Annotated in this window: 191 protein-coding genes and 2 pseudogenes (2 of these 193 running past the window's edge); 107 read left to right on the top strand and 86 right to left on the bottom strand. The window is 65.8% G+C overall.

The genetic code is table 11. From position 1 onward, the window contains the following. From AC1ZV1_RS15655 to AC1ZV1_RS15610, 10 genes are all read right to left on the bottom strand, one after another. On the bottom strand, positions 1-1235 hold the 5' portion of the coding sequence (locus AC1ZV1_RS15655; RefSeq protein WP_484292495.1) for an alkyl/aryl-sulfatase. 766 nt of this gene lie to the left of the window's left edge; only the first 1235 of its 2001 coding nucleotides appear in the window; the start codon lies at positions 1233-1235; the stop codon falls past the left edge of the window. A gap of 16 nt (positions 1236-1251) precedes the next feature. After that, positions 1252-2400: an acyl-CoA dehydrogenase family protein gene (locus AC1ZV1_RS15650; RefSeq protein WP_484292494.1), complete on the bottom strand. Its 1149-nt coding sequence runs from the start codon at positions 2398-2400 to the stop codon at positions 1252-1254. A gap of 15 nt (positions 2401-2415) precedes the next feature. Next, on the bottom strand, positions 2416-3618 hold the full coding sequence (locus AC1ZV1_RS15645; RefSeq protein ID WP_484292493.1) for an acyl-CoA dehydrogenase family protein: 1203 nt from the start codon (positions 3616-3618) through the stop codon (positions 2416-2418). 10 nt (positions 3619-3628) lie between these two features. Next, positions 3629-4807, bottom strand: coding sequence for a lipid-transfer protein (locus tag AC1ZV1_RS15640; RefSeq protein ID WP_484292492.1), 1179 nt, complete (start codon positions 4805-4807; stop codon positions 3629-3631). Positions 4808-4956: 149 nt separating this feature from the next. Beyond that, positions 4957-6654, bottom strand: coding sequence for an AMP-binding protein (locus AC1ZV1_RS15635; protein ID WP_484292491.1), 1698 nt, complete (start codon positions 6652-6654; stop codon positions 4957-4959). 77 nt (positions 6655-6731) lie between these two features. After that, positions 6732-7838 carry a thiolase C-terminal domain-containing protein gene (locus AC1ZV1_RS15630; protein WP_484292490.1) on the bottom strand — a complete coding sequence of 369 codons (1107 nt, stop codon included), beginning with the start codon at positions 7836-7838 and terminating at the stop codon, positions 6732-6734. A gap of 85 nt (positions 7839-7923) precedes the next feature. Continuing rightward, positions 7924-9744 carry an SDR family oxidoreductase gene (locus AC1ZV1_RS15625; RefSeq protein ID WP_484292489.1) on the bottom strand — a complete coding sequence of 607 codons (1821 nt, stop codon included), beginning with the start codon at positions 9742-9744 and terminating at the stop codon, positions 7924-7926. 35 nt (positions 9745-9779) lie between these two features. Further along, on the bottom strand, positions 9780-10925 hold the full coding sequence (locus tag AC1ZV1_RS15620; RefSeq protein ID WP_484297573.1) for an acyl-CoA dehydrogenase family protein: 1146 nt from the start codon (positions 10923-10925) through the stop codon (positions 9780-9782). A 31-nt stretch (positions 10926-10956) separates the two neighbouring features. Continuing rightward, positions 10957-12099 carry an acyl-CoA dehydrogenase family protein gene (locus AC1ZV1_RS15615; RefSeq protein WP_484292488.1) on the bottom strand — a complete coding sequence of 381 codons (1143 nt, stop codon included), beginning with the start codon at positions 12097-12099 and terminating at the stop codon, positions 10957-10959. Between the two features lie 255 nt (positions 12100-12354). Then, complete coding sequence (locus tag AC1ZV1_RS15610) at positions 12355-15012, bottom strand: winged helix-turn-helix domain-containing protein (protein WP_484292487.1); 2658 nt, start codon at positions 15010-15012, stop codon at positions 12355-12357. A gap of 255 nt (positions 15013-15267) precedes the next feature. On the opposite strand from AC1ZV1_RS15610, the gene AC1ZV1_RS15605 reads away from it, so the two are divergent. The 7 genes from AC1ZV1_RS15605 (at position 15268) to AC1ZV1_RS15575 (ending at position 23765) form a co-directional block, all read left to right on the top strand. Next, the gene (locus AC1ZV1_RS15605; protein ID WP_484292486.1) at positions 15268-17061 is read left to right on the top strand and encodes an acyl-CoA dehydrogenase; all 1794 of its coding nucleotides are present in this window, start codon (positions 15268-15270) and stop codon (positions 17059-17061) included. 131 nt (positions 17062-17192) lie between these two features. Then, on the top strand, positions 17193-18227 hold the full coding sequence (locus AC1ZV1_RS15600) for a LacI family DNA-binding transcriptional regulator (protein ID WP_484292485.1): 1035 nt from the start codon (positions 17193-17195) through the stop codon (positions 18225-18227). Between the two features lie 55 nt (positions 18228-18282). Continuing rightward, a complete protein-coding gene (locus tag AC1ZV1_RS15595; protein ID WP_484292484.1) occupies positions 18283-19587 on the top strand; it encodes an MFS transporter in 1305 nt (434 codons plus the stop codon). Positions 19588-19617: 30 nt separating this feature from the next. Next, entirely contained in the window at positions 19618-20901 is a 1284-nt protein-coding gene (gene hisD / locus AC1ZV1_RS15590; protein ID WP_484292483.1) for a histidinol dehydrogenase, read from the top strand. A 4-nt stretch (positions 20902-20905) separates the two neighbouring features. Then, on the top strand, positions 20906-21346 hold the full coding sequence (locus tag AC1ZV1_RS15585) for an acyl-CoA thioesterase (protein WP_233299688.1): 441 nt from the start codon (positions 20906-20908) through the stop codon (positions 21344-21346). Positions 21347-21428: 82 nt separating this feature from the next. Continuing rightward, entirely contained in the window at positions 21429-23027 is a 1599-nt protein-coding gene (locus AC1ZV1_RS15580) for an arylsulfatase (protein ID WP_484292482.1), read from the top strand. A 240-nt stretch (positions 23028-23267) separates the two neighbouring features. Then, on the top strand, positions 23268-23765 hold the full coding sequence (locus AC1ZV1_RS15575; protein WP_484292481.1) for a ProQ/FinO family protein: 498 nt from the start codon (positions 23268-23270) through the stop codon (positions 23763-23765). A gap of 181 nt (positions 23766-23946) precedes the next feature. Here AC1ZV1_RS15575 and AC1ZV1_RS15570 read toward each other — a convergent pair whose 3' ends face one another. Then, complete coding sequence (locus AC1ZV1_RS15570) at positions 23947-24345, bottom strand: hypothetical protein (RefSeq protein WP_484292480.1); 399 nt, start codon at positions 24343-24345, stop codon at positions 23947-23949. Between the two features lie 36 nt (positions 24346-24381). Next, complete coding sequence (locus tag AC1ZV1_RS15565) at positions 24382-24783, bottom strand: hypothetical protein (protein WP_484292479.1); 402 nt, start codon at positions 24781-24783, stop codon at positions 24382-24384. 15 nt (positions 24784-24798) lie between these two features. Here AC1ZV1_RS15565 and AC1ZV1_RS15560 point away from each other — a divergent pair, with 15 nt between their 5' ends. The 4 genes and pseudogenes from AC1ZV1_RS15560 to AC1ZV1_RS15545 all read left to right on the top strand — a co-directional run bounded on the left by AC1ZV1_RS15560 (position 24799) and on the right by AC1ZV1_RS15545 (position 27991). Further along, positions 24799-25569 (top strand): nuclease-related domain-containing protein, encoded by a 771-nt coding sequence (locus AC1ZV1_RS15560; protein WP_484292478.1) that lies wholly within the window; start codon positions 24799-24801, stop codon positions 25567-25569. 83 nt (positions 25570-25652) lie between these two features. Further along, positions 25653-26810, top strand: a pseudogene (locus AC1ZV1_RS15555) (IS30 family transposase). 138 nt (positions 26811-26948) lie between these two features. Continuing rightward, the gene (locus tag AC1ZV1_RS15550; protein WP_484292477.1) at positions 26949-27614 is read left to right on the top strand and encodes a hypothetical protein; all 666 of its coding nucleotides are present in this window, start codon (positions 26949-26951) and stop codon (positions 27612-27614) included. 215 nt (positions 27615-27829) lie between these two features. Next, positions 27830-27991 carry a hypothetical protein gene (locus tag AC1ZV1_RS15545; protein ID WP_484292476.1) on the top strand — a complete coding sequence of 54 codons (162 nt, stop codon included), beginning with the start codon at positions 27830-27832 and terminating at the stop codon, positions 27989-27991. Positions 27992-28121: 130 nt separating this feature from the next. Here the strand turns inward: AC1ZV1_RS15545 and AC1ZV1_RS15540 are convergent, their stop codons facing one another. The 14 genes from AC1ZV1_RS15540 to tagH form a co-directional block, all read right to left on the bottom strand. Continuing rightward, positions 28122-28712, bottom strand: coding sequence for a hypothetical protein (locus AC1ZV1_RS15540; protein ID WP_484292475.1), 591 nt, complete (start codon positions 28710-28712; stop codon positions 28122-28124). Between the two features lie 33 nt (positions 28713-28745). After that, entirely contained in the window at positions 28746-29156 is a 411-nt protein-coding gene (locus AC1ZV1_RS15535) for a DUF3592 domain-containing protein (protein WP_484292474.1), read from the bottom strand. Positions 29157-29247: 91 nt separating this feature from the next. Further along, positions 29248-30192 (bottom strand): type VI secretion system-associated lipoprotein TagQ, encoded by a 945-nt coding sequence (gene tagQ, locus AC1ZV1_RS15530; protein ID WP_484292473.1) that lies wholly within the window; start codon positions 30190-30192, stop codon positions 29248-29250. 84 nt (positions 30193-30276) lie between these two features. Next, positions 30277-32025, bottom strand: coding sequence for a formylglycine-generating enzyme family protein (locus AC1ZV1_RS15525; protein ID WP_484292472.1), 1749 nt, complete (start codon positions 32023-32025; stop codon positions 30277-30279). After that, positions 32018-33217, bottom strand: coding sequence for an FtsX-like permease family protein (locus tag AC1ZV1_RS15520; protein ID WP_484292471.1), 1200 nt, complete (start codon positions 33215-33217; stop codon positions 32018-32020). The genes AC1ZV1_RS15525 and AC1ZV1_RS15520 overlap by 8 nt, the downstream gene beginning before the upstream one ends. After that, entirely contained in the window at positions 33217-33933 is a 717-nt protein-coding gene (locus tag AC1ZV1_RS15515) for an ABC transporter ATP-binding protein (RefSeq protein ID WP_484297572.1), read from the bottom strand. Before AC1ZV1_RS15515 ends, AC1ZV1_RS15520 begins: the two co-directional genes overlap by 1 nt. Positions 33934-33935: 2 nt before the next feature. Next, complete coding sequence (locus AC1ZV1_RS15510; protein WP_484292470.1) at positions 33936-37028, bottom strand: serine/threonine-protein kinase; 3093 nt, start codon at positions 37026-37028, stop codon at positions 33936-33938. Continuing rightward, positions 37025-37756, bottom strand: coding sequence for a PP2C family protein-serine/threonine phosphatase (locus AC1ZV1_RS15505; protein ID WP_484292469.1), 732 nt, complete (start codon positions 37754-37756; stop codon positions 37025-37027). The genes AC1ZV1_RS15510 and AC1ZV1_RS15505 overlap by 4 nt, the downstream gene beginning before the upstream one ends. Then, positions 37756-38406: a type VI secretion system-associated protein TagF gene (tagF, locus tag AC1ZV1_RS15500; protein WP_484292468.1), complete on the bottom strand. Its 651-nt coding sequence runs from the start codon at positions 38404-38406 to the stop codon at positions 37756-37758. Before tagF ends, AC1ZV1_RS15505 begins: the two co-directional genes overlap by 1 nt. After that, positions 38403-41909: a type VI secretion system membrane subunit TssM gene (gene tssM, locus AC1ZV1_RS15495; RefSeq protein WP_484292467.1), complete on the bottom strand. Its 3507-nt coding sequence runs from the start codon at positions 41907-41909 to the stop codon at positions 38403-38405. The genes tagF and tssM overlap by 4 nt, the downstream gene beginning before the upstream one ends. Next, on the bottom strand, positions 41906-43240 hold the full coding sequence (locus tag AC1ZV1_RS15490; RefSeq protein ID WP_484292466.1) for a DotU family type VI secretion system protein: 1335 nt from the start codon (positions 43238-43240) through the stop codon (positions 41906-41908). Before AC1ZV1_RS15490 ends, tssM begins: the two co-directional genes overlap by 4 nt. 3 nt (positions 43241-43243) lie before the next feature. Continuing rightward, positions 43244-44578, bottom strand: coding sequence for a type VI secretion system baseplate subunit TssK (gene tssK / locus AC1ZV1_RS15485; protein WP_484292465.1), 1335 nt, complete (start codon positions 44576-44578; stop codon positions 43244-43246). 11 nt (positions 44579-44589) lie between these two features. After that, positions 44590-45093, bottom strand: coding sequence for a type VI secretion system lipoprotein TssJ (tssJ, locus tag AC1ZV1_RS15480; protein ID WP_484292464.1), 504 nt, complete (start codon positions 45091-45093; stop codon positions 44590-44592). A 43-nt stretch (positions 45094-45136) separates the two neighbouring features. Next, the gene (gene tagH, locus AC1ZV1_RS15475; RefSeq protein ID WP_484292463.1) at positions 45137-46579 is read right to left on the bottom strand and encodes a type VI secretion system-associated FHA domain protein TagH; all 1443 of its coding nucleotides are present in this window, start codon (positions 46577-46579) and stop codon (positions 45137-45139) included. A gap of 384 nt (positions 46580-46963) precedes the next feature. On the opposite strand from tagH, the gene tssA reads away from it, so the two are divergent. The 9 genes from tssA to AC1ZV1_RS15430 all read left to right on the top strand — a co-directional run bounded on the left by tssA (position 46964) and on the right by AC1ZV1_RS15430 (position 58851). Then, positions 46964-47989 (top strand): type VI secretion system protein TssA, encoded by a 1026-nt coding sequence (tssA, locus tag AC1ZV1_RS15470; protein ID WP_484292462.1) that lies wholly within the window; start codon positions 46964-46966, stop codon positions 47987-47989. Positions 47990-48074: 85 nt separating this feature from the next. Further along, the gene (tssB, locus tag AC1ZV1_RS15465; RefSeq protein ID WP_484292461.1) at positions 48075-48593 is read left to right on the top strand and encodes a type VI secretion system contractile sheath small subunit; all 519 of its coding nucleotides are present in this window, start codon (positions 48075-48077) and stop codon (positions 48591-48593) included. Between the two features lie 16 nt (positions 48594-48609). Next, entirely contained in the window at positions 48610-50103 is a 1494-nt protein-coding gene (gene tssC, locus AC1ZV1_RS15460) for a type VI secretion system contractile sheath large subunit (RefSeq protein ID WP_484292460.1), read from the top strand. A 91-nt stretch (positions 50104-50194) separates the two neighbouring features. After that, positions 50195-50683 (top strand): Hcp family type VI secretion system effector, encoded by a 489-nt coding sequence (locus tag AC1ZV1_RS15455; RefSeq protein ID WP_413352595.1) that lies wholly within the window; start codon positions 50195-50197, stop codon positions 50681-50683. A gap of 95 nt (positions 50684-50778) precedes the next feature. Continuing rightward, the gene (gene tssE / locus AC1ZV1_RS15450) at positions 50779-51294 is read left to right on the top strand and encodes a type VI secretion system baseplate subunit TssE (protein WP_484292459.1); all 516 of its coding nucleotides are present in this window, start codon (positions 50779-50781) and stop codon (positions 51292-51294) included. Further along, a complete protein-coding gene (tssF, locus tag AC1ZV1_RS15445; RefSeq protein ID WP_484292458.1) occupies positions 51291-53150 on the top strand; it encodes a type VI secretion system baseplate subunit TssF in 1860 nt (619 codons plus the stop codon). Before tssE ends, tssF begins: the two co-directional genes overlap by 4 nt. Next, positions 53114-54142 (top strand): type VI secretion system baseplate subunit TssG, encoded by a 1029-nt coding sequence (tssG, locus tag AC1ZV1_RS15440; protein ID WP_484292457.1) that lies wholly within the window; start codon positions 53114-53116, stop codon positions 54140-54142. The genes tssF and tssG overlap by 37 nt, the downstream gene beginning before the upstream one ends. 15 nt (positions 54143-54157) lie before the next feature. Then, entirely contained in the window at positions 54158-56839 is a 2682-nt protein-coding gene (gene tssH, locus AC1ZV1_RS15435) for a type VI secretion system ATPase TssH (RefSeq protein WP_484292456.1), read from the top strand. Between the two features lie 65 nt (positions 56840-56904). Continuing rightward, positions 56905-58851 (top strand): type VI secretion system Vgr family protein, encoded by a 1947-nt coding sequence (locus tag AC1ZV1_RS15430; RefSeq protein WP_484292455.1) that lies wholly within the window; start codon positions 56905-56907, stop codon positions 58849-58851. A gap of 112 nt (positions 58852-58963) precedes the next feature. Here the strand turns inward: AC1ZV1_RS15430 and AC1ZV1_RS15425 are convergent, their stop codons facing one another. From AC1ZV1_RS15425 to AC1ZV1_RS15410, 4 genes are all read right to left on the bottom strand, one after another. After that, positions 58964-59488, bottom strand: a complete 525-nt coding sequence (locus AC1ZV1_RS15425; protein ID WP_484292454.1) for a hypothetical protein — start codon at positions 59486-59488, stop codon at positions 58964-58966. Continuing rightward, complete coding sequence (locus AC1ZV1_RS15420) at positions 59485-60789, bottom strand: PAAR domain-containing protein (RefSeq protein WP_484292453.1); 1305 nt, start codon at positions 60787-60789, stop codon at positions 59485-59487. The genes AC1ZV1_RS15425 and AC1ZV1_RS15420 overlap by 4 nt, the downstream gene beginning before the upstream one ends. Before the next feature lie 9 nt (positions 60790-60798). Continuing rightward, complete coding sequence (locus AC1ZV1_RS15415; RefSeq protein ID WP_017518706.1) at positions 60799-61233, bottom strand: DUF1795 domain-containing protein; 435 nt, start codon at positions 61231-61233, stop codon at positions 60799-60801. 186 nt (positions 61234-61419) lie between these two features. Continuing rightward, entirely contained in the window at positions 61420-61827 is a 408-nt protein-coding gene (locus tag AC1ZV1_RS15410) for a hypothetical protein (RefSeq protein ID WP_484297571.1), read from the bottom strand. A gap of 179 nt (positions 61828-62006) precedes the next feature. Between AC1ZV1_RS15410 and AC1ZV1_RS15405 the strand changes: the two genes are divergently transcribed. From AC1ZV1_RS15405 to AC1ZV1_RS15380, 6 genes are all read left to right on the top strand, one after another. After that, on the top strand, positions 62007-62735 hold the full coding sequence (locus AC1ZV1_RS15405) for a hypothetical protein (RefSeq protein ID WP_484292452.1): 729 nt from the start codon (positions 62007-62009) through the stop codon (positions 62733-62735). Positions 62736-63073: 338 nt separating this feature from the next. Further along, positions 63074-64900 carry a monovalent cation:proton antiporter-2 (CPA2) family protein gene (locus AC1ZV1_RS15400; RefSeq protein ID WP_484292451.1) on the top strand — a complete coding sequence of 609 codons (1827 nt, stop codon included), beginning with the start codon at positions 63074-63076 and terminating at the stop codon, positions 64898-64900. Positions 64901-64911: 11 nt separating this feature from the next. After that, complete coding sequence (locus AC1ZV1_RS15395) at positions 64912-66015, top strand: AI-2E family transporter (RefSeq protein ID WP_484292450.1); 1104 nt, start codon at positions 64912-64914, stop codon at positions 66013-66015. Between the two features lie 13 nt (positions 66016-66028). Continuing rightward, complete coding sequence (locus AC1ZV1_RS15390; protein WP_484292449.1) at positions 66029-67564, top strand: efflux transporter outer membrane subunit; 1536 nt, start codon at positions 66029-66031, stop codon at positions 67562-67564. Continuing rightward, positions 67561-68685: an HlyD family secretion protein gene (locus AC1ZV1_RS15385; protein WP_484292448.1), complete on the top strand. Its 1125-nt coding sequence runs from the start codon at positions 67561-67563 to the stop codon at positions 68683-68685. Before AC1ZV1_RS15390 ends, AC1ZV1_RS15385 begins: the two co-directional genes overlap by 4 nt. Further along, on the top strand, positions 68675-69706 hold the full coding sequence (locus tag AC1ZV1_RS15380) for a DUF2955 domain-containing protein (RefSeq protein WP_484292447.1): 1032 nt from the start codon (positions 68675-68677) through the stop codon (positions 69704-69706). The genes AC1ZV1_RS15385 and AC1ZV1_RS15380 overlap by 11 nt, the downstream gene beginning before the upstream one ends. Here the strand turns inward: AC1ZV1_RS15380 and AC1ZV1_RS15375 are convergent. Then, positions 69703-71430 (bottom strand): SulP family inorganic anion transporter, encoded by a 1728-nt coding sequence (locus tag AC1ZV1_RS15375; protein WP_484292446.1) that lies wholly within the window; start codon positions 71428-71430, stop codon positions 69703-69705. The genes AC1ZV1_RS15380 and AC1ZV1_RS15375 overlap by 4 nt on opposite strands. Before the next feature lie 178 nt (positions 71431-71608). Here AC1ZV1_RS15375 and AC1ZV1_RS15370 point away from each other — a divergent pair, with 178 nt between their 5' ends. Further along, positions 71609-72283, top strand: a complete 675-nt coding sequence (locus tag AC1ZV1_RS15370; RefSeq protein WP_484292445.1) for a MarC family NAAT transporter — start codon at positions 71609-71611, stop codon at positions 72281-72283. 100 nt (positions 72284-72383) lie between these two features. Here AC1ZV1_RS15370 and AC1ZV1_RS15365 read toward each other — a convergent pair whose 3' ends face one another. The 5 genes from AC1ZV1_RS15365 to AC1ZV1_RS15345 all read right to left on the bottom strand — a co-directional run bounded on the left by AC1ZV1_RS15365 (position 72384) and on the right by AC1ZV1_RS15345 (position 77919). Further along, on the bottom strand, positions 72384-73199 hold the full coding sequence (locus AC1ZV1_RS15365; protein WP_484292444.1) for an HpcH/HpaI aldolase/citrate lyase family protein: 816 nt from the start codon (positions 73197-73199) through the stop codon (positions 72384-72386). Between the two features lie 32 nt (positions 73200-73231). Then, the gene (locus tag AC1ZV1_RS15360; protein WP_484292443.1) at positions 73232-74422 is read right to left on the bottom strand and encodes a CaiB/BaiF CoA transferase family protein; all 1191 of its coding nucleotides are present in this window, start codon (positions 74420-74422) and stop codon (positions 73232-73234) included. Between the two features lie 93 nt (positions 74423-74515). Then, positions 74516-75865, bottom strand: a complete 1350-nt coding sequence (locus AC1ZV1_RS15355) for an MmgE/PrpD family protein (protein WP_484292442.1) — start codon at positions 75863-75865, stop codon at positions 74516-74518. 18 nt (positions 75866-75883) lie between these two features. After that, the gene (locus AC1ZV1_RS15350) at positions 75884-77044 is read right to left on the bottom strand and encodes an acyl-CoA dehydrogenase family protein (RefSeq protein WP_484292441.1); all 1161 of its coding nucleotides are present in this window, start codon (positions 77042-77044) and stop codon (positions 75884-75886) included. A gap of 47 nt (positions 77045-77091) precedes the next feature. Continuing rightward, a complete protein-coding gene (locus AC1ZV1_RS15345) occupies positions 77092-77919 on the bottom strand; it encodes an HTD2 family dehydratase (RefSeq protein ID WP_484292440.1) in 828 nt (275 codons plus the stop codon). Between the two features lie 155 nt (positions 77920-78074). On the opposite strand from AC1ZV1_RS15345, the gene AC1ZV1_RS15340 reads away from it, so the two are divergent. The 3 genes from AC1ZV1_RS15340 to map all read left to right on the top strand — a co-directional run bounded on the left by AC1ZV1_RS15340 (position 78075) and on the right by map (position 80147). Further along, complete coding sequence (locus tag AC1ZV1_RS15340; protein WP_484292439.1) at positions 78075-78980, top strand: LysR family transcriptional regulator; 906 nt, start codon at positions 78075-78077, stop codon at positions 78978-78980. 190 nt (positions 78981-79170) lie between these two features. After that, positions 79171-79380, top strand: a complete 210-nt coding sequence (locus AC1ZV1_RS15335) for a ParD-like family protein (RefSeq protein ID WP_484292438.1) — start codon at positions 79171-79173, stop codon at positions 79378-79380. Beyond that, a complete protein-coding gene (map, locus tag AC1ZV1_RS15330) occupies positions 79377-80147 on the top strand; it encodes a type I methionyl aminopeptidase (RefSeq protein ID WP_484292437.1) in 771 nt (256 codons plus the stop codon). Before AC1ZV1_RS15335 ends, map begins: the two co-directional genes overlap by 4 nt. 8 nt (positions 80148-80155) lie before the next feature. On the opposite strand, the gene AC1ZV1_RS15325 is transcribed toward map, so the two are convergent. Further along, the gene (locus AC1ZV1_RS15325; RefSeq protein WP_484292436.1) at positions 80156-80989 is read right to left on the bottom strand and encodes an oxidoreductase; all 834 of its coding nucleotides are present in this window, start codon (positions 80987-80989) and stop codon (positions 80156-80158) included. 91 nt (positions 80990-81080) lie between these two features. Between AC1ZV1_RS15325 and AC1ZV1_RS15320 the strand changes: the two genes are divergently transcribed. The 8 genes from AC1ZV1_RS15320 (at position 81081) to AC1ZV1_RS15285 (ending at position 92260) form a co-directional block, all read left to right on the top strand. Continuing rightward, a complete protein-coding gene (locus tag AC1ZV1_RS15320; protein ID WP_484292435.1) occupies positions 81081-82046 on the top strand; it encodes an AraC family transcriptional regulator in 966 nt (321 codons plus the stop codon). Positions 82047-82220: 174 nt separating this feature from the next. Next, positions 82221-82967: an AraC family transcriptional regulator gene (locus tag AC1ZV1_RS15315; RefSeq protein WP_484292434.1), complete on the top strand. Its 747-nt coding sequence runs from the start codon at positions 82221-82223 to the stop codon at positions 82965-82967. Positions 82968-83068: 101 nt separating this feature from the next. Further along, complete coding sequence (locus AC1ZV1_RS15310; RefSeq protein WP_484292433.1) at positions 83069-84556, top strand: efflux transporter outer membrane subunit; 1488 nt, start codon at positions 83069-83071, stop codon at positions 84554-84556. Further along, positions 84553-85713: an HlyD family secretion protein gene (locus tag AC1ZV1_RS15305; protein WP_484292432.1), complete on the top strand. Its 1161-nt coding sequence runs from the start codon at positions 84553-84555 to the stop codon at positions 85711-85713. The genes AC1ZV1_RS15310 and AC1ZV1_RS15305 overlap by 4 nt, the downstream gene beginning before the upstream one ends. Beyond that, positions 85703-87238: an MDR family MFS transporter gene (locus AC1ZV1_RS15300; protein ID WP_484292431.1), complete on the top strand. Its 1536-nt coding sequence runs from the start codon at positions 85703-85705 to the stop codon at positions 87236-87238. Before AC1ZV1_RS15305 ends, AC1ZV1_RS15300 begins: the two co-directional genes overlap by 11 nt. Before the next feature lie 361 nt (positions 87239-87599). After that, positions 87600-87875, top strand: coding sequence for a YgaP family membrane protein (locus AC1ZV1_RS15295; RefSeq protein WP_484292430.1), 276 nt, complete (start codon positions 87600-87602; stop codon positions 87873-87875). A 144-nt stretch (positions 87876-88019) separates the two neighbouring features. Further along, positions 88020-90593: a PAS domain-containing protein gene (locus AC1ZV1_RS15290; protein ID WP_484292429.1), complete on the top strand. Its 2574-nt coding sequence runs from the start codon at positions 88020-88022 to the stop codon at positions 90591-90593. Between the two features lie 305 nt (positions 90594-90898). Continuing rightward, positions 90899-92260 carry an MFS transporter gene (locus tag AC1ZV1_RS15285; RefSeq protein ID WP_484292428.1) on the top strand — a complete coding sequence of 454 codons (1362 nt, stop codon included), beginning with the start codon at positions 90899-90901 and terminating at the stop codon, positions 92258-92260. A gap of 290 nt (positions 92261-92550) precedes the next feature. Here the strand turns inward: AC1ZV1_RS15285 and AC1ZV1_RS15280 are convergent, their stop codons facing one another. Further along, positions 92551-93591 (bottom strand): ABC transporter substrate-binding protein, encoded by a 1041-nt coding sequence (locus tag AC1ZV1_RS15280; protein ID WP_484292427.1) that lies wholly within the window; start codon positions 93589-93591, stop codon positions 92551-92553. A 264-nt stretch (positions 93592-93855) separates the two neighbouring features. Here AC1ZV1_RS15280 and AC1ZV1_RS15275 point away from each other — a divergent pair, with 264 nt between their 5' ends. Beyond that, the gene (locus tag AC1ZV1_RS15275; RefSeq protein ID WP_484292426.1) at positions 93856-95343 is read left to right on the top strand and encodes a PucR family transcriptional regulator; all 1488 of its coding nucleotides are present in this window, start codon (positions 93856-93858) and stop codon (positions 95341-95343) included. Here the strand turns inward: AC1ZV1_RS15275 and AC1ZV1_RS15270 are convergent. The 3 genes from AC1ZV1_RS15270 to AC1ZV1_RS15260 all read right to left on the bottom strand — a co-directional run bounded on the left by AC1ZV1_RS15270 (position 95333) and on the right by AC1ZV1_RS15260 (position 97926). Further along, a complete protein-coding gene (locus AC1ZV1_RS15270) occupies positions 95333-95677 on the bottom strand; it encodes a cupin domain-containing protein (RefSeq protein ID WP_484292425.1) in 345 nt (114 codons plus the stop codon). The two genes, AC1ZV1_RS15275 and AC1ZV1_RS15270, sit on opposite strands and share 11 nt — an antisense overlap. Before the next feature lie 24 nt (positions 95678-95701). After that, the gene (locus AC1ZV1_RS15265; RefSeq protein WP_484292424.1) at positions 95702-97087 is read right to left on the bottom strand and encodes an NAD(P)/FAD-dependent oxidoreductase; all 1386 of its coding nucleotides are present in this window, start codon (positions 97085-97087) and stop codon (positions 95702-95704) included. 230 nt (positions 97088-97317) lie between these two features. After that, the gene (locus tag AC1ZV1_RS15260; protein WP_484292423.1) at positions 97318-97926 is read right to left on the bottom strand and encodes a hypothetical protein; all 609 of its coding nucleotides are present in this window, start codon (positions 97924-97926) and stop codon (positions 97318-97320) included. A gap of 691 nt (positions 97927-98617) precedes the next feature. Between AC1ZV1_RS15260 and AC1ZV1_RS15255 the strand changes: the two genes are divergently transcribed. After that, on the top strand, positions 98618-102346 hold the full coding sequence (locus AC1ZV1_RS15255) for an Ig-like domain-containing protein (protein WP_484292422.1): 3729 nt from the start codon (positions 98618-98620) through the stop codon (positions 102344-102346). Between the two features lie 200 nt (positions 102347-102546). Here AC1ZV1_RS15255 and AC1ZV1_RS15250 read toward each other — a convergent pair whose 3' ends face one another. Beyond that, on the bottom strand, positions 102547-104544 hold the full coding sequence (locus AC1ZV1_RS15250; RefSeq protein WP_484297570.1) for a TonB-dependent receptor family protein: 1998 nt from the start codon (positions 104542-104544) through the stop codon (positions 102547-102549). Between the two features lie 339 nt (positions 104545-104883). Between AC1ZV1_RS15250 and AC1ZV1_RS15245 the strand changes: the two genes are divergently transcribed. The 3 genes from AC1ZV1_RS15245 (at position 104884) to AC1ZV1_RS15235 (ending at position 109160) form a co-directional block, all read left to right on the top strand. Further along, positions 104884-107325 carry a glucose/quinate/shikimate family membrane-bound PQQ-dependent dehydrogenase gene (locus AC1ZV1_RS15245; protein ID WP_484292421.1) on the top strand — a complete coding sequence of 814 codons (2442 nt, stop codon included), beginning with the start codon at positions 104884-104886 and terminating at the stop codon, positions 107323-107325. 90 nt (positions 107326-107415) lie between these two features. Then, positions 107416-108681, top strand: coding sequence for a carbohydrate porin (locus tag AC1ZV1_RS15240; protein ID WP_484292420.1), 1266 nt, complete (start codon positions 107416-107418; stop codon positions 108679-108681). Positions 108682-108827: 146 nt separating this feature from the next. Next, positions 108828-109160, top strand: coding sequence for a DUF1508 domain-containing protein (locus AC1ZV1_RS15235; RefSeq protein ID WP_484292419.1), 333 nt, complete (start codon positions 108828-108830; stop codon positions 109158-109160). A gap of 81 nt (positions 109161-109241) precedes the next feature. On the opposite strand, the gene fhuF is transcribed toward AC1ZV1_RS15235, so the two are convergent. The 4 genes from fhuF to AC1ZV1_RS15215 form a co-directional block, all read right to left on the bottom strand. Continuing rightward, on the bottom strand, positions 109242-109997 hold the full coding sequence (fhuF, locus tag AC1ZV1_RS15230) for a siderophore-iron reductase FhuF (protein ID WP_484292418.1): 756 nt from the start codon (positions 109995-109997) through the stop codon (positions 109242-109244). A 31-nt stretch (positions 109998-110028) separates the two neighbouring features. After that, on the bottom strand, positions 110029-111015 hold the full coding sequence (locus AC1ZV1_RS15225) for a GNAT family N-acetyltransferase (protein ID WP_484292417.1): 987 nt from the start codon (positions 111013-111015) through the stop codon (positions 110029-110031). A 98-nt stretch (positions 111016-111113) separates the two neighbouring features. Further along, on the bottom strand, positions 111114-112448 hold the full coding sequence (locus tag AC1ZV1_RS15220; protein ID WP_484292416.1) for a lysine N(6)-hydroxylase/L-ornithine N(5)-oxygenase family protein: 1335 nt from the start codon (positions 112446-112448) through the stop codon (positions 111114-111116). A 327-nt stretch (positions 112449-112775) separates the two neighbouring features. Continuing rightward, complete coding sequence (locus tag AC1ZV1_RS15215; RefSeq protein WP_484292415.1) at positions 112776-113282, bottom strand: sigma-70 family RNA polymerase sigma factor; 507 nt, start codon at positions 113280-113282, stop codon at positions 112776-112778. A gap of 126 nt (positions 113283-113408) precedes the next feature. On the opposite strand from AC1ZV1_RS15215, the gene AC1ZV1_RS15210 reads away from it, so the two are divergent. From AC1ZV1_RS15210 to fhuB, 5 genes are all read left to right on the top strand, one after another. Next, a complete protein-coding gene (locus tag AC1ZV1_RS15210) occupies positions 113409-114446 on the top strand; it encodes a FecR family protein (protein WP_484292414.1) in 1038 nt (345 codons plus the stop codon). 349 nt (positions 114447-114795) lie between these two features. Then, positions 114796-116484: a cyclic peptide export ABC transporter gene (locus AC1ZV1_RS15205; protein WP_484292413.1), complete on the top strand. Its 1689-nt coding sequence runs from the start codon at positions 114796-114798 to the stop codon at positions 116482-116484. 154 nt (positions 116485-116638) lie between these two features. After that, positions 116639-119092 carry a TonB-dependent siderophore receptor gene (locus AC1ZV1_RS15200; RefSeq protein WP_484292412.1) on the top strand — a complete coding sequence of 818 codons (2454 nt, stop codon included), beginning with the start codon at positions 116639-116641 and terminating at the stop codon, positions 119090-119092. Positions 119093-119211: 119 nt separating this feature from the next. Beyond that, on the top strand, positions 119212-120117 hold the full coding sequence (locus tag AC1ZV1_RS15195; protein WP_484292411.1) for an ABC transporter substrate-binding protein: 906 nt from the start codon (positions 119212-119214) through the stop codon (positions 120115-120117). Further along, a complete protein-coding gene (gene fhuB / locus AC1ZV1_RS15190) occupies positions 120110-122119 on the top strand; it encodes a Fe(3+)-hydroxamate ABC transporter permease FhuB (RefSeq protein WP_484292410.1) in 2010 nt (669 codons plus the stop codon). Before AC1ZV1_RS15195 ends, fhuB begins: the two co-directional genes overlap by 8 nt. A 108-nt stretch (positions 122120-122227) precedes the next feature. Here fhuB and catA read toward each other — a convergent pair whose 3' ends face one another. Both catA and hpaC read right to left on the bottom strand, forming a co-directional pair. Then, on the bottom strand, positions 122228-123160 hold the full coding sequence (gene catA, locus AC1ZV1_RS15185; RefSeq protein WP_484292409.1) for a catechol 1,2-dioxygenase: 933 nt from the start codon (positions 123158-123160) through the stop codon (positions 122228-122230). Between the two features lie 42 nt (positions 123161-123202). Continuing rightward, positions 123203-123724, bottom strand: a complete 522-nt coding sequence (hpaC, locus tag AC1ZV1_RS15180; RefSeq protein ID WP_484292408.1) for a 4-hydroxyphenylacetate 3-monooxygenase, reductase component — start codon at positions 123722-123724, stop codon at positions 123203-123205. Positions 123725-123990: 266 nt separating this feature from the next. Between hpaC and AC1ZV1_RS15175 the strand changes: the two genes are divergently transcribed. Further along, on the top strand, positions 123991-124617 hold the full coding sequence (locus AC1ZV1_RS15175) for a response regulator transcription factor (RefSeq protein WP_484292407.1): 627 nt from the start codon (positions 123991-123993) through the stop codon (positions 124615-124617). Positions 124618-124638: 21 nt separating this feature from the next. On the opposite strand, the gene AC1ZV1_RS15170 is transcribed toward AC1ZV1_RS15175, so the two are convergent. Together AC1ZV1_RS15170 and AC1ZV1_RS15165 are read right to left on the bottom strand one after the other, a co-directional pair. After that, a complete protein-coding gene (locus AC1ZV1_RS15170) occupies positions 124639-125628 on the bottom strand; it encodes an asparaginase (protein WP_484297483.1) in 990 nt (329 codons plus the stop codon). A 116-nt stretch (positions 125629-125744) separates the two neighbouring features. Beyond that, a complete protein-coding gene (locus tag AC1ZV1_RS15165; protein ID WP_484297482.1) occupies positions 125745-127187 on the bottom strand; it encodes an alanine/glycine:cation symporter family protein in 1443 nt (480 codons plus the stop codon). A gap of 167 nt (positions 127188-127354) precedes the next feature. Here AC1ZV1_RS15165 and AC1ZV1_RS15160 point away from each other — a divergent pair, with 167 nt between their 5' ends. Beyond that, entirely contained in the window at positions 127355-128173 is an 819-nt protein-coding gene (locus tag AC1ZV1_RS15160; RefSeq protein WP_484297481.1) for a helix-turn-helix domain-containing protein, read from the top strand. Between the two features lie 27 nt (positions 128174-128200). Here AC1ZV1_RS15160 and AC1ZV1_RS15155 read toward each other — a convergent pair whose 3' ends face one another. Next, the gene (locus AC1ZV1_RS15155) at positions 128201-129085 is read right to left on the bottom strand and encodes a DMT family transporter (RefSeq protein WP_484297480.1); all 885 of its coding nucleotides are present in this window, start codon (positions 129083-129085) and stop codon (positions 128201-128203) included. A gap of 530 nt (positions 129086-129615) precedes the next feature. Here AC1ZV1_RS15155 and AC1ZV1_RS15150 point away from each other — a divergent pair. Further along, on the top strand, positions 129616-130866 hold the full coding sequence (locus AC1ZV1_RS15150; RefSeq protein ID WP_484297479.1) for an OprD family porin: 1251 nt from the start codon (positions 129616-129618) through the stop codon (positions 130864-130866). Between the two features lie 175 nt (positions 130867-131041). Here the strand turns inward: AC1ZV1_RS15150 and AC1ZV1_RS15145 are convergent, their stop codons facing one another. Continuing rightward, positions 131042-132268, bottom strand: coding sequence for a PilT/PilU family type 4a pilus ATPase (locus tag AC1ZV1_RS15145; RefSeq protein WP_484297478.1), 1227 nt, complete (start codon positions 132266-132268; stop codon positions 131042-131044). A 184-nt stretch (positions 132269-132452) separates the two neighbouring features. Between AC1ZV1_RS15145 and AC1ZV1_RS15140 the strand changes: the two genes are divergently transcribed. The 5 genes from AC1ZV1_RS15140 (at position 132453) to AC1ZV1_RS15120 (ending at position 136549) form a co-directional block, all read left to right on the top strand. Then, complete coding sequence (locus AC1ZV1_RS15140; RefSeq protein WP_484297477.1) at positions 132453-132731, top strand: peptidylprolyl isomerase; 279 nt, start codon at positions 132453-132455, stop codon at positions 132729-132731. 33 nt (positions 132732-132764) lie between these two features. After that, complete coding sequence (locus tag AC1ZV1_RS15135; RefSeq protein ID WP_484297476.1) at positions 132765-133127, top strand: MmcQ/YjbR family DNA-binding protein; 363 nt, start codon at positions 132765-132767, stop codon at positions 133125-133127. Next, a complete protein-coding gene (locus AC1ZV1_RS15130) occupies positions 133127-133681 on the top strand; it encodes a putative glycolipid-binding domain-containing protein (protein WP_484297475.1) in 555 nt (184 codons plus the stop codon). The genes AC1ZV1_RS15135 and AC1ZV1_RS15130 overlap by 1 nt, the downstream gene beginning before the upstream one ends. A gap of 127 nt (positions 133682-133808) precedes the next feature. Beyond that, positions 133809-134990 carry an MFS transporter gene (locus tag AC1ZV1_RS15125; RefSeq protein WP_484297474.1) on the top strand — a complete coding sequence of 394 codons (1182 nt, stop codon included), beginning with the start codon at positions 133809-133811 and terminating at the stop codon, positions 134988-134990. 281 nt (positions 134991-135271) lie between these two features. Beyond that, complete coding sequence (locus AC1ZV1_RS15120; protein WP_484297473.1) at positions 135272-136549, top strand: OprD family porin; 1278 nt, start codon at positions 135272-135274, stop codon at positions 136547-136549. 87 nt (positions 136550-136636) lie between these two features. Here the strand turns inward: AC1ZV1_RS15120 and AC1ZV1_RS15115 are convergent, their stop codons facing one another. Both AC1ZV1_RS15115 and AC1ZV1_RS15110 read right to left on the bottom strand, forming a co-directional pair. Further along, positions 136637-136918 (bottom strand): hypothetical protein, encoded by a 282-nt coding sequence (locus AC1ZV1_RS15115; protein ID WP_484297472.1) that lies wholly within the window; start codon positions 136916-136918, stop codon positions 136637-136639. 157 nt (positions 136919-137075) lie between these two features. Continuing rightward, positions 137076-138026: a phospholipase D family protein gene (locus AC1ZV1_RS15110; RefSeq protein ID WP_484297471.1), complete on the bottom strand. Its 951-nt coding sequence runs from the start codon at positions 138024-138026 to the stop codon at positions 137076-137078. A 236-nt stretch (positions 138027-138262) separates the two neighbouring features. Between AC1ZV1_RS15110 and AC1ZV1_RS15105 the strand changes: the two genes are divergently transcribed. Next, entirely contained in the window at positions 138263-139852 is a 1590-nt protein-coding gene (locus AC1ZV1_RS15105; RefSeq protein ID WP_484297569.1) for an ABC-F family ATPase, read from the top strand. Positions 139853-139964: 112 nt separating this feature from the next. Here the strand turns inward: AC1ZV1_RS15105 and AC1ZV1_RS15100 are convergent, their stop codons facing one another. Next, positions 139965-140978, bottom strand: coding sequence for an alpha/beta hydrolase family protein (locus AC1ZV1_RS15100; RefSeq protein WP_484297470.1), 1014 nt, complete (start codon positions 140976-140978; stop codon positions 139965-139967). Positions 140979-141176: 198 nt separating this feature from the next. Beyond that, a complete protein-coding gene (locus AC1ZV1_RS15095; protein ID WP_484297469.1) occupies positions 141177-141785 on the bottom strand; it encodes an FMN-dependent NADH-azoreductase in 609 nt (202 codons plus the stop codon). 132 nt (positions 141786-141917) lie between these two features. On the opposite strand from AC1ZV1_RS15095, the gene AC1ZV1_RS15090 reads away from it, so the two are divergent. Continuing rightward, complete coding sequence (locus tag AC1ZV1_RS15090; protein ID WP_484297468.1) at positions 141918-142823, top strand: LysR substrate-binding domain-containing protein; 906 nt, start codon at positions 141918-141920, stop codon at positions 142821-142823. Between the two features lie 9 nt (positions 142824-142832). On the opposite strand, the gene AC1ZV1_RS15085 is transcribed toward AC1ZV1_RS15090, so the two are convergent. Further along, entirely contained in the window at positions 142833-143543 is a 711-nt protein-coding gene (locus AC1ZV1_RS15085) for a DUF1294 domain-containing protein (RefSeq protein ID WP_484297467.1), read from the bottom strand. 18 nt (positions 143544-143561) lie between these two features. Next, complete coding sequence (locus AC1ZV1_RS15080; RefSeq protein WP_484297466.1) at positions 143562-144392, bottom strand: undecaprenyl-diphosphate phosphatase; 831 nt, start codon at positions 144390-144392, stop codon at positions 143562-143564. A 627-nt stretch (positions 144393-145019) separates the two neighbouring features. On the opposite strand from AC1ZV1_RS15080, the gene AC1ZV1_RS15075 reads away from it, so the two are divergent. The 6 genes from AC1ZV1_RS15075 to AC1ZV1_RS15050 all read left to right on the top strand — a co-directional run bounded on the left by AC1ZV1_RS15075 (position 145020) and on the right by AC1ZV1_RS15050 (position 149984). Continuing rightward, on the top strand, positions 145020-145472 hold the full coding sequence (locus tag AC1ZV1_RS15075) for a hypothetical protein (RefSeq protein WP_484297465.1): 453 nt from the start codon (positions 145020-145022) through the stop codon (positions 145470-145472). A 1-nt stretch (position 145473) separates the two neighbouring features. Beyond that, positions 145474-146052: an adhesin gene (locus AC1ZV1_RS15070; protein ID WP_484297464.1), complete on the top strand. Its 579-nt coding sequence runs from the start codon at positions 145474-145476 to the stop codon at positions 146050-146052. A gap of 52 nt (positions 146053-146104) precedes the next feature. Further along, positions 146105-147118: a heme utilization protein gene (locus AC1ZV1_RS15065; protein WP_484297463.1), complete on the top strand. Its 1014-nt coding sequence runs from the start codon at positions 146105-146107 to the stop codon at positions 147116-147118. 75 nt (positions 147119-147193) lie between these two features. Further along, positions 147194-147874, top strand: a complete 681-nt coding sequence (locus AC1ZV1_RS15060; RefSeq protein ID WP_484297462.1) for a C39 family peptidase — start codon at positions 147194-147196, stop codon at positions 147872-147874. Between the two features lie 46 nt (positions 147875-147920). Continuing rightward, positions 147921-148655 carry a hypothetical protein gene (locus tag AC1ZV1_RS15055; RefSeq protein WP_484297461.1) on the top strand — a complete coding sequence of 245 codons (735 nt, stop codon included), beginning with the start codon at positions 147921-147923 and terminating at the stop codon, positions 148653-148655. Positions 148656-148709: 54 nt separating this feature from the next. After that, the gene (locus AC1ZV1_RS15050; RefSeq protein ID WP_484297460.1) at positions 148710-149984 is read left to right on the top strand and encodes a transporter family protein; all 1275 of its coding nucleotides are present in this window, start codon (positions 148710-148712) and stop codon (positions 149982-149984) included. 465 nt (positions 149985-150449) lie between these two features. Here AC1ZV1_RS15050 and AC1ZV1_RS15045 read toward each other — a convergent pair whose 3' ends face one another. Together AC1ZV1_RS15045 and AC1ZV1_RS15040 are read right to left on the bottom strand one after the other, a co-directional pair. After that, complete coding sequence (locus tag AC1ZV1_RS15045) at positions 150450-151784, bottom strand: sigma-54 dependent transcriptional regulator (RefSeq protein ID WP_484297459.1); 1335 nt, start codon at positions 151782-151784, stop codon at positions 150450-150452. A 131-nt stretch (positions 151785-151915) separates the two neighbouring features. After that, positions 151916-153406, bottom strand: coding sequence for a RimK family protein (locus tag AC1ZV1_RS15040; RefSeq protein WP_484297458.1), 1491 nt, complete (start codon positions 153404-153406; stop codon positions 151916-151918). 141 nt (positions 153407-153547) lie between these two features. Here AC1ZV1_RS15040 and AC1ZV1_RS15035 point away from each other — a divergent pair, with 141 nt between their 5' ends. Beyond that, positions 153548-154648, top strand: coding sequence for a GNAT family N-acetyltransferase/peptidase C39 family protein (locus tag AC1ZV1_RS15035; RefSeq protein ID WP_484297457.1), 1101 nt, complete (start codon positions 153548-153550; stop codon positions 154646-154648). Here AC1ZV1_RS15035 and AC1ZV1_RS15030 read toward each other — a convergent pair. Genes AC1ZV1_RS15030 through AC1ZV1_RS15020 form a run of 3 tightly spaced genes read right to left on the bottom strand, consistent with a single transcriptional unit; the run spans position 154645 to position 156725 of the window. Beyond that, a complete protein-coding gene (locus AC1ZV1_RS15030; protein ID WP_484297456.1) occupies positions 154645-155301 on the bottom strand; it encodes a response regulator in 657 nt (218 codons plus the stop codon). The two genes, AC1ZV1_RS15035 and AC1ZV1_RS15030, sit on opposite strands and share 4 nt — an antisense overlap. Continuing rightward, positions 155298-156566: a sensor histidine kinase gene (locus AC1ZV1_RS15025; RefSeq protein ID WP_484297455.1), complete on the bottom strand. Its 1269-nt coding sequence runs from the start codon at positions 156564-156566 to the stop codon at positions 155298-155300. Before AC1ZV1_RS15025 ends, AC1ZV1_RS15030 begins: the two co-directional genes overlap by 4 nt. Next, positions 156567-156725, bottom strand: a complete 159-nt coding sequence (locus AC1ZV1_RS15020; RefSeq protein WP_484297454.1) for a hypothetical protein — start codon at positions 156723-156725, stop codon at positions 156567-156569. A gap of 169 nt (positions 156726-156894) precedes the next feature. On the opposite strand from AC1ZV1_RS15020, the gene AC1ZV1_RS15015 reads away from it, so the two are divergent. From AC1ZV1_RS15015 to AC1ZV1_RS14985, 7 genes are all read left to right on the top strand, one after another. Continuing rightward, a complete protein-coding gene (locus AC1ZV1_RS15015) occupies positions 156895-158097 on the top strand; it encodes an ABC transporter substrate-binding protein (RefSeq protein WP_484297453.1) in 1203 nt (400 codons plus the stop codon). A gap of 26 nt (positions 158098-158123) precedes the next feature. After that, the gene (locus AC1ZV1_RS15010; RefSeq protein ID WP_484297452.1) at positions 158124-159092 is read left to right on the top strand and encodes a YVTN family beta-propeller repeat protein; all 969 of its coding nucleotides are present in this window, start codon (positions 158124-158126) and stop codon (positions 159090-159092) included. Further along, positions 159089-159820: an ABC transporter ATP-binding protein gene (locus AC1ZV1_RS15005; protein WP_484297451.1), complete on the top strand. Its 732-nt coding sequence runs from the start codon at positions 159089-159091 to the stop codon at positions 159818-159820. Before AC1ZV1_RS15010 ends, AC1ZV1_RS15005 begins: the two co-directional genes overlap by 4 nt. Then, the gene (locus tag AC1ZV1_RS15000; protein WP_484297450.1) at positions 159817-160635 is read left to right on the top strand and encodes an ABC transporter permease; all 819 of its coding nucleotides are present in this window, start codon (positions 159817-159819) and stop codon (positions 160633-160635) included. The genes AC1ZV1_RS15005 and AC1ZV1_RS15000 overlap by 4 nt, the downstream gene beginning before the upstream one ends. Positions 160636-160740: 105 nt before the next feature. Beyond that, a complete protein-coding gene (locus tag AC1ZV1_RS14995; RefSeq protein WP_484297449.1) occupies positions 160741-161304 on the top strand; it encodes a PQQ-dependent catabolism-associated CXXCW motif protein in 564 nt (187 codons plus the stop codon). Positions 161305-161346: 42 nt separating this feature from the next. After that, on the top strand, positions 161347-162012 hold the full coding sequence (gene agmR / locus AC1ZV1_RS14990) for a response regulator AgmR (RefSeq protein ID WP_484297448.1): 666 nt from the start codon (positions 161347-161349) through the stop codon (positions 162010-162012). Positions 162013-162058: 46 nt separating this feature from the next. After that, a complete protein-coding gene (locus AC1ZV1_RS14985; RefSeq protein ID WP_484297447.1) occupies positions 162059-162919 on the top strand; it encodes an EamA family transporter in 861 nt (286 codons plus the stop codon). A gap of 105 nt (positions 162920-163024) precedes the next feature. Here AC1ZV1_RS14985 and nahK read toward each other — a convergent pair whose 3' ends face one another. From nahK to pqqF, 5 genes are all read right to left on the bottom strand, one after another. Beyond that, positions 163025-165652, bottom strand: coding sequence for a hybrid sensor histidine kinase/response regulator NahK/ErcS' (gene nahK, locus AC1ZV1_RS14980; RefSeq protein WP_484297446.1), 2628 nt, complete (start codon positions 165650-165652; stop codon positions 163025-163027). Next, positions 165582-166739 carry a nitric oxide-sensing protein NosP gene (gene nosP, locus AC1ZV1_RS14975; protein ID WP_026078765.1) on the bottom strand — a complete coding sequence of 386 codons (1158 nt, stop codon included), beginning with the start codon at positions 166737-166739 and terminating at the stop codon, positions 165582-165584. Before nosP ends, nahK begins: the two co-directional genes overlap by 71 nt. Before the next feature lie 133 nt (positions 166740-166872). Beyond that, entirely contained in the window at positions 166873-167265 is a 393-nt protein-coding gene (locus AC1ZV1_RS14970) for a hypothetical protein (RefSeq protein WP_484297445.1), read from the bottom strand. A gap of 85 nt (positions 167266-167350) precedes the next feature. After that, positions 167351-168538: a porin family protein gene (locus AC1ZV1_RS14965; RefSeq protein ID WP_484297444.1), complete on the bottom strand. Its 1188-nt coding sequence runs from the start codon at positions 168536-168538 to the stop codon at positions 167351-167353. Positions 168539-168840: 302 nt separating this feature from the next. Then, positions 168841-171132, bottom strand: a complete 2292-nt coding sequence (pqqF, locus tag AC1ZV1_RS14960) for a pyrroloquinoline quinone biosynthesis protein PqqF (protein ID WP_484297443.1) — start codon at positions 171130-171132, stop codon at positions 168841-168843. 165 nt (positions 171133-171297) lie between these two features. On the opposite strand from pqqF, the gene AC1ZV1_RS14955 reads away from it, so the two are divergent. Both AC1ZV1_RS14955 and AC1ZV1_RS14950 read left to right on the top strand, forming a co-directional pair. Beyond that, positions 171298-171825: a cysteine hydrolase family protein gene (locus AC1ZV1_RS14955; protein ID WP_484297442.1), complete on the top strand. Its 528-nt coding sequence runs from the start codon at positions 171298-171300 to the stop codon at positions 171823-171825. Positions 171826-171844: 19 nt separating this feature from the next. After that, positions 171845-172765, top strand: coding sequence for a LysR family transcriptional regulator (locus tag AC1ZV1_RS14950; RefSeq protein ID WP_484297441.1), 921 nt, complete (start codon positions 171845-171847; stop codon positions 172763-172765). Between the two features lie 70 nt (positions 172766-172835). Here the strand turns inward: AC1ZV1_RS14950 and AC1ZV1_RS14945 are convergent, their stop codons facing one another. The 4 genes from AC1ZV1_RS14945 to AC1ZV1_RS14930 all read right to left on the bottom strand — a co-directional run bounded on the left by AC1ZV1_RS14945 (position 172836) and on the right by AC1ZV1_RS14930 (position 177293). Further along, positions 172836-174275, bottom strand: a complete 1440-nt coding sequence (locus AC1ZV1_RS14945) for a short-chain fatty acid transporter (RefSeq protein WP_484297440.1) — start codon at positions 174273-174275, stop codon at positions 172836-172838. Positions 174276-174540: 265 nt separating this feature from the next. Then, on the bottom strand, positions 174541-175722 hold the full coding sequence (locus tag AC1ZV1_RS14940; RefSeq protein ID WP_484297439.1) for an acetyl-CoA C-acetyltransferase: 1182 nt from the start codon (positions 175720-175722) through the stop codon (positions 174541-174543). Positions 175723-175911: 189 nt separating this feature from the next. Continuing rightward, positions 175912-176568, bottom strand: a complete 657-nt coding sequence (locus AC1ZV1_RS14935; RefSeq protein ID WP_484297438.1) for a CoA transferase subunit B — start codon at positions 176566-176568, stop codon at positions 175912-175914. 26 nt (positions 176569-176594) lie between these two features. After that, positions 176595-177293 carry a CoA transferase subunit A gene (locus tag AC1ZV1_RS14930; RefSeq protein WP_484297437.1) on the bottom strand — a complete coding sequence of 233 codons (699 nt, stop codon included), beginning with the start codon at positions 177291-177293 and terminating at the stop codon, positions 176595-176597. Between the two features lie 123 nt (positions 177294-177416). Here AC1ZV1_RS14930 and AC1ZV1_RS14925 point away from each other — a divergent pair, with 123 nt between their 5' ends. Beyond that, entirely contained in the window at positions 177417-178310 is an 894-nt protein-coding gene (locus AC1ZV1_RS14925) for a LysR family transcriptional regulator (RefSeq protein ID WP_484297436.1), read from the top strand. A gap of 262 nt (positions 178311-178572) precedes the next feature. Here AC1ZV1_RS14925 and AC1ZV1_RS14920 read toward each other — a convergent pair whose 3' ends face one another. Then, positions 178573-179304 (bottom strand): IclR family transcriptional regulator, encoded by a 732-nt coding sequence (locus tag AC1ZV1_RS14920; protein ID WP_484297435.1) that lies wholly within the window; start codon positions 179302-179304, stop codon positions 178573-178575. A gap of 99 nt (positions 179305-179403) precedes the next feature. On the opposite strand from AC1ZV1_RS14920, the gene hmgA reads away from it, so the two are divergent. Further along, a complete protein-coding gene (gene hmgA, locus AC1ZV1_RS14915; RefSeq protein ID WP_484297434.1) occupies positions 179404-180696 on the top strand; it encodes a homogentisate 1,2-dioxygenase in 1293 nt (430 codons plus the stop codon). 1 nt (position 180697) lies between these two features. Beyond that, positions 180698-182002: a fumarylacetoacetase gene (gene fahA, locus AC1ZV1_RS14910; protein WP_484297433.1), complete on the top strand. Its 1305-nt coding sequence runs from the start codon at positions 180698-180700 to the stop codon at positions 182000-182002. Positions 182003-182221: 219 nt separating this feature from the next. Here fahA and AC1ZV1_RS14905 read toward each other — a convergent pair whose 3' ends face one another. The 5 genes from AC1ZV1_RS14905 to paaY all read right to left on the bottom strand — a co-directional run bounded on the left by AC1ZV1_RS14905 (position 182222) and on the right by paaY (position 187250). Further along, a complete protein-coding gene (locus tag AC1ZV1_RS14905) occupies positions 182222-183712 on the bottom strand; it encodes an aldehyde dehydrogenase family protein (RefSeq protein WP_484297432.1) in 1491 nt (496 codons plus the stop codon). A 16-nt stretch (positions 183713-183728) separates the two neighbouring features. Next, entirely contained in the window at positions 183729-184133 is a 405-nt protein-coding gene (locus AC1ZV1_RS14900; protein ID WP_484297431.1) for a c-type cytochrome, read from the bottom strand. 422 nt (positions 184134-184555) lie between these two features. Beyond that, entirely contained in the window at positions 184556-185473 is a 918-nt protein-coding gene (gene feaR / locus AC1ZV1_RS14895; RefSeq protein WP_138523879.1) for a transcriptional regulator FeaR, read from the bottom strand. Positions 185474-185637: 164 nt separating this feature from the next. Continuing rightward, positions 185638-186561, bottom strand: coding sequence for a phenylacetic acid degradation operon negative regulatory protein PaaX (gene paaX, locus AC1ZV1_RS14890; protein WP_081519801.1), 924 nt, complete (start codon positions 186559-186561; stop codon positions 185638-185640). Between the two features lie 77 nt (positions 186562-186638). Continuing rightward, positions 186639-187250, bottom strand: coding sequence for a phenylacetic acid degradation protein PaaY (gene paaY / locus AC1ZV1_RS14885; RefSeq protein ID WP_484297430.1), 612 nt, complete (start codon positions 187248-187250; stop codon positions 186639-186641). Positions 187251-187627: 377 nt separating this feature from the next. Here paaY and paaF point away from each other — a divergent pair, with 377 nt between their 5' ends. The 20 genes and pseudogenes from paaF (at position 187628) to AC1ZV1_RS14785 (ending at position 210296) form a co-directional block, all read left to right on the top strand. Beyond that, the gene (gene paaF / locus AC1ZV1_RS14880) at positions 187628-188401 is read left to right on the top strand and encodes a 2,3-dehydroadipyl-CoA hydratase PaaF (RefSeq protein ID WP_484297429.1); all 774 of its coding nucleotides are present in this window, start codon (positions 187628-187630) and stop codon (positions 188399-188401) included. A gap of 53 nt (positions 188402-188454) precedes the next feature. Next, positions 188455-189246: a 2-(1,2-epoxy-1,2-dihydrophenyl)acetyl-CoA isomerase PaaG gene (gene paaG, locus AC1ZV1_RS14875; protein ID WP_484297428.1), complete on the top strand. Its 792-nt coding sequence runs from the start codon at positions 188455-188457 to the stop codon at positions 189244-189246. 3 nt (positions 189247-189249) lie between these two features. After that, entirely contained in the window at positions 189250-190767 is a 1518-nt protein-coding gene (paaH, locus tag AC1ZV1_RS14870) for a 3-hydroxyacyl-CoA dehydrogenase PaaH (protein WP_484297427.1), read from the top strand. Further along, on the top strand, positions 190760-191200 hold the full coding sequence (paaI, locus tag AC1ZV1_RS14865) for a hydroxyphenylacetyl-CoA thioesterase PaaI (RefSeq protein ID WP_484297426.1): 441 nt from the start codon (positions 190760-190762) through the stop codon (positions 191198-191200). The genes paaH and paaI overlap by 8 nt, the downstream gene beginning before the upstream one ends. A gap of 5 nt (positions 191201-191205) precedes the next feature. Beyond that, the gene (gene pcaF / locus AC1ZV1_RS14860; RefSeq protein ID WP_484297568.1) at positions 191206-192411 is read left to right on the top strand and encodes a 3-oxoadipyl-CoA thiolase; all 1206 of its coding nucleotides are present in this window, start codon (positions 191206-191208) and stop codon (positions 192409-192411) included. A gap of 174 nt (positions 192412-192585) precedes the next feature. Further along, the gene (paaK, locus tag AC1ZV1_RS14855) at positions 192586-193905 is read left to right on the top strand and encodes a phenylacetate--CoA ligase PaaK (protein WP_484297425.1); all 1320 of its coding nucleotides are present in this window, start codon (positions 192586-192588) and stop codon (positions 193903-193905) included. Between the two features lie 216 nt (positions 193906-194121). Next, positions 194122-194475, top strand: coding sequence for a DUF1428 domain-containing protein (locus AC1ZV1_RS14850; protein WP_484297424.1), 354 nt, complete (start codon positions 194122-194124; stop codon positions 194473-194475). A 375-nt stretch (positions 194476-194850) separates the two neighbouring features. Continuing rightward, positions 194851-195843 carry a 1,2-phenylacetyl-CoA epoxidase subunit PaaA gene (gene paaA / locus AC1ZV1_RS14845; protein WP_484297423.1) on the top strand — a complete coding sequence of 331 codons (993 nt, stop codon included), beginning with the start codon at positions 194851-194853 and terminating at the stop codon, positions 195841-195843. A gap of 20 nt (positions 195844-195863) precedes the next feature. Next, a complete protein-coding gene (paaB, locus tag AC1ZV1_RS14840; protein WP_017520939.1) occupies positions 195864-196145 on the top strand; it encodes a 1,2-phenylacetyl-CoA epoxidase subunit PaaB in 282 nt (93 codons plus the stop codon). A 10-nt stretch (positions 196146-196155) separates the two neighbouring features. After that, positions 196156-196917, top strand: coding sequence for a 1,2-phenylacetyl-CoA epoxidase subunit PaaC (gene paaC / locus AC1ZV1_RS14835; RefSeq protein ID WP_484297422.1), 762 nt, complete (start codon positions 196156-196158; stop codon positions 196915-196917). Beyond that, the gene (gene paaD, locus AC1ZV1_RS14830; RefSeq protein ID WP_484297421.1) at positions 196904-197437 is read left to right on the top strand and encodes a 1,2-phenylacetyl-CoA epoxidase subunit PaaD; all 534 of its coding nucleotides are present in this window, start codon (positions 196904-196906) and stop codon (positions 197435-197437) included. The genes paaC and paaD overlap by 14 nt, the downstream gene beginning before the upstream one ends. A gap of 140 nt (positions 197438-197577) precedes the next feature. After that, entirely contained in the window at positions 197578-198654 is a 1077-nt protein-coding gene (paaE, locus tag AC1ZV1_RS14825) for a 1,2-phenylacetyl-CoA epoxidase subunit PaaE (protein WP_484297420.1), read from the top strand. Between the two features lie 251 nt (positions 198655-198905). Continuing rightward, entirely contained in the window at positions 198906-200957 is a 2052-nt protein-coding gene (paaZ, locus tag AC1ZV1_RS14820) for a phenylacetic acid degradation bifunctional protein PaaZ (RefSeq protein ID WP_484297419.1), read from the top strand. Between the two features lie 889 nt (positions 200958-201846). Then, positions 201847-203187: an amino acid permease gene (locus AC1ZV1_RS14815; protein WP_484297418.1), complete on the top strand. Its 1341-nt coding sequence runs from the start codon at positions 201847-201849 to the stop codon at positions 203185-203187. After that, positions 203180-204454, top strand: coding sequence for an aspartate aminotransferase family protein (locus AC1ZV1_RS14810; protein ID WP_484297417.1), 1275 nt, complete (start codon positions 203180-203182; stop codon positions 204452-204454). Before AC1ZV1_RS14815 ends, AC1ZV1_RS14810 begins: the two co-directional genes overlap by 8 nt. A gap of 9 nt (positions 204455-204463) precedes the next feature. After that, positions 204464-205498, top strand: coding sequence for a phosphotransferase enzyme family protein (locus AC1ZV1_RS14805; RefSeq protein ID WP_484297416.1), 1035 nt, complete (start codon positions 204464-204466; stop codon positions 205496-205498). A 92-nt stretch (positions 205499-205590) separates the two neighbouring features. Then, on the top strand, positions 205591-206538 hold the full coding sequence (locus AC1ZV1_RS14800; RefSeq protein WP_484297415.1) for a helix-turn-helix domain-containing protein: 948 nt from the start codon (positions 205591-205593) through the stop codon (positions 206536-206538). Positions 206539-206825: 287 nt separating this feature from the next. Continuing rightward, a complete protein-coding gene (locus tag AC1ZV1_RS14795) occupies positions 206826-208151 on the top strand; it encodes an alginate export family protein (protein WP_484297414.1) in 1326 nt (441 codons plus the stop codon). Positions 208152-208172: 21 nt separating this feature from the next. Beyond that, positions 208173-209390, top strand: a pseudogene (locus AC1ZV1_RS14790) (PDC sensor domain-containing protein); the annotation flags it as partial. A gap of 150 nt (positions 209391-209540) precedes the next feature. Continuing rightward, positions 209541-210296: a methyl-accepting chemotaxis protein gene (locus AC1ZV1_RS14785; RefSeq protein WP_484297567.1), complete on the top strand. Its 756-nt coding sequence runs from the start codon at positions 209541-209543 to the stop codon at positions 210294-210296. A 1-nt stretch (position 210297) separates the two neighbouring features. Here the strand turns inward: AC1ZV1_RS14785 and AC1ZV1_RS14780 are convergent, their stop codons facing one another. Continuing rightward, complete coding sequence (locus AC1ZV1_RS14780) at positions 210298-210540, bottom strand: DUF2790 domain-containing protein (RefSeq protein WP_484297413.1); 243 nt, start codon at positions 210538-210540, stop codon at positions 210298-210300. A 260-nt stretch (positions 210541-210800) separates the two neighbouring features. Here AC1ZV1_RS14780 and AC1ZV1_RS14775 point away from each other — a divergent pair, with 260 nt between their 5' ends. After that, entirely contained in the window at positions 210801-211763 is a 963-nt protein-coding gene (locus tag AC1ZV1_RS14775) for a GlxA family transcriptional regulator (RefSeq protein ID WP_484297412.1), read from the top strand. 580 nt (positions 211764-212343) lie between these two features. On the opposite strand, the gene AC1ZV1_RS14770 is transcribed toward AC1ZV1_RS14775, so the two are convergent. Then, complete coding sequence (locus AC1ZV1_RS14770; RefSeq protein ID WP_024762520.1) at positions 212344-212805, bottom strand: Lrp/AsnC family transcriptional regulator; 462 nt, start codon at positions 212803-212805, stop codon at positions 212344-212346. A gap of 272 nt (positions 212806-213077) precedes the next feature. Between AC1ZV1_RS14770 and AC1ZV1_RS14765 the strand changes: the two genes are divergently transcribed. From AC1ZV1_RS14765 to AC1ZV1_RS14740, 6 genes are all read left to right on the top strand, one after another. Continuing rightward, on the top strand, positions 213078-214310 hold the full coding sequence (locus tag AC1ZV1_RS14765; RefSeq protein ID WP_484297411.1) for a thiamine pyrophosphate-dependent enzyme: 1233 nt from the start codon (positions 213078-213080) through the stop codon (positions 214308-214310). Continuing rightward, a complete protein-coding gene (locus AC1ZV1_RS14760; RefSeq protein ID WP_484297410.1) occupies positions 214307-215359 on the top strand; it encodes an alpha-ketoacid dehydrogenase subunit beta in 1053 nt (350 codons plus the stop codon). Before AC1ZV1_RS14765 ends, AC1ZV1_RS14760 begins: the two co-directional genes overlap by 4 nt. Further along, complete coding sequence (locus AC1ZV1_RS14755; protein WP_484297409.1) at positions 215360-216646, top strand: dihydrolipoamide acetyltransferase family protein; 1287 nt, start codon at positions 215360-215362, stop codon at positions 216644-216646. Positions 216647-216663: 17 nt separating this feature from the next. Then, complete coding sequence (lpdA, locus tag AC1ZV1_RS14750) at positions 216664-218070, top strand: dihydrolipoyl dehydrogenase (protein WP_484297408.1); 1407 nt, start codon at positions 216664-216666, stop codon at positions 218068-218070. A 386-nt stretch (positions 218071-218456) separates the two neighbouring features. Then, the gene (gene aroQ / locus AC1ZV1_RS14745; protein WP_484297407.1) at positions 218457-218897 is read left to right on the top strand and encodes a type II 3-dehydroquinate dehydratase; all 441 of its coding nucleotides are present in this window, start codon (positions 218457-218459) and stop codon (positions 218895-218897) included. Between the two features lie 5 nt (positions 218898-218902). Next, positions 218903-219751: a shikimate dehydrogenase gene (locus AC1ZV1_RS14740; protein WP_484297406.1), complete on the top strand. Its 849-nt coding sequence runs from the start codon at positions 218903-218905 to the stop codon at positions 219749-219751. A 126-nt stretch (positions 219752-219877) separates the two neighbouring features. Here AC1ZV1_RS14740 and AC1ZV1_RS14735 read toward each other — a convergent pair whose 3' ends face one another. Together AC1ZV1_RS14735 and quiC are read right to left on the bottom strand one after the other, a co-directional pair. Beyond that, entirely contained in the window at positions 219878-220543 is a 666-nt protein-coding gene (locus tag AC1ZV1_RS14735) for a TetR/AcrR family transcriptional regulator (RefSeq protein ID WP_484297405.1), read from the bottom strand. Positions 220544-220641: 98 nt separating this feature from the next. Beyond that, complete coding sequence (quiC, locus tag AC1ZV1_RS14730) at positions 220642-222552, bottom strand: 3-dehydroshikimate dehydratase QuiC (RefSeq protein ID WP_484297404.1); 1911 nt, start codon at positions 222550-222552, stop codon at positions 220642-220644. A gap of 611 nt (positions 222553-223163) precedes the next feature. On the opposite strand from quiC, the gene AC1ZV1_RS14725 reads away from it, so the two are divergent. Beyond that, positions 223164-224420, top strand: a complete 1257-nt coding sequence (locus tag AC1ZV1_RS14725; RefSeq protein WP_484297566.1) for an MFS transporter — start codon at positions 223164-223166, stop codon at positions 224418-224420. Between the two features lie 54 nt (positions 224421-224474). On the opposite strand, the gene AC1ZV1_RS14720 is transcribed toward AC1ZV1_RS14725, so the two are convergent. From AC1ZV1_RS14720 to AC1ZV1_RS14710, 3 genes are all read right to left on the bottom strand, one after another. Then, complete coding sequence (locus AC1ZV1_RS14720) at positions 224475-224888, bottom strand: cupin domain-containing protein (protein WP_484297403.1); 414 nt, start codon at positions 224886-224888, stop codon at positions 224475-224477. Between the two features lie 250 nt (positions 224889-225138). Continuing rightward, positions 225139-226020, bottom strand: a complete 882-nt coding sequence (locus AC1ZV1_RS14715) for a Dyp-type peroxidase (RefSeq protein ID WP_484297402.1) — start codon at positions 226018-226020, stop codon at positions 225139-225141. 67 nt (positions 226021-226087) lie between these two features. Then, entirely contained in the window at positions 226088-226696 is a 609-nt protein-coding gene (locus AC1ZV1_RS14710) for a DedA family protein (RefSeq protein ID WP_484297401.1), read from the bottom strand. A 381-nt stretch (positions 226697-227077) separates the two neighbouring features. On the opposite strand from AC1ZV1_RS14710, the gene AC1ZV1_RS14705 reads away from it, so the two are divergent. Both AC1ZV1_RS14705 and AC1ZV1_RS14700 read left to right on the top strand, forming a co-directional pair. Further along, the gene (locus AC1ZV1_RS14705) at positions 227078-228532 is read left to right on the top strand and encodes a high affinity choline transporter 1 (RefSeq protein WP_484297400.1); all 1455 of its coding nucleotides are present in this window, start codon (positions 227078-227080) and stop codon (positions 228530-228532) included. A gap of 315 nt (positions 228533-228847) precedes the next feature. Beyond that, on the top strand, positions 228848-230419 hold the full coding sequence (locus AC1ZV1_RS14700) for a sensor domain-containing diguanylate cyclase (protein WP_484297399.1): 1572 nt from the start codon (positions 228848-228850) through the stop codon (positions 230417-230419). On the opposite strand, the gene AC1ZV1_RS14695 is transcribed toward AC1ZV1_RS14700, so the two are convergent. After that, positions 230416-230686: the final stretch of a LysR family transcriptional regulator gene (locus AC1ZV1_RS14695; RefSeq protein ID WP_484297398.1), read on the bottom strand. Its footprint extends 626 nt past the window's final position; the window shows 271 of its 897 coding nt (coding positions 627-897); its start codon lies beyond the right edge, outside the window — the gene reads right to left on this strand; it ends in the stop codon at positions 230416-230418. The two genes, AC1ZV1_RS14700 and AC1ZV1_RS14695, sit on opposite strands and share 4 nt — an antisense overlap.

The following is a 230686-nucleotide window of genomic DNA, read 5'->3' as shown; positions in this document are numbered from 1 at the left end:
TCCAGGTCGCCCGGCAGCTTTTGCATCGCCGCGGCAATCTCGGCTGGCGTCAGGCCCTGGTTGAGCAGGTGCAGGGTGTGGTCGTTGAGGTACGTGTACATGTCGCGCTGGTCGGCCAGCAGCGTGCGAATCCGCTCGCCGCCCCAGGTCGGCCAGTTGTGCTGGGCGAACATCACGTCGGCGCGGTCGCCGTAGCGCACCAGGCTGTCGTCGAGGTAGCGGCCCCAGGCCTTGGCGTCACGTACCAGCGCCCCCCTTGGGGTGAGGATGTTGTGCTGGGTATGGGTGGCGTTCTCGGCCATGCACAGCGCACGCATCTGCGGCAGGTACAGGTTCATTTCTGCCGGCGCTTCGCTGCCGGGCGTCAGCTGGAATTCGATCTCGATGCCATCGACGCGCAGCTGTTGGTAAGGCTTGTCGATCAGCACGGTCGGCGCGATCAGGCCGATGGTGCCGCCGACCGGACCACCCTTGCCGATACCGGTATCCACCTGTCCCTTGTCGCCCCGTGGCACCAGGCCGCCGGACTGGTACTGGGCACGGCGCATCATGGCGGTGCCGGCGAACACGTTCTCGCTCGCCGCCTCTTCCATGAACCCGCTGGGGGCATATACCTGCACTCTGCCGGACTTGACGTCCGCCTCGTCGATCACCCCGCGCACGCCGCCGAAGTGGTCGAGATGGCTATGGGTATAGATGACCGCCGTCACCGGTTTGCGCGGGCGATTACGGTAATACAGCTCCAGTGCCGCCCGCGCCGTTTCGCTGGTCATCAGCGGGTCGATGATCACCAGCCCCCGGTCACCCTCGATGATCGTCATGTTCGCCAGGTCCATGCCGCGCACCTGATACAGTCGCTCCGCGACCTGGAACAGCCCCGCGTTGCTGTTGAGCCGGGCCATGCGCCACAGGCTGGGGTTTACCGAGTCGGGCGCCTGCTCGGCCGTGAGGAAGTCGTACTGGTGAGTATCCCAGACGACCTTGCCCTCAGCGTCCTTGATCTGCCCCGAGAATGCTGCAACCAGGCCGCGGCTGGCGTCTTCGTAATCCTGCCGGTCGGAAAACGGCAGAGCCTGTAGCACCGCCGCATTGCTGGCACGAGTCGCGGGGCTGGCGGGTTTCGCCGAGGCAGGGCCGCCTGCATCAGCGGCGCTGACGGTGCCTGCACAAGCAAGCAGGATAGCCAACGCCAGTGCGCTGCGACGGGGCAGGCCCAGGGTTTCGGATGCGTTCATTGTTCTTCTCCGCAAGTCAGATTGCCGGCGCAGTGCGGCCAGCGAGAGCAGCCTGCTGTCGCTCGGTGCAATAAGCCTCATGACTGTCTGCGCTGCCCAGGAGCAAATCGGCAACCACCGCACGCTTGTAGTAGTGGCCGATGCTGCACTCCTGGGTTGTTCCGATGCCACCGTGCAGCTGGATAGCCTGGCCGCAGACGAATTTCGCTGCGCGAGAGACCTGTGCCTTGACCTGCGAGACTCGAAGTTGCAGATCACCCTCCCCCGAATTGTCGATGGCATCGAGCAGCACGAACAGCGCCGAGCGCGCCAGTTCCAGCTGCGCAGCCATGTCGGCCATGCGGTGTTGCAGGCTCTGGAAACTGCCTATGGGTACTCCGAACTGCTGGCGTACCTTGAGGTAGTCAGCGCAGATCTCGATGGCCCGCTCCATGCCGCCCACCAGTTCGGCGCAAAGGCTGGCAGTCGCATGGGCCAGGCCATGCCGCAGAGCAGCCATCCCCTCGCCCGGGCGGCCCACGACGGCGGCCTCGCTCACCTCGACCTGCTCCAGGTGCAGCTCTGCAGCCCAACTACCATCGTGCAGCGGCACAGGCGTGCGGCGCAGGCCTGGATCATCGGCGCTCACGAGGAACAGCGTGCAGCCCTCCTCAGTCTGCGCGGAAACAATGTAAGCGTCGGCCTGCGTCCCCCCCAGTACCAGGGTCTTGCGACCATTCAGGCGATAGCCACCGGCATGTCGTTCGGCACGCGCCTGTTGCCCATCCACCATGCCGCGGGTGTGCGCCTCGGCGTAAGCCAGCGCCATTCGCGCGGAGCCATCGGCCAGCGCCGGCAACCAGTGTTCCTGCAGCGCCGGTGCCTGGGCCGCTACCAATGTCTGGGCGGCCAGCACTGCGCAGCCGGTGAACGGCGCAAGGACCAGTCCGCGCCCCAGCTCCTGGGCAATCAGGGCGCTATCGAGGATGCTGCCGCCGAGCCCGCCGTGGGTCTCGGGCAATGCCGCGCAAAGCCAGCCCTGCTCTGCGAAGGTGACCCAGCTCGAATCGCTGCCCTCACCCGCCTCCAGGCGATCCAGACGCGCCTCGAAGCTGTATTCCTTGTCGATGTACCGACGCACGCTGTCCTGCAGCATCTGCTGCTCGGAAGAAAGTTCGAAGTTCATGGTTGCTCGGCCCGTTCAGAGTTGAAACAGCATCTTGGCGATGATCCCGCGCTGGACCTCGCTGGTGCCGCCGTAGATGGTCGAGGCACGGCGGAAGAACATTTCCATGGCGATCCCACGGGCGAGCTCTTCCTGCGGCAGCGGTTCGCCAGCCGGCGCCTCTGGCGTGGGATAGGCAATGGCGCCGTAATCCCCCAGCGCCTGCACCATGAATTCGGTGATGCGCTGCTGCAACTCGGTGCCGCGAACCTTGAGGATCGAGCCCAGGGCGTGGGCGGCCGGGCTGTGGTCGCCGGCCTGCTCCATCGCTGCCACGCGCTTGACCAGCATGGCGATAGCGTCTACCTCGGCTTCGAAGCCGGCCAGCTGCCGGGCGAATCCGACTTGCTCGCCGAGAACGCCAGAACCGGCCGGCAAGCCGTGGGCCAGTTGTTTGAGCTGCAGCAGGTAGCGACGCAGGATGGGCAGGTCGGCGGCGGTGGCGTGCTCGTTGTTGAGCAGGAACTTGGTGATCTTCCAGCCATCGCCTTCGTTGCCGATACGGTTGGTCACCGGCACCCGTACATTGTCGAAGAAGGTTTCGTTGAGGTGATGGCAGCCGTCGATGCTGTGGATGGGGCGCACCGTGATACCCGGTGTGCGCATGTCGACCAGCAGGAAGCTGATCCCGGCCTGTTTGCGCGCGCTGGCGTCGGTGCGTACCAGCAGGAAGATCCAGTCCGCCTGGTGCGCGTAGCTGGTCCAGATCTTCTGCCCGTTGATGACGTAATGGTCGCCCTCCAGGTCGGCGCGAGTGCGCAGGGACGCCAGGTCGGAACCCGAGCCGGGCTCGGAGAAGCCCTGGCACCACAGGCGCTCGGCCTTGAGAATGAGCGGAATCTGCTCGGCCTTCTGCTCGGCGCTGGCGAAGTGATTGATCACCGGGCCGAGCAGCTTGTGCGCGAAACCATCGAGCGTCGGCGCGCCGGCGGCCACGCACTCTTCGTCGAACACCAGGCGCTGCAGCACGCTCCAGCCGGTTCCGCCATGCTCTTTCGGCCAATAGGGTGCGCCCCAGCCGCGCTCGGCGAGGATCCGTTGCCAACGCACCAGGTCCGGCAGCGCCGAACGAATGCTGGAGCTCGGTTTCCCCGCGAGGTCCGCCGGCAGGTGCAGGCGCAGGAACTCGCGGATCTCCTGGCGGAACTGATCCAGACCGGGGTCAGGAAGAAAATCCATGGCAGCCTCCTCAGTTGCGGTACAGGGTGACGACGCAGGCGCCGCCGATGCCTACGTTGTGCTGCAGGGCCACGCGTGCGCCCTCGACCTGGCGCTGCTCGGCGTTGCCGCGCAATTGCTGGGTCAGCTCGTAGCACTGGGCAAGCCCGGTGGCACCGATCGGATGGCCCTTGGACAACAGCCCGCCGGACGGATTGACCACGTAGCGGCCGCCGTAGGTGTTGTCGCCGTCGTCGATGAACTTCGCCGCACCACCCTCAGTGCACAGGCCGAGGCCTTCATAGGTAACCAGTTCGTTGTGCGCGAAGCAGTCGTGCAGCTCGACCACGTCGACGTCTTCCGCACCGATCCCGGCAGCTTCATAGACCTGCTGCGAGGCGCTCAGCGCCATGCCGTAGCCGGCGGCATAGCGCAGGTCTTCCTCGAAGCTGCGGCCATCGTCGGTGGTCATCGCCTGGGCAGCTATCCATACCCGCGAATCGAGCCCATGGCGGCGTGCGTAGTCTTCGCTGCAGAGCACTGCGGCAGCGGCCCCACAGGTCGGTGGGCACGCCATCAGGCGAGTCATCACGCCCGGCCAGAGCAGTTGGTCGTTGAGGACGTCTTCGGCGCTGACTTCCTTGCGGAACACCGCCAGCGGGTTGCGTGCAGCGTGGCGGCTGGCCTTCGCGCGAATCTTCGCGAAGCTCTCCAGTGGCGTGCCGAAGCGTTGCATGTGGGCCAGCCCGGCACCGCCGAAGATGCGCAAGGCGGTGGGTAATTCAGGGACACCCACCAGCGTGTCGCAACGCTCGATGAAAGGGTCGGCGGCATTGGGTCGGTCGTTGTAGTGGCTGGTCAGCGCGCCCGGGGTCATCTGTTCGAAGCCCAGCACCAGTGCCACGTCGATGGCGCCGCTCTGGATCGCCTGGCGTGCCAGGAACAATGCCGTCGAACCGCTGGAGCAGTTGTTGTTGACGTTGAACAGGGCGATGCCGCTCAGGCCGATCTGGTACAGCGCGCGCTGGCCGCAGCAGGAGTCACCGTAGATGTAGCCGGCGTAAGCCTGCTGGATGGCGCTGTACGCCACGCCGGCGTCTTGCAGAGCCAGGCGTGCGGCCTGCGCCCCCATCAGGTCATAGCTCAGGCTGGCTCCGGGTTTGGTGAAGGGGATCATGCCGACCCCGGCGACCACGACTTTGTTCGTCATTTTTCATTCCTCCCATGGTGACCCGGTCGAACCGGGCTTTGGTGTACCGGCATGGTAGGGAGGATCGCGGAAGGCGCTGAGCCCCCCGTGTCAGGGGGAGTCGCAAGGCAGTCGCCGGGCCGCCGGGCCCGGCGCAAGAGGGATGGACGTTACTCGACGATTACCGCACGACGGCTGGAGCACCAGGACTCCAGACGGGCCTGGTAACGCTCTTCGATGAGGTTGCGGCGGATCTTCAGGGTTGGCGTCAACAGGCCGTTGTCGACGGTCCAAGGCTCGCTCACCAGCACCAGGCAGGCCAGCCGTTCGTGCGCCTCCAGCTGTTGGTTGGTGGCTTCCAGGAAGGCCTCCAGACTGATCTCCAGTGCCGCGCGTCGGTCAGGATCGGCCAGCGCGGCGCGGGTGTCCGGCGAGACATTGATCAGTGCCAGCGGTTGTGCCAGGCCGACACCCGTCACGCAGGCGCCTTCGACGTGCCCGTCATCGCCCAGGCGCGCCTCGATCGGCACCGGGGCGACGTACTTGCCCTTGGCGGTCTTGAACAGCTCCTTGACACGTCCAGTGATTCGCAGGCGCCCTGCTGCGTCCAGCTCGCCACGGTCGCCGGTGCGGAAGAAGCCGTCCTCGGTGTAGCTATCGCGAGTCAGCTCCGGCTGGCGGTAGTAACCCAGCATCTGCCCCGGACTCTTGACCAGGATTTCGCCATCTTCGGCGATGCGGCATTCGACACCGGGCACCGCAGCACCGACATAACCGACACGCACCGTGTCGTGCAGGCTGAAATGCGAGCAGCCGAAGTTCTCCGACATGCCGTAGCCTTCCAGCAACGCCAGGCCCAGTTCGCGATACCACTCCAGCACCGCGATCGGCAGCGGCGCGGAGCCAGACAACGCGGTATGAACCTGATCCAGACCCAGCGCGGCGAGAATCTGCTGACGCATCGCCGCACCCCGTTGCGGGTCGGCAAAGGCTTCCTGCTGGGTCGCCAATGGAATGCGCTCGCTGATGCCGTGGAAGAACTTACCCCACAGGCGGGGCACGGACATGAAGATCGTCGGCCTGGCCCAGCGCAAGTCATTGGCAAAGGTTTCCAGGCTCTCGTTGAAGAACACCTGGCAGCCGTTGTAGAGCGACAAGGTCTCGACCACCGCCCGCTCGGCGGTGTGTGCCAGCGGCAGGTAAGACAGCAGTCGGTCCTGCGGCGAGGCACCACGACCGCTGTCGTACATCACCACGGAAATCTCGCAGGCATGGCACATGCCCTGGAAACTGTGCATCACGCCCTTGGGCTGCCCGGTGCTGCCGGAGGTATAGATGATGGTGGCGAGATCTGGCCGCTGTGGCCGCGCCACCTGCAGCAGCGGCTCCCGGGACTGCAGTAGCGCATTCCATGGCTGGCCGATGCCGATGCCGTGCAGCGGCAGTTCGATGATCGGCAGCCCTTCCGGGACCGCTTCGCGCACGCGCTCCCAGCCCGCCATTCCGCCATCCAAATGGCCAAGGAACATCAGGCGCACATCGGCGTGGGCAAGCACGTAAGCAACTGTTTCCCGGTTGGCCGAGGAGTACAGCGGGACGCTCACGTGGCCGGCCATCCAGATTGCCAGGTCGGCGATGATCCAGTGCGCACTGTTCTTGCCGAACAGGGCGATGCTCGAGCCCGCCGGCAGGTCCAGCGACACCAGGTGGGCCGCGATGCGTCGGGCCTGGTCGCCCACCTGGCGCCAGGTCAGGGTTTCCACCTGCCCCTGGCCAAGCGGCTGGTGCAGGTAGGGAGTGTCGGGCAGTTGGCTTTCCCAATGCAGGAAGCGCTGCAGCAATGTCGGTTCTTGTTGTGCTTCGTTCATTGCGGGGTCCTACGGACATGAGAGTGCAGGCGCACCCTTCGAATTATTGTTCTTGCCGGCCCTGTCTAATGGAGGCCTCAGTCCCGGCCGTACAAGGTCACGACGGCGTTACCCTGTATGCCCTGGCAGTGCTGCAACGCATGACGCGCCCCCGGCACCTGCCGCGCATCGGCGCTGCCACGCAGCTGACGGACCAGTTCGGTACATTGTGCCAGCCCGGTGGCGCCCAGGGCATGTCCCCGGCCGAGCAAGCCGCCGGACGGATTGACCACGAGGTTGCCGCCGTAAGTGTTGTCACCATCCTCGACGAGTTTCTCGGCGTCCCCTTCGCGGCAGAAGCCCAGTGCTTCGTAAAGAAGCAGCTCGGAGATGCTGGTGGCATCGTGCAGCTCGCACAGGTCGATTTCTTCGGGGCCAAGGCCCGCTCGCTCATAGACCAGCCGGGCGGCGCTGGCGGCGATGTCGTAGCCAGCTGCGCGGAGCGCAGTTTCCCCGCAGGACCCGGCAGGCAGATCGCCGCATTGGACCTGGGAAATGATCCGTACCGCGCGCTTGATACCTCGTTTACGAGCGAAGGCGTCGGAACACAGGACAACCGCCGCAGCGCCCTCGGCGGGGCTGCAACATTGCGAGGCACTGAGCGGGCCGAAGATGCGGGGTTCGAGCAGAACGCTCTCCAGGCTCAGCGCGGTGCGCAGCAGTGCATCCGGATTGCGCGCAGCATGTTCGCGAGCCTTCACCGCCAGCATCGCCAGGCTTTCGCGGCGAGCACCGTGGCGCGCCAGGTATTCCTCGGCAGCAGCGCCATGCAGTGCATTGCCCAAGGTCACTTCGGCAGTGGCGGCCTTGCCAGGCGCTGGCTCCACACCCAGCACCAGGACGCATTCGGCGGCACCGGCTTCCACGCTCTGGCGCGCCAATAGCAATGCGCTGGCACCACCCGCGCCGTCGCTTTGCAGATTGAAGACCGGAATTCCGCTCAAGCCCAGTGCCCGGCAGGCATCCTGGCCCCGTGCGACGCCCGCAGCGGCACAATACAAAGCGTCGACCTGGGCAAAGTCGATGCCAGCATCCGCCAGGGCAAGGCGAGCACCAACGCCGGAAGGGTCCGTGGGGTTGCCGTTGCCGCCCGCGAGGCGAAACGGAGTCAAGCCAACGCCAATCACATTGACGCGACGATTCATCTGTTGGTCTCTCCTGAGACGGGAACCGCCGCCATGGCGGCGGTCCGAAGCCGGTGGAGGGCACCGGGGCACCCTCCACCGTCCATTACGCCGGCACCTGCTCGAACAGTTCGACGGCGGCGTTCTTCAGCACCACGACGTCCCGCTCCACGGCACGCATCTCGAGGATGATGCGCGTCGGCGACTCGCGCCACATGCGCGTCTCCAGCGTGTCGCCAGGCATGACGATCGAGGCAAAGCGAGCACGCACGCTCTTGAACAGACGAGAATCGTTGTCGCAGAACGCCTTGATCACGTGACGTCCGAGGTAGCCGAAGGTGCACAGGCCATGCAGGAACGGCTTCTCGTAACCGGCCTTGGCGGCATAGTCCGGATCGACGTGCATCGGGTTCCAGTCGCCACACAGTCGGTACAGCAATGCCTGGTTCACCTCGGTCTTGTCGGAGAGCACGATGTCGGGCTCGCGGGCCGGCGGGACGTTTACCTCTTCGCTGGCGACCTTGGCCAGCCCCGCGCCGGGTACGCCCGGATAGAAGCCAGTGACCTCGTTGTAGAACAGCGGCGTGCCGTGCTCGTCGGTGGTCTCGATGGCCAGCACGGTGACGGTGCTCTTGCCCTTGTCGATGGCCGTTTTCAGGTGCATGCGGTGCTTGAGCTTGGCGGCCGGCGGCAGCGGGCGGTACATGACGGTGTACTGTTCGCCGTGCAGGCCCTTGCCGAACGGCACGTTCAGACCTTCCAGCTGCGGCTCGCCGGACTTGGCGGCCCGCAGGAACACCTCGGTGGCTGGCAGTACCGCCATGGTCGGCAGTACACGGAACTCGTCACCGACGAATTCGTTGACGTAGCGCAATTCGGCGCGGTCCAGCGGGTCCTTGGCAGCTCCCACTGCCAGCGCGTAGAGCGCCGCGTCATTCTGGTCGTATTCGGTCTCCAGGTAGGAAACCGCCTTGCCGGCGACTTCCATGTCGATGAACTGGTTGCCGCCCTTGGTCGCCGGCGTGTCCATGCGCTCGAACAGCTCCTTGAAGCTTTCCGCACCGGTGGCCGGATGCACAGCGTGTTCGTCGAAGCGACCAATGCGCTCCCAGTTGTCGCGCACCAGCTCCGGGCTCAGGCCATCAGTGTGCAGGAAGCGGCCCTGGGAACGCTCCCAACGGTACTTGGCGTGGAAGCCGCCACCCACCTCGATCAGCTCGCCGCTGTCCTGGCAATCCTCGTGGCACAGCCAGCCAACCAGCGGCGCAACATCCTCGACAGCCAGTTTTGCCTGCATCTCCTCGGTGAAGATGCCGCTAGCGATGACCATGCGCGAAGCGGCAATCGGCGCGATGGTGTTGACGCGAATATTCTTGCTCGCGCCTTCGATCGCCAGTGAGTTGGCGAAACCGATCAGCCCGGACTTGGCGGTCGAATAGTTGCACTGCCCGAAGTTGCCGAAGATGCCGGCGCCCGAAGAGGTCATGACGATGCGGCCGTAACCCTTCTCGCGCATGATCGGCCACACCGCGTGGGTCAGCAGGAAGGCGCCCTTGACGTGCACCGCCTGGATCAGGTCCCACTGCTCCTCGGTCATCTTGTGGAACGAGGTGTCGCGCAGCACGCCGGCGTTGTTGATCAGGATATCCACGGTGCCGAACGCCTCCACTGCGGTGGCGACGATCTTCGTGCCTTCGGTCACCGAGTGATAGTCGGCTACGGCTTCGCCACCGAGGGCGCGGATTTCCGCGACCACGGCATCGGCCGCGGCAGAGGAGCTGCCCAGGCCTTCGGTGGTGACACCCAGGTCGTTGACCACGACCTTGGCGCCGCGGGAGCCCAGCAGCAGTGCGTGGGCACGACCCAGGCCGTTGCCGGCGCCGGTAACGATGGCGACTTTACCGTCGAAACGCAGTTCTTGTGACACGTTCGTTCTCCTTGAGGGATGTTCTTGTCGGGGAATCAGAGGGTGCGAGCGACCAGCTCACGCATGATGTCGTTGGCACCACCGGCAATACGCAGTACGCGGTGGTCGAGGTAATGCCGGGCTACCGGGTACTCGAGCATGTAGCCGTTGCCGCCGTGCAGTTGCAGGCATTGATCGACCACCCGGGTGTACAGCTCCGAGCACCACAACTTGGCCGAGGCCGCAGCGTCCGGAGTCAGTTGGTGCTGCAGGCAGAGCTCCATGCAGCGGTCGACGTAGACCTGGCCGTGCGCCAGGTCGGCACGCAGGTCCGCCAGACGGAAGCGGGTGTTCTGGAAGTCGAAGATCGGTTGACCGAACACCGTGCGGCCGCGGGTGTAGTCCAGGGTCTGCTCAAGTACCGCCTGGGCGCCGGCGATGCTGCTGATGGCGATGGACAGGCGCTCCCAGGCCAGTTCCTTCATCAGGTGCACAAAGCCCTGGCCGGGGATGCCACCGAGCAGGTTCTCTTTCGGCACGCGGACGTCCTCGAAGAACAGCATGGTGGTGTCCTGGGCGTGCAGGCCAACCTTGCGCAGAGGCTTGGACTTGCTGAAACCGGGGCGGCCGTCCTCCACCAGCAGCAGCGAGATATCCTGGGCGCCCTTGCCAGTGTCGCCGGTCTTGCACACCACGACGACGAGGTCGCAATTGGTACCGTTGGAGATGAAGGTCTTGGCGCCGTTGATCACGTACTCGTCGCCGTCCAGCACAGCACGAGTCTTCACCGCCTGCAGGTCGGAACCGGTGTTCGGTTCGGTCATCGCCACCGCACCTATCGCGGTACCGGCGGCCATCTTCGGCAACCATTGCTGCTTCTGCGTCTCGCTGCCGAAGTTGACCAGGTAGCCGGCGACGATGTCGTGCACACCAAAGCCGATCAGTCCGGAGCACAGCCCGGCGCGGTAGATCTCCTCGGTAGCGATCATTGAGAAGAGCCGGTCCAGGCCCAGGCCGCCATAGGCTTCTGGCGTGGTGGCGTTGAGCATGCCCAGCTCGCCGGCGCGTTCCCAGATGGCGCGCGGCACTCGGTGTTCTTCCTCCCACTGTTCCAGGTGCGGCGCGCACTCCTCGGTGAGGAAGCGCCGCACGGTGTCGCGGAAGGCCTCGTGCTCCTGCTCGAACAGGTTGCGCGGGATCAATGGGGTCATCAGTGGACTCCTTGCAGCAGGGTCAGAGGGTGCGCGCGACAAGTTCGCGCATGATGTCGTTGGCACCGCCGTAGATGCGGTTGACGCGGCTGTCGAGGTAGTGGCGGGCTACCGGGTACTCGAGCATGTAGCCGTTGCCACCGTGCAATTGCAGGCACTGGTCGACCACCTTCGAATACAGCTCGGTGCCCCAGAGCTTGGCGGCAGCCGCCGCCTCGCTGCTGAGTTCGTGTTGCAGGCACAGCTCCATGCAGCGATCAACGTAGGCCTGGCCTATACCGATCTCGGTTTTCAGGTCGGCGAGGCGGAAGCGCGAGTTCTGGAAGTCGATGATCGGCTTGCCGAACACCGTGCGGCCGCGGGTGTAGTCGATGGTCTGTTCCAGCACCGCCTGGCTCGCAGCGACGCCGAGGATGCCAATGCTCAGGCGCTCCCAGGCCAGCTCTTTCATGAGTTGGATGAAGCCGAGGCCGGGTACCCCGCCAAGCACACTGGCTTTCGGCACGCGAACGTCCTCGAAGAACAGCATGGTCGTGTCCTGGGCGTGCATGCCGACCTTGCGCAGCGGCTTGGACTTGACCACACCGGCGCGCTCGGCCTCGACCAGGATCAGCGACAGGTCACGGGAGCCCTTGCCGGTATCACCAGTACGGGCGACGACCACAATCACGTCGCAATTGGTGCCGTTGGAGATGAAGGTCTTGGCGCCGTTGATCACATACTCGTCGCCGTCCAGCACGGCACGGGTCTTCACCGCCTGCAGGTCGGAGCCGGTATTGGGCTCGGTCATCGCCACCGCGGAGATCACCTCGCCGCTGGCCATGCGCGGCAGCCACTGGTGCTTCTGCTCTTCAGTACCGAAGTTGATGAAGTAGCCGGCGACGATGTCGTGCACATTGAAGCCATTCAGCCCGGAGGTACCGGCGCGAGCCACTTCCTCAGTGGCGATCATGGAAAATCGCCGATCCAGGCCCAGGCCGCCGTAAGCCTCGGGAGTCGTGGCATTGAGCATGCCCAGCTCGCCGGCGCGCAGCCAGATTTCACGCGGTACGCGGTGTTGCTCTTCCCACTGTTCGTGGTTCGGCACGCACTCCTCGGCCAGGAAGCGGCGGACGGTGTTGCGAAACTCTTCGTGCTCGTGTTCGAACAACGTGCGGGGGATCATGCAGGCGTCTCCTCAGTGCCGATGCGGAGCCACGCGAGGCGCGGCGGGCTTGAGGTGACGATAGGTGCGAGGCCGGGGGGCTTGTACCCCCTCCCCCACCCTCACTTCGAGGGGGGATGCGAGGTTTGCGGCGTCGCCCCCACGAAACAAGGGGCGAGCGGGAGACGGAAAAACCCTAGGCTACTGCACGATGGTCCACCGGCGGCGCAGACGGCGCGGCCACGCACCGCGCCGCGTCTCCGGCGGACCGTCGTATCAGCGGATCAGGCCGTGCTTGCGTGCCCAGGACATGGCGTCATAACGGCTGGAAACCCCGAGCTTGGCGTAGACATTCTTCAGGTTCCATTTCACGGTTTCCTGGGAAATGTTCAACGTCAGGGCAATGCGCTTGTTCGACATCGCCTGGGCCACCAGTTGGATGATTGCCAGCTCGCGGGGTGACAGGGAGGCACGGTCGGTCACCTCTTCGCGGCGGAACCGAGCCAGCAGGTCGTCCAGGTAGGCCGTCACGTCCCCTTGGGAAGACTGCCTGGCGCGCTGGTTGGAGAGCAGCTTGACCACGCCGGCGCCTTCATCGACGAAGGTCCGTACAAGCCCTCCACGCTGCCCCAACTGCAACGCCTCGACCAGCAGGGATTCGGCAGCCACTTGCTGGCGCTGCGCACTGCGCCCCAGGGCCATCAGCAACAACGCGGTGACTTCCAGCTGGCCACGACCCAGGGCCTGGGCGTACTCGCGCACGGCTTGCAACGCTGCTTGAGCCAGCTCGTGCTCGCCAGCGTTGAGCGCCAGACGTCCGCGCGACAACTGGACCAGCATGGGGATTTCGCTCAGGAACCCTCTCTCGCCCTGGTGCGCAGCCTCCAGCGGCTCCAGACGGATGAAGCAGCTCTGCGCACCGCCGTGGTCGCCCTCCAACAAGCGGATGCGCAGCTGCTCCGCAAGACTATGGGCAATCCCGCGTTCCAGACCGATGCTGCGGAAGTGCCGTTCCTGGCGCTCGAGAAAGGCCAGTGCGCTCGCCGCGCAATCCTGCAGCAGATCCAGGCGAGCGCGGCAGATGGTCCCGCGAATCATGGTGTCGGGCATCGCCCATTGCAGCAGGCCTACTCGATTGGCCAGCACTTCGCGCGCTTCATCGATGCGGTCCAGCTCGCAATACACCACGGCGAGCGAAGCGGCGCACAGGTAGGCACTGGCAGAGCGGTGACCGTGAGCGGTTACCGAACGGGAGAACAGATCCTGGCCAACGCGCAAGGCATCGGCCATACGCCCTTCCAGCAAATGACAGAGCGTGCGCGCGCCCTCCACCACCAGCGCCATCTCGTCGTTTCGATCGGCCTCGGCAATGGGGTGCTCGTCCAGGTAGCGCAATGCTTCGGTGTGCCGTCCTTCGGCGGCATAGGCAATGGCCAGCAACGCCGAAGGGCCGTAGCGGACCACTGAATAATCGTCGTCGAAGCGATCCGAGCCCTCCAGCACTGTGATGATCTGGTCCGTGCGGTCACGCTGAATCGCGATCGAGGCCTCGGCCAGCCGGCGGTGCTGCAGCACATCCCCGTCCTGGCTGGCTCCGCTGCGTTTGTACTCCTCCAGCCAGGCCTCGGCCTTGGCCGGGCGTGCCGTCAGCGCATAGGCAAGGCAGCCACGGAAGAACAGTCGCGGATGACTGAACAGCGTCTCCTGCGGCAAGCGGTCCAGCAGGCGCAGCAAGGGCCCAACCTGGTCCAGCCCCCAGCTGGTGGGCGCTGAGCGTTCAACCACTTCGGCGGCGAACTCCAGGTCACCACTGGCGGTGGCATGCCGCAGCGCTTCGGCCAGCAGCTTGCGCTCGGCAAACCAGCGTGCCGCGCTGCGGTGCAGCTCATTGACCAGGGTGGGATCGCGGCGCTCCAGGCGGGCGGCGAGGAATTCGCCGAACAAGGGGTGGAAGCGATACCAGGGCTGGCGGTCGTCGCCAACGATGCGGAACACCAGCAGGTTCTCTTCCTCCATCCGCGCCAGCAGCTCGCCGGCGTTTTCCTGGCCGGTCAGGTGCGCCGCCAGCGATGCGTTGAATCTCCGGCACAGGCTGACTCGCTCCATGAAGCCGGCCAGATCGGCAGGCAAATGCACCATCACGTCTTCGGCCAGGTAGGTCTGCAGGTCGTCGGACATCCAGCCCAGGTCGCGCAGGCTGTTGCGCGCCTCCGGCCGCGCGCGCAGCAGGAGCACGATCAACTGCAGGCTTGCGGGCCAACCACTGGTGAGGTCCTGAATCAGGAGGGACTCTTCGCTGCTCAATTTCAGCGACGGCAGGTTGGTCTCGAGGAAGCTGCGCGTTTCCGCGAGGTCGAACGGCAGACCCGCACAATCCAGTTCCAGCACCTGGTCCTGCAGGCGCAGCCGGCTCAGGCTCAGGGGCGGGTCGGCGCGCGAGGCGATGATGAAGTGCAGGTTCTGCGGACAATGGTCCAGCAGACGTTGGATGAGCCGATGGGCACGCGAGTCGCTTACCAGGTGGTAGTCATCCAGGACGAGGTAGAGCTGCTTGCTGACGGCGGCGGCACCTTCGACGATGCTTGCCACCAGGCCATCCAGGGATTCGCCGCTGGCGCCCTCCAGGGGGATGTCGTTCTCCAGCGCGATCCCCAGGTGACCCAGCGCGGCGCGCAGATAAACGAAGAATGACGCCAGGTGACGGTCTTCGGTGCTGAGTGTCAGCCAGGCCACCTCGGCGCGCGCCTTGAGCATGGTCTGTCGCCACTGCACCAGCAAGGTGGTCTTGCCGAAGCCGGGGCCGCCGATGACCACGCCGACCGTGCAATGCTCCATGCGTTGCAGCTGCTCGAGCAGGCGTTGGCGGGTAATGGCGTTCGGGCTGACGCGTGGCGGCGCCAGCTTGGTGGTCACAAGCAGTTTGTCTGGATGCATTGTTATTCTTGGCCTTTCTGCATAACTGGCGCGCCGTTGCCCGGCGTCATGGACGCAAGAGCCTCGGGTGTACCGGGACCGATATTGCCCCCCCTCCGCGCAAAGCACACCCCCCTCGCTACGGGTAGAGACATTACCTGCTGCGTCACCCTGGACGATAGACGATCCGACCAATGAGCCCACCCTACCGGGGTGGGGGCCCTCCCGCGCCGGATTGGGCTTCAATTCCGCCCCCATCCTCCGCGGAGTCCCATCATGAGCGAGTACGCAGCTCCCCTGCGCGACATGCAATTCATCCTCGACGATCTCGGCCTGCTAGAGCGCCTTCAGGCGCTACCCGGCCAGGAAGAGCTCGGTAGCGACCTTGCCCAGGCCATTCTTGCCGAGGCCGGCCGCTTCGCCAGCGGCGTACTGGCGCCGCTCAACAGTATCGGTGACCGCCAGGGCGCACGTTGGAACGACGGGGACGTACGCACCGCCGATGGCTGGAAGCACGCCTACGAGCAGTTCGTCGAGGGTGGCTGGAACGCCCTCTCCTGCTCGCCGAAGTTCGGCGGCCAGGGCATTGCGCGTCTGCTGTCGGCGCCGGTGGAGGAAATGTGGAACGCCGCCAACGTTGCCTTCGGCCTCTGCCCGATGCTCACTCGCGGCGCCATCGAAGCCATCGAACTGCACGGCAGCACCGAACTCAAGGCAACCTGGCTGCCTAAGCTCATCAGTGGTGAATGGACCGGCACCATGAACCTGACCGAACCCCAGGCAGGCTCCGACCTGGCCGCCGTGCGCAGCCGCGCCGAGCGCCACAGCGACGGCACTTACCGGGTATTTGGCCAGAAGATTTTCATCACCTATGGCGAGCACGATCTCACCGAGAACATCGTGCACCTGGTCCTGGCACGGGTTCCCGGTGCGCCCGAGGGCGTCAAGGGTATTTCGCTGTTCGTGGTACCGAAGGTATTGCTCGACGAGTCGGGCAATTCGGCAATTCGCAACGACGTACGCTGCGTGTCCATCGAGCACAAGCTCGGCATCCATGGCAGCCCCACTGCGGTGCTCGCCTTCGGCGACCGGGACGGTGCCGTCGGCTGGCTGGTGGGTGAGGAAAACCGCGGCTTGGAATACATGTTCAGCATGATGAACGCTGCGCGGTTCTCGGTCGGAATAGAGGGTATCGGCCTCTCCGAGCGAGCCTATCAGCGCGCCCTGACCTACGCCCGCGAGCGCCGTCAAGGTGGAGAGCTGGGCAGCACCAGCCGCGAGAAGGTCGCGATCCTCCGCCATCCGGACGTGCGCCGCATGCTGCTGTCGATGAAATCCCGCGTCGAGGCAATGCGCGCGCTGGCCTGCGAGGTAGCCCTGGCGATGGACGTCGCCAGCGGCCACCCGGATCCGGAAGAGCGACGGGAACAGCAGGCCTTCGTCGACTTGCTGATCCCGGTGGTCAAAGCCTGGAGCACGGAGAACGCCATCGACATCGCCTCCCTTGGCGTGCAGGTCCACGGTGGTATGGGCTTCATCGAAGAAACCGGCGCTGCCCAGCACCTACGCGATGCCCGCATCACCACGATCTACGAAGGTACTACCGGCATCCAGGCCAACGACCTGGTGGGCCGCAAGATCGCCCGGGACCGCGGTGCGGCAGCACTGTCGTTGATTGCCCGGATGCGCGATAGCGCACGCCAACTGCCGCGTAGCGAGGACGCGCTGGAACCGATCGGTCATGCCCTTGACCTGGCGCTGGACGCGCTGGAGCGAGGCGTGTCCTGCATCGTCCAGCGCTACGATCAGCATCCCCGCGAGATTGCCCTCGGTGCAGTGCCGTTCCTGCAACTGTTCGGTCTGGCAGTTGGCGGTTGGCAATTGGCGCGTTCAGGCTACGTGGCATGGCAGCGCCTGCAGGAGAGTGCGGGGGATGCAGCGTTCTATCGCGCCAAGCTGCAGACCGCGCAGTTCTACGCCAGCCATCTGCTGCCCATCGCGGACGGCCTCTCACGGGTGCTCACCGACGGCGGAGAGGCGGCGCTGCAAATGGACGACGAGAGTTTCTGAGCCCGCTCCTGCGCCGCGATTCACCGGTCGCGCATGACTTCCCCCCATAGGGGGGAGGTCTCCTGCCCAGGAGCGTGCGGGTAGCATCCGGGCCACGTGTGCACACGGTTGCACGACCACCGGAATCACTCATGTCCCGCGTCATCCCATCATCTTCCGCCATCCCCCAGGCAAGCGTGCGCACCACCGCACGCGACCTCGCCGTCCGGCTGGGGGTGGCGACCTCCACCATCACCCGCGCCTTCGACGAGCAATCGCGCATCTCCCCGGAACTGCGCGAGCGCATCCTCGCCATCGCCGACGAACTGGGCTATCGGCCCAACGCCATCGCCCGCTCGCTGAACCGCCGCAAGACGGGCATCGTCGCCCTGGTGATCGGCAGCCTGGGCAATCCTTTCTATCCCGCGCTACTCGAAGCCTTTGCCCTGCGCCTGCGCCAGGACGGCCGACAACTGCTGATTTTCGTCGTGCCGCCGGGCGGGGATGCCGACGAGTCGATGCCGCAACTCCTGCAGTACCAGGTCGACGCCATCGTGGTGACTGCCGCGAAGCTCTCCTCGCGCATGTCCGAACTCTGCGCGCAACAAGGCATCGCGGTGGTGTTCCTCAACCGGCGTGTGGAAGACCCGAGCGTCTGGTCGGTCTGCTGTGACAACCAGCGCATGGGCCACGAAGTCGCCACCTACCTGGCCGGTAGCGGTCGCCGAGCCTGCGCGTTCGTATCCGGTGACCCTGGAATTTCCACAACCGCCGACCGCCTGCATGGGTTCGAGCAAGGTCTCGCGGAGCACGGCCAACAGCTCGTGGCCTGCATTGCCGGCGGCTACACGTACGACGGCGCACGACAAGCCGCCGGCCATCTTTTCAGCAAAACCGCGCCCGCCATCGACGCGGTGTTCTGCGCCAACGACGTGATGGCGCTCGGCGTGCTCGCCCATCTGCGCCAGAACACGGCCCTTCGGGTTCCGGAAGACGTGGCAGTGATTGGCTTCGATGACATTCGCGACGCGGCCTATCCGGAGCACTCGCTGACCACGGTGCACCAGCCACTGGACAGGATGATCGATTGCGCCATCGAGCTGCTCGACGCCGGGCGCCCCAGCGGCAGCCTTGCCGATGCGCTGCGCGAGGTGCCAGGGCATCTGGTACTGCGCTCCAGCGCCTGAAGCTTCGTCGCATTTCCCGTCACGCCTACCCAACAACGACAACAAGGAGACAGGCATGAACACACAAGCGTCCCAGGACGACAACGCGATGTATCTGAAGATCAGCTGGCGGATCATGCCGCTGCTGCTGGTGGCTTACGTGGTGGCCTTCCTCGATCGGATCAACGTCGGCTACGCGCAGTTGCAGATGAAGGAAACGTTGGCATTCAGCGATACCGTCTATGCCATGGGCGCCGGGGTGTTCTTCATCGGCTACCTGCTGTTCGAGGTGCCGAGCAACCTGATGCTGGAGCGCGTGGGTGTGCGCCGCACGCTCCTGCGCATCATGGTCTGCTGGGGTTTGGTGGCGATGGCCATGATGTTCGTGCGCACGCCCACGCAGTTCTATGTCCTGCGCTTCCTCCTTGGCGCGTTCGAAGCCGGCTTCACCCCGGGCGCCCTGCTCTACCTGACCTACTGGTACCCACCGGCACGGCGTGCGCGGATGATCGCCGTGTTCCTGCTTGGCGCCATCATCGCCGCGCTGGTTGCCGGCCCGTTGTCGGGCGCCATCATGAAGTACCTGCACGGCACCAACGATTGGCATGGCTGGCAGTGGCTGTTCCTCCTGCAGGGTCTGCCTGCCCCGCTGCTCGGCCTGCTGGCCTGGTACGTGCTGGTCGACCGCCCCGAACAGGCCAACTGGCTGAGCGCTGATGAAAAGGCCCGGCTGCGCCAGCAGTTCGACGAGCAGGCCGAGGCACCAGGCAGCGCTCGCCATGGCTCGTTGCTTGGCCTTCTAGGCGATTTCAAGGTCTGGGCGTTGTCGCTGGTCTATCTGCTGATGGTCGCCGGTACCTACAGCATGGTGTTCTGGACCCCGACCCTGATTCGCAGCTGGGGCGTCTCCGACGTCCTGCAGATCGGCGTGTACGCCACCGTTCCACAACTCTTCGCCATCGCTGGGGTGCTGCTGCTCGGCCGCAGCTCGGACCGCCATCGCGAACGGCGCTGGCACTTCGGCTTCGGGGCGCTGACGGCCATGACCGGCCTGCTTGTCATCACCCTTGGCCAGGGCCAGCTGGGCGTCTCCCTGGCCGGCCTGTGCCTGGCGATCCTGGGGATCGCCGCGGTCACGCCGGTGTTCTTCGCCCTCGCATCCGAGTACCTGCCGCGCGCCTCGGTAGCTGCCGGCATCGCCCTGATCAGCAGCATCGGCAACCTGGGCGGCGCCATCAGCCCGCCGATCACTACCGCGCTGAATACCGCCAGCGGCGGCACCAGCTACAGCCTGCTGTTCGTGATGGGGCTCTACCTGCTGGCCACCTGCATCGTCCTGACGGTTGTCCGACCGGCCGCCATCCCTCTTCGCGCCGCCTGAGGCGGCGACCACTGCCCATAGGAGCCCTAAATGATCCAACAACTCAAGAAAGGCCAGTCGGCTCAGGCCAAGGCCTCCGACCAGGCACAGGTGCGCAGCACCGTCGAAGCCATCCTCGCCGACATCGAGGCGCGCGGCGACGCAGCGGTGCGCGACTATTCCGGCAAGTTCGACCGCTGGACGCCGAGCAGCTTCCGCCTGACGCCGGAGCAGATCGCCGCCTGCATCGCCGGCCTGCCGCAGCAGACGCTCGAGGACATCCGCTTCGCCCAGGCGCAGATCCGCCGTTTCGCCCAGGTGCAGAAGGACTCTCTGCACGATGTCGAGGTGGAAACTCTGCCGGGCGTGGTGCTCGGCCATCGCAACATCCCGGTCAACTCGGTGGGCTGCTACATCCCCGGCGGCAAGTACCCGCTGATCGCCAGCGCGCACATGAGCGTGCTGACGGCCAAGGTGGCCGGGGTGAAGCGCGTGATCGCCTGTGCGCCGCCGTTCGAAGGCCAGCCCTGCCCCGAGATCGTCGCAGCCATGCACCTCGCGGGCGCGGACGAGATCTACTGCCTGGGTGGAGTACAGGCTGTAGCGGCGATGGCCATCGGCACTGAAAGCATCGAGCCGGTGGATATGCTGGTCGGCCCCGGCAACGCCTACGTCGCCGAAGCCAAGCGCCAATTGTTCGGGCGCGTCGGCATCGACCTGTTCGCCGGCCCGACCGAGACCCTGGTGATCTGCGACGACAGCGTCGACGCCGAACTGGTCGCCGTTGACCTGCTGGGCCAGGCCGAGCACGGCCCGACCTCACCGGCCTACTGCATCACGACCAGCCGGCAGATCGCCGAGGAACTGCCGGCCGCCATTGAGAAGGTACTGTCGCGCTTGGACACCGCGCCGATCGCCAGCGTGGCCTGGCGCGATTTCGGCGAGATCCATCTGTGCGACAGCGACGAGGAAGCCCTGGAGATCGCCGAGCGCCTGTGCTCGGAACATGTACAGGTGATGACCCGCGACCCGGACTGGTATCACGCCCGCATGACCCGCTACGGCGCGCTGTTCCTCGGCCACCGCACCAATGTCAGCTACGGCGACAAGGTGATCGGCACCAACCATACACTGCCGACCATGGGCGCCGGGCGCTACACCGGCGGGCTGTGGGTCGGCAAGTTCATCAAGACCCATACCTACCAGCGGGTGCTCACCGACGCGGCCAGCGTGATGGTCGGCGAATACTGCTCGCGCCTTTGCGGCTACGAGCACATGTCCGGGCACAAGGAGCAGGCGGACATCCGCGTGCGCCGCCTGAAGCAGGAGGCCTGATGCCATGGGCAAACCCACACCGAATGAGCGCACTGACTACCGCTATTTCCGCGACATCACCACGCGCTGGATGGACAACGACGTCTATGCCCACGTCAACAACGTCGTCTACTACAGCTGGTTCGACACCGTGGTGAATGGCTGGCTGCTGGAGCGCGACCTGCTGGACTTCGTCGAGAGCCCAACGGTTGGTCTAGTGGTCGAAACCACCTGCAGCTACTTCTCCTCCATCGCCTTCCCCGACCTGGTGCGGGCCGGCCTGCGGGTCACGCACCTGGGCACCTCGAGCGTGCGCTACGAGGTTGGCCTGTTCGCCAATGACAATAGCGACGCGTCGGCACAGGGGCATTTCGTGCACGTCTACGTCGATCGCGTCAGCCGCCGCCCCGTGCCGCTGCCCGCGCACCTGCGTCAAGCCCTGGAAACCCTTCAAGTGAACGAGTGAGCGCCGTCACCGGAGCCGCGTCCTTGCCGGACGCGCTTCCCAATGCCGGGCGCAGCGGGTCAGAACAACAAGGAGTCCGATCATGATTCAACCCATCAAGCGGCTGGTGTCCCTGCTGGCCGTCGCCCTCCTGCTGCAGGGAGTGCCTGTCGTGCAGGCCGGTCAGGCCAAGCCCAACATCCTGGTGATCTGGGGCGACGACATTGGCTGGCAGAACGTGAGCGCCTACGGCATGGGCACCATGGGCTATACCACGCCGAACATCGACAGCATCGGCATGGCCGGCATCCGTTTCACCGACCATTACGGGCAGCCTTCCTGTACCGCCGGCCGCGCGGCCTTCATTACCGGGCAGTACCCCATCCGCTCCGGCATGACCACCGTGGGGCAACCGGGCGACAAGCTCGGCCTGCAGGCGGCCTCGCCGAGCCTTGCGGAAGTCCTGAAACAGGTCGGCTATCGCACTGGCCAGTTCGGCAAGAACCACCTGGGCGACAACAACCCCAACCTGCCCACGGTGCATGGCTTCGACGAGTTCTACGGCAACCTGTACCACCTCAATACCGAGGAGCAGCGCGAGTATGTCGACTACCAGAACTTCGCCAGCACTTATCCCGGCGGACCGGAAGCCTTCGCGAGGAAATTCCAGACCCGTGGCGTCCTCCACACCTTTGCCAGCGACAAGGACGATCCGACGGTAGACCCGCGATTCGGCCGTGTTGGCAAACAGACCATCGAGGACACTGGACCGCTAACCATGGCACGCATGGAAGATTTCGACGGCGGCGAGGTAATTCCTCGGGCAATCGAGTTCATGCGCAAGGCACAGAAGGACGACAAGCCATTCTTCGTCTGGCTCAACACCAGCCGTATGCACCTCTATACGCATCTCAACGAGCAATGGCGCCACGCTGCGGCCAAGTACACACACGAAGAGGATGCCCAGGGCAGCGGCATGCTTCAGCATGATCACGACATCGGCCAGGTACTCGAATTCCTCAAGGCAAACGGCCTGGAGGACAGTACTGTGGTCTGGTATTCCACCGACAATGGCCCCGAGCACTCGTCCTGGCCGGATGGCGCGACCACACCGTTCCGCGGCGAGAAGATGACCACCTACGAGGGCGGCGTCCGTGTGCCTTCCATGCTGCGCTGGCCAGGTGTGGTGAAGCCCGGGCAGATCCTCAATGGCATCCAGGCACACCAGGACATGTTCACCACCTTCGCCAGCATCGCCGGCGTGCCCGATGTGGTTGAACGAATGAAGACCGAGAAGAATCAGTACATCGATGGCATCGACAACCTCGACTACTGGACCGGCAAGGCGCCGGATAGCAAGCGCACCAGCATCCTCTACTACATCGAAGGCAAGCTGACCGCGGTGAGGATGGGGCCGTGGAAGCTGCACTTCTCCACCAAGGAGGATTACTACGCCCCGGTGTTGCCGCGTTTCGCTCCGCTGATGTTCAACCTGCGCAGCGACCCCTTCGAGAGCTACGACAGCAAGGATTCCTACGGCCACCTGATCCAGAAATCTTCCTGGATCGCCGGCCCGATGGGCGAACTGGTCGGCGCGCACCTGAAGACACTGATTGACTATCCGCCCGTGCAGTCCCCACGCTCGTTCGACCGCTCAAACCTGGTTCAGGAGACGTTGCAGGCACAGAAAAAGGCGCAATAACGAGGCTGCAGAACTGCTACGAGCACGCACAGTTCGCCAAGGCCTGAAATAGCATTGCGGTCAGTCGCATCCTGAAACGCAGATCCAGATCCGATTGCTGCCGTCGCGGCAGCTATCGCCCAGGAGTGGGCATCGCGGGCCCATTGAATCAGAGGCGGTTTACACTGATCAGGATGCTCCCAAGGGATACATGGAATAATCTTGCACCAAGCAATCAACCAAAAAGCTGTGAACTGAACGATGGGTTTTGAACAACTAGCTTTGCTCCGCGACCGCCTGCGGGCTGAAAAAGAGCAGGCAAAAGCCGAAAGCGCCAAGCACCACCGGCGGAAGTCTTCCCCTCAGGTAAAGCCTCGTGACCAAGATCCCGCGGTGGAAGCGATCTGGAGATTGCAGAAGCACTTTCCATTGGCCTTCCCTGTCAATCCGGCTCCCAAGGTGCCGCTCAAGGAGGGCATTCTCAAGGATGCGGAGCAACACCTAAAGCAACTCGGAATAACCAGCGAACAGCTCAAGCTGGGCATCGCCACTTGGTGCCGAGGAATTCGATACTGGGCAAGCATGGTGGAGAATGCACCGCGCCTGGACTTGCACGGCCAGGCAGCCGGCACTGTGACATCTGCTCAAGCGTCGTACGCGAAGCAGCAGGCTTCTCGGCAGCGCGCCCTGGACCGACGAAATCGTGCGAAGGTAGAAACTACCGGCGCGGCTCCCGCACCCGATACCGCGGTGAAGTAACTTTCGGAGCCGAACTCGGTCGCACCCTGCGTCGCGTGACCGACCTTTTAGATCACTGGCAAGGTACCTCGCAGCTGCCTGAAACGTCTGTGTAGAGTCGGGAACGGACATTGACCAAGGGCAGCTGCCGGCCAAAAGCGGACGTTCCATCCATTCCCACCTTCAACTTAGAAGCGAAAGCCTATTCGAGCGACCAGTCTTTAAGAGCACGCAATATTTCGACGACCATCGGCCTTGTGTATTTCTCACCGGGGTCAGTTTCCGGTGAATCACTACTGCGAATCCATTCGCCTTGATCAAACGCTTGATATAGCGAGAAAGCGGGTTGAGGTAGCTCACTGGTCATGCCGACTTCAACCACGGCATTTATGATCCCGTTCATGACACTGTCGCAAAAGTCAAAATCCAACGATCCCTGCAGATAGTTTTCCGCAACCCAGACGGATAGCTCATTCAGCAAGTCTTGCGGAGCAGCGCCAAATTTATCGCCAATGGTAGAAAGATCATTCAGCGTTAAACCGTCCCCTTCCGCTTTCAACGAAAGCGCCTGAAGTTCACCCTTCGGCAGAAATTTTGGCATGAGTTTCTCCTGCTGCGCGCAAAGGCAGAATTTACATCACGCACATGTAATTTCGGCCAAAGAAATTGCCGCGCAGTGCCGACACGTCGCAAAGGCGATCAATCTCGGACATTTCATGTCCGCTATGGGGCGAAAGCCGCCCTGGATGAGGGCTGCTTCGGGGCAGATTAAGGGCTTGCCTTGCACCACGCGCTTCGCGATCGTCTCGAGGATCGCGGCGACGCTGGCGGGTGGCATCTGCGTGATCTTGCTGTTCAGGTAACTGGGCAGATCGTTGATGTGGACGTAGATGCCCTTGGACTCGAGCTCGTTGAGGACCATTCGGCCATCGGGCTGGAAGCTGAGGATGAAGCGAGCTGCTGCGGGTTGTTCCTTTATATAGAAGCTGCGGTCGAAGCCAACGAGGAGCTTGATGTAACATCGACAAGACTTACTCATCGGAAGAGTTGAGAAATGGACTTCACTCCTATCATTGCGCAGATCTGGAGCGTAGCGGGCTGGCTGATCCCGTTCATGCTGGTGATCGGTCTGCTCAAATCGCCCTGGGCCAAGGGGCAGATCGGCGAATTGCTGGTCAGGCTCTTTGCCCACTGGCAGCTAGATCAGTCGACCTATCGCCGCCTGCATAACGTCACGCTGAATACTCCTGACGGCACCACCCAAATCGATCACGTCTTCCTCTCGCCTTACGGCATCTTCGTGCTGGAAACGAAGAACATGAGCGGCTGGATCTTCGGCACGGAAAAGCAGGCGCAGTGGACGCAAAGGATCTACAAGCGCACCTACAAATTCCAGAACCCGCTGCGCCAGAACTACAAGCATCTCAAGGCCCTGGAAGCCACCCTGCAGGTCGATGCCGCGCATCTGCATTCGGTTATCACCTTCGTAGGCGGCAGCACGTTCAAGACGGAAGTGCCGGCCTGTGTCACTCAGGGCATTGGCTTCATCGACTACATCAAGTCATTCCAGAAGCCGGTCTTTAGCCAGGCCGAGGTCGACGCCATGCTAGAGCTTCTCCAAAGCGGCCGTCGTTCGCCCTCGCTCGCCACACACCGTGAGCACGTGCAAAACCTCAAACGCCGCAGCGACCCAACGGCCGAGCGGCTGTGCCCTAAGTGTGGAAATGCATTGGTGATCCGCACGAGAAAGGCCGGCCCGAAAGCTGGCCAGCAATTCTGGGGTTGCTCGGGGTTCCCCCGGTGCCGGGTTATTCAAGATCTCTAGTGGGTGAGCGGCAGCTATCGGCTGTGGATTCAACCGGTGAACGCAACACACTGAACCCTGTGTAAGCAGGAGGAGTGTTGCAGATGAAGCAAAGACCTCGGATCTACTACACCGAAAGCCAGAAGGCCTTGATGTGGGATCGCTGGAAGGCAGGTGACTCGCTCCAGCAGATTGCGCAGCTGTTCGATCGGAACCACTCCTCGATCCAAGGGATTCTTGCGGAGACAGGGGGCATTCGCCCAATCGCGCGACGACGTTCCAGGTTGGCACTGACACTGGTTGAGCGCGAGGAGATTTCAAGAGCACTTGCCGTTGGCCAGTCGATTCGGCATATCGCGATGCGCCTGGAACGAGCCCCTTCCACCATCAGCCGCGAGATCAGCCGTAACGGTGGTTGCCGAAGCTACCGCGCCAACCAGGCTGATCAGGCGGCCTGGGACAGGGCTCGTCGCCCAAAGCTTTGCAAGCTTGTCCGGTCCCCAAAGTTGGCGCAGCTTGTTGCGGAGAAGCTTCAGATCCAGTGGTCGCCCGAGCAGATCGCTGGGTGGTTGAAGCGTACTTACCCGGACGTGGCCTACCAGGTGTCGCACGAGACCATATACCGCAGCCTCTTCATCCAGGCCCGTGGCGCATTGAAGAAAGAGTTACTGGAGTACCTGCGCCGTGGTCGTGCTATGCGCCGGTCACGTCATCACACCCAGAAAGCCGGTAACCATGGTCGTATCAGCGATACGACTTCCATCAGCGAGCGACCGGCCATCGTTGAAGATCGTGCAGTGCCAGGGCACTGGGAAGGTGATTTGTTGTGCGGCAGCAAGAACAGTCAGATCGCCACGTTGGTTGAGCGCCACAGCCGCTATGTGATGCTGGTGAAAGTGGATGGAAAGGACACCGAGACAGTGGTGAATGCACTGATCGAGAATGCTCAGCGATTGCCTCAAGAGCTCTACCAATCCCTGACCTGGGATCGAGGCAAGGAGATGGCTGCTCACAAGCGCTTCACTCTGGCGACGGATATCCAGGTCTACTTTTGTGACCCACAGAATCCTTGACAGCGCGGGACGAATGAAAACACCAACGGCCTACTACGGCAGTACTTTCCGAAGGGAACTGATCTCTCGCTGTACTCGCAGGACGCGCTGGATAAGGTCGCTCGGCGGTTGAACGAACGACCCAGAAAGACCCTGGGGTACTCGACTCCCGCCGAGTGTTTTAATCAGTCTGTTGCGTCGATCGGTTGAATCCACAGCCAGAAGCGGACGCTCGTTGATAGAACTGATTCCCCCCCTTTTCACGGCTATGATCTGTTATTACGCGCCTTGCTGTGCGGAAGTCGATGTTCTGCTTCTTGGGACTTTAGGTCAGAAAGGATAACGACCATGAAGGGATTTACTCGCGCAGTAGTCGTATCAATGCTGATGCTTTCAAGTACCGCGAATGCCGGCTCCTGGTTTCAACCGTGCGAAACGGCCCTGACCACGCCCCCCTTCCGCAAATTGAATGACTTCTACCTCTCCCATTCGGACGAGAGCCAACCTACGCTCTGCTTCCGTCTCAACGACAGAGAGTTTCTGGTCACGCAAAGTGACTCCGGCCGGGCCTTGCAGGGCTTGTACTACTTCAATGCCAGCAATGGTAAATACGCGTTCGCAGATAGGTATGGCAGGGAAAACCTTTCAGTCCCGCTTGAGTTTGACGGCCCTAACAAGAAGCATTTTGCTCTCCTTCGGACCGATAACCTGCATGGAGGAGACTGGGACGCCATCTACGAAGTGCTCTACCTCAAGCCCAAAAAGGAAGGGAAAGCATTTGAGCTGGAAGAATTGTTCTACGTGAAGCAAGACCCTGGGGTCGGCATGTGTGGTGAGCGTGTGCTTAACGGTGTGGCAGTTAACATCGACTCCGTCCACGTGGAGAATGAAGGCACTTCCAAGACAACGCTTGTGTTCAAACTCACTGAACAAAGTTGTCCGGACGGAGATACACGTTCGGTCCAGCGCCGATTTACGTGGCAGTCAAACCATTTTGTGGAGCAGAAGCATTGACTGCTTTGGACCAATCCAAAAAAGGTTTCCCAGTCAGAACAGCCAGTGTCCGCAATGGGTCGGTAGCTGCCTCTCACCTGGGGCAGCAATCGCCCCAGGCTTCACCCCACCCACGCGACGGCAATCTGCACCCCGGATGCACGTAGGAAGAAGGCGAGCCTAACCTGGGCTACGGCTACCAGTGGTGGATTCCGAAAAGCGATGAGGGGGAGTTCATGGCCATCGGTGTGTACGGACAATTCGTCTATGTCAATCCGAAGCGGCGCGTGGTCATCGCCAAATCCTCCACGTATGCCAACTACAACGTCGACGGCATCCGTATGGAGTCTGAGTCCCTCGCCGCCTTCCGCACCATTGCCCACCGGCTCAAGCCCTGACAGGAGCACGGCATGCAGGCCGATCCGTTGTTCAACTTCGATTTTGAGTGGAGACCCTCGCAGAACTATTTGCGCGACGGGGGCGTGCCGGCGAAGGTGCTCCTCCGGCACGACTCGCGTTGTTACTCGCTCAGAACAATCCACCGATGTACACCGCCGCACCTCCGCCGGCCTGCACGCCAGCGGTCACGCCGCGCATGAACAGCGCGCCACGCGCCGACTGCAGCAATTGCCGCTGGACGTTGAAGCCGCCCACAATCTGGGACGCCGGCACGGCCGCCATGGCCATGGTCAACGCCAGGAGCTTGGCGTCCAGCCCGAACAGCACCGCCGTCCCGCTGTAGCCCAGGCCAAGACCGCCGGCCAGCTCGATGTAGGCGCAGGCACCGGTAATGTCGTCGTGGCTCAGGTCGCGGTCACGCAGCGCATCGGAGACGTACACCTGGCCGGTGCTGGGGAAGGACTCGGCAGCGCCGGTGGCGCCGACGCTCTTGCCGCGGACGTTCAGGTTGACCTTGCCGATCTTCGGCAGACGCGCGCCGAAGCCCGCGCCCACCCCCACGCCGCCGAAGGAGAACTTGTCTTCCTGGCCCTGCGGGTTCTTCAGCACCAACTGGCCGCCTCCGCCGGCCAGGAACATGAAGCTAACGCCGCCGCTGCTGCCGGTGACGTATTCCCAGGCACTGGAGCGCAGGCTGATGGGGATAATCGAGTTTTCCATGGTTCAGATTCCTTTGAACGAAATACACGCGCCCTACCGGCGCTTGAGCAGCGAGTGAAGGCCGACACCGGCGAAAGCGGCGCCCAGCAGACCGAGCAGGGCCGTCATGCCCCACAGGGCACCAACGTCATCGACGATGGCGCTGGCCTGGGGCCGTTCGGGCAGGTACAGCACGCGAACGCTCTGGCCTTGCTGGTAACCGAAGATCAGCCCGTTCTGCGGATAGGAAATCCGCTGGCCGCCGTCCGTGGTGAAGGCCACCTGCGGGTGCGAGCCGCCGGCGTTGAGGCTCTCGACCTGGCCATCGGCGACGTGGGCGTTGCGCAGGAACTGCACGCGGTCGACCGCCTCGTACGCGACTATCGCCAGGCAGACCAGGCCGATCACGCCGAACAGCAGGCCGCGCATGACTTCAACGGGGCGGGAAACGGAAGGTTCAGACATCGCGAGGACTCATCCTTGTTCAGTGACTGCCCCCTCCGGGACGGGCCCGAAGGGGGAAGAACGGCGACCGGCGAAAAGCCGGCCCCCTGGCTTACGCGTTCGGGCAAGGCACCGGGGCCCAGTCGCCGATATCCGGGTTCTTGCACATGCCGTTGACCTGGGTGGTGCCCTGGGAGGCAACCTCCACGCTCTTCAGCTGCTTGGCCTGGGCATCACGCAGGGCGCGCTCGGAGGCGACCGCTTCGCTGGGCACTACCGGGAGTTTCTTCTGCTGGGTCTTGGTCTTGGTCTTGGTCTTCGCCTTGGTCGGCGAGGTGGTGGTGCTGCTGGCCTGGGCGACGGTGGCGACGTCGGCACGCTTGACACCAACGGTCTGCAGGTCCTTCTCGTAGGCCTGGGTGTAGTTGCTCAGGTCTTCGCCGGCCTTGCCGCTGACCGCGGTGATCAGGTCGTTGGATTCCTTCAGGCCGGCGACGATTTCCGCCAGGCGTTTGCGACCTTCGTCGTCCTTGATGGTCCCGGCCTTGCGCTGTTGCAGCAGGGCGCTGAACTGCTGCTGGTAGCAGGACTGCGAGGCCTGGGCATAGGCCACGCTGCGATCGATGTCGGCGGAGCTCTTGTCCGCGTCGGCGGCGTAGGAGCCCAGGCGTTGATGGTCGTCGGCGATCTGCTTCTGCTTCTCGCTGTAGTAGCCGGCGGCACCGCCGACCAGCGCACCACCGGCAGCGCCGATGGCGGCGTTGCGGCCGCGATCGTCCTTGTTGCCGACCAGCGCGCCGGTCAGGGCGCCGCCTACCGCGCCGATCACGGCGCCGGTGGCGACCGACTTGGTCATGTTGGAGTCGGTGTCGCGCAGGTGCTGCACCGGCTCGTAGCAGCTGGGGTAGTACTCGACCTTGGTGCTCTTGCCGATCTGCGAGACCGGCGAGCTGGAGCAGCCGCTGAGCAATACAGCGACACAGGTGAAGCTGGCGGTGGCCAGCGACAGCGCGCGGCGGCGCGGGTGCAGGGATACGGAGTTAGCGAACGATTGCATTTCTGAGCTCTCTACTGGGGTTTGACCACCCCGGAACGGCGGGTCGCCGACCGGGTTCCTTCTGTACATGCCTGGCATCGGTGGTCATGGCTTCGGTACTGCCGATGCAAGCAATTCCTTCAGGACCGCCTCCGGTTCCGCGCGCTGCTGCTGGCGGTACTGGCTGACGTGCCTGACGAACAGGGTGGCGCGGGTGACCAGGCTCTTGCCGATCACCGGCTTGCGATTGAGTTCTTCCTTGATGCGCTGGAACTGCGCCTGGATCACTGCGTCGGTGTAGCGCGTGCCGGTGGCCAGGTTGTCGATGTAGATGGCCACGGCTCCATTGAGCGCACTGCTGCCATTCTCGATGGCCTGGCCGAACAGCTTGGCGCTGGCGGCGTCCTTGGCCTGCTCGGCCTGCTGCTGGCTCTTGCGCAGGTTGGTGAGGCGGATGTTGTAGTTGTTGATGGTTTCCGCCACCAGCGCCGAGGACTGGATCAGGTTGCCGGCGGCCTCCTCGCGCTGCCGGGCGATCAGTGCCACGTTGCGCTTGAGCTCCTCGTTGATCGTGCCGAGCTCAGCCTGCAGGCGCGCATCGGTGGTGGCGGCGATGATGCCGTCCAGGCGCTGGGTCGGGTCCTGGGTGTCGTCGATGGCGTCCGTCAGCCCGGCCAGGCGCCCTTCCTTCTTCCACTGCTCGAACAGTTCCTGGTAGCGCGAGCGCGGCGCCGACAACGCGCCGATGGCCACGCGGAAGCCGGTGGTTTCGTTGCGTTGTTCGGTGCCGTCGGGGGCGAACAGCGGGTACTCGCGACGCATGCCGGTGAACAGAGTGCCCTCGCCTTCCAGGTAGTTGCCGCCCTTGACCACGAAGCCGCCATAGGTCCCCTGCAGGCGACCGGCATGCACCAGCTGGAAGGACTCCTGGACCATCTCGGCGGCATTGCCGATGACGTCGAACAGACCGATCGGATTCGGCTGCCGCGTGCCGATGGGCATGAGCCGCGCTGCCTGGCCGGTGCCGCCGGCCACCTGGTTGAACACGGCCCAGTCGGCCAGCGGCCCGTCGTTGTCACTGCCCTCGACCCGGCGTGGGAACAGCCGCGCCTCGAGCTCCTGCCGCGATACTGCCTGCGCGCCACGGGCGGCGAACTCCCACTCAACCTCGGTAGGCAGGCGGACAAAGCCAAAACCGCCATCCTCCTCGCTCTTGCCGCGGCCGCTGACCGGCAGGCGGTCGCGCTGATACTTCATCAGCCAGGCGCTGTACACCGCGGAAAAACGCTCCGCCTCGAAGCGCGACAGTTTCACCTTGGGCAGCCGCCCGGCTACGCCTTCGGGCAGGTTCAGCGTCTCGCAGGCCGGCGCGTCCTGGCCCTCGGCCAGCGCCTGAGCCTGGGCCATCACCTGTGCGTATTGTCGCGCGGTCACTTCGTACTTGCCGAGGAAATAGAACATCGGCTTGAGCGGCTCGCCCTTGCCTGCCTTGGGCAACTGACCGGCGATGACCCTGCTCCAGTCCGCCGGCAGGTCGCCCAGGCTGAACTGGCCATTGATGTACTCGCGGCGGTAGCCGGAAATGAACGACTGCTTGTAGCCGGGTTCGCCCTCACTGAACGGATAGCCGAGATTGACTTCGCGGTCGTCCAGCGCTCCCTTGGCCAGCACGTAGGCGTAACGGAACACCATCTCGCCGCCACAGGGCAGCGGCAGCGCCACGTCATCGGCCAGCGGCTTGGGATTGTTCAGCTTGTCGCCCTCCTCGGCCTGCACGCCGGGGGCGGCCATCAGGCACGGGGCGACAAGGGCAATGGGGGCCAGGCCCCGTAAAGCGCGGCGCCATTCAGACATCTCTGACTCCTTGAGCGGCATCTATTCGGCAGGTACGCCAGCCCCCGAGCAGCGCCGCCAGCAGGCTGGCCGCGAGCACCGCGAGGACGGCAATCAGGTAATGGGCAGGCAGCAGCTGCGCGGCATACTCGCCAGGCTGTGTGACGAACAGCTGGTTCAGCCCGCCCTGGACCAGGCGGTACAGCAGCCCCGACAGGAGGGCTGCGAAGACCGAGCTGTAGAGCGCCTGCAACACGACGAAGCCGAGCAGCGCCGCTGTGCCGAAGCCGATCAGCCGCAGCACCGCCAGCTCACGACGCTTGCGCTGCACGGCCGCCAGCGCGCCGGCGCAGACGGCGGCGAAGGCACCCGCCAGGGCCAGGGCAGCGATCAACCAGAACACCAGCGTCAGATTGCGCGACAGCGAGCGCACTCGCTGGATAGCGGCAGCCTGGGTGTAGACTTCCACGCCCTGCCTGGCGAAGTGCAGGCGCAGCGGTTCGACGTCGTCCAGGCTGCGGGCATACAGGCGGAATGCCGGGTAGATGCGCTGCGCGTGATCGCCGGCTGCCTCGCCGGGCCAGCCGAAGGCCTCCACGGCGAGGCCATCGCGGAAGTCCTCGGCGGCTTCCAGCAGCGCCGGCGCGGCCCACAACCCATCGCGGCCGAAGGCTTCCAGCGGCAGCACGCCGATCACCTGCACGGCCATCGAACGGGAACTGTCGCGACCGGCGTTCTGCCGGGTCAGCAGTGCCTGCAGCGTATCGCCGGCGTGCACGTTCAGCTTCTGCGCCGCGGTGTGGCTGAGCAGCACCTGGGTCAGGTGCGCCGGCACCGGCAGGCTGCCGAGCAAGGGGTCGCCGGCGGCAGTCGGGATCATCTCGGCGGTCAGCGCCTCGCGGCCGGGCTGCGACAGCTGCACGCTGGCGGCGATCTGCCGGGTGCGCGGCACGGCGAAGGCCACGTCCGGACGCGCCGCCAGCGCAGCGACATAGGCCGCATCGAAGCGCGCACCGCCCAGCGGGATGATCTCGCGCACGCTCGGGTCGCGCTGCAGGCGCTCAGTGAGGCTGCCCACCAGGCCGAACTTCAGGCCGAACAGCACCAGCAGCGGTGCCAGCACTGCGACCAGAGCGAGGACTGTGCAGGCGGACAGGCGCCAGTCACTGCGGTAATCCTGCCAGGCGAGACTGGCGACCAGAGGCAGGCGCATCAGGCGTGCTCCTCCAGTGTCGCGCAGACACCACCACCGGGCTCGCGCCGGCAATCCAGGCGCAGGATGCGCAAGCCGGCCTCGCGCGCAGCGGCTTCGTCGTGGGTCGCGATCACGCAGCAGGCTTGCTGTTCGCGCACCTGCTCGAGGAACAGCGCGAGCACCTGGCGGGCATTGAGCGGGTCCAGCGCAGCGGTCGGCTCGTCGGCCAACAGCAGCGCCGGGCGATGCGCCAGGGCGCGGGCGCAGCCGACACGCTGGCGCTGGCCGACCGAGAGCGCGGCGGGTTTCTTGTCCAGCTGATCCTGGATGTCCAGGCGCCGCGCCAGGTGCTCGACGCTGCCGTCGTCGGCCAGGCCCAGCAGGCGGCGCGACAACTCGATATTGGCTCGCACGCTGAGATAGCCGAGCAGCCCGCCGGTCTGCAGGACGTAGCCGCAGTGGCGGCTGCGCAGCGCCGCCAGGGTGCTGCGCTGGCCGGTGCGCCAGAGGTCGGCGACGGCGTAGACGCCCGCCCCCGCTCGCCAGTCGAAGCGCGCCGCCTGCTGTGGCGGCGCCACCAGGGAGAGCAGGTCCAGCAACGTGCTCTTGCCGCTGCCGCTGGCCCCCACCAGGGCCAGGCGCTGGCCGGGTGAGAGGTCCAGGCACGGCACGTCCAGGCGGAAACGCTGCGCGCCCTGCCCCCGGACACTGCTGACTTCGCGCAGGCTGAGCAGGCTCATGGCAGCGTCGCCAGCGGCACACGGTACAAGGCATCGCCCGGTTCGGCGGCGCCGAAGCGGACCCAATTGGCCGTGTCGTTGTGGAAGGTTTCGTAGAGGCGGATCTTCGACTCCAGTTCGTCGATGAAGTCCTGCTGCTCGGCCACCGACAGCGACAGCCAGAGATCCTGGGTCATGCCCAGGACCTTGCTGCGGTACGGCAGGCCATCGAGGTATTCGCCCAGCAGGCCGCCCTTGGCCAGGTTGCCACCCTGGCGCAACGCCGACGGGTCGCGGCTCATGTAGGCACTGGCGCTGGCGATCTCCTGGAAGAAATCCTTGGGCGAGGTCTGGGTCTTGCGCGCCGCATCGACGATCAGCTTGAGCGACTGTTGCAGCTCGTTGAGTTGCAGGCGGGTGAGCAGCGCGCACACCTGGAAGGCCGGCAGCGCCGGGTTGCTCAGGTCGCGGTCGGCGGTCCAGGCGCTGACCAGTTGCGGGCTCTGTGCCTGGGTCTTGCGGCCGAGGAAGTCCATGTGCATGGCGTAACCGATGGCCGCCGACTTCTGCGCAAGACTCGGCGCGCCGTCCAGTTGCGGCGCAGCGCCGGCGGCGTTGCCGCGCACCTGGTGGACGAGGTCGGCGAACACGCTGCCGATTTCGTCCAGGCGCTGGCCGAAACGCTGCACATCGCCGCCCGGCACCGGTACGTAGAGATCGCCGATGCGCGGGTTGGCGTCGGCGGTCAGCGTGCGGTACTGCTGCTCGGCGGCCGCATGGTTGTTCGCCCCGGCCGGCGTCAGCAGGTGCAGGGCATACAGGTGGATCTGCTTGTTCAGCGCGGCCTGGCGCACCTCCGCTTCGTTCATGCGGGTCGAACTGTACGGGTCGCTCTTGCGCAGCGCGCCGGCGTCACTGACCACCAGCACCACGCGGCCGCCGTAGCCGCTCCAGTCCATGCCGTCCACCGCCTGCATGATGCCGGCGAAGGCGTCCTCGTTGAACGAATGGCTGGAGACCGTGGTGGCCTTGATCTGCCCGGCCAGTTGCAGGAAGCGCGCGGGATCGCGGCCTTCCTCCAGCGGGATCAGGGTCTTGCTCAGGTACTCCAGCCCAGGCGTCTTGTCGGTGTTGTTGCGAAAACCCACCAGGCCGAAGCTGACGCTATCGAGTTCGCCGCGCTCGGCAAGCTTGCCCTGCAGGCTGCGCACCACCTCGCGGATCTGGTCGATATAGGGCTGCATCGACACCGAGGTGTCCACCACCAGCACGATGCCGGTGCGGAAGGCGTCGGGAGCGGCAACCTTCAGCGGCTTGCCCTCCAGCGTGCTGACCGCCTGGCTACCGGGGTCGATGGAGGCGACCTTGAGCATCTGCACGATCTGGCCGTTGTCATCCATGCTCTCGCGCGACTCGAAGATCGGCAGCAGGTAGAAGCGATCCTGCGCCACCGCGCGGGTGGCCGGCTCCAGCGCCAGTACCTGGCTGTTGTCGCTGGCGTCGGCCTGGGCCTTGCGCAGCAGGTTGCGGGCCGCGTTGGGGTCGGCGATCAGTTGCTCCAGCAGGCTGTCCTGGCGCAGGAACATCACCGGCGCGCGGCCGGAGCGTTCGGTGAACTTGAGCACCAGGCTCTGCTTCCAGTCGGCGCCCTCGCTCGCCGGCAGCCAGCCCAGTGCGCGGCCATCGCTGGCAGCGCTGACCTGCAGCCAGTCCTGGCCGGCGACGCTGCGCCGGGCGTAGACGTACAGCACGGAGAACGCCGGCAGCGCTTGTCCTGCGCCCTGCTCCGGTTCGGCATGCAACTGCGCGCCGGGCTTGGCCAGCACGCGCTGGTACAGCGTCTTCTTGCCGGGAATGAGCAGCGGGTGATCGCCGGCCACCGAGTCACCGGTTGCCCTGGCCTGGGTCGGCAGGCCGGATGTCCGTGGCTTGTCGCTGGCGAGTGCCTGGCTCGGTGTATCGTCCCTGGCGCTCTGCTGGTCGATAGCCGCCGGCGACGTGGCCGTGCGGCCCAGCCACCAGTAGCCCGCACCACCGACACCCAGTGCCGCCGCCACGGCGACGGCGAGCAGCGCCAGTACCGGGCCTTTACGCTGCCCCGACGACACTTGCGCGGACGATTGCTGCGGCGAGCGCGCAGCGGCAGCCGGCGGCGGCACAACTGGAGTTTCTGCCGCCGGTGCGGACTGGGGAATCTCGATCGACACCGCCTGCAGGCCACCCAGCTCGGTCGGCGTCGGCTTGGTCAGCGGCGCCGGCTCCGCGACCACCATGGGGGCGACCGGCAACGGGCGCACCAGGGTGGCGTCCGGATCGGACGCCGGCAGTGCATCGAGGGCGGCGAGCAGCTCGCCGGCGTTGGCGAAACGTTCGCCCGGCTCCTTGGCCAACAGTCGCTGCAACAGGTGCTGGTAGCGACCGTGGTGCAGCGGCAGCTCCGGCAACGGCTGGGTCAGGTGCGCCAGGGCGGTGGACAGCGCATCGGTGCCCAGGTACGGCAGTTCGCCGACGAGGATTTCGTAGAGCACCACGCCCAGCGAATACAGGTCGGCGCGTCCGTCGATGTCCATCCCGCGCGCCTGCTCGGGGCTCATGTAGTTGGGCGTGCCGACGGCGAAGCCGGCCTGGGTGAACTGGGTGCGGTCATCCAGCGACTTGGCGATGCCGAAGTCCGAGAGCACGGCCGTGCCGTCCGCGCGGAACAGGATGTTCGCCGGCTTCACGTCGCGGTGGATCAGGCCCTGGGCGTGGGCGTAGCCCAGCGCCGAGGCGATCTGCCGGACATAGGCCAGGCCCTGCTCGGGGCTCAGCCCCGCGGCGATGCGTTCGCGCAGGGTGCCGTTGGGCAGGTATTCCATGGCCATGTAGTACTGCTCGCCGGCGTTGCCGATGTCGTGCACGGTGACGATGTGCGGGTGCGACAGGCGCGCCAGGGTCTTGCCTTCGCGCAGGAAGCGCTCGCAGAAGGAGGCGTCGGCGGCCAGCGCGGGGGCCATGATCTTCAGCGCCACCTTGCGTTCCAGCGAGCGCTGCACGGCCAGGTAGACGGTGGCCATGGCGCCTTCGCCGATTACGCTGTCGATGTCGAAACCGGGGATCTTCAGGTTCATGCCAGGGGTTCGCTTGCCTTGATGACGATGGCGGTGATGTTGTCGGGGGCGCCGCGGGTCAGGCCCAGGTGCACCAGGCTGCGCACCACCTGGTACGGGTCGGCGTGCCCGAGCACCTCACGGATCTCGTGGTCTTCGGCGGTGCGGGTGAGGCCGTCGCTGCACAGCAGCCAGGTGTCGCCGGGAACGATCTGCACCTCCAGCGCCGACAGTTCGAGCTGGTCCTGCACGCCGATGGCCCGGGTGACGATGTTCGCCCGTGGATGCACGCGCGCCTCGGCCTCGCTGAGCAGGCCGCTGTCCTGCAGTTCCTGCACGTAGCTGTGATCGCGGGATATCGGACTCAGCTCGCCGTCGCGCAGGCGGTACAGGCGGCTGTCGCCGGCCCACAGGCACAGGCCACGATCGCCGCGCGCGGCCAGCAGCACGACGGTGCTGCCCATCATGCTCACACCGCGCTGTCGGGTTTCTTCGCGCACCGCGTCGTTCACCTGGGCCAGGCCCTGGCGCAGCGCGGCCTCGTAGTCCTGCAGCGCCCCGGCCGGCGCGATGCGCCGCAGCGAATCGACGATCAGGCTGCTGACGTAGTCGCCCGCCGCGTGCCCGCCCATGCCGTCGGCGACCACCCAGAGCCCGTCCTCGGGACGATCCAGGTAGGCGTCCTCATTGATCTGGCGGACCAGGCCGACATGGCTGTGCGCCGCCGAGCGGTAGCCAAGCGTTGCCATCAGCACGTCGCCTCCCCGCCCAGCAGGCATGCCGCAAAGCACTCGGAAGCCGGCAGCCCGTGACAGCGCAGGAGGCCTGGAGCCACCTGCTCGGAGCCGTTGCCCCACCACAGGCTCGCACCGTCGCAGGCACGTTCGGCCAAGGCCGCCAGGCGAGCCGGCGCATCCAGCGCCGCCAGACGCTGTGCTGCCGGCAGCAGTTCGCATGCGACGGCAGGCTGTTGCGGCAAGTCCGGCAATGCCTGCACCGCCGCTTCGAAGTCCTCGAAACGCGCGCCCTCCTCCAGCGTGGCCAGCAGCGCCGCCTCGACGGCATCGAACCAGCGGTCGGCCGCCTGGACCTCCGCCAGCGACTGCACCTCCGGCAGCACCACGGCGACCGTCAGGGGGAAGTATCGGCCGACGCGGTCGATGCTCGGCATCAGCACCCCGGCCACCGGCGCGGCGCCGCAGACGCCCGGCGCCAGGACGAAGCGCCACAGCGGGCTGACGAGATAGGCCTGTAACCAGGTCTCGCCGAGTTGCCGCTGGCTTGCCTGCAGGCCGGCGGCCAGCCAGGCGTCCCAGGGTTGCTGGAAGCTGGCGGGCAAGCCGCGGCCCACGAAGTCGCCGCGGCTGGCGACCTTGCCGTAGAAACCCACTGCCGTCATAGCCGCTCCGGCAGGCTGAAGCCGGCAACCGCGCGGCTCTTGAAGGGGTTGAAGGCGCTGTTGGCGCGCAACTCGTAGGCGATGCTCGCGCTGTCCACCCGCAGGCGCAGGTTGAAGCGGTCCGGTGAGCCGCCGCCCACCAGCTCGGACTGGTCGAGCAGGCGGAACCAGGCCCACGGGCCTTCGACGGTCAGCGCCGAACGCCCGCCCGTCGAGGGCGGCGACACCGACAGGCGCACCGCGCCGATGCTGTTGGGATTGGGCCACTGCATGGCCACCGGGCGGCTGGGGCCGTGGTCGTAGCTCAGTTGCTGGCCGTCCAGGTCGAGCAGGAACTGGCTGACCGCGGCGTCCATGGTCACCGGTTTGAGCTCGAAGCGCACGCTGGGTTGCAGGCCGCCGCCACGGAAATACACGTCGCGGATCAGCGCCGCGCGCTGGAAGGTCTGCAGCACGCCCGGCGCGATGCCCAGCTTCTGCGCCGCGCCCGGCTGCCAGCGCCAGGTGGGGCTGGAGGTGTCGACGTAGGGTTGCAGGTAGCGGCGGAAGTAGTTGTCCATCACCCCGCCGACGCCGAAGAACTGGCCGAAATCGTCCAGCGTGGCGTCGCGGGAGCTGCCCGGCACCAGCGGATAGCGGCCACTGAGTGACTGCCGCCAGACGTTCACCACCTCGCTGGTCCAGGCCGCGTTCAGCTGGTTGCGCACGCCGCCCATCATGGTGTTGGTCGTGGAGCTGACCACCGACTTGACCAGCCCCTGCACCACCGGCGGCTGGCGCTCGGCGGCCAAACTGACCCGCGCGGCGGCGGCGCTGGCCTGGTTCTTCGCCTCGCCCAGCAGCGCGTCGCCGCTGGCGCCGACCATGGCGCTGACCTGCACGTAGAGCGCGTTCATGTCCGCCAGCAGCGCATCGATCGCCATGGACGAGCCGCCTTCCTGGCTGACCAGGGCCGTGAGGTCGGCGAAGTGCGCGCTGACCGGGTCCTGCCCCGCAGGCTGCGCCGCCGGGCCGGTACCTTCCGGCGCCTGGCCGAGCAGCGAGCCGAGCTTCTGCTTGAGCTGGTCGACGCCGGCGTCGGCCTTCTTCACCTGCGCCGCGACAGCCGGGTCGGCCTGCTGCAGGTCGGTTTCATGGGCCACTGCCAGCAGCAGTTTCTTCAATGGCGAGGTCGGCCCGGAGATCACCCGCAGCACGTCGGCGGCCTGCGCCACGCTGGTGATGGGCACGAAGTCGATGTCGGCCAGCAGCGCATCCCATTGCCGCACGTAGTCCTGGAAATACAGCTGGCGCACTTCGGCGGCCAGGGTCAGGGCGTCCTCGGCGTCGTTCAGCGAATGGCCCAGCACCCACTGTTCCTCGGCCAGCACGCCGGCCTGGTTGACGCTGGCCAATAGGAAGGCCTCGCGGTAGCCGCGCAGGGTGAAGAAGCCGCTCAGCGGTTCGGCCAGCGGCTTGCCGCTCTTGCGCACGAACACCAGCGCGGCGTCACGGCCGGCGGCCTCGCTGAGGCGGAAATCCTGAACGCCCTCGGGCAGCTTCTGGCGTTTGACCCGGTCGTACACGCGCTGCGCCACTGGCAGGCGTTGCAGTTGCTGGCGCAGTTCGTCGATCAGGCGCTGGTCCAGGCGCGCATCCGGCGGGCGCCGTTCGAACAGGGCCTGCAGGTGCGTGTTCAGCGCCTGGCGCTGCTCCGCCGGCAGGTCGCGCGGCAGGCTCTGGTCCCAGTCCAGGCTGACCCAGGCCTTGAGGAAGTCCGGGTCGTAGTGCGAACCGTCGCCCAGCATCAGGTAGGCCTTGAGTCCTTCGTAGAGATAGTCCGAACCGCCCCCGCTGCGCAGTTGCTCCTCGACGCGGCTGACCAGACGCGGGGCGAAGGTCGCCACCAGCAGGCGGCGGTACACGTTGCTGGCCTCCTCGTCGAGCATGTCGCCCTGGTACAGGCCCAGGCCTTCGGCCATGCCGGGCGGGTCGCCGGCCAGATGGCGCACCGCGTCGAGCAGCGGCAGCACCGCCAGCACGTCTCGCTGGGCCGGGCTCAGGCTACGTACGCTCTGTTCCAGCGGCGCGGTCTTCGCCCCGACCTGGGCGATGTAGGCCTGGTTGGCGCGATAGCTGAGCAGCCACAGCGTGCCCACCACCAGCACCAGTGCCACGCTGGCGGCCAGCGCGCCGATGGCCAGCCATTTGCGCCGCCGCTCGACCTTCGGGTCGACGCCGACCAGGCCCCGCTCGGCGAAGGCGACATCGGTGAACAGGCGATGGAGGAAGTAGCTGCGGCCCGTGCCGTTCTGCCGCGCCAGGTGTTGCCGGTCCAGGTTCATGCTCTGGGCCATGGCGCCGATCAGGCGGTCGATGGGGCTGCCTTCCTGGGTGCCGCTGGTGAAATACACGCCGCGCAGCAGCGCGCGTTCCTCATAGGCATTGGGCTTGAATACCCCGCCGAGGAACTCTTCGAGCATCGCCCTGAGCGCGGCGAACTGCTGCGGGAAGCCGTAGATCAGGTCGCGACGCGCGGGGTCGCGTTCGTGCTGCAGGCGCTCGACCAGGCGCTGGTTGAGGCGCTGCTCCAGCGCGGCGAACTCGCTGCCGAAGGCCTGCAACGGCCCGCCGGCCTGCTGGCCGTCGTCCAGGGCGAAGGTGAAGCCCCACACCTGCGCGCGCGCCTCGCGGTCCAGGTCGTCGAAGAACTCCATGAAGCCCGGCACCAGGTCGCACTTGGTCAGCATCACGTAGACCGGGAAGCGCACGCCCAGCTGGGTGTACAGCTCCTGCACCCGCGCGCGGATCGCCACCACGTGCGCCGCCCGCTCCTGCTCGCTGGCCTGCAGCAGGTCGGCCAGGCTGATGGCGATGAACGCGCCATCGATGGGCCGGCGTGCGCGCTCGGTCTTGAGCAGGTCGAGGAAGCCCAGCCAGGCGGCCTTGTCGACCTGCGCATGGCTGTCCTGGGTGGTGTAGCGGCCGGCGGTGTCGAGCAGCACGGCCTCGTCGGTGAACCACCAGTCGCACTGGCGGGTGCCGCCCACGCCGCGGATGGCGCCCGCGCCCAGTTGCGCGGCGAGCGGGAAGTTCAGGCCGGAGTTGACCAGCGCGGTGGTCTTGCCCGAGCCCGGCGGGCCGATGATGACGTACCAGGGCAGCTGGTACAGGTTGCGCCGCTCCGCGCCGCCCAGGCGCGCCTTCTTCAAAAGCGCCAGGGCTTCGTCCATGCGCTGGCGCAGGATCGCCAGCTCCTCGGCGGTGGCCACGCTGGCCGCATCCGGTGCGGTCTCGGCCGCCAGGCTGGCGAGCATGCGCCGCTCCTGCCGGCGTGCCTGCAGCAGGCGCCACAGACGCCAGCCGAGCCACAGGCCGAACAGCAGGACGATCAGCGTCCAGCGGCGCCAGGCCGGAACCAGCGCCGTCAGCAGCGGGCCGATGAACCAGATGATCAGGCTCAGGGCAACCAGCCCGAGCACGGGAATCACCCAGCGGGTGACGAATCCGAACAACGACTTCACTCCACACCCTCCGCCAGTACCGCGACTTCAACCCGACGGTTCTTCGCCCGTCCCTCGGCCGTGGCGTTGGAGGCCACCGGTTCGGTGTCGCTCAGGCCCTCGGCACTGAAGCGCTGCGCCTGGCCGGTGCGCGCCGCGAGGATCTGCAGCACCTCTTCGGCGCGCGCCCGCGACAGTGCCCAGTTCGACGGGAAGCGCAGGGTGGCGATGGGACGGTTGTCACTGTGGCCGGTGATGCGCACCTGGCCATTGATCTTGCCGATGGCGTCGGCGATGCGCCCCATCAGCGGCTGGAAATCGTCCTTGATGCTGGCGCTGCCGGAGGCGAACAGCTCGTCGCCGCGGATCGTCACCACCGAGCGATCGACGCCGTCCTGCACCGCCACGCGGTTGGCGCGGATGTCCTCGGCGAGGAAGGTCGCCAGGCGCGGACGTTCCACCACGCGCGGCTTGACCACCGCCGGCTCGATGCTTTGCACCGGCACCTCGCCCAGGGCGTGGATCTGCCGGAACACCGGCTCGGCGTCAGCGGCCAGCTTCAGGCGCAGGCCGAACAGCAGCAGCAACAGCAACGCCAGCGCCACGGCCAGGCCCACCCATGGTGGCACCAGGCGCGACAGGCGATCAGGCATGACCTGCACGCCCCGCCAGTGCGGCGACAACTCGCGCTCACGCTCGCCGCGTACGCTGCGCAGGGTCGCGGCGGTGCGCTCGCGCAGCGCTTCGAGCTGGCGGCGGCCGTCGTGCATCACCCGGTAGCGGCCTTCGAAGCCCAGGCTCATGCACAGGTACAACAGCTCCAGCAGGTCGATGCGTTCGCGCGGGCTCTGCAGGCAGTGCTCGAGCAACTGGAACACCTTCTCACCGCCCCAGGCCTCGTTGTGCACGGTGATCAGCAGGCTCTGCTTGCCCCATTCGCTCGCGCTGCCCCACGGCGTGCTGAGCACTGCCTCGTCCAGCGCGGTGCACAGCGCGTAACGCGCGAGCAGCACGTCGTTGCGGGCGACGCCGGCGGCTTCGGCGCGCTGTTCGAACTGGCGCAGGTAGCCCAGCAGTTGCGCGCGCAGGCTGGCCGGCGCCGGATGCGCCAGGGTGCTGCGCAGGCGCGTCAGCAGGCTGAGTAGCGAGCCGGCGGCCTGTTCCAGCGGATTCATGCCCAGCGCCTGGCCGGCCGGCAAGGGCGCGGCGGCTACCGGCAGCGGTGCGGCAGGCGATGGCGCGGCGGCTTGCGGGGTGCGACCACCGGGGCGCGGCATGAACTGGGTGCGGTCGTTGCCCAGTGGATTGGGGCTGGCGTTGCTGCTCGGCCACTCGTCGTTGTTGACGCTCATCGCTTATCCCCGGATCGCCCAGAAGGCCAGGTTCAGGCCGGGGAACTCTCCGGCGACGTGGAAGGCGAAGCCACCGGACTGCGCCAGTTGCTTCCAGTGCTCGCTGCCACGGTCCAGCTCGTAGTAGGTGGCACCGGCATGGAACGGAATCTGCCGTGGCGCCACTGGCAACGGCAGCAGGCCGATGCCCGGCAGCTGCAGATTGACCAGATCGCGAATGTGCTCCACCGAGCCGATCTTGCTCTGCTGGCCGAAGCGGCCGCGCAGGGTTTCGGCGGGCATGTCGGCGCGCACCACGAGGACGAAGCTGGCGGTGTCCAGCAGGCTGCGGTCGGCGAGCATGCCGACGTGGATGCCGTAGGCCTTCTCGACGATGGGAATCGGCACCGCCTTGCTGTCGATGAGCATCGACAGCGCCTCGCGCAGCGCCTGCATCACCGGGGTGAAGCTCATTACCAGGTCGTCGTGCTGGTACACCGGGAACGCCGCCGGGCGCCGCTCGGCGCTGGAGAAGGTGGCGAACTCGCCGGCCAGGGCGAGCAGCTCGCTGTACAGGCGCTCCGGGTGCAGCGGGGTGATCCGCGCCAGGTGCGCCACCAGCGGCTCGGCGCGGTTGACCAGTTGCAGCAGCATGAAGTCGGCGATTTCCGAGGCGCCGCCAGCGCTGGACGCGACCACTCGGCCGGCCAGTGCTTCACCGCGCTGGTGCAGCAGGCCCAGCAGCTCGCTGCGAAACGCCGCCAGCGGTTTGCTCACGCTGACGTCGAGCAGCGGCGGGATGTACTGCTCGTCCAGCAGCAGCGCGCGGTCGGCACGCTTCTCCCGCACCCGCGCCACACCCAGCGCGGCGTAGTCGTGCAGGCCGTCCGCGGCGGTGAGCAGACGCAGCGCGCGCTCGCCCACCGCGACCGGAATGCGGCTCTCGAAGGCGGCGTTGTCGTCACGCACCTCGCGCACCTGGCTGCGGTAGCGCGCTCCGCCGGCGGGCTCGCCCGCCTCCACCGTGTCGCGCACACCGGAGCGGCGCAGCGGCAGGGCGAGGTAGATCACCCCGTCACGCAGGCCATCCTCGATGTCCAGCGGTTCGGGAGCGACATCCTCCTGGGGGATGTTGAACGGCGTGCCGTCAGGCAGCAGTCCGCGGGCCATGACGATGGCCAGCTTGCCCTGGGCCAGCAGCCCGGCGTCGAGCTGGAGCTCCGAAAAACCCCAGCCGGCGGCGGACAGCGGCCGGCTGCGGGCGTCGATGAGGCTTTCCAGGTAGCGGTCGTGCTGCTGGAAATGCTGGGTGCCGATGAACATGCCTTCCGACCAGATCACGCGGTTGTTCCAGGACATAGGGGCTCCGTTTAGCGAGAGTCGGGACGGGAGGGTTGTTCGAGGGCCACCACGCGCACGGCGTTGGCGCCCAGTTCGATGCGGTAGCGGCTCGCCTGCCCGGCAACGGGCTGGAGCACGCTGCGCCATAGCGCGCGGTCGAGGTCGCGGTAGCCGACCATCAGCGCCACCTGGCGGGTGGCGGGTTCCAGGTGGCGGGTCAGCTCGCGCTGCTCGCCCGGTTGCAGCAGCCAGTCGTCCTGGGCGACAAGGTCGGCACCCAGCACGCTGGCGGGCTGTTCGGCGAGGCTGAAGTAATCGGCGCGTTCGAACAGCGCGGCGCTGCGCAGTTCCAGCAGGCGCACGCGCACCGGGGCGCTGTGGCCATCGGGCGTGGGGTTGAGGCGGCTGTCGGCCTGCACCAGCAGGGTCAGGCGGGTGCCCTCCTCCGGCGCCGGCGGCACGCTGGGCGTCTCGCTGGAGCAGCCACTGCACAGCAGGGCCACGCCCGCCGCCAGTAAAACCTGTCGAATCATCCTTGTTCCTCGGTAACGCTTGTTTCTTCCCTGATCGACCGGCCTAGGGGCGGCGCAGGCGGGCGATGTGTTGCTCGTAGGCACGGCCGAATTCGCGGCCGAACAGATCCTGGAAATCGTCTTCGGCTTCGCGCGACAGCGTGCCGTACAGCTCGACGAACTGTTGCCAGCTCTGCGCCTGGCGGGCGCCCGGCAGCAGGCTCGAGAGTCCGCCGCCCTTGCCCATGCGCGCTTCCAGCGCATGGGGTTCGAAGCGTGCCAGCAGGTGCTTGATCGCCGCCTCGACCCCGGCCATCACCGCCAGCTGGTGCGCACGCAGGTCGTCGAAGCCATCGCGCACCGCCTGGTCGGCCGGCATGAACGCCGGGCTGCCGCCGCGCAGCAGCAGGAGCAACGCTTCGTCGGCATTCGGGGCGAATTTCAGCGGGTTGTTCTCCACCGGCCGCACCAGGGTCTGCTGCATGCGGAACTCGCCCTTCAGGCTGCTGCGCGCGCGCAGGACGTCGATCAGCCCTTCCACCATCAGCCGGTAGCTGCACCCGATGGCCTCCATCTGCGCGGCGGCCTGGCGGTTGTCCAGGCGCAGGCGCTCGAGACCGGCGCCGCGCAGGAAGGCCTGCAGCAGTTCGTCGTGGTTTTCCGCCGGGGCGGAGCCTGTTGCACGGGGCCCTGGCTCGGTCACCGCGACCGGCGCGGCTGCTCGCTCGAGCGGCGGCGCAGCGACTGGCGGCAAGGGTTCGGGGGTGGATGGGTTCAGCGGCGAAGCCGGCTCGAGCGCGGCAAGGGGATTGCCCGCTGCGGGTGTGTCGCCCAGCAGGTCCCAGTCCTCCGGGATCAGACCAGCGCCCGCTGCCGGCGCTGGCGGCACGACAGGCGCGGGCGTGGACGGTGGCGGCGGCAGGGTCGCGGCGGGCGGGCGGAAGTCATGGCGCTCGGCCGGCACATGGTCGGCAATCGGCGCCGGAGCCGGCGCTGACGGCGCGAGAAAATCGAACAGATCGGGCAGGGTTTCCTGCGGGGAAACACCCTGCAGATGCGCAGAGGCCGAGGCGCTGAAGGGCGTATCCGGGATCGGCGTGGGGGCCGATTGGTGGGCGGCCATCAGTGCTTCGAAGCTGTTCGCCGAATCCGCCGCGGCAAAGGGCGAAGCACCGGACGTCAGGCCGGTTTCGATACGCGCCTGAATCTCGTAGTCACCGATACGGATAACTTCGCCATCTTCCAGAAGTTCACTGCTGCCACGGCGCATGCGAACTCCGGCATTGAGCAGTTCGACACCGTTCGTGCTGTTATCGGTAAGGAAGTAGCGCCCATCCTTATATTGAATGAGGCAATGTCGCGAAGAAACCAGGCGCGCAGGATCTGGTAATACCCAGTCATTGTCGGGATTACGGCCAATTGCCATCACACCGGTATCCAACGTCATTTCAGGACATTGACCGGGGGTGATCTTGTGATAACTGGTGATGGTCAAACGCAGCGCCATGTAGCCTCCCTGCCTGCTCCGCTTCCCGTCGTCCCATCCAGGGACAACCCAACCCCCATGAGGGTTCCACACTTTTTCCTACAAGCGTGAACCCTTGATTCTGAAGGGCTGACGGCGGAAACCGCGCGATCTTATCCTTGCTTTCCGCGACCGGCAAACACGAATCGCCGAAGAACTTCTCGACTCTTTGGTGCGGGTCACAACTGCAGTAACACGTAAATAGCTTACCTTGACAACAGCAACTACTAAACCAAAAATGGCGACTTCATCGCAAATATGTGATGGCTCAGTGATATTAACTGAGGGCAACTTCCCACAGAAATAACATGGAAACTTCTGGGGACTTTGTCAGCCAAATCCACACCGATAGGGAGATCGATTACTGTGGATGGATCGCTTTTGCTCGCCTCGATTTCAGAGGGCGCGCCCTGTGGCGTTGACCTGGAATACGACAGCGAATTCCTGCAACTCGAACGCGATGCCCAGGGGCGCCCCGAGCGCAGCATGGGCGACGTGGTCCAGGCCGCCGAGCCACCGGATTGGCGCGCCATCGAGCAGGCCAGCAGCAGCCTGCTGCAACGCAGCAAGGACCTGCGCATCACCCATTTCCTCGTGCAGAGCAGCCTCGCGCTGGAAGGTCTCGACGGCCTCGCCAGCGGCCTGACGCTGATCAGCGAACTGCTCTCGCGCTACTGGGCCGAACTCTACCCACGCCTGGACGCCGACGACGACAACGACCCCACCGTGCGGGTCAACACCCTCGCCGGCCTGACCTGCGACACCAACCTCGCCCTGCTGCGCAATGCCGTGCTGCTGCGCTCGCGGGTGTTCGGTACGGTCACCGTGCGCGCCGCGCTCAATGCCGCCGGCCTGCTGCCGGCCAGCGACGAAACCCTCGGCGCCGCCGAACTCAACGGCGCCCTGCGCGACAGCGACCCTGAACGACTCGACGCCACCCGCACGGCGATCCAGAGCGCGCTGGAGGCCGCCCAGGCCATCGAGCGCCAGGTCGCCGAACAGGTCGGCTCCGACCGCGGCGTCGACCTGCAGCCCTTGCGCCAGCCGTTGAAGCTCGCCCTGCAGGTGCTCGGCGAGAGCACGCAGCCCGCGAGTGACGGAGCCGACGCCACGGCGCAGGAGCCGCCCCGTAGCGATGCCGCGGGCGCCGCTGCGAGCACCAGCGCGGCCCCCGCCAGCGGCGAAATCCGCAACCGCGACGACGTACGCCGCAGCCTCGACCGGCTGCTGGAGTACTACGCCCGCCACGAGCCTTCCAGCCCCCTGCCCGTGCTGCTCAATCGGGCGCGGACGCTGGTCGATGCGGATTTCGCCAGCATCGTGCGCAACCTGATTCCCGACGGCATCAGTCAGTTCGAAAACCTGCGCGGCCCCGACGCGGACCAGGCCTGACCGGCCGGGAAACGGGATCACGCGTAATCGATGACGGCCCGCGGGCCGACACGCAGCGTCGCGTCAGGCGACCAGGAGAGAAGCCATGTCCAGCAACAGCAGTTCCCAGAAGTTCATCGCACGCAATCGCGCCCCGCGGGTGCAGATCGAATACGACGTCGAGCTCTACGGCGCCGAGAAGAAGGTCCAGCTGCCCTTCGTCATGGGCGTGATGGCCGATCTCACCGGCAAGCCGGCCGAGCCGCTGGCGCCGGTGGCTGAGCGCAAGTTCCTGGAGATCGACGTCGACAATTTCGACTCGCGTCTCAAGGCCATGAAGCCGCGCGTGGCGTTCAACGTGCCCAACGAGTTGACCGGTGAAGGCAACCTCAGCGTCGACATCACCTTCCAGAGCATGGACGACTTCAGCCCGGCGGCCGTGGCGCGCCAGGTCGACTCGCTCAAGCAGTTGCTCGAGGCCCGCACCCAGCTGGCCAACCTGCTGACCTACATGGACGGCAAGACCGGCGCCGAGGAAATCATCATGAAGGCGATCCAGGACCCTGCCCTGCTGCAGGCCCTGGCCAGCGCGCCGAAACCGCAGGACCACGAGCCCCAGGCCTGATCAGAGGAGGATCACCATGAGCGACATGTTGCGTGACGAGCAGGCCATCCAGGCGGCCGGTGAACAGACCAGTGAATTCGCCAGCCTGCTGATGCAGGAGTTCAAACCCAAGACCGAGCGTGCCCGCGAAGCGGTGGAAACCGCCGTGCGCACCCTGGCCGAACAGGCCCTGGCGCAAACCGATCTGATCTCCAACGATGCGATCAAGTCCATCGAGTCGATCATCGCCGCCATCGATGCCAAGCTCACCGCCCAGGTCAACCAGATCATCCACCACGCCGACTTCCAGCAGGTGGAAAGCGCCTGGCGCGGTCTGCATTACCTGGTGAACAACACCGAAAGCGACGAGCAGCTGAAGATCCGCGTGCTCAACATCGCCAAGCCCGAGCTGCACAAGACCCTGAAGAAGTTCAAGGGCACCGCGTGGGACCAGAGCCCGGTGTTCAAGAAGCTCTACGAGGAAGAGTACGGCCAGTTCGGCGGCGAGCCCTACGGCTGCCTGGTGGGCGACTACTACTTCGACCAGTCGCCGCCGGACGTCGAGCTGCTCGGCGAGCTGTCCAAGGTCTGCGCGGCGATGCATGCGCCGTTCATTTCCGCGGCCTCGCCCACCGTGCTGGGCATGGGCTCCTGGCAGGAGCTGTCGAACCCGCGCGACCTGACCAAGATCTTCACCACCCCGGAGTACGCCGGCTGGCGCTCGCTGCGCGAGTCCGAGGATTCGCGCTACATCGGCCTGACCATGCCGCGCTTCCTGGCGCGCCTACCCTACGGCGCGAAGACCGACCCGGTGGAAGCCTTCGCCTTCGAGGAAAACACCGACGGCGCCGACAGCAGCAAGTACACCTGGGCCAACGCCGCTTATGCCATGGCGGTGAATATCAACCGCTCGTTCAAGCACTACGGCTGGTGCTCGCGCATCCGCGGCGTGGAGTCGGGCGGCGAAGTGCCGAACCTGCCGGCGCACACCTTCCCCACCGACGACGGCGGCGTGGACATGAAGTGCCCGACCGAAATCGCCATTTCCGACCGTCGCGAGGCGGAGCTGGCGAAGAACGGCTTCATGCCGCTGCTGCACAAGAAGAACACCGACTTCGCCGCCTTCATCGGCGCGCAGTCCCTGCAGAAGCCGGCCGAGTACGACGACCCGGATGCCACCGCCAACGCCAACCTGGCCGCGCGCCTGCCGTACCTGTTCGCCACCTGCCGCTTCGCGCATTACCTCAAGTGCATCGTTCGCGACAAGATCGGCTCCTTCAAGGAGAAGGACGAGATGCAGCGCTGGTTGCAGGACTGGATCCTCAACTATGTCGATGGCGACCCGGCGCACTCCACCGAGACCACCAAGGCCCAGCACCCGCTGGCCGCCGCCGAAGTGGTGGTCGAGGAAGTCGAGGGCAACCCCGGCTACTACAACTCCAAGTTCTTCCTGCGTCCGCACTATCAGCTCGAAGGGCTGACAGTGTCGCTGCGGCTGGTTTCCAAGCTGCCGTCGGCCAAGGGCGCCTGATCGGGCGCGACGCGGGTTCCGCAAAGCGGCGCCGTCGGACCGGCGCCGTCCCTGACACCTTCCATTCGGTCACTGCACCACAGGAGAAAACATGGCTGTCGATATCTTCATCAAGATCGGCGACATCAAGGGCGAGTCGATGGACAAGACTCACAAGGACGAGATCGACGTACTGAACTGGAGCTGGGGCATGACCCAGTCCGGCAACATGCACGTCGGCGGTGGCGGTGGCGCGGGCAAGGTCTCCATCCAGGACCTGACCCTGACCAAGTACGTCGACAAGGCGACCCCGAACCTGATGATGCACTGCTCCAGCGGCAAGCACATCGACAAGGCGGTGCTGACCGTGCGCAAGGCGGGCGGCGACAACCAGGTCGAGTACCTGATCATCACCCTGCAGGAGGTGCTGGTCACCTCGCTGCACACCGGTGGCTCGGGCGGCGACGACCGCATCACCGAGACCGTCTCGCTGAACTTCGGCCAGGTCTCGGTGGACTACCAGCCGCAGAAAGCCGACGGCGGCAAGGATGGCGGCCCGATCAAGTACGGCTGGAATATCCGCCAGAACATCAAGAAGTAAGCCTGCATGCCCCCGTCGCGTGAGCGCCGGGGGCATGCCTGCGGAGGCCGGGCGCGCCAGCGCCCTTCCCCGCCACTGCGTACAGGATTCCTCCGTTGGTAGCCGACCTGACTTCCCGCGAGCGCCTGCAGCCATCGCTGCTCGACCGCCTCACCGATGATGCCCCCGGCATCCCGCACGACGCGCCGGGCCGGCGCGCCTTCTCGCACAACGAGTTGCGCGCGGCGGTGCTGCGCGACCTCGCCTGGCTGCTCAACTCCACCGCCTTGCTCGACCCCGAGCGCAGCCGCCAGACGCACGCCGGCACCTCGGTACTGAACTACGGCCTGCCGCCACTGGCCGGCAACAGCGCTTCGAGCATCGACGTGCTGGCCCTGGAGGGCCTCATCCACCAGGCTATTGCTACCTTCGAGCCGCGCATCCTGCGCCACACCCTGCACGTGCGTGCGCACAAGGCTACCGGCGAGATGAACCACAACGCCCTGAGCTTCGAGATCGAGGGCGACCTGTGGGCGCAGCCCGTGCCGCTGCCCCTGCTGCTGCGCACCGAGCTGGACCTGGAGTCCGGCCACGTCTCCGTGGTGCCGGCACAACAGCGGAGGCGCCCATGAATCCTCGCCTGCTGGAGCTGTACAACCAGGAGTTGCAGCACATCCGCGAGGGCGCGGCGGAGTTCGCCCGCGACTACCCGAAGATCGCCAGCCGCCTGAGCCTGGCCGGCATGGAGTGCGCCGACCCGTACGTCGAGCGCCTGCTCGAAGGCTTCGCCTGGCTCACCGCGCGGGTGCAGCTCAAGCTCGACGCCGAATACCCGACCTTCACCCACAACCTGCTGGAGGTCGCCTACCCGCACTACCTCGCCCCGACTCCGTCGATGTGCGTGGTGCAGATGCAGACCAACCCCGATGACGGCTCCCTCAACGACGGCTTCCGCCTGCCCCGGCAGAGTGTGCTGCGGGCGCCGCTGGGCAAGGAAGGCCAGACGCCGTGCGAATTCCGCACCGCCCATGAGGTGACCCTGTGGCCGCTGCGCGTGGCCCAGGCCGAGTACATCGCCAACCCCGCCGCCGAGCTCGGTCGCCTGGCCGCCGCCGAACCGCGCGCCAAGGCTGCCCTGCGCCTGACCCTGCGCAGCGGCGTGGAGGTCCCGTTCAACAGCCTGGCGCTGGAGAACCTGCCGCTCTACCTCAACGGCGTCGACGAAGTGCCGGTGCGCCTATACGAGCAGCTGCTCGGCAACGCCTGCGCGGTCTACGCCTGCCAGAGCGGCCGCGACTGGGTGGAGCGGCTGCCTGCCGACGCCCTGCGCTCGTGCGGTTTCGATGACGAAGACGCCGCCCTGCCGGTGGTGCCGCAGGCCTTCCAGGGCTACCGGCTGTTGCAGGAATACTTCACCCTGCCGCAGCGTTACCTGTTCGTCGACATCACCGGCCTGCAGCGCGCGGTGCGCCGCTGCGACGGCGAGGAGCTGCAACTGATCGTGCTCTTCGACCGCCTCGACAAGCAGTTGCAGGGCCAGGTCGGCGCCGCGCAGTTCGTGCCTTTCTGCACCCCGGCGATCAACCTGTTCCCGCGGCGCCTGGACCGCATCCACCTCAGCGAGCGGGTCCATGAGCACCATGCCATCGCCGACCGCACCCGGCCGATGGATTTCGAGATCCACTCGCTGACCTCGGTCAGCGGCCACGGCACCGGCGCAGACCAGACCTTCCTGCCCTTCTACGCCGTGCGCGATCCGTCGCGCTATGGCCAGGAGAAGGCCTATTACATCCTGCGCCGCGAGCAGCGCGTGCTCTCCAGCGAACAGCGGCGCAGCGGCGCCCGCTCCAGCTACGTGGGCAGCGAAACCTTCATCAGCCTGGTCGACAGCCACCAGGCGCCCTATCGCCACGACCTGCGCCAACTGGGCCTGGGCGCGCTGTGCACCAACCGCGACCTGCCGCTGTTCATGAACCCCGGCAGCGGCAGCAGCGACTTCACCCTGGCCGACAGCGCCCCGGTGCAGGCGGTGCGCTGCCTCACCGGCCCCAGCCGGCCACGCCCCAGCCGTGCCCATGACCGCGAGGCCTGGCGGCTGATCAGCCAGCTGTCGCTGAACTACCTGTCGCTGGCGGAGAACGGCCAGGGCGCCGCCGCCCTGCGCGAGCTGCTGCGCCTTTATGCCGACAGCCAGGACCCGGCGCTGCCGTTGCAGATCGAAGGCCTGCGCGAGGTCAGCAGCCGGCCCATCACCCGGCGTTTGCCGATGCCCGGCCCGATCGTTTTCGGCCGCGGCCTGGAGATCACCCTGGCGTTCGACGAAAACGCCTTCCGCGGCACCGGCGTGTTTCTCCTGGGCGCGGTGTTCGAGCGCTTCCTGGCGCGCTACGTGTCCCTGAACAGCTTCACCGAAACCGTGCTTCGCAGCACCGAACGTGGCGAGATCATGCGATGGAAAGCCCGACCCGGACGTCGACCGAACCTCTGAGCGCCCTGCAGGCGATGCAGGCCGAGCCCTGGGAGTTCGACTTCTTCCAGGCGCTGCGGCGTATCCAGTGCGAGCACCCTGACCTGCCCCGCCTGGGCCATTCGCGGCGCCTGGCGGACGACCCGCTGCGCCTGGGCCAGCAGCCCGAAGGCAGCTTCGCGCCCTCGACCCTGGCGGCCGTGCGCCCGCCCGAAGGCAACACGCCGGGGCGCCTGGAGCAGTTCTTCTTCGGCCTGGGCGGGCCCAACGGGCCGCTGCCGCTGCACATCACCGAATACGTACGCGACCGCCAGCGCAACCATGGCGACAGCACCAGCAAGCAGTTCTTCGACGTTTTCCACCATCGCCTGCTGAGCCTGTTCTACCGCGCCTGGGCCGAGGCCCGTCCGACCGTGAGCCATGACCGCCCGGACGACGACTACTGGTCCGAGCGCCTGGCCGCCTTCAGTGGCCGCGGCCAGCCGAGCCTGCGCGGCAAGGGGCTGATCGATGGTGACGCGGTGCTGCATTTCACCGGCCATCTGTCCGCACAGACACGCTACCCGGATGGCCTCAAGGCCATCCTGCAGGACTACTTCGGTATACCAGTGCGCATCGAGGAGTACGCCGGGCAGTGGCTGCAGCTGCCCGAGCGCACGCGCCTGGGCGTGGCCTGCACCCGCCTGGGCGAGGACTTCTGCCTGGGCGGCCAGGCCTGGGACCGCCAGCATTGCTTCGGCATCTGCCTGGGCCCGCTGAGCCAGGCGCAGTACCAGGCGCTGCTGCCCGATGGCCGCGCCTTCGCCGAGCTGGTGGCCTGGGTCGGCGAGTACCTGGGCGAAGAGCTGGACTGGCAACTGACGCTGCAACTGCGCCGCGAGGAAGTCCCCGCGCTGCGCCTGGACCATGGGCTACGCCTGGGCTACACGACCTGGTTGGGCCGCCCCGAACATGACCCGAAGGACCTGGTGCTGTCCCGGCACCACGCCGCGCCGAACGCGCCGGCATACTAGACAAGGAGCAACACCATGGGTGAAATCAGTCGCGCCGCGCTGTTCGGCAAGCTCAATCCCACCGCCTACAAGGCCATCGAAGCCGCCACCGTGTTCTGCAAGCTGCGCGGCAATCCCTACGTGGAGCTGGTGCATTGGCTGCACCAACTGCTGCAGCTGCCCGATTCGGACCTGCACCGCGTGGTGCGCCAGTTCAGCCTCGAGCCTGCACGCCTGGCAGGCGACGTGACCGAAGCGCTGGATCGCCTGCCGCGCGGCTCGACCTCCATCACCGACCTGTCCTCCCACGTCGAGGAAGCCGTGGAGCGAGGCTGGGTCTACGGGAGCCTGATGTTCGGCCAGAGCCAGGTGCGTAGCGGCTTCCTGGTCATCGGCATCCTCAAGACCCCGAGCCTGCGGCACGCGCTGCTGGCGGTGTCGCGCGAGTTCGAGAAGGTCAAGGTCGAGACGCTGACCGAGCGCTTCGACGAATACATGAGCGACTCGCCGGAAAACGGCCAGGGCGCCAGCGACGGCTTCGGGGCCGGGGTTGCCCCGGGCGAGTCCAGCGGCGCGATGGCACCCAGCGCGCTGGGCAAGCTGGAGGCGCTCAAGCGCTTCACCGTCGACCTCACCGAGCAGGCGCGCAACGGCGAGATCGACCCCATCGTCGGCCGTGATGAAGAGATTCGCCAGTTGGTGGACATCCTCATGCGCCGCCGGCAGAACAACCCGATCCTCACCGGCGAGGCCGGCGTGGGCAAGACCGCGGTCGTCGAAGGCTTCGCCCTGCGCATCGTCGCCGGCGATGTACCGCCATCGCTGAAGGATGTCGAGCTGCGCGCGCTGGACGTCGGCCTGCTGCAGGCCGGCGCGAGCATGAAGGGCGAGTTCGAACAACGCCTGCGCCAGGTCATCGAGGATGTCCAGGCGTCGCCCAAGCCCATCATCCTGTTCATCGACGAGGCCCACACCCTGGTCGGCGCCGGCGGCGCGGCAGGGACCGGCGACGCCGCCAACCTGCTCAAGCCGGCCCTGGCCCGCGGCGCGCTGCGCACCGTGGCGGCGACCACCTGGGCCGAGTACAAGAAGCACATCGAGAAGGACCCGGCACTGACCCGGCGCTTCCAGGTGGTGCAGGTGCCCGAGCCGTCGGAGGACAAGGCGCTGCTGATGATGCGCGGCGTCGCCTCGACCATGGAGCGCCACCACCAGGTGCAGATCCTCGACGAGGCGCTGGAGGCCGCGGTGAAGTTGTCGCACCGCTACATTCCGGCGCGGCAACTGCCGGACAAGTCGGTGAGCCTGCTGGACACCGCTTGCGCCCGCGTCGCCATCAGCCTGCACGCGGTGCCGGCGGAAGTGGACGACAGCCGCCGGCGCATCCAGGCGCTGGAAACCGAACTGGCCATCATTGCCCGCGAGCACGCCATCGGCATCGAGGTTGGCGCCCGCCGCGCCAACAGCGAGAGCCTGTTGGCCGCCGAGCGCGAGCGCCTGGTCAGCCTGGAGGCGCGCTGGAGCGAAGAGAAAGCGCTGGTCGACGAACTGCTCGCCAGCCGCGCCCGACTGCGCGAACAGGCCGGCGCAGTGGACAGCGACAACGCCGGCGACGACCACCACGCCCTGCGTGCGCAGTTGCTCAACCTGCAGCAGCGCCTGGCGGACCTGCAAGGCGAAGCGCCGCTGATCCTGCCAACCGTGGACTACCAGGCGGTGGCCTCGGTGGTCGCCGACTGGACCGGTATCCCGGTCGGGCGCATGGCGCGCAACGAGATCGAGACCGTGCTGAACCTCGACAGCCACCTGGCCAGGCGGATCATCGGCCAGGACCATGCCCTGAAGATGATCGCCAAGCGCATCCAGACTTCCCGCGCCGGCCTGGACAACCCCAGCAAGCCGATCGGGGTGTTCATGCTCGCCGGCACCTCCGGCGTCGGCAAGACCGAAACCGCGCTGGCCCTGGCCGAGGCGCTGTACGGCGGCGAGCAGAACCTCATCACCATCAACATGAGCGAATTCCAGGAAGCGCACACCGTGTCCACCCTCAAGGGCGCCCCGCCCGGCTACGTCGGCTACGGCGAGGGCGGCGTGCTGACCGAGGCGGTGCGTCGCCGCCCCTACAGCGTGGTGCTGCTGGATGAAGTGGAAAAGGCCCACCCGGACGTGCACGAAATCTTCTTCCAGGTCTTCGACAAGGGCGTGATGGAGGATGGCGAGGGTCGCCTGATCGACTTCAAGAACACCCTGATCCTGCTCACCACCAACGCCGGCACCGAACTGATCGCTCGTCAGTGCGCCAACCCGGCCACGTTGCCCGAGCCGGAGGACATCGCACGGGACCTGCGCCAACCGCTGCTGGAGATCTTCCCGCCGGCGCTGCTCGGCCGCCTGGTGACCATCCCCTACTACCCGCTGAGCGACACCATGCTCAAGGCGATCACCCGCCTGCAGCTGGAGCGCATCAGGAAGCGCGTGGAGGGCACGCACAAGGTCGCGTTCGACTACGACGACGCGGTCATCGACCTGGTGGTCTCGCGCTGCACCCAGACCGAGAGCGGCGGCCGCATGATCGATGCCATCCTCACCAACAGCCTGCTGCCGGACATGAGTCGCGAGTTCCTCACCCGCCTGCTCGAAGGCAAGGCGTTGGCCTCGGTGCGCATCGGCGTGGAGAACGGCGAACTGGCCTATCACTTCGCCGACGCCGCGGCCTGAACCCGCGTTGAAGCCGGGGGGGCGCGCCCCGGCAACCCCAGCAAGACAGACGACCGGATATGTCCATGCAGTTCACCCCGTTCACGCAAAGTTCCCGCTTCGCCCAGGTCTCCAGCCCGCTCGGCCCTGACGCGCTATTGCTGCGCGACTTCTCCGGCAACGACGAGCTGGGGCGGCTCTTCGAGTACGACCTGCAACTGGTCTCCAGCGATGCGAACCTGGATTTCAACCAGTTGCTGGGCAAGCCGCTGTGCGTATCGGTCCAACTGCCCGAGGGCGGCCAGCGCCATTTCCATGGCCTGGTGGCGCGCTGCGGACAGGGCATCGACATCGGCCAGTTCGCCGCCTACCAGGTGACGCTGCGGCCCTGGCTGTGGCTGCTCAGCCGCACCTCCGACTGCCGCATCTTCCAGCACCAGAGCGTGCCGCAGATCATCAAGCAGGTCTTCCGCGACCTGGGCTTCTCCGACTTCGAGGATGCCCTGAGCCGCAGCTACCGCGAGTGGGAGTACTGCGTGCAGTACCGCGAGACCAGCCTGGACTTCGTCAGCCGGCTGATGGAGAAGGAAGGCATCTACTACTACTTCCGCCACGAGAAGGACCGCCACGTGCTGGTGCTGGCCGATGCCTATGGCGCCCACCGCACGCCGGCCGGCTACGCGCAGGTGCCCTACTACCCGCCGGACGGCCAGCACCGCGAGCGCGATCACCTCAACGACTGGCGCCTGGCGCAGCAGGTGCAGCCCGGCTCCCTGGAACTCAACGACTACGACTTCCAGCGCCCCGCCGCGCGCATGGACGTGCGCTCGGCGCAACCCCGCCCGCACAGCGCCGGCGACTACGCGCTGTACGACTACCCCGGCGCCTACGTGCAGAGCGAGCATGGCGAGCAGTACGCGCGCAACCGCATCGACGCCTTGCAGAGCCTGCACGAGCGCGTGGAGTTCAGTGGCAACGCGCGCGGTCTGGCCAGCGGTGACCTGTTCAGCCTCAGCGGCTTCTCCCGCGCCGACCAGAACCGCGAATACCTGATCGTCGGCGCCAGCTACCGCGTGACCCAGGAGTCCCTGGAGACTGGCGGCGGCGGTGGCGGCCAGTACCAGTGCAACCTGACCTGCATCGATGCGCAGCAGACCTTCCGCCCCCTGGAGCTGACCCGCAAGCCCAGCGTGCGCGGCCCGCAGACCGCCCGCGTGGTCGGCCCCGGCGGCGAGGAAATCTGGACCGACCAGTTCGGCCGGGTGAAGGTGCACTTCCACTGGGATCGCCACGACCAGTCCAACGAAAACAGCTCGTGCTGGATCCGCGTGTCCCAGGCCTGGGCCGGCAAGAACTGGGGCAGCGTGCAGATTCCGCGGATCGGCCAGGAGGTGATCGTCAGCTTCCTCGAAGGCGACCCGGACCAGCCGATCATCACCGGGCGCGTCTACAACGCCGACCAGGCGGTGCCCTACGACCTCCCCGCCAATGCCACCCAGAGCGGCATCAAGAGCCGCTCCAGCAAGGGCGGCACGCCGGCCAACTTCAACGAAATCCGCATGGAGGACAAGAAAGGCGCGGAGCAACTGTACATCCACGCCGAGCGCAACCAGGACATCGTCGTCGAAGTCGACGAGAGCCACAGCGTCGGCCATAACCGTACCAAGAACATCGGCAATGACGAGAACGTGCGCATCGGCCAGCACCGTTCGCGGGCGGTCAAGCAGAACGACAGCCTGCTGGTGGGCGGCATGAAGAGCGACAAGGTGAGCATCCAGTACCTGATCGAGGCCGGCGCGCAGATTCGACTGGTCTGCGGCCTCAGCGTGCTGGAGTTCAACGCCGATGGGCGCATCAACATTTCCGGCAGCGCCTTCAATATCTACGCCAGCGGCAACGGCAACATCGACACCGGCGGCCGGCTGGACCTCAACTCCGGGGGCGCCAGCGCGGTGGATGCCCAGGGCCAGGGCAGCAAGGGCAGCATCGACGCCGAGGTGCAGGCGGCCTTCCCGCCTCCGCCCAAGGCCTGATACTCAAGCGCGCGCCCTGTCCCGGGCGCGCGCCAGGCATCGACGGATCGGGGTGATGCTCGCGGTTCCAGCGCGGGTGGTTGAAATCTGCCCGTCGCTGCCCCGTGGCGGCTCAGGGGTTGTCCGGCACGAAGTCCGGGCCGCCGAGCCGGTCACGCAGGTGGAGCGAGGTGCGCAGCAGCGGCCCCCACAGGCCGTTGTCACTGTTCCAACTGGCACCGGCCCAGCGCGTATCGGCCAGCAGGTCGGCCTTGCGCTCCTGGGTCAGCTGCTTGAGCTGCGCGGCCACCCCGCCAAGGTCGACTTCGAACAACCCGGCATAGCGACCCGTGGGGTCCGCGTGCTGCTTAGAAAGGCAGTAGCGGTAGTACCAGACCCAGCGATGGGCGAGGTAGATCGCGCGGTTGCGGTCGGGATAGCTGGCCAGCAGTTTCATCAGCGCAGCGACGAAGCGCGGCGCGAAGCTGGGGTCCTCCTGCCACTGCGGTACCACCAGTTCGTCGAACGCCTGGGCGACGTTCTGCGGCTCGGGGTTGTCGGTCTGCGCCTCGACGAAATAAAACGGCTCGCCGGCCAGGAAACGGTCCAGTTCGTCGTTGGCCAGCGCCAGGGACAGGACGTCGTCGGGTGTCGTCATGGAATTCTCGTCACATCTTGGGTGGAGGACAGTATGCCGAGGTCATTGCCGTGGGCAATCGGCACGTTGTCCAGCACGGCCTCGCGGTTGCCGCCGGGATAGGTCACGCCGCCGGGCCGCCACAGCGAGTTGGCGCCGCCTTCGTTGCCGCTGGGCATGACCACCTTGGGGTTGTCGATGTTGACCCGGTAGATGTCCTTGCCGACCAGATCGCCCTTCTTGTAGCCCAGCGCGTCCTCCAGCACCGCGACGTCGCCGGTCTCGCGGTACTTGGCAACCACCGCATCCATGTCGGAACGGGCCATGACGAACTTCTTCGGGTTGAAGGTGGTGTACATCGGGTCGGCGATATCGCCGGGGGTGAAGAGGAAGGAACCGCCTTCCTTCTCGAACACCTCGAGGTGCTGCTTGACGTAGGAATCCTTCAGGTAATCGGTGGCGGGCGGGCGCTTGCCGTGGGGCAACGCCAGGATGTCATTCTCGGTGACGCCGGGTTTGAAGGCATTCTGGCGCAGCTCCCAGGCCGTTGGCTGGCGGCCCAGGCGCGCCATCTTCGGGCTGAGGCCCAGCAGCGCCATGCCGGCCACGCCCTGTAGCAGGTCGCGGTAGCCGGGGCCGAGGCGATCACCGAGCTGGCCGAGCAGCTCCATGCCCCCCATGATCAGCCCGCCGACCACCACGAAGGTGCCCAGCGCCGCCAGCCCGGCCATGGCGGCCAGCACCAGGCCGCCGAGCGCGGCGACGATACCCAGCGCCTCCAGCCCGGTGTGCAACCATTCTTCGAGGTCGAGGACGAAGGCCACGCGCTCCGTGGGGCCACCGATGAAGGTGTTCTTGCTGCCGGTCTTGATGTGCGCACCGCAGACCATCTTGCTCTGCAGCCGCGCGGCGGGCTTGCCGTTGATGTACACCGTGGCGCTGCCTTCGGCGATCACCACCGGGAACGGCCACATCGGGTGGTTCAGCGGCAGCCCGGTGCAGCTGGACGACGCATCGTCGCCCGCGCGCATGGCGTTGCGGCTGTTCACGTAGACATTGAAGCTGCCCCGTATGAGCACCCCGGTCGTGGGCTCGGGCAATTCGAAGATGGTGGTCAGGCCCTTGACGATCTGGAACATCGACAGGCCGCCCGCGGCGATCGAACCGGCGATGATCACCGCCGCCAGGCCACCGGTGGCGGCCGTGGCGGCGACTACCGCGGCGCCGATCAGGGCCCCGGCCACCGCGCCCGCGACCATCGCGGCGACGCCGAAACCATGGGCGATCTCATCGCCCAGGCGTGCTGCAGCTTGCGCATCCATGCGGCGTACTCAAACGGTGGTCGGCTGGGGTACCAGGCTCTGCATCGCCTGCTTCCAGGCCGCTTCATGGTGCGGCAGGTCGTAGGGCGTGGTGGTGAGGGTGGTGATCAGCACCGCCGGACGGCGTTCGATGAACACCTGGCGCAGCATCAGGTCACGGCCTTCGCGCTGCCACTGGTAGTCCAGCATCACCGCAGCGTGGCCATGGATGTTGAAATCCCAGCGCTTGTGCAGCTTGAACCCCGGCAACTGCTTTTCGGCATTGGCCAGTTGACCGCTGACGTACTCGGCGAACGAGGCGTCGCCCTGGCTGGCGTCCCGGCTGATGACGAAGCTGGCTTCGCGAGCCGGACCATTGGCGGGCAGCTTGAAGATGTTGATGCTCTGGTCCTGCCAGGCATCGGGAATATCCAGGTCCGCTTCGTTGAGGCGATAGAGCGACAATGTTTAACCCCTTCCGTAGGATTCTGCTCTCTGAGCTGAACGAAAAATCTTCCAGCAACGCATCCGAACAATCAAGGATTGCATTGTGCCAGCGTCGCGCAGCGCATCACAGCGAGAGCACATGGCCCGTCCATGACAACGACGGGCACGGCGTGCCGGAGGGTGATTGGCAGCTCTCGAACGCGGTCAGAACAGGGACTTGAGCCCGACCATCGCATCGTAGCCGCGGGGGTGCCATCGAAGGCTTCGCGGTAGCCGGCGGAGACGGTGAAGGTCATCATCTCGCTGGCCTGATGGTCGATGCCCAGGTTGACCTCGCCCAAGTGCCGTCGATGTCCGCCTCGAACGGGACGTAACCCGACTGTGACGAGAGCGGGGGCTTCGGCGGCCCCTTGAACGCGTACCAGACGCTGGGACGGACCCAGTCCTGGCGATGCGCACGCCGAGCGGGCCGATCAGCGACTCCACATCGCGAAGGCGCACGCCAGCGCCGATGTCGTCGCTGTCGGCGAGGTCCACGTAGCAGTAGATCACCCGGGCCTGGAGGTCGACCCACAGGCCCGGGTCCGTCTCGCAGGGGTAGCCGCCCTCCAGCGACCCGGTGTAACCCCCAGCCCTTGGTCTTGCGCTTGGACAGTTCGTTGGGGCGGGCCTCGCTTACGCTTTCATCTGTCACCGGCCTCCCACACTTCGAACTGCATTTGGCGCAAGCCCGGCTACGCTTTGGTGCGTACAGCCTGGCGGAATTCTGATGGGCAACCTGGAGACACTTCTTGAATCGGACTCGACTGCTCATTGCTTCCTGCCTGTCACTGGCTTCATCCCTCGTCCTGGCCGAGAGTTCGGAGCAGTTCCTGAAAGGTCCGGTTTACGAGTTGCGCCGCGATACATCCCAGCCCAGCTGCGTCGCTTGGCCCAACGGCCTGCCGGATGGTGTCTGGGGAAATGGCGGCGATTACGTTCCCGATAGTGAGCACCTGAGTGCCGGCGGCGATGTGCTGATCACGTCGGCGATCTACAAGCCCACAGGCGTTCGTGTCTCGCACACCTTCTACAAGAGCCGCCAATCCTGTCTGGCGGATAGCTCCGCGCAACAGGCGCCATCCGCAGTGAAGGATGACGGTCACGGCAGCTACGTCGACCGCTTGCAGCGCGATTTCGGCAGTCGGCTCTACTTCAGCTCCGCCGAAGCCGAGGCGCTGGTGAAGAAGATCAATATCGACTGCAAGGCTCCGGACGGTCGCTACCTGCCGCTCTACAACGCACTGCTGGCCCGCCTGGACGAAGCCAGTACGCCCGATGCCTGGATGGAGACCAGCGTGGTCAACACCGGCAAGAAGCTTCAGGTGTTCGACAGCGTTCGCCTCCGGAGTGGCCGGGAGCTCACGCCGCAGCTGACGCTGGAGGTCAACGAATACGGTGGCTACGAGACCCACGGCGTACGTCCGCAGGCGCTGTCGAATGCCTGTTTCGGGACCTACGGCCCGATCTGGAAGCTCTAGCGGCATCTCTCCCTCGTAAGTCTTTGAATCTGATGGACTTGTGTTTTTCGTAGCACCGTACCGACGTAAGCTCGCCGGCCGGCAAAAAGCTACGGATCACCCATACTCAGATGCACACCGATCAGCACCCCGCGAGTGCCTCCCACAGGAGACGGCGCGACGAAACACGGTGCATGAACGAGCAGCACCAGATGAAAAGCCCCCGCTCTCTTTCCGACAAGAAGCCCTGGGAGCAAGGGTGACGTGGCAGCCAGGAAGCAGCCGGCGAAAGACGCTTTCGCCGGACGAATTCGACAGGGCCGGAAACGGCCCGCAAAGAATCACGAGAGGGCTGATGAATGCCACATGACGGGAGCCTGCTGCAGGCGACGGTTATCTTCCTGCTGACGGTCGTCATACTTGTCCCCCTGGCGCAGCGCCTGAAGTTGGGCGCCGTGCCGGGCTATCTGCTGGCCGGCATCCTGATCGGCCCGTCCGTGCTGGGTCTGGTCAGCCATCCGGAAAACGTCAGCCGGCTTTCGGAAATGGGCGTGGTGATGCTGCTGTTCATCATCGGGCTGGAGCTTTCCCCGCGCCGTCTGTGGATGATGCGCCGCTCGCTGTTCGGCGTGGGTTCGCTACAGGTCGGATTGACCGCCCTGGTGCTGGGGTTGATCGCCTTCCTGCTATTCGGCCAATCCCTCGCCGCTGCCGTGGTGCTGGGCGTGGGCCTGGCGCTCTCCTCCACCGCCTTTGGCCTGCAGGTGCTGGCCGAGCGCAAGGAACTGGGCAAGCCCCATGGCCGGCTGGCAGTGGGCATCCTGCTGTTCCAGGACATCGCCGCCATTCCCCTGATCGCCGTCGTGCCGCTGCTCGCCGGAAGCGGCGACCCTTCGAGCGAAGGCGTGCGGCCGCTGTTGACCGTGGCTGTCGGTATCGGGGTGGTGATCATCGGTGGCCGCTATCTGTTGCGCCCGCTGTTCACCTGGGCCATGGGTTCTGGATTGCGCGAACTGTCGACCGCGACCGCGCTGCTGGTGGTGCTGGGCACCGCCTGGATCATGGAGCACGTCGGCGTCTCCATGGCGCTGGGCGCTTTTCTCGCCGGCATGCTGATGGCCGAATCGCAGTTTCGCCATGAACTGGAGTCCCAGATCGAGCCGCTCAAGGGGCTGCTGCTGGGCTTGTTCTTCGTGGGCGTGGGCATGACCGCCGACCTCAGCCTGCTGCTCAGTGCACCGTTGCTGGTGCTGGGTCTGACGGCACTACTGGTGGGCATCAAGCTGCCGCTGCTGTTCGGCCTGGGGCGATTCGCCGGTGGGCTGGAGCGCGCCGAAGCGATTTGCCTGGGCGTCGTACTGGCGTCCGGCGGCGAGTTTGCCTTCGTGGTGTTCAAGCTCGCCCTGGACCACCGGCTGCTGGACCCGAAGGTTCATGACGTCCTGGTCCTGGTGATCACCCTGTCCATGGCTGTGGTGCCCTTGGTGATGATGGCGCTGGCCCGCCAGTTGCGCGGCGACGCGGCGGCGGAGGACGGGCCCGACGGCCCGCCGGAAGTCGGCGACGAGCCACGGGTGGTGATCGCCGGCATGGGGCGTATGGGGCGCGTGGTGGCCAATCTGCTGCACGCCCAGGGTGTGCCGGTGGTGGCGCTGGATACCTCGATGGATGCCATCGCTCGCCACGGCAAGGGCGGCCGCGTCCCGGTCTACTACGGTGATCCGACGCGCCCGGAGATCCTCCACGCCGCCAAGGTCGGCGAAGCGGAGCTGGTGATCGTCGCCACCGATGACCCGCAGATCAACCTGAACACCGTAGATGCCCTCTCCCGCCTCTACCCCGGAACCCGCGTGATCGCCCGCGCGCCCAACCGCCAGCAGGCTCTGCAATTGCTGGACCGGGGCGCCAATCCGGTACGCGAAACCTTCCATTCCAGCCTGGAAATGGCGCGCCGCGCCTTCATCGAACTGGGCGTGAGCGAGGAGCAGGCCGCCGCCTGGGTTCGCCGCTACCAGCTACAGGAAGTGCAGTCATTGCGGGACCTGCAACGCCAGGGACGTGACGACGAACCGGGCGGCCTCTTCGCCGACGATGGCAGCGACCTTGCTGGCGTCACGCCACCCGCCGCACAACACATCGAGCCACCCCAACCGGGCGCTGTACAGCGCAATGACCGCCCCGCCTGAGGAGACAAGCCATGCAACCAGGATTCAAGCTCGACGGCGACCTCTCCCAGGGCATGCTCGACATACTCATCAAGGCCGGGCTGGTCGCCGCCCTGGTGATCTTCTCCTTCGAGGTGTTCCAGCCATTCCTCGAACTGATGCTCTGGTCGGTAATCCTCGCGGTCACCCTCTATCCCGTGCTGCGCTGGGTCAAGGCGCGCACCGGGCTGAAGGACGGCCACGCCGCGACGCTGATCGTGCTCGTCGTGCTGCTGGTCCTGATCGCGCCGATCTACCTGATGGCGACGTCCATCGCCGACTCCGTCGACAGCGTCGGGGCGATTCTCAAGAGCGGCACCCTGAGCGTACCGGCGCCGTCGCCCTCGGTAGCCGAGTGGCCTCTGATCGGTCCGCGCGTCCATGAATTCTGGCTGGCCGCTTCGAACAGCCTGAGCGATGTGCTGCGCAGCCTGATGCCCAACCTGAAGGATGCCGGACGCATCCTGCTGAGTGCTGCCGCCAGCGCTGGCGGCGCCTTCCTGCTGTTCATCGGGGCGATCATCATCTCCGGCATCATCATGGCCTTCGGCGAGATGGGCACCATCGCGTCGCAGCGCATCGCCCTGCGGATTTCCGGCGCGGAACGCGGCCTGCACATTTCCGCGCTGTGCACCGCCACCATCCGAGCGGTCGCGCTGGGCGTGATCGGCATCGCCTTCATCCAGATGCTGCTGATCGGCCTCGGGTTCGTGGTCAAGGGCGTACCGGGCGCAGGCATCCTGGCGTTGATCGTGCTGGTGCTGGGCATTGCCCAGGCGCCGGCGACCTTGGTGACCCTGCCGGTGATCGTCTATGTACTGAGTACCGAAGGCTTTACCGGCACGACGATCATCTTCGCCATCTACATCTTCGTCGCCGGTCTTGCTGACAACGTGCTCAAGCCGCTGCTGCTGGGGCGTGGCGTCGACGTGCCGATGCCGGTGGTGCTGATCGGCGCCCTCGGCGGCATGGTGGTCAAGGGCATCATCGGCCTGTTCATCGGTCCGGTGATCCTCGCCGTGACCTACAAGCTGTTCTGGCAATGGGTCGACCAGCAGGTGCCGAAGATGGACAAACCCGCCACTCCGTCCGAATGATCCAGGGATCGCCATGCCAGAGCGCGCCAGACGCTGCATCCTGATCCTCGCCGCCCTGGTGGGCGGCTGCACTCAGGTCGGCCCGGATTTCCAGACGCCGCAGGACCCGTGGCTCAACGACTGGAGTACGCCGCTGCTGGACCAGGCTGGCCGTCGAGCCGCCGCACCCGACTTCAGCCGCTGGTGGACAGTGTTCGCTGACCCGACCCTGGATGCGCTGATTGCCGAGGCTGATGCCCACAACACCAGCCTGCGCGTCGCCGGCCTGCGGATCGCCGAGGCGCGAGCGCAACTGGCGATCGCCGAAACCGGGCGCTACCCGCAGTTGCAGCAGATCAGCGCCGACAGCCTCTACCTCAAGCAAAACCAGCACGGCGCCCCGACTGCGCGGGATTCGGTGTTCTGGCAGTCCAGCGCGGGCTTCGACATTGGCTGGGAGATCGACTTCTGGGGCCGTTTCAGCCGTGCCATCGAGTCGGCCGATGCCGTGTACTTCGCCTCCCAGGCCAACTACGCCGACGCGATGGTGCTGCTACGAGCACAGGTCGCCGACACCTACTTCGGCCTGCGCACCGCCGAGGCGCGCCTGGACATCGCCCGGGAGAACGCCAAGCGCCAGGAACGCAGCCTGGAGATCACCGAGCGGCTGTTCCGTCATGGCGAGAACGATGAGCTGGACTGGCAGCAGGCGCGCACCCAATACCTGGCGACCCAGGCGACCATCCCCGAGTTCGAGAACCAGGTGAACGCCCTGCGCAACATTCTTTGTTCCCTACTCGGCCGCCCGCCGGGCGCGATGCCGGAGCTGCAGGCGCGCCACGGCCAGTTGCCGATGCCCAACGGGGCGATTCTCCAGGACGTGCCGGCAAGCCTGCTGCAACGCCGCCCGGACATCCGCGCCGCCGAACAGGCCGTGGCCGCGCAGTCCGCGTTGGTGGGCGTGGCGGAGGCCGACCTGTATCCGTCGCTGAGCCTGATCGGCAGTCTGGGCTGGAGCTTCGTGTCGGCCAGCAACCTGCCCGACAGTTTCAACCTCGCCGCTGGCCCGAGCCTGGTCTGGAATCCCTTCGACTACGGCAGGCGCAAGAACGCCGTGCGCGTGGAAGACGCGCGCCTGCAGCAACTGATCGAGCTGTATCACCAGGATGTGCGGAACGCCGCGCGAGAGGCAGACGATGCCGCCAGCGGGCTGGTGCGTTCACTGCAGAGCGCTGGCATCCGTGAACAGGCCTCGCAGGCGGCGCAGCGCTCGCTGAGTCTCGCCAGCTCGCAGTACCGCGAGGGATTCGCCGATTTCCAGCGCGTGCTCGACGCCCAGCAGCTACTGCTACAGCAGCAGGACGGCTACCTGGTCAGCCGGGGCAATGCGGTCAGCAACCTGGTGGCGCTGTACAAGGCCCTGGGTGGCGGCTGGGACAGCCGGCGCGCGCCCATCGATTCCGCCACCCGGCAACGGATGCAACAACGTACCGACTGGGGCGAGCTGCTCGACGAACCCGCTCCGGCCGCCCAAGAGCCCGGCACCCCAGGACAAGGAATGCAGCAATGAGCGACACCCCCGCTACGCCGCCGGCACCGCCCTCTTCTCCCGCCCCCGGCAAGTCCGCACCGGATCGAGGCATGCGCGTGGTCTTGCTGCTGATCGTCGTCAGCCTGGTCTGGTACCTCCTGGCCGACCGCTTCACCCCGTACACCCAGCAGGCACGGTTGCAGGCCTATGTGGTCGCGGTGAGCGCCGAGGTGGCCGGCCAGGTGAAACGCGTAGCCGTGGGCAACAACCAGGAAGTTCGCAAGGGCGACGTGCTGTTCGAGCTGGACCAGGAGCAATACCACATCGCCCTGCAGCGCGCCGAGGCGGACCTGGACACGGTGCGCCGGCAGATCGGGGCCAGCACAGCCGGCATCGACTCCGCGCAGGCCTCACTGGCGGCTGCCCAAGCCAACGAACGCAAGGCCCGGCAGGATGCCGAGCGTCTGCAACGGCTCTACCAGGAAGACCCCGGCACGGTTTCCGTGCGGCGGCTGGAGGCCGCACAGGCAACCCGCGAGCAGGCGGCCAGCCAGGTGGCGGCAGCCCGCGCGGAGGTCGAGCGCGCCCGCGAGCAGCAAGGTGGTCATGACGAAGACAATGCCCAATTGCGCAGCGCCACGGCCAACGTCGCCAAGGCCCGCCTCGATCTCGCGCGTACCACGGTGCGCGCTGACTCCGATGGTCTGATCACCGACCTGCGCACCGATGTGGGTCATTACGTCGGCCCCGGCAGTCCGGTGATGACCCTGATCGCCATCCACGACCTGTGGATCAGCGCCGACATGACCGAGAACAACCTCGGCCATCTGCGCAACGGCACGCCCGTGCTGGTGGTGCTCGACTCGCTGCCGGGCGAGTTGCTCACCGGGCGCGTTCGCAGCATCGGCTACGGCGTCAGCGTTGGCCAGGGCACGCCGCCAGGCTCACTGCCGACGGTACAGAACAGTCGCGAATGGCTGCGTTCGGCACAACGTTTCCCGGTGATCGTCGAACTGGACCGCGACCAATTGGAAGGCCCTGGCGGCCTGCGAGTGGGCGGCCAGGCCGAAGTCATGGCGCTGCCCAGCGAAGGCAATCCGCTGAACCTGCTCGGCCGGGTGTTCATGTGGCTGATGAGCTGGCTGAGCTATGCCTACTGAGCTGAGGCCTATTGAACTGCGTCGCCGCCGGGCTCTCCGGCTGGCCTGGGGCACCGCACTGTGCCTGGCGGCCAGCTACGGCATCGGCATGCCGATCCCCTTTCTCGCGCCGGTGCTTGCCGTGCTGCTGCTGGCGATGCGCGCGCAGGCTCTTCCGCTGAAGGCGGCGCCCGCCCTCGCGGTGCTGGTGCTGCTCAGTTGTGGCGTCGGCCTGCTGCTGATCCCCCTGCTGCGCCACGCGCCGCTCAGTGGCGTGCTGCTCGTGGGCGTCGGCCTCTACGGCGTGTTCCGCTATGCGTTGCGCGGTGGCAACGGTCTGCTGGCGAACCTGCTGGTGGTCGGCCTGACCATGATCGCCGCCGCCGGCACCAGCGATTTCACCCTGGCACTGTCGGTGGTGGAAGCGCTGGCCAAGGGCATGCTGCTGGCCGTGCTCAGCACTGCGGTGGCCCACGCTCTGTTCCCGGAACCGCCAGGGGCGCCCTCTCTCCCTGCCCCGCCGGTGCCCAGTGACGACGAGGCGAGCTGGATCGCCCTGCGCGCGGTGCTGATCGTGATGCCGGCCTTCCTGCTGGCGATGATCGCGCCGGACCGTTTCATGCCGTTGATCATGAAATCGGTGAGTCTCGGCCAGCAGGCCGGGGAAACCCGCGCGCGACATGCCAGCCGTGAACTGATCGGTTCCACCCTGATGGCCGGCCTGCTGGCGATCCTGGTCTGGGGCGCCCTGAGCCTGTTCGTGCACCTGTGGATGTTCTTCCTCTGGGTGCTGCTCTTCACCCTCTGGCAAGGGCGCCGCCTGTATGCCGCGGTGGCGACGCGAAAAAGCCCGGCCTACTGGGTCAGTTGCCTGACCACCATGCTGATCCTGCTCGGCCAGTCAGTGGCGGACAGTGCCGGCGGCCAGGACGTCTACCGTGCCTTCGCCATCCGCATGGCGTTGTTCCTTGCGGTGTCGCTGTACGCCAGCGGCATGCTCATCTGGATCGACGGCCGCCGCGCTCGGGCCCGGCTGGCCTAAGGCTTCCAGTCCACCCCGGAGTCGGCCAGGTAGGCATCCACCGCAGCGCCCACCGTCGGGTGAAACGCCGATTCGCCCAGGCCCTCGAACAGCTCGAACTGCTTCATCTTGTCTTTCACCGGGTCCTTCATCTCGGCGAACTGCAACTCGATGCCGCGCTGCTCCAGCACCTTGTCCAGCTCCGCGAGCATGTCCGCTGAGGTAACGTCGATACTGGTAACAGGGCTGGCTGCGATCACCAGTCGCTGAACCGGCGTGGGTGAATCATCCAGCGCCGCCAGCACCTGGTTCTGGAACTGCTCGGCGTTGGCGAAGAACAGCGGTGCATCCCAGCGCAGCAGGACCAGTCCGGGGATGCGCCGAGCATTTGGGTAACGCGTTACATCATGATAGCCGCGCACCCCCTCGACCCGGCCAAGCACCGCGTGGTGCGGTCGCCAGCCGTCCCAGAGGAACTCGATCACCGAGATCACCACCGCGATGCAGATGCCGGGGATGGCGCCGAAGACCGCCACGCCGACGAAGCAACTGATGGACAGCCAGAACTCCCACTGCTGCAGGCGGAAGATGCGCTTGAGATCAGTGAACTCGAACAACCCCAGGGCAGCGGCGATCACCACGGCCGCCAGTGCACTGTTGGGCAGGTGCTCCATCAGGTTGGGAGCGGTCAACAGCAGCAGGGTCACCGCGAGCGCCCCGACGATGCCGGTGAGCTGGGTCTTTGCACCGGCGGCCTCGGCCACGGGGGTGCGCGAGGAGCTGCTGCTGATGGGGATGCCCTGGAACAACCCGGATGCGACGTTCGCCACGCCCAGGCCGAACATTTCCTGGTTGGGGTTCACCGGGGTTTTCAGGCGCGCCGCGTAGGTCCGCGACAGCACGCTCGTGTCCGCGAATGACACCAGCGCCACCGCGACGCCGCCCAGTACCACTTCGACCAGGTCGATGTCGGTGACCCAGGGGAAAGTGAACGACGGCAACCCTTGCGGCAGCTGACCCAGCACCTTGACGCCGTGGCTGCCGAGGTCGAACAGGCTGACCGCCAGCGTCGCCAGGATCACCGCGATGAGGATGCCCGGGATGCGCTTGTAGGGCTTGAGCAACAGGATCAGCAGCAGGCTGCCCGCGCCCACCGCGAAGCTCGTCCAGTTGGCGCGCCCCTCCAGCAGTGCCTGGCCCAGGTGCCAGAGGTCGCGCAGCGGTCCCTCGCTGTCGACCTTCAGGCCGAACAGCTTGGGCAACTGGCTGATCAGTACCGTGAGCGCGATGCCGTTCATGTAGCCATAGCGGATCGGCTTGGACAGCAGCTCGGTGATGAATCCCAGGCGCAGCAGGCCGGCGATCATGCATACCGCGCCGGACACCAGTGCCATCAGGCTGGCGATGGCGATGGCTCGCTGCGGGTCGCTCGCTGCGTACTGCACCACCACCGCGAGGATGGGCGCCGCCAGCGCTGAATCGGGGCCGAGCACCAGGATCCGGCTCGGGCCGAACAGCGCGTAGGCCAGCAGTGGAATGATGGTCGCATAAAGGCCGTAAATACCCGGCACCCCGGATGCCTCGGCGTAGGCGATGCCCACCGGCACCAGCATCGTGGTCAACACCAGGCCGGCAGCCAGATCCCTGGACAGCCAACTCGCCTGGTAATGGCGCAGGGTGACGAGTCCCGGGAGCCAGCGCGGCCAGTCGAAGCCAGAACGAGGGCGCGACGAGGTTTCGGACATTGCGGAATTGCTCCTGGCAAGCACGCACAAGGCGCAAGCGAAGCGGCAATCTTAGCGCCAAACAGCCCGGCCAGGCGCCCGCAGGACCGGCGCGGATGGTGCATGACACTTACCGCGCAGCGGACGGATTCGCACCTAGACTTCGTGCAGTCAACCGCCGCTGGAGGAACACCCGGAAATGAGCAGTCTGTTCGACGCCATCGTGCTTGGCCTGCTGGCCCTGTTGCCGCTGATCAATCCGCCGACCACCGTCGCGCTGTTCCTCGCGCTGTCGCAAGGTTTCAGCCGGGAAGAGAAGAACCAGCAGGCGCTGCTGACCGCCTGCTACGTGTTCATCATCATGACGCTGACCTACTACATCGGCGAGTTCATCATGGGGGTGTTCAGCATCTCGATTCCGGGCCTGCGCGTCGCCGGCGGCGGCATCCTCTGCATCATCGGCGGCCGCATGCTGTTCCCTGCCCCGATGCCCGCACCGGACTCCCGCGAAGACCTGCCCGAGCGCACCAGTTTCGCCTTCATTCCGCTGGCCATGCCCAGTACGGCAGGGCCCGGCACCATCGCGATGATCATCAGCTCCGCCGCCAGCATCAAGCACAGCACCAGCTTCCCGCACTGGGTGATTCTGGTCGCGCCGCCGCTGATCTTCCTCTGCGCTGCGCTGATCCTCTGGTGCTGCCTGCGCGCCTCGGACCTGATCATGAAGGCCACCGGCAAGTCCGGCATCGACGCCATCTCCCGGCTGATGGGTTTCCTGCTGGTGTGCATGGGCGTGCAGTTCGCGATCAATGGCCTGGTGGAGGTCGCGCAGACACTGATCGACTCCAACGCCCACCTGCTCGTGCAGCCCTGAAGCGCAACCGGGCAGCAATCTGCCCGACCGACGTCCCGTGCCCTTCCTGGCGCCGACCATGCGGCGATCGAGCGCATGGCCAGTCGCTGCACAAGGGCCTTCAGTCGCCAGCGCTGGCCAGCAGACGACGAGCGCGGCCCAGCACCGGGGCATCGACCATCTGCCCGTCGACCTGGAAGGCCGCCGCGCCGCTTGCCGAGGCAGCCACCACCCGCCGCGCCCAGTCCAGCTCGTCGGCGCTCGGGGCCAGCGCTGCGTGGACGACGCTCACTTGCCGGGGATGGATGCACAGCGCGCCCAGCAAGCCGAGGTCACGGCCATGGCGAATGGTTGCGGCGAAGCCTTCGGCGTCATCGAACGCCGGGAACACGGTATCCAGCGGCGGTTGCAGGTCGTTCACCCGCGAATGCAGCAACAGGCTCAGGCGCACCTGGTCGTAGACCACCGCAGACGCCCCGGTGCCACTGCGCATGCCGATATCCAGCGCCAGGTCGAGTCCGCCGAAGGTCAGGCGCTCCACGCCTTCGCAGGCAGCGATTTCACCCAGCGCAAGCAGGCCGCGGGCGCTCTCGATCAGCGGCCACACCGGTTTGCCGCAGGCGGCGGCGATGCGCACCTGCATCGCGCGCTCGGCCTTGGGCAGCAGGATGCCGATGACGCCCGGCAGGCGTCGGCACAGTTCAAGATCGGCGGCCTGCTCGGGGTCGCCGGCGGCATTCACCCGCACCCGCACGCGGGCGTCCGGGTTGGCGCCGAGGAAGGCTTCCAGATTGTCGCGGGCCTGGGCTTTCAGCGATGCCTCGACGGCATCCTCGAAGTCGACGATGACCGCGTCGGCGCCACTGGCCAGCGCCTTGGTGAAGCGCTCCGGGCGACTGCCGGGTACGAACAGTGCGGTTCGTACGATTGAATCCATGGGAATGTCCTGACTCACGGGGTTCTCCTGGGTCATACCGCGCCCTGCTCGTGCAGGCGCTGGATATCACCGGGGGTATAACCCAGTTCCTGCAGCAGGTCATCCGTCTGCTGACCTAACGCCGGCACGGCGTCCATGCGCGGCGCGTAGGCGTTGCTGTTCACCGGCGGCAAAAGCGCTGGCAGGCGGCCGACCGGGCTGTCGATTTCGCGCCAACGGTCGCGGGCAGCCAGCTGCGGATGCTGCCACAGGCCGCGCATGTCGTTGACGTGGGCATTGGCGATCTGCGCCTGCTCCAGGCGTTCGACCACCTGCTCCGCGCCGAGGCTGGCGAAGGCTTCGACGATCAGCGCGCGCAGGGCATCGCGGTTGGTCACGCGCAGGCTGGTCGCGGTGAAGCGCGGGTCTGCCGCCAGCTCCGGGCGCTGCAGGACGATCTCGCAGAACAGCGTCCACTCGCGCTCGTTCTGCACACCGAGCATGACGCTGCCGCCGTCGCCGGTGGGGAACGGTCCGTACGGATAGATGGTGGCGTGGGCTGCGCCGGCGCGCGGCGGCTGCGACTGGCCTTCGAAGGCGTAGTACAGGGGGAAGCCCATCCATTCGGCCATGCCTTCGAGCATCGACACCTCGACGCGGCTGCCCTCCCCCGTGCGGCCACGCAGCAGCAGTGCGGAGAGGATGCCGCTGTAGGCGTACATGCCGGCGGAAATGTCGGCAATGGAGCAACCAGCCTTGGCCATCTCGTCGGCGCCCGGTCCGCCGGTCACCGAGAGGAAGCCGCTCTCGCTCTGGATCAGCAGGTCGTAGGCCTTTTTCTGCTCGTACGGGCCGCCTTCGCCGTAGCCGGAGATGTCACAGACGATCAGGCGCGGGAAGCGCTCGTGCAGCGCCTCGAACGACAGCCCGAGGCGCGCGGCGGCCCCCGGCGCAAGGTTCTGCACGAGCACGTCGGCGGTTTCCAGCAGTTGCTCCAGCACGGTCTGGGCCGGCGCCTGCTTGAGATCCAGGGACAGGCTTTCCTTGGAACGGTTGGTCCAGACGAAGTGCGAGGCCAGGCCGCGCACCCGCTCGTCGTAGCCGCGGGCGAAGTCACCGACGCCGGGGCGCTCGATCTTGATCACGCGGGCGCCGAGGTCCGCCAGCTGGCGGGTGCAGAACGGCGCGGCGATGGCGTGTTCCAGGCTGATGACGGTGATGCCGTCGAGGGGACGCGAACTCATGGGCAACTCCAGACGCCGGCCGGCTGGCCGACGCTACGATTCGGTGGGTCCGGCCGGCAGCGCCGCCCGGAGCACGGTCAGTGCAACGCGACGTCAGTGAAAGACGCCAAGGTCCGACAGTTCATGCAGACGCCAACTGGCCTGCACCAGACGATCCGCCTCGGCTTCGCTGCGCTGGCCGGCGAAGGCCAGCAGGCGGCGGAACTTGTCTTCCAGCTCCGCCCGGCTCAGGCCGTTGCCCGGATCGCCCTTGGGCTCGTCGATGGCGCCGTGCAGTTGGCGGCCATCGGTAGTGAGCACGTCGACGCGGCCGAGCCAGCGTCGCGGGTAGGCGCCGTCCACGTCCGCATCGAGCTGCATGCTGACCTTCTCGCGGAACGCCGAGACCTTGGCATCGCGCAGGGAGAACTCCTCGAACTCCACCAGCCCGGCCTTGCCGTGCACGGCGATCAGGCCGAGCACGGTGCCCATGGAGAACTTCGCCTGGTGCACCGTCTGCGGCACGACCACGCGGCCGAGCACGTCGATGGCGCCCTGGTGCACGCGGGTGGTGACTTTCGCGATGTCGTCGTGGGTGAGCCCCTCGCGCTGCATCAGCCCCAGCAACGCGTCGGCGGCGGGATGGGTGTGGCGGCAGGAGGCGTGGAACTTGTAGGAGGTCTCGCGGAGCGCCCAGCGGGTGCCCAGGCCATCCACCAGGCGGCTTGGGTCGGCGTCAGTGGACATCCCGGCGGCCATGCCCTGCTCGCCTTCGAGGATATTCTGCGCGCCGGTCAGGCCGTCGGCCGTCAGGTAGGCGGCGAGCAGGCCGTCAGCGGCGGCCTTCGCGGTGTGCAACTGCTTGGAATCGGCCGCGTCACGCAGGAATTCCCAGAGCCCGGCGGCCTGGGTGCCGGCGCTGCCCAGGCAATTGACGAACTGCCGGCTGTCCAGGTCCAGCAGCTTGCCCACGGCCACCGCGGCGGCCAGCGTGCCAACCGTGGCGGTGGTGTGGAAGATGCGGTAGTGCGAGCGGCCGAGGAATTCGCCGATGCGGATGCCGGCCTCGTAGCCGGCGACGCTGGCGAGGATCAGCTCGCGGCCGGACTTGCCCAGCTCCTGCGCGGCGGCCAGGGCCGCCGGGAAGACCACGGTGGCCGGGTGCAGTACGGAGCTGTTGTGCAGGTCGTCCTGCTCCACCAGGTGCGAGCTGGCGCCGTTGACCAGCGCGGCGAAGTAGGCGGAGGTCGAGGTGCCGTCCACCAGTACGCGGCTCTTGCCGCTGGCCGGCCCCATGCGCTGGGCGTAGCGCTGGAACAGCGGAATCGGGTGGCGGTTCTGGCTGGCCAGGGCCGAGCCGAGCCAGTCGAGGAATAGCTCCTCGGTGTACTCGACCACGGACGTGGGCAGGTCTTCGTAACGCAGGCCGGCAAGGAATTCGGCAAGGGCGTGGGTATTGTTCATTGTTCTTCTCGTCCCGGCTTAGAAGGAGCGCGGCAGTTCGAGCAGGTGCTCGGCCACGTAGGACAGGATCAGGTTGGTGGAGATCGGCGCCACCTGGTACAGGCGGGTCTCGCGGAACTTGCGCTCGACGTCGTATTCGTTGGCGAAACCGAAACCGCCGTGGGTCTGCAGACAGGCGTTGGCCGCTTCCCAGCTGGCCTTGGCCGCCAGGTACTTGGCCATGTTGGCAGCGGCGCCGGCGTTCTTGCCGCTGTCGTATTCCTGGCAGGCGCGCCAGCGCATCAGGTCGGCGGCCTCGATCTCGATATGCGCCTCGGCGATGGGGAACTGCACGCCCTGGTTCTGGCCGATCGGACGGCCGAACACCACGCGGTCGCGGGCGTACTGCGCGGACTTCTCGGTGAACCAGCGGCCGTCGCCGATGCATTCGGCGGCAATCAGGGTGCGCTCGGCGTTGAGGCCGTCGAGGATGTACTTGAAGCCCTTGCCCTCTTCGCCGATCAGGTTGCCGGCGGGGATCTCCAGGTTGTCGAAGAACAGCTCGTTGGTCTCGTGGTTGACCATGTTGGCGATCGGCTGGACAGTCAGGCCGTTGCCGATGGACTCGCGCAGGTCGACGAGGAAGATCGACATGCCCTCGGACTTCTTCTTCACCTCGGCCAGCGGCGTGGTACGGGCCAGCAGGATCATCAGGTCGGAGTGCTGGATGCGCGAGATCCAGACCTTCTGGCCGTTGATCACGTACCTGTCGCCCTGGCGCACGGCAGTGGTCTTGATCTTGGTGGTGTCGGTGCCGGTGGTGGGCTCGGTGACGCCCATGGACTGCAGGCGCAATTCGCCGCTGGCGAGCTTGGGCAGGTAGTAGGCTTTCTGCTCGGCGCTGCCGTTCCGCAGCAGGGTGAACATGTTGTACATCTGCCCGTGGATGGTGCCGGAGTTGCCGCCGCAGTGGTTCACCTCCTCGAGGATCACCGAGGCCTCGGCCAGGCCCAGGCCAGAGCCGCCGTATTCTTCCGGGATCATCGCCGAGAGCCAGCCGGCTTCGGTCATGGCACGGACGAAGTCCTCGGGGAAGCCCTTCTCTTCGTCGATCTTGCGCCAGTACTCGGTGGGGAACTCCGCGCAGAGGGCGCGCACGCCGTCACGGATGGCCTGGAGTTCTTCGGGGGTGGACGTCATCGAAACACCTCATGTCTTTCTTGTTGGAGGCACCGTCAAGGGTGCGGTCAGTCGAATTCCACTTCGCCGCGCTGGGCGATGCCGGCGCCGTTGCCGGCCCACACTTCCGCCTTGCCGGGGCCACTCAGGCGGCCGCCGACATCGAACGGTTCGGGACTGATCAGCGGGCGCAGGCCTCGATAGGCGTAGCGGCGCAGGCGTGCTTCGGGGTTGGCGCGGCAGAACGCGCGCAGGTTCAGGGTGCCAATCAGCGGACCGTGCACCACCAGGCCGGGGTAGCCCTCGGTCTCGGTGACGTACGGCCAGTCGTAATGGATGCGGTGGCCGTTGAAGGTCAGCGCGGAGTAGCGGAACAGCAGGATCGGCGTCGGCTCCACGGTTTCGCTCCAGGTCCCTGCGGGCAGTGCTTCGCCGCTGGAGAGCTTGGGTGGGCTGGGTTCGCGGTAGACGATGTCCTGTTCTTCGCTGAACGCCAGGCGGCCGTCCTGCTCGAATTCATGGCGTAGCGTGACGAACAGCAGCGAACCGGTGCGGCCATGCTTTTCCTCGACATTGAGGATCGTGGTCGTGCGTTTCGCCACGCCGCCGACTCGCAGCGGCTCGTGGAATGCCAGGCGACCGCCGGCCCACATGCGGTTGCGCCCATCGGCCGGGGGCAGGAAGCCACCGCGCGCCGGATGGCCATCGGCGCCCAGGCCCGGCTCGGACACTTCATCCTGGAAGAACATCCAGTGCCACAGCGGCGGCAGCGCCTCACCGGCAGCTGGCGCCTCTTCCGAGAGAGTCACGGCCAGGCGGCGGACCAGCAGCGTACTCAGTTCTTCCTCGCGCTCCTGGGAGCGGCCGATCCAGTCGGCGTAGGGTGAATCGCTCATTGCGGACCTCTTGGCAGGTTTGATGAACGGAGCATGCAACAGGGCTTGCGTTCGTCGAATCCACATTTTCATAATCCAGCGTTAGGCTATCCCTAACGCCATTCCTACACCTGAAGCCTAGCGCTGCTGTTTGTCGCTTCGCGGAGAACTGTCCCATGCACTTCGACCTGGCCGACCTGCGGCTCTTCGCGCATATCGCCGAATCCCCCAGCCTCACCCAGGGCGCGCGCCGCGCCCACCTTTCGGCGGCTGCCGCCAGCGCACGGATCAAGGCGCTGGAAGGCCAACTCGACTGCCGCCTGCTCTACCGCGACAACCGCGGCGTCGAGCTGACCCCGGCCGGCCAGCGCCTGCTACAGCACGCACGACTGATCCTGCGTCAGGTCGATCACCTGAAAAGCGACTTCAGTGGCCAGGCCGGCGATCAGGTCGGGCATATCCGCATCTTCGCCAACACCACGGCAGTCACCGAATTTCTCCCCGAACTGCTGGCGGATTTCCTCGCCGAACGTCCCGGCGTCAGCGTGGACCTGCAGGAGCGGCTGAACCGCGACATCGTCCGCGCCATCCTCGACGGTTCGGCGGATCTGGGCATCGTTGCCGGCCCGGTGCGCGCCGAAGGCCTGCAGATCGTCCACTTCAGCACCGACCGCCTGGTCCTCGCCGTGGCGCCCGAGCATCCGCTGTGCGCCCTGCCCCGCCTGACCCTGGCCGACACCCTGGATTACCCGCACATCGCCCTGCATGAGGGCAGTACCCTGCAGAGCTTCCTGCGCGAACGGGTCGAGCGCATGGGTGGCGACCTCAACCTGCGTATCCAGGTGGCGAGCTTCGAAGCCATCTGCCGGATGGTCGAGGCCGGTGTCGGCATCGGCGTGATCCCCGAGACTGCCGCCCTGCGCCACAGCCGCACCATGAACCTGCAGATCCTGCCGCTGGACGAACCCTGGGTGGTCCGCGAACGCAGCGTGCTGCTGCGCGACCGCGAAGCCTTGCCGGCCTGCGCCCGCGCCCTGGTGGACCTGCTTCACGGGATGCGAGGCGCCGACCCCTCCCCGTAGGAGGCCCTGCCACCGATCAGCCCACCGCAGGGAGAGGCAATCAGCGTTCCGCAGCCATCAGCTCGAGTGCGACATCGCGGAACTACCGCACCACGCCGCTTTCGTTGCGTCCCCTCGCCTCTGTCAATATGATGCATATATGTTTTGTTATGCTTCATAGCGAATTGCATCAGAGAGAGACGAGAGATTCATGGGCATCATCAACCTGGACGACGACCTCCACGACCAGCTGCGCCGCGCCAGCTCCGTGGCCTGCCGTTCGATCAACGCCCAGGCGGCGTTCTGGATCAAGATCGGCATGCTCTGCGAGCTGGAACCGACCCTGAGCTTCAACGAGATCATCACCCGCGAACTGCAGGAAGCCGGAGTCAAGTACTCCGCCGCGGGAGCCGCCAAGTGATCAAGACCCCGGCGGAAATGGCGCTGATGGCCGAGTCCGGCCGGCTGCTGGCGAACGTCTTCGGCTTCCTCGACAGTCTGCCGCTCGCTGGCATGACGACCCTGGACGTGAACGACCGGGTCGAGCGCTACATCGTCGACGAGCTGCAGGCACGGCCGGCCAGCAAGGGCCAGTACGGCTTCGCCTACGTGCTCAACGCCTCGCCCAACCAGGTGGTCTGCCATGGCGTGCCGTCCGACGCGGACCGTCTGCAGGACGGTGACATCGTCAACTTCGACATCACCCTGGAGAAGAACGGCTTCATCGCCGATTCGAGCAAGACCTACCTGATCGGCAACGTCTCGCCCGCTGCCCGGCGCCTGGTAGAGATCACCTACGAAGCCATGTGGAAAGGCATCCGCGCGGTGAAGCCCGGCGCCCGGCTGGGTGACGTCGGCCACGCCATCGAGCGGCACGCCCGGCAGCACGGCTACACCGTGGTCGAGGAATACTGCGGTCACGGCATCGGCCGCGAAATGCACGAGCCGCCCCAAGTACTGCACGTCGGCCGCCCACGCACCGGGCAGGTGCTCAAGGAAGGCATGACCTTCACCATCGAGCCCATGCTCAATCAGGGACACTCCGGGGTGAAAACCCTGGCGGACGAATGGACAGTGGTCACCCTCGACGGCAAGCTCTCCGCGCAGTTCGAGCACACCGTGGCGGTCACCGCCACGGGCTTCGAAGTCCTCACGCTGCGTCCCGAAGAGCGCAACGCCGGCTACTGATCCGCCGCTCAGCCGTCGGTGGAGCGGCTGAGCGCTTCCCAGAGGCTGATCTCGTCCTGCAGGTCGGAGAGTTTCTGCTGCACCAGCCCCAGCGCATCGCTGCCCAGCAACAGGTGCCGCGGCGGCACCGGCGCGTCGATCGCCGCGAGCATCGCCTGGGCGGCTTTTGTCGGGTCGCCCAGTTGCTTGCCGCTCTTCTCCTGCCGCGCCCGGCGCACCGGGTCGAACAGCGCGTCGTAGTCGGCGATGGAACGAGGGCTGCGCACCATGGAGCGCCCCGCCCAATCGGTGCGGAAGGAACCCGGCGCGACGGCGGTCACCGCGATGCCGAAGCCCTCGACTTCCTTGCCCAGCGCATCGCTGATCCCCTCCAGGGCGAACTTGCTGCCGCAGTAGTAAGCGATGCCCGGCATCGTGATGTAACCGCCCATCGACGTGATGTTGAGGATGTGCCCTCGCCGACGCTGGCGCATGTGCGGCAGCACGGCCTGGATCATCGCCACGGCGCCGAAGACGTTCACCTCGAACTGCCGGCGCATCGCCTCCAGGGGCGACTCCTCGAGGATGCCTTCATGGCCGTAGCCGGCGCTGTTCACCAGCACATCCAGCGGACCGACGCGGGTCTCGACGTCCTCGACCATCGCGGGGATGGCGTCGATATCGGTGACGTCGAGCAGGCGGCCAAAGACCTGGCCCGGGGCCAATGCCTCCAGTTCGGCACGGGCCTGTTCAGTACGCGCCGTGCCCACCACGCGATGTCCGGCGGCGAGCGCCTCGCGGGCCAGGGCCAGACCGAAGCCGCTGGTGGCGCCGGTGATCAGCAGGGTCTTGCGAGATGACATGGGGTGGCTCCATTGCAGGGATTTGAGTGCACAATACGCACCCACACTTCCCTTTCAGAGACCGCAAACTCTGTCGTTATTGCCTGATTCTATGAATACGGATGTCCACGCCCCCACCTACGAGCAGGCGCGCATGGCGGCCCTGCTCGCCGCATTGGCGCCGTTGGAAGGCTACAACCTCACTGCGCTGCCGAGCGTGCGATTGCTCCGCTCGAACCGGCCACTGGCGCGCACCCCGGTGCTCTATGATCCCGGCATCGTGATCGTCTGCCAGGGCTGCAAGCGCGGTTATTTCGGCGATGAGATCTATGTCTACGACGAACAGCACTACCTGGCCGTCGCGGTGCCGGTGCCCTTCACCATGGAAACCGACGCCACGCCGGAGCGTCCGCTCCTGGCCATCTACCTGCACCTGGACTTCCAGCTCGCCGCCGAGCTGATGCTGCAGATCGACCAGTACAGCCTCCTGCAGGACAAGCCGTCCAGCGAGGACGCCCCACGCAGCCTGTTCTCCAGCCCGATGGACTCGATGCTGACGCAGTCCGTGCTGCGCTTCCTCGAAGCGCTGGGCGATCCGCTGGAGACCGCGATCCTCGCGCCGGCCCTGCTGCGCGAGCTGTACTTCCGCGTGCTGACCGGCGCCCAGGGCCATGCCATGCGCGCGGCGCTGGCAATGCGTGGCCGCTTCGGCAACATCGCCAGGGCCCTGCAGCGCATCCACACGAGCTATGCGCAACCCATCGACCTGCCGCAGCTGGCCGGCGAGGCCGGCATGAGCGTTCCGTCCTTCCACAGCCACTTCAAGGCGATTACCCGCACCTCGCCCATGCAGTACCTCAAGTGCACCCGGCTGCACCAGGCGCGGCTGCTGATCGTGCGCCAGGGCATGACGGCGCAGGCGGCGAGCCTGGCCGTCGGCTACGCCAGCGCCTCGCAGTTCAACCGTGAGTTCAAGCGCCTGTTCGGCCGCACACCGCTGGCAGAGGCGCAGCGCATGCGGGACCACTTCGCGATGCCACCGGTCCAGGAAGCATCGGGTTATGTTTCATCCCACTAACCTGAGCAGCGATTGCCAGGAAGTACGATGTCATGATGTTTTATTGCTTAGATAGCGCCAGCACAGCAATAAAACGCCGATTTTCTGCCGGGATATTCGCCTAGAATGCTGACTCACCCAGGAGCCCCGTATGAAACCGCTCGACATTCCCGCCCACCCCGCAGGCAACGCCGCATGACGTGCGCCCTGTCCCTTGAAGCGCTGGCCTACGACCACCAGGACGGCGAGGAAATCCTGCCGCATTGCCACACCCAGGCGCAGTTGATCCACTCGATCTCCGGCGTGATGCTGGTGGGCGCGGCGCAGAGGAACTGGGTGGTGCCGCCCGGCCACGCACTGTGGGTGCCGCCGGGTACCGAGCATCAGATCCGCATGTTCGGCAGCGTGCGCATGCGCACGCTGTTCATGCCCGCCTCCACCTGGCCCTGGGGCGGCCAGCACTGCCAGCTGATCGCGGTAACGCCCCTGCTGCGGGAAGTGCTGGTGGCCGCCAGCGCAGTGCAGGCCGGCGACGGCAACGAGCACCGTCGCCGCTGCCTGCACGAACTGCTGCTGGTGGAGATGGACGCCGCGCAGACAGTCGGCATCCACCTCGCCATGCCGCGGGACCCCCGTCTGCTGCGGCTGTGCAACGCCGTGATCGGTGCGCCGGCAGACGAGACCGGCATGGAGGACTGGGCGCAGCAACTCAACATGAGCAGCCGCACCCTCGCCCGGCTGTTCCAGCGCGAGCTGGGCATGAACTTCGGGGACTGGCGCACCCGCGTGCGCATGGTCCTCAGCCTGCAACGGCTGATCGGCGGCGCCTCGGTGCTGGAAGTGGCGCTGGAGCACGGCTACCAGAGCCCGAGCGCCTTCTCGCAGACCTTCAAGCGCATCCTCGGGCAGTCGCCCAGCCAGTACCAGGCAGTCCGCAGTTGAGCAGCTTGTCATTTTCGCGAGGCTGGTTGTCGGCCGTGCGAGAGAGCCGCAGCGGTTGAATCCCTAACCTGCGGGAGTCCGAATCGAAGTGACTCCCCGACATGCCCATACCCTCCTATCACCCGCGACACGCCTTGCTCGCACTGGCCTGCACCGGCCTGCTGCTGGGTGGGTGCTCGGCGGTCAGCGAACATGAAGCGCCTGCCGCCCACCTGCCAGCCGCTGGCGACTGGCAAGCGCTCGCCGCTGGCACCGCCTCGAAGGAACCGCCCGCCCTCTGGTGGCGGCTTTACCAGGACCCGCAGCTCGATCAACTGATCGCCCTCGCCTTGCTACACAACCAGGACCTGCAGGCTTCCCTCGCCCACGTCGACGAATTGTTGGCCCTGCTGGGGCAGGCCCGCGCGCAACGCTGGCCGAGCACCACGGCGAGCTGGCAGACCTTCTACGGCCGCACCAGCGACGACCAGACCGAAGCCAAGGCCACCGGCAGCCGCGCCGGCTCGCAGTGGAACCAGGTGCCGGGGTTTGCCCTGGACTACCCGCTCGACCTCTGGGGCCAGGTGCGCCAGTCGATCCTCGCCGCCCAGGCCAATGCCGAGGCCGCTGAAGCCGCCCATGACCAACTGCGGGTAAACATTGCCGCCGGTACGGCGCGTGCCTTTGCCAATGCCTGCGCCTATGGCGCGCGGGCGGCCATCCAGCAGCACTCGATCGCCACCGTGGAGCGCAGCCTCGACCTCACCGCCCGCCAGCGCCGAGCCGGGCTGGTCACCGAACTCGAGGTGGATCGCGTGCGCAGCCTGCTGGAGGAAACTCGCGCACTGCTGCCGCGCCTCCAGGCGGAACACCAGGCGGCACTGGAAGAACTTGGCGTGCTCACCGGCAGCGAGCCGGGGCAACTACCGGCGGGCGTCGGTGACTGCCGCAGCGTGCCTCAACTGAGTCACGCCCTGCCGGTCGGCGATGGCTGGGCGCTGCTGCAACGCCGGCCGGACATCCGCGCCGCCGAACGCGCCCTGGCCGCCGCCGGGCATGACGTCGGAGTGCGCCAGGCCGACTACTACCCGCGCGTGTCCTTCGGTGCGTCGATCACCTCTTCCGCCGAGCGCCTGCGGGATCTCGGCGACCACGAGGCGATCACCTATGCCGTGGGGCCGCTGATCAGCTGGAGTTTTCCCAACCTGCTCACCACCCGCGCCCGTCTCGACGGCGCGCAGGCCCGGGAACGCCAGCAACTCGCGCGCTTTCGCCAGCAGGCGCTGGCGGCGCTCAAGGAGGTTCGCCAGAGCCTGGCCCGCTACAGCGGCGAGGCCGGCCGCCGCGATGCCTTGGGCAACGCACTGGACAGCAGTCGCAATGCCTACCGACTGGCGCAGCTGAACTACCAGGCCGGTGCGCTGGACTTCCTCGACGTGCTCGACAGCGAGCGCGCCATGGTCCGCCTCGAAGCCGACAAGGCCGAAGCCGACCGGCAACTGGTCGAGCGCCAGATCGAACTCTTCCATGCCCTCGGCGGCGGCTGGCAGGACGCGCCGGCCAGCTCGCTGGCCGGGCATTCCACCTCCTCAACGGACATTGCACGATGAACATGGCTGTCGATGACAAGCAAACCGGCTCCGCCGAAGCGGTGGCACAGAACGACAGGAAGCCGCGTCAACGCCGGCTGGTGTGGCTCGGTGGCAGCGCCCTCGTGCTCGCCGCGGTGGGTTACGGCTTTTACTGGGCCGGCATCGGCCGCTACCTGGAAGAAACCGATGATGCCTATGTGCGCGCCGACTGGATCGCCATCAGCCCGAAGGTCTCCGGCTACGTCGCCGACGTGCTGGTGAACGACAACCAGCACGTCGCCGCTGGCACCCCGCTGGTGCGCATCCAGTCCCGCGATTACCAGGCCCGACTGCAGCAGGCGCAGGCCCGGCAGGCCGAGGCGCGCGCCGCCATCGCTGCCCAACAGGCCGCGCTGGTGACGCTGGACGCCCAGTTGAAGGAGCAGCAAGCGCTGATCGAGCAGGCCTCCGCCGATATCGACAGCGCCCGCGCCGAACGCCAGCGCGCGCAACTGGACTACCAGCGTTACCGCGACCTGGCGGCCCAGCAGGCGGCGAGCGACCAGCGCCTGGAGCGCGTCACGGCCGACTTTGCCCGCGCACGCTCCACGCTCAGTCGCACCGAAGCCGCGGCCAGCCGGCAGCTCACTCGCCTGAGCGTGCTCAAGGCCAGCCGCGAGCAGGCCGGCGCGCAACTGCAACAGCAACAGGCCCGCGCTGCCGAGGCCGACGCCAGCCTTGCCCTGGCGCAGAACGAACTGGAGGACACGCTGATTCGCGCGCCCAGCGCCGGCGTGGTCGGACAACGCCGCGTGCGGCAGCGCCAGTACGTCACGCCCGGCCTGCCGCTGCTGGCCCTGGTGCCGGTGGAACAGGCCTATGTGGTCGCCAACTACAAGGAAACCCAGCTGCGCCGCATGCACCCCGGTCAGCCAGTGGAAGTGCGCGTGGACAGTTTCCCCGATGTGGTGCTGCATGGCCGTATCGAGAGCTTCTCGCCCGGTTCAGGTGCGGTCTTCGCCCTGCTGCCACCGGACAACGCCACCGGCAACTTCACCAAGATCGTCCAGCGCTTCCCGGTGAAGATCGCCCTCGATCCCGGCGCCCGCGAGCAGGTGCCGATCCTCCCCGGCATGTCGGTGATCGCCGAAGTGGATACCCGCGACCGCGACGAGGCCCAGCCCGATGGCCGATGAGACCGAGAAAACCTCGCTCAAGGCCTGGGTGGCGGTGATCGGGGGGCTGCTCGGCTGCTTCATGGCCGGCATGAATGTCCACGTCACCAGCGCGGCCCTGCCGGAAATCCAGGGCTCGCTGAGTGCCAGCTTCGAGGAGGGCTCATGGATCTCGACGGCCTACCTCGTTGCAGAAATCGTCATGATCCCGCTGACCGCCTGGCTGGTGGAGGTGTTCTCCCTGCGCCGGGTGATGCTGGTCGGCTCGGGGATTTTCCTGGCGGCCTCGGTGGCCTGCTCGTTCTCGCCCACTCTCACCACACTGATCGCCATTCGCGTCGTCCAGGGCGCGGCCGGCGCGGTGCTGATCCCGCTGTCGTTCCAGCTGATCATCACCGAGCTGCCGGCCTCGCGGATGGCGATGGGCATGGCGCTGTTCAGCCTGTCGAACAGCGTCGCCCAGGCTGCCGGCCCCTCCATCGGCGGCTGGCTTACCGACGCCTACAGCTGGCGCTGGATCTTCTACCTGCAGTTGATCCCCGGCGTACTCCTGCTCGCCGCCGTCGCCTGGGCCATCACGCCCCAGTCCCTGCACTTGCAGAAGCTGCGCAACGGCGACTGGCTGGGCATCGCCAGCATGGTCATCGGCCTGGGGGCAATCCAGATCGTGCTGGAAGAAGGTGGCCGCAAGGACTGGTTCGGCTCCGACTTCATCGTCTGGATGTTGGTCATCGGTGTGTTCGCATTGTCGCTGTTCATCTACACGCAGCTGTTCTGCCGGCGCTCGTTCATCAACCTGCGCCTGCTGGCCGGGTACAACTTCGGAGTGGCCAGCGCGGCGATGTTCATCTTCGGCGCGGCAACCTTCGGCCTGGTGTTCCTGGTGCCGAATTACCTGTCCCAGCTGCAGGGCTACAACGCCCGAGAGATCGGCGTCAGCCTGATCGCCTACGGGCTCGTGCAGTTGCTCCTGGCACCGTTGATGCCACGCCTGATGCGCTGGCTGAACCCCAAGCTGATGGTTGCCACCGGCTTCGCCATCATGGCCCTGGGCTGCTACCTCGGCGCGCACCTGGACGCCGACAGCGCCGCCAACGTGATCATTCCCTCGACGGTGGTCCGTGGCATCGGCCAGCCTTTCATCATGGTGGCGCTGTCGGTACTGGCGGTATCGGGCCTGTCCAAGCAGCAAGCCGGCTCGGCCTCGGCATTGTTCTCGATGCTGCGCAATCTCGGTGGCGCGGTGGGCACGGCGGCGCTGACGCAGATCGTCTCGCAGCGCGAACGCTTCCATTCCGAACGCATCGGCGAGCAGGTGACACTCTTCTCGCCGGCCGTGCAGGAGCGGCTGCAGGACGACCCGGGCAGCACCTTCGCCCTCAACGAATGGCTGCCGTCCCAGGCCGAAGCCCTCGCGCGATTGGGCACGCACATTCGACATGAGTCATTCCTCATGGCGTATGGGGATGCGTTCTATCTGTCATGCATCGCACTGCTGGTGTGCGCCGTGGCCGCATTGGCACTGCGCGGCAACAAGAATGCCTAGAGGAGGCTGCATGACCATCGATATCGCCAAGCACAATCAGTGCGCCTGGGACCGTCAGGCCCGCCAGGAGGAGCCCTGAAGCCAGCCGGTCGGTCCCGGCGTCACGGCAACTGCCCGGCGTGACCACGGGCCGATGCACCTCACACCCACACCACTGCCGCCGTTCACCGGACGTGCACCCTGGACGAGCCACTCTGGCGGCTTCGCGCGCGGCTGACTCGCGCGCTCCGCGGTATGCAACAGCACAGGCGCCCGGCGACCATCCGTATTTTTGACGGAACCGGCGCGCCCTTCGCCCGTTCCCAGTTTCAGGGGGGCCAATCCTGCCCCCGATCTGCACAACCGCAATGGGAGACCTGAGATGAATCAGCAGAATGTCAGCGGATGGGAACGCGCATTGTCGATGGCGATAGGCCTGGCCGGTATCGGCAAGGGCGTGCGCCGTGGCGGCGTGAGTGGCTGGCTGGAGGTGGCGGCGGCCGTGCTGGTGGTCAAGCGCGGCCTGACCGGGCACTGCCGGCTGAAAGAAATGGTCAGCGACCTGCAACAGGCTTCGGTGTCCGAAGTCCACCCGTTGCCCCAGCCCTCCCCCCATCGCCGGCCGTCGCGCGCCACCACCCGAACCGCCAGGAGCTGAGCGCGAGGATCGGACGTTCTGCCGGCGTCGAGCTATAGTCTGAATCGCCGCCGCGAGCCCGGCGTTTATTCCAGCGGAACGCGGCTGCCGCTCCGGCGCTCCTAACGATAGTTGTCCCCTCGACCCCCGGCGCCCTCCGATCCCATGGAACAGCTTTCCGATATCGTTACCGAACCGGCAGCCCCTGATGTCTCCACTGCTCTCGCTCGTGAGGCCGCCTCACCGTGCCAGGACGTTGCCACGCTGATTCGCACGCTCGACTGGAGCGACTCGCCGCTGGGCGAACCGGAGTCCTGGCCAACGAGCCTGAAGACGCTGATGGACACGGTGCTGCCGGTGAAGGCGCAGATCGTTCTGTTCTGGGGCCCGCAGTACGTGGCCCTGTACAACGACGCCTATTCGCCGAGCATCGGCGCCAAGCACCCCCGCGCCTTCGGCCGTCCGGCGATCGAAAACTGGACTGAACTCTGGGGTGATCTCGAACCCTTGCTGCGTGGCGTGCGCAAGACCGGCGAGACCTTCTCGGCCAAGGACCGTCCGTTCTATATCGAGCGCCATGGTGCCGGCGAAACCGTGTACTTCGACGTCTCCTACTCGGCGGTTCGCACTGACGATGGCTCCATTGGCGGCGTGTTGTGCGTTGTCACGGAGACCACTGAACGCGTGCAGTTCGAACGCCGCCAGGCCTTCCTGCTGGAACTCGGGCGCATCCTGCCGACCATCACCGAGCCGGAACGGATCGAAAGCATCGCAGCGGGCAAATTGGGCGAGCTGCTGGGCGCCTCGCGAGTGTTCTTCGGCAAGGACAACGGCGATGGCACCACCTTCGATGTCACCGGCGAGTTCCTCGACGCTGGGAAAAGCGCCATCGGTCGCCATCGTTACCGCGACTTCGGTGACGAACTGTTGCGCTCGCTGCAGGCCGGGCTTCCGGTAGCACGGCACTACCGTGGCGCCCCGGGCACTCTGCCCGAAAGCGAAGCGCAGACCCGCCGTGACTTCAGCCTGGCCGCCACGCTGCACGTGCCGGTAATCCGCAATGGCGTGCTGGAGGCGGTCCTGGTCGTTCATCATGAACAGCCCCATGGCTATGCCGATTTCGAGCTGCGCATGGCGGAAGAGACTGCCAAGCAGACCTGGGCTGCAATCCTGCATGCCCGCGCGGAAACGGCGCTGCACGAAAGCTCCGCCCAACTCTCGGCGATGTTCGAGCAGGCCAGTGCGGGCATTGCGCTGTGTGACCGCGACGGCCTGTTCACCCGGGTCAACGAACGTTACTGCGAGATCGTCGGCCGCTCTCGCCAGGCATTGCTGAGCAGCCGCCTGCAGGAGATCGTCGAGCCGCCGCTGGCCGAGTTGCTCGCTGGAGCGCCCTCGCCCAGGGAGATCGTCCACCGTCACCTGCGTCCCGACGGCAGCGAGGTCTGGGTGCAGGACCAGTTGACGCCGCTGCTGGACGAGCACCTGGCGATGACCGGAATGCTCTGCGTCTGCGTCGATATCACGGCGCGCATTCACGCCGAGAACGAACTGCGACGTCTCAACGGGAGCCTGGAGGAGCGCGTGGCCGCCATGGTGGCCCAACGCGAGACCGCAGTCGCCCAGCTCCACGAATCCCGCAAGATGGAGATGATCGGTCAGCTCACCGGAGGCATCGCCCATGATTTCAACAACCTGCTGACACCGATCATGGCCTCGCTGGAACTGGTTCGCCGACGCCTGGACGACGAGCGCTCCACCACCCTGATCGATGGCGCGCTGCAGGCTGCGGATCGCGCACGTATCCTGGTCGGCCGCCTGCTGACCTTCGCCCGCCGGCAAACGCTGAAGCCGCAGGCGGTGTCGCTGCGGGAGCTGGTTGGCGAGATGCGCGATCTGATCGAGCGCTCGCTGGGCGGCATGATCGAGGTGGCTATGGACGTGCCCGAACGTCTTCCCGCCGTGATCGTCGACCCGCACCAACTGGAGCTGGCGATTCTCAACCTGGCGGTGAATGCCCGCGATGCCATGGGGGATGGCGGCCAGCTGAAGATCAGTGGCAAGGTCAGCGAAATCGCCGATGGACAGGTCGAGGGGCTCTGTGGCGGGCACTTCGTCGGGCTGGTGGTAAGCGACAACGGCAGCGGTATGAGCGCGCAGACTCTGGCCCGCTGCCTGGAACCGTTCTTCTCCACCAAGGGCGTGGGCAAGGGGACCGGCCTTGGGCTATCCATGGTACAGGGGCTCGCCGCACAGTCCGGCGGCGGCCTGAGCATCGCTTCGAAGGAAGGCAGCGGAACCCAGGTGACGGTCTGGCTGCCGATCACCGAAGAGTTGATCAGTATCGAAGGTGCCGACACCTTCGATGCCCCGGTGGCGCCCCGGCCGATCCATGTGCTGCTGGTCGATGACGAGGAGATGGTGCGCTACACCACGCGCCTGCAGTTACGCGATCTTGGTTACCAGGTCACCGACGCCCCCTCGGCGGCAGCTGCCATGGCGCTGATCGACAACGGTCTGGTGCCGGATGTACTGGTCACCGACCACATCATGGCCGACCGCACCGGCGCACAACTGGCCCAGGATCTGCGCGGCCGTTTTGCCGAACTGCCGGTACTGATCATTACCGGCTACGCCAACCTCACTCCGAGCCAGATCCGTGGCTACGAGGTGCTGTCCAAGCCCTTTCGCCGCGCCGAACTCGCCGCGCGCCTGCTGCAATTGGTCAGCGCCGGCTGACCTGGCTCTCAACCGGCTGCGCGGCCTGCACCCACCCGGGGATCCTGACCACACACGGCCCGAGGAATCCTCTGCGCAAGCGGATGGCTCTCACGGCCAGTGCCCGTCGTAGTAGCACCACCTGCTCATACGATCGTACAGGCTCCTCCACCACGCTTCTTACCTTGGGTGAATTGTTCGACTCGCCCGCCCCCTGCACCCTCTGCCTCCCCCTTGCCGGCCACTGACACGGGCTCCTGCCGCCCATTGCCGGCTCAAGAAAGCTGCCTGCCCGGCCACTTATAAATTCAACAAAGGTTGTACCCATGAGCGTGTTTGATGTCATTGAACATTCCCCGGTATCGAAATTTCACCGCAAGCTGCTGCTCGCCTGCTGCGGTGGTCCCTTCCTCGATGGCTACATCCTCAGCCTGATCGGCATCGCGCTGATCGGCTTCGGCCAGGACATCGCTGCCACCTCGGTGGAAACCGGCCTGATTGGCGCGGCCTCTCTGCTGGGCATTTTCTTCGGCGCGACGGTGTTCGGCGCCATCACCGACCGCATCGGCCGGGAAACCATGTACGCCCTGGACCTCACCGTGCTGGTGATCGCCTGCGGCCTGTCCGCCTTCGTCACCGAGGCCTGGCAGCTGATCGTGCTGCGCTTCGTCATCGGCCTGGCAGTCGGCGCGGACTATCCCATCGCCACTTCGTTGCTGACCGAGTTCACCCCGTCCAAGCGTCGCGGGTTCATGATCGGTGTGTCGGGGCTGGCCTGGTCCTGCGGCGCCATGACCGCCTTCATCGTTGGCTACCTGATGGTGTCCTGGACCGGCGACCACTCGCTGTGGCGCTGGATGCTGTTCAGCGGCGCGGTGGTCGGCATCATCGTCGTGCTGATCCGTCGCGGCATCCCGGAATCGCCGCGCTGGCTGGCCAGCAAGGGGCGCATCGAGGACGCGCAGAAGGTCATCAAGCTGGTCTACGACAAGGACGTGGTAATCACCCCCGCAGACGTTGCCGAGCTGAACGATGGCGGCCGTCATCGTTCGTGGAAAAGCGACCTGAAGATGATTTCCTCGGGCGGCTACCTCAAGCGCACCATCATGTGCGGCATGCTCTACTTCGCGCAGATCACCCCGCAGTATGTGCTCTACACCTTCGGCAGCATGATCCTGCTCACTGCCGGCATCAAAGGCGAGAACGCCTCGACGCTGGGCGAGCTGATGATCGCCATCCTCTTCGCCATCGGTGTGATCCCCGCGCTGAAACTGGTGGAAACCTGGGGCCGCCGTCCCATGGTGGTGGTGCCCTTCGCGCTGATGGCACTGCCGCTGCTGGCCCTGGGCCTGTGGGCGGACGCACCGGCCTGGTTCATCGTCGGCGCCTTTGCGTTCTACGCCTTCGTCTCCGGCGGCCCGAGCATCCTCGAGTGGATCTACCCCAACGAGCTGTTCCCCACCTCCGTGCGCGCCACTGCCGTGGGCGTGGCGGTCGGTTTCAGCCGTATCGGTGCGGCCACCGGCACCTACCTGATGCCCATCGGCATCGAGTCCATCGGCCTGCAGGCGACCCTGCTGATCGGCGCAGCCATCACCTTGCTGGCGTTCTTCATCTGCCTGGCCTGGGCGCCCGAAACCAAAGGCCGCTCGCTGCAGCAGTCGGCATCGCTGAGCCTGGCGACCTGACGCGCTCCTGGATCTGACCGGCAAGCCCATCGGAAACTCGATGGGCTTTTTTGTGCCCGATGATTTGTGTTTCTCGTGCAGGAGCCCGCCATGCGCGCGATCCGTCAGCAAGGCTCAGGGTGCCGATGCACGACGGGGCGCGCGGACTTCGTCCGTGGCTCGCGGGCATGGCCCACTCCTACCGGGGCGTTCGGGACCATTCGCAGATCTGTCGCGGCTGGCGCGCCCACAAAAAAAAGGGCCGCCCGAAGGCGGCCTGAACGTGCGGCGTGGCCGCACACTGTGAAACGTTACTGCTTGGCGGCCCAGGCGTTGAAGCGCTGCTCCAGTTGCTCGCCGTGGTCGGCCCAGAAGGCCGCATTCATCGCCACCTGGCCGGCCAGGTTGGCCGCGTCGGTAGGCATGTTGGTGCGGCGTGCCGCATCCACCAGCGGGACGGCGGCCCGATTCACCGGGCCGTAGGCGATCTGTTGGGCATAGTTCTTCTGCTGCTCGGTCTGCAGCACGTACTGGATGAAGCGCAGGCCTTCATCCGTGTTCTTCGCGCCCTTGGGAATGGCGAAGGCGTCCATGTCGTAGATTCCGCCGTTCCACACCACGCGCAGCTTGCTTTCGTCCTGCACGGCGGCGATCCGGCCGTTGTACGCGGAGCTCATCACCACGTCGCCGGAGGCCAGGTACTGCGGCGGCTGTGCGCCGGCTTCCCACCACTGGATGCTCGGCTTGATCTGGTCGAGCTTCTTGAACGCGCGATCCTGGCCTTCCTTGGTCCCGAGCACGGTGTACACGTCCTTCGGCGCCACGCCATCGGCCATCAGGGCGAACTCGAGGGTGTACATCGCGCCCTTGCGCAGGCCGCGCTTGCCGGGGAATTTCTGCGTATCCCAGAAATCCGCCCAGCCGGTTGGCGCGCTCTTGAGCTTGTCGGCGTTGTACGCCAGTACCGTCGACCAGACGAAGAAGCCCACGCCGCAGGGCTGTACGGCGCCGTCCAGCAGGTCCGGCGCAAGCTTGGCGATGGCCGGCTGCTCGCCGATCTCCTGCAGCAAGCCTTCATCGCAGGCGCGCGCCAGTTCGGGCATTTCCATTTCCACGACATCCCAGGAAACGCTGCCGGTATCCACCTGCACCTTGACCTTGGCCATCTCGCCGTTGAACTCGTCGGCGATCAGGCGGCTGCCGTTCTGCTGCATGTAGGGCTGGTAGAAAGCCTTGACCTGCGCCGCCTTGTTGGCGCCGCCGTGGGACACCACGGTGAGGTCGGCGAAAGCGGGGAACATCGCCGCACAACCCAGTGCGCAGGCGATGGAAGAACTCAGGATCTTGTTCATTGTTATGGTCTCCGGTGAGTAGACGGCCTGCTTCGCGGCAGGCGGCGCCATTCGGGGCCTCGACGGGCTCGCATGGCGCACTGCCAGCTAGTCTTGGGGCTTTCCGCCAGGCTCAACAATCAGACGGAACTACAATTCGGAAGACCCCGCTCGTATCCCGGTACGAAGCCCTCCGCGCCCACCCAAGCCAGGCGCGACAAGGCCTCGCGCTTGGTGGCATGCTTGCCGGCCCGATTGCCTGTCGTTATTCGTTGCGGACCCGCCATGCCTTTCCATATCCAGGACATCCTCGACAACACCTCCCTGCGCACCCGCCTGCTGGGCGGCAGCGAAGGCGTCGGCCGGCGCTTGCGCTGGGCGCATGTGTGCGAACTGGCGGACCCGACCCAATGGCTCGGTGAAGGCGATCTGCTGATGACCACCGGCATCGGCATTCCCGCCGAGGCCCAGGCACAGCGGGACTACCTCAAGCGCCTCGCCGGAGCACGCATCTCGGGCCTGATGATCGGCGAGAACATGCAGGCGCCGAACGATATCCAGGCCTTGCAGGACGAAGCCTGCCAGTTGGGTTTTCCGCTGCTGATGACCGATTACGCGGTGCCCTTCTCCGCCGTCACCCGCGCCATCGTCGACGCCAGCAAGCAGGAAGAACACGAACGCCGCAGCGCCGTGACGCGCATCTACGAGAGTGCCCGCATCGGCCTGCGCGGACTTGGCCTTGCGGGACTGTTGCGCCGGCTGTGCAGCGATGTGCGTGCGCAGCTCTATCTGTTCGATTCAGCCTCCCTGCAGCCGTGGCAGGAAGGCCTGCCGCCGCTGCCGGACAGTTGGCGAACGGCCCTCGCCCAGCGCCGCTCGGTACCGGACACCGTGACCCGCTGCAGCAATGGCGAGCAGGAGGCGCTGGTGATGCCGCTACCGTCTCTGACCACCTGCGAGATTCTCGCCACCGGCGGCGAGCTGCTCGACTACGGCCTGCTGCACCACGTCGTGGCGGTGCTGGGCATCGAGCTGGAGCGCGCCCAGGTCGAACACGAACGCATGCTGCGCCTGGGCTCGGAGCTGTTGGACGACCTGCTGCAGCAGCGTCTCACCGAACGTGCCGCCCAGGAGCGCCTGGCGCAGTTGAATTGCCCGGTGGACAGCGCCTGCCTGGTGCTGGCGCGCGCCGCCGGGGAGTTGCCCACACACTGGCAGCAGCGGCTGCAGAGGCTGGGAATAGGGCTGCTGGTGCGCCACCAGGGCAACGAACTGATCCTGCTGCTGAACGAGCCAGGTCACGCCGAATCGCTTCAGGTCGAGCTGGACTGCACCCTGGGCCGCAGCAATCCGCTGGGCCATGCGCTGCGGGCGGTGGAAGCGCTGCGCGAGGCGCGCCTGGCGCTGGCCCATACCACCCACCAGCGACCCCTGGTGGCCTATGCCGATGCCCAGGGCGAGCAGTCCTGGCTACCGGCGAGCCTGGAAGAAGCGCGGCGCGTGCACCGCCGGGTGCTCGGTGCGCTGGCGGATTACGACGCGCAGCAGGGTGGCCAGCTACAGCACACCCTGCGCGTCTTCCTCGAGCAGAACCGCTCCTGGCAGAAGGCCGCGCAACGACTCAACGTGCACAAACAGACGCTGGTCTACCGCATCCGCCGCATCGAGGAAATCACCGAGCGCTCGCTGGACTGTACCGAAGACGTGGCCGTCCTCTGGATCGCCCTGCGCTCGGCGCAAATTGCCGGGATAGACGTCGGGATCAGGGAATGATCACGAAGCTCTTGCGCACGGTCTCGCGGACATCCCAGGTGCCCTGACAGTTCGCCGGGAACAGCACAGCGTCGCCGGCGCGCAGTTCGAGAGGCTCGCCGTCATCCGGGATGAACAGGCAGTGGCCACTGAGGAAGTGGCTGAATTCCCGTGACAGCACCTGGCGCCGCCAGCGGCCGGGCGTGCACTCCCAGACACCGGTGAGCAGCCCGCCCTCGCCTTCCTCGGCGTGGGTCGCGGTGCTGGATACCGGAGTACCCAGGGGTTCCTTCACCGGCAGGGGTGCCGGCAGTTCGAGGCCGGCGGTGCCGGTGAGCAGGATCGGTTGGGGCATGTCGTTCTCCTTCTGCGGGACCCGTTACAGGTCCTTGTCTTCGAGGCCGGCCGGGGCAAAGCCGGCCAGGGTGCGGTCCAGCCAGGAGCCGCGGCGATTCTGTGCCTCGGCCTGCTCCTTGCGCTGCACGGCGCCACGTACCATCAGTCCCCCCACATAGCGCACCGGCTCGAGCGGGAAGCGCTTGGGCTGCCGGCCGACCAGGCCGCAGCGGCTCCACTCGTCATCGATGCCCAGCGCGAGGCTGGCGAGGATGCGCCCGCCCAGGCGACTCGGGCCGACGCCGTTGCCGCTCCAGCCGATGCCGTAGACGACGTGCGGCGCACCGTTCAGGTGGCCGAACACCGGCAGGCTGTCGTAGGTGCGGTCGATGGGGCCGGACCAGCTGTGGGTCACGGGGACGTCGGCGAGTTGCGGATAGGTGCGGCGCAGGTCCTGCTCAGTGTCATCACTGAGCTGCGGATTGTGGTCGTAGCGCTCGTCGATGCGACTGGCGAAGCTGATCATGCCAGTGCCCTTGCCGAAGGCGATGCGACCATCCTGGGTGGTGCGGTAGTAGTCGACCATCAGCTGCGAGTCGGTGATGGCTTCGCCGCCGGTCCAGCCGATCTGCTCCAGGCGCTTGGGCATCGGCGCAGTGGCGACCACGGTGCTGGTCACCGGCAGGATGGTGCGACGCAGCTCCGGAATAGCCGCCGCCCAGGCGTTGGTCGCCATCACCACCTTCGGTGCGCGCAGTTCGCCGCCAGGCGTGCGGATCACCGCCGGCTGGCCGCGATCCAGGCTGAGCATCGGGGTGTTCTCGAAGATCCGCACGCCCTTCTCCAGCGCCACCCGGCGCAGGCCGCGGACCAGCCGGGCCGGCTGCACGGTGGCATTGCTGGCTTCCACGACGCCTTCGAGGTGTGTCGGGGAGCCGGCACGGCGCGCTACGTCGCGGTCGGAGAGCGACTGGAACACCGGCTCGCCGAGGCGCTCGCAGGTCTGCTGCACACCCTTCCAGGCGCCACGCTGGGCATCGGTGGTGGCGGTCCACAGCCAGCCGGCGCGGCGGAAGTGCGCGTCGATGTCGTGGGCCTTGCAGAAGGCCTCGATCTCGCCGATGGCCGCCGCCGAGGCGCGAGCCAGGCGCAGCGCCTCCTCCTTGCCACACTGCGCAGCGAGAGAGCTGATCTTCGGCCACCAGGACATGACGAAGCCGCCGTTGCGGCCCGAGGCACCGCCGCCGCAGATGTCACGCTCGACGATGGCGACGCGGCAGTCGGGCTGGAGTTCGAGCAGGCGCAGTGCAGTCCACAGACCGACGAAACCGCCGCCGACGATGGCGACGTCGACCTCGAGTTGACCTTCAAGCGCAGGCAGCGGAGTCAGCTCGGAGGCGATTTCCTCCAGCCACAGGGAACGTTTCATGTGCGGATTCCAGATTGGACGGTAGTGCGCCACTGTCCTGCGTCAGGCCAGGGGCGAACAATCGTCCATTCCATGCAATCCGGGGGAAGGCCTCATACGAAGATATGAAGCCGCGCCTTTGCAGGCGCGAGGTTGATCCGCGACGGTCAGTACCGAGCCGGATTCACCGGCTGGGAAGTCACCGGCATGGCCACCGCCTACAGGCGGAGGCGGGTCACGGGCACCCGGGCTCAGCCCTTGGTTTTCTTCGGTGCGAGCCCGGGACGGGCGAACTTCACGATCAGCAGGCTGCCGGACTTGTCGCGCTTGACCGTGACTTCGGCCACGCGAATGTTCTTCGGCAGCGAGGCCAGTACTTCCTTCGCGCTCAGGCCGGGCTTGATGTACTTGTCGAGCTGTTCGTACAGCCGGTAGGTGATGTTTCCGTTGCGCAGCGCATGGGTCTCGAATTCGCCAATGGCCTTGGCATCGGCCTCGGTGCGATTCGGGTTGAGGGTGTGGGCCAGCACATCCACGACGTTCTTGTCGTCAGCGATCGCCACCAGCATGTAGGTCTTCGCCACCTGCTGGAGCACATGCTGGTAGGACGCGTCGCTGTATTCGCCATAAAGCGATGCATCCACCAGCTTCTGCTTGTCAAAGGTCAGCGCAAGGCGGAAGCGGCCGCCGGCGTAGTCGACGTTCTCCTTGCAGCGTGCAGTGACGCCGGTGGATTCCAGGCACGGAGCGAAGCCCTGCTTCTCGCCGATGCCCTTCTGCGCGGCACCATAGTTGTACTTGCCGAACAGCGGATCAGCCGCCGAAGCCCAGCCCGCCACGCACATCATCAATGCGCCCATTGCCCATCTGCCCATCACACGCCAGCCCTGTTGAATGCAAAGGACGCGAGGATAGTGGATTCGAGGCGATCATGGCGCCCCGCAGACGACAATCGGACACGGAGAACGCCGGCTCGTGAGCGCGCGGCGACGACCAGACTGCCCCTACACAACAGGTGATGTGGTTTTCCTGATGTCCCGGAAAAGCGGGCGGCAGCTGCATTTCGCAAAGTGCTGCAGATCGAGGAATGCCAACCCGTTCCATATAGACGGTGCTACGGTCGATTGTTTGGCTTTTGGCAACCCTGTTGTGCGAATGTTTGAAGCATGAAGCAGTGCATCCTGACATTTAATGCAGAATATTATTTCGACGAAACCCCAAGTTGGACCTGCAACACCTCAAGTAAAACGATTTGCTGCGAGTTGAACTTTCGATGATCTGTCGAATAAATTGCCGCAACACTGTCAGATAAATCTACAACCAACGTAAGATTATTCCTTATATATTATTGTTATTTCCAACTTAGTTCTCATTTTTCATTCAGCCTGCTACCAGAACGGTGCCGGACTATGCCGCCCCCCTATTACCCAATAGGGTTCGCCCACGTGGCCAAGTCCTGACTGGATCCATTGGCCAGAAGCAAGTCCAAGGGCGCCTATGGACATCCAGCACTTGGCATCTCTCTCTTCCCCCCTCTTCTGGTAAGCAAAAATGAGTTCCGAAGTTTCCTCAAAAACTGCAGCAACAAATCCGTACGTCAGCGTTACCCATGCCTATGACAATGCAGGCGATACCGTCGGTGATTTTTTCAGTGGCGATACCGTGGATGACACCACTCCTACGCTGTATGGTCAGACCGTTCCCAATGGCTACGTCAGAATCTATGTAGATAACTTCGCCAAGGGCTATGTCACGGCGGATGCCTCGGGGAACTGGAGTTTCACGCTGAAAACGCTGAGTTCCGGATCGCACACCATCAAGGCCGAGTTGCTGAATGGCTGGTCCAAGGTCGCCACTAGCGAAGGCTTCATTATCAATGTAGGGGTTGCCGCCCCGTCGATTACCTCGGTGCAGGACAACGCGGGGGTGGCGACCGGTCCGCTGAGCCAGAACGACTGGACCGACGATGCACGCCCGAAAATGACGGGCACTGCTCCAGCGGGCCACGTAGTGAAGATTTACGACGGCGCCACCCTGCTGGGCAGTACTGTGGCCGACTCGGCGGGCGTTTGGAGCTTCACACCCAAGGCGGACATGGGCTTGGGCACGCACAACCTGGTGGCCCAGGCCGAGAATGCGCAGGGCAATGTGAGCGCCATGAGCAGCCCGTGGGCGGTCACCGTTGTCGCTCGACCCAGCATCACCCATGGCTACGACAGCGAGGGCCGTATCGTCGGCAACTTCACCAGCGGTGAGCCGGTGGATGACGTCAACCCGACACTGCACGGCAAGGCCGCGCCCAATGGCATCGTGAAGGTCTATGTCGACAATGTCTGGCAAGGCGACGCCACAACCGACGCCTCGGGAAACTGGAGCTACAGGCTCAGCGGGCTGAGCGAGGGCTCGCACGCCGTCAGTGTTGAGCTGATGAACGGTTCGACGCTGGTGAGCAAGAGCAAGGATTTCGTCATCCTGGTCGACACCACCGCCCCAGATGCCCCGACCCTCGCCCCTCTGCCGGACGCGACCAACGAGAGCCCGACCCTGGTCGGTACCGGCACGCCGGGCGAGACCATTGTCATCCGCGACAACGGCCAGGAGATCGGCACCGCCATCGTGGGTGAAGACGGCGCTTGGTCGTTCATCCCGAATCCCGTACTGGGTGAAGGCGAACACAGCCTGACGGCGGAGGCTGTGGATGAGGCGGGCAACGTTTCCCTGCCGTCGGCACCAGGTATCGTCCTGATCGATACCACCGCCCCGGAGACTCCGACCCTCAATACCCTGCCTGGCGCCACCAATGAAAACCCGATCCTGGGAGGCACCGGTACGGCAGGCGATACTATCGTGATCCGCGACAATGGCACTGAAATTGGCTCCGCCGTGGTACGCGAAGACGGAACCTGGTCGTTTACCCCGAACCCGGCACTGGAGGAAGGCGAGCACAAGCTGACCGTGGAAGCGGTGGACAAGGTGGGCAATGTCTCCGATCCGTCGGCGCCAGGCTTTATCGTTGTAGACCTTACGCCGCCGGACGCACCGACCCTTGATCAACTCCCCGAGTTCAACCGGGAAACGCCGACGCTGAGCGGCACTGGTACTGCGGGCGAAACTGTCGTCGTCCGTGACAATGGCCGTGAAATCGGTTCGGTTGTGGTGAGCGAAGACGGTACCTGGTCGTTCACCCCAAGCCCGACCTTGGGCGAAGGCGAACACAGTTTGACCGTGGAGGTGTCGGACGCGGCCGGCAATATTGGGGCATCCGCTCCGCAGGTCATCGTAATCGACACCACTGCTCCGGAAACGCTCGCCACACTCAGCTACATCAGCAAGGACAGCGGTTTTACCAACACCGACCTGGTAACCAACGATGGCAGCGCGCCGCGCGTGATGGCGGGCACGTTGACCTCGGCGTTGGGCAAAGGCGAGAAGGTACAGGTGTCCCTCGATAACGGGACCACCTGGACGGACGCCAAGGTGGAAGGCACCAACTGGTTCGTCATGGACGACAGTGTGCACTCCAAGGATTGGACAATTCTCTCTCGCGTGGTGGACGCGGCAGGCAACATCGGTGCAGAAAGCGCCGCGGCGGTAACCTTACTGAACGCTGCCAACAGGCCTGCAGCCCCCCTTTCGATGACCTCCCAGCCCGATGGGGCGGTAAAGGTCACCTTCGATCCACAAACCGTGAAGCTGGGGGATCGTATCGTCTTGTCGCACTACGGGACGCGGTATGAGCATCTCCTCACCGAGGCGGAGATCGCGGCCGGCGCTGTTGACATTCAGGCTAGTGCGCCCAAGCGCATCGACTTCCTTTCGGACTTCACCTACAAAAGCAGCGCAAGCGCCAGTAGCGTTGATTTCCAGGGGCTGACACTACACTTTACAGGCGCGGTCACTATCCCCACCGCGGGCGCAGGGGCAATTTTTGCCGGCCCCAAAACCACTATCGATATCCACGGCGGGACCAGCGCGGTTTCGCTCAAGTTGTCTAATCTGAGCACTACGGCAGCTACGACTTACAAGTTCTACGACCTGGAGGGCAACCTCATCCAGACTGTGACCAAAACTTCGGTGGGTCAACAGTACACGCCTGGCTCCTCGGGCTTCGGCCACATGATGGAGTTCCAGGCCCCGGTTGGTGTGATTATCGGCAGCTTCACGATTGAACCGCCGTCTGGCAATAGTATTTACCTGGAGACTCTTGTTCTGGGAATGGGGGGACGCACCGATGACATGTCTGCCGCCATCGTAGACGCGGCAGGCAACTCGTCGGACTTTGTGGCGCAATCGTCCAGCACCATTTCCCACGAATTCGAGGCAATTTCTGCGCAGACGCTTAACGTTGGGCAAAGCCGGGATATCGGTTCCATCAAGGTTACTGCGCTGTTGAAGTCGTTCGATCCGATTTTGAAGCTCGCGCCTGCAGTGCGGGACTGGGGCACCAAAGGGAACGCATCACTCCTGCAGGTAGTCGCGGGCAGTGCTGTCGGCATAGACCTGAAAGGGGCTTCCGGGACGCGTTTCACAGCGAAATTTGCGGACCTTAACAAGACTAAAAGCGGCCAATTGTTGAAGTTCTTTGATGCCAATAACTCCCTGATATTGACAGTAGACCTTAAGGCATACGGTGGTACCGCCGATTACCAGGTACAGGGCGTCCTATCATGGGACATGCCTGCGGGCACCTCCTTCACACGCCTCGAACTCCATGGTGGAACGGATATGTTCGTCTTGGACAGCCTGCGTATCGACAACATTGGCGAGCAGAGCAGCGCGCTGGTAGAGACCGTGCAGGACATCCATAGCGCATCGAGCTACCAGGGCGATGCCGCGAATAATATCTTCAAGGTGGCGGACGTCTCGCTTCTACTGGGTGCCAAATCCAACATCGACGGCGGCGCGGGTGTGGATACGCTGATGCTCACCGGCAAGGATCAGGTACTGGATTTCTCTCGCCTGAACGGAAAGATCGACTCAGTGGAAATTCTGGACATCACCGGCACCGGCAATAACACGCTCAGGCTGTCGTTGGGTGACGTCCTGGACCTGGGGAGCACCAATCTATTCCGCGGCGATGGCAAGATGCAGGTCATGGTGCGCGGCGATGCTGGCGATGTGGTCAACCTAGACGATGTACTGGCCAACGGCATGGACCTGGGCGACTGGGCGAACAAGGGCTCGGTGGATATCGGTGGCGTTTCCTATGTGAGCTACCAGTACTCCACGCTGGATGCGGAACTGCTTGTGCAACAAGGAGTAACCGTTAACCTGGTCTGATGCCAGGAAAGCACCGTGTGGAGGCATAGGGTCGGCGATGCCGGCTCACTGCTCTTCCACCGACACAAGAATGGGCGCCTTGAGCGCCCATTTTTTTTGTTCCGCAGTCCGTCGAAACAGGCTTCGCCCGTTTGGTGACGCTGACCGCCAAGTCGCTGGCCTGTCTGACGTAGTGCTCGTGAATTGTGCGGCACCCGAATTCAGTCGAACCGATACTCCAGTCCAGCCCCCGCGTACCAGGAGCGCCCCGGCGCGGCTTCGTAGTAGCGCCCGTTGCTGTCGCCGACGATCACTGAGCCGACGTACTGGCGGTCCAGCAGGTTGTCCAGGCGCACCAACTGGTGGAAGGTCCAGGGCCCGACGTGCTGCTCGAACCGGGTCCGCCAGTTGAACACCGCGTAGCTGGGCGCTGGCTTGTCCTCGTTGCTGTCCTCCACGTAGACCTTGCTGCGGTACTGGCCTTCTAAGCCCATGCTGATGCCATCCTGCGGCTTCCACACCAGCTCGCCGAACAGGCTGCTGCCGGGCACGCCAGGCAAGTGATTGCCCTTCTCGATGGTGCTGCCGCTCTCGACGAAGTCCTCGTCGTAGGTGGCGTCCAGGCGGGTGTAGGCGAGAGTGGCCTGCCACTGCTCGGAGAGGTCGCTCTGCACGCCCAGCTCGAAGCCCCGGCGCAAGGTCCTGCCGGCATTCTGGTAACTGGTGCGGCCGTCAGTGGAACTGGCGACGACGATCTCATCGTCGGTACGGATTTCGAAGACGGCCGCGTTGATCCGCGTATTGCCCGCGAACCTGGCCTTCGCGCCGATCTCGTACTGGGTGCTGGTGGCCGGGTCAAGACCGAAGTTGAAGCTTTCTGCCAGGCCCGGCGCATACGCCATCTCGGCCTGGGTCGGGGTTTCGAAGCCCTTCCCGGCACTGACGTAACCGTGCAGCTCGGGGGTGAAGGCATACATCACCGAGAGCGACGGGTTGTTCTGCCGGTACGTCTTCGAGCCGCTGGAGTCGCCGTTGGCCAGGTAGTGGTCGTCCACGTCCATCTTCATGGTGCTGTGCCGCAGGCCGGCGTCGACGGTCCAGTTGCCCAGCTCCCAGCGCGCCTGCACATAGGGGTCGAGGCTGGTGGCGATGTCGTTCTCGTTACGGCGCATCTCGCCCTTCACGCCCAACTGGTCGCCGCTGAAGTTCTGGAAACCCTTGCGGTCATCTTCGCTCCGGTCGTAGTCCACCCCGGCGGTGACGGTCAGCTCGCCCGGAACGCCGTGCACCGGCTGGATCCAGCGCAGGGTGCCGCCGTGGAATTCGCGGTCGAAGTCCACCACACCGCCACCGCGCTGGGCGTTGGAAACCACCCCCCGGGGGATCGACAGGTACTGCACCACGCTGCGCTGGCCGGCGTAGAGGTTGACCTGCAGGGTCGCGTCGCCGAAGTAACGCTCGTAGTTCATGCCGAGTTGCTGGTGGTCGATGCTCTTGCGCGTGTTGTAGGTCTCGGCGACCGTGGCCACGGAACGTGGGTCGTGCTGGTAGGCGTCCCAGGTCTGGCCGAGTGGGTCCTGCGTGTTGTTCTGCTCCAGGCTGCTGTAGATCAGCGCCAGGCGGCTGTCTTCGTCGGGCTTGAAATGGAGCTTGGCGAAGGTCTGGTCGCGGCGCGCCGCGCTGTGGTCGCGGTAGCCGTCGGTGTCCATGCGCGAGGCATCGAGCAGGAAACCGGCCTGGTCGGTGCCGCCTTCGGCATACAGGTGGTTCTTGTTGAAGCCGTCGCTGCCGAAGGTGGTTTCCGCACCGACTTTCGGCGGCCCGTAACCATCGCGGGAGAACATCTGGATTACCCCGCCGCTGTTGCTGCCGTAGAGCGTCGAGGCCGGGCCGCGCAGCACTTCGATGCGATCGGCGACATCGAGGTTCAGCGTTGCCGCTTGGCCCTGCCCGTCCGGTGTGCTGGCGGGGATGCCGTCGCTGAGCAGCTTCAGCCCGCGAATGCCGAAGGCCGAGCGCGCGCCATAACCACGGGAGGAGATCTGCAGATCCTGGGCGTAGTTCTGACGGTTCTGCACCACCAGGCCAGGCACCCGCTGCAGCACTTCGGAAGCGTTCACGCCCAGTTGGCCGTCGCTGAGCTGCGGCTGCTGCACGGTATCGATGGAGAACGGCAGATCGAAGCTCGACACCGGCGCATAGGCGCCGGTCACCACCATGGGTTCAGCCAGGGCTTGCTCCGCGCTCTGCGGGTCAGCGGCGCAGGCCAGCTGGCCGTGGGCAACGCCGCAGATCAGCAGCGGCAGCAGTTTGAGTTGGGCGGGTAGGACAGAGCGGGTGGCAAGCACGGCGACTAGGATTCTTCTATAGGACCGATCAGCGATGCTGCCAGTCTCGGCAGCCTCTGCACAGGGCTTTCGCGTATCGGATCTTGTGGGGAAAGGTGCGGACAAGAGGCTATTTCATTCGTCCGGATTTTTAACTTCGACGATTGTACTATCTAGTTAATTAGCATGCTAAGCGTATAATCGCCGAATTCCACAGCGAGAACCTTCTGTATGAAACCGGTACAGCGCGCCTCCCGCGCGAGCACTTTCATCCTCCTCGGCCTGGGCGTGATCATCGCCCTCCTCGGCCTCGCCCTGGCCATCGGCGGCGTCCGCCTGGTCAGCCTCGGCGGCTCCTGGTACTTCCTCATCGGCGGCCTCGCCATGGCCGTTTCCGGCCTGCTGATCGCCCGGCGCAAACCACTTGGCGCCTGGCTGTTCGCCGCCTTCCTGGTCGCCACCGCGATCTGGGCCGTGGCTGACACCGGCCTGGTGTTCTGGCCGCTGTTCTCGCGCCTGTTCATGTTCAGCGCCATCGGCGTGGTGGTCGCGCTGGTCTATCCGCTGCTGGCCCGCTCCGCCGGCCGCGAGGCTGGCCGTAGCGCATACGGAGTTGCAGGCGTACTGGCTGTGCTGGTGGCAATCGCCGCCGGCAACATGTTCGTCGCCCACCCCAGTGTCGCGCCAACCGGCAAGGGCCCTGGCCTGACGCCGGTGGACCCGGCCCACGCGCAGAAGGACTGGGCGCACTACGGCAACACCGAGGGTGGCAGCCGCTTTGCCGCGCTGGACCAGATCAACCGCGGCAACGTCGACAAGCTCAAGGTGGCCTGGACCTACCACACCGGTGACGTGGCGATCAGCGACGGAAACGGTGCGGAAGACCAGCTCACCCCGCTGCAGATCGGCGACAAGGTGTTCATCTGCACCCCGCACAACAACCTGATCGCCCTCGACGCGGACACCGGCAAGGAACTCTGGAAGAACCCGATCAACGCCCAGTCCAAGGTCTGGCAGCGCTGCCGTGGCATGGCCTACTTCGATGCCACGAAGGAAGTCGCCCAGCCAACCCAGCCCAACAGCTCGCCGATCATCGCCGCCAGTGTTCCCGCTGGCGCCAATTGCCAGCGCCGCCTGCTGACCAACACCATCGACGCGCGCCTGATCGCCGTCGATGCCGACACCGGCGAGTTCTGCCAGGGCTTCGGCAAGAACGGTCAGGTCGACCTGAAGGCCGGCCTGGGTGACGTGCCCGACTCCTACTACCAGCTCTCCTCCGCCCCGCTCATGGCCGGCACCACCGTGGTGGTTGGCGGCCGCGTTGCGGACAACGTCCAGACCGACATGCCCGGCGGTGTGATCCGCGGCTTCGACGTCATCACCGGCGCCATGCGCTGGGCCTTCGACCCGGGCAACCCGGACGACAAGCAGGCCCCGGCGGACGGCAAGACCTACGTGCGCAGCACCCCCAACAGCTGGGCACCGATGTCCTACGACCCGGCGATGAACACCGTCTTCCTGCCCATGGGCAGTTCCTCCACCGACATCTATGGCGTGGAGCGCACGAAGCTCGACCACACCTATGGCGCGTCGATCCTCGCGGTGGACGCCACCACCGGCGCCGAGAAGTGGGTCTACCAGACCGTGCACAACGACCTCTGGGACTTCGACCTGCCCATGCAGCCGAGCCTGATCGACTTCACCAAGGACGACGGCAAGACCTTACCGGCGGTGGTGATCGGGACCAAGGCCGGGCAGATCTACGTGCTCGACCGCGCCACCGGCAAGCCGCTCACCGAAGTGAAGGACGTACCGGTCAAGCCGGGCAATATCCCTGACGAGCCCTACTCGCCGACCCAGCCGAAATCCGTCGGCATGCCGCAGATCGGCGCGCAGCCCCTCACCGAGTCGGACATGTGGGGCGCCACGCCCTATGACCAGCTGCTGTGCCGCATCGACTTCAAGAAGATGCGCTACGACGGTCTCTACACCGCACCGGGCACCGACCTGTCGCTGAGCTTCCCCGGCTCCCTGGGCGGCATGAACTGGGGCAGCCTTTCCACCGACCCGGTGCACGGTTTCATCTTCGTCAACGACATGCGCCTGGGCCTGTGGATCCAGATGATCCCCTCTGCCAACAAGGGCGCGGCCGCCGGCGGTGGCGAAGCGCTGAACACCGGCATGGGCGCCGTGCCGCTCAAGGGCACGCCCTACGCGGTGAACAAGAACCGCTTCCTGTCGGTCGCCGGCATTCCGTGCCAGGCACCGCCGTTCGGCACCCTGACCGCCATCGACATGAAGACTCGCCAGGTAGCCTGGCAGGTCCCGGTGGGCACCGTGGAAGACACCGGCCCACTGGGCATCCGCATGCACCTGCCGATCCCCATCGGCCTGCCGACCCTCGGTGGCACGCTGTCCACCCAGGGCGGCCTGGTGTTCATCGCCGGCACCCAGGACTTCTACCTCCGCGCCTACGACAGCGGCAACGGCAAGGAAATCTGGAAATCCCGCCTGCCCGTCGGCAGCCAGGGTGGCCCGATGACCTACGTGTCGCCCAGGACCGGCAAGCAGTTCATCGTCATCACCGCCGGCGGCGCACGTCAGTCCACCGACCGCGGCGACTACGTGCTGGCCTACGCGCTGCCTGACGCCGGGAAAGCCGCCGGCCAGTAAGTCTCCTGTCGCGCCCGCCCCCACGCGGGCGCCACCTTCCGGCGCAGCGCTACCACCGCGCCTTTTTTATTCGCGACATCAGGACATCCCATGCGCATTTCCCTTCGCCTCACGCCCGGCCTGCTGCTGTGCGTCGCCTCGCTGCCCGCGCTGGCCGAGGAAGGCCTGCTCGAACGAAACACCCTGACCGGCGACTGGGGCGGCCTGCGCCACCAACTGGAAGACGACGGCGTCAAATTCACCGGCGACTACAGCGGCGAGACCGCCTACAACAGCCACGGCGGCCTTCACCGTTCGGCGCGCTACTCGCAGAACATCAAGCTGGGCGTGCAGTTCGACCTGTCGAGACTCTACGGCCTGGAGAATGGCGGCAAGGTCCAGCTGACCATCAACGACCGTCGCGGCAACAGCGCCTCGGAAGACCTGGTGGGCAACCGCCTGCCGGTGCAGGAGAACTACGGCGGGCTCTATACCCGCCTGACCGAGCTGAGCTATGAGCGCGACCTGAGCCAGGCGGTTAACCTCAAGCTCGGCTATATGGCAATGGGTAACGATGTCGGCGGACTGGACAGCGGCATCCTCTGCAACTTCATGAACGCCGGTTTCTGCGGCCACCCGCTGAACATGTCCGGCGGCAGCGGCTGGACCAATTACCCCAATGCGCACCTGGGCGCGCGGGTGAAGTACAGCGTCGCGCCGGACTGGCAGTTGCGCATCGCGGCCTTCAACGTCGACCCGGAAAGCAACGGCAATTCCAGCCGCGCCTGGCACCTCACGCCCAAGCACACGACCGGCACCGTGGTGCCCATCGAGCTGATCTACAAGCCCCAGGGCGAGCTGCCCGGTGAATACAAGCTGGGTTGGTATTACGACAGCTCCGACGTGCAGCGCATCGGCGGCGACAAGCAGGTGTCCGGTCGCAGCGGCCACTACGTGCTGGTGGACCAGGCCGTGTGGAACGATCCGGCCTCCAAGGGCCGAAGCCTGCACCTGTTCGGCCAGGCATCGGTCGCCAGCAGCGCCGCCTCGCCCTTCACCAAGTGGTACGGCGCAGGCGTGGTGCTCAACAAGCCCTTCGAAGGTCGTCCGAAGGACACCGTTGCCCTGGGCTACGGTCGCGCCGTGCTGAACCCGCGCAGCCGCGACCTGCAGGAAAACAACGCCCTCGCCAATGGCCAGGACTTCCCCAGCCTGGACAGCGGCGAGCAGCTCGTCGAACTGAGCTACGGCTACCAGGCCACGCCCTGGCTGACCCTGCGCCCTGATCTGCAGTACGTCATCGAGCCCGGCGCCTTTTCCGGCCAGGACATCGACAACGCCTTGCTGCTCGGCCTGCAAGTCAAGGCGAGCTTCTGAAGCAGGCCGCACTGAGACAAATTGATACAGTAACCTTCTGATAAATAGGGTTTTTCTTAAACAAAAATATGCCGCCGCGCCTAAACTGGCCTGTCACCCTGCGGGAACACCCGCAGGACGTTGACACCGGTTATATGGAGCTACACATGCCCGGTTGGTATGAAATCAAGGAACTCAGCAGCGGCAACCGTCGCGTTCTGCTCAAGAACACGGCCCACGGTACTCTGCTGGAAACTCTCGCCTACCCGACACAGGAGGCAGCCGAGCAGGCCATCAACAGCCTCCGCAGCTCCTGTGCGGCCGTCGAGCGCTACAAGCGCCAGATGTCCCCCGGCGGCAAGAATTTCTTCGTGATCCGCGACAATACCGGTGCAGAACTGCTGACCAGCAAGCTGTACGACTCCGAGGCCGCACGTGACCAGGCGATCGCAACGATCGCCCAGGCAGGCCTCAGCACCGAGCTGCGTACGCACGCTTGAGTGACGAGTGAATGAAAGAGCCCCGCGCAATGCGGGGCTTTTTTGTGGACGCTCGGTTGGCCAGACGCCGCCAATGCGGCGCTACAGATCGCTAGCTTCCGGTGGCGGCTCGTCGATCAGCGGGCAGTTGTCGCAATGCCCGATGCTGCCCAGGCGATAGCGTATGCAGCAGGTCCGCCGCTGCCGCCACAGCCCGTTCGCCCGCTGCTCGCAGGACACCTCGACATACTGGATCGGCTTGTACAGCGGGTTGCGCGTACCATCCGGGCGGCGCTCGGCCTCCAGCAGTTCGCGACCATGATCCAGCATCGGAGCCAGCGGCGGCAGCTTGGCCATCTCGCCGAGGAACCACTCGATGTAGTTGCCGGCATTGCTCCAGAGCACCTTGGGTGACAGGCGCACCTCGGCGGCGAGACGCTGGATGAAGGGCTGCAGGTGGCCATCCAGGAGATGCGCGAAGCGCTGGAACGGATCACCCGGCGGAACGGCGAAAGGTCCACCCTCCCCCGGCAGCTTGAACGCCTCGGGAATGCCCTGGGCGTCCAGCACCACGTCCACTTCGTCAAACGCCAACGGCAACGCACGACCGAGCACGAGCGCGGCGGCCACCACCGGCGGAATGAGGCGGACCAGGTACCACTTGGACCACTGCGACGCCAGCGCACGGCGGTCGCCATCGGCGTGCGGAGGGTCGAAGCGGCGCAGCACGCTGTCGAGCATCTCCCGCTCCAGCAAGGCGCGCACGGGGATGGAAGGGCGAGGATCGTCGCGGGTCACCAGTACCTCGCGGTAGCTGGCGAACTCGCCGAAATACAACGGCGCGAGGGCGGCGATCACCAACAGCCCTCAATCAAGCAGGCCAGCTTTATCAGCACAGGCCGCAACACTCGAAGAAGGTTTCCCGGCTCTGCACCATCAGTGCGGCGCGCTTGTGCGGGAAATTGAATTCCTTCTCGCGCCAGAAGCCCAGGCGCTGCATGTGGCCAATCATCTTCGCGTTGTCGGCTCGCGGCTCGGCGACGATGCGCTGGGTGCGCGGGTCGTCCAGCAGCAGGTAATGCACCAGGGCGTTCATCCAGCTTTCCACCTTGTGCGGACCACGATGGCTCTCCTCGCCTACCAACATGTGGATGCCACGGTCGTAATCGCCCACCTCGTAGAACGGCGCGATGCGGTCCTCCTTCGCCCAGTAGGCTTCGTAATAGGCGAAGGGCTGGTCGTCGAAACAACCGATCAAGGTGGTGGTGTGCGGGTCGGCCGCGGCTTTTTCCAGGTAGGCGCGGTGCTGCTCCAGGGTGCCGCCTTCCTGCCAGAACTCCAGCACGCGCGGGCTGTTCTGCCAGCGATTGAAGCGTTCCAGGTCCAGCTCGATATCCAGGGTGCGCAGCGAAATCCACTGTCCCAGCCTGGCGTCGAAACGACGATAGACTTCGCCTTGCGGCTTGGGTGCCCGCAGCGGATGGCGGCGGCCGCCGCTCATTCGATAGACCTGCGGGTAGTTCGCACTGGTTGCGCCCCTGTGCCAGGCAGCGGGCAGTTGCCAGAAGACAGCACGCTCTATCTGCAGGCGTCCACCGACTTCGTCGAGGTTTGCCAGGCCTTGCTCGAACGCCTCGACCGGAACATTGGCAGCGGCGAACTGCACGCGCTCGCTCTGCGCGTCAGCGGCGAAGGCCCAGTAGGCAAGCGCCCACAGGGCCTCCACGGTCGGCGCAGATGCCAGCTGCCAGCATTCGCCTTCACGTTGCGCGGTGAGCAGAGGCCGGCTATCCAGCAGCAGGGTCAGACCATGGGTGCCGAGGTCGGCGGAGAGCTTGCGGCCATCGGGCAGCGGCAGGGAAAAACTGGGCGTCATGGAGGGTTCCCTTTCGTGAATGCAACGACCCCGCTCGTATGACGAGCAGGGTCGGCAGAAATTTAGTCGACCCGGAAATGGATTCCGGGCCCCGGGGATCAGGCGCTTTCCGCGGTCAGCGGGCGCGTCGGCTTGTGCGCGGTCTCGTGGGGCGGCAGGTGTTCGAACATCGAGGCGGCGATTTCCTGCGCGCGCATCGGCAACACCGACAGCAGCGTGTCGCTCAGGCCGTGGCTGTCCTGGGTGAAGCCCTGCAGGTAGATGCCCGCGTGCAGGCGTTCGTCGGCCAGCACGCGGTAGTCGCGGCCCACCTCGAAGTCACCGAGGTAGTCCTGCAGCGGCGCGAGCAGTTCGCGGTGCGACTTGCGCTCGTAGCCGGTGGCGAGGATCACCGCGTCGTAGCGGTGGGTTTCCACGGCACCGGTGGCGCTGTCGCGCAGGGTCAGTTCGACACCGTCGGCGTCAGCTTTGGCGGCTTCGACGTGGCGACGGCAGAGGAAGGCGTGGCGATCCACACCGGCCACTTTCTGGCGGTAGAAGATGCCGTAGATGCGCTCGATCAGGTCCAGGTCCACCACCGAGTAGTTGGTGTTGTGGAACTCCTGGATCAGCTTCTCGCGCTCGGCCTTGGGCTCGTTGAACACCAGGTCGGTGTAGCGCGGGGCGAAGATCTCGTTGACGAAGGGACTGTCGTCGGCCGGCTTGAGCACCGCGGCGCGCAGGACCATGTCGACCTGCACCGAGGGGTAGCTGTCGTTCAGGTCGATGAAGGCTTCGGCCGCGCTCTGGCCGCCGCCAATCACCGCAATGCGCATCGGCTCGTTCTGGTTGCAGCGCTGCGTGGCCATGCACTCCAGGTAGCGGGCGTGATGGAACACACGCGGATCGTCGCGCAGATGGCTGAACGCCGACGGGAAGCGCGGCGTGCCACCGGTGCTCACCACGACGCTGCGCGCCAGGCGGAATCGCTCGTGACCACGGGCGTCGGTGGACAGCACCTTGACCAGTTCGATGCCGTCCGGGCCTTGCACCGGCTCGACGCGATTGACCGTCTCGCCGCAGACGCGCTGCTCGGCGAACTGCTCGCTGACCCAGCGCAGGTAGTCGTTGTACTCCATGCGGCACGGGTAGAAGGTGCCCAGGTTGGTGAAGTCGATCAGCCGCCCCATGGCGTGCAGGTAATTGACGAAGCTGTAGGGGCTGGTGGGGTTGCGCAGGGTCACCAGGTCCTTGAGGAAGGAGATCTGCAACTCGCTCTGCGCCACCAGGGTGTTGCCGTGCCAGCGGTAGTCGGCCTGCTTGTCGAGGAACAGCGCGTGGTAGTGGCGGCCCTCGCGTCGCGCCTGCTCCTGCAGGGCGATCGCCAGCGCCAGGTTGGAGGGGCCGAAACCGATGCCGAGCACGTCGTAGGTCGGGGTGATCATCTGAGTCATGGTGCCAATGTCCTGTGTCGCGATGGCCGTGGGGCGTGACGACGCGGGTGCCGGCGGCTTACTGCTCAGCCCTGCCAGGAGTGCCCCGCCAAACGGCAGCCGGCACTCGTTCATCCTGCGTGTCGCCCATGATGTGCGCTGTCGATAGCGCGTTATCTGGAGAGACGAGACAGGCTTGGCGAAATTTAGAATGATTCTCACTAAGTCATGAAAATTTCAGAATGACGACCAGTGATCGAGGGTGGAATCCTTCCCAGAAAACCCGCGCGGGCCGCGTGGGACTAAATCCTGGTGAGATCGGCGCGTCCTCCCTATGCAGGAGCAGGTTCAGCCTTGACTGCCCCAGGCCTTGAAGCGCAGCCGGCAATGCTTCATCGCATTGACGATGTGCTTCTCCACCATGTCGCGGGAAATACCCAGGGTGTCGGCGATCTCGGCATGGCTGCAGCCCTCGACCTTGCGTAGCAGGAATGCGCGCCGGCAGGCTTCGGGCAACTCGCCGAGGGCGTGCTGGAGCAACTGCAGTTGCTGCTGGCGGCTCACCTCCTCCTGCGGGCAGCGCTCGTCGAGGCAGCCTTCGCGGTCGAGGGTTTGCAGCTCTTCGGTGCGCCGTACGCGGCCGCGCCGGTGCAGGTCGATACTGAGGTTCACCGCCGTGCGATAGAGAAATGCGCGGGGTTGTTCGATATGCTCGTCGCCTTTGCGATCGAGCAGGCGCAGGAAGGTCTCCTGTGTCACATCGGCAGCCGCCTGGCGGTCGCCGAGGCTGCGATTGAGATACAGGACCAGTTCCTTGTAATACCGGATGAACGCGCTTTCCACCCCGTCGGGCATCCTATGAAAAACAGTCGAGGCTGCAGGCGCCTGCTGACAGTCCGAGTCAGGCTTATTTATAATCACTCGCATCAACACGAAAAGAAAGTGTGATATCGGCCGCAAATGGCCTTACCGAGACTCCTGATGACCAGCTCCCCCGCTCCGTTCGACGATGACCGCATCAGCGCCGAAGCTGCGCACTGGTGCGCGCGTCTGCACGACGAAGAGTGCAGTGATGCCGAGCGCGCCGAGTTCGCGCAGTGGCTCGCGCTCGACCCGCGGCACGAGGTGGAATACCAGGCGATGCTGGAAATCTGGCAGCTCTCGGAATGGCTGCCGCCGACTCCGCGCGTCGCGCCCGCACCGATAGCAACGACTGCACCGACGCCACTGAGCGACCGCCGGCCCCGCAGCAGCGTTCGGCGCCCCCGAAGCGCCAAGCGCATCGCCGCCGTTGCTGCCGGCGTGCTGGTAGCTATCGGCGCCGTGTGGTCGGCCGGCTGGTCGGCCGGCTGGCTGCCCTCGAAGGTCGGCTACTACGCCGCGCAACCCGGCGCGCGCAAGGTTCAGCTCGCCGACGGCTCGACAGTCGAGCTCAACAGCCACTCGCAGCTCCTCTTCGCCGACTTCCGCGACCGTCGCAGCGCCTGGCTGAAGAGCGGTGGCGAGGCGTACTTCCAGGTCGCCCACGACACCCTGCAACCCTTCTCGGTCTACACCGACAATGGCAGCGTGCGGGTCACCGGTACACGCTTCAACGTCTGGACCGACCCGCATCAGATGCTGGTGACTCTGCTCGAAGGCTCGGTGGTGGTCAGCCCGCCGGACAGCATCGACGGCAACAGCGCCCAGCTCACGCCGGGCATGCAAGCGCGCTACAGCCAGGGCAGCCAGCGTATCGAACTGGCCCAGGTCGCCCCCGCCGGGGCCATCGCCTGGATCGAGGGCAAGCTGGTGATCGACGACCTGACGCTGCAATCCGCCATCCCGTTGATCAACCGCTACCTCAAGCAGCCGGTATTCCTCGACGACGCCAGCGTCGCCGCCATGCGCATCGGCGGCATCTACCGCACCGACGACCTGCAGGCACTGGTGGATTCCCTGCCCAAGGTCCTGCCGCTGGAACTGCGCAAGGACAACCAGGGCCGGATTGTCCTCGCCAGTCGTTACGCGCAGCTCTAGGGCGCGCGGGCAGCCGGGAATCTGGTCTGCCGTGGCAGATTCGCGGCCACCGGTAGCGGTTGAAACTCAGCGCCCGATTGCAGGAGCGCGCCATGGGCGCGATCGCAGGCACGCCCCGCTCCTATAGGGGAATCGCAGCCCGCCATTACGGCAGGCACACCGCAGTCAGCTCCGGCACGATATTCCCAGCCTTCTCATTTGCGACAAATTCGCAAATTCTCTTCAGTTTTCTCCCCGCTCACTCGTCTTGATAGGAACGATTCGGATTTGCCGATGATTTCCTGATTCGCGCACCGTCTCGCCCCGTTGTGCGGCCTGCCCTCTGGCAAGCCGGATCCAGGAAAAGACGATGCAAACACCTGCTCCAAGCGCCTTCCGCGAGATGTTCACGCTGCTGCGACCGCACTGGTTGCCGCTGACTGCCGCCACCCTGCTGGGTATTCTCGGCGGCGCCGCCATCACCGCCCTGCTCGCCACCATCAACTACAGCCTGCACGCGCAGGGCGGCATGCCGGCCGGCCTGCTGCTGGGTTTTGCCGGGCTGTGTGTACTGGCGCTGCTGGGCTCGATCATTTCCGACAGGGGCACCAACTATGTCGGCCAGCATGTGATCGCGCGGCTGCGCAAGGACCTGGGCAGCAAGATCATTTCCGCGCCCATCGAGCAGATCGAGCGCTACCGCAGCCATCGGCTGATCCCGGTTCTGACCCACGACATCGACACCATCAGCGATTTCGCCTTCGCCTTCGCGCCGCTGGCGGTCGCCCTGACCACCACGCTGGGCTGCCTGGGCTACCTCGCCTGGCTGTCGCCGCCGATGTTCCTTGCCACCGCCATCGCCATCGTCGTCGGCAGCGCCGTGCAGTACGTCGCGCGGGCCAAGGGCATCAAGGGCTTTTTCGAAGCGCGGGACAAGGAAGACGAACTGCAGAAGCACTACCGCGCCATTGCCGAGGGCGCCAAGGAGCTGCGCATCAGCCGCCCGCGCCGCTTCCAGCACTACAGTGAACGCCTGCAGGGCACGGCCGACGAAATCTGCGACATCCAGCTGCGCTCGATCAACCTGTTCAACGTCGCCAAAGGCTTCGGCTCGACGCTGTTCTTCATCGTCATCGGCGTGGCCCTGGCCTACCAGTCGCTGTGGCCGAGCACTGACCAGGCGACACTCTCCGGCTTCATTCTGGTGCTGCTGTATATGAAGGGCCCGCTGGAAGGACTGATCGGTCAGTTGCCGGTGGTCACCCGCGCCCAGGTCGCGTTCCGCCGCATCGCCGAGCTGTCGGTGCGTTTCTCCTCGCCTGAGCCGAATCTGCTGCTGGCCGATGATGGTCGCAACGCACTGGACTTCCAGTCCATCGAGCTGCGCGACCTGGCCTATCACTACCCCACCGACGACGGCTCCCGCGGCTTTGGCGTCGGACCGCTGAACCTCACGGTCCGCCGAGGCGAGATCCTCTTCATCGCCGGCGAGAACGGTTGCGGCAAGACCACGATGATCAAGCTGCTGCTCGGCCTCTACGGCCCCCGCGACGGTGAGTTGCTGCTCAATGGCGCGCCAGTCACCGACGCCACGCGCGATGACTACCGCCAGCTGTTCACGACCATCTTCGCCGACTACTTCCTGTTCGAAGACCTGCTCAAGGGCAGCCAGGACATCCCGGCAGAAGCCGGTCGCTACCTGGAGCGCCTGGAGATCGCCCACAAGGTCAGCCTTGAGGGCCAGGCGTTCTCGACCACCGACCTGTCCACCGGCCAGCGCAAGCGCCTGGCCCTGGTGCAGGCCTGGCTGGAGAAACGCCCGGTGCTGGTGTTCGACGAATGGGCGGCGGACCAGGACCCGGAATTCCGCCGGATTTTCTACACCGAGCTGCTGCCCGAACTGCGCGCCCAGGGCAAGACACTGATCGTGATCTCCCACGACGACCGCTACTTCGCCGTCGCCGACCGCCTGCTGCGCATGAGCGCCGGGCAGATCGTGGAGATCGAGGACCACCGCGCCACGCCATCCCCCGGCGGTTCCGGCATGGCAATGCGGTGACGGCCCGGCGGCCTGGATGGCCGCCATTTCACCGGGTCAGCGCTCAGCAACAAAAAAGATCGAACGGATTTTTCCGGTTTTTTCCAACCGGCGCGTCACATAAAGCTGAATCATTCTTATTAGAAACTGCATTAAGATCATAGGAGCTAAACAAGTGAGTCGCACCCGCTACGTGCAGCAGTCCCAGCACCCGGTGAAGCCCCTGGCGCGCCTGGTCCGCGCCACCGCCCTGGGGATGGTCCTGACCGCCACCGCCGCCTACGCCGCACCGGTCCGCATCGACATCCCGGCCCAGTCCCTGGCTTCCGCCCTGACCAGCCTGGGCGCGCAGTCGAACCTGCAGATCGTCTTCAATCAGTCCCAGGTGCAGAACCTCCGCGCGCCCGGCGTGCGCGGCGAGATGGAGCCCGCCCAGGCGCTGGAACGCCTGCTGCAGGGTACCGGCATCAAGTACCAGGTCGAAGGCAGCCGCGTGACCCTGCTGGGCGCCGATGCCAGCGCGGGCGACACCCTGAACCTCTCCGCGCAGACCATTACCGGCGCTATCGAGGGTGAAACCAGCTACGTGCCTCGCACGTCCGACAGTGCCAGCAAGACCAACACCTCGCTGCTGGAAATCCCCCAGTCGGTCTCGGTGATCACCCGCAAGCAGATGGACGCCCAGGGCGTACAGACCGTCAGCCAGGCCCTGCGCTACGTTCCCGGTGTGCGCGTGGAAACCTATGGCATGGATCCCAAGGGCTACGACTGGCTGTTCATCCGCGGCTTCAACGGCCAGACCACCAGCGACTACCTCGACGGCCTGCGTCAGCTGAGCAACAGCTACACCCTGTTCCGCTCCGAGCCTTACTCGCTGGAGCGCATCGATGTGGTCCGCGGCCCCTCCTCGACCCTGTTCGGCCTGGGCGATGCCGGCGGCATCATCAACCGCGTCAGCAAGATGCCCACCGCCGCTGGCGTGCACGAAGTCGAACTGGGCTTCGGCAACCACGACCGCATCCAGGGCCGCTTCGACATCGGCGACAAGCTGGTCGACGACGGCAGCCTGCTCTATCGCGTCGTCGGTGTGATGCGCAAGGCCAACTCCGAGTTCGAGTACGACGACGGCCACGAGGTGAAGGACGACCGCGCCTACATTGCGCCCTCCTTCACCTGGGCCCCGGACGAGGACACCAGCCTCACCGTCATGACCAGCTTCCTCAAGGACGACAGCGGCGGCACCATCGCGGTAAACACCCCGCAGTACGGTCACACAGACAACACCCTGCTGGGCGACCACTCGTTCAACCGCTCGCACCAGGAACAGTTCACCCTGGGCTATCAGTTCCGCCACCGCTTCAACGACAACCTCGAGTTTCGCCAGAACCTGCGCTACGGCCAGGTCGACTTCACCCTCAACAACATGATCCCGCTGGGCACCGTGGCGCGCACCGTGCCAGCCCTGGCGGCGGCCATTCCATCGATCGCCAACGACATCCTGCGTTCGCCGCGCCGCTTCGACGAACACATGAATGCCTTCAGCGTCGACAACCAGTTGCAGTGGGACTTCTACACCGCCGGCATCCAGCACACCCTGCTTACCGGCATCGACTATTCGCGTACCGAATCGGACGTCAAACGCTACTTCCAGAGCCTGAGCCTGGCCAACCTGGGCTACTTTCTGCCGTTGCTGTTCGACCCGAACAACCCGCGCTACGGCCTGAACATCCAGCGTCCGACTACCCTGCAGGTCGACTACGACCAGGACATCGACGCCGTCGGCTACTACGCGCAGGACCAGATCAAGTTCAACGACAACTGGCTGCTGACCCTGGGCGGTCGCTACGACAACGTGCGCAGCGTCACCGACGATCACCTCGCCGGGAGTCACACAGTGGCCAAGGACGACGCCTTTACCGGACGCGTCGGCCTGACCTACCTGACCGATTTCGGCCTGGCACCCTACGTCGCCTACTCCGAGTCGTTCGTCCCCAACAGCGGCATCGATCGCAACGGCAGCACGTTCCAGCCCAGTGAAGCCAAGCAGTGGGAAACCGGTATCAAATACCAGCCCACCGAAGCCCTGTTGATGACCCTGGCCGGCTTCGAGATCGAGAAGACCAACGTACTCACCACCGACATCGTCAACGGTGTGAACACCGGCTTCCAGAAGGCCACCGGCAAGGTCCGCTCACGCGGTATCGAGGCCGAGGTGAAGGCGCAGCTCGACGAGCACTGGGACCTGCTGGGTTCCTACACCTACACCAAGACCAAGATCCTCAAGAGCAACGCCGGCGACGAGGGCAACCAGTTCGCCAATGTGCCCGAGCACATGGCGTCGGCGTGGCTGAACTACACCTTCCACGAAGGCGTGGCCAGCGGCCTGTCCGTTGGCGGCGGTGTGCGCTACACCGGCTCGGTCTATGGCGACAACGCCAACACCTTCCACGTCGACAACTACACCCTGTACGACGCCGGCATCAGCTACCCGATCGACAAGAACCTGAGCGTGTCGCTGACCGCGCAGAACCTGCTCGACGAGCAGTACGTGACCACCTGCGATGACATCGCCGAGTGCTACCCGGGCGAAGGTCGCACCGTGCTCACCAGCGTGAAGTACAGCTGGTAAGCCACGGCGGAGCCGGTCCGCGCCGGCTCCGCCTGCTGTTTCCGGGCTCCCTGTTCGCAGGGGGCCCTTTGTTGTTTCTGACGCCTGCTGCATACCGTTTCAATCACGAGGAGTAGTGCATGTCCCTCACCCGTCGCCACCTGCTGCAGGGCCTCGCCGTCGGCGGGCTGGCCTGCGCGTCTGGCCTGCCAGTGCTTGCCGGCGCACGCCTGACGCGGATCGTCGCGCTCAACTGGGTCGCCGCCGAGACGCTGCTGACCCTGGGTGTGCCGCCCCTGGCGATCTCCGACGACCACTACTACCGGGTGCGCATGCCTACGCAGTCGCTGCCCGACAGCGTGCGGGACGTAGGGCCGTACTGGGAACCGAACCTCGAACTGATCCAGCAACTGCAACCGCAACTGATCCTCAGCGACCCGATGACCCCGACCCTCGAGCGCCGCCTCAACGGCATTGCACCCACCGAGCGCGTGGCCATCTACCCGGCCGCTGACGGCGCCTGGCGCGCCACCACCGGGTTCATGAGCGACTTGGCGCGGCGACTGGGTGTCGAACAGGTTGCCGCCGACTACATCGTTGCGGGCGAGCAGCGCCTTGCCGCGTTGCGCGCGAGGCTGGCGAATCGCACCCTGCCGCCGGTGTGCGTCGCCGTCCTCAACCAGGATGGCCGCCACGCCGCTGTCTACGGGAAGAACAGCATGGTGCAGGACGTGCTCGACCGCCTCGGCGTCGAGAATGCCTGGCAAGGACCGGTCGGCCCGGTCGGGCTGGCGATGGTCAGCATCGAGCGCCTGGCCGAGCGCCCCGACGCGCACCTGGTCTACGTCGACATCCCCACCACTTCGGCGCGCCTGCAGAGCCTGCGGCAACCCAACGACCTCTGGGCGAACCTTCCCGCCGTGCGCCAGGGCCACACCCTGACACTGCAGCGCTTCTACCCCTATGCCGGCGCCGCCTCGGTGCTGGACCTCGCCGAACGTATCGCGGCCTACCTGGACAGCGCCACGGAGGTCACCCATGCCTGAATCGACACTCGGCCTCGCGGTCCCGCGCCGTAGTCTGGGCCTTGGCCCGGCGATCTGCACCCTGCTGCTGGCGATCCTCGCCGGGCTGCTGGTATTCCATGGTCTGCAGGGCGCCCTGCCCCGCGATCTCTGGTGGCAGGCATTGTGGTCGCCGAACCTGGATGACGTGCGCCAGGTCCTGCTGCACTTCAGCTTCTTCCCGCGCCTGGCCGTCAGCCTGATGGCGGGCGCCGCGTTGGCCCTCGCCGGCACGCTGTTCCAGCAGATCCTGCGCAATCCGCTGGCGGAGCCGGTGACCCTCGGTGTATCCGCCGGCGCCAACCTCGCCCTGTCGGCGGCCACCATCTTCGCCCCGACCCTGCTGGTGCATGGCCTCGAAGCGGTTACCCTGACCGGCGCCGCGCTGGCGGCCTGCCTGCTGTTCGCCTTCGCCTGGGGGCGCACCCTGTCGCCACTGCGCTTCATCCTTGCCGGCATGGTTATCAGCCTGTACTGCGTGTCGCTCAACGCGCTGCTGGTGCTGTTCAACCACGATTACCTGATCGACCTGCTGCTCTGGCAGGCCGGTTCGCTGAACCAGAGCGGCTGGGATGGCGCGCTGTACCTCGCCCCGCGCCTGGCGGTGGCCATGTTCGTCGCGCTGCTGATGGTGCGTCCGCTGGCCGCGCTGGGACTGGAGGACGAAGGCGCGGCCGCGGTGGGCGTGAACCTGCTGCGCACCCGCGTGCTGGGCCTGGCTGTGGCTGTTGCACTCAGTGCATTCGTTACCAGCGCGGTCGGCATGCTGGCGTTCGTCGGTCTTGCCGCCCCTGCGATTGCGCGGCTGTGCGGGGCGCGCACGCTGAAGCAGCGGCTGATCTGGGCGCCACTGCTAGGCGCTGCGCTGCTCTGTGGGGTGGACCAGATTGCCCGCGAACTGTCGCGCTTCGCTGGCGAAATTCCCGCCGGCATCCTTACCGGTGTCTTCAGCGTGCCGCTGCTGCTATGGCTACTCAGCCGCCAGCGCAGCGGCGGCATCGTCCCGCGCCCGGCGCCGGCCAAGCCGCAACGCGAGCGTCCCTGGCGGCTGATCATTGGCGCGGCGGTCCTGCTCGTCCTGCTGACGCTGCCAGCGATCTACTTCGCCGTGGACGCCAACGGCTGGCACTGGGGCGACGCCGGCCTGAGCGACGCTATCCTGCAATGGCGCCTGCCGCGCGTGCTTGGCTCACTGGCGGCCGGCGCCATGCTGGCCGTGGCCGGCCTGCTGGTACAGCGCCTGACCGGCAACCCCATGGCCAGCCCGGAAGTGCTGGGCGCCACGTCCGGTTCGGCGATCGCCGTGCTGGTGCTGTTCCTGGTGATGCCGCAGCCGCAGGCATTCATGGTCCCGGCGGCCAGCATCGGCGCGCTGCTCACCCTCGGCCTGCTGCTGTGGTTCGCCTGGCGCAAGACCTTCAACGCCGAGCGCCTGCTGCTGACCGGCGTGTGCCTGACCACCCTGCTGCACTCGCTGAGCACGCTGCTGCTGGCCAGCGGCGACCCGCGCATGACCGCAATGATGAGCTGGATGACCGGCTCGACCTATCAGGTGGACGTGGTCTCCGCGAGCACCGGGCTGGTGGTCGGCGCGCTGATGATCGGTGTCAGCCTGCTGCTGGCACGGCCGCTGGACTTGCTGACGCTGGGCAACGGCGCGGCAACCGCGCTCGGGCTGCGGCTGCGCCTGAGCCACCTGGCGATCCTGCTGACGGCCGCTGTGCTCACCGCTACCGCGACCATCATCGTCGGGCCGCTGAGCTTCGTCGGCCTGATCGGCCCGCACATCGCCCGTCATCTCGGCGTGCGCCGAGCCGCGCCACAGGTCCTGCTGAGCGCGGTGGCCGGGGCGTTGATCATGGTAGTGGCGGATTGGCTGGGGCGGAACATCGCCTATCCCTGGCCGGTATCGGCGGGATTGCTGGCGGCGTTCATCGGTTGCCCGTACTTCCTCTGGCTGATGCATCGGGAGCGCAATGGCTGATACGGCGCGGCTGGTCTGGGCGGACCTTGCCCGCGACAGCCCACGCGCCGGAGTAACAGGAAACGCTGGGTAGGATGGGTTACCGGCAGGATTAGAGCCGTCGGAGAATCAGGCTTCCTGCAGCGCGCGGGGACGGCTGCTGCGGTCTTCGGCGTCGGCGGACACCGCCCGCTGCAGCTGGAAGTCGAACTCGATCTCGGCGAAGCGCCCGTCCACACCGCGCGCCTGGGCGGCCGCCGCGTCCTCGACGAAACGCACCTCGCCGATCAGACCGTCACGGGTGGCGTAGGCGAAGTCGTCCCAGAGGTACTGATCACCGGCCAGGTTGATCTGCGTGGTCAGGTGACGATGCCCTGGTGCGGAGATGAAGAAGTGGATGTGCGCCGGGCGCTGGCCGTGGCGGCCCAGCTGATTCAGCAGTTCCTGGGTCGGGCCGTCCGGCGGGCAGCCGTAGCCGCTGGGTACGATGCTGCGGGCTTTGTAGCGGCCCTCGGCGTCGGTGACGATGCGGCGACGCAGGTTGAACTCGGACTGGGTGCTGTCGAAGTAGGAGTAGGTGCCGTTGGTGTTGGCGTGCCAGAGGTCGACCACGGCGCCGGCCAGCGGCTTGCCCTGCGGGTCGAACACGCGACCGGAGAGGAACATCACGGTGCCGGCGTCCTGTCCGTCATCCATCCGAGCTTCGCCTTCGGACAGCGGTGCGCCGGCCACGTACAGCGGGCCTTCGATGGTGCGCGGGGTGCCGCCACCGATGCCGGCGGCTTCGTCCTGGGCGTCCAGCAGCAGGTCGAGGTAGTGCTCGATGCCCAGGCCGGCGACGACCAGGCCGGTCTCCTGGCGCGAACCGAGACGGTTCAGGTAATCCACCGCCTTCCAGAACTCGTCGGGGGTGACGTTCATGTCTTCGATCAGCTTCGCGGTGTCCTGCAGGATGCGCAGGACGAGGCTCTTCACGCGCGGGTTGCCCTGGTCATTCAAGGCGCCGCTGGCTTCTTCGAAGAACGTCTGGATGTCGGCAGTCTGGGAAATCTTCACGGTCACGGTGATTACCTCGCTCTTGTTGTTCTGAGGATCAGTCAGGCATCAGCTGGCGCAGCGCACGGCTTCCCGCTCGACGCGGTGGAACACGCGATTGAAGTACACCAGGCTGTCCTGGCGCTCGCGCACGGCGACCTTTTCCAGCTCGACGAACATCACGGTGTGGGAACCGACTTCCTTGCAATCGCTGATGCGTCCTTCGAGGCTGACCAGCGCCTGGCGCAGCACCGGCAGGCCGGCATAGCCGTCGTCCCAGAGGTCCCAGGTGAAGCGCTCCTCCATGGACACCTTGGTCATCCCGGCGAAATGCTTGGCCAACTCTTCCTGCTCCCCGCACAGCACGTTGACGCACAGGTGACCATTGCTGCGGAACACGTCGTGGGTGGCGCTGCCACGGTTGACGCAGACCAGTACCGTGGGCGGCGAGTCGGTGACCGAGCACACCGCGCTGGCCGTGATGCCGCAGCGGCCTTCCGGGCCATTGGTGGTGATGATGTTCACCGCCGCCGGCAACTGGGCCATGGCGTTGCGGAAGTCGATCTGGGTCTGGCTGAGGGTGTTGGCCATGTCGTCGCCCCTTGTGCTGGAGTGGCCGGCACGCCCGGCCTTTCTTGTATGGGGCCAGCGTAGGGCAGCGCCAGGGCGCGAAACATTCAGATGATTACCACGCCGGAGGGTGGTGCCCGCTAGTCATCTAGGTGGTTTCTTTATCGTCAGCACCGGCGACTATGGGTATGCTCCGGGACAAGCCCTTGCGACGACCGCGGCAAAAAGCCCGGCGTACGCGGCCTACGTGCAGCTCGACAACGATAAGAAAGAAGTGGCAACGCCTGATGGAAGCTCGAAAACCCGTGGTCTACATCGTCGACGACGACAAGGACCTGCGCACCTCGCTCGCCTGGCTGCTCGATTCGGTCAGCATCGAATCACTGTGTTACGGCGGCGCCGAGGAGTTCCTGCGCGAATACGACCCCAAACTCCCCGCCTGCCTGGTACTCGACGTGCGCATGCCCGAGACCAGCGGCTTCCAGCTGCAGGAGATGCTCAACGACAAGGGCATTACCCTGCCGACCATCTTCGTCACTGCCCACGGCGATATCCCGATGTCGGTGAAGGCGATGAAGAACGGCGCGCTGGACTTCGTCGAGAAACCCTACAACCCGCAGCAGATGCTGGACCGCATCCAGGCGGCGCTGAAAAGTGCAGTGCAGGTGCACGCGGGCCAGGAGCAGAAGCAGAACCTGCAGCACAAGCTCGACCTGCTCACCGGGCGGGAACGGGAAATCCTGATGATGGTAGTGGACGGCAAGGCCAGCAAGGTCATCGCCCGCGAGCTGAACATCAGCGTCAAGACGGTCGATGTGCACCGAACCAAGATCAAGGAAAAGATGGGCGTCAGCAGCATCGCCATGCTGGTGCGCGAAGTGCTCAACGTGCCCGTGGAGGAAACGCGCCCCTGAGCAGGGCGCATTACCCGGCGTTCAGTCGACGCGCTCGCCGCACAGGTCGAGGGCGAACAGGCGCTCCACTTCTGCAGCCGGCAGTCCGCAGCCCAGCAGGCTGAACAGTTTGCCCAGCGCCGCTTCGCGGGTCATGCCGCCACCCGAGACCAGCCCGGCATCGCGCAGGCGGCTGCCAGCGGCGTAGACATCGAAGGCTACATGGCCCTGCGGGCACTGGCTGATCGCCGCCAGCACCACGCCGCGAGCGTGCGCTTCGCGCAGCGCGGTCAGCAGCTCTTCGTTATCCGAAGGGCCCGTGCCGCTGCCAAAACACTCCAGCAGCAACGCCTGAACGCCGCTGCCCAGCAGCGCGCTCAGATGTTCGGCACGCAGGCCGGGGAACAGCGGCAGCACCGCAAGATTCACCGGTTGGCGCGGCTGGCGGTAGCTCAGCTCAGCGGGAAGCGATTGCGCGCGCTCGCCATTGCGTTCACGCGGCAGCGCGGCGAAGGCATCGAAAGCATCGCTGCGCAGCTTGGTCACACGGGCACCATGCATCAGCTCGCCATTGAAATACAGCCGGACACCCGGTTCGACGCCGCCTTCCAGCGCCTTCAGTGCGCCCAGAAGATTGCCCGGCGCATCGCTGTCCGGTGCGCCCATGGGCTGCATCGAGCCGGTCAGCACCACGGGAACATCCAGGCCCAGCAGCAGGAAGGACAGCGCGGCGGCGCTGTAGGCCAGGGTGTCGGTGCCGTGCAGCACCAGCACGCCGTCATGGCCGCCCTGCTCCACCGCATGGACGATGGCGTCGCGCATGGCCAGCCAGTTGGCCTGGGTCATGTTGGCGCTGTCGAGCAGCGGTTGCAGCTCGGCGAAGGACCAGTCGAGGCGAATCTCGCTGTGGCCTTGCAGTTGTTCGCGCATGCGCGCTTCGAAACCGCCAGCCGGCGCCAGGCCCTCGGCGGTCTGCAGCATGCCGATGGTGCCGCCGGTATAGAGGACGAAGAGGTTCTTCACGCGACGCATGCCAGTGCTCTTGTAGGAAAGTTCACAGGATAAACCGCAAGGCCGGGAGAAGTCCCGGCCTTGCGTGTCAGACCTTGATCCTGGGATCAGGCTCCGAGGATCGGGTCAGCGGAGGATCAGCCCTGAGCCGGCAGGCTGCCGTGGGCCGGAGCGGTCGAGTTGATCTTGTGCGCGTCGCGCCAGGCGTCGTGGTCGATGTCCAGGTCGGCGAACTTGCTGGCGTCGAACACCGGGCGTTCGATGCCGGCGGCGCGCTGTTCGTCGTAGTCGCGCATCACCCGCAGGCCGGTCTTGATCAGCATCGCCAGGGCTACCAGGTTGACGAAGGCCAGGCAGGTCATGGTGATGTCGGCGAAGGCGAACACGGTGCCCAGGTTCTGCATCGAGCCCCAGAGGATCAGGCCCAGCACCAGCACACGGAAGGCGATCAGTGCACTGCGGCTACGGCCGACGATGAATTGCAGGGCGTTCTCGCCGAGGTAGTAGTTGTAGGTGATGCAGGTGAACACGAACAGCGACAGCGCCACGCTGACGAAGATGCGGCCCCAGTCACCGACCACGGCGGCCAGCGAGTTCTGGGTCAGGGTGATGCCGTCGCCTTCGAAGCCGGGGGTGTAGAAGCCCGAGAGCAGGATCAGCAGCGCGGTGCAGGTGCAGATCACGAAGGTGTCGAGGAACACGCTGAACGCCTGGACCACGCCCTGGGACGCCGGATGACGTACGGCGGCGACCGCGGCCACGTTCGGCGCACTGCCCAGGCCCGCTTCGTTGGCGAACACGCCACGCTTCACGCCCATCACGATGGCGCTGCCCAGCAGGCCGGCGAAGGCCGGTTCCAGGCCGAAGGCGCTCTTCACGATGGTGGTCAGCATGCCCGGCACCAGCTCGATCTGGGTGACGATCACGTACAGGGTGACGGCGATGTAGGCCAGGGTCTTGACCGGCACCAGCAGGTCGGAGACCGCCGCGATGCGCTGGATGCCGCCGAAGAAGACGATGGCCAGCAGCACGGCCAGGGCGATGCCCGAGTACAGGACCGGGATGTCGAAGGCATTCTGCAGCGAGTGGGTCACGGTGAAGGCTTGCAGGCCGTTGAACGCGAAACCGTAGGTGACCAGCAGCAGGACCGCGAAGGTCATGGCCATCCAGCGCAGCTTCAGGCCGTGCTGGATGTAGTAGGCCGGGCCGCCGCGGTACAGGCCGTTGCCGTCGCTGCGCTTGTAGACCTGGGCCAGGGTGCACTCGAAGAAGCTGCTGGACATGCCGACGAGCGCGGTAACCCACATCCAGAACACGGCGCCGGGGCCACCGAGGGTCACGGCGATGCCGACACCGGCGATGTTACCGGCGCCCACGCGGCCAGCGAGGCTCAGCATCAGGGCCTGGAACGAACTCAGCTGGCCGGACTGGCCACGGATCGACTCCTTGAACACGCCGAACATGTGGCCGAAGTGGCGGAACTGGACGAAACGGGAGCGGAGGGTGAAATACGCGCCGAGTCCTACGATGAGGACGATGAGGACTTTCCCGGAAAGGAAATCGTTGATCGCGTCGAGCATGTGCTGGGGCCTCGATTGTTATTGTGGGAGCACGGACCTGGGGCTGGCCCGCTCACTGGGGCGCATGGTTGCGCCCGACGCCTCCCGAAACAATTTCGCGGCTTGCTACGAATTGACGCCACTTGGCGCTAATATGGCGCCAGTCGCATCACCCGGATCTGGCACGAATGTCCGAAAACCTTGGCCCCAACCTCAAGCTGCTTTGCGCTCACTACCGCTCTATATCGGAGGTTTGCCGCAAACTCGCGATCAACCGCGCGCAGTTCAACAAGTACCTCGGCGGCCAGAGCCAACCCACGGCGTACAACCTCAAGCGCATCGGTGACTTCTTCGGTGTCGAGGACTACGAACTGCAATTGCCGCCGGACCAGTTCGCCCGCCTGATCGGTGCGCGCGGCACATCACCGACCCAAGTGCAGCGCGACGACCCACTGCTGGAAATGCTCCGCCCGCTGCGCGAACACGCCGGCAACCTGTCGCGTTACTGTGGCTATTACTTCGAGTATTCCAATTGCATGTCGGTGCCGGGCTCGATCCTGCTGTCGCTGGTGCATCTGTACGAGCAGGACGGCAACTTCCTGTTCGAGCGACAGGAACGCCAGGAGCGCTCCAGCAGCACCGATGTGCAGGCCGAGGACTGGGTGCGCTGTCGCTATCTGGGAGCGGCCTTCCAACTGCAGGACCGGGTATTCCTGATGGACTACGAGTCGATCACGGTCAACGAGATGAGCCAGACCATCCTGATTCCCAGCTTCAAGAGCCGCATCACCCGCCTGAACGGCCTGAAGACCGGCGTTTCGAGCGGCGACCGGCGCACCCCGGCCTGCACCCGCGTGGTCTGGGAGTACCTGGGCCCGGAGATCAACCGCATCAGCGCCTACCGCCAGGTGAAGCTGTACCAGCCGGACGATCCACGCATCGACGATGACGTACGCCAGCGCCTGCAGGTCGGACCGATTCGCCATGGATTGTTCGAGATCGAATAGCGCCTTCCCTTCGTAGGGGCGCCCGCCCTACCGCTTGCGACTCTGCAACCACGCCGCCGCCAGCCCGCTGGCGCAGATCACCGCGATACCCAGCAACGCCGACGGTTCCGGGGTATGGCCGAAGATGGCGAAGCCCAACAGCCCCGCGAAAACGATCTGGCAATAGCTGAACGGCGCCAGGAGTGCCGGTGCGGCGTGCTTGAACGCCTGGGTCAGGAACAGGTGCGCGGTCATCCCGCAGGTGCCCAGGGCCAGCATCATCAGGCCGTGCACCAGCCCCGGCCATTGCCAGAAGAACGGCACCAGCGCACTGACGATCAACGTGTTGCAGAGGCCGGCGAAGAAATTGCTGGTGGTCGGACTGTCCACCTGGCTGAGTCTGCGCGTCAGCAACTGGTAGAAGCTGAAGCACAGCGCCGAGCCGAACGGCAGCAGCACCGCCGGGGTGAACAGATCGCCACCAGGGTGAACGATGATCAGCACGCCGATGAAACCGACGCTCACTGCCGCCCATTGGCCTGCCGTCACCCGCTCGCCCAGCAGCGGCACCGACAGCGCCGTCACCAGCAGCGGTGCGAGGAAGTTCACCGAGGTCGCCTCGGCCAGCGGGATGTATTGCAGGCCCGTGGTGAACAGGAAGCTGGTGCCCAGAAGGCAGAGTGCCCGGGCCGTCTGCAGGAACGGATGGCGGGTACGCAGCACGGCGAGGCCCGCGCGTGGCAGGAAGATTCCCGCCATCAGCAGCGTGTGCACCACATAGCGAGCCCAGACCACCATGACGATGGGATAGATGCTCGCCAGGTACTTGGACAGCGCGTCGTGGCTGGAGAACAGGAAGGTCGCCAGGATGATGAGCAGGATGCCCTTGAAGGGCTGGTGGGCGCCGGACAACGGCGATTGGCTGGTACTCATCGACTCACGGGTTCAGTAGGCAGATGCGGCTGGCGCGGGGCCAACATGAAGAGCAGGACAGCCTAGCAGGACGTGCCGGAGAAAGAATCCGCCACGCCGCGCCGGGAGCGCCTCGCGGGTCCGCTGAAAGGCCGGGCGATACGAGTCCCGCTCGGCGTTGTTGCAGGCATCCTACCCGCAATGCGGGCGAAGGAATGTTCCATTTGGTTAATTCATGTTCGAACAGCGAACGATTACGCCCTCGACGAATTGCGGCAGTCCTTGGCGGAGCACCACTATGGCCCTGGCCGCCGTCTCGATGCGGCGCCAACAACTATAAGAAAGGTCCGTTCACATGCTCATGCTCTCCCCGGCACGCCCGCGCGCGTGCATCGCCCTCTCTTTGTCCCCTCGCCCTCGCATTCCCGTCGCGCCCGGCTGACCTGATCCGCGCCCGCTGACCGCTTCGACCGCCATCCGCCGCTCCCGACAGGGCCGCGCGGTGAGCTTCGCTCGCCCCGAACAACGACAAGAATGCCGAGGGAATCCCCATGCTCCGCCACCTGCCCCACCTGACCATCAGCGCCTGCCTGCTGCCTGCCCTGCCCGTCCTGGCCCATGCCGACGAAGGCGGCTTTCTCGACGACACCAGGACCAGCCTGCTGCTGCGCAACTTCTACCTGAACCGCAATTACGTCGGCGAAGCTCGCCAGGACAAGGCCGAGGAATGGACCCAGAGCGTCATCCTCGATGCCCGTTCCGGCTACACCCAGGGCACCGTCGGTCTGGGCCTGGACGTGCTCGGGCTGTACAGCCTGAAGCTCGACGGCGGCAAGGGCACCGCCGGCACCCAGTTGCTGCCAACCCACGACGACGGCCGCCCCGCCGACGATTTTGGCCGCCTGGCAGTGGCCGGCAAGGCCAAGGTCTCGAAAACCGAGCTCAAGGTTGGCGAGTGGATGGTGGTGCTGCCGATCCTGCGCTCCGACGACGGCCGCTCGCTGCCGCAGACCTTCCAGGGCGCCCAGGTCACCTCGAAGGAAATCGACGGCCTGACGCTCTACGGCGGCCAGTTTCGCCAGAACAGTCCGCGCAACGACGCCAGCATGGGAGACATGTCGCTGTTCAATCGCCCAGCCTTTACCTCCGACCGTTTCAATTTCGCCGGCGGCGAGTACCGCTTCAACGGCGATCGCACCCTGGTCGGCCTGTGGAGCGCCGAGCTGAAGGACATCTACCAGCAGCAGTACCTGCAACTGCAGCACGGCCAGCCGCTGGGCGACTGGATGCTCGGTGCGAATATCGGCTATTTCCGCGGCAAGGAGGATGGCAGCGCCCGTGCCGGCAATCTGGACAACCGCACGTTCTCCGGGCTGTTCTCGGCCAAATACGGCGCGAGCACCTTCTACCTCGGTTTGCAGAAGGTCATGGGCGAGGACGAGTGGTTCCGCGTCAACGGCACCAGCGGCGGCACCCTGGCCAACGACAGCTACAACGCGAGCTATGAGAGCGCCAGGGAGCGCTCCTGGCAGCTGCGCCACGACTACGATTTCGCCGCATTCGGTGTTCCCGGCCTGACCCTGATGAACCGCTACATCCAAGGCCGCAACGTGCACAACGCCAGCACCGACGACGGCCGCGAGTGGGGCCGCGAGAGCGAACTGGCGTACACGGTGCAGAGCGGCACCTTCAGGATGCTGAACATCAAATGGCGCAACTCCACCATGCGCCGAGACTGGGGGAGCACCAACAGCTTCGACGAGAATCGGCTGATCATCAGCTACCCGCTGTCGCTGCTGTGATGCTGACCGTGCAGGAGCGGGCCATGCCCGCGGCAGGCACCGCGCGGAAACCACCGCGAAACGCTGGCCGTCGGCCCTGCCGCAGGATGGCGGACCTGGCCCGCGCCTACCGGTAATTCCGTGACCACGAAAAAGCCCCGGCATGCCGGGGCCTTGGTCGTTCAGTTGGCGGCTATCAGCCTGCCGGCTTCTCCGCGTCTTCTGCCTCGATCTCTTCCAGCGCCAGTTCCAGGCCCCAGCTGGAAGCTTCCACCGGCTGGGTAGCCACTGGCGGCGCGACCGCCGCCGGCGCAGCGGGCTTGGCAGCAGCGGGGGTAGCGGCACTGCCGACACTGCCCGGATTGTCCTTGTACAGCTTGAGCTTCAGACGCAGGTTGTTCGCCGAGTCGGCGTTCTTCACTGCCTCTTCCTCGGTGATCGCCCCTTCCACCGCGAGGTCGAACAGTGCCTGGTCGAAGGTCTGCATGCCCAGGGCACGGGATTTGTCCATGATCTCCTTGATCGAGCTGAAGTCCCCGCGCTTGATGATATCGCTGATGGTGGCCGTCCCCAGCAGTACCTCCACCGCCGCGCGGCGTTTGCCGTCCTGGGTGCGCACCAGGCGCTGCGAGACGAAGGCCTTGAGGTTGTTGCCCAGGTCGTTGAGCAGCTGCGGCCGACGCTCCTCGGGGAAGAAGTTGATGATGCGGTCCAGCGCCTGGTTGGCGTTGTTCGCATGCAGCGTGGAGATCGCCAGGTGGCCGGTGTCGGCGAAGGCCAGAGCGTGTTCCATGGTCTCGCGATCGCGGATCTCGCCGATCAGGATCACGTCCGGCGCCTGGCGCAGGGTGTTCTTCAGCGCTGCGTGGAAACTGCGGGTGTCCACGCCCACCTCGCGCTGGTTGATGATCGACTTGCGGTGCCGGTGCACGTACTCGATGGGGTCTTCGATGGTGATGATGTGCCCGCCGCTGTTGCGGTTGCGGTGGTCGATCAGCGCCGCCAGGGAGGTCGACTTGCCCGAGCCGGTGCCGCCGACGAAGAGCACCAGGCCGCGCTTCTCCATCACTACCTTGAGCAGCACTTCAGGCAGCTTCAGGTCAGCGAACAGCGGAATGTCCAGCTTGATGTTGCGCGCCACGATGGAGACTTCGTTGCGTTGCTTGAACAGGTTGATACGGAAGCGGCCGACACCCGGGACGGAAATCGCCAGGTTCATCTCCAGCTCACGGTCGAACTCCGCGCGCTGCTCCTCGTCCATCAACCCGTAGCCGATGCGGGCGACGTCGCCCGCCTTCATCGGTTCGCTGGCCAGGGGCTTGAGCACCCCGTTGAACTTGGCGCAGGGCGGCGCGCCCGTGGAGAGGTAAAGATCCGAACCATCCTGGGTGGCCAGGATCTTGAGCATCGCTTGGATATCCATTGAACTGCATCCATACGCAAGGTGGCGGCGGACGCCGTCTGTCAGCAGCGCCCTGTAATTAAGAAATGACTCATTGACTCTATGGAGCGCCCCTGCGCCAGACAATGCAACCCATCGGGAAATGCGACCTGCATCACTGCTCCCGTACAATGCCGCCCCAGACGCTTTCATCAAGGATCAAAAAATGCCCGTCGCCATGGCCCGTCACATCCTGGTCAAGACCGCCGCCGAAGCCGAACAGATCAAGCAGCGCCTGGCCAAGGGCGAAGACTTCGCTACCCTCGCGCGCAAGCATTCCACCTGCGCCTCCGGCAAGCGTGGCGGTGACCTGGGTGAGGTGCGCCCCGGCCAGATGGTCCGCAGCATCGACCAGGTGATCTTCAAGAAACCGGTCGGCGTGGTCCATGGGCCGGTTAAAAGCCAGTTCGGCTACCATCTGGTCGAGGTTTATTTCCGCGACTAGCCAACGGCACGACTGATCGAAGGAACGCACACCATGACGCCGCAACAGATCGCCCGCTTCTGCCTGGAACTGCCTGGCGCCCGCGAAGACATCAAATGGGGCAGCAACCGGGTGTTTTCGGTGGCCGGCAACAAGATGTTCGCCATCCTCGACTTTCTCGACAGTGGCAATGGCGGCCTGGCCTTCAAGGTCGGCCCGGAGTTGTTCCTGGGCTGCGTCGACCGTCCCGGCATCCACCCGGCGCCGTACCTGGCGCGGGCCTTCTGGATTTCCATGCAGCAGCCCTACCCCATGGGCGACGCCGAACTGCGTGAAGCGCTGACCCGCTCGCACCAGTTGGTGGTGGCCCGTCTGCCCAAGCGCCAACGCCTGGGCCTGGTACTGGAGGCGCCCTGATGCGCACCCTGGCGTGGGAAGGTATCTGGCACGCACCGACGGCGAGCTGGGAGTCGCTGCAGTTGGGGGAACGCCGCGCCGAGAGCCAGTTGCGCGCCATCGACGAAGCCGGCGGACCGTCCTATCAGCTCGATTATCAACTGGATTGGGATGCCGAATGGCGCCTGCGGGAAGCGCGTTTCAGCGTGGAAAGCGCCCGTGGCACACACCAGCTGCACCTGCTGACCGATGGCGCAGGCCATTGGCAGACCGCCGCAGGCGACTCGCTGAAGCACCTGGATGGCTGCCTGGACATCGACATCTGGCCGTCGCCCTTCACCAACACCTTCCCCATCCGCCGCCTGCGGCTGGCCAATGGCGAGCGCCGGGAGCTGGCCGTCGTCTATCTGGAAGCGCCGACGCTCAGGCCGGTGCGGATGCGCCAGGGCTACACGCGGATCGATGCGCATCACTATCTCTACGAGAACCTCGAAGGCACGAACTTCCAGGCGCTGCTCACCATCGATGACGACGGGCTGGTAATCGACTATCCCACTCTGTTCCGCCGGGTCTGACAGACAGCTCGCCCCTAAGAAGAGCCCCGTAGGGCGGATGATATTTCAGGTAGTTCGTTAGCTAGCTTTCCTACATGGCAGACGCGGTCCATCATGTAGGACCACTCGCCGTACCGAACCGCTGCACATGTCCGCCGACTCCCGCTCTTCCGCGTCCACCCTGCAGGTGGTGTCCGTCGTCCTGTTCACCTTCATCGCCTACCTGACCATCGGCATTCCGCTGGCCGTGCTGCCTGGCTACGTGCACAGCGACCTGGGTTTCGGCTCGGTCATGGCGGGGCTGGTCATCAGCATCCAGTACCTGGCCACCCTGCTCACCCGCCCCTACGCCGGCAGGGTCATCGATACCCTTGGCCCCAAGCGCGCGGTGCTCTACGGCATGGTCGGCTGCGCCGGCAGCGGTGCGCTGATGCTCGGCTCCTGGGCAATGCAGGGGTTGCCAGGGCTCAGCCTCGGCCTGTTGATGATCGCGCGCCTGGTATTGGGGACCTCGGAAAGCCTGGTCGGCAGTGCCTCGATCGCCTGGGGCATTGATCGCGTCGGCGCCGCCAACACCGCGAAGGTCATTTCCTGGAACGGTATCGCCAGCTACGGCGCCCTCGCCATCGGAGCACCACTGGGCGTGCTGATGGTCGGCCAGCTCGGGCTGGCCAGCCTGGGCGGCAGCGTAGTCCTGCTGGCGGCGCTTGGCTTTGCCCTGGCCTGGCCGAAGCGCGCAGCCGCACTGGTACATGGCGAGCGGATGCCCTTCCACCACGTGCTCGGCCGTGTGTTCCCGCACGGCATGGGCCTGGCGCTGGGCGGCATCGGCTTCGGCACTATCGCCACCTTCATCACTCTGTACTACGCCAGCCTTGGCTGGAAGGATGCGGTCTACTGCCTGACCGCCTTCGGGGGCTGCTTCATCGGCGCGCGACTGCTGTTCGCCAATGCCATCAACCGCCACGGCGGCTTCCGCGTCGCCATCGCCTGCCTGTCGGTGGAAAGCGTCGGCCTGCTCCTGCTGTGGGGCGCCCCGACGCCCTGGATCGCCCTGGCCGGCGCGGCGCTGACCGGTTTCGGTTTTTCCCTGGTGTTCCCCGCGCTGGGCGTGGAGGCCGTGGGGCTGGTGCCGGCCTCCAACCGTGGCGCCGCACTGGGCGCCTATTCGCTGTTCATCGACGTCTCGCTGGGCGTCACCGGGCCGCTGATGGGCGCTGTCGCCAACGGCTTCGGCTTCGGCTCGATCTTCCTCTGCGCAGCCCTGGCCGCCTTCAGTGGACTGATCCTCAGCCTCTGGCTTTTCCAGCACTCCTATCGCCGATCCTGATCGGGCGGCATGACATCAAGCGACGATTGCGTCCATTGCCGCCAAGCCGCCGCGATCCGGCTGCTATCGCCGTTGATCAGTTCAACATGACATGCACGTGACAGGGGCTGGACGAAAAAGTTCGAACCTCTGCTATCATCCGGCGGCGCCGGGGCGACCACGCCCCGAATACAACCAAAAGAATAGGCCAGCACAGGACTCCACCTACCCCGGTCACGCACCTCGGGGCGGAGAGCTTTTTTCTTTCTGTCTGCTGGCGCTGCACCGTTAAGGAAATCAAGATGCTGAACCACCGGATCAGTCTGCTCGCACTGGGGATCCTCGCGTCGACCGCCGCCATGGCCGAAGACCAGTCCACCGCCAAGGGCTTCGTCGAAGACAGCCACCTTGACCTGTTCTTCCGCAACGCTTACATGAACCGTGACTACAAGCACGGCAAGCAGGACAAGGCCGAATGGGGTCAGGCCGCCACTGCGACCTTCACCTCCGGCTTCACCCAGGGCACCGTTGGCTTCGGCGTTGACGCATTCGGCATGTACGCCCTGCGTCTGGACGGCGGCCAGGGCAAGAGCGGTGCGGCTGGTATCGATTTCTTCAAGCAGGGCGACAGCGGCGAAGCCGCCAACGACCTGGCCCGCGCCGGTGGCGCAGTGAAGGCACGCTTCTCCAACACCGTGATCAAGTACGGTGACCAGATGCCGGCCCTGCCGGTTCTGAGCTACGACAACTCCCGCCTGCTGCCGGAAAGCTTCACTGGCACCCTGATCACCTCCAAGGAAATCGAAGGCCTGGAGCTGAACGTCGGCCGCTTCACCTCGGAAACCCGCAAGAGCGCCGAAGGGCGTGACAGCGGCGGCCTGAAGCGCATCGACGTGTTCGGCGGCAGCTACAAGTTCACCGACAACTTCAGCGGCTCGCTGTACGGCTACGAGAGCGAAGACGTTGCTCGCAAGCAGTACATGAACCTGAACTACGTCATCCCGATGGCCGACAAGCAGTCCCTGACCCTGGACTTCAACGGCTACCGCACCCGTGTGAACGAAGATTTCGCCAAAGAGCACGACATCGACGGCACCAAGAACACCATCTGGAGCCTGTCGGCCGCCTACAACATCGGCGCCCACACCTTCATGGTTGCGCACCAGCGCAACAACGGCGATTCCGGCTACAACTACGGCTGGTATCAGAACGAAGGCGGCCTGGGTGACGGCGGCACCACCATCTGGCTGGCCAACTCCTACTGGTCGGACTTCAACGGCGAGGACGAGCGCTCCTGGCAGGGCAGCTACAGCCTGGACCTCACCGAGTACGGCGTTCCGGGCCTGAGCTACACCGTGGCCTACGTCTACGGCGACAACATCAAGACCGCCGAGACCAGCAACGGCAAAGAGCGCGAAATCTTCAACCAGCTGAAATACGTCGTTCAGGACGGCCCGGCCAAGGACCTGTCGGTCAAGCTGCGCGGTTCCTGGCTGCGCGTGTCCAACGACGCGCGCTCCTACAACGACGACGGCAACGAAGTGCGCGTCTTCGTCGAGTACCCGGTCAACATCTTCTGATGATCTGACCAGGCTCGAAGCAAAACGCCCCGTGGCAGCGATGCCACGGGGCGTTTTTCATTCCGGCGCCATTCTATTCCGGGTGATCTATTCCACGCTGCGTCGCCAGGGCAGCCAGGGTATCGGCGGCAACGCCATGCGCAGGATGTGCAGGCACAACAGCAGGATCAGCGATCCGGCCACGAAGGACCCCAGGCGCTGGGCCAGCTCGAGCGTGTCGTTGAGCACATTGAGGAACAGCATCGCACTGCCGCCGAGCATGCAGGCGAGCAGGAAGATCGAAAGGATGTAGATCTTCAGCGTCAGCAGGCGCCAATGCCAGCGCATACGGCGGCGAACGGGGATTTCATCGGGGGGAAGTTGCGGCATGTTCCATTGCCTCCTGACAGACTTCTGACGGGCTCACGCAACAACGGCATGCGACGTCGAGATACTGGCAGGATGCTAGCCATCCCTGCGAAAAATGCCAAGGCGCGCGCCGCTGGACCGTCGGGTCACAAGGCGCGCGCCGATAAACGGTTATGGCTCAGCGCACCACGCTATTGATGTCATGGCGGTTGAGCGACGTGCGCATCTCCTCGTACCAGTCCGGAATCACGTCCTTCAGGCGCTCCTTGGCGTCCTCCAGCTTGAACGGCTGGGTGTAACGCTTCTTGCGGTAGGAGTAGATGAAGTACGTGCCGTTGCGGTAGAGGATGCGGTCGAAGGTGTAGAAGCCGATGTGCGTGCCATTGCAGCGCGCGGTCAGCACCATGTCACCCTCTTCGTAGGGCAGTACGCCCTCCGCGCATTCGTAGGTGAAGAACTCGCGCACATCGTCCCAGTCAACGCCGTCACTGCTGGCGTGGAGGAAAGCCTGGGCCTGCTCCTCGGACTCATCGGAGTGATCGCTGTACCAGATGAACAGAGGGATGCTCTGGTTGGTCTCGTCACCCAGCCAGCTCTCGCCATCCAGGTACTGCGCGCTGCGCGCCAGGCTCGCCTGCACGCGTCGGTGGCTCTGGCGGTACTCCTCCAGCTGCTCGTCGAACGCCGGGGAATCCTCGCCGAACACCACACCGTCCATACCCTTGATTTCGGTGGCGCGTGCCAGGTAGTCGGCGTACAGCGCCGCGTCCTGAATCACGGTGCAGGTGTCGCGGGTCAGGCTCAGACCGATCTCGGTGAAGTTGGCGCTACCCAGGATGACCACGTCGGGTTCGATCAGGACCAGCTTCCAGTGCACGCTGTTCTGCGCCCGGAAGTCGACGTGCAGGGTGACGTTGGCGCCTGCGTCACGGACGCAGTAGTCGATGAAGTCCGGCGAGGTGAAGGAGTTGATGGTGCCCACCAGCAGGTCCAGGCGATTGCCCTTCTCCACCAGGGTTTCGATCAGTGACTCGGTTTCACTGGCGGAGGCCGAGACCACGGTGATCAGCTTGCCGCTGACCTGCTCCAGGTACTGCTTGAGCGAATGTTGAGCGTTTAGGATTTTCATACAGCCCCCACCAGAATTCTGAACACCGAATTCTGATGCAGGACAATGGCGGGTTTCAACTGTCTGATGCCGCCATACGCCCGCAGACCGGGCGCTGCGGCGGCAAAGCATGCAAGGCGACACCCGCCTGTGGCACAATAGGCGGCTTTGTCAGGCGCGCCTTGGGCGCCGCCTTCCCTGCCCGCCCGCGCCGCTCGCGCCCGGCGCGCATCATGTTCCAGCCAAGGGTTACCCAGTTGATTTCCACTGCGAATATCACCATGCAGTTTGGCGCCAAGCCGCTGTTCGAAAACGTTTCCGTCAAATTCGGCAACGGCAACCGCTACGGCCTGATCGGTGCCAACGGTTGCGGCAAGTCCACCTTCATGAAGATCCTCGGCGGTGAGCTGGAGCCTTCCGGCGGCCAGGTAATGCTGGAAAACGGCGTGCGCCTGGGCAAGCTCCGTCAGGACCAGTTCGCCTATGAAGACTTCACCGTGATCGACACCGTGATCATGGGCCACGAGGAGCTGTGGAAGGTCAAGGCCGAGCGCGACCGCATCTACTCCCTGCCCGAGATGAGCGAGGAAGACGGCATGGCCGTGGCCGAGCTGGAAGTCCAGTTCGCCGAGTTCGACGGCTACACCGCCGAGTCCCGCGCCGGCGAGCTGCTGCTGGGCCTGGGCATTCCGCTGGACCAGCACTTCGGTCCGATGAGCGCCGTCGCTCCCGGCTGGAAGCTGCGCGTGCTGCTGGCCCAGGCGCTGTTCTCCGATCCGGACCTGCTGCTGCTCGACGAACCGACCAACCACTTGGACATCAACACCATTCGCTGGCTGGAAAACGTCATCACGGCGCGCAATAGCACCATGATCATCATTTCCCACGACCGTCACTTCCTGAACAGTGTCTGCACCCACATGGCGGACCTGGACTACGGCGAGTTGCGCCTGTTCCCGGGCAACTACGACGAGTACATGACCGCGGCCGAGCAGGCCCGCGAGCGCCTGCTGTCGGACAACGCCAAGAAGAAGGCCCAGATCGCCGAGCTGCAGACCTTCGTCAGCCGCTTCTCGGCCAACGCCTCCAAGGCCAAGCAGGCCACCAGCCGCGCACGCCAGATCGACAAGATCCAGCTGGAAGAGGTCAAGCCGTCCAGCCGCGTCAGCCCGTTCATCCGCTTCGAGCAGCACAAGAAGCTGCACCGCCAGGCGGTGACCCTGGAGAAAGTGAGCCAGGGCTTCGACGGCGTGGATCTGTTCAAGAACCTCAGCCTGCAGGTGGAAGCTGGCGAGCGCATCGCCATCATCGGCCCCAACGGCATCGGCAAGACCACCCTGCTGCGCACCCTGGTCGGCGACATGGCGCCGACCTCCGGTGAAGTGAAATGGACCGACAGCGCAGAGGTAGGCTACTTCGCCCAGGACCACGCCGAGGACTTCGAGGACGACTACAACCTGTTCGACTGGATGGCCCAGTGGACCCAGGGCGGCGAGCAACTGGTGCGCGGCACCCTCGGCCGCATGCTGTTCTCCAATGACGACATCAAGAAGTCGGTGAAGGTGATCTCCGGGGGTGAACAGGGCCGCATGCTGTTCGGCAAACTGATCCTCAAGCGCCCCAACGTGCTGGTGATGGACGAGCCGACCAACCACCTGGACATGGAGTCCATCGAGTCGCTCAACCTCGCGCTGGAGAACTACCCGGGCACTCTGATCTTCGTCAGCCACGACCGCGAGTTCGTATCCTCGCTGGCCACCCGCATCATCGAGCTGTCGGATAACGGCGTGACCGACTTCAGCGGCACCTACGATGACTACCTGCGCAGCCAGGGCGTCATCGTCTGATCAACGCCTCGGCGCAATGAAAAGCCCCGCCGCATGCGGGGCTTTTTCTTGGGTGCTTATCGAGGGGCGCGCTGTCCGCGAATCGCGGGCAGGGCCCCGCTCCTGAGAGCGATCAGCGCCCCGACGTCTGCATCGTCGCGCCACCCAGGCTGACGTCGAAGAACTCCGCTGCCGAGGCGGCCAGGTCGCGGTGGATAGCCTTGCGATCCACGCCCTGGGTGTCGGTGCACAGGTCCGGCGTAGCCTCCACTTCCTCTTCCGAGCAGGGCGACATGAAGACGAAGTGCCCAGCCCCATCCAGCACCCGCAGGTCCGCCTGCTGCGGTAACTTGCGCGCCAGGGCACGAGCGTTCTTCTTCCAGTCGAGAATCTGGTCTTCATTGCCCGTGTAGAGCAGCACCGGAACCTGCACGTCCTCCAACTCGCGGGCGCCATACATCAGGCTCAGCGGCGCCAGCAACAGCAAGGCACCGATGCGCGGATCGGCCATGGGCACCAGATCGGTGCGATCGGCACGCACTTCCCCCTTCTCGCTGCAGGCATCGGCGTCGTCCGGGCGCTCCTGGCAATACTTGATCAGCCGCTCCAGGCGCGGCTGGGCTCCCGCCAGGATCAGCGCGGTTTCACCGCCGGCGGAATAACCGATCACACCCACCTTGCGTGGATCGACGATGCTCGCGACTTTGGGATCGAGCAGCGCGGCGCTGATGGTTTCCGACACCTGCAGCGGCCGTCCGTAGAGGTTGCTCACCGCGCCCAGGCGGCTGTGGTCATGCAGGTTGTCACCGGGGTGCAGCAGGGTCACCACGACGAACCCCTTGCGCACCAGCGCCTCGATCAGATCGCGGTGTGCCAGTGGCGTACCGTAGTTGCCGTGGGACATCACCAGCAGCGGGAAGCGACCGTTGGCGGTCTGCCCCTCATAGGCAACATCGAGAATGAACTCACCCAGGTGCAGTGGTCGCTCGGAGGCGCGGGTCGGGTAGAACGCGATGGCCTTCATGGGCTGCTGGTCCAGCGGGTCACTCACCTGCAGGCGGTGAAAACCCACATTCCAACCTTGCGCCGCCCAACCCGCGGTACTGAAGGTAACGAGCAGCAGGAACCAGAACAGGCGCCTCGCCATGGTGCAGTTCGCTCCGAAATGTCTCCAGATCAGGCGCCACGAGGCTTGTCGGTGAATGCAAAGGCCGCCGGGCACCGCCAAACGGAAATATCTGCATAGTACGCGCCAGAGCGACTCGCTCCGTGCACGCAGACAGGCGGTACGGACGGGCACAAAAAAGCCCCGCCTGGGCGGGGCTTTATCTTTTCACTGCAGCGATCAGGCAGCAGCGAACTGGCTGGCGATGCTTGCCCGGGCGCCGGCGATGGCGTTACGGCGCGGCTCGTCGCCATAGGCCAGGCCTTCGGCACGCACCACCTCGATGTCGGTGATGCCGAGGAAGTTCAGCACCAGTTCGATGTAGGTTTCGTGGGCAATGCCGCTGGGCTGACCGGCATGGATGCCGCCGGCGGTGGAAACGATGATCACCTTCTTGCCGCCCGCCAGGCCTTCCGGGCCATTTTCGGTGTAGCGGAAAGTCTTGCCGGCCACGGCGATGCGGTCGATCCATGCCTTCAGCTGGCTGGGGATGGAGAAGTTGTACATCGGCGCACCGATGACGATGGCGTCGGCGCCGAGGAACTCCTCAATGCTCTTCTCGCCCAGTTCGGCTTCGTGCTTCTGCGCGGCGTCACGCAGCTCGGCCGGCGTACCAGCGGCCACCAGGCTGGCGGACGACAGGTGGCTGATGGCGTCAGCGGCCAGGTCGCGGTAGGTCACTTCAACGCCCGGCTCGGCGGCGGCCCAGGCGGCGACCAGTTCGGCGCTCAGTTGGCGGGAGGCGGAGTTGTCGCCGAGGATGCTCGAGTCGATGTGCAGCAGTTTCATGTGTGTTCTCCAAGCGGATGGGCCAAACGTGTTGGCGGAGGAATTCGTCGTTGGAGGCAAGACTACGCATGTAGCCAATCTTCGATAAGTCGGCAAGAATGCAATAATTCGTCTCACCAGCAGGACAATCCAATGCAGGACCTCAATGACCTCTTCTATTTCGCCAAAGTGGTGGAGGCCGGCGGATTCGCCGCCGCTGGGCGCCTCCTGGGGCTTCCGAAGTCCCGGCTATCGCGGCGTGTGGCCGAACTGGAAGCACGCCTGGATGTGCGCCTGCTGCAACGCACTACGCGCAAGCTGGCGCTCACCGACCTGGGCGAGCGCTATTACCGGCACTGCCAGGCGATGCTGGTGGAAGCCGAAATGGCCGATGAAGTCGCCGCCCAGTTGAGCGCCGAACCCCGCGGGCGAGTGAAACTGTCGTGCCCGGTAGCATTGGCGGAAACCTCGCTAAACGAGATGCTGCCGGGGTTCCTCGCCGCCTACCCGCAGGTGAACCTGGAGCTGATGCTGACCAACCGCCGAGTCGATCTGCTCAACGAAAGCATCGATGTCGCACTCCGCGTGCGGGCGCCTGGCGATGAGGACCTGTCGCTGATCTCGCGGCGGTTGCGCCTGGCGAAGACCGCGCTGGTGGCTGCGCCCTCGCTGCTCCAGGGCGCCACGTTGCGCACCCCGGAGGACCTGGCCAACCTCCCCGTCCTTGGCGCCATCGACAACGACCGCCGAGTGCACATGAAGCTGAGCGGACCACAGGGCGACGTGCGGGAAGTGGCGCTGGAGGCGCGTCTTGCGGTGGAAGACTTCAACCTTCGCAAGAACGTCGCGCTGGCCGGGCTGGGTGTCACCCTGTTGCCCCTGCACTACTGCACGCAGGAACTGGAGGACGGCCGGCTGGTGCGCGTACTGCCCGCGTGGAGCGAGCCGGAAGCCTACCTGCAGGCTGTGTACCCGCATCGACGCGGCATCCTGCCTGCGGTGCGGGCGCTGCTCGATTACCTGGAGGAAGGCTTCTCGAAGGACGACTGGCCGGTCTGAAGCCGGCCTTCACGCGGAGGGCGCGCCCAGCCCCATCAGTGAGCCGATCCAGCCCAGCAGCCGGCCGCCGCTGAGCCAGTCGATCCAGAACAGCTGGTGCAGCACGACGATGGCCCAGAACACCAACTGGAACGACACCTTGCGCGTCTTGTGGCGGAACACCTGCTGGGCCAGGAACGCGCCCGGCCAGCCGCCGAGCAGTTCCAGCAGGTGCAGGCTCTGTTCGGGAGTGCGCCAGTCGTTGCGCTCCGCACTGCGCTTGTCGCGCCAGTAGGCGAGGAAGGCCAGAGCGCTGAAGACCGGATAGAGCAGCAGGAACCAGACGACGTAACTGTCTTTCAGCCAGATCACCGAGCCAATGACGGGCAACACCAGCAGCGCCGCCAGGATCACCAGCGCGCGCCCAACCGAACGCTTCGGCGCACTGGGGAAGGCAACTTCACGGCCGCTGCGAACGCGCTCACGGGTGACGGTGGTGGTGGGCTTGCGGCGAATCGCCGGGGTGTCGATAGCCAGCCCTGCAAGGCGCGCGTGGGCGGCCCGGGGGCGGCCGTCCTTGCCAACGCCTTCGATGTAGGAGACCGGGTCACCCGCTTCCGGGCGGCGATCTCCACGGAAGTCGGAAATATGCAGGAAGACTTCCTTGCCACCGGACTGAGGGCGGATGAAACCGAAGCCCTTGTCGTCGTCCCAGCGGCTGATGGTGCCGTTCTTTTCCACGTTCACTCGCTAATCGGATCAGGGTTTGACGCTGCTCCAGTCGATCAGGGCGAACTGCCAGGTCGCCAGGATCAGCAGGCCGAACACGATACGGTACCAGGCGAAGGCCGCATAGCTGTGGTTGGCGATGAACTTGAGCAGCCCGCGCACGGCGATCATGGCGAAGATGAACGAGGTGACGAAGCCGATGGCGAATACCGGCAGGTCCGACGGCTGGAAGATATCGCGGTACTTGTAGCCCGAATACACCGCAGCACCGACCATCGTCGGCATGGCCAGGAAGAACGAGAACTCGGTGGCCGCCTTGCGCGACAGGCCGAACAGCAGGCCGCCGATGATGGTGGCACCGGAGCGTGAAGTGCCGGGAATCAGCGCCAGGCACTGGCAGCAGCCGATCTTCAGCGCCTGCTTCCAGCTCATGTCGTCGACGGTTTCGGCATTGGCCACGTGCTGGCGCTTCTCGGCCCAGAGCATGATGAAACCACCCACCACCAGCGCCACGGCCACGGTGACGGGATTGAACAGGTAATGGTGGATGTAATCGGCGAAGGCCACGCCCAGCACGACCGCCGGGAAGAAGGCGATCAGCAGGTTGACGGTGAAGCGTTGCGCCCTGGGCTGGGTCGGCAGGCCACAGACGATATCGAGGATCTTGCGGCGGAACTCCCAGACCACCGCGAGAATGGCCGCCAGCTGAATGATGATGTTGAAGGCTTCGGCGCGTTCGCCGCCAAAGCCGATGAGGTCTGCCACGATGATCTGGTGGCCGGTGCTGGAGATCGGCAGGAATTCGGTAAGCCCTTCGACGACGCCAAGAATGAAGGCCTGAAAGGCACTCCACAGATCCATATTTCTTCCCCCGCGAGGCACGCGTGCTCGCATGTTTCTAATGGTTTTGTTCCGCTGCCTGCTCCTGGCGCGCTAGCGCCGCAGCGGCGTCGGCATGCTAATGCATTGGCCGAATGACGCTACGAAATTCACAAAAATTTCTCTAATTCGGCACCGACAGCGAAGGCGTTGGCGCTTCGGCAGAATCGCTCTGCGTTCTCTCGCCAGGCAGATGCAGACAACCGCGATCCCGGCCGGTTCGCGCCATCATGCAAAATGCCTAATCCATTGAAAAGCCTGCAGTACTCAAGTACCAAAAAGCCTACATATCCCCTGTCGGTGTTACCCAGGCGAAACACTCGAATCGCCGCAAACGCCAGCCGGCTGCACTTCGCCCTGCCCCGCCCAATGTTATGTATCAGGCGCGCAACAGAATTCGCCACTGCCGGGAGATGAGCCCCAATCCAGGGGTCGCGCCAGTCTTTCGTACGCGCGTGCTGTATCGATACGGAAACAGGCGCCCCGTGATGGCTCGCATGGCGTAACGCCATGTCATTGATTCTCAATAGCTGATCAAAAGCGGCACGCCCCCTGCTCCGCCTTGGTACCGCTGGTTAGGGCTCAGCGCACCAAGAAGGAACCGCCATCATGGGGAACATCGACTCACGGATAGTCGGCATTCTCGCCACGCTCGCTTGCGGCGCGGCCAGCGTCCCATTGTGCCCGCTGGTACAGGCTGGCGACGGCACCATCGTCCTGCAACGCCAGGTGCAGCCACGCGTTGCCACTCGGCCGACCGACATCCCCGACCCACACCCGATCACCGTCAACCCGAACATCTCCGAGCAGGTCGTGCGCCAGACCGGCAACGCCGAACTCAGTGACAGCGATTTCGCTGGCGTCACCAGCGGCTCGAGCCTGCAGCGGCACATCATGCCCGGCGGCCAGCTGGTGGGCATGGACAATGGCAGCAACCAGTCTCTCAACGGAAACGGCATGGGCGTCGGCGCGGCCGGCGGCGGTGCCGGCATCTCCAACTCGGTGAACCGTACCGTCCAGCAAGGACTCTCTCCCCTGCGCATGCTGACGGGGGACCGCTGAGATGAACCTCCCCCTGCTCGCTCTCCCGCTGTTCCTGTGCAGCGTCCCGGCCCTGGCGGCCGACCCATCCTCGGTGAACAACGCCACCATCGACAGCGCCGTGCGCAATTACAGCGGCGTCGCCAGCGTGAACCAGGCCGCCGGCGACGCCCAGCAGCAGGCCAACGGCCGGGCAATTGCCATCGGCAGTAACGCCCAGGCCTCCACCCAGTTCCGGCAGACGGTCAACGCTTTCGTCGATCCGAGCCAGGCAGCGGCCGCCAGCATCACCGGCAACGCCTTCACCAATGGCAACGGCGCACTGGGTGTGAACCAGGCCGCCGGGGCAGCCAACCAGCAAGTGAACGCCATGCGGATCAGCGTCAGTGCCATTCCGCAGAACGTCGATGACAGCGTGCTTTCCCAGCAGAACGTTGCGCTGCCAATGAACTCAGGCTCGGTGGACACCACCACGGGTAGCCGGCAGGTCGTCACCAGCGACCAGGCCTTTGCCGGCAGCCGGGGTGTCGTCCAGATGAGTCAGAGCGCCGGGGTCGGCAATCGTATTGCCAACACCCTGAGCATCCGGGTCGCGGATTGACCCACGCCAACTCCTAAAACACTAAGCACGCCAACAAGCAAGGAGATACACCATGAAACCGACAATGGCTCTCAAGCCACTGGTTTTCGCCGTCGCAGCGGTCATGGCTGTAGCAGTGCACGCGGATAACCGTAACAACAACGGACATGGTCACGGCCACGATAACGGCCACGGTCATGAACAACATCAACCCAAAACGCCGTATGACCCCTACCAGGACCGGCGGATCGACGCAGGCGCCAGCGCAGACGTCAAGGACACCCAGGAAAGCAGCGAAAATACCGTCGTCAACATGGGCACCAAGAACACCGGCAACGTAGACGGATCGCTTGGGGAAGCGTCCGGCAACGTCGGTGTCAACGTGGCCGGCGGTGATATGAACCAACAGGCCAATGCTGCCGCCCTGGCGACCGCGGATGAAAAATTCATCTTCGGCTACGCCCACGCCTCGACTGACGTCACCCAGAACAACACCGGCAACACCGCCTGGAACTTCTCCACCGCCAACAAGGCGACGCTGAGCAATTCGGCGAACGGCGCCTCGGGCAACATCGGCATCAACGTGACCGCCGGCAACTACAACCAACAGAAAAACGACATGGCTGCGGCCGTCTCCGGTGGCGCCACTGCCGAATCCTCCAGCAGCGCGACTCAGACCTCATCGGGCAACACGGTCGGCAACGTGGCCTTCCTGACCTACGACAAGGAAACCCTGAAGTCCGAGTTCAAGGCCACGGGTACCTACAAAGGAGCCGGTACCGGGTATGTGGTCGACGAGTCCGGCTACGGTGGTCACAACAACGACAGCCGCAACAGTGGCGGCGGCAGCAAGACCGACAAGGATCCGCTGTTCTTCGTCGAGGCCGGCACCATCGACCTCAAAGGACAGGCGACCTATCAGGTCCTGGTTCCCACTGGCTGGAAGGACCCGGTCAAGAACGACGCCAACCTGACCAATTCGCTGAACAACGCGTCGGGTAACGTCGGGGCCAACATCGCTGCCGGTGTCGGCAACCAGCAGAGCAACTCGCTGTCCATCGCCGCAGGCTGCAAATCCTGCCTGTAAGCGATACGGCGTAGTCCCTGGAGGCTCCGGCAACGGAGCCTCCTTTCTCCTGAGCTGCCCCCAGGCGTCACGATCATGCGTACGTCCGCCCTGCTTTTGCTCGCCCTTTTCAGCCTCACGACGCAGGCCGCGCAACTGCCCTTCGCCATCCTTCCCGGCGGGACCATGGCCTACAAGCACGTCGAGAGCATCCGCGAGCGCAAGTTCAGCAACCTGGTTCAGCAGAAGACCGACTTCAGCTGCGGCGCTGCCGCACTGGCGACGATCCTCCGCCAGGCCTACGCGCTGGACGTGGACGAGGAATTCGTGATCAAGGGGATGCTGGTCCGGGCCGACCCGGAGCTGGTGCGTACGCAGGGATTCTCCATGCTGGACATGAAGACCTACCTCGAAGGCATTGGCATGCGCGCCCGCGGGTACCGAATCCCGGCCGCCTCTCTGGAGAAGCTGACGATCCCGGTGATAGTGCTGATGGATATCCGTGGCTACAAACACTTCGTCGTGATGCAACGTGCCTTCAAGGGCTACGTCTACATCGGCGACCCGGTGCTGGGCCACAAGCGCTTCACCCAGGAAGATTTTCTCAAAGGCTGGAACGGCATCATTTTCGCCGTCATCGGTCCGGGCTACCAACAGGCCAACGCGCTGATGAACCCGCCCGATCCACTGACGGCCAGGGACCGACTCAATGCCTTCCGCCCGGTCAAGGATGCAGAGCTCATGGAATTCGGATTCATCCAGAGCGACTTCCTCTGAGACCGCACAAGAACGGAAGGCAGGAATCCTTCCGGGGAGAACCCTAATGAAAGTGATCCCGCTGCTTGCCGCCACCTGCCTGGTGGCCTGCCTGCCCGCCCAGGCCGAGAGCGTCTTCCGGCCGATCGAACTCAAGGACCAGGAACTGGCCCAGCTTCGCGGCAAATACGTGATGCCGGGCCGGGTCATCAGCTTTGGCATCGTCATGAGCAGTACCTGGAAGAACGCCGTGGGCGACAACATCGGCGCCAGGGTCAGCATGCAGATCCAGGAATCCACCATCAAACCGCAGTTCTACGTCACCACCATCGACGAGAAAGGCAACGGCGCGACGCCGGCTGCCGGCACCGGAACCGTCAGCGGCGGCGCCGGACTCAACCAGACCCAGGGCGTCACCCAGAGCGTCCGTTCCGCAGGCGATTACAACACTGCGTCCAACAACGTCAGCATCGACGTGAAGGAAGCCGACCAGGCACCCGCCGTCGCCCAGCAAGGAACACCGCTCAACGGGGCGATCAGCGCCAGCAACGGCGCCGGCACCGTGAGCGTGACGCCGGGCAACGGCGGCATCCAGCTGGCGATCAACGCCAACGGCCAAGGCGCCAGCATGCAACAACTGGCCGCCGGCGGACTGCTCCAGGCCGCGCAGATGGTGGGTGGAAATAATGCCGTCAACAACCTGGCACAGCTCAACGTAGTCCTGAAAAACAACCTTCCGTCGACTGGCGTGCTGGACTGCAATCTCGACCAACTCAAAGGGCTTCGCACCATGGGTATGTGATCTACGCTCCAGTGCGACTGTGAGGTCCAACCTATACGTCAAGGACAGCGCGCCATGCACCGATCGCTAACGCTAGGAACTGCAATCTGTGTATCCGCATTACTCCCCTCGGGCTTCGCCGCTGCGGCGACCGAAGCCGAGGTGGAGGCGTTGAAACAGGAGCTGCTGGAGCTCAAGCAGCGCTACGAAGCCCAGCAGAACGCCCTGATGGTGCTGGAGCAACGGGTCAGGCAGGTCGAGGAAGCGCCCGCCACCCCTGCCCAGCCCAAGCGCCTGGTCACTGCGACCGGCAAGCCGACACCGCCAGGAACCGGCAACACCGTGGCCTCCAGCGGCAGTTCCTACGGCGAATCGCTCAAGGACGATGCCAGCCCACCCAAGAGCGTGGAGAACCTCTACGACGAAGCGAGCGGCTTCTTCGGCAATGGCGCCTTCAGCTTCGAGACGGGCCTTACCTACACCCACTACGACACGAAGCAGCTGATCCTCAACGGCTTCCTCGCGCTGGACACGATCTTCCTGGGCAACATCGGCGTGGACAACATCAAGGCCGACAACTGGACCCTGGACCTGACCGCCCGCTACAACTGGAACAACCGCTGGCAGTTCGACATAAACGCTCCCGTGGTGTACCGCGAGAGCACCTTCGAGTCAGCCGGCGCCGGGAACTCCACGGCGCAATCCACCGACGAAACCGTCACCCGCGACCCGACCCTGGGCGACGTCAACGTCGGTATCGCCTACAAGTTCATGGACGAAACCGAGTCGCGCCCCGACGCGGTGGTCAGCCTGCGGATCAAGGCACCCACCGGCAAGGAGCCCTACGGCATCAAGCTCAAGCGCGCCTCGGACAACGACAACCTCAACGTGCCCGAGTCCCTGCCCACCGGCAATGGCGTCTGGTCCGTCACCCCCGGCATCTCGCTGGTCAAGACCGTGGACCCGGCCGTGCTGTTCGGCAGCTTCTCCTACACCTACAACCTCGAGGAATCCTTCGACGACATCAGCCCCACCGAGGGCGTGAAGCAGAAAGGCAAGGTCGATCTCGGCGACTGGTTCCAGATCGGTGCGGGCGTGGCCTTCGCCCTCAACGAGAAGACCAGCATGTCGTTTTCCTTCTCCGACCTGATCGCCCAGAAGAGCAAGATCAAGGCCGACGGCGGCGACTGGACCACCGTCACCGGCAGCGACGCCAATGCGGCGTACTTCAACTGGGGCCTGACCTACGCCTGGAGCCCCAACCTGACCATCGTGCCGAACCTGTCCATCGGCATCTCGCCGGATGCGCCGGATTTCAGCTTCAGCGTGAAATTCCCGTATTACTTCTGACGGCTCGGCTGTCCAAACGCAAAGGCCCCTGTTCGGGGCCTTTGTCATTCTGCGTCCGCAGGAGCGGACCTTGGGCGGTTTGCGAACAAGCTCGCTCCTACGAAAAGCAGCCCCTCGACGGTTCCGGCGCTAAAGGCTTCCAGAGAAATATCCGCACACGCCGAACGCCCCGTTCTGGAGGCCTCGTTGAAGCAAAGTTCCGGGGGTTGAGTGGCATGGATGCCGCGAGAGCTGCGATGGGTCAGGGATGGCCCTTCGCAGCGGGCTCCTGAAACTTCGTTTCAACGAGGGAATTTTTCGCCTAAGCGAAAAACCGGATGTCCGGGGCAAGACTTTTGGGTTCCTGGGAGGGCGGCTATCCGACGTTTGCCAAAAGGGACTCGCCCGAGGGGGGCGGAACGCGGAGGAAATGGGGAAGGCAGGCGGGACGAATCCGCGTCCGCCCGCCGTACCGGCCACCCCGCCCTAGCGCAACTGATGCTTGTGCAGCAAGCGATAGAACGTCGGCCGCGAAATACCCAGCATCCGCGCCGCCACGCTGAGGTTGTCGCCATGCCGGGCCAGCGCATCGCACATGGCCTGGCGCTCGGCGCCACGCTTGTACTCCTCCAGGGTCACCAGCGGCAGGTGCGCCGCGCGACCCTTCTCACGCTCCAGGCCCAGGTCGCGGGCCTCGATCTGTCGGCCCTCGGCCAGCACCAGGCCACGCCGAACCCGGTTCGCCAGCTCGCGCACGTTGCCCGGCCAACTGTGCTCGGCCATCGCCGCCAGGGCGTCGTCCGAGAAGCGCCGCGGACGGCGGCCGGTCTCGACGCTATACAGGTGGGCAAAATGATTGGCCAGCAGCGCCAGGTCACCATTGCGTTCGCGCAGCGGTGACGTGGACACCTGAAGGACATTGAGCCGGTAGTAGAGATCCTCGCGGAACTGCCCCGCACGAATCGCCTGCTCAAGGTCCACGTGGGTCGCCGCCAGCACCCGCACATCGACATCGATCGGCTGGCTGCCGCCAACACGCTCGATCTGCTTCTCCTGCAGCACCCGCAGGAGGTTAGCCTGCAGCTCCAGCGGCAGGTCGCCCACCTCGTCGAGGAACAGCGTGCCGCCGTTGGCCTGTTCGAAACGACCGATCTTGCGCTGGTGCGCCCCGGTGAACGCGCCCTTCTCGTGGCCGAACAGCTCCGACTGGATCAGCGCTTCCGGCATCGCGCCGCAGTTGATCGCCACGAACGGCCGTATCGCCCGGCGCGACTGGCGGTGCAGCGTGCGCGCCACCAGCTCCTTGCCGGTGCCGCTCTCGCCGCGGATCAGCACGGGCGACTCCGTCGGCGCGAACTTCGCCAGCAGCTTGCGCAGCTCGCGCACGTCGCGGCTTTCGCCCAACAGCTCGTGTTCGTGCTCATCGCTGTGCACGCTGCCGCGCCCACGCAGGCGCGCCATGCCGAACGCGCGGCCGAGCGTGACCTGCACCCGCGCCACATCGAACGGCAAGGTATGGAAATCGAAGAACCACTCACTGACGAAATCGCCGACTTCATTGAGCGGCAAGCTGTCCGGGCTGAGCACGGCTATCCACTCCGTGCCGCTGCGGCTGATGAGTTCCTTGACGGACTCCCGGCGCTCTAGATGCCGGGGTTGCAGACGCAGCAGGCCGACATCGCAACCGCGATTGCTGGCATTGTCCAGCTCGCAACTGTCGACTTCCCACCCTGCTGCTCGTAGTCCGGGTAACAGCCTGCGGCAGTCGTCGCACGGATCGACCACCAGCAGGCGACGAAGATTCGTGGCTGCCTCGAGCATGCTCCCTTCCTTGGCGCCATTATTTTGAAAAACTTTATAAAACAGTCGGTTGGCGCTCCAATTTGTAACGCTAGCAATATATTGACGCAGCCCATCGACCGTTTTCCTATAAGGTCAATGCCGAATCGATCTCACCACCCGCGCCCGCGCCGCTTGACTTCCAGTCGCCGCACGAACTCCTCCAGTACCAACTTGTAGAGGTCGTCCCCCAGGTAGACATCCTCCACCCCGCAGTCGATGTTCGGGTTGTCGTTCACCTCGATCACCACCACCCGCTCACCGGCCTGTTTCAGATCCACGCCGTAGAGCCCGTCGCCGATCAGGTTGGCGGTTTTCACCGCCAGCTCCACGACCTTGCGTGGTGCCTCGTGGACGGCCATGGTGCGGAAATCTCCACTGACTTCCTGGGCATCCGGACTGTGGTCGTAGATCTGCCAGTGCCCCTTGGACATGAAATACTGGCAGGCGAATATCGGCTTCTGGTTCAAGACGCCGATCCGCCAGTCATATTCGGTATAGAAGAACTCCTGGGCGAGCAGCAGCACCGAGCGTTCGAACAGTTCGGCGCTGGCCTTGAGCAGTTCATCCTGGCTGGTCACCTTGATTACCCCGCGGGAAAAGCTGCCGTCGGGAATCTTCAGCACCAGCGGGAAGCCCAGGCGTTCGCCAACCTTCTCCAGTTCCTGCGGGTTGTCCTTGTAGAGGATTTCGGTGGCCGGCATGCCCAGCTTGTGGCTGCGCAGCAGGTCGGCCAGGTAGACCTTGTTGGTGCAGCGCAGGATCGATACCGGGTCGTCCATCACCACCATGCCCTCGCTCTCGGCCTTCTTGGCGAAGCGGTAGGTGTGGTCGCTGACGCTGGTGGTCTCGCGGATCAGCAGTGCGTCGTATTCGGCCAGGCGCGAGTAGTCCTTCTTCTCGATCAGCTCGACGTCGATGCCGAGGCTGCGGCCGATGCGGATGAAATTCTTCAGTGCCTTGCGATCGGACGGCGGGAAGGCTTCCTCCGGGTCGTGGAGGATCGCCAGATCATAGCGGTACTGCTTGCGCGAACGCGGCTTGCGCCAGATCTGCCGGCTGAAGCCATCCAGCGCGTTGGCGAACAGCTCCTCCTGGTCCTCGCGCAGCTTATGAATGTTCCCGGGCTTCACGCCTTCGATGTGCCAGCCCCGGTTCTTGCGAAACTCCACCAGCAGCATCGGGCACGGCAGCGCCTCGAACAGCTGGCGCCCAAGGTCCTGCAGCGGTTCGATATCGGTGCGGCCGAAATACAGGGTCAGCGTGAAGCCGTCGGTGCTGCCGTAGGGATGGTCGGCCAGCGCCTTGTCGAGGGTCTTCTCCAGGTCTTCCAGCGCCAGGCTGTAGAGTGACTTCTTCGCCAGCTCGCTGATGCTGCGCACCGACGGAATCACCTTGTGCCCGCGCGCCTCGGCCAGCAACGAGCAGTAGTAGCCGTGGCCGAGGTACTTGTAGTTGCGGCACAGGTTGATCACCTGCACGCGCTTGCCGTTGTCGTCGTCGATGGGCATCTCCAGGTATTCCTGGGCGGTGACCACATCGTCACTGGGGTAGTAGGACGCCCAGTCTTCCTTGCGTTCCACGATGATGAACAGCTTGCTCACGACACCTCCGAAGCCGGCTGGCGCGCTTGCCGCGCCCTGCCCCTGGGACAATACTGATTGAGCTTCGACCGCACGACGCTACGCCCGTTCGCAGCCAGCACCGGACACGGTGCGCCCCGCAGATTAACGAATGCTTACTCTATGAAACTCCAGTTCCGTGCCGCTTCAGCCGACGACCTGCAAGCCCTGGTCGAGATGGAAAACCGCTGTTTCGAACAGGATCGCCTGTCACGCCGCAACTTCCAGTGGATGATCACCCGCGCCCATGCCAGCCTCACCGTCGCCGAGTCGGACGGCCAACTGCTGGGCTACGCCCTGGTGCTGTTCCACCAGGGCACCTCGTTGGCACGCCTGTACTCCATCGCCGTGGACGAACGTGCCCGCGGTATCGGCCTGGGCCAGAAGCTGCTGGACCGCGCCGAGGTCGAAGCACTGGAGAACGACTGCGCCTACCTGCGCCTGGAAGTGCGTCCGGACAACCGGGGCGCCATCGCCCTCTACGAGCGCAACGGCTACCGCCCGTTCGCCACGGTGCGCGACTACTACGAGGACCATAGCGAAGCCCTGCGCTTCGAGAAGCGCATCCGCCACATCAACGAACGAACCCACCGCCACGTGCCCTATTACCGGCAGACCACCGAGTTCACCTGCGGGCCCTCGGCCCTGTTGATGGCGATGGGCGCGCTGGAGCCGGGGCGGCGCCTGGACCGCCGCGAGGAACTGCGCCTGTGGCGCGAGGCGACCACCATCTACATGACTGCCGGCCACGGCGGCTGCAGCCCGCAGGGCCTGGCGCTGGCGGCGCTGCAGCGGGGTTTCCGCGTACGCCTGCTGCTGTCGGAGGACGGCCCGCTGTTCCTCGATGGTGTGCGCAGCGAGGAAAAGCGCGAGGTGATGCGCCTGGTCCACGACGACTTCAGCGAGCGACTGGCGCAGAGCGACGTCGAGCAGTTGCTGGTCAACCAGTTGGACATCGAGGGCGCGCTGGAGGCCGGCGGCCAACCAATGGTGCTGATCAGCAGCTACCGGTTGACCCGCTCCAAGGCGCCGCACTGGGTGGTGGTCACTGACTGCGACGAGGATTTCGTCTATCTGCACGACCCGGACGTCGACCACAGCCAGCATCGCGAACCGCTGGACTGCCAGCACATCCCCGTGAGCCACGGCGAATTCGAGCAGATGAGCCGCTTCGGCCGCAGCAAGCTGCGCGCCGCGGTGATCCTCTATACGCGTGGCAGCTAACCGGCCAGCGCCTCGCCGCCGACCCGCAGCACCCCGGCGTCGATCGCCAGGTGCACCAGTTCGGCGTGGGACACCACCTGCAGCTTCTGCTTGAGCAAGGTGACGTGGTTGGAGACGGTCTTCGCACTGATGCACAGGTGCTCCGCCACCTGCCGCACCGGCAGGCCACGGGCGAGCATCACGAAGATTTCGAACTCGCGCTGGGTCATGCCTTGCAGGCGCGGATCCTGGCCGTCGGCGCCCTGCGGCTGACGGGCGAGCTGGGTGGCCAGCGGCTGCTCGATGTAGGCGTGGCCAGCCAGGATCCGCCGCACCGCCTCCACCAGCACCGCCGGCGACGCCCCCTTGGTGATGTAGCCCGCCGCGCCGGCATCCAGCGCCTGGCGCACCAGGGGCAACTCGTCGTGCATGCTGAAGAACAGTACCCGCAACTGCGGCAGGCGCTGACGCAGGCGGCGGGTGACTTCCAGCCCGCTGATGCCCGGCAGGCCGATGTCGAGAATGACCAGGCTCGGCACGCTTCGCTGAACGGCCTCCAGCGCGGCCTCGCCATCGGCGGCTTCGCTGACTTCCACCTCGGGGATTAACCCGCGCAGCAGCGAGGCGATGCCATCGCGCACCACGAAGTGATCGTCCACCAGCAGAATCTTCACGCGTGTTCTCCTTGCACCAGGCTCTCCGTCAACGGCATCCACAAGCGCAGGGCCAACCCGCCACCAGGACGCCGGCGCAAATGCAGCTCGCCCCCCAGGCAGCGGGCACGCTCGCGCATGGAGCGCATGCCGATGCCGGCCCGCGGCACGCCGTTGCAGCCCCGGCCATCGTCACGCACCCACAGGTACAGCCGATCGCTGCGCCGACGCAGCACCACACGCACATGGCGGGCACCGGCATGCCGGGCGACGTTGGTCAGCGCCTCCTGCAGCAGACGATAAAGATGTGCCTTGGCCACGCTCGGCAGCGCCGGCAGCTGGTCCAGGCGCAGGCGGCAGGTCAGGCCCTGGCTGGCCTGCCACTGTTCGATATGAAGGCGCAGCGCCTCTTCCAGGCTCACCCGTTCCAGTACAACCGGGTAGAGATCGCGTACCAGCGCGCGGAAACTTTCGTTGAGTCCCTGGCAGTGCTGCTCCAGCCGATCGAGGGTAGCGAAGCCGATGCCATCCTGGCTCTCCAGGCTGCGCAGCAGGAATACCTGGGCACGAATGCCCGCGAGGTATTGGCCGATGTCGTCGTGCAATGCCTGGGCAAGTTGCTGACGTTCACGCTCCTGTACCGCCAGCAGCGCGCGGGTCAGCTCGGCGTTCTCGCCGCAGGCGCGCTCCAGCGTCGCCGCCATGCCGTTGAAACCACTGGCCAGGCGCTGCGCCTCAGGCAGGGAATGATCCGGCAGGCGCACCTGGAACTGCCCGCGGGACACATCGTCCAGCGCGCCATGCAACTGCTCCACTACCCGCAAGCCACCCCGCACGGCCCAGCGGATCGCCAGCAGGCTGGCCAGCAACGAAACGCCAAACAACGCCAGCAGCTGCACCAGCGAATCGCGCACCTCGTCGAGTTCGTCGTGCGGGTCGAGGCTCAGCTGCACGCGGCGGCCATCGGCCAGCGTCAGTACGGTCGGCGCCGGCAGGTCGGGATACAGGCGCGCCACCAGCCATTCGTCCAACCCGGAGCGCGCCGCGGGCGCGGCAGCATCCAGCCAGTGCACGCGTACATGACGCAGGCCGGCGGTGAGGTCCGGGTCGAGGCTGGCCGGGTCGCGCTGCGCGGCTTCGCGCAGATAGTCGAGCACCCCGCGCGCCGCATCCATCTCGCGGCGCACGTCGTCGTTGCCCTGATGCACCAGCACCGCCAGGCACACCGCCGCCAGCAGGCCGAAGAAGAGCCCGACCAGCAGGTTGACCCGCCACAACGCCGACATCTAGGGCGCGCCGCGACAGGTCGTGAAACAGCCTACCGGGGTTGTGGGGGCACGCAGTTCCGCCGCCGGCAGGTAGCCGTTGCGGGTATAGAGAAAATCGAAACCGAACAGGCTGAGCATCAGCAGGATCGGCAGGACGAGAGTGACGGCGATACGCATGGCGACGCTCCTCTTCTGGTTCTTGTAGCGCCATCCTAGGACGCGGGCGCGGCGCGCAAACTACTACCTTGGTACTGCCCCAACCGGTACTTTCTGCATATTTGCCGCACCTCGGGCGCTTCCTATGCTGGCCGCACAAGAACTTGTCGACCCAGAAAAGGAGTCGCCCATGCGCCAGTTCGTCCTGCACGGGATGGCCTATCTGCTCGCGGTCGCCTGCGCCGCCTTGTTCAGCCTCGACGCCCGCGCTGAAGCAGCCCCCACCCTGGAGATTCGCATCGGCTACCTGGGCTACACGCCCGACCCCGGCCCACTGCTGTCCAACGTCATTCCCGAACCCACCGACGCCGGCCTGCGCGGCGCGGAGCTGGCGATCACCGACAGCAACAGCACCGGGCGCTTCCTCAAGCACCGCTACAGCCTGGAAGCCGCCAGCACCGATACGCCGGAAAAGCTCCTGGCAGAAGCCCGGCGCCTGCACGATGCCGGCCTGCGCCTGTTCGTGGTCAACGCCCCGGCCGACACGCTGCGCCAACTGGCCGCCGCGTTGCCGGACAGCCTGCTGTTCAACGCCGGCGCCGCCGATGACGAGCTGCGCGCCAGCCAGTGCTCCATGAATGTGCTGCACACCCTGCCCAGTCGGCTGATGCTGACCGACGCGCTCACCCAGTTCCTGGTACTGCGCAAGTGGACACGCTGGCTGCTGATCGTCGGCCAGCGCCCGGAAGATGCCGCCTACGCCAATGCCCTGCGCCGTTCGGCCAAGCGCTTCGGCGCGACGATCGTCGAGGAGAAACCCTTCACCTTCGACAACGACCAGCGCCGCAGCGCCCAGGCCGACATGGCGCTGTTCACCCAGTCCAGCGCGGACTACGACGCCGTGCTGGTGGCCGACGAGCACGGCGACTTCGGCGAGTACGTGCCCTACAACACCTGGCTGCCGCGCCCGGTGGCCGGCACCCAGGGGCTGGTCGCCACTGGCTGGCACAAGACCGTGGAAACCTATGGCGCGGCGCAGTTGCAGAAGCGCTTCGAGGAACACGCCGGGCGCTGGATGAACGATCGCGACTTCGCCGCCTGGATCGCCGTGCGCAGCATCGCCAGCGCGGTCACTCGCCTGCGTGATGCCGACCCGATGGCGATCCGCACGCTATCGCTGTCCCCCGACCTGCCGCTGGACGGTTTCAAGGGCTACAAGCTCGGCTTCCGACCCTGGGACGGCCAGCTGCGCCAACCGATCCCACTGGTACAACCGCGCGCACTGGTCAGTACTTCGCCACAGGAAGGCTTCCTGCACCCCGCCAGCGAACTCGACAGCCTCGGCCTCGATGCACCGGAAAGCCAGTGCCACCTTGCTGAAGCCACGCCATAAGAAGAACGCCCATGAGGACCCTGCCCATGCCCCGCCTGCTTGCCCTCTCCTGCCTGAGCCTCGCCCTCGGGCTGGTGCCTGCGGCCTTCGCCGCCACCGCCTATGTGTCCAACGAGAAGGACAACAACCTCAGCGTCATCGACCTGGACACGATGACCGTCACCGGCACTATCGACACCGGCAAGCGCCCGCGCGGGCTGGCGCTGTCCCATGACAACAAGCTGCTGTATATCTGCGCGAGCGATTCGGACACCGTGCAGGTGCTGGACCTCGCCACCCGCAAGATCATCAAGCAGTTGCCGTCGGGCGCCGACCCCGAGCAGTTCGCCCTGCACCCCAATGACCGCTGGCTGTATGTCTCCAACGAGGACGATGCGCTGGTCACCGTGGTCGATACGCAGACGGCCCAGGTACTCGGGCAGATCGACGTAGGCGTCGAGCCCGAAGGCATGGCGGTGAGCCCGGACGGCAAGTGGGCGGTGAACACCAGCGAGACCACCAACATGCTGCACTGGATCGACACATCGACCCAGACGCTGGTGGACAGCACCCTGGTGGACCAGCGCCCGCGCCATGCCGAGTTCACCCACGATGGCTCGCAGGTCTGGGTTTCCGCGGAAATCGGCGGCACCGTCAGCGTGGTCGACACCGCCAGCCGCAAGATCCTCAAGACCCTGCGTTTCGCGATCAAGGGCGTGCACCCGGACAAGGTGCAGCCGGTGGGCGTGCAACTGACGCGGGATGGCAAGTACGCCTTCGTCGCCCTCGGCCCGGCCAATCATGTGGCGGTCGTGGATGCGAAGACCTTCGAAGTCCTCGACTACCTGCTGGTGGGCCGCCGCGTCTGGCACCTGGCGTTCACCCCGGACGAGAAGACCCTGCTGGCCACCAATGGCGTCAGCGGCGACGTCTCGGTGATCGATGTCGACTCGCGCAAGGTCACCCGGTCCATCAAGGTCGGCCGCTACCCCTGGGGCGTGGTGGTGACGCCATGAACGCCCTGACAGTGACAGGGCTCGGCTTCTCCTACGGCGCGCGGCGCGCCCTCGACGGCCTGGAGTTCGTACTGCCTGCCGGGCGCTTCACCGCGTTACTCGGGCCCAACGGTGCCGGCAAGTCCACCCTGATCGCCCTGCTCACCCGTCTCTACGACCTGCAGCAGGGCGAGATCGACGTACTCGGCTGCAGCTTGCGCCGCCAGCCGCGCCTGGCACTGCGGGAGCTGGGCGTGGTGTTCCAGCAGAGCACCCTGGACCTGGACCTCAGCGTGGAGCAGAACCTGCGCTACCACGCCGCCCTGCACGGCCTGCCGCGCAGCGTGGCAAACGAGCGGATCGACGCCGAACTGGGCCGCCAGCAGTTGCACGAGCGACGCCGCGACAAGGTTCGCGCGCTCAACGGCGGTCACCGCCGCCGTGTGGAAATCGCCCGCGCCCTGCTGCATCGCCCTCGCCTGCTGCTGCTCGACGAAGCCAGCGTCGGCCTCGACCCGGCAGCGCGCCAGGCACTCAACGAACATGTGCGCCGACTGTGCCGCGAGGATGGCCTGGCAGTGCTCTGGACCACCCACCTGCTCGATGAGGTGCGCGACGACGACGCGCTGCTGGTGCTCGATCGGGGTCGGCTGGTCGCCCGTGGCGAGGCCCGGGATATCTGCGCGCCGGATGCCGGCAACCTGGAACGCACCTTCGACCGCCTGACCCGCCTGGAGGCCTGCGCATGAGCGCCGTGGAACACCCGCGCTTCGGGCCAGCGGCCTACTGGCAGTGCCTGCGCGGCATCGTCGTGCGCGAATGCCTGCGCTTCGTCCTGCAGCGTTCGCGCTTCCTCAGCGCGCTCGTGCGTCCGCTGCTCTGGCTGCTGGTGTTCGCTGCAGGCTTTCGCGCCGCGTTGGGCATCTCGATCATCGAGCCGTACGACACCTACGTCACCTACGAGACCTACATCGTACCGGGGCTGTGCTGCATGATCCTGCTGTTCAACGGCATGCAGGGTTCGCTGTCGATGGTCTACGACCGCGAGATGGGCAGCATGCGCGTGCTGCTGACCAGCCCGCTGCCCCGGGCTTTCCTGCTGGCCAGCAAGCTGCTGGCCACCGCGCTGGTGTCGTTGCTGCAGGTCTACGCCTTTCTGCTCATCGCCTGGCTCTACGGCGTGCAGCCGCCGCCGTCGGGCCTGGTCACGGCGCTGCCGGCGCTGTTGCTCGCCGCCCTGCTGCTGGGAGCGCTGGGGCTGCTGCTGTCCAACGGCATCCGCCAGCTGGAGAACTTCGCCGGGGTGATGAATTTCGTCATCTTCCCGCTGTTCTTTCTCTCCTCCGCGCTCTACCCGCTGTGGAAGATGCGCGAGGCGAGCCAATGGCTCTACTGGCTGTGCGCGCTGAATCCCTTCAGCCACGCCGTCGAACTGGTGCGTTTCGCCCTCTACGAGCGCTTCAACCTGCTGGCCACCGGCGTCTGCCTGGGCCTGACGCTGCTTTTCGCCGCGCTCGCGGTGCTGACCTTCAACCCGCAGCACGCCGCCCTGCGCAAGAGGTAAAGCCTACTACTTTGGTACCGGTTTGCCCCTCCGGACGTCGAATTTCCAAAGCCGCACAGCCGGCATCTAATGGCCACTACAAGAAGAACGAATAGAGATACCGCCATGCCTCGCCTTGCTCCTGTCCTGCCCGGCTGCCTGGCCGCGTGCCTGCTCAGCCTTGTCCTCTGGCTCCCGACTGCGCAGGCCGAAGAGCCGCCGCTGTTTTCCGCCGACGGTTACCGCCAGACCCAGTACCGCAGCCCGACGCCCCCTTCCGCCGACCACGCCACCACCCTCGATACCCCGGCCCTGCAGGCGTTGCTCAAGCGCGAGCCAAAGACCCGCCTGGTGGACGTCTACCGCCGCACCTTTCTCAATGGCCAATTCATCGAGGATGAAAAGCACCGCAACCTGCCTGGCAGCCTGTGGCTGGCCAACGTCGGCACCGGCACCCTGGAGCCGCAGTGGCAAGCCTATCTGGAGCAGAACCTCTCCCGTCTTACCGAGGGCGATGCCACACGCCCACTGGTGTTCTATTGCCGCTCCGACTGCTGGATGAGCTGGAACGCCATCCGCCGCGCACATGCGCTGGGCTACGCCAGCCTCTACTGGTACCGTGACGGTATCGATGCCTGGGAACAGGCCGGACTGCCCCTGCAGGACGCCCAGCCGCAACCCCTGAAGTAATTTGCGATCACCGCCCATAACGACAACAACGAGGTGCAGGCCATGTACAAGATCCTGATCGCCGACGATCACCCGCTGTTCCGCGAAGCCATCCACAATGTCATCGCCGACGGCTTCCCCGGCAGCGAAGTGATGGAGACCGCCGACCTCGACAGCGCCCTGGGCCTGACCCAGGAACACGACGATCTCGACCTCATCCTGCTCGACCTGAACATGCCCGGCATGCATGGCCTCAACGGCCTGATGAGCCTGCGCAACGAGGCGCCGACCATTCCGGTGGTGATCGTCTCCGCGGAGCAGGACAAGCAGGTCGTCCTGCAGGCCATCACTTACGGCGCCGTGGGTTTCATCACCAAGTCCTCGCCGCGCGTACAGATGACCGAGGCCATCGAGCAGATCCTCAACGGCAATGTCTACCTGCCGTCGGACATCATCCGCACGCAGAAATCCTCGCCGCGCCGCAGCGGCCAGGACGACCACAGCATCCCGCCGGAACTGCTGCAGGCGCTGACCCGCAAGCAACTGCTGGTGCTGGAGCGGATGACCAAGGGCGAATCCAACAAGCAGATCGCCTACAACCTGGAGATCGCCGAAACCACGGTGAAGGCCCACGTCTCCGCCATCCTGCGCAAACTGAAGGTGCACAACCGCGTGCAGGCCATCCTCTGCGCAAGCGATATCGACTTCACGGCCTACCTTCGTCGCTGAGCCCTCAATCCTCCGTGCTGCCGAGACCGCTACCGGGAACCACTCGATGCCCTCCACCCGCACCCTGAGCCTCACCGGCCTGGCGATGATCGCCTTCGCCGGCAATTCCATTCTCTGTCGCCTGGCCCTGAAGGCCACCAGCATCGACGCGGTGAGCTTTACCGGCATCCGCATCGTCTCCGGCGCCCTGATGCTCACCCTGCTGCTGAAACTGCGCCGCCGCGTTGCCAGCGAAGGCGGCAACTGGCGTGCGGCGGCGGCGCTGTTCGTCTACGCCGCGGCCTTCTCCTATGCCTATGTGCAGCTGGATGCCGGTACCGGCGCGCTGCTGCTGTTCGGCGCGGTCCAGGTCACCATGCTGCTGGTAGGCCTGCTGCGCGGTGAGCGCCTGCACGGGCAGGCACTGGTGGGATTCCTGCTGGCCCTGGGTGGCCTGCTGGCCCAACTGCTGCCCAGTGCCAGTGCTCCGCCGCTGGTTGGCGCACTGCTGATGCTGTTGTCCGGCGTGGCCTGGGGGTTGTACTCGCTGCTCGGACGCAAGGGCAGCGACCCGCTGGCAATCAGCGCTGGCAACTTCGTCCGGGCCATTGCCTTTGCGGGCTTGCTGGCGGTGTTCTTCCATTCCGGCCTGCGGGTGGACACGCTGGGCATCGTCTATGCCGTGCTGTCCGGCGCGGCGGCCTCGGGGATCGGCTATGCGATCTGGTACAGCGCGCTGCCGGGATTGTCTGCCATCCAGGGCGCGTCGGTGCAACTGAGCGTGCCGATCCTCGCCGCCCTCTCCGGCGCCGTGCTGCTGGGCGAAGCGATCAGCCTGCGCCTGGCACTGGTGTCGCTGGCGGTACTGGGCGGCATCGCGCTGATCCTGCTGGCCAAGGTCCGCGCTCCCGTCGCTCAGCGCGCCTGATCTTCTGCGGTTCCGAACAACGGAGCCCCCCTGCAAAAACGGGCCATGCGTGCGATCGCGGGCATGGCCCGCTCGTACGTCAGCTCCACAGCGCCGCAGCGCGCTTCAGTGGGCGCCATCGATCAGGTGACACAGCGCCGTCTTCAGCTTCATCGGCCGCACCGGCTTGTGCATCAGCGTGTGCCCCAGCTCGCGGACCTGCTGCTTCAGCTCGTTGCTGTAGTTCGCGGTGATCATCAGCGCCGGCAGCGGCGTGCCACGGCGAGCGTTGATCGAGGCGACCGCATCGACTCCGTTCAGCCCGTCATCGAGGTGGTAATCGACGATCAGCAAGTCCGACTCGGCATGGAAATTGTCCACCTGCCGCGCCAGGTCCTCTTCCGACAGCGCTGTCACCACCTGGCATCCCCAGGTTTCCAGCAGCGTGCGCATGCCGGCGCAGATCGAGGCGTCGTTATCCAGCACCCACACACGCGAACCGCGCAGGCGCTCCACCAGATCGTCGGCGGTGCGCTCCGGTTCCGGCGCGCTGCGCGCCACACGGCGTGCCAGCGGGACCTCGATGGCGAAACACGAGCCCTTGCCCGGCACCGACTCCACCTGGATGCGATGGCCGAGCATGCGCGCGATCTTCTCGACGATAGCCAGGCCCAGGCCCAATCCGCGGTCCTGGTGGAAGCGCTGCACATCGCCGCGCTTGAACTCCTGGAATATCTCGCCGAGCTTGTCGGCGGCGATGCCCACGCCCGTGTCCCAGACCTCGATCCACAGGCTGTGCCGGCGTCGCCGGCAGCCCAGCAGCACGCGGCCGGACGGCGTGTAGCGGATGGCATTGGTCAGCAGGTTGCGCAGGATCCGCGCCAGCAGCTGGATATCGCTGCGCACCTGCGCGCCGCAGGGCACGAAGTCCAGCACCAGGCCTTCGCTGGCGGCTACCTGGCGGTACTCCGCGGCGAGGTTGCCGAGCAGCTCGTTGACATCGAACGAGGCGATGTCCGGCTTGATCACCCCGGCATCCAGCTTGGAAATGTCCACCAGGGTGCCCAGCAGCGTCTCCACGTCCTCCAGCGACTGGCTGATGTTGCGCACCAGCGCTTCGCCACTGCGCTCCTGCAGCGCGCTGGTGAACAACCGCGCAGCGTTCAGCGGTTGCAGCAGGTCGTGGCTGACCGCCGCGAGGAACTTGGTCTTCGACAGGTTGGCCTGCTCCGCCTCGCGCTTGGCCTCGCGCAGGCGCCCCTCGACCTGGCTGCGCTCGTCGATCTCGCGCTTGAGCTGGTCGTTCAGACTGGTCAGCTCCGCGGTGCGTTCGCGCACCCGCTGCTCGAGGTTCTGGTAGGCCTGGTGCAGCGCCTCGGCAGTGCGGCGGCGCTCGGTGATGTCGCGAATCAGCACGAACAGCCCGCTCACCGTGCCGTCGGCCTGACGATTCGGCACGTAGGAGCGCTGCATGTAGCGTTCCTGCCCGGCGAGGTTGGTCTCGGCGATCTCGAAGGTCACGCTCTCGCCCGACAGCGCACGCTCGAAGTACGGCTCCAGGCGCTGGCAATGCTCGGCGCTGTGCACCTCGCGCAGGTTGCGCCCGAGCATCGAGCCGCTGGGCCAGCGGTACCACTCCTCGTAGACCTTGTTGGTGAAGTCGTAGTCCAGGTCGGCGGTCAGGTAGGCGATCAGCGCCGGCACCTGGTCGGTGATCAGGCGAATCCAGCGTTCGCTTTCGCGCAGCGCCTCGGCATGCCGGTAGCGCTCGGTGATATCGGTGAAGGTGTTGACGAAGCCGCCGGTGGGCAGCGCGTGGGTGCGGATCTCCAGCATGCGCCCGTCGAACAGGCGTTGTTCGATCACCCCTTCCGCCTCGCCCTTGCGCGGCCGGCTGCGTGGGGTCAGCAGCGGCAGTTCGCTGTCCGCCATGACGTCGGCGAAGGGCCGGTGCGCCTCGATCGGCGCCAGCCCACAGAGTTCGAGGAAGCGCCGGTTCCACAATTCCAGCGCGCCGTCCGCGCCAACCATGGCGACGCCCTGGGACAGGTTGTCCACGGCACGCTGCAACAGGTGCGACTTCTGCGCCACCGCCTGCTCGCGGCGGGCCATTTCGCTCTGTTTGATCTCGGTGATGTCGCTGTAGAGCACCACCAGTCCGCCGTCGCGAGTCGGCCGCTCGGTGACGCGGACCCAGCGGTCGTTGCGCAGCCGATACAGGGTGTGCTCATCGTCGCTGCTGCGCTGTTCCTCGACGATCAGCCCGCTGCTCTGCGCCAGCCGCCGAACCTCGGTGAGCCGCGTACCGGCGCCGACGCGGGCACGGGTCTGCGCCCAGAACGCGCGGAAGCGTTCGTTGTAGAGGACGATGCGCTGCTGCGGATCAAACAGCACGAAGGCGTCGGAGATGCTCTCGACAGCGTCCAGCAGGTGCTGGTGCGCAGTCTCCGCGCGCAGGCGCGCGTCACTGAGCAGCTGGTTGCTGGACTTGAGCTCGACCATCGCCTCACTGAGCGCATCGGTGCGCTCGCGCACCTGCTCGGCGAGCACGACCGAGTGCTGGAAGGCGCCATAGGCGTTGTCGCCGCGCGAGGTCGCCGATTCGACTCGCTCGATCAGCGCCGCGTTGATCCGCTGCAGTTTGCGATTGTCGCGCTCCAGCTCGTCGATGCGCGCGCGCAGTTCAGCGTCCGGCGTTGCCCCGAGGACGGCCAATGGCGACACCGGTGAAGGTCTGGTTGATATGCATGCCATTGAACTGCTCTCCGTAGGTGTTGAAGCCAATCACCTGCTGGCTTCGGAGAAACTCGGCGGTGGGTTCGGTATCGCCGGCCACTTCCAGCTCCAGGCGGCGCAGGAAGCAGTCGCAGCCGATGGTCAGCAATGGCGGGCCGAGCCGTTCGTGCAAGCGCTGGAATTGCGCCTGCAGCCCCGGCAACAGCGGGCCGGTGCTCATGGCGGTGAGGACGATGCCGTTCTCCACCGCGCAGTAGAAGGTCAGGCTGAGGTCATCGTTGATCTGCTGGATGGAACGCACGTAGTACTGGTCGCGCACCCGCACCGCCAGCGGGTGCGCCGGGAACAGCGAGAAGTCCAGCTGCTCCAGCGGCACCCCGACCAGGCGGGCAAACTCCAGCGCAGCCGGCTCGGCGTTGAGCTCAAGCACCCGGCGGCTGTCGCTGTCGGCGCGGGTGACCACCAGCTTCTCCTCGCTGGGCAGCACGTGGTGGGTGGTGAACACCTCGAAGTCCAGCCAGGTGTTGAACAGCACCACCACTGCCGCGCCGGTGTGGAACTGGCCCTGGTAGTAGACGTGGGTGTGGGTCAGGTGGTTGTCGTCGCCGGCCGATCCGCCGAAATGCGGAATGGCCCCGAGCGCGGCACTGAGCGCGGCGAGCACCACTTCCTCGCGGCTGGAGAGGCCGTCGAGCAGGGTCAGGGCGAAACTGTGGTCCTTGATCGGCGCCAGCCCGGCACTGCGGCAGTCCGCCACCAGGGATTCGACCATCTGCTGCGCGTCGATCAGGCTGAAGCGCTCCATCTCGTCCACTAGCGCGCAGGAGACGGCGAAGCTGCGCAGGTCAAAGCCCACGGCGGTGACGCAACCACGCCCGTAGCCCTGCGGGGTGATCTCCCCGGCGGTGGTGCAGCCGGCCAGGTCGATGCCGCCGAAATACTGCTCCAGCGCGGCGGCGAGTGCCGGCAGGTCGTATTCGGCGGAACAGAAGAACAGCACGAAGCCGAGGTTGGGGTGAATCAGCTGGCGCGCCAGGTCCTGGGCAACCGCCTCGACGTCGCGGGCGCTGGACATCCCGCGAACGACTCCTTGTGTTTCGTGCATGGCGTACGCCCAGTCAGGCTATCGACGCTGGCATTCTACGAAGCGGCCAGGGCACGACCCATGCTACTTGGGTCGCGGCGGGTCTATCCGAAAGTAGCGGGATATTTGCAGGAGCGGGCTTCGGCGTCCGGCGTCAGCCCAGGGGCCAGAACAGCAACGTCAGGGTCAGCATCCCGGCGTAGAACCCTGCCTCCAGCGTCTCCGTCCACGGCTGGATCCCGCGCAGCGCGCCGTAGATGTGCACCACCCCCATGAACCCCGCCACCGCCGCCAGCACCTCGAAGGTGGTCAGCAGTGCATGCCCGGACAGCGCCGCACGCAGCATCAACCCCTCGACGATGAGAATGAACGCCCCCAGGCAACGCCCGAAATACACCGCCAGATCGGTGTGTTCCGGCAGCGTCCACTGCATCACCCGCGCCCACGACAACGGCACCAGGAAGATGGGCAAGGCAAACACCAGCGTGGTGGCGATGGACAGTACCAGCAGGTAACTCTGCGCGTGCGCGCCCCACAATCCGATCATGACGAGCCGTCCTTGAGAGACAGAAAAATGGCGGGCGACACGCTGTGCCGACCCGCCGAAATGGAGCCAAAGGAGTTGGGAGGTATTACCAGTTGAGGACGGCGCCCACCGCGAAGGTGTCGGTATCCTCGCTGACGGTGGAACCCTTGCGGCCGTCGATCTCGTAGACGTTGTACTCGGCCACCAGCTTCAGGTTGTCGTTGATGGTGCGGAAGTAGGCAATGCCCTTGGTGGAATAGTCCGCCGCACTGCCCAGGCCGTTGCCGTCGTCGCGGGTCTCGCCGGCAGACAACGCCACGCGGTTCTTGCCCCAGGTATAGGAGCCCTGCAGCAGCACGCCACGGCTGTCCACTTCACGCAGCGCGGCTTCGCCGGCGTTGTTGGTGAAGAACGGGTTGATACCCTTGGCCGTGAAGCCGGAGCCCGTCAGCGAGATCCCGCCCATCTTCGCCTGGATGCCGTAGCCCAGGCCCTTGGACGTCACGCTGTCGACCTCGTCGTTGGTGTTCTTCGAGGTCTGGTAGGCACCGTTGACCCAGCTGTAGATCTGCGCGCCGCCGACCTCGAACTGGTAGCTGACCTCGCTCTCGTAGCGCGGGTTGTCCTGGTAGGCCTTGTCGTCGAGGCCATCGCTGGCATCCTTGTCGATCTGGTTGGTGTCGATCGGGTCCATGATGCCGACCGCAATGTGCAGGCCATCCACCAGGTTGTTGTTGCGATAGGTGATCTGCGAGGTTGGGAACGGGTATGGGTAACCGGTGCCGATGTTGCCGAAGGACACGCCCTTGCCGTCCACCAGCCCGAGGGTATCGCTGGCGTTGCCGAAGCCGGCGAGCAGTTCGTCGAGGAAGATGTTGGAACGCGAGAACAGCCCGAAGTCCTTGCCGATCAGCACCTCGCCCCAGTCGCCAGCAACGTTGCCGTAGAACTGGCGGACGTCGATGGCAGTGTCGGTGCCGTCCTGCTCGCTGTCGTTGATGGTCACCCAGAACGAGGAGCGCCCGGTGAGGGTCAGGCCGTCGATCTTCTTGCCGAAGTTGAAGCCGATGTAGTTGGGCAGGAAGCCCATCTTCACCCGCGACTGGCGGCGGTCGTAGGTTTCGCCGTTTCGGTCGACGTCGCTGTTCACATAGAAGGCGTTGAAGTAGCCGTCGGTGGAAAAGGTGGTGTCGTCCTTGTCGTACAGCATGATGTCGGCGCTTGCAGGGCCGGCCAGGGTGGCCAGTGCCAGCGGCAGCAGCTGGCGGCGGACGGCGATCTTGTTCTTGTTCATGGCGCTCTCCGGGTGGGGGATCGACTGCGGCTCAGTCGTGTCGGAGGCGATTATCGAAACGCGCATGGCGCGGCCATACGCTGCTTTGGCGCTGGTTGCACCGGCCTTGCGAGCGTCTCGCGGGAGCGCTGCACAAGGCGCTGCGACTGCCGCGACCTAAGGCGCGCGGCAATGGTCGCGGGTGTTCACGACCGCCGGCCCGCTACCTGGGATCAGTACCGTGGAGCAGGTCGCGAGGCGTAAGGCAAAAGTCACCCATGGCACCGTCTTGCGGACGGCACCCGGGGTCGAAAGTAGGAGGTTCAGGCGCGGCTGAGCAGCAGCCAGTGACCGCCCTGGGCCGAGGTCAGCGCCGAATGCGCGGCACGCACGTCGGTGGCGCAGAGCTGCATCAGCGCCTCGGCCATGGCATCCCGATGAGCCGGCCCGACGCCTGCCAACTGGTCATTCCAGGCATGCTGCAGGCGTTCGACGAACTCGCCCGGGGAGCGCGCCAGCTCGGCGGCCAGGGGAGCACGCAGGCTGTCGACGCGCTGCGGGTCGATCCGCATCAGGGCTTCGCCCTGGCGATAGAGGAAGCTGTCCACCTCGGCCTGCAATTCCACCGCCGACAGCAGTGGCGACTGCACCGCGAAGAGGATGCCGCGGCGCATGCCCACCTGGCGGAAGCCGCAGTACAACGCATAGGCCAGTTGCCGCTCGCCGCGCAGCCAGTGGAAGAACGCCGGTTCCAGCACGCGTGCCAGCAGGCGCCAGGCCGCTTCGTCTGCCGCCGAGCGGGAAGCCAGCGGGCAGAACAGCAACAGCGCCGCTTCACCGGGCATTTCCAGTACCTGGCGATGCCGTCCGGCCGGCCCACCACGTGGCGGCAACGCGCTGGTGGTCGAGTAGCCGGCCAGGGTATCCGGCAGATCGATGCCCAGTGTCAGGGCGTCCCAATGGGCAGCCGACCAGTCCGGCGCGGTCTCGCTGTCCCCCGCCAGCATCTGCGGCAACAGGTCGAGCAACTGGCGGATCGGCATTTCCCCTTCACGCCGGCGCCGCTCGGCCGCGAGCAAGCGCGCACCCTGCCCCAGCACGGCGGCGGGCGGATGCTGCAGGGCAGCGATTGCACATTCGGCGAGATCGGCGAGGTGGTTCCTGGCGCCGGAGAGCAGCAGCGCCCAATCACTTTCCATCGCCTCCAGGCGCAGGCTGGCACCTTCGTGTCGCGCGGCGCCGGCCAGTGGGCGCAAGGCTTGCCGGGCGGCGAGGAAGTCCTGCCGAGACGGTGCCTGCGGGAACCGCCAGCGTAAATGCAGGGCAGCCGGCTCAGCCTCGGCGAGCGACTGGGTCGGGGCGAAGGACCAGGGCTCACCCTGCAGCGGCTCGATACGGCGTGGCGGGCAGCGCGTGACGTCGAGGGTGAAGCCGGCCGAGGTCAGGGATTCGCCGATCACCGACTCGCAAGCGAGCAGGCGGATCATGCGCGGGGCCACCAGTTGCTCCAGCCAGGCAGACGACGGCTCACTTCGCGCGCGTCGCTGCAGTTGTTCCAGCGGATCCCTTGCCTCCTCGATGGGCGCAGCGGCCAGCAGGTCCACCGGCAGCTTGCGCAGGGCTTCCAGCCAGGCGAGAAAGGCCGACTCCACGAGATCGGCCGCAGCGGCTTCCGCCAGTTCGAAGTCGAAACGCAACAACGCCTGGCCGTTGGCAAAACAACCAAGGCGGACACGCGCGCCATCACCCAGGCCTTTCTGACCCAGGCAGGCCAGCAGCGATCCGGGCGCCTCATCGGCCAGCCAGCCCTGCAGCTGTTCCAGCAGCGCCCCGCCCTCGCCTGCCATGCCGTCCAGGACGAAGGCCAGCACCAGCTTGGGCGCCCCGGGCAGGCGAAGCGTCAGCTCCTGGCCGGCCAACGGCAGCAGGGATTCGGAAACGGCTGCGTGCGGCGTGGCGCCCGGCGGGAACACCCCTGCTTCGCGCTCGACCAGGGCCTCGAGTTCTTCCAGCGATTGCGGGCCCTGCAGCCAGAGCTCCAGCCCCCCACCAACCTGACAGCTGCGGATGAAATCACGCAGGGCCTTCTGGAACTCGGCGCTTTCCACCTTGAGCGTATCGCGTCGGCCGGCCACGAAGCGTCCCAGCGGATGCCCCGGCGCCACGGCCAACGCGAGGGCGGCGTCGATCAGGGTATCGGCGTCGCGGCCACGGGCGAGAAACTCCGCTTCCAGCACTTCGCGCTCGGCGACCTGCACGGCTTCATCCAGTCGTGGCCGCGCGAGCATGTCCACCAGTCGCGCCAGACCGTCTCCCAGGGCGTCGGCCGGCACCTCGAAGAAATAGTCGGTCCGTCGCGCGCGCGTGCTGGCGTTGAGCCGACCGCCCCGCGCCTGGACCCAGGGCATCAGTCGCTCGCCGTCGACGAAGCGTTCGCCGCAGAGGAACAGCAGGTGTTCGATGAAATGCGCGAGACCGGGAAATGCCTCCGGCTCGTCGTGGCTGCCACGGGCAATGCGCAACAGCGCCGCGGCGCGGCTCGCACCAGGAGCATGGACAACGGTAGCGCGCAGGCCGTTGGCGAGGGTGAAGGTCTTGGCGGGAAGGCTGTTCATCGGCATCCGGTCCGGTTCATGATCGGCACCATCACCGAAGGCGTGGAAAAGGAAAATACGGCTTTCGCAGCAATGACCTGCCGACATTGGCCCACGGTACCAGGCAGGCTACCATTGCCGGCTCCAGTCGACCTTCGCCATTCTCTTGAAAGGAATACGCTCGCCATGAGCACCGCCCTGCTGATCATCGACGTCCAATCCGACCTGTGTACCGGCAACTCCGCCTGTTTCGACATCGACAACGTGCTGCAGCGCATCAATGGCATGAGTCGCGCGGCCCGCGAGGCCGGTGTGCCGGTGGTGCTGGTGCAGCACGAAGACAATGACCTGCAGTATGGCAGCGCCGGCTGGCAGCTGGAAACGCGCCTGCTCACCGAGCGTGCGGACCTGAAGGTGCGCAAGACCACCCCGGACTCCTTCCTGCGCACCGACCTGGCTGATCTGCTGGAGGCGCGCGGTATCGATCACCTGGTGATCTGCGGCCTGCAGAGCGACTACTGCGTCGACACCACCACCCGCCGCGCCCTGGCCCAGGGCTACGCGGTCACCCTGGTCGGCGACGCCCACTCCACCGTCGACAACGCCGTGCTGAGCGCCGCACAGATCACCGCGCACCACAATGCGGTGCTGGGCAGCATCAGCAGCTTCGGCCAGCGCGCCAAGGTGGTTCCGGCCGCCGACGTGCACTTCTGACGCTCGCGAGGCAATCGCCGTGAATTTCGACTGGAACGACATCCCGATCCTCCTCGCCCTCTCCCGCCACGGCAGCATGAGCGCCGCCGGCCGCGCGCTGGGCGTCGACCCCTCGACCATGAGCCGGCGTCTGGTGGCCGCCGAGACCGCGCTGCAGACGCGCCTGTTCATCCGCGACAACGCCGGCTACAAGGCCACGGATGCCGGCGAGGCTTTCCTCAGCCATGCCGAGCGCATTCTCGGCGATGTGCAGAGCATGTTGCTGGAGACTCGCGACGAAGCCAGTGCCATCAGCGGCAGCGTGCGCATCACGGCGGTGGATTTCCTCTTCAGCCACTGGCTGGTGCAGCACATGCCCCATCTGGCGCGGACCTACCCCGCCCTGCAGCTGCAATTGATCCCGGCGAATCGCTCGCTGTCCTTCACCCGTCGCGAGGCGGATTTCGCCCTGCGCCTGGCGCGCCCGGCGGAAGACGCCGCGCTGGTGATGCGCAAGGTGGCCGACATCGGTTTTGCGGTGTACGCCGCAACCTCCTTCTCCCGCGTGCCGGTGGAACTCTGGCCACAGCAGGCCTGGCTCGGCTATGGCGAGGAGCTCGACGATACCCCGGAGATGGCCTGGGTGCGCGGCTTCGCTCCCAAAGCCAACCTGGCCCTGCGCGCGAGCAGCGTGACGACGCTGATCCACGCCTGCCAGAGCGGCCTGGGCATGGCGCTGCTGCCGTGCATCCTCGGTGATCGCGAGGGGCTGGTGCGGCTCTCCGGGCCGGTGGTCGCTCGTGAAATCTGGCTGCTCAGCCATCGCGATGCCGGCCGCATCGGCAGGTTCCAGGCGGTCAGCGACTGGTTGCGCGAGGTGTTCGACCAGGACGCCGCGCAGCTCAGCGGCGAACACCTGGACGCTCGCGTGCTCGGCCCGGTAGACATCAGGCGGGGCTGATCTCCGATCAAGAAAAAGCCCGGATGTCTTGCGACACCCGGGCTTTCTGCCGTTGGGGCCGAATGCGTGGTTACGGCTGGACCGGCGGCAGGTACTGCAGGGTGGTGCCCAGCGCCCAGAGCAGGAACAGCACCAGGGGCACGTGGACGAGCAACTGGACGAAGCTGAAGCCGATCAGGTCGCGGGCCTTCAGGCCCAGTACGCCGAGCAGCGGCAGCATGTAGAACGGGTTGATCAGGTTCGGCAGTGCCTCGGCGGCGTTGTAGATCTGCACCGCCCAGCCCAGGTGGTATTGCAGCTCGTTGGCCACCTGCATCACGTAGGGCGCCTCGATGATCCACTTGCCGCCGCCGGACGGGATGAAGAAGCCCAGCACCGCCGAATACACGCCCATGAGCAGCGCATAGGTGTCGTGGGAGGCGATCTGCACGAAGAAGGTGGAGATGTGGTGGGCGATGGTGGAGCCGTCGCCGCCCTTCACGGTGGTCAGGATCGCCGCGATGGAGCCATACAGCGGGAACTGGATCAGCACCCCGGTGGTGGTCGGCACGGCGCGGGCCACGGCGTCGAGGAAGTTGCGCGGGCGCCAGTGCAGCAGCGCGCCGGCCATGATGAACAGCAGGTTGTAGGTGTTCAGCCCGGAGATCGCGGTGATCGCCGGTTTGGTGCTGAACTCGTGGACCAGCCAGCCACCGGCCAATGCCACCAGCATCAGGATCAGCAGCGGGCTGTGCTCCAGCCACTCGCCCGGCCGGGTCGCCTTCGGCGCGCTCGGTGGGGTGAAGCTCACGTCCACGCCGCAGGCCTTGGCGTCACGCGCGCTGGCGGCGCCAGGCGCGGTCATGTAGGCGATGACCAGCGACACCAGCACCAGGGCCAGCAGCATCACGCCGGACTGCCAGAGGAAGATGGTCTCGGTGAACGGGATGACGCCGGTGATCGCGAGGATCGACGGCGGCAGGCTCGCCGGGTTGGCCTGCAGCTGCGCGGCGGACGACGACAGGCCCAGCGCCCACACGGCGCCCAGGCCGAGGTAGGCGGCAGCGCCGGCGGCGCGGTAGTCCATCTTCAGGTCTTCGCGGCGCGCCAGGGCGCGTACCAGCAGGCCGCCGAACACCAGCGACAGGCCCCAGTTGAGCAGCGAAGCGACCATGGAAATGACCGCGACCCAGGCGACCGCCGAGCGGCCGTTCTTTGGCACGCGGGCGAACAGATCGATGAGCTTGGAGGCCGGACCGGAGCTGGCAACCACATAGCCGCCGATGACCACGAAAGCCATCTGCATGGTGAAGGGGATCAGGCTCCAGAAGCCGTCACCGAACGCCTTCGCGGTCTCGGTGGCCGGTGCGCCGATGGCCAACGCGGCGACAGTGACGATCAGCACCGCGAGTGCGGCGAAGACCCAGGAGTCGGGGAACCAGCGTTCGGCCCAGTTCGAACAGGCCATGGCGAAGCGCGCCGAGCGGCTGTCCTGCAAGGCTGTGCCGGGGGTGTGCACGTGGGAATTCATAATGGTCTACCTCGTTGTTCTTGTAATGGCTCATCGTCGAACGGGGCTTGTGGCAGTACCCGTCCTGGAATGAAAAACCGCCCGGCCTGCGTGGGGCCGAGCGGTGACGCAAGGGTTTGCCGGCGCCGGGGGACGCCGAAAACCGTGGCAGGATGTTCGTCTGTCGGTGTGCCCACCCACCATCCCGCCTGCCGGTACGGCATTGCTACATGCCGGCCGGCGCTCGCCAATCAATCGTTGGTCGAATGGTCTCAGTCCCGCTCCTTCAATCCCGGAGCAGGGCCATCGCCACACCCTGGCCACCGCCGATGCACAGGGTCGCCAGACCCTTCTTCGCGTCGCGGCGGAGCATCTCGTGGAGCAAGGTCACCAGCACCCGGGCGCCCGAAGCGCCGATCGGGTGGCCAAGGGCGACGGCGCCGCCGTTGACGTTGACCTTCTCGGCGTTCCAGCCCAGCTCCTTGCCGACCGACAGGGCCTGCGCGGCGAAGGCTTCGTTGGCTTCGATCAGCTCGACGTCGTCGAGGCTCCAGCCAGCCTTTTCCAGGCAGAGACGGGTCGCGGTCACCGGGGCGATGCCCATGATCGACGGGTCAACGCCGCTGCTGGCATAGGCTTGGATGCGCGCCAGAACCGGCAGGTTCAGACTCTTCGCGCGTTCGGCGCTCATCAGCAACACGGCGGCAGCGCCATCGTTGAGGGTGGAGGCGTTGCCGGCGGTGACGGTGCCATCCTTCTTGAAGGCGGGCTTGAGCTTGGCCAGCGACTCCGCGGTGGTACCCGCGCGCGGCTGTTCATCGGTGTCGAAGGACAGCGGCTCGCCCTTGCGCTGGGGAATCAGCACCGGGGTGATCTCGTACTTGAAGCGGCCAGCCTCGATGGCCGAGGCGGCTTTGAGCTGGGACTGCGCGGCGAAGGCGTCCTGCGCCTCGCGGCTGATGCCGAACGTCTCTGCCAGGTTCTCGGCGGTGATGCCCATGTGGTAGTCGTTGAAAGCGTCGATCAGGCCGTCGCGCAGCAGGGTGTCCTGCAGCTCGGCATGGCCCATGCGCAGGCCGGTACGGGCCTTGGGCAGCACGTAGGGCGCGAGGCTCATGCTCTCCTGGCCGCCGGCGATGACGGCGTCGGCATCACCGCAACGGATCGCCTGGACGCCAAGGAACAGCGCCTTCAGACCGGAGCCGCAGAGCTTGTTGATGGTCATCGACGGCACTTCCACCGGCAGGCCGGCAGCGATGGCGGCCTGGCGTGCGGGGTTCTGGCCGGCGCCGGCGGTGAGCACCTGGCCGAGGATGACTTCGTCGATCTGGTCCGGTTTCACGCCGCTGCGTTCGAGCAGCGAGCGGATGACCAGGCTGCCCAGTTCATGGGCGGGAATGCTCGCCAGACTGCCCTGGAAGGCGCCGATGGCGGTGCGGGTGGCGGCGACAATGACTACGTCTTGCATGAATTTCTCTCCGGAAGGCTTGGGCTGCCCTCTCCCCCCGCCCTCTCCCGCAAGCGGGAGAGGGCGCTGTCCGTGCTTCTGCTGATCGAGTCATTGGAGTAGACACCGATCTTCGATCTCGCTCCGGACCAGTCCCTTCTCCCTTCAGGGAGAGGGTTAGGGAGAGGGCGCTCTGGGATGCGAATGCGCTTAGAAGGTCATTTCCTTCACATCGTCCGGCACGATGAGGCGGCCGGCGGTCTTCTCGGCGATCTCGGCGACACTCACGCCCGGCGCGGTCTCGCGCAGGATGAAGGCACCGTTCTCGATCTCCAGGTAGGCCAGGTCGGTCAGCACCTTGCGGATGCAGCCGGCGCCGGTCAGCGGCAGCGAGCAGCGGTCCAGCAGCTTCGATTCACCCTCCTTGGAGGCATGGGTCATGGTGACGATGATGTTGTCCGCGCCGGCCACCAGGTCCATCGCGCCGCCCATGCCTTTCACCAGCTTGCCGGGGATCATCCAGGACGCGATGTTGCCCTGTACGTCCACCTCGAAGGCACCGAGCACGGTGAGGTCGACGTGACCGCCGCGGATCATCGCGAAGGATTCAGCGGAGTTGAAGATCGACGCGCCCTTCACGGCGGTCACGGTCTGCTTGCCGGCGTTGATCATGTCGGCGTCGACGCTATCCTCGGTGGGGAACGCGCCCATGCCGAGCAGGCCGTTTTCCGATTGCAGCATCACGTCCATGCCCTCGGGCACGTAGTTGGCGACCAGGGTCGGGATACCGATGCCCAGGTTCACGTAGAAGCCGTCCTGCAGCTCGCGCGCCACGCGCTGAGCCATCTGTTCGCGGGTCAATGCCATCTTCTTGTCTCTCTTGTCCGGTGGGCTCAGGAACGCACGGTGCGCTTTTCGATGCGCTTCTCGAAGGTGCCTTGAATGATGCGGTCGACGTAGATGCCGGGGGTGTGGATCTGGGTGGGGTCCAGCTCACCCGGCTCGACGATCTCTTCCACCTCGACGACCGTGATGCGGCCCGCGGTGGCGACTACCGGATTGAAGTTCTGCGCGGTGTGGCGATAGATGACGTTGCCGTAGTGGTCGGCCTTCCAGCCCTTGACGATGGCGAAGTCGCCGGTGATGGCGCGCTCCATCACGTAGTGGCGGCCGTCGAACTCGCGCACTTCCTTGCCATCGGCCACCGGGGTGCCGTAACCGGTGGCGGTGAAGAAGGCCGGGATGCCGGCGCCGCCAGCACGGAGTTTTTCTGCCAGGGTGCCCTGCGGGGTCAGTTCGACCTCCAGTTCACCGGACAGCAACTGCTGCTCGAACAGCGCGTTCTCGCCAACGTAGGACGCGATCATCTTGCGGATCTGGCGGTCCTCCAGCAGCACGCCGAGGCCGAAGCCGTCGATGCCGCAGTTGTTGGAGACCACGGTCAGGCCCTTCACGCCCAGCTTGCGGATCTGTGCAATGAGGTTTTCCGGGATGCCGCAGATACCGAATCCGCCCGCCAGTACCGTCATGTCGTCGGTGAGCCCGGCGAGGGCTTCCTCGTAACTGCTTACACGCTTGTCGAGTCCTGCCATGTTGCTGCTGCCTCTTGTATTTGGAATGTCCGACCCATCGGTCAGAGAGCGAATGCAGCTTCACCGGCACAGACTGATTTGTTAAGTTTGTTTTTCCAATTGATTAATTTGGTTCTCTTATAGATGACTGTGAAGCAACTGCGCGCCTTCCTCGCCGTCGCCCAGAGCCTGAGCTTCGCCCAGGCGTGCGAGCGTCTGCACCTGTCGCAGCCGGCGTTGAGCCTGGCGATCAAGAGCCTGGAGGAATCCCTGGGCGGCCAGCTGCTGGTGCGCACCACCCGCAGCGTGGCGCTTACCCGGGAGGGCGAGACGCTGTTGCCCCTGGCCCGCCGGCTGCTGGCGGACTGGGACAATGCCGAGGAAGTGATGCACCAGCACTTCACCCTGCAGTTGGGCAAGGTCTCCATCGCCGCCATGCCCTCTTTCGCCGGCAACCTGCTGCCGGCGGTGCTTCGCGCCTTCCGTGACCGCCACCCGAAGGTGAATGTGGCGGTGCACGACGTGATCAACGAGCAGGTCCTGGAGATGGTGCGCAACCGCCGCGTGGAGCTGGGTATCGCGCTGGAGCCGGACAGCCTCGACGGCCTGACGTTCACGCCGTTCTACACCGACCGCTTCATCGCGGTGCTGCCGGCGAATTCAGCGCTGGTCAACGAAGAGCGGATCACCTGGGAGCAGTTGCTGGAAGACCATTTCATCACCCTGCAACGTCCGTCCGCCGTGCGCCTGCTGCTGGAAGACCAGTTGCAGGGGCGACTGCCGGTGGCGTTCGAAAGCCACCAGTTGGTGACCGTGGGCCGGATGGTAGCCGAAGGGCTGGGTGTGAGCGCCGTGCCGCGCCTGTGCCGGCAGCAGATGGAAGAACTGGGGGCGCGTTGCGTGGCCCTGGACGAACCGCGCATCGAGCGCCGCGTGGGGCTGTTCTGCCTGGCCGAACACCAGCTCTCCAGCGCCGCGCAGGCGTTGAGCGATGTGCTGGTGAAGGGGACGGACTGGGCGGGGATGGAGCGGGAGTGAACAGGGATTTGCAGGAGCGAGCTTGCTCCCGAACCGGCCCCGTTGCGGAACTGTTCGCGAGCAAGCTCGCTCCTGCGAAGGCTCTCTCCCTGAAGGCGACTCGCTCTGCCCACCACCCTCTCCCCCGCCCTCTCCCTGAAGGGAGAGGGAGCCGTTTGGTGCAAGGCGTTACGTCCAGCCAGCCGGCAAGCGCGATTCTCTCACAGCGCTCCAGACAGTCCCCTCTCCCTTCAGGGAGAGGGAAAGCCCGCGCCGCAGAGCTTCAAACCTCACCGCCCATCCTCGAACTCACCTCCCGGGCCATCGCCAGCAACGCCCGCGCCGCCTCGCCGTGAGCGTCGGCAGCAAAGCTCGCCTGCGAACCCACCACAGTAATCACTCCAGCCAGCTCCCGCCCGGTCTTGAACAGCGGCACCGACAGCGCATTCACCCCAGGCATCAGCAGGCCGTGAATGGCATGCAGGCCTTCGCTGCGAATGTGCTCCAGCACCGCCAGGTCCGTACCCTCCTCCAGCCCGTCCTTGTAGGCCGCGAACACCAGCCCGGTGGACGAGCCGTGCAATGGCAGCACCGAACCAACTTGAGTCACCAGCGTGACCATGCCCTGGGCCGGCTCGACCTGCACCACGGTTGGCCCGTGGCTGCCCCAGATGGCGAGGAAGCAGGTTTGCCCCAACTGGTCGCGCAGATCGGCCAACGATGGGCTGGCGACCTTCACCACATCCAGCCGGCGGATCGCCGCCAAGCCGACATACAGGGCCTCGCGCCCCAGGCCGTAATGGTTGGTCAGCGGGTCCTGCTCGGCGAAACCGCTGGCGATCAGCGCCTGCAGGTAGCGGTGGACCTTGGCTGCCGGCATGTCCAGGTACTCGCCCAAAGCCTTGAGCGAAGTGCTCGGAGCAAGGTCCGCCAGGGCCTTGAGGATCTGTGTGCCTACCTCGGCGGACTGCACCTTTGCGCCCTTCGTCGGGACGGAGTCTTCAGCGTCGTTCATGGTCTTCAACTTAAAGGAACTCCCAGACGGACTTGACGGCCCGTCGCCACGAAATTACGTTAATCGTAATTCAATTACGATAAATAGAGTGAAACCACCATGACCGCCTCTCCTGCCTACCAATCCGGATTCGGCAATGAGTTCGCCAGCGAGGCCCTGCCGGGCGCCCTGCCCGTCGGCATGAACTCGCCGCAGCAGGTGCCGCTCGGCCTCTACGCCGAGCAGTTCTCCGGCACCGCCTTCACCGTCCCGCGCAGCGAGGCGCGGCGCACCTGGATGTACCGCATCCGGCCGTCCGCCGCGCACCCGCGCTTCGAGCGACTGGAGCGGCAGATCACCGGCACCGCCCTCGGCCCGGTCACGCCCAACCGCCTGCGCTGGAACAGCTTCGCGACGCCCGAGGAGCCTACCGACTTCGTCGAAGGCCTGCTATGCATGGCGGCCAACGCCGAGGCCCAGGCCTGCAGCGGCGTCAGCCTGTACGCCTACCGTGCCAACATCTCGATGCAGCGGGTATTCTTCAACGCCGACGGCGAGCTGTTGATCGTGCCCCAGGCCGGCCGCCTGCGCCTGGTCACCGAGTTGGGCGTTCTCGAGGTGGAGCCGCTGGAGATCGCCTTGATCCCGCGCGGCATGCGCCTGCGGGTCGAGCTGCTGGACGCCGAGGCTGCCGGCTACGTGGCGGAAAACCACGGCGCCGCCCTGCGCCTGCCCGACCTCGGCCCGATCGGCAGCAATGGCCTGGCCAATGCGCGCGACTTCCTCGCCCCGGTGGCGCATTACGAAGACATCGAAGCGCCGGTGCAACTGGTACAGAAGTTCCTCGGCGAACTCTGGGCCACCCAGCTCGACCACTCGCCGCTGGACGTGGTCGCCTGGCACGGCAACAACGTGCCCTACAAATACGACCTGCGCCGCTTCAACACCATCGGCTCGATCAGCTACGACCATCCGGACCCGTCCATCTTCACCGTGCTGACCTCGCCCAGCGACACCCACGGCATGGCCAACATGGATTTCGTGATCTTCCCGCCGCGCTGGATGGTCGCCGAGAGCACCTTCCGCCCGCCGTGGTTCCACCGCAACCTGATGAACGAGTTCATGGGCCTGATTCAGGGCGTGTACGACGCCAAGGCCGACGGTTTCGTCCCCGGCGGCGCTTCGCTGCACAACTGCATGAGCGCCCACGGTCCGGACAACGCCACCACGGTGCAGGCGATTGCCGCCGACCTCAAACCCCACAAGATCGACAAGACCATGGCCTTCATGTTCGAGACCGGCCGCGTGCTGCGCCCCAGCCGCTTCGCCCTCGACTGCCCGCAGTTGCAGCGTGACTACGACAGCTGCTGGAGCGGCATGCAGAAGACCTTCGCCCCCTCCTCGGAGCAATGAAATGAGCGTCTCCCACCCCGCACACAGCTGGATCGAATCGGCCAACGGCCACCCGGACTTTCCCCTGCAGAACCTGCCGCTGGGCGTGTTCAGCCCACCGGGCGACTCGCCCCGCGGCGGCGTCGCCATCGGCGACTATATCTTCGACCTGAAGACCGCCTGCGAGACCGGCCTGTTCCACGGCGCCGCGCACCAGGCCGCACTGGTGGCCAGCGGCGACAGCCTGAACGCCTTCTTCGCTGCAGGCCCCACGGCGCGTCGCACCCTGCGTGACGCGCTGATCCACCTGCTCAGCGAAGGTTGTGGCGAACAGAAGCGCATGGAAGCCCTGGGCGCGGCGCTGCTCAAGCCGCAAGCCGCCTGCCGCATGCACCTGCCGGCCAAGGTAGGGGACTACACCGACTTCTACGTCGGCATCCACCACGCCCAGAACGTCGGCAAGCTGTTCCGCCCGGACAACCCGCTGTTGCCCAACTACAAGTACGTGCCCATCGGCTACCACGGCCGCGCGTCCACCATCGTGCCATCGGGCACCGAGGTCCGCCGTCCCAACGGCCAGACACTGCCCGCCGGACTCGACGTACCGGTGTTCGGTCCCTGCGCGCGGATGGACCTGGAGCTGGAGCTGGGCATCTGGATCGGCCAGGGCAACGACCAGGGCAAGGCCATCCCGATCAACGCCGCCTCCGGCCACATCGCCGGCTTCTGCCTGCTCAACGACTGGTCCGCGCGAGACGTGCAGGCCTGGGAATACCAGCCGCTGGGGCCGTTCCTGTCGAAAAGCTTCGCCACCACCGTGTCGCCCTGGGTGGTCACTGCCGAGGCGCTGGAGCCGTTCCGCGTTGCCCAGCCGGCCCGCCCGGAGGGCGACCCGCAGCCGCTGCCGTACCTGTACGACGAAGGTGACCAGCAGCGCGGCGCCCTGGATATCGAACTGGAAGTCCTGCTGCACACCGCACGCATGCGCCGCGAACACCAGGCCCCGGAACGCATCGCCCTGAGCAACACGCTGAACATGTACTGGACCGTCGCCCAGATGGTGGCGCACCACAGCGTCAACGGCTGCCGCCTGCAAGCGGGCGACCTGTTCGGTTCCGGCACCCTCTCCGGTGAAACCCCGGACAGCTTCGGCAGCCTGCTGGAGCTCACCGGCGGCGGCAAGCAGCCGGTGGTGCTGGCCAATGGCGAGGAGCGCCGCTTCCTCGAAGACGGCGACGAAATCATCCTGCGAGCCCGCTGCCGCCGCGAGGGGCATGCGTCCATCGGCTTCGGCGAGTGCCGCGGGCGGATTCTGCCGGCGCACTGATCGCCGCGCCCGCTGCTCCACGCAGGATGGCGTAGAGCGATACCCATCAATGCCCCGTGTCATCAGCATGGGTATCGCTGCGCTCCACCCATCCTACCCAGTGCCACACCCCATCACCGCGCAAGACTCGCACCTACCATTCCGGTCCGATACAAATCCCGCGCAAAAAAACGGGCCCGAAGGCCCGCTGCTAAACGAGGGTGTTGCTCTCACCATCAATCAGTGCGCGATGCACACCGACTTGATCTCGGTATAGGCCTCGACCACGGCGCGGCCGAACTCGCGGCCCATGCCCGACTGCTTCACGCCACCAAAGGGCATGCTCGGGTCGAGCAGCACATGGGCATTGACCCACACGGTGCCGGACTCGATGCGCGGGACCATGTTCATCGCCTTGGACAGGTCGTTGGTCCAGAGGCTCGCGCCCAGGCCGTACTCGCTGTCGTTGGCCATCTCGATGGCCTGGTCTTCGTCGTCGAACGGCAGCACCGCCAGCACAGGGCCGAACACTTCGTCACGGGCCACGGCCATCTGCATGGTCACGTCGGCCAGTACGGTGGGCTGCACGTAGAAGCCAGTACCGCCGACCTGCTCGCCGCCGCAGACGATGCGCGCACCCTGCTCACCGGCGCGGGCAATGTGGTCGAGCACACTGCGCTGCTGCTTGGCGGAGACCAGCGGGTTGATCTGCGCGGTCGGGTCCATGCCTTCGCCCAGGCTCATGCCGGCGACGGCGGTGGCGAGCTTCTCGACGAACTCGTCGTAGCGCGAGCGGTGCACGTAGAAACGCGACGCGGCGGCGCAGACCTGACCGTTGTTCAGCAGGCCGCCGAGCAGCGCGCCTTGCACGGCGTTGTCGATGTTGGCGTCGGCGAGGACGATCATCGGGTTCTTGCCGCCCAGCTCCAGGGCGAAGCGGGTCATGTTCTGCACCGCGGCCAGGCCGACGCTGCGACCCACCGCGGTGGAGCCGGTGAAGGAGACCTTGTTGACCAGCTTGTGGCTGGCCAGGCCGCCACCGATGCGCGGGCCATCGCCGGTCACCAGGTTGAACACGCCGGCCGGTACGCCGGCCTCAAAGGCCAGTTCGGCCAGGCGCAGGGCGGTCAGCGGAGTTTCCGAGGCGGGCTTGATCACCACGCTGTTGCCGGTCGCCAGTGCCGGGATCAGCTTCCACACGGCGATCATCAGCGGGAAGTTCCACGGCACGATGCCGGCGACCACACCCAGCGGCTCGCGGCGGGTGTAGGCGGTGAACTTGGCGCCGGGCGGCAGCGGGATCGAGACGTTCAGCGACTGGCCTTCGATCTTGGTCGCCCAGCCGGCCATGTAGCGCATGAATTCGACGGTGGCACCCACGTCCAGCATGCGCGAGATGTTGATCGACTTGCCCTGGCTGAGGGTTTCCAGCTGGGCCAGTTCTTCGCCGTTGGCTTCCACCAGGTCGGCGAAGCGCAGCAGGATGCGCTCGCGGTCGGCCGGACGCAGGTCCGCCCAGACACGGGATTTGTAGGCAGCCTGGGCGGATTGCACGGCGCGATCAAGCAGGTCGGTGTCGATGTCAGCGACGCTGGAGATGGCTTTCCCGGTGGCCGGATTGAGCACGTCGGTACGGGCGCCGTCGGGCACCACCCAGGCGCCGTCGATGAAGCAGCCATGCTTGCGCTGCAGGAATTCAGCGACCTTGGGCAGGATTTCAGTGACGTTCATGGTCTCTCCTGAAGGATCAGTGCTGCTGGCTCAGCCAGCAGGTAAGCGCCCGCCGCTCGGCCGCGTCGGCCAGGCCTGCGAAGGGCATGTAGGTTCCGGGCACGGCGGCCTGGGGCTGGCTGACGAAGGCATCGAGGTTGTCGCGCGACCAGGCCGCGCCCTTGCTCTTCATCGCCTGGGAATAACTGAAGCCGGCGAGCGATCCGGCCATGCGGCCGACCACGCCATGCAGGTTGGGCCCCATCATGCCGGGGCCATCGGCCTTGGCGGTGTGGCAGATCGAGCAGTCGCGAGCGAACACGGTCTCGCCCTGCTGGGCGTCGCTCGCCGGGCATTCGCCAGCGAAGGCCAGGACCGGTTGCAGCAGCGCGCCGGCCAGCAGCAGGCCGAGGGCACCGATTCGGAGCTTGTTGCGGGACATCGGAAAATCACCTTCGAGAACAGCGTGCGGCCGAGAAGGCGCGCGTCATCGAAGGTGATTGTTGCCAGCGGCGCAGCGGCGGGTCTTTTCCTCTGTGCCAGACGTGTTGGCGGGAGTGCCAGGATGGCGTTCAGGTGAACCGGAGCAAGGCGGGAGAGCGTCCGCAGACAAAGTCCGCTCCTACGCTCGGCTTGGCTTTCCTAGAAGCAACTGTCTTCTTCTGAAAATTCGTGCTTGGGTTTCCCTCTCCCCCGCCCTGAAGGGAGAGGGAGCAGATCGTGCCGGTTGACGCCATAGCTTGATCCTGCACGAATAGTCCCCTCTCCCTTCAGCGAGAGGGTTAGGGAGAGGGCAGGTACCCGCGCAAGACTTCACATGGGGCGGACGCCGTCCGTGATCGGGATGACCGCAACGCAAAAGACTCAATTCGCGTAACGCTTGCGGTACTCGCCCGGCGACACCCCGAAGCGACCCTTGAAGGCGGTGGAGAAGTAGCTCGAATCGGAGAAGCCCCAGGCGTACCCGAGCGCCGACAGCTTCTGCTCGAACTGGGCGTTGCGCAGGGTCTCGGCGCAGAAGTCCAGGCGACGGTTCTTGATGTACTGCGCCACCACCAGGCCCTTCTTGGCGAACATGCGGTACAGGCCGCGCACCGAGATGCCCACTTCACGGGCAATCAGCTCCGGACAGAGTTCTTCGGCGCCGATGTGCTGATCGATGAAGGCCGTGGCCTTGCGGAACATGCGTTCGTGGTTGTCCTGCTCGGCGTCCTGGCTGGCCAGTGCCGGGCGCAACAGGGTCACCAGGGCATCCAGGGTCGCCTCGCTTTCCAGCATGCCGAGGCTTTCCTGCTGGCTGGTCTCGACGATCAGGCGGTTGGCGAGCACGGCGATCGGCGAACTGGCCGGGATCTTGGACGCACAGGTCACTTCGGACATGCGCAGGCCGCGTTCGATCACCTGGCGCGGCAGGATCAGCGAGAGCTGCCGGGACTCCTCCAGGTAGGTCATGTCGCTGGGCCGGCTGGCATCGATCAGGCTGATGTCGCCACGCGACAACTCCACGCGGTTGTCACCCTGCTCCAGGCGCGAGCGCCCTTCGAGCTGAAACACCGCGTAATAGTGCCCGCCGGCGCTGGAGCCGACTTCCTTGCTGGTCCGGTACAGGTGCACCTGGGCCATGTCGACCACGCTGAGCTTGATCGCGCCGCCCTGGTATTCGCGCAACCGTCCATGGAACTGGGGGCCGAGGGTACGCGCATCGAAACGACCGCACGCCCGGTTGACCTGTCCCAGCCACGCCTCGAAAGCGTCATCCCTCAATGTCGATGAAGAATTCATGACCTGCAAAGCCTCACACGCATTGTTTGTTGTTATTCAGCGACGGCCTCACGGACCTGTCGTCATCGTCCGGCGCCCATCTTCTCAGGAAGACCCTGCGCCGGTGTCCCCGCCCAGCCACCACGGCGCTGCAGAGCGGGAGGCATTTTTCACGCCAACTCCTGTCAGTTCAATCCGCCGAAGCGCTTGTAGAAGCTCTCGCCGACGTCCGGTAGCGGGCCGTCGGCGGTCTCCAGGTTGCGATTCAGCCAGTCCTCGGCCTTGGCGTGGATCAGTCGGTAGATGTTGCGGCACAGCTGCCGCGCCGCGCGCCCTTCCCAATCACCCGGCAGCAGTTCGTCGGGCAATTGTGGGTCACGCAGGAGCAACCGGCGGTATTCGTGGATCAACAGGGTGCGCGCCAGGAAGCAATCCTCCGGGCGCAGCTGGTCCTGCTCGCGCAGTGCTTGCCAGAGCGGGCGGAACAGCTGGATGAATTCGCTGTAGTGCTCACCGAGTTCGTCGATCTTCCAGCTCTCGCGCACCTGCATACGCATGGCGCGGGAGGCCAGGACATCCTGGGCGCGGGTTTCGAAGACGATGCAGTCGTCGGCCACGTCGAGGTCCTGCAGGGTCGCCATGACATCACTGCGGTCAGCACGCGGGCAGGCCATGACGGTCGGCGAAATGGCGCCGAAGCCTTGCCATTCCAGCTCCTCACGGACCTGCTTGCGCTTGTCGGCGGCGATCTGCGAGAGCATCACCAGGGTCCAGGAACCGTCCCAGGCCGGCAGGCTGGAGCTGTAGACGCGCTTGAAGGCCTTCTCGAAACGCCGCCGGCCGGTGCCGGTCAGGCTGTAATAGCTGCGTCGGCCGACCTTCTCGGCGGTCAGCCAGTCTTCCTTGGTCAGGCGGAAGATCGAGGTGCGGATCAGCCGCTCGTTGATGCCGAAGGGCTCCAGCAGATTGATCAGGCTGCCTAGCCAGACGGTACCGCCGTGGGGTTCGATGGCATCGCCATACAGGGTGATGATCAGCGAGCTGGCGCGGATCGGCGTCTGTTCCTGGAAGCGATTGATCAGCTGATTCAGCGGTGCTAGAGCGGTCATGGCACGTTGCGCAGTCGAAGGAGCGGCGACTATACCTGCCCGCCGCACCGCCTGGCCATTGGAGCGAACCCCAGTACTCATGCGCCCTTCCCTACCCCTGCCCCGACTTTGGGCCGGAAACCGGAATCGCCCAGGCGCGGGCGCTCTGCCTCCATTTCTGCCAGCGGCTGGCATTCCACCAGGCTTTCGATGCAGCGCCTGGCCAGGGACTGGTATTCCTCGGTGCCGCGGCGCTTCCAGGCGATTTCCTCGTCGCTCAAGCTGCGTTTGACGCTGGCCGGCGCGCCCATCACCAGGCTTTGCGGCGGGCAGTCGAACTTGGCCTTGACGAAGGCGGCGGCTGAAACGATGGAGCGCGCACCAATCTGCGCGTAATCCATCACCACGGCGTTCATCCCCACCAGGGCATCCTCGCCGATACGGCAACCGTGCAACACCGCGCCGTGGCCGATGTGGCCGTTGCGCTCGACGACGGTGTCGCTGTCCGGGAAGCCGTGCATGACGCAGGTGTCCTGAAGGTTCGCGCCTTCTTCGAGGACGATCCTGCCGAAATCGCCCCGCAGCGCCGCCAGCGGGCCGACATAGCAGCCCGGGCCGACAATGACGTCGCCGATCAGGACGGCGGTAGGATGGACATAGGCGGTCGGGTGAACGACCGGGCGCACACCTTCGAGGCTGTAGCAGGGCATCGGGTTCTCCTGCGGCACGACCGGTAATTCGGCATCACCGCACAAAGCGATTTGTTCTTCTGCAAATTTTGTATCACATCATGGCAAGTACCTCCAATCTAAATCTGACGTATCACTTCCGGACGCCCCTAACGGGACGGTAGAAAGGCTGATAAATCCAGTAAATACGCGACACACAGGGCTGCTTCCAACCACCCCTGACATCTACCCGATGGCACCGGCAGAAATACTTTAGACACGCGTTTCAACTTTTGTAGTTGTTTTTCCGTATCGCTTTAGGCCTATACTGCGGGAAGGCCGGAGACAGGCAACGCCTGCCTCCCATAATTCCAATACAGCCGGCCATGCAGCCGCGCGTGCAGCCTGAGGACGATGTCATGCCTCGCACCCTTGCCGTTCAGATGCCTGAAGCGGGCGTCCGCCTGATCACCCTGCAGCGCCCCGAGGCGCTGAACGCCCTGAACACCGAACTGCTCGGCGAACTGGCCGCCGAACTCGACGCCGCCGAGCAGGACAGCGAAACCCGCGCCGTGGTGCTTACCGGCAGCCGCAAGGCCTTCGCCGCCGGTGCCGACATCAAGGAAATGGCCGAGCGGGATCTGGTTGGCATCCTCAATGACCCGCGCGTCGGCTACTGGCAGCGCATCGCCGCCTTCTCCAAACCGCTGATCGCCGCCGTCAACGGCTTCGCCCTGGGTGGCGGCTGCGAGCTGGCCATGCACGCCGACATCCTCGTCGCGGGCGAAGACGCACGCTTCGGCCAGCCCGAAATCAACCTCGGCATCATGCCCGGTGCTGGCGGCACCCAACGCCTGCTGCGCGCCGTGGGCAAGCCGCTGGCGATGCAGATGGTGCTTACCGGCGAGGCCATCGACGCCCGCCACGCCCAGCGCGCGGGCCTGGTCAGCGAAGTCACCCAACCCGAATTCACCGTGGAGCGCGCCCTGCAGATCGCCCGCAGCATCGCCGCCAAGGCGCCGCTGGCCGTGCGCCTGGCCAAGGAAGCGCTGCTCAAGGCGCAGGACACCGACCTCGCCAGCGGTCTGCGCTTCGAACGCCACGCCTTCACCCTGCTGGCCGGCACCACCGACCGCGACGAAGGCATCCGTGCCTTCCAGGAAAAGCGCAAGCCCGCCTACCAGGGCTGCTGAACCTCCCCATTCTTACCGGCCATAGCCTGCCCATTGCTGGAGCGAGTCCGCACATGAACTTCGAGCACATCCTGTTTTCCATCGAGGACGGCGTCGCCTTCCTCAGCCTGAACCGCCCGGAGCAGCTCAACAGCTTCAACGCCGCCATGCATGGCGAAGTGCGCGAGGCGCTCAAGCAGGTCCGGCAGAATCCGGACGCCCGCGTCCTGCTGCTGACCGGCGAAGGCCGTGGCTTCTGCGCCGGCCAGGACCTGTCCGACCGCAACGTCGCTCCCGGCGCGGAAGTACCGGACCTCGGCCAGTCCATCGAGCAGTTCTACAACCCGCTGATCCGCACCCTGCGTGACCTGCCGATGCCGGTCATCTGCGCCGTCAACGGCGTGGCCGCCGGCGCTGGCGCCAATATCCCGCTGGCTTGCGACCTGGTGCTGGCAGCGCGCTCGGCCAGCTTCATCCAGGCCTTCTGCAAGATCGGCCTGATCCCCGATTCGGGTGGCACCTGGACGCTGCCGCGCCTGGTCGGCATGGCCCGCGCCAAGGCGCTCGCACTGCTGGGCAATCGCCTGAGTGCCGAACAGGCCGAGCAATGGGGACTGATCTACCAGGTGGTGGATGACGCCAGCCTGCGCGAGGAAGCCCTCACGCTCGCTCGCCACCTGGCCACCCAGCCGACCTACGGCCTGGCGCTGATCAAGCGCAGCCTGAACGCCAGCCTGAACAACAGCTTCGACGAGCAACTGGAGCTGGAACGCGACCTGCAGCGTCTCGCCGGCCGCAGCGAGGACTACCGCGAGGGCGTGTCTGCCTTCATGGAAAAACGCACTCCCAGCTTCAAGGGCCGCTGATCCATGAGCGCACTTTCGACAGACGCAAAAGTCGCGGTGATCGGCGCCGGCGCCATGGGCGCGGGCATCGCCCAGGTCGCTGCGCAAGCCGGCCACCCGGTGAAGCTCTACGACAACCGCCCGGGCGCCGCCGCCCAGGCCATTGACGGCATCGACCGCCAGGTCGGCCGCCTGGTCGAGAAAGGCAAGCTCGACGGCGCCGCCCGCAGCGCCATCGTCGCGCGCCTGCAACCGGTGGAAGCCATCGAGGCGCTGGCCGATTCGAAGCTGGTGATCGAAGCCATCGTCGAGAACCTGGAGGTCAAGCGCGGCCTGTTCCAGCAGCTGGAAGCGCTGTGCGCCAAGGACTGCATTCTCGCCAGCAACACCTCGTCGCTGTCCATCACCAGCCTCGCCGCGGGCCTCAAACACCCGCAGCAAGTGATCGGCATGCACTTCTTCAACCCGGCGCCGCTGATGGCACTGGTGGAAGTCGTCTCCGGCCTCGCCACCGATCCGGCGCTGGCCGACAGCCTGTATGCCACCTCGCTGGCCTGGGGCAAGAAACCGGTTCACACCAAATCCACGCCCGGCTTCATCGTCAACCGCGTGGCGCGCCCCTTCTATGCCGAGAGCCTGCGCCTGCTGCAGGAAGGCGCCGCCGACTGCGCCACGCTGGATGCACTGATGCGCGATGCCGGGGGCTTCCGCATGGGCGCCTTCGAGCTGACCGACCTGATTGGCCACGACGTCAACTACGCCGTCACCTGCTCGGTGTTCGCCGCCTACTACGGTGACTTCCGCTTCCAGCCCTCACTGATCCAGAAGGAACTGGTCGACGCCGGCCGCCTCGGCCGCAAGAGAGGCCAGGGCTTCTACGACTACACCGAAGGTGCCGAGCGCCCGCAGCCGGTGAGCCTGAGCAGCACCGCCGGCGTCGCCTCGTGCGTGCTGGAAGGTGATCTGGGCGTCGCCCAGCCACTGGTGCAGCGCCTGAAAGAGGCCGGTATCGAGATCACCCAGCGTGCCGGCAGCGGCGTGCTGCGCGTGGGCGACGCGGCAGTCACCCTGTCCGACGGCCGTCTCGCCAGTCAGCGCGCCAGGGAAGACGGCCAGCGCAATCTGGTACTGATCGACCTTGCGCTGGATTACGGCAAGGCATCGCGCCTGGGCATTTCCACCTCGGCCGATACCACGCCCGAAGCCCTCGACCAGGTCGTCGCCCTGCTCGCCAAGGCCGGAATCGCCGCCAGCCGCCTGAGTGACACCCCCGGGCTCGCCGTGCTGCGCACCGTCGCCATGCTCGCCAACGAAGGCGCCGATGCGGTGCTGCACGGTGTGGGCAGCGCGGGTGACATCGACCTCGCCATGCGTGCGGGCGTGAATTACCCGCAGGGGCCGCTGGCCTGGGCCGGACAGATCGGCATCGGCAAGGTGCTGCGCGTGCTCGACAACCTGCAGGCCGCCTACGGCGAGGACCGCTACCGCCCGTCCCTGCTGCTGCGTCGCCTGCATGCCGAAGGACGCCATTTCCATGACTGACGCCACCCAGCTGGCCCGCGACTGCGCCGAAGCCATGTACGAACGCGACCAGGCTACCCGCCGCATGGGCATCCAGTTGCTGGATGCCGGCCCGGGCAGCGCCAGGCTGTCGATGCGCGTGCGCGAGGACATGATCCAGGGCCACGGCACCTGCCACGGCGGCTACCTGTTCGCCCTGGCCGACTCGGCCTTCGCCTTTGCCTGCAACAGCTACAACGACGCCACCGTCGCCATCGGCTGCAGCATCGATTACGTGGCGCCGGCCCGCGAAGGCGACGAACTGATCGCCAGCGCCTCCGAGCAGAGCCGCAGCGGCCGCACCGGCAACTACGACGTGCGCATCGAGAATTCCCAGGGCCAGCTGATCGCCCTGTTCCATGGCAAATCCTACAAAGTGCGCGGCACCGTGCTGGCGCAGGAGACCTCCGAATGAGCGATATGACCGACGCCCTGATCATCGACGCCGTGCGCACGCCCATCGGCCGCTACGCCGGCGCCCTGTCCGGCGTGCGCGCCGACGACCTCGCGGCGATCCCGATGAAAGCCCTGATGCAACGCCACCCGGAGCTGGACTGGAGCGCCATCGACGACGTGATCTTCGGCTGCGCCAACCAGGCCGGCGAAGACAACCGCAACGTCGCCCACATGGCCTCGCTGCTGGCTGGCCTGCCGGTCACCGTGCCGGGCACCACGCTCAACCGCCTGTGCGGCTCGGGCCTGGACGCCATCGGCAGCGCCGCACGCGCCCTGCGCTGCAATGAAGCCGGGCTGATGCTGGCCGGCGGCGTGGAATCCATGTCTCGCGCGCCGTTCGTCATGGGCAAGTCGGAACAGGCCTTCGGCCGCAGCGCGGAAATCTTCGACACCACCATCGGCTGGCGTTTCGTCAACAAGATGATGAAGCAGCAGTTCGGCATCGACTCCATGCCCGAGACGGCGGAAAACGTCGCCGAGCAGTTCAACGTCAGCCGCGCCGACCAGGACGCCTTTGCTCTGCGTAGCCAGCACAAGGCCGCTGCCGCGCAAGCCAACGGCCGCCTGGCGAAGGAAATCGTCCCGGTGGAAATCCCCCAGCGCAAAGGTCCGGCCAAAGTCGTCGAGCAGGATGAGCACCCGCGCGGCGATACCACCCTGGAGCAACTGGCCAAGCTCGGCACGCCGTTCCGCGAAGGCGGCAGCGTCACCGCCGGCAACGCCTCGGGCGTCAACGACGGCGCCTGCGCCCTGCTGCTGGCGACCCCGGCCGCCGCCGCGCGTCACGGCCTGAAGGCCCGCGCGCGCGTGGTGGCCATGGCCACCGCCGGCGTCGAGCCACGGATCATGGGCATCGGTCCGGTGCCGGCAACCCGCAAGGTGCTGGAGCTGGCCGGCCTGTCGCTGAACGACATGGACGTGATCGAGCTGAACGAAGCCTTCGCTGCCCAGGGCCTGGCGGTCCTGCGCGAGCTGGGCCTGGCGGACGATGACGCCCGCGTGAATCCCAACGGCGGCGCCATCGCCCTCGGCCATCCGCTGGGCATGAGCGGCGCGCGCCTGGTCACCACTGCCCTGCATGAACTGGAGGAACGCTCGGGCCGCTACGCGCTGTGCACCATGTGTATCGGCGTGGGCCAGGGCATCGCCCTGATCATCGAACGAATCTGATCCATCGGCGGGATCGAACCCCGCACCGCCAGTCGCTTCCGTGCAACGACTGTCACGCAGAGCAACGTCTCTGGCAGGGGTTCGAATCCTTCCGCGAACGGGGGCGCTATGCTGCTCCCATGACACTCGCAGCCCTCACCAGGGCTGGCGTACAAGAACAAATCGAGTGAACCCATGAACATGTACCATGATGCCGAACGTGCCCTGCTTGACCCGATGGAAACCGCCAGTGTCGACGAGCTGCGCCAGCACCAGCTGGAGCGCCTGCGCTGGAGCCTCAAGCATGCCCACGACAACGTCCCGCTGTACCAGAAGCGCTTCGCCGAAGCCGGCGTGCACCCGGACGACCTGACCTCCCTCGACGACCTCGCCAGGTTCCCCTTCACCGGCAAGAACGACCTGCGCGACAACTACCCCTACGGCATGTTCGCCGTGCCGCAGAACGAGATCGTGCGCCTGCACGCCTCCAGCGGCACCACCGGCAAGCCCACGGTGGTCGGCTACACGCAGAACGACATCGACACCTGGGCCAACGTGGTCGCCCGCTCCATCCGCGCCGCCGGCGGCCGCAAGGGTGACAAGGTGCATGTGTCGTACGGCTACGGCCTGTTCACCGGCGGGCTGGGCGCGCACTACGGCGCCGAGCGCCTGGGCTGCACGGTAATCCCGATGTCCGGCGGCCAGACCGAGAAGCAGGTCCAGCTGATCCGCGACTTCCAGCCGGACATCATCATGGTCACCCCGTCCTACATGCTAAACATCGCCGACGAGATCGAGCGCCAGGGGGTCGATCCGCACAGCCTCAAGCTGCGCCTGGGCATCTTCGGCGCCGAACCCTGGACCGCCGAGCTGCGCCGCGCGGTCGAGGAACGCATGGGCATCACCGCCCTGGACATCTACGGCCTCTCGGAAATCATGGGCCCGGGCGTGGCCATGGAATGCGCCGAGACCCAGGACGGTCCGACCGTCTGGGAAGACCACTTCTACCCCGAGATCATCGACCCGGCGACCGGCGCCGTGCTGCCCGACGGCGAATACGGCGAGCTGGTGTTCACCTCGCTGTCCAAGGAAGCGCTGCCGATGATTCGCTACCGCACCCGCGACCTGACCCGCCTGCTGCCGGGCACCGCGCGGCCGATGCGGCGCATCGACAAGATCACTGGTCGCAGCGATGACATGCTGATCATCCGTGGCGTCAACGTCTTCCCGACCCAGGTCGAGGAGCAAGTGTTGAAGATCAAGCAGCTCGCCGAGTGCTACGAAATCCACCTGCACCGCAATGGCAACCTCGACTGCATCGATATCCACGTCGAGTTGCGCCACGATCTGCAGGGCCTCTCCGCTGACGAGCAGAAAGCCATCGGCAGCGAGCTGGGCAAGCAGGTCAAGACCCACATCGGCGTCAGCGCCCGCGTGCTGGTGCAGCCATCGCACAGCCTCAAACGCTCGGAAGGCAAGGCCTGCCACGTGTACGACAACCGGCCCAAGGGCTGAGTCTCTGCGTAATTGAAAAGCTCCGCTTCGGCGGGGCTTTTTGTTTTTCGCAGGAGCGCACTGGCTCGCGCCTATGCCTCTCACCCCAGCCCTTCGCGCCGCAAAGACCGCCCGTCGCCCGACCGACCTTCCCTGTCGATCCTCCACCCCGCCCTTCGACTACTCCTCAAAAGCAGGCGACATCCGGCCGCCTGCACACCCCGCAGGAGATGAACGATGAACTATGTCGATGGCTTCCTCGTACCGGTACCCACCGCCAAGCGCGAGCGCTACATCGAGGTGGCGCGCAAGGCCGCGGCGATGTTCAGGGAATACGGCGCGCTCGGCGTCGTGGAGTGCTGGGGCAACGACGTGCCCGAGGGCAAGGTGACCTCCTTCCCGATGGCGGTGAAGCTCAAGGAGGACGAAACCGTGGTGTTCTCCTGGATCACCTGGCCCAGCAAGGAGGCGCGGGATGCGGGCATGAAGCAGTTCATGGAGGACCCGCGGATGAAGACCGAATTCAGCGACATGCCCTTCGACGGCCAGCGCATGATCTTTGGCGGCTTCGAGACCATCGTCCAGGCCTGACGCCTGCCGCACAGCCCTTTGTAGGAGCGAGCTTGCTCGCTCCTAGACCCTCCAAAATTTCGCATTCGATTCATTCATAAAAATACATTTTCGTATCACTTCATCGGGATTCGAACGCACGAGCACTACACCCATCGTGCAAACCAGTACGCATCGAAATTTCATCATATACCCGCACATTCAGCGATTTTTATCGATTTTTCTCGATGAAAAACGCCCTGCCTCGCGCCCGACACAGCGCTGGAAAACGCTAAAGCGATACCCAATCCAATTACGACACATCATTTATTGTTAGACATTCATTTCTGTATCATTTAAAAATACAGCCATGGCCACGGCCGTCCCACGAACACGACAAAAGGCTGGAGACACAGCATGTACGCACAACTGGTTGAGACCGGCGTGAAGCGCATCAAGGCGCTGGACGAGATGTCGCCGGAAGAACGCGCCTTCCAGGAAAAGATCGATGCCGAGATCAAGATCGAGGCGAAGAACTGGATGCCCGACGCCTACCGCCAGACGCTGATCCGGCAGATTTCCCAGCACGCCCACTCCGAGATCGTCGGCATGCTGCCCGAGGGCAACTGGGTAACCCGCGCGCCGACCCTCAAGCGCAAGCTGCAGCTGATGGCGAAGATCCAGGACGAAGCCGGCCACGGCCTCTACCTCTACAGCGCCATGGAAACCCTGGGCGCCGACCGTGACGCCGAGATCGCCAAGTTGCATTCGGGCAAGGCCAAGTACTCGAGCATCTTCAACTACCCGACGCTGAACTGGGCCGACATGGGCGCAGTGGGCTGGCTGGTCGACGGCGCCGCCATCGTCAACCAGGTGGTGCTCCAGCGCACCTCCTACGGCCCCTACTCCCGCGCGATGATCCGCATCTGCAAGGAAGAGAGCTTCCACCAGCGCCAGGGTTACGAAATCCTCCTGACCATGATGCGCCACGGCAATGCGGCGCAGAAGGACATGGTCCAGGACGCCATCAACCGCCTCTGGTGGCCGGCCCTGATGATGTTCGGCCCGAGCGACGCCGACTCCCCCAACAGCGCCCAGTCCATGGCCTGGAAGATCAAGCGCCAGAGCAACGACGAGCTGCGCCAGCGCTTCGTCGACCAGACCGTGCCGCAACTGGAGCTGCTCGGCTGCACCGCGCCGGACCCGCACCTGAAGTGGAACGAGGAACGCGGCCACTACGACTTCGGCGACATCCAGTGGGAAGAGTTCTACGAAGTGCTCAAGGGCAACGGCCCGTGCAACACCGAGCGCGTCGCCACCCGCCGCAAGGCCATCGAAGACGGCGCCTGGGTCCGCGAAGCCGCGGTCGCCTATGCCCGCAAACAACAACAGAAAAAAGACGCCGCCTGAGCCGCGAGGAGAGAAAAGTCATGTCCGAGTGGACTTTGTTCGAAGTATTCGTCCGTAGCAAACACGGCCTGAACCACAAGCATGTCGGCAGCGTCCATGCCGCCGACGCCGCCATGGCCATCGAGAACGCCCGCGAGCTGTACACCCGCCGCAACGAAGGCGTGAGCCTGTGGGTCGTGCCCTCCGCGCTGATCACCGCCTCCTCCCCCGACGAGAAGGACCCGCTGTTCGACCCGTCGCAGGACAAGGTCTACCGCCACGCCAGCTTCTACGAGCTGCCGCCCGAAGTCGGCCACATGTGAGACGCGTGCGATGAATCCGAATTCCGACAAGATCGAATACCTGCTGCGCCTCGCCGACAGCGCCCTGATCCAGGGCCAGCGCCTGTGCGAATGGTGCGGCCACGCCCCGGCACTGGAAGAAGAACTGGCGCTGATGAACGTCGGCCTCGACCTCGTCGGCCAGGCGCGCAACTGGTACGAATACGCCGTGGAACTGCTGGACGACGGCCGCGATGCCGACGCCCTGGCCTTCCGCCGCGACGAGCGGGCGTTCCGCAACCTGCTGCTGGTGGAACAGCCCAACGGCGACTTCGCCGTGACCATCACCAAGCAGTTCCTCTATGACGCCTGGCACTTCCACGTGCTGCACGCCCTGAGCGCCTCCAGCGACGAGCGCATCGCTGCCATCGCTGCCAAGGGCCTCAAGGAAGTCACCTACCACCTGCGCCGCTCCGGCGAGTGGATGCAGCGCCTGGGTGACGGCACCGAACAAAGCCATGCGCGCATGCTCGCGGCGATCCCGCAGGTGTGGCGCTTTACCGTCGAACTCTGCAATGCCGACGAGATCGAGCAGCGCCTGTTCGCCGAGGGCGTCGCGCCGAACCCGGAAGAACTCGCTGCCGCGTGGAAAGCCAAGGTTGCCGACATCTTCGCTGCCGCGACCCTGCCGCTGCCCGAGCCTGCGGTGAACTTCTACCTCAGTGGCCGCCGCGGCGTGCACACCGAGCACCTGGGCATCCTCCTGGCCGAGATGCAGTTCCTCCAGCGGGCCTACCCCGATGCGACCTGGTGAGTTGATAACCAGCGACCGCGGCGCGCGCGCCGGCACGGCTGACGACCTCAGCCGCGCCTGGCACGTGCTCGGCGCGGTGATGGACCCGGAAGTGCCGGTGGTCAGCGTCGTCGAGCTGGGTATCGTGCGCGGGCTCGACTGGCAGGACGGGCACCTCCACGTGGTGGTCACCCCGACCTACTCCGGCTGCCCGGCCACCGAGGTTATCGAGCAGGACATCCAGCACGCCCTGGAGCACGCCGGCTTCGCCGCGCCACAACTGGAGCGCCGGCTGACCCCGGCCTGGACCACCGACTGGATCAGCGACAGCGGCCGCGAAGCCCTGCGCGTCTATGGCATCGCCCCGCCGGCCGGCAGCACCAGCAAACGCAGCCTGCTCGGCGAAAGCCCGGAAGTCTGCTGCCCGCAGTGCGGCAGCGCGCACACCGAGCTGCTCAGCGAATTCGGCTCGACTGCCTGCAAGGCGCTGTACCGCTGCGTCGATTGCCGCGAACCCTTCGATTACTTCAAGTGCATTTAGAAGCGGAGAAACGTCGCGAGCGCAGGCCAGGCAAGGCGAAAGCGCCTGAGGGAGCGGAGTTGACTGCAGTCAATGAGCATCCCGCAGGGGATTTCAACGCAGCATGGGCAAGCGCAGCAGTTTCTCGCCGGAGAAGAACAATGAGCAAGTTCCACAGCCTACAAATCAAGGAAGTGCGCGCGGAAACCCGCGACGCCGTGTCCATCGCCTTCGACGTGCCGGCGGACCTGGCCGACAGCTTCCGCTTTCAGCACGGCCAGCACCTGGTCATGCGTACCCAGCTCGACGGCGAAGAAGTGCGCCGCTCCTATTCCATCTGCAGCGGCGTCAATGACGGCGAACTGCGTGTGGCGATCAAGCGCGTGCCCGGCGGGCGTTTCTCCGCCTACGCCAACGAGACGCTGAAAGTCGGCGCCAGCCTCGACGTGATGCCGCCGGCCGGCCACTTCAATGTCCAGCTCGACCCGGCGCGCCGCGGCAACTACCTGGCGGTCGCCGCCGGCAGCGGCATCACGCCGATCCTGTCGATCGTCAAGACCACCCTGGAAACCGAGCCGGACAGCCGTGTCACCCTGCTCTACGGCAACCGTTCCAGCAACGCCGCGATGTTCCGCGAGCAACTCGAAGACCTGAAGAACCGCTACCTGCAGCGCCTCAACCTGATCTTCGTGTTCAGCCGCGAACAGCAGGACGTGGACCTCTACAACGGCCGCATCGACGCCGACAAGTGCGGCCAGCTGTTCAGCCGCTGGCTGGACGTGAAGAGCCTGGACGCCGCCTTCATCTGCGGCCCGCAGGCGATGACCGAGACCGTGCGCGACCAGCTCAAGGGCAACGGCATGCCGGCCGAGCGCATCCACTTCGAGCTGTTCGCCGCCGCCGGCAGCGAGAGCAAGCGCGAGGCCCGCCAGGCCGCCGGCGCCGTCGATAGTGCGAAGAGCCAGATCACCGTGATCAGCGATGGCCGCGAGCTGTCCTTCGAGCTGGCCCGCAACAGCGTCAGCGTGCTCGACGCCGGCAACGAGCACGGCGCCGAACTGCCCTACTCCTGCAAGGCCGGCGTGTGCTCGACCTGCAAGTGCAAGGTGGTCTCCGGCGAAGTGGAAATGGACAGCAACTTTGCCCTGGAGGACTACGAAGTGGCGGCCGGCTATGTGCTGAGTTGCCAGGCGTATCCGATCAGCGACAGCGTAGTGCTCGATTTCGACCAGCTCTGAGCCGTAGCTGCGGACTCAACCTGTAGGAGCGCCCCATGGGCGCGATCGCGGGCATGGCCCGCTCCTACAGGGAGCGCCGTGCTCCGAATGTTCAACCGCCAGCGACTCACAAGGACCCTGGCGAACTTCATCTGGCGGCTCGTCCCGCCACCTTGCTCTTCATATGAAGAATGCACCGCCATCGCCCACCCGGCGCGGCGGTCACCGGCAGCAGCCGGCACCCTTGCGTAGCGATCCGGAGGAAGACAACCATGGCCCAAGAGCCAATCCTACAAAGTTTCATCGGCGGCCGCTGGGTCGGCCAGCACGGCGCCCAGGCGCTGCGTAGCGCGCTCAACGGCCAGACCGTGGCACGCACCCACGAAGAGGCACTGGACTTCGCCGAAGCCGTCGCCCATGCCCGCGAGCAGGGCCTGAAGGAATTGATGTCCATGGACTTCCAGCAGCGCGCCCAGCGCCTGAAGGCCCTGGCGCTGTACCTCACCGAGCGCAAGGAGCAGCTCTACGAGATTTCCCGCCACAGCGGCGCCACCCGCGCCGACAGCTGGATCGACATCGAAGGCGGCGCCGGCACGCTGTTCGCCTACGCCGGCGTCGGCGGCCGCGAGCTGCCGTCGGGCAACGTCGTCCACGAAGGCCCGGCCATCCCGCTGGGCAAGGCCGGCACGTTCGCCGGCAGCCACATCCTGGTGCCGCGCGGCGGTATCGCCGTGCACATCAACGCCTTCAACTTCCCCATCTGGGGGATGCTGGAGAAGTTCGCACCGAGCTTCCTCGCCGGCATGCCGTGCATCGTCAAACCCGCCACCGCCACCAGCTACATCACCGAAGCCGCGGTGCGCGTGATGCACGAGTCCGGACTGCTGCCGGTCGGCAGCCTGCAGCTGATCATCGGCGGCACCGGCGACCTGCTGGACCGCCTGCAAGGCCAGGACGTGGTGACCTTCACCGGGTCCGCCGACACCGCCGCCAAGCTGCGCGTAAACCCGAACCTGATCCGCAATTCGGTGCCGTTCAACGCCGAGGCCGATTCGCTGAACTGCGCCATCCTCGCCCCGGACGTTACCCCGGACGACGAGGAGTTCGACCTTTTCGTCAAGGAAGTGGCGCGCGAGATGACCGCCAAGGCCGGCCAGAAGTGCACCGCGATCCGCCGCGCCATCGTTCCGGCCAAGCACATCGACGCCGTGGCTGAACGCCTGCGCGAGCGCCTGGCCAAGGTCGTGGTCGGTGATCCGTCGGTGGAAGGCGTGAAGATGGGCGCCCTGGCCTCCCACGCCCAGCAGGCTGACGTTGCCGAGCGCGTCCAAGCCCTGCTGAATTCCAGCGAGCTGGTCTTCGGCGCGAAGGACGGATTCGCCCCGCGCGGCGACGGCGTGGCCGAAGGCGCGTTCTTCGCCCCGACCCTGCTGCGCAGCCGCGATCCGCACGCCGAGGGCGGCGCGCACGACATCGAGGCCTTCGGCCCGGTGAGCACCCTGATGGCCTACGACGACATCGACGAAGCCATCGCCCTCGCCGCCCGCGGCAAGGGCAGCCTGGTCGCCAGCCTGATCACTCGCGATCCGCAGGTGGCCGCCAAGGTCGTGCCGGCCATGGGCGCGCTGCACGGCCGCCTGCACATCCTCGACCGGGAATCCGCCGCCGAATCCACCGGCCACGGTTCGCCCCTGCCGATGCTCAAGCACGGCGGCCCGGGTCGCGCCGGTGGCGGTGAAGAACTGGGTGGCCTGCGCGCGGTGAAGCACTACCTGCAACGCACCGCGGTCCAGGGCTCGCCGACCATGCTGATGGCCGTCACCGGCGAATACGTGCGCGGTGCCAAGGTCTACGAGACCGAAGTGCACCCGTTCCGCCGCTACTTCGACGACCTGAAGATCGGCGAATCGCTGCTGACCCACCGCCGCACCGTTACCGAAGCCGACCTGGTCAACTTCGGTTGCCTGTCGGGCGATCACTTCTACATGCACTTCGACGAACTGGCGGCGAAGGACTCGCAGTTCGGCAAGCGCATCGCCCACGGCTACTTCGTGCTCTCCGCGGCGGCCGGCCTGTTCGTCTCCCCAGGCGTCGGCCCGGTGCTGGCCAACTACGGCCTGGACACCCTGCGCTTCATCAACCCGGTGGGCATCGGCGACACCATCCAGGCGCGCCTGACCTGCAAGCGCAAGATCGACCAGGGCAAGAAGAGCCCCAAGGGCGAACCGCAAGGCGTGGTGGCCTGGGACGTGGAAGTCACCAACCAGCTCGGCGAGCTGGTGGCCAGCTACGACATCCTGACCCTGGTGCTCAAGCGCGCTTGATGCGCTGACTTGAGCGACTCCGGTGTCATCTTCGACCGGCCTTCGGGCCGGTTTTTTTATGCCTGCGGCCGCGGCTGGGGCAGGCCATGCCCTCGATTACGCCCAAAGGGTGCTCCGTCCAATGAGCGCCATACTTCCGTCGTTCCGGGTTAGAGCTCATTCCGTCGCGAGAGATTTCGCGGACAAGGTCCGTTCCTACACCACATCGCACAGCTCTGGCTCTGGCTCTGGCTCTGGCTCTGGCTCTGGCTCACGGAGTCTTCCAGCGAAATATCCGCACGCGCCGACTGCCCCGTTCAGGAGGCCTCGTTGAAGTGGAGTTTCAGGGGTTGAGCGACATGGATGTCGCGAGAGCGTCGATGGGCCAGGGATGGCCCTTCGACGCGTGCCCCTGAAACTTCGCTTCAACGAGGGGATTTTTCGCCTAAGCGAAAAACCGGATGTCCGGGGCAAGACCTTTGCCTTCTTTGGGGCGTTTGCCAAAGAAGGTCGCCCGAGGGGGCGAAACACAGACTCCATGCGCGCACCGAAGCGACGCAGGAACACCAAAGCCAACACAGCAATACAGGACCAACATCGGAGCAGAGGACGGCGCCGGCCCTGCCGGCGAATCGCGGGCAGGGCGCGCTCCTACAGGGTTGTCCCCTGCCTGCGTCTTTGCGCATTTCTGATATCGGCCCACCCCGCGCCCTTCGTACCTTCTACCTGCCCGCCGTACTTGACGCCGGGCGCGTGCACTCCCCCATAAAACAACAAGAAGGGCCGCTCCATGACTCCACGCACCCCATCCTCGGCATCCCCCGAACACCTCCCTTGCCCGCTGCGCCCCGGCGCTCGCGGCTGACTGCCGTTCACCACTTCGACCACTGACAGGCAAGGGACAACCACCATGCTCAAACAAGGCGTACTCCGCTGGCCCCAGATCGCCGGGCTCGGCATTTCACTGGTCATCGCCGGCCAGTTCTCCGGCTGGAACTACGGTCTGGCCAGCAGCGGCTGGGCCAACATGCTCGTCGCCACCCTGCTGATGGCCGTGCTCTGCGGCGGCCTGGCACTGTGCGTGTGCGAACTGTCCACCGCCCGGCCCCACGCCGGCGGCGTGTTCGCCTATGCGCAACTGGCCTTCGGGCCCTTCGTCGGCTACCTGGTCGGCGCCGCCTGTGCGCTGGCACTGACCATCGGCACCGGCGCGGCCGCCAACTTCCTCGCCGCCTACATGGAGTCGGTGTTCGGCTTCGGCGGCTGGCCGGTGCGCATCGGCCTGTTCGCGGTAATCATCGGCATCCACATCATCGGCGTCGGCGAGGCCCTCGGGCTGACCCTGCTGGCCGGCGCCGTGGCCGCCATCGCGCTGCTGGCCTTCGGCGGCGCCATGCTGCCCCACGTGCACTGGGAAAACCTGCTGGCGACAACCGCCAGCACGCTGACCGGCGCCGGCAACGCGCTGCCGGGTGTGAGCCTCGCCGGCGTCTTCGCCTGCGTGCCCTTCGCCATCTGGATGTTCATCTGCGTGGAGCAGGTCGCCTCCGCCGCCGAGGAAGCCGCCGAACCGGGCCGCAGCATGCCCCGCGGGATCATCGCCGCCGTCGGCACCCTGCTGCTGACCGCGCTGACCGTGGTGATCAGCGCACCCGGCGCAGCCGGTGTGGAGGTGGTTGGCAACGCCGGCGACCCGCTATACGCCGCCATGACCCATGGCGGGCTCTACGGCGAGCGCGACTGGCTGCCGCTGCTGGTCGGCTCCGGCGCCGTGTGCGGCCTGCTGGCGACCTTCTTCTCGGTGGTGTTCTCCGCTTCCCGCCAACTGTTCGCCCTGGCCCGTGACGGTTTCTTCCCCGCCGCGCTCGCCCGCACCAACCGCCGTGGCGCGCCCTACGTCGCCCTGCTGGTGCTGACCGTGATCGGCCTGCCGCTGACCCTGGTGCCGCCGGAAAAACTCCTGCTGTGCATCGTCCTGCTGCTGGGCAGTTGCCACCTGGTGCTGTTCGCTGCCTACCTGCGCCTGCACCGCAGCCAACCGGGCCTCGCTCGCCCGTTCCGCTTGCGTGGCGGCCCTGCTGTCGCCTGCGTCGGCATGCTGCTCACGCTGGTGGTGATCGCTGCCTGCTTCCAGCTGGAAGTGGCGATGCTCAGCGCCCTGGCCCTGGTGGTCGCCGCGCTGGTCCTCAACTACCTGCTGCGCGCCGCATTCCGCGCCAGCAAGCCCCTGGAGAATGCCGAGAATGTCTGAAGCAACCCTGCTGCAACGCCGCCACCAGGTCATGGGCGATGCCTCGCCGCTGTTCTACGACGAGCCCCTGGAACTGGTGAAAGGCGAAGGCGTCTGGCTGATCGATGCCGCCGGCAAGCGCTATCTGGACTGCTACAACAACGTGCCCTGCGTCGGCCACTGCCATCCGAAGGTGGTGGCGGCCATGGCCGAGCAGGCCGCAACGCTGAACATCCATACCCGCTACCTCAATGAGCGCGTGGTGCGCTACGCCGAGAACCTCACCGCGACCTTCGCCGAACCCCTCGACAGCCTGATGTTCACCTGCACCGGCAGCGAGGCCAACGAACTGGCCTTGCGCATGGCGCGTTTCGCCACCGGCAACACGGGCGTGATCGTCAGCGACTACAACTACCACGGCAACACCACCAGCCTGGCGGCAGTGACCACCGCGCTGCCCAGCTCGGAGCCGTTCTCGACCCACGCGCGTGCCGTGCCGATCCCCTGCCTCTACCACGCCGACGGCACGCCCGAGCAGGTGGCCGACCGCTACGTGGCCAAGGTCGCCGAAGCCATCGCCGAGCTACAGGAAGCCGGTGTCGGCCTGGCAGCCATGCTGATCGATACCCTGTTCGCCAACGAGGGCATTCCGCGCCTGCCGGCCGGATACCTGGAACGCGTAGCGAAGCTGGTGCGCGAGGCCGGCGGACTGCTGATCACCGATGAGGTGCAGTCTGGCTTCGCCCGTACCGGCGATCACATGTGGGGCCACCAGTCGCACCCGCTGGTGCCGGACATCGTCACCCTCGGCAAGCCGATGGGCAACGGCTTCCCCCTCGCAGGCGTGGTGACCAACCGTGAGCGGGTGGAGACCTTTGGGCGCAGCAACATGTACTTCAACACCTTCGGCGGCTCGCCGGTGGCCGCGGCCGTCGGCCAGGCGGTGCTGGACGTGATCGCCGAGCAGGACCTGCAAGGCAACGCCCGGCGCCAGGGCGCCACACTGAGCACCGCGTTGCAGCGCCTCGCCGAACGCCACTCGATCATCGGCGACGTGCGTGGCCAGGGCCTGTTCTTCGCCGTGGAGCTGGTGCGCGACCGCGCCAGCCGCGAGCCGGCCGGCCTCGAGGCGCGGCGCATCGTCAACACCCTGCGCCAGCGCGGCGTGCTGATCAGCAAGATCGGCGGCGACGACAACATCCTCAAGATCCGCCCGCCGCTGGTGTTCGAGGCCGAGCACGGCGAGCACTTCATCGACACCCTGGACCAGGTCCTGAGCGAACTCTGAGGAGCCACCATGAACGACTTTTCCAAGGCTTGTTTCGCAGAGCTTGATCACGACCAGCAGATCGCCTGCCTGCGCGACCTGGCGCTGGACGCCCTGCACCACTGGGACGGCGATTTCGTCGGCCTGGAGCTGCTCAAGTACCGCGAGAACGCAGTGTTCTGCGCCACCCGCAGCGACGGCACGCGCAGCGCCTTGCGCGTGCACCGCGGCGGCTACCACAGCGAAGCGGCGCTGCGCTCGGAGCTGACCTGGATGGAGCAACTGGCGGCCGGCGGCATCGGCGTGCCGAGCATCATCCGCACCCGCAGCGGCGAACACCTGGCCGAGGTGCGCAGCGCCACCCTGGAAGAATCACGCTTCGTCGACATGCTCGGCTGGCTGTCCGGAAGCACCCTGGGCTCCGCCGAGCAGGGCCTGAGCGCCGATGGCGACATCGAGGCGCTGTTCCAGCAGGCCGGCGCGGTGGCTGCGCGCATCCACCTCAATTCAGCGCAATGGCGCCAGCCCAACGAGTTCACCCGGCACGCCTGGGACGAAGAAGGCCTGGTGGGCACCAACCCGTTCTGGGGGCGCTTCTGGGAGCTGGACCTGCTCAGCGCCGAGCAGCACGAGCTGCTCCAGCGCGCGCGCCAGGAGGCCCGCCTGGACCTGCGCCGCTACGGCCGCAGCCTGGACAACTTCGGGATGATCCACGCCGACCTGGTGCCAGAGAACCTGCTGCTCGAAGGCGGCGAACTGCAACTGATCGACTTCGACGATGCCGGCTTCGGCTGGCACATGTTCGAGCTGGCCACCGCGCTGTACTTCTGCCTGGACGACCCGCGCCTGGCGCAGATCCAGGCGGCGTTGCTGGCCGGCTACGACTCGGTCAAGCCATTGTCCGCCGCCGACCGTGCCGCGCTGCCGCTGTTCCTTGCCCTGCGCGGCACCACCTACCTGGGCTGGGTGCACACCCGGCGCAACAGCGAAACCGCGCGGGAACTGGCGCCCATGCTGATCGAGCGCGCCTGTACACTGGCCGCCGCCTACCTCGCCGGCCGCTGAAACTGGCAGAGCGCCGCAACACCCTGGCGCGCAGGCACAAGCCTGCCCGCCAGCACTGACCGATACTCGGCGCACAACCGAGGTGACCCGCAATGACCGGCATCGCCCGCCATCAGGCAACCGACTCCGATGAACTGGCCTGTGCCCTCGCCGGCTGGAGCCAGGACTACACCCAGCTCGGCCACGGCCGCCTGCAGGCGGAGCTGCTGCATGTGCAGTTGCCCGGCGCCTCGCTGATCTACGAACACTCCAACCTGCACCTGCACGAGAACATGGCGCCCCCTGCCGGCCATCTGGTGATCGGCATTCCCCTGCGCGCCAGTGCCGACTCGCGCTTCAACGGCCAGGCCCTGCACGACGACACCCTGCTGGTGCTCGAGGGCGGTCGCGAACTGGAAATCTGCGCCGCCGGGGAAATCCACATGCTCGGCTTGACCTTCAGCCAGCCACAGCTGGAGCGCCTGCTCGGCGCCGAGGAGCGTGAGCTGTTCGAGCGCGCGCTGGAACAGCGACGCCTGCAGCTGTCGCCGACCGGTGCGGGCGAACTCCGACGCAGCCTCTGCACGGCCATCTCCGCCTTCGAGGAGGAGCCCTGGCGGGTGGACGACCCGCAACAGGCCGGGCATGCCGTGGCGCTGGTGCTCAGCCATGTACTGCAGGCGCTGGAGGAAATCCTCCCGGGCCATGACCGTGACGGCACGCCACGCTCGCTGCAACAGCATCGCCGGCTGGTGCTGGCGGCCATCGAGCGCATGCAGGCGGACCTCTCCGAGCCGCTGTCGCTGCTGGAGCTGAGCCAGAGCCTGAACACCAGCCAACGCACCCTGCAGTACTGCTTCCGGCAGATCTGCCAGAGCACGCCGCAGCAATTCTTCCTCAGCCTGCGCCTGGCCGAGGCACGCCGCCGGCTCAAACAGGAGCCGCAGCAGAGCATCACCCATTTGGCACTGGACCTGGGCTTTGCCAGCTCCAGTCATTTCTCGACCCTCTACAAGCGGCTGTATGCAGAGCGGCCGTCGGTGATTTCAAGGGCGCGTTGAGGCTGCTGGAAGACGCTCGCACACCCTCTCCCTGAAGGGAGAGGGGACTGATCGGCGCAGGATTAAACCAGATCATCAGCCGGCACATTCGGCTCCCTCTACCTTCAGGGAGAGGGCTGGGAGAGGGTTCTTCAGCCCGCAAGGATCTCGACAGCCTCCTCCCACCGATCTGGCAACCACACCCAATCACTTGGCAGACAGGAGCAACGGCACAGGGCCAGCCCTTACTTAGCATCGGCAGAAGTCACATCCCCTCAATCGACAATAACGAAACGGATGCCTTCACCATGACCCACGCCGCCGTGCTGCGCCCCACCCTGCTCGCCCTGCTCATCGCCGGGGCCAGTTCCGCCAGCGCCTACCAGCTGTACGCGACCGACGACACGCACCTGAACGCCGACCTCTCGGCGACCTTCGGGCTGTTCCACAGCCAGGAGCGCTACAACATGACCGGCACCCTGGACAAGGGTTCGTCGTCCTGGCAGGAAGGCTTCATCAAGTACGGCCTGAGCGGCGACCAGAAGCTGGGCGATGCGGGCACTGCCTATGGCGCGTTCAACCTGCTCAGCTCCGCCACCTGGGGCGATGGTGACGCCGCTGGCTTCAGCGACGGTTCCGAGCGCACCACCAAGATCGAGGACGCCTACGCCGGCTGGCGCTCGGGCAGCCTGTTTCCGGTATTGGGCGAGGACGGCATCGACCTGTCCTTCGGTCGCCAGAACATCGTGGTCGGCGACGGCTTCCTGATCGACGGCGATGCCCTGAACATGGGCAAGGGCCTGGCCGACGGTGAGTACAACCGTGGCGGCGCTTACTACCTCGCCGGTCGCCGCGACTTCGACGAGACCGCCGTGCTGCGCGTCGGCGGCAAGGAAGGCTGGCGTGGCGACCTGATGCGCCTGAAGTCGGACAACCGCGCCCAAGCCAAGTCCGAGCTGTATGTCGCCACCCTCGAACACGTCGCCCAGGAAGCCACCTTCGGCCTGACCTACATCGACGTGAACGACATCGACGAGCAATACGCGTCGCCAGCCCAGCTCGACCGCAAGGACATGAAGACCTACAGCCTTCGCGGCACCGGCAACGCCGGCGTGGAAAACCTGTTCCTCTCCGGCGAGTACGCCTGGCAGGACAAGCGCCATACCGACAATGAAAACGCCTGGTACCTGGAAGCCGGCTGGACCTTCTCCGACGTCACCTGGAAGCCCTACGTCAGCTACCGCTTCAGCCGCTTCTCCGAAGGCTACGATCCGCTGTTCTACGGTTTCAGCCGCGGCTTCGGCACCTGGTTCCAGGGCGAGGTGGCAGGCAACTACTCCGGTCCGTTCAACAGCAACACCCGCGTGCACAACATCGGCGCCAAGGTCAGTCCGCTGGAGAACGTCAGCGTCGGCCTGCAGTGGTTCGGCTTCCACACCCTGGACACCGACCTGGGCAACACCGACGCCAACGAACTGGACCTCTACGCCGAGTGGGCGGTCAACGAGCACCTGATGATCATCCCGCTGGTGGGCCTGTACCAGCCGAAGAAGAGCGCGGCCGAAGGCGGCACCCAGATCGGCAACGACAACAGCAACCTCTACAGCCAGCTGATGTTCTCCACCACGTTCTAACGCCCAGGGAAGACGCCCGCCATGCCCAGCCTCCTGACCTCCATCCAGGGTCGCATCACCTGGCTGGCGGGCCTCTGCCTGATCCTCGTCGCCAGTGTCCTGATCGGCCTCTCGCTGTACCAGGCGCGGCAGGACAGCCGCATCATCGCGCACGACAGCGGCGAACTGTTCGCCGTTGCCGCGCGACACAACCTGGAGACCCAGGGCCAGGTCCAGGCCCTGCTGATCCGCGAACGCCTGCAGAACAACCTGCTGCTCGGCGAAGGCCTGCTGCGCACCGTAGAAACCCTGCGTACGCAACAACGCCAGGGCGTCCTCGACCCCGCCGCGCTGCGCACCGCGCTCAATCATTCGATGGCCGACACTCTCGGCGCGCACCCGGAACTGCTAGGCCTGTTCCTGGTGTTCCAGCCGGGCACCCTGGATGGCGCTGACAGCCAGTTCGGCGCCCGCGAAGACCTGGGCAGCAACGAAACCGGCCGCTTCGCCCTCTACCTGCTGCAGAACGGCAAGGAAACCCAGCGGGTGATCGGTACCGAGCAGGTCCTCGGCGACACCACGCCAGGCCCCAGCGGCCAGCCCTACAACGCCTTTTTCACCTGTTCAATCGGGCACGCCCGCCCCTGCGTGCTCGACCCGTATTTCGACGACGCCTCGGGCCAGCGCCGGCTGGTCACCAGCGTGACCCTGCCGCTGCTGGAGAACGGCAAGGCCATCGCCGCCGTGGGCTTCGACATCGACCTGGCAGCGCTACAGCACAGCAGCACGGAAGGCAGCCGCAGCCTGTTCGACGGCCAGGGCCGCATCCGCATCCTCAGCCCCAACGGCCTGGTCGCCAGCGACAGCGGCGATGCCTCGAAGCTGGGGCAGACGTTCGACGACACGTCCGTGCTCGCCGAGATCGCTGCCGGACGCTCACAGTCCAATGACGACGGTGAATCCATCAGCGTGCTGCACAGCCTCGCTCCAGTACCCGACGCCGCGCCCTGGGGCATCCTGCTCAGCGTGCCGCGCTCGGTGATGCTCGCCCCGGCGGAGCACCTCAAGGGCACGCTGGACGACCTGCGCTGGAAAAGCACTGCACTGGAGACCGGCATCGGCATCGCCGCCGGCCTGCTCGGCATGCTGCTGGTCGCACTCACCGCGCTCGGCATCAGCCGGCCGATCCTGCGCCTGGCGCGTATGCTGGAAGATATCGCCGACGGCGAAGGTGACCTCACCCGTCGCCTCGACTACCCGCGCCGCGACGAACTGGGCCGCCTCGCCACCGCCTTCAACCGCTTCCTCGACAAGCTGCAGCCGAGCATCGCCGCCGTGCAGTCGGCGACGCGCGAAGCGCACTCCACCGCCGATCGTTCGGCGCAGATCGCCCGGCAAACCAGCGACGGCATGCAGCAGCAATTCCGCGAGATAGACATGGTCGCCACGGCGCTCCAGGAGATGTCCGTTACTGCGCAGGATTCGGCCCGCAGCGCCGCTCGCGCCGCCGAGGCCGCGCGCACGGCGGAACAGGCCTGTGATGATGGCTTCCGCACACTCGACGCTACCAACAGCGGCATCGACCTGCTGGCTGCCGGAATGAACCAGGCGATGGCGGAGTTGCAGCAACTGGCGACCAGCAACGAGCAGATCGGCTCGATCCTCGAGGTCATCTGCGGCATCGCCGCGCAGACTAATCTGCTAGCCCTCAACGCCGCCATCGAAGCGGCGCGCGCGGGTGATGCCGGGCGCGGTTTCGCCGTGGTCGCGGACGAAGTGCGCGGGCTGGCCCGGCGTACCCAGGAGTCGGTGGAGGAAATTCGCGAGGTGATCGAGAACCTGCAGGCACGCGGCCAGTCAGTCACCAGCGCGATGCAGGGAAGCTTCACCCAGGCCCAGGGCAACGTCGATCAGGCGCGCCAGGCCATCGACGCACTGCGCCGGATCGGCGAGGCGGTGAACCTGATCAGCGAGATGAACCTGCAGATCGCCAGCGCAGCGGAGGAACAGAGCAGCGTTGCCGAGGAGATCAACCGCAACATCGCCGGCATCCGCGATGTCACCCAGACCATTTCCGATCAGGCCCAGCAAGCCGCCAGCGCCAGTCGCTCACTGAACGACCTGGCCAGCCGGCAGCAGGGATTGGTGGAGCAGTTCCGCGCCTGACTCAGATATCGCTGCAGCGCGGGGTCTGGCGCAGGTACTTGAGGGTGTGCTGCTGGCCCTGGGAATCCAGGTAGACCATGGTCGCCTGGCTGACTTCACAGCGCTCGTTGGGTTGGGAGATGCTCAGCACCTTGGCCACATCCAGCGGCATGCCGTAGTGATAAACGGCTGCATCGTCGGCGACGGCGGTGAAGGACAGCAGCAAGGCGGGAATGGCGAAGAGTGCGCAAAGGGTGGATTTCATGGCAGGAACCTCAGGGATCACGCGGGTCGCGTCGATCGTGGCCCACTGCCATAAATCTAGCTGACCACGCCCTTGCGACACAGATCGACTTCGACAATGCATTTCTGCAGATGGCGCAACAATAGTGTCTCCACGACCCACTGAGCGGGCGATTGTGACCTCCACTGCCAGCTGATTGGCAGTATTCGCACCCTCGATGCGTTTGCAGCCAGGGGTATCTCCCGCAAGAATGAACGCCATCGATCGGATCGGGAGACGCCATGAAACGCGTGGCCATGCTGCTGTTCCCCGGCGTGCAGGCGCTGGATGTTTCCGGGCCGCTGGACGTGTTCGCCGAAGCCAATGCCTTCGTGCCTGCCGGCCACGGTTATCAGGTGGTGACGCTCGCGGCGGCGCCCTACCCTGTGCGCGCCTCCAACGGCCAACTGCTCGTCGCCGACTTCAATCTGGAACACGGCGACGGCGCGGCCGACATCCTGCTGGTGCCGGGCGGGCCGGCCCTGCCGGAAGCATCGCCGTCGTCCGACCTGCTCGACTGGTTGCGTGCGGCGTGCGCACGGGCGCCACGCTACGGCTCGATCTGCACCGGCGCTTTCCTGCTCGGCCATGCCGGGCTGCTGGACGGCAAGCAGGTGACCACCCACTGGAGCGATGCGCGCCGTCTGGCCGAACTGTTCCCGCAGGCGCGGGTGGAGCCGGACCGGATCCATGTGCGTGACGGCGCCTTGGTGACGTCGGCAGGCGTGACTGCCGGGATCGACCTGGCACTGGCGCTGGTCGCCGACGACCACGGCGCGGCGGTGGCGCTGTCAGTGGCAAAACGGCTGCTGGTGGTGGCGCAGCGTCAGGGCGGACAATCGCAGTTCAGCCCCTTCCTGCAGGCACCGGCCGACGAAGGTTCGCCCGTGGCGCGCATCCAGCGCTACGTGCGGGAACACCTCGACCAGCCGCTGGGCGTGCCGCAACTGGCCGCCGAGGTGGCGATGAGCCCGCGCAGCTTCGCCCGCACCTTCGTGCGCGAAGCGGGCGTGACGCCGGCGGAGTTCGTCCAGCGTGCGCGTATCGACGCGGCGCGCGGCCTGCTGGAGGGCAGCGACCAGGCCCTGAAGACGATCGCCTGGCGCTGCGGCTTCGGCAGCGCGGCGCGCATGCGCCTGGTGTTCGCACAGCGCCTGGGGGTGACGCCGACGCAGTATCGCGAGCAGTTCCGCCGCAAGGGTTGACCAGTTTTTCGTAGGAGCGAGCTTGCTCGCGAACCGCGCTCCGCCGATGTTTCAGTGCCTGCGACGAGCCATCGCGGACGGAGTCCGCTCCTACGCCCGAGCGAGGCAGGTGCCTGCTGATGTAGGAGCGGATTCATCCGTGATCGGGTCGGCGCCACGCCGGGCGACAGGTTCGCGAGCAAGCTCGCTCCTACAGGCTGCCTGAAGGTCCGCTACAGGCCGATTGGATTCGCGGACGAGGTCCGCTCCTACACGGAAAGGTCGGCGTTCTCCTGCTGCAGGGCGGTTCGCGAGCAAGCTCGCTCCTACCTGAAAATCTTGCCGGGACATGCCCTCTCCCCCCGCCCTGGCTGCGCGCCCCGCTCCGAAGGGAGAGGGAGTTGTCCGTGCCGGCTGACGCCATGGATACATCCTGCACCGACCGATCCCCTCTCCCTTCAGGGAGAGGGTTAGGGAGAGGGAAAATCCCAGGCACAAACTGTCAGAGAAAGACAGTTGCTCCTACGAGGGGGATCGGCGCGCGCTTGCGTAGGAGCGGACATTGTCTGCGAAATGTCTGCTCCGGCGCCCTGGCTGCCGCTCAGATCGGCGGCGCCGAGCGCAGCATCACCGACTTCAGTGCGAACGCCGACTTGATCCCCGCCACGCCGGGAATCTGCGTCAGGGTGTTGGTGAGGAACAGCTGGTACGCCGACAGGTCCTTCACCACCACCCGCAGCATGTAGTCGGCGTCGCCGGTCATCTGGAAGCAGCTCATCACCTGCGGCGCCTGGACGATGCGCTCTTCGAACCGGGCGAGGTAGTCGCCGGTCTGCTTTTCCAGGGACACCGAGACGAACACGCTCATGCCGCCGGACAGGCGCTCCTCGTCGAGGCGGGCGAAGTAACCCTGGATGTAGTGCTCCTCCTCCAGGCGACGCACCCGGCGCAGGGTCGGGGTCAGCGACAGGCCGATGTTCTGCGCGAGATCGCGCCAGGAGAGCCGGCCATCGTCGGCCAGGGCGCGGAGGATTTTCAGGTCGGTGCGGTCGAGATCAGCCATTTTCCCTCGTACTACTGAGCGTCATTTTTATAGTTCAAACACACTAATCCTGAAGCTCAGACCTAGTCAATTTGGAGCAAAAAACCAATCGGTCACACCTATACTGAAACCACAACTACAACAACCGAGGACCTCACCATGAGTGATGTCACCACCCGCCACGCGACCCCGCGCGGCACCCGCACCGTAGCCTTACCCGGCCGGGTGCGCCCGCCAGGCATGGCCTCTTCCGTCTGCTGATCCACACCCACGATCACTACTGGAGACCCGCCATGACCGACTACGCTCCGCTCCGCCTGCACGTCCCCGAACCCACCGGGCGTCCGGGCTGCAAGACCGACTTCTCCTACCTGCACCTGTCGCCCGCCGGCGAGGTGCGCAAGCCCGACATCGACGTGGAGCCGGCGCAGACCACCGACCTGGCCTTCAGCCTGGTGCGCGTGATCGACGAAGACGGCAATGCCGTCGGCCCCTGGGCCCCGGACCTGAGCCACGAGCAGTTGCTGCGCGGCATGCGCCTGATGCTCAAGACGCGCATCTTCGACGCGCGCATGCTCACCGCCCAGCGCCAGAAGAAGATGTCCTTCTACATGCAGTGCCTGGGTGAAGAGGCCATCGCCACCGCCCACACCATGGCCCTGCGCGACGGCGACATGACCTTCCCGACCTACCGTCAGCAAGGCATCCTGATCACCCGCGACTACCCGCTGAAAGACATGATCTGCCAGCTGCTCTCCAACGAGCAGGACCCGCTCAAGGGCCGCCAGCTGCCGATCATGTACTCCAGCCGCGAGAAAGGTTTCTTCTCCATCTCGGGCAACCTCGCTACCCAGTTCATCCAGGCCGTCGGCTGGGGCATGGCCTCGGCGATCAAGGGCGACACCAGGATCTCCTCCGCCTGGATCGGCGACGGCGCCACCGCCGAGTCCGACTTCCACACCGCCCTCACCTTCGCCCACGTCTACCGCGCGCCGGTGATCCTCAATGTGGTCAACAACCAGTGGGCGATCTCCACCTTCCAGGCCATCGCCGGCGGTGAAGGCACCACCTTCGCCAACCGTGGCGTGGGCTGCGGCATCGCCTCGCTGCGGGTGGACGGCAACGACTTCCTCGCCGTCTACGCCGCCTCGCAATGGGCTGCCGAGCGCGCCCGTCGCGGCCACGGCCCGAGCCTGATCGAATGGGTCACCTACCGCGCAGGCCCGCATTCCACGTCGGACGACCCGTCCAAGTACCGCCCCGCCGACGACTGGACCAATTTCCCCCTGGGCGACCCCATCGCCCGCCTGAAGCAGCACCTGATCGGCCTCGGCATCTGGTCCGAGGAACAGCAGGAAGCGCTGAAGAAGGAGCTGGAAGCCGAAGTGATCGCCGCGCAGAAAGAGGCCGAACGTCACGGCTCGCTGGTGGACGGCCACGTGTTCAGCGCCGCCAACCTGTTCGACGACGTCTACAAGGACCTGCCGGAACACCTGCGCCGGCAGCGCCAGGAGCTCGGGGTATGAATGCCATGAACCCGCAACACGAAAACGCCCAGGCGGTCACCAGCATGACCATGATCCAGGCGCTGCGCTCGGCCATGGACGTGATGCTCGAACGCGACGACAACGTCGTGGTGTTCGGCCAGGACGTCGGCTACTTCGGCGGCGTATTCCGCTGCACCGAGGGCCTGCAGAAGAAGTACGGCACCTCCCGCGTATTCGACGCGCCGATCTCCGAGAGCGGCATCATCGGTGCCGCCGTGGGCATGGGAGCGTATGGCCTGCGCCCGGTGGTGGAAATCCAGTTCGCCGACTACGTCTACCCGGCCACCGACCAACTGGTCTCGGAAGCCGCGCGCATCCGTTACCGCTCGGTCAACGATTTCACCGTGCCCATGGTGGTGCGCATGCCCTGCGGCGGCGGCATCTACGGCGGGCAGACGCACAGCCAGAGCCCGGAGGCGATGTTCACCCAGGTCTGCGGCCTGCGTACCGTCATGCCATCCAACCCCTACGACGCCAAGGGCCTCTTGATCGCCTGCATCGAGAACGACGACCCGGTGATCTTCCTCGAACCCAAGCGCCTGTATAACGGCCCATTCGACGGCCATCACGACCGCCCGGTGACCCCGTGGTCCAAGCACCCGGCCAGCCAGGTGCCCGAGGGTTACTACAGCGTGCCGCTGGACAAGGCAGCCATCGCCCGCCCGGGCTCGGAACTGACCGTGCTGACCTACGGCACCACCGTCTACGTGGCCCAGGCCGCCGCCGAGGAAACCGGCATCGATGCCGAGATCATCGACCTGCGCAGCCTCTGGCCGCTGGACCTGGACACCATCGTCGAATCGGTGAAGAAGACCGGCCGCTGCGTCATCGTCCACGAGGCCACGCGCACCTGCGGCTACGGTGCCGAGCTGATGTCGCTGGTGCAGGAACACTGCTTCCACCACCTCGAAGCGCCGATTGCCCGCGTCACCGGCTGGGACACGCCCTACCCGCACGCCCAGGAATGGGACTACTTCCCCGGCCCCGCCCGCGTCGGCGCGGCCTTCAAGCGCGCCATGGAGGTCTGAATGGGCACTCACGTCATCAAGATGCCGGACATCGGCGAAGGTATCGCCGAGGTCGAGCTGGTGGAGTGGCATGTCCAGGTCGGCGACGAGGTCCATGAGGACCAGTTGCTGGCGGAAGTCATGACCGATAAGGCCACCGTGGAAATCCCCTCGCCGGTGGCTGGCACGATCATCGCCCTGGGCGGTGTGCCGGGCCAGGTGATGGCCGTGGGCGGCGAGTTGATCCGCCTGGAAGTGGAAGGCCACGGCAACCACCGCGAAGCCGCGCAACCCAAGCCCCACGACGAGGCGCCGGCAGCCAAGCCGGAAGCCAAACCGGCCCCCGTCGCCGAGGCACCCAAGCCTGCACCGCGTGTCGAGAGCAAGCCGGTCGCCCCGGCTGCGCGCCCCGCTCCCTCGCTGGCGCCGCGCCGCGCACCGGGTGAGAAGCCGCTGGCCTCGCCGGCGGTGCGCCAACGTGCCCGCGACCTGGGCGTGGAGCTGCAGTTCGTGCAGGGCAGCGGCCCGGCCGGGCGCATCCTGCGCGAGGACCTGGAGCATTACCTGGAACACGGCGGCGCCACCATTGCCTCCGGCTATGCCGCGCGCCACGACGAGCACCAGATCCCGGTGATCGGCCTGCGCCGCAAGATCGCGCAGAAGATGGCCGAGGCCAAGCGGCGCATCCCGCACTTCAGCTACGTCGAGGAGATCGACGTCACCGACCTCGAAGCCCTGCGCGTGCACCTCAATGCCAAGCATGCGGCGGCACGCGGCAAACTGACCCTGCTGCCGTTCATTGCCCGCGCCATGGTCGTCGCCCTGCGCGATTTCCCCCAGCTCAACGCGCGCTATGACGACGAAGCCGACGTCATCACCCGCTACGGCGCGGTGCACCTGGGCGTCGCCACCCAGAGCGACAACGGCCTGATGGTGCCGGTGCTGCGCAACGCCGAGTCCCGCGACCTGTGGGGCAACTCCGCGGAAGTCGCTCGCCTCGCCGAAGCCGCGCGCCACGGCAAGGCCAGCCGCGAGGAGCTCTCCGGCTCGACCATCACCCTGAGCAGCCTCGGCGCACTCGGCGGCATCGTCAGCACGCCGGTGATCAACTACCCGGAGGTGGCCATCGTCGGCGTCAACCGCATGGTCGAGCGGCCCATGGTGGTCAACGGTCAGGTCGTCGTGCGCAAGATGATGAACCTGTCCTCGTCCTTCGATCACCGGGTGGTCGACGGTATGGACGCGGCGGCCTTCATCCAGGCCGTGCGCGCCCTGCTCGAACATCCCGCCACCCTGTTCATCGATTGATGAGTGGAGCCAGAGACGTGAAACAGAACCAGACTCTCGAAACCACCCTGCTGGTGATCGGTGGCGGCCCCGGCGGTTATGTCGCGGCGATCCGCGCCGGCCAGCTGGGCATCCGCACCGTGCTGGTGGAAGGCGCCGCGCTGGGTGGCACCTGCCTGAACATCGGCTGCATCCCGTCCAAGGCGCTGATCCACGCCGCCGAGGAATACCTCAAGGCCCGCGAGTTCGCCGGCAAGTCGCCACTGGGCATCAGCGTGCAGGCGCCGAGCATCGACATCGAGCGCACCGTGGAATGGAAGGACGGCATCGTCGACCGCCTGACCACCGGCGTCGCCGCGCTGCTGAAGAAGCACGGCGTCACCGTGGTCCATGGCTGGGCGAAGATCGTCGACGGCAAGACTGTGGAAGTGGACCTGGCTGAAGGCGGCACCCAGCACATCCACACCGAGCACCTGCTGCTGGCGGCCGGCTCGACATCCGTCGAGCTGCCGTTTCTGCCGGTGGGCGGCAATGTCATCTCCTCCACCGAGGCGCTGGCACCGAAGACGCTACCCAAGCGCCTGGCAGTGGTGGGCGGCGGCTACATCGGCCTGGAACTGGGCACCGCCTACCGCAAGCTGGGCGTCGAGGTCACAGTGGTGGAAGCGCAGCCGCGCATCCTGCCGACCTATGACGAGGAACTGACCAAGCCGGTGGCCAACTCGCTGCGCAAGCTGGGCATCGAGCTGTACCTGGGCCATAGCGTGATGGGCCTGGAACCGGACGGCAAAGGCCTGCGGGTGCAGGATGGCGCCGGCTCCCAGCGGGTGATCGAAACCGACCAGGTGCTGGTCGCCGTCGGCCGCCACCCCAACACCGCCGGCTGGAACCTCGACACCCTGCGCCTGGACATGAACGGTCGCGCCGTGAAGATCGACGACCAGTGCCGTACCTCCATGCGCGATGTCTGGGCTATCGGCGACATCGCCGGCGAGCCCATGCTGGCCCACCGCGCCATGGCGCAGGGCGAGATGGTCGCCGAGATCATCGCCGGCAAGCGCCGCGCCTTTACGCCCACGGCCATCCCGGCGGTGTGCTTCACCGATCCGGAAGTGGTGGTGGTCGGACTGTCGCCGGAACAGGCACAGGCCGCGGGATACGAAGTGCTGGCCTCGAGCTTCCCGTTCGCCGCCAACGGCCGCGCCATGACCCTGGAATCCAGCGACGGATTCGTCCGCGTGGTGGCGCGCAAGGACAACCACCTGATCCTCGGCTGGCAGGCCGTAGGCAAGGCGGTGTCGGAGCTGTCCACGGCCTTCGTGCAGTCGCTGGAAATGGGCGCCTGCCTGGAAGACATCGCCGGCACCGTCCACGCTCATCCGACCCTTGGCGAAGCGGTCCAGGAAGCAGCATTGCGCGCGCTCGGGCATGCCTTGCACGTCTGAAGCCTGGCCTCTCCAACTGGCCTGGCCTCCAGGCTTCCCCCTCTGACCCGCCGCTTGGCGGGTCTTTTTTGCCGGCGGGTATTGCGCTGGATGGAACGCGGGCACGGCCCGCTCCTCCCAAAGGGTGGGCTCCTGTAGGAGCGAGACATGCCCGCGAACGGCGGACTTTGATCGATCACCGCACGGATTGTCGTGTTGCTTTCGTCCGCGACCACACGCTGGGACTCACAAGATCGCCGCCATTAACGCCAATTCGGCCAAATTAACGGGAAAATTCACTACAAAAGCCATCCATCTCCGTCACATTGACCTAATTAACCATTTGGTACATTTTGCTCCTACAGGCCTTTGTCTTCTCGGCCATACAAAAACAACGGAGCCCCCTTATGCCCCACACCCTGCTCGTGCTCAACGGGCCGAACCTCAACCTGCTCGGCACCCGCGAGCCCGCGACCTACGGCCACGAAACCCTCGACGACATCGCCGCGCTCTGCCAGCGCACCGGCGCCGAGAACGGCCTGGACATCGAGTTCCGCCAGACCAACCACGAAGGCCAACTGATCGACTGGATCCACCAGGCGCGCGGCCGCTGCGCCGGAATCCTGATCAACCCGGCCGCCTGGACCCACACCTCGGTGGCCCTCCGCGATGCGCTGTCCGCCGTGGAGCTGCCGGTGATCGAAGTGCACCTGTCCAACGTGCACAAGCGCGAGACGTTCCGGCACCACTCCTTCATCTCCGCCATCGCCGTGGGTGTCATCGCCGGGCTGGGCAGCGACGGCTACCGCGCCGGCATCCAGCACTTCGCCAGGTTGCTGCAGGGGTGAGCGCCATGAACGAGTACCGCACCGTACTGGCCGGCCTGATCGGCGCCGGCATCCAGGCGTCACGGACCCCGGCCCTGCATGAACGCGAAGGCGACGCCCAGGGGCTGCGTTATCTCTACCGGCTGATCGACCTGGATGCGCTGGGCGTCGACGGCGGCGCCCTGCCCGACCTGCTCGCTGCCGCCGAACGCATGGGCTACACCGGGCTGAACATCACCTTCCCCTGCAAGCAGGCGGTGATTCCGCTGCTGCACGAGCTGTCCGACGAGGCGCGTGGCATCGGCGCGGTGAATACCGTGGTGCTGCGTGATGGCAAGCGCATTGGCCACAACACCGACTGCCTGGGCTTTGCCGAAGGCTTCCGGCGCAACCTCAGCGACGCACCGCGCGAGCGCGTGGTGCAACTGGGCGCCGGTGGCGCGGGCGCTGCGGTGGCCCATGCCCTGCTCAGCGAAGGCGTGCAGCAACTGACGATCTTCGACGTGGACTTAGCCCGCGCGCAAGCGCTGGTGGACAACCTCAACGCGCATTTCGGCGGCCGGCACGCGCGGGTCGGTCACGATCTCGCCGGCGCAGTCACCGAGGCGGACGGGCTGGTCAACACCACCCCGGTGGGCATGGCCAAGCTGCCCGGCGCGCCACTGCCGCTGGAGCTGCTGCACTCGGACCTGTGGGTAGCGGAGATCATCTACTTCCCGCTGGAGACCGCGCTGCTCAGGCACGCCCGCAACCTCGGCTGCCGCACGCTGGATGGCGGCAACATGGCGGTGTTCCAGGCGGCGAAGGCATTCGAGCTGTTCAGTGGTGTCGAAGCGGACGCCGAGCGGATGCTGGCGCATTTCGGCGCAATGTAATCAGGCCGTGGAGCGATCTTCGCTCCACACCATCCTACGAAACTGGGAACCAACCTGCAGGAGCAGGCCGTGCCCGCGATCCGCCGGCAAGGCCGGCATCGGATGCGATAATCGCGGTAGCGCGGCTCAGGGCTGCACGTACCGCAACACCGCCTCGATGATCATGTCCTTGTGCCGCGCCTTGATCGCCGGATCTTCCAGTTCGACCTGAAACAGCGAGCCGACCGTATGGCGGTTGGAGACACGATAGAAGCAGAACCCGCTGATCAGCATGTGCACGTCGATGGCCTGCAGGCCGCCGCGGAACTGGCCGCTGGCGGCGCCCCGCTGGAGGATGTCTTCGATGGTGCGCAGGATGTTGCTGTTCATCGAGCGGATCGCCTCTGAGCCGGAGGCGAACTGGCCGTAGTGGATGTTCTCGATGCAGACGATGCGCACGAAATCCACGTTGCGGTCATGGTGATCAAAGGTGAAATCCACCAGCCGCCGCAGTGCGTCCAGCGGTTCGAGTTCCGCCAGGTGCAGCGACTGCTCGGTGCCGCGAATGTCACCATAGAGCTTCTCCAGCACCGCCTGGTACAGCTGCTCCTTGCTGCCGAAGTAGTAGTAGATCATCCGCTTCGAGGTGTTCATGCGCTCGGCAATGGCATCTACCCGCGCACCGGACAGCCCCTGCTGAACGAACTCGACGATGGCCGCCTGGAGGATGTCCTCGCGGGTCTTCTCCGGGTTGTTCTTGCGGCCCCGGCGGGCGGTTTCGGCGGGAGTCGGCTGGGTGGCGCTGTCGGTCATGGCTTTGCATCGTCAAGCAGGCGCCAGGGGCGCCAGCTGGGGTGAAGGGATGCGCGGATTATGCGCGTCCCCACGCCATTCAGGCAAAGTGCGACGACTCAGACCTTAGGCCGACGGGTCGTGCCATTGCGCGCCTGGGCCATGGCCGCCAGGCGCACGGCGACGTTGGCCGCGCCGTAACCGGCGTAGCCACCGCGGCGCTGGATGATCTCGAAGAAGAAGCGCTCCTCGAAGGGCTCGGTGTACACGTGGAAGAGCTCGCCGCCGCTGGCGTCGCGGTCGTAGAGCACGTTGAAGTAGGCCAGCGCGCTGAGGAACTCGTCGTCGAAGTCGTAGCGCGCAGCGAGATCGTCGTAGTAGTTGAGCGGGATTTCCAGCAGCGGCACTCCCGCGTCCTTCGCCCGCGCCACCTCCGCGAAGATGTCTTCGCAGGCAAAGGCGATGTGATGGACGCCGGAGCCGCGATAACTGGACAACGCGTGGGAGATCGCCGTGTTGCGGTTTTCCGAGATATTAAGCGGCAAGCGCACGCTGCCATTGGCGCTGCGCAGGGCGCGGCTCTTCACCAGGCCGTAGGGATCGGGCAGCACCACTTCATCGTCGGCCTCGAAGTCGAACAGGCCCTTGTAGAACAGCACCCAGCTGTCCAGCCCGTCCGCCGGCAGCGCCATGGCCATGTGGTCGATGCGCTGCAGCTTGCCGCAGGGCTGTGCATTCGGATCGAGATTGAAGTCCACCTCATAGATGGTCTGCCCGGCAGCGCGTTCCTCCACCAGATAAATGAGGCTGCCGTCCGGCGCGCGTACGGCCGGAATCTCTCGCTCATTGGGCCCAACCAGCCCGCGATACGGCTGCCCCTTGTAGTACTGCGCACGCTCCAGCGCACTGGCAGCGTCACGCACGCGCAACGCGGTAGCACACAGCGATGGGCCGTGGGCCTCGAAGAAGCTGTGGCCGAACGAATAGGGTTCTGCATTGAGCACGATGTTGATATCACCCTGGCGCAGGAGGCTCACTGCCTTGGAGCGGTGCTCGCCGGCACGGGCGAAGCCCAGGCGCTCCAGCCAGTTGCCCAGGCGCGCGCCAAGGGCTTCGTCCACGGCGAATTCGAGGAACTCCACACCATCAAGCTGGCTGGCCGGTGGCGGCGCGAACAGGCAGTCCAGTTGTTCCTGCGGCATGCCTTCGCCGAGCAGGCGCTCGCGGGTCTTCTCTTCCAGATACAGCAGCGAACGCAGGCCATCGGCGGCGTTGGCCCGCGGCGGCGCGGCGCGGAAGCCGTCGTTGAAGATTTCCAGCGACAGCGGGCCGCGATAGCCACTCTGGAGGATCGGCGCAAGGAAGCCCGGCAGATCGAACTCGCCCTGGCCGGGGAAATTGCGGAAGTGCCGGCTCCACTCGAGCACATCCATGGCCAGGATCGGCGCATCGGCCATCTGCACGAAGAAGATCTTCTCCCCCGGAATCTGCGCGATGCCGGCAGGGTCACCCTTCAGCGAAAGGGTATGGAAGCTGTCGAGGATCACACCCAGCGACGGGTGGTCCACCTCGCGCACCAGGTCCCAGACCTGCTGCCAGGTGTTCACATGACGCCCCCAGGCCAGGGCTTCGTAGCCCACGCGCAGGCCACGGGCGCCGGCACGCTCGGCGGCGAGGCCGAGGTCCTCGAGGAGGAATTCGCGCTCGCCCAGGCAGTCCGCCGCAACGTTGCTGCACATCAGCACCAGGTCGGTGCCCAGCTCCTGCATCAGGTCGAACTTGCGCTCCAGGCGGTCGAGGTTACGCGGCAGGCGGTCGCGGCGGCAGCCCTCGAAGTCGCGGAACGGCTGGAACAGGGTAATCGACAGCCCCAGGTCGGCACAGACGCGGCGAACCTCACGCGGGCTGCCGCCGTAGTAGAGAAGATCGTTTTCGAAGATTTCCACACCGTCGAAACCGGCGGCGGCGATGGCTTCGAGCTTGTCCGGCAGGGTCCCGCTCAAGGAAACGGTGGCGATCGAACGTTGCATCTCTGAACTCCCGCCGGGCGTGGTGAGGGGCTTGTTGGAATCGGTCTCCGGCTGAGTCTGATTATTCTGGCGGTCGGGCCCGGCAGCAATTTAAAGTGTACTAACTGGTTAGTTTTGTGTTCGATTACCGAACCAAAGGCCGTTTATCGAATTGACGCTGTTCCGGCCGCTGCTCAAGATTTAGCCACGTCGACGCAATCCGGCTCCCGGGGACCTGCCTCAATCCCCGGAGCACCCACAGCCGCTGCGAGATGGCCTGCGTGTCATCCATAACAATTTCAAGAACGGGTAAATGCTCATGTACATCCCCAACCTTCACCTCGCCGCCTCCATTCCCCCTCCGCAAACCGTCCTGGCCCGCCTGATGCCAGGCCTGTGCTGCCTGCTCGGGCGCCATCGCGCGCACTGATTTTCGCCAGCCACCGCACGTCTTTCCTCTGTCCACGCCGATCGGCGGTGGAGCACGCGGATGCCTGCGGCACGACAATAATTCCTGAGGCTGCGCGTCAGCCCGATAACGGATGGCCCCGATCATGATCCAAACGCAATCCGCTCCCCTCGCCGCGATCGCCCCGCATGGCTCCTCCTTTTTCGCCAAGGTGCGTGGCGCCATGGCCGTCGGCAAGGTGCGCTGGGGGATGCTCGCCCTGGTGTTCTTCGCCACCACCCTGAACTACATCGACCGAGCCGCCCTGGGCGTGATGCAACCGGTGCTCGCCGAGAAGATGGCCTGGACGGCCATGGACTACGCCAACATCAACTTCTGGTTCCAGGTCGGCTATGCCATCGGCTTCGTGCTGCAGGGCCGGCTGATTGACCGCATCGGCGTCAAGCGCGCGTTCTTCTTCGCCGTGCTGCTGTGGAGCTTTGCCACCGGCGCCCACGGCCTGGCCAGTTCGGCGGCCGGTTTCATGGTCTGCCGCTTCATCCTCGGCCTGACCGAGGCGGCCAACTACCCGGCCTGCGTGAAGACCACGCGCCTGTGGTTCCCGGCGGGCGAGCGGGCCATGGCCACCGGCATCTTCAACGCTGGCACCAACGTCGGCGCCATGGTCACCCCCGCGCTGTTGCCGCTGATCCTCGCCGCCTGGGGCTGGCAGGCGGCATTCCTCTGCATGAGTGCGCTGGGCTTTGTCTGGGTCGTGCTGTGGAGCCTGAAATACTTCAACCCCGAAGAACACCCGACGGTGAAGCAGAGCGAGTTGGACTACATCCAGGAAGCCGATGAGCCGCCGGCCGGGCGCGTGCCCTTCTCCACCATCCTGCGCATGCGCGGCACCTGGGCCTTTGCCCTGGCCTACGCCCTCACCGCGCCGGTGTTCTGGTTCTACCTGTACTGGCTGCCGCCCTTCCTCAATCAGCAGTACGGCCTGGGGATCAGCGTCACGCAGATGGGCATCCCGCTGATGCTGATCTGGCTGACCGCGGACTTCGGCAGCATCGGCGGCGGCATCCTGTCTTCCTGGCTGATCGGCCGCGGCATGAACGCCATCCATGCGCGCCTACTGTCGATGTTCATCTGCGCCTGCGCGATCATCGGTGTGATCGTCGCCGCCAAGGCCAGCGGGCTGTGGATCGCCGTGGCCGCCATCGCCCTGGGCGTCGGCGCGCACCAGGCGTGGACAGCGAACATCTGGAGCCTGGTAATGGACTACACGCCCAAGCACCTGATGAGCACGGTGTTCGGCTTTGGCGGCATGTTCGCGGCGATTGGCGGCATGTTCATGACCCAGATCGTCGGCTACATCCTCACCGTCACCCACAACAACTACGCGATCCTCTTCACCATCATCCCGACCATGTACTTCCTGGCCCTGGCCTGGATGTTCTTCATGGCGCCGCGCAAGGTGCCCGGTGCACCCGAGTGAGGGTCACCCTGCAATGAAGAACCCCGCCGATTGGCGGGGTTCTTCGTTTCACGCTCACTGTTTCAACGGCGTCAGCACCGGGGCCTGCTCATCCAGCAACATCCACACCAGCAGCTTGGCCGGCTTCTCGTTGCTGGCATTGCGCGACACCCGATGCGGGGTGTTCGGTGCCTCATACCAGGACTGGCCGGCCTGGTAGGTCACCGGCTTCTGCCCTTCCAACTGGGAGATCACCGCACCTTCGAGCACGTAGGCGAACACCGAACCGCTGTGCACGTGGGCGCCGGACGCCTGTCCGGGCGCGTAGGAGACGGTGATCATCAGGCCTTTCTTGCCCGCTGCGTCAGGGAGCTTGTGCTCCTGCTGGACTTCGATCTTTTCCTGGGTGGCGTCATGCGCAAAGAGCGGCAGGCTCAGGGCCAGGCCGAGGCCGGCGAAGAGGCATTTCAGGGACGTGGTGGCAGGCATGGCAGCGTTCTCGGGAGTGGGAAGATGAGTCCACGCTACGCCCGGCAGCCAGAAGGGCCAACAGCCAATTCGGCGGAAGATCGGGGAGCCATTGAGGTCGCCGGCGGGTTTGTGCCACACCGGGTTCGCGGGCATGGCCCGCTCCCACAACAGCACCCTGCAGGAGCGGGCCATGCCCGCGATCTGGCCGCACAGCGGCCACAAAAAAGCCCCGCACGCTGGCGGGGCTTTTCGAGGCGCAGCAACGGGATCAGCCCAGCAACGCACTCAGGTCCAGCACGCCATCCGTGCACGGCGGGCACCAGTAGTAGCCGCCGGTCAGGGGCCGACTGAAGCGGTACAGTGCATCGGTAATGCCGTCCTCCAGCCCGCTCATGCGGCGCAGCTGGACCTCGAAGGCATCCAGGGTGCAGCCGAAGGCGAGGAACATCAGCCCGGCGTCCTGGCCCTGGGTCCAGGGCATGGAACGGCGCACGATGAAGGCTTCCGGCTCGAAGCTTTCCTGGGCGGTGCGCTTGACGTGAGCGGACTCCGGCGCGTCGTCCAGCTCCTCGTTGTCGCTCAGGCGACGGCCCATGATGTCGTCCCGCTCGTGCTGCGGGAGCGCGGCGAAGTCCTGCAACTGGTGACGCCATTGCTGGATCGCGGCGAAGCTGCCACCGGCCAGGCCTGCACCATTTTCGACGATGGCCGCGGCGATAGCGTTGTCGTCCTGCGGGTTCTCGGTGCCATCCTCGTAGCCGGTCAGGTCGTGGCCGCTGCCGTGGCGGAAGGCCTCGGTCAGGCTGGTCAGTTCCAGTGCCGGCGCCAGCAGCGCTTGCAGCGCCTGGGTGTGCAGCAGCAGGTCGCCGCGTTCGCTGCCGCGCAGCCAGACCCACAGGGCATGCGGGGTGGACGGGTTATCAACGCCTACGCCGGCGATTGCCGGGAACTCACGCAGCCCCTCGATGCGGCGACCCAGCGCACGCACCAGCGACTCGCCGAAACCGACCACGGCGCGCTCGCCATCGGCGAACTGCATCAGGCGATCCAGCGCGGCGGGCAGGTCCTGCGGCGACTTCAGATCGAAGAACAGGTGGCGGGCGTGGGCGGGAACCGGGGTAGCGAGAATGCCGGGCTGGTAAAGGCTCATGACAGCGTCCTTGAACAAAAGAGCGGCGATTCTAATCGCGTGGCGCGCGAATCCAAACCGCTCTGCATCAAGGCCTGTGCAATCGTTCCCGCGACGCAGGCGAATGCGCCTTGCGCCGCTGGCGATGGCGCCGCCACAACTCCAGCCCACCGACCAGCACCAGCACTGCCAGGAAGATCGGCAGGCGGTACGGCCGCAGATTGCCCAGCCAGCGTTCCAGCACTTCACCGGCCCAGTAGCCGGCACTGGCAAACAGCAGCGCCCAGCAGAAGGCGCCGAGCAGGTTGATAAGCAGGAAGCGCAGCGGCCCTACCCGGCTCGCGCCGATCAGCAGCGGCCCGGCCAGGCGCATGCCGTAGAGGAAGCGCACGGAGAAGATCGCCAGCAGCGGATGCCGCTCGATCAGCCCGGTGACCCGCTCGATGGCCAGGCCGCGGCGTTGCAGCCAGGGCACCGCGCGGTCGCCGGCGCGCCGGCCGGTCCAGTAGAGCAATTGGTCGCCGAGGGTGCCGGCCAAAGTCGCCCACATCACCACCGGGGCGTAGGCGAGCAGCCCCTGGTGGGCGGCAAGGCCGGCGAGGATGAGGATGGTTTCGCCCTCCAGCAGGCAGCCGATGAACAGGGCCAGATAGCCGTAGCTGGAAAGCAGTTGCGCGAGATCGAGGTGCTCGAACATGCAGATCCTTGAAAGCGTGCCGTGCCAACAGCCTAGCGGTTTGGCGAATGTTCTGCTTATCGAACATAGCCTGTAAAAAATAAACGACTAAACAGTCACGAGAGATCGTTAGCAACCAATCAAATCAATCCTTTAGCCACACCATTCGTCTAAGGATGTAATTTTTTTCGCCCATGAGCTCTTCAAGTGTTTGACATATTTAACGGATTTGGCAGACTGCGGCCCGTTGTCGCAACTGGTTACGTTTTTCCGGCTCCACTGCCTGGTGCACCGGATGACCTCGGCCGCGCAACCCAACAAAAACAACTTTGTCAGTCGTGGCCCACCTGCCCGAGTTTTGTCTCGGCGGTAAGGTTCCCGGCGAGCCAACGGAACGAACAAATGCTGATCTGGTTTGTAGCGGTGTATCTGGTGATCACCGTAGCTGTCGGTTTCTACGCCACCACCCGCGTGCACAACTCCTCGGACTACGCGGCCGCCGGTCGTAGCATGTCCTTCCCCCTCGTCGTGACCATGGTGTTCGCCACCTGGTTCGGCTCCGAAGCCGTGCTGGGCATTCCGGCCACCTTCCTCGAAGAAGGCTTCGCCGGGATCATCGAAGACCCCTTCGGCTCCTTCGGCTGCCTCATGCTGGTCGGCGTCGTCTTCGCCCGCCCGCTGTACCGCCTGAACCTGCTCACCATCGGTGACTTCTTCCGCAAGCGCTTCGGCCAGCACGTGGAAATCTTCACCAGCCTGGTGATCATCATTTCCTACATGGGCTGGGTCGCTGCGCAGATCACTGCGCTGGGCGTGGTCTTCAGCGTGCTCTCCGACGGTGGCCTGACCACCACGCAGGGCATGATCATCGGCACCATCATCGTCCTGCTGCACACCCTGTTCGGCGGCATGTGGTCGGTGGCGCTGACTGACTTCCTGCAGATGATCATCATCGTCTGCGGCCTGTTCTACCTGGTCTGGCTCATCGGCGACATGGCCGGCGGCCCGGTCAACGTGATCAGCCACGCCGCCAGCGAAGGCAAGTTCACCTTCCTGCACGGCACGTCCGCCAAGGATATCGTCGCCTTCCTCGGCGCCGCAGTGACCATGATGTTCGGCTCCATCCCGCAGCAGGACGTGTATGCCCGCGTGATGTCGGCCAAGACCGAGAAGATCGCCCAGCGCGCCACCATGACCGGTGCCTGCTGCTACCTGGTCTTCTGCATGCTGCCGATCTTCCTGATCTACGCCGCCTCGATGATCGAGCCGGAAATGGTCAAGCACTGGCTGGCGGAAGACTCCCAGCAGATCCTGCCGCACCTGATCCTGGAACGTACCCCGCTGTTCGCCCAGATCATGTTCTTCGGCGCCCTGCTCTCGGCCATCATGTCCTCCGCCTCGGGCGCCCTGCTCGCCCCGTCGGTGACCCTGACCGAGAACATCGTCAAGCACTTCCTGCCCAACATGAACGACCGCCAGGCCCTGCTGGCCATGCGTTGCAGCGTACTGGCGATGACCGTCGCCACCTGCCTGTTCGCCCTGCTGTCCAACGCCAGCATCTATGAGATGGTCGGCAACGCCTACAAGGTGACCCTGGTCGCCGCCGTGGTGCCGCTGTTCTTCGGCCTGTTCTGGAAGCGCGCCACCACCCAGGGCGCCCTGACCGCCATCGCCTGCGGCCTGGTCGGCTGGGTATCGCTGGAGCTGGGCCACCAGGAAGGCGACTTCTGGCCGCCGCAGTTGGTGGGCCTGATCTGCAGCGCCATCGGCATGATCATCGGCTCCCTTGCTCCGCAGTTCAGCCAGCACCGTGGCGAGAGCGTGTCGGACATGGCCGCCGCGGCTGCCGCCAACTGATCGCACCATGGACAAAGAAGAAGCCCCGCCTTGTGCGGGGCTTTTTCATGGACGGCAGGTTCTCAGAATGCCGCCCTCTGCCGTCCAGGTCACATCTCTGGCCAGCAGTGACGAGGAGTAACTCGCCCACCTGATCGACGCGCTGATCCACCAGGACGACTGCAGGCCAGCGAAGTGACGGACGCCGCAAGCCTGCCTATCCTCAGTCTCGTGCCGCCGAGGATTGGCGGTCAGGCTCCACGTCCTTCACCAGCCCGGCCCCTCCATGGATCAGAACCCGACACGCTGCTCACCTCCCCCTCGGCGAACCAGACCATGAAGCGCTGGAGCCGCAAGCCGCTGACCCTGCGCGTGCTCATCCTCGTCTTCGTGCTGCTCGCCGCATTGGCCACGCTGGGCAACAGCCTGGTCGTGGCCTATCACGTGCAGCGCTCGGCGCTGATCCATTCGACCCTGGAAGCCAACCGTGCCTATGCAGCCAAGGTCGCCTCCAGCATCAGCGAATTTCTCAACTCCGCGCGGCGCAACCTGGCCTACAGCTCCGGGATACTGGCCAACCACTTCAACGAAGCACCGGTCCTGCGCGCCGAAGCCATGCGCCTGCAGGCCCAGGACACCTTCTTCAACTCCATCATCATCGTCGACGCCAGCGGCAAGGTGCTCCAGGCCCACCCCGACTCCCTGCAGATCGTCGGCACCACGCTGCGCTCGGAGAGTGTGCAGGAGGCGTTGCGCCTGAAGCAGCCAACCATCAGCCAGGCCTACGAGTCCATCGCCGGCAACCTCGTGGTCCTCATCTCTCAGCCAATCGTCAGTCCCAGTGGCGAGTACCTGGGGCTGGTCGGCGGCTCGGTGTACATCCTCAAACCCAGCGTGCTGCACACCATCATCGGCAGCCACTTCCAGCAGGAAGGCACCTTCGCCTTCGTCGCTGACGCCAACCGCCGCCTGCTGCATCATCCCGACCGCCAGCGCGTCGGCGAGGTGGTGAACCACAGCAGTACCATCGAAGCCGCCCTGCGCGGCGAGAACGGCGCAATGGAGGTGACCAACTACAAGGGCGTCCCCATGCTCGCCGGTTATGCGCAGGTACCGGAAGCCAACTGGGCTGTGGTCGCCCAACAACCGCGCGACCTCAGCCTGTCGCCGCTGCACCTGCTGATGAAGGACATGTTCCTGGGGCTGATCCCGGCCAGCCTGCTCGGCGTACTGGCGATCTGGGCCGGCACCCTGCTGATCACCCGCCCGCTGCGCCAGCTGGCACAGAGCGCCGAGCAGCTGTCGAACCCAGAGACGCCGCGCGAGCTGCAAGGCATCAACACCTGGTACCGCGAGGCGGCGGCGATCCGCAAGGCGCTGCTCACCGGCGTCGGGCTGATGCAGCAGAAGCTCGGCCAGTTGAGCCAGGAGGCTCAGAGCGACGCGCTGACCGGCCTGGCCAATCGCCGTGCGCTGGGCGTGGCGCTGGAAGCACTGGAACAATCGGGCGTGGCCTACTCGGTGCTGGCGGTGGATATCGACCACTTCAAGCGGGTCAACGACACCTGGGGCCACGACGCCGGCGACGAGGCCTTGCGCAGGGTTGCCGCGGTACTGCGCGACTCCTCCCGCGCAGGCGACCTGGCCTGCCGCGCCGGTGGCGAGGAGTTCGTCCTGCTACTGCCGCAGACGTCCCTGGAGACCGCCGCCGGTATCGCCGAGCGCATCCGCGAGACCGTAGCGGTCACGCAGATACCCCAGGTGGGACTGGTCACGCTGTCCATCGGCGTCGCCGACCTCGGCGCGCTGGCGCTGACCCCGGATGCCGTGCTCAAGCTGGCCGACCGGCGCCTGTACTACGCCAAGCAGACTGGCCGCAATCGCGTCATCAGCAACGACGAGACCTAAGCCACCGCGTCCAGCGACGCCAGGCGTGCCGCCAGTGTCCGCGCCAGGCTCACGATACGTCCTCCATCGCCCAATCCGGGGGCGATGTAGATCGCCACCGGGAACGCCACCGCTTCGTCCAGCGGCAACGGCTGGCGGCTCAGGCCGAGCAGCCGCGCCATGCGCGCCGGTAGCGTCATGCCCAGTGCGTGCCGATCCAGCATCAGCCGCGCAGCCAGGGCGCTCTGCACGCGGCAGGCAATGTTCCGCCGCAGCCCGCGCAAACCC

This window comes from Pseudomonas sp. BB438 (assembly GCF_057180225.1).
Note: the sequence above shows the minus strand (reverse complement) of the source record. Positions and strands in the feature narration are given on the sequence as shown.

Excerpts from the sequence above, each read along its gene's own strand:
- AC1ZV1_RS15080 (WP_484297466.1), bottom strand. The coding sequence starts at position 144,392 with ATGGATCTGTGGAGTGCCTTTCAGGCCTTCATTCTTGGCGTCGTCGAA.
- AC1ZV1_RS15000 (WP_484297450.1), top strand. The coding sequence starts at position 159,817 with ATGAGCGCCGTGGAACACCCGCGCTTCGGGCCAGCGGCCTACTGGCAG.
- AC1ZV1_RS14780 (WP_484297413.1), bottom strand. The coding sequence starts at position 210,540 with ATGAAATCCACCCTTTGCGCACTCTTCGCCATTCCCGCCTTGCTGCTG.
- AC1ZV1_RS15310 (WP_484292433.1), top strand. The coding sequence starts at position 83,069 with ATGCCCATACCCTCCTATCACCCGCGACACGCCTTGCTCGCACTGGCC.
- AC1ZV1_RS15355 (WP_484292442.1), bottom strand. The coding sequence starts at position 75,865 with ATGAACAATACCCACGCCCTTGCCGAATTCCTTGCCGGCCTGCGTTAC.
- AC1ZV1_RS14925 (WP_484297436.1), top strand. The coding sequence starts at position 177,417 with ATGACTGTGAAGCAACTGCGCGCCTTCCTCGCCGTCGCCCAGAGCCTG.
- tssF (WP_484292458.1), top strand. The coding sequence starts at position 51,291 with ATGAATCCTCGCCTGCTGGAGCTGTACAACCAGGAGTTGCAGCACATC.
- AC1ZV1_RS14815 (WP_484297418.1), top strand. The coding sequence starts at position 201,847 with ATGCTCAAACAAGGCGTACTCCGCTGGCCCCAGATCGCCGGGCTCGGC.
- AC1ZV1_RS15060 (WP_484297462.1), top strand. The coding sequence starts at position 147,194 with ATGCGTACGTCCGCCCTGCTTTTGCTCGCCCTTTTCAGCCTCACGACG.
- paaK (WP_484297425.1), top strand. The coding sequence starts at position 192,586 with ATGAACATGTACCATGATGCCGAACGTGCCCTGCTTGACCCGATGGAA.
- AC1ZV1_RS15285 (WP_484292428.1), top strand. The coding sequence starts at position 90,899 with ATGAGCGTGTTTGATGTCATTGAACATTCCCCGGTATCGAAATTTCAC.
- AC1ZV1_RS15215 (WP_484292415.1), bottom strand. The coding sequence starts at position 113,282 with ATGCCCGACGGGGTGGAAAGCGCGTTCATCCGGTATTACAAGGAACTG.
- AC1ZV1_RS14955 (WP_484297442.1), top strand. The coding sequence starts at position 171,298 with ATGAGCACCGCCCTGCTGATCATCGACGTCCAATCCGACCTGTGTACC.
- paaA (WP_484297423.1), top strand. The coding sequence starts at position 194,851 with ATGTACGCACAACTGGTTGAGACCGGCGTGAAGCGCATCAAGGCGCTG.
- AC1ZV1_RS15070 (WP_484297464.1), top strand. The coding sequence starts at position 145,474 with ATGAACCTCCCCCTGCTCGCTCTCCCGCTGTTCCTGTGCAGCGTCCCG.
- AC1ZV1_RS15090 (WP_484297468.1), top strand. The coding sequence starts at position 141,918 with ATGCAGGACCTCAATGACCTCTTCTATTTCGCCAAAGTGGTGGAGGCC.
- quiC (WP_484297404.1), bottom strand. The coding sequence starts at position 222,552 with ATGCAACGTTCGATCGCCACCGTTTCCTTGAGCGGGACCCTGCCGGAC.
- tssG (WP_484292457.1), top strand. The coding sequence starts at position 53,114 with ATGGAAAGCCCGACCCGGACGTCGACCGAACCTCTGAGCGCCCTGCAG.
- paaG (WP_484297428.1), top strand. The coding sequence starts at position 188,455 with ATGAACTTCGAGCACATCCTGTTTTCCATCGAGGACGGCGTCGCCTTC.
- pqqF (WP_484297443.1), bottom strand. The coding sequence starts at position 171,132 with ATGAACAGCCTTCCCGCCAAGACCTTCACCCTCGCCAACGGCCTGCGC.
- AC1ZV1_RS14970 (WP_484297445.1), bottom strand. The coding sequence starts at position 167,265 with ATGATCGGATTGTGGGGCGCGCACGCGCAGAGTTACCTGCTGGTACTG.
- AC1ZV1_RS14985 (WP_484297447.1), top strand. The coding sequence starts at position 162,059 with ATGCCCTCCACCCGCACCCTGAGCCTCACCGGCCTGGCGATGATCGCC.
- AC1ZV1_RS15260 (WP_484292423.1), bottom strand. The coding sequence starts at position 97,926 with ATGGGCGCATTGATGATGTGCGTGGCGGGCTGGGCTTCGGCGGCTGAT.
- AC1ZV1_RS15135 (WP_484297476.1), top strand. The coding sequence starts at position 132,765 with ATGACGCCGCAACAGATCGCCCGCTTCTGCCTGGAACTGCCTGGCGCC.
- AC1ZV1_RS15055 (WP_484297461.1), top strand. The coding sequence starts at position 147,921 with ATGAAAGTGATCCCGCTGCTTGCCGCCACCTGCCTGGTGGCCTGCCTG.
- AC1ZV1_RS15380 (WP_484292447.1), top strand. The coding sequence starts at position 68,675 with ATGCCTACTGAGCTGAGGCCTATTGAACTGCGTCGCCGCCGGGCTCTC.
- AC1ZV1_RS15595 (WP_484292484.1), top strand. The coding sequence starts at position 18,283 with ATGAACACACAAGCGTCCCAGGACGACAACGCGATGTATCTGAAGATC.
- AC1ZV1_RS15110 (WP_484297471.1), bottom strand. The coding sequence starts at position 138,026 with ATGAAAATCCTAAACGCTCAACATTCGCTCAAGCAGTACCTGGAGCAG.
- AC1ZV1_RS15025 (WP_484297455.1), bottom strand. The coding sequence starts at position 156,566 with ATGTCGGCGTTGTGGCGGGTCAACCTGCTGGTCGGGCTCTTCTTCGGC.
- aroQ (WP_484297407.1), top strand. The coding sequence starts at position 218,457 with ATGCCCCACACCCTGCTCGTGCTCAACGGGCCGAACCTCAACCTGCTC.
- AC1ZV1_RS14800 (WP_484297415.1), top strand. The coding sequence starts at position 205,591 with ATGACCGGCATCGCCCGCCATCAGGCAACCGACTCCGATGAACTGGCC.
- AC1ZV1_RS15335 (WP_484292438.1), top strand. The coding sequence starts at position 79,171 with ATGGGCATCATCAACCTGGACGACGACCTCCACGACCAGCTGCGCCGC.
- AC1ZV1_RS14765 (WP_484297411.1), top strand. The coding sequence starts at position 213,078 with ATGACCGACTACGCTCCGCTCCGCCTGCACGTCCCCGAACCCACCGGG.
- AC1ZV1_RS14940 (WP_484297439.1), bottom strand. The coding sequence starts at position 175,722 with ATGCAAGACGTAGTCATTGTCGCCGCCACCCGCACCGCCATCGGCGCC.
- nahK (WP_484297446.1), bottom strand. The coding sequence starts at position 165,652 with ATGGCATGCATATCAACCAGACCTTCACCGGTGTCGCCATTGGCCGTC.
- AC1ZV1_RS14700 (WP_484297399.1), top strand. The coding sequence starts at position 228,848 with ATGAAGCGCTGGAGCCGCAAGCCGCTGACCCTGCGCGTGCTCATCCTC.
- AC1ZV1_RS15020 (WP_484297454.1), bottom strand. The coding sequence starts at position 156,725 with ATGCGTATCGCCGTCACTCTCGTCCTGCCGATCCTGCTGATGCTCAGC.
- AC1ZV1_RS15610 (WP_484292487.1), bottom strand. The coding sequence starts at position 15,012 with ATGCATCCAGACAAACTGCTTGTGACCACCAAGCTGGCGCCGCCACGC.
- agmR (WP_484297448.1), top strand. The coding sequence starts at position 161,347 with ATGTACAAGATCCTGATCGCCGACGATCACCCGCTGTTCCGCGAAGCC.
- AC1ZV1_RS14900 (WP_484297431.1), bottom strand. The coding sequence starts at position 184,133 with ATGTCCCGCAACAAGCTCCGAATCGGTGCCCTCGGCCTGCTGCTGGCC.
- AC1ZV1_RS15585 (WP_233299688.1), top strand. The coding sequence starts at position 20,906 with ATGGGCAAACCCACACCGAATGAGCGCACTGACTACCGCTATTTCCGC.
- AC1ZV1_RS15640 (WP_484292492.1), bottom strand. The coding sequence starts at position 4,807 with ATGACGAACAAAGTCGTGGTCGCCGGGGTCGGCATGATCCCCTTCACC.
- AC1ZV1_RS14720 (WP_484297403.1), bottom strand. The coding sequence starts at position 224,888 with ATGCCTGCCACCACGTCCCTGAAATGCCTCTTCGCCGGCCTCGGCCTG.
- AC1ZV1_RS15650 (WP_484292494.1), bottom strand. The coding sequence starts at position 2,400 with ATGAACTTCGAACTTTCTTCCGAGCAGCAGATGCTGCAGGACAGCGTG.
- AC1ZV1_RS15325 (WP_484292436.1), bottom strand. The coding sequence starts at position 80,989 with ATGTCATCTCGCAAGACCCTGCTGATCACCGGCGCCACCAGCGGCTTC.
- AC1ZV1_RS14920 (WP_484297435.1), bottom strand. The coding sequence starts at position 179,304 with ATGAACGACGCTGAAGACTCCGTCCCGACGAAGGGCGCAAAGGTGCAG.
- AC1ZV1_RS15210 (WP_484292414.1), top strand. The coding sequence starts at position 113,409 with ATGACCAGCTCCCCCGCTCCGTTCGACGATGACCGCATCAGCGCCGAA.
- AC1ZV1_RS15235 (WP_484292419.1), top strand. The coding sequence starts at position 108,828 with ATGCCCGGTTGGTATGAAATCAAGGAACTCAGCAGCGGCAACCGTCGC.
- tssB (WP_484292461.1), top strand. The coding sequence starts at position 48,075 with ATGTCCAGCAACAGCAGTTCCCAGAAGTTCATCGCACGCAATCGCGCC.
- AC1ZV1_RS15225 (WP_484292417.1), bottom strand. The coding sequence starts at position 111,015 with ATGACGCCCAGTTTTTCCCTGCCGCTGCCCGATGGCCGCAAGCTCTCC.
- AC1ZV1_RS15010 (WP_484297452.1), top strand. The coding sequence starts at position 158,124 with ATGCCCCGCCTGCTTGCCCTCTCCTGCCTGAGCCTCGCCCTCGGGCTG.
- AC1ZV1_RS15550 (WP_484292477.1), top strand. The coding sequence starts at position 26,949 with ATGAAGGGATTTACTCGCGCAGTAGTCGTATCAATGCTGATGCTTTCA.
- hisD (WP_484292483.1), top strand. The coding sequence starts at position 19,618 with ATGATCCAACAACTCAAGAAAGGCCAGTCGGCTCAGGCCAAGGCCTCC.
- AC1ZV1_RS15580 (WP_484292482.1), top strand. The coding sequence starts at position 21,429 with ATGATTCAACCCATCAAGCGGCTGGTGTCCCTGCTGGCCGTCGCCCTC.
- AC1ZV1_RS15605 (WP_484292486.1), top strand. The coding sequence starts at position 15,268 with ATGAGCGAGTACGCAGCTCCCCTGCGCGACATGCAATTCATCCTCGAC.
- AC1ZV1_RS15125 (WP_484297474.1), top strand. The coding sequence starts at position 133,809 with ATGTCCGCCGACTCCCGCTCTTCCGCGTCCACCCTGCAGGTGGTGTCC.
- AC1ZV1_RS15150 (WP_484297479.1), top strand. The coding sequence starts at position 129,616 with ATGCTCCGCCACCTGCCCCACCTGACCATCAGCGCCTGCCTGCTGCCT.
- AC1ZV1_RS15290 (WP_484292429.1), top strand. The coding sequence starts at position 88,020 with ATGGAACAGCTTTCCGATATCGTTACCGAACCGGCAGCCCCTGATGTC.
- AC1ZV1_RS15425 (WP_484292454.1), bottom strand. The coding sequence starts at position 59,488 with ATGACGACACCCGACGACGTCCTGTCCCTGGCGCTGGCCAACGACGAA.
- AC1ZV1_RS14905 (WP_484297432.1), bottom strand. The coding sequence starts at position 183,712 with ATGAACGTCACTGAAATCCTGCCCAAGGTCGCTGAATTCCTGCAGCGC.
- AC1ZV1_RS14715 (WP_484297402.1), bottom strand. The coding sequence starts at position 226,020 with ATGAGCCTTTACCAGCCCGGCATTCTCGCTACCCCGGTTCCCGCCCAC.
- paaC (WP_484297422.1), top strand. The coding sequence starts at position 196,156 with ATGAATCCGAATTCCGACAAGATCGAATACCTGCTGCGCCTCGCCGAC.
- AC1ZV1_RS15250 (WP_484297570.1), bottom strand. The coding sequence starts at position 104,544 with ATGGTGGTGACCGGCGCCTATGCGCCGGTGTCGAGCTTCGATCTGCCG.
- AC1ZV1_RS15160 (WP_484297481.1), top strand. The coding sequence starts at position 127,355 with ATGTCCGAAAACCTTGGCCCCAACCTCAAGCTGCTTTGCGCTCACTAC.
- AC1ZV1_RS14755 (WP_484297409.1), top strand. The coding sequence starts at position 215,360 with ATGGGCACTCACGTCATCAAGATGCCGGACATCGGCGAAGGTATCGCC.
- AC1ZV1_RS15520 (WP_484292471.1), bottom strand. The coding sequence starts at position 33,217 with ATGCGCCTGCCTCTGGTCGCCAGTCTCGCCTGGCAGGATTACCGCAGT.
- AC1ZV1_RS15140 (WP_484297477.1), top strand. The coding sequence starts at position 132,453 with ATGCCCGTCGCCATGGCCCGTCACATCCTGGTCAAGACCGCCGCCGAA.
- AC1ZV1_RS15255 (WP_484292422.1), top strand. The coding sequence starts at position 98,618 with ATGAGTTCCGAAGTTTCCTCAAAAACTGCAGCAACAAATCCGTACGTC.
- AC1ZV1_RS15320 (WP_484292435.1), top strand. The coding sequence starts at position 81,081 with ATGAATACGGATGTCCACGCCCCCACCTACGAGCAGGCGCGCATGGCG.
- nosP (WP_026078765.1), bottom strand. The coding sequence starts at position 166,739 with ATGCACGAAACACAAGGAGTCGTTCGCGGGATGTCCAGCGCCCGCGAC.
- AC1ZV1_RS15005 (WP_484297451.1), top strand. The coding sequence starts at position 159,089 with ATGAACGCCCTGACAGTGACAGGGCTCGGCTTCTCCTACGGCGCGCGG.
- AC1ZV1_RS15400 (WP_484292451.1), top strand. The coding sequence starts at position 63,074 with ATGCCACATGACGGGAGCCTGCTGCAGGCGACGGTTATCTTCCTGCTG.
- AC1ZV1_RS15050 (WP_484297460.1), top strand. The coding sequence starts at position 148,710 with ATGCACCGATCGCTAACGCTAGGAACTGCAATCTGTGTATCCGCATTA.
- AC1ZV1_RS15265 (WP_484292424.1), bottom strand. The coding sequence starts at position 97,087 with ATGAAACGTTCCCTGTGGCTGGAGGAAATCGCCTCCGAGCTGACTCCG.
- AC1ZV1_RS15645 (WP_484292493.1), bottom strand. The coding sequence starts at position 3,618 with ATGGATTTTCTTCCTGACCCCGGTCTGGATCAGTTCCGCCAGGAGATC.
- AC1ZV1_RS15540 (WP_484292475.1), bottom strand. The coding sequence starts at position 28,712 with ATGGAAAACTCGATTATCCCCATCAGCCTGCGCTCCAGTGCCTGGGAA.
- AC1ZV1_RS15065 (WP_484297463.1), top strand. The coding sequence starts at position 146,105 with ATGAAACCGACAATGGCTCTCAAGCCACTGGTTTTCGCCGTCGCAGCG.
- AC1ZV1_RS15375 (WP_484292446.1), bottom strand. The coding sequence starts at position 71,430 with ATGTCCGAAACCTCGTCGCGCCCTCGTTCTGGCTTCGACTGGCCGCGC.
- AC1ZV1_RS15350 (WP_484292441.1), bottom strand. The coding sequence starts at position 77,044 with ATGACGTCCACCCCCGAAGAACTCCAGGCCATCCGTGACGGCGTGCGC.
- AC1ZV1_RS15100 (WP_484297470.1), bottom strand. The coding sequence starts at position 140,978 with ATGGCGAGGCGCCTGTTCTGGTTCCTGCTGCTCGTTACCTTCAGTACC.
- paaE (WP_484297420.1), top strand. The coding sequence starts at position 197,578 with ATGAGCAAGTTCCACAGCCTACAAATCAAGGAAGTGCGCGCGGAAACC.
- AC1ZV1_RS14850 (WP_484297424.1), top strand. The coding sequence starts at position 194,122 with ATGAACTATGTCGATGGCTTCCTCGTACCGGTACCCACCGCCAAGCGC.
- tagF (WP_484292468.1), bottom strand. The coding sequence starts at position 38,406 with ATGACGGCAGTGGGTTTCTACGGCAAGGTCGCCAGCCGCGGCGACTTC.
- AC1ZV1_RS15270 (WP_484292425.1), bottom strand. The coding sequence starts at position 95,677 with ATGCCCCAACCGATCCTGCTCACCGGCACCGCCGGCCTCGAACTGCCG.
- AC1ZV1_RS14725 (WP_484297566.1), top strand. The coding sequence starts at position 223,164 with ATGGCCGTCGGCAAGGTGCGCTGGGGGATGCTCGCCCTGGTGTTCTTC.
- AC1ZV1_RS15455 (WP_413352595.1), top strand. The coding sequence starts at position 50,195 with ATGGCTGTCGATATCTTCATCAAGATCGGCGACATCAAGGGCGAGTCG.
- AC1ZV1_RS15565 (WP_484292479.1), bottom strand. The coding sequence starts at position 24,783 with ATGAGTAAGTCTTGTCGATGTTACATCAAGCTCCTCGTTGGCTTCGAC.
- AC1ZV1_RS15130 (WP_484297475.1), top strand. The coding sequence starts at position 133,127 with ATGCGCACCCTGGCGTGGGAAGGTATCTGGCACGCACCGACGGCGAGC.
- paaX (WP_081519801.1), bottom strand. The coding sequence starts at position 186,561 with ATGACCGCTCTAGCACCGCTGAATCAGCTGATCAATCGCTTCCAGGAA.
- AC1ZV1_RS14735 (WP_484297405.1), bottom strand. The coding sequence starts at position 220,543 with ATGACCGACAGCGCCACCCAGCCGACTCCCGCCGAAACCGCCCGCCGG.
- AC1ZV1_RS15615 (WP_484292488.1), bottom strand. The coding sequence starts at position 12,099 with ATGATCCCCCGCACGTTGTTCGAACACGAGCACGAAGAGTTTCGCAAC.
- tssC (WP_484292460.1), top strand. The coding sequence starts at position 48,610 with ATGAGCGACATGTTGCGTGACGAGCAGGCCATCCAGGCGGCCGGTGAA.
- AC1ZV1_RS15275 (WP_484292426.1), top strand. The coding sequence starts at position 93,856 with ATGCCTTTCCATATCCAGGACATCCTCGACAACACCTCCCTGCGCACC.
- AC1ZV1_RS15360 (WP_484292443.1), bottom strand. The coding sequence starts at position 74,422 with ATGAGTTCGCGTCCCCTCGACGGCATCACCGTCATCAGCCTGGAACAC.
- AC1ZV1_RS15220 (WP_484292416.1), bottom strand. The coding sequence starts at position 112,448 with ATGACTCAGATGATCACCCCGACCTACGACGTGCTCGGCATCGGTTTC.
- AC1ZV1_RS14710 (WP_484297401.1), bottom strand. The coding sequence starts at position 226,696 with ATGTTCGAGCACCTCGATCTCGCGCAACTGCTTTCCAGCTACGGCTAT.
- AC1ZV1_RS15095 (WP_484297469.1), bottom strand. The coding sequence starts at position 141,785 with ATGAAACTGCTGCACATCGACTCGAGCATCCTCGGCGACAACTCCGCC.
- AC1ZV1_RS15300 (WP_484292431.1), top strand. The coding sequence starts at position 85,703 with ATGGCCGATGAGACCGAGAAAACCTCGCTCAAGGCCTGGGTGGCGGTG.
- AC1ZV1_RS15490 (WP_484292466.1), bottom strand. The coding sequence starts at position 43,240 with ATGAGCGTCAACAACGACGAGTGGCCGAGCAGCAACGCCAGCCCCAAT.
- AC1ZV1_RS15170 (WP_484297483.1), bottom strand. The coding sequence starts at position 125,628 with ATGCGTCGCGTGAAGAACCTCTTCGTCCTCTATACCGGCGGCACCATC.
- AC1ZV1_RS15145 (WP_484297478.1), bottom strand. The coding sequence starts at position 132,268 with ATGGATATCCAAGCGATGCTCAAGATCCTGGCCACCCAGGATGGTTCG.
- pcaF (WP_484297568.1), top strand. The coding sequence starts at position 191,206 with ATGACCGACGCCCTGATCATCGACGCCGTGCGCACGCCCATCGGCCGC.
- AC1ZV1_RS14785 (WP_484297567.1), top strand. The coding sequence starts at position 209,541 with ATGCAGCAGCAATTCCGCGAGATAGACATGGTCGCCACGGCGCTCCAG.
- paaD (WP_484297421.1), top strand. The coding sequence starts at position 196,904 with ATGCGACCTGGTGAGTTGATAACCAGCGACCGCGGCGCGCGCGCCGGC.
- AC1ZV1_RS15165 (WP_484297482.1), bottom strand. The coding sequence starts at position 127,187 with ATGCTCGACGCGATCAACGATTTCCTTTCCGGGAAAGTCCTCATCGTC.
- feaR (WP_138523879.1), bottom strand. The coding sequence starts at position 185,473 with ATGAATTCTTCATCGACATTGAGGGATGACGCTTTCGAGGCGTGGCTG.
- AC1ZV1_RS15245 (WP_484292421.1), top strand. The coding sequence starts at position 104,884 with ATGAAACCGGTACAGCGCGCCTCCCGCGCGAGCACTTTCATCCTCCTC.
- AC1ZV1_RS14775 (WP_484297412.1), top strand. The coding sequence starts at position 210,801 with ATGAAACGCGTGGCCATGCTGCTGTTCCCCGGCGTGCAGGCGCTGGAT.
- AC1ZV1_RS15600 (WP_484292485.1), top strand. The coding sequence starts at position 17,193 with ATGTCCCGCGTCATCCCATCATCTTCCGCCATCCCCCAGGCAAGCGTG.
- AC1ZV1_RS15535 (WP_484292474.1), bottom strand. The coding sequence starts at position 29,156 with ATGTCTGAACCTTCCGTTTCCCGCCCCGTTGAAGTCATGCGCGGCCTG.
- AC1ZV1_RS14810 (WP_484297417.1), top strand. The coding sequence starts at position 203,180 with ATGTCTGAAGCAACCCTGCTGCAACGCCGCCACCAGGTCATGGGCGAT.
- AC1ZV1_RS15305 (WP_484292432.1), top strand. The coding sequence starts at position 84,553 with ATGAACATGGCTGTCGATGACAAGCAAACCGGCTCCGCCGAAGCGGTG.
- hmgA (WP_484297434.1), top strand. The coding sequence starts at position 179,404 with ATGACCGCCTCTCCTGCCTACCAATCCGGATTCGGCAATGAGTTCGCC.
- AC1ZV1_RS15280 (WP_484292427.1), bottom strand. The coding sequence starts at position 93,591 with ATGAACAAGATCCTGAGTTCTTCCATCGCCTGCGCACTGGGTTGTGCG.
- tagQ (WP_484292473.1), bottom strand. The coding sequence starts at position 30,192 with ATGCAATCGTTCGCTAACTCCGTATCCCTGCACCCGCGCCGCCGCGCG.
- AC1ZV1_RS15075 (WP_484297465.1), top strand. The coding sequence starts at position 145,020 with ATGGGGAACATCGACTCACGGATAGTCGGCATTCTCGCCACGCTCGCT.
- AC1ZV1_RS14935 (WP_484297438.1), bottom strand. The coding sequence starts at position 176,568 with ATGGCATTGACCCGCGAACAGATGGCTCAGCGCGTGGCGCGCGAGCTG.
- AC1ZV1_RS14995 (WP_484297449.1), top strand. The coding sequence starts at position 160,741 with ATGCCTCGCCTTGCTCCTGTCCTGCCCGGCTGCCTGGCCGCGTGCCTG.
- AC1ZV1_RS14965 (WP_484297444.1), bottom strand. The coding sequence starts at position 168,538 with ATGAACAAGAACAAGATCGCCGTCCGCCGCCAGCTGCTGCCGCTGGCA.
- AC1ZV1_RS15635 (WP_484292491.1), bottom strand. The coding sequence starts at position 6,654 with ATGAACGAAGCACAACAAGAACCGACATTGCTGCAGCGCTTCCTGCAT.
- AC1ZV1_RS14740 (WP_484297406.1), top strand. The coding sequence starts at position 218,903 with ATGAACGAGTACCGCACCGTACTGGCCGGCCTGATCGGCGCCGGCATC.
- paaZ (WP_484297419.1), top strand. The coding sequence starts at position 198,906 with ATGGCCCAAGAGCCAATCCTACAAAGTTTCATCGGCGGCCGCTGGGTC.
- paaB (WP_017520939.1), top strand. The coding sequence starts at position 195,864 with ATGTCCGAGTGGACTTTGTTCGAAGTATTCGTCCGTAGCAAACACGGC.
- AC1ZV1_RS14760 (WP_484297410.1), top strand. The coding sequence starts at position 214,307 with ATGAATGCCATGAACCCGCAACACGAAAACGCCCAGGCGGTCACCAGC.
- AC1ZV1_RS14770 (WP_024762520.1), bottom strand. The coding sequence starts at position 212,805 with ATGGCTGATCTCGACCGCACCGACCTGAAAATCCTCCGCGCCCTGGCC.
- paaY (WP_484297430.1), bottom strand. The coding sequence starts at position 187,250 with ATGCCCTGCTACAGCCTCGAAGGTGTGCGCCCGGTCGTTCACCCGACC.
- tssK (WP_484292465.1), bottom strand. The coding sequence starts at position 44,578 with ATGTCCTGGAACAACCGCGTGATCTGGTCGGAAGGCATGTTCATCGGC.
- AC1ZV1_RS14930 (WP_484297437.1), bottom strand. The coding sequence starts at position 177,293 with ATGGCAGGACTCGACAAGCGTGTAAGCAGTTACGAGGAAGCCCTCGCC.
- AC1ZV1_RS15430 (WP_484292455.1), top strand. The coding sequence starts at position 56,905 with ATGCAGTTCACCCCGTTCACGCAAAGTTCCCGCTTCGCCCAGGTCTCC.
- fhuB (WP_484292410.1), top strand. The coding sequence starts at position 120,110 with ATGCCTGAATCGACACTCGGCCTCGCGGTCCCGCGCCGTAGTCTGGGC.
- AC1ZV1_RS14705 (WP_484297400.1), top strand. The coding sequence starts at position 227,078 with ATGCTGATCTGGTTTGTAGCGGTGTATCTGGTGATCACCGTAGCTGTC.
- AC1ZV1_RS15505 (WP_484292469.1), bottom strand. The coding sequence starts at position 37,756 with ATGGCAACGCTTGGCTACCGCTCGGCGGCGCACAGCCATGTCGGCCTG.
- paaI (WP_484297426.1), top strand. The coding sequence starts at position 190,760 with ATGACTGACGCCACCCAGCTGGCCCGCGACTGCGCCGAAGCCATGTAC.
- AC1ZV1_RS15195 (WP_484292411.1), top strand. The coding sequence starts at position 119,212 with ATGTCCCTCACCCGTCGCCACCTGCTGCAGGGCCTCGCCGTCGGCGGG.
- hpaC (WP_484292408.1), bottom strand. The coding sequence starts at position 123,724 with ATGGCCAACACCCTCAGCCAGACCCAGATCGACTTCCGCAACGCCATG.
- paaF (WP_484297429.1), top strand. The coding sequence starts at position 187,628 with ATGCCTCGCACCCTTGCCGTTCAGATGCCTGAAGCGGGCGTCCGCCTG.
- AC1ZV1_RS15045 (WP_484297459.1), bottom strand. The coding sequence starts at position 151,784 with ATGCTCGAGGCAGCCACGAATCTTCGTCGCCTGCTGGTGGTCGATCCG.
- AC1ZV1_RS15015 (WP_484297453.1), top strand. The coding sequence starts at position 156,895 with ATGCGCCAGTTCGTCCTGCACGGGATGGCCTATCTGCTCGCGGTCGCC.
- AC1ZV1_RS15420 (WP_484292453.1), bottom strand. The coding sequence starts at position 60,789 with ATGGATGCGCAAGCTGCAGCACGCCTGGGCGATGAGATCGCCCATGGT.
- AC1ZV1_RS15570 (WP_484292480.1), bottom strand. The coding sequence starts at position 24,345 with ATGCCAAAATTTCTGCCGAAGGGTGAACTTCAGGCGCTTTCGTTGAAA.
- AC1ZV1_RS15315 (WP_484292434.1), top strand. The coding sequence starts at position 82,221 with ATGACGTGCGCCCTGTCCCTTGAAGCGCTGGCCTACGACCACCAGGAC.
- AC1ZV1_RS15345 (WP_484292440.1), bottom strand. The coding sequence starts at position 77,919 with ATGAGCGATTCACCCTACGCCGACTGGATCGGCCGCTCCCAGGAGCGC.
- AC1ZV1_RS15395 (WP_484292450.1), top strand. The coding sequence starts at position 64,912 with ATGCAACCAGGATTCAAGCTCGACGGCGACCTCTCCCAGGGCATGCTC.
- AC1ZV1_RS15240 (WP_484292420.1), top strand. The coding sequence starts at position 107,416 with ATGCGCATTTCCCTTCGCCTCACGCCCGGCCTGCTGCTGTGCGTCGCC.
- tssJ (WP_484292464.1), bottom strand. The coding sequence starts at position 45,093 with ATGATTCGACAGGTTTTACTGGCGGCGGGCGTGGCCCTGCTGTGCAGT.
- AC1ZV1_RS15295 (WP_484292430.1), top strand. The coding sequence starts at position 87,600 with ATGAATCAGCAGAATGTCAGCGGATGGGAACGCGCATTGTCGATGGCG.
- AC1ZV1_RS15340 (WP_484292439.1), top strand. The coding sequence starts at position 78,075 with ATGCACTTCGACCTGGCCGACCTGCGGCTCTTCGCGCATATCGCCGAA.
- AC1ZV1_RS15115 (WP_484297472.1), bottom strand. The coding sequence starts at position 136,918 with ATGCCGCAACTTCCCCCCGATGAAATCCCCGTTCGCCGCCGTATGCGC.
- tagH (WP_484292463.1), bottom strand. The coding sequence starts at position 46,579 with ATGGCGCTGCGTTTGACCATCACCAGTTATCACAAGATCACCCCCGGT.
- AC1ZV1_RS15385 (WP_484292448.1), top strand. The coding sequence starts at position 67,561 with ATGAGCGACACCCCCGCTACGCCGCCGGCACCGCCCTCTTCTCCCGCC.
- fahA (WP_484297433.1), top strand. The coding sequence starts at position 180,698 with ATGAGCGTCTCCCACCCCGCACACAGCTGGATCGAATCGGCCAACGGC.
- tssH (WP_484292456.1), top strand. The coding sequence starts at position 54,158 with ATGGGTGAAATCAGTCGCGCCGCGCTGTTCGGCAAGCTCAATCCCACC.
- AC1ZV1_RS15370 (WP_484292445.1), top strand. The coding sequence starts at position 71,609 with ATGAGCAGTCTGTTCGACGCCATCGTGCTTGGCCTGCTGGCCCTGTTG.
- AC1ZV1_RS14795 (WP_484297414.1), top strand. The coding sequence starts at position 206,826 with ATGACCCACGCCGCCGTGCTGCGCCCCACCCTGCTCGCCCTGCTCATC.
- AC1ZV1_RS14945 (WP_484297440.1), bottom strand. The coding sequence starts at position 174,275 with ATGAATTCCCACGTGCACACCCCCGGCACAGCCTTGCAGGACAGCCGC.
- AC1ZV1_RS15575 (WP_484292481.1), top strand. The coding sequence starts at position 23,268 with ATGGGTTTTGAACAACTAGCTTTGCTCCGCGACCGCCTGCGGGCTGAA.
- AC1ZV1_RS15365 (WP_484292444.1), bottom strand. The coding sequence starts at position 73,199 with ATGGATTCAATCGTACGAACCGCACTGTTCGTACCCGGCAGTCGCCCG.
- AC1ZV1_RS15545 (WP_484292476.1), top strand. The coding sequence starts at position 27,830 with ATGGCCATCGGTGTGTACGGACAATTCGTCTATGTCAATCCGAAGCGG.
- AC1ZV1_RS15510 (WP_484292470.1), bottom strand. The coding sequence starts at position 37,028 with ATGAACCTGAAGATCCCCGGTTTCGACATCGACAGCGTAATCGGCGAA.
- AC1ZV1_RS15630 (WP_484292490.1), bottom strand. The coding sequence starts at position 7,838 with ATGAATCGTCGCGTCAATGTGATTGGCGTTGGCTTGACTCCGTTTCGC.
- AC1ZV1_RS15155 (WP_484297480.1), bottom strand. The coding sequence starts at position 129,085 with ATGAGTACCAGCCAATCGCCGTTGTCCGGCGCCCACCAGCCCTTCAAG.
- AC1ZV1_RS15175 (WP_484292407.1), top strand. The coding sequence starts at position 123,991 with ATGGAAGCTCGAAAACCCGTGGTCTACATCGTCGACGACGACAAGGAC.
- AC1ZV1_RS15120 (WP_484297473.1), top strand. The coding sequence starts at position 135,272 with ATGCTGAACCACCGGATCAGTCTGCTCGCACTGGGGATCCTCGCGTCG.
- AC1ZV1_RS15035 (WP_484297457.1), top strand. The coding sequence starts at position 153,548 with ATGAAACTCCAGTTCCGTGCCGCTTCAGCCGACGACCTGCAAGCCCTG.
- AC1ZV1_RS15390 (WP_484292449.1), top strand. The coding sequence starts at position 66,029 with ATGCCAGAGCGCGCCAGACGCTGCATCCTGATCCTCGCCGCCCTGGTG.
- paaH (WP_484297427.1), top strand. The coding sequence starts at position 189,250 with ATGAGCGCACTTTCGACAGACGCAAAAGTCGCGGTGATCGGCGCCGGC.
- AC1ZV1_RS14805 (WP_484297416.1), top strand. The coding sequence starts at position 204,464 with ATGAACGACTTTTCCAAGGCTTGTTTCGCAGAGCTTGATCACGACCAG.
- AC1ZV1_RS15560 (WP_484292478.1), top strand. The coding sequence starts at position 24,799 with ATGGACTTCACTCCTATCATTGCGCAGATCTGGAGCGTAGCGGGCTGG.
- AC1ZV1_RS15205 (WP_484292413.1), top strand. The coding sequence starts at position 114,796 with ATGCAAACACCTGCTCCAAGCGCCTTCCGCGAGATGTTCACGCTGCTG.
- AC1ZV1_RS15525 (WP_484292472.1), bottom strand. The coding sequence starts at position 32,025 with ATGTCTGAATGGCGCCGCGCTTTACGGGGCCTGGCCCCCATTGCCCTT.